The organism is Paucibacter sp. JuS9, assembly GCF_044043925.2.
Classification (GTDB): Bacteria; Pseudomonadota; Gammaproteobacteria; order Burkholderiales; family Burkholderiaceae_C; genus JAUASW01.
Map to the genome: position 1 here is coordinate 1,753,383 of NZ_CP194172.1, position 227,295 is coordinate 1,980,677.

A 227,295-nucleotide genomic window follows, 5' to 3' on the forward strand; every position below is an offset into this window, starting at 1 on the left:
TTTGCGTCGTCTCAAGGCTTGCCGAGCCGGCCAAGCCTCTTCAGCATTGCGGCTTCGCAAAACAACAGCCGCCCTTCGAGGAGCCTTAGTGATGAACTTCAAGCTGAACCTTCTTGCCGCCGCCAGCCTGGCCGCTCTTGCCGCACCCGCGCTGGCCCAGCAAGCGCCGGCCGCACCGGCTGCCGACCGCCAGGTGCTGGAAACCGTGGTGGTCACGTCGCAAAAGCGCGTGGAGGACGCGCGCAAGGTGCCGCTCAGCGTCACCGCCATCGGTGGCGAGGCCTTGAAGGAAGGCCAGATCCTGGATTTCGCCGACCTGACCCGCAACCTGCCCAATGTCTCGTTCAGCAGCCAGGGCGGCGCCGGTCTCTCGACCATTGAAATCCGCGGCGTCAGCTCGCAGGCCGGTTCGGCCACCGTGGGCGTCTATCTCGACGACGTGTCGCTGACCACGCGCAATCTCTACAGCCAAGGCACGGCCGAGCCGCGGTTCTTCGACCTGGAGCGCGTGGAGGTGCTGCGCGGCCCGCAAGGCACGCTCTATGGCGCCGGCTCCATGGGCGGCACGCTGCGCTTCATCAGCAAGCAGCCGGACCTGAAGCGTTTCAGCGGTGATGTGCTGGCCGAAGTCAGCAGCACCAGCCACGGCGGCGCCAACTACATGGCGCAAGGCGTGATCAACGTGCCGCTGCAGCCCGGCGTTGCCGCGCTGCGCATCGGCGTGCAGGCCGGCCATGACGCAGGCTATATCGACCAGGTCAGCCCCAAGACGCTGCAGGTGATCGACAAGGGCATCAACGACGTGGACTGGACCGTCCTGAAGCTGTCGGCCAAGTTCAAGTTCAACGAGTCCTGGAGCCTGACGCCGGCGCTGTTCTACCAGCACAGCAAGAGCAAGGACATCGACGCTTCCTACCTCGCCGTGGGCAGCTACCAGGAGTTCAACGCCGACAAGCCACTGGCCTTGTTCCAGACTTCCAAGATCATGCGCGAGCCGGGCGACGACAAGCTGACCGTGCCCTCGCTGACCCTGAATGGCGACCTCGGCTTTGCCGACTTCACAGCCATCGCCAACACCTACCAGCGCAAGTTCAATCGCACGCAGGATGGCACCAGCATCAACTCCAGCTACATCGGCAGCCTGATCTCCAATCCGGCTGTGTCCAGCATCGTCACCTACCTGCCGTCGGCCGTCTACCTGGACAACAAGATCGACCAGCGCTCGCTGGAGCTGCGCCTGGCGTCCAAGGACTACCAGGACGGCGGCGTGCCTATCACCTGGGTGGCCGGCCTTTACAGCGCCTCGACCAAGACCGACGTGGCCGACAACGAGCCGGTGTTCGGCATCACCCAGGCCTTCACCAAGAACGGCGTCAACATCTATGACCCGAACCAGTGGGTGGAAGACTCGGGCATCTACACCGGCGCATTCACGGGCGACAACAGCTACTTCAGCGCCCGCCACTACAACACCAAGCAGAACTCGGTGTTCGGCGAGATGACCTATCACTTCGGCAAGACGCTGCGCGCCACCGTCGGCATACGCTACCTGCGCTCCAGCGAAGGTTTCAAGCGCGAAGGCGACTTCTTCTTCGCCGGCGGCCCATCCACCACAGGCATCGACACCAAGGCCAACAAGAGCACGCCGCGCTTTGCCCTGACCTGGGATGTGGATGCCGACACCAGCCTCTACGCCAACGTGGCCGATGGCTTCCGCCTGGGCGGCGCCAACCGTCCGATCCCGGCCATCGCCGCCAATATCAGCGATCTGGCCAAGCTCGGAATGAGCTTCGCGCAGACCGCCGCCTTCGGCCCGGACAGCCTGCGCAGCTACGAGGTCGGCAGCAAGTCGCGCCTGATGGGCGGCAAGGTGATGCTGAACCTGGCGGCCTATCACATCGACTGGAAGAACATCCAGCAGGACGTCTACCTGCCCACCGCCGGCTTCGACTTCGAGACCAATGTCGGCAAGGCCACCAGCGACGGCCTCGAGTTCGAGCTGAAGGCGCGCGTCACGCCCAACTTCACGCTCACCAGTGGCGGCGGCTACAACAAGGCGGTGTTCGCCGAGGACGTGCCTTCGCTGGGCACGGGCGACGATGGCCTGCCCAATGTGCGCAAGGGCGACAGCATCCAGGGCGTGCCCAAGTACAGCTTCAAGCTGGGCGGCGAGTACCTGTTCAAGCTCGGCGAGCTTGACAGCGTGTTCCGCCTCAACGCGCAATGGACCGGCGCCAGCCACGGCTCCCTGGTTCGCGGCGAGCCCGACTACGACCGCCCGGCCTACATGACGGTGGACGCGAGCTGGGGCATCAACTTCGACAAGTGGGATCTGAACTTCTCGATCAAGAACGCCGGCAACAACCACAAGGTCTTGCAGCAGCCCAACATCCAGTCGGTGCGGCAGGCTTACTACATGAAGCCGCGCACCATCGGCGTTTCGCTGAGCGGCACGTTCTAAGCTGGGCTCAGGCCGCAACCCGGTTGCGGCCTGCCGCCTTGGCGGCATAGAGCGCCTGATCGGCAGCGCTGATCAGAGCGTGCATCCCGGCCGGGCTGCCGGCCAGTCCGCTGGCGCAGCCAATGCTGATCGTGACGTGGCCATCCTGGCAGCCAGGATGTGGGATCGCCAGCGCCTCAACGGCCTGGCGAGCCCGCTCCGCCACCTGCATCGCACCCTCGACATCGCTGCCCTGGAGCAGCGCGATGAACTCCTCGCCGCCATAGCGGGCCAGCAGGTCGCCTGGACGAGCCAGCGACAAGCGCAAGGCACTCGCCACCTGGCGCAGGCACTCATCACCGCTGGCATGGCCCAAGGTGTCATTGAGGCGCTTGAAGTGGTCGATATCCAGCATCAGCACCGCCAGCGTACGGGGCGGCGCATCAGCCTGCGCAGTGGCTTCGCTCAGCACATGGTCGAGGTAGTGGCGGTTGGCCACGCCGGTCAGGGCATCGGTCCAGGCCAGGGTCTGCAGCTCGACGCGTTGCCTGTGCAGCGTGTCGCCACGCTCCAACTGGCGCACCTGGGTCAGCACCGAGCGCAGGCCGTAGCCCACCACGCCCAGCACCACGCCCGCCGCGCCCATGGCGTAGTCGATGCGGATCAGGACCAGGGACACGACGACCAGGGTGCAGGCAATCAGGATGGGGCTGGCACTGCGCACCAGGCGCTGGCGCGGCAGGTCGATCGGACGCTGCGCGGCCTCGGCGCGTGGCTTGGTCACCTTCAGCGCGCGCCAGGCCAGCAAGGCAAAAGCCAAGGTCACGACCGAGCTGTGCTCGGGGCCAAACTCCGGCCGCCCGGCGACATAGTGGTCGTTGATGCCGGCGATCAGGAGATAGGCCACTTCATACCAGGCCACGGCGGCGAACAGGTCGCGCTCCGAACGGTCTTGCGCCACCCAGCAGCGCACCAGGGCACCGGCGCTCAGGAACAGGTTCTGCGCATCGATCAGCCAGATCAGCGCATGGACGCCGGCCTCGTCCGGCGCGCCGCGCGCGGTGAGCATGCCCCAGGTGACCTGGAAGAACAGATAGCCCAGCCCCAGGGCCAGCACGGCATCGATTAGGCGCACCAGGTGGCGGCGGCCACTTCGCGGCTCGCTGGCGAGCAGGTAGACCACGGGCACGCCGGCCAGCTGAAAGGCCAGCATCGCCTCGCGGTACATCTCGTTGACGCGGCCCTGTATCCACTCATGCCACAGATTGCCCATGGCGCCCAAGGACCAGATCAGCACGCCCAGCGCCAGGACCCACCAGAGCTTGCGCTCCCGGCGGCTTTTCTCGCGCCGGGAGCGCCAGTACAGCGCCAACGCGGCCAGCAGCGGTGCCGCCACCATGGCGATATAGGCAACCGGCCCGCGCTGCTGGGGCAGCAGGAAGAGCAGGGCGGCTTGGAGCAGGAGCAGGGAGAACGGCAGCAGAATGGGCATTTGCGAAAGCGACAGAATCGGCAGAATCAGCAGCAGGGGTCAGGTCATGTCCAGACGGCCGGCCGATTTTGCAGGCGATTGCAGACTACCCCCCGCACCTCGGTGCGCACAACAGAAAATAGGCGCCCATGGACCACAGTTTCCTCTCCGCCCTGATCCTCTTGCTGCTGGTGCTGGATCCGCTGGGCAGCCTGCCCATCTTCATCCCCATCATGCGGGAGGTGCCGAAAGCGCGGCGGACTCGGGTGGCCATCCGCGAGGTGGGCATCGCCTTCTGCGTGCTGCTCGCCTTCATGTTCTTCGGCGAAACCTTTCTGCGGGTCATGCACCTGTCCGAGCGTTCGCTGGAAGTAGCCGGTGGTGTGATCCTGGTGATCATCGCGATCCGCATGATCTTCGGCAGCAGCGGTGATTCGTCCTATGGGCTGGAGCCCGGCAAGGAGCCGGTGATCTTTCCGCTGGCCGTGCCGCTCCTGGCCGGCCCCTCGGCCATGGCCACGGTGCTGCTGCTGGCCTCGCGCCAGCCCGACCGCATCTGGGAATGGATAGGCGCACTGGCCACGGCCATGGTCATCTCTTTCCTGACGCTCCTGCTGTGCGACCGCATCCGCAAGCTGCTGGGTGATTCAGTAGTCTCTGCGATCGAGAAGCTGATGGGCCTGGTGCTGACCGCCATCGCGGTGGAAATGGTGCTGGCCGGCTTGAAACGCTATTTCGTCGGCGGGCTCTGACCCGCGGCCTTGCGCGCGGCCCAGTCCGCTGCGCTCATGTCGTAGTAGGCCATGTCCCGCTCATAGAAGTGGCCCATGCGGCGAAACTGCATGCCCATGCGCTGCATGACGGTGGATGACGGCGTGTTCTCGACCATGCACACGGCACACAACAGAGGCGCATTCAGCGTCTCGAAGGCGAAGGTGCCCATGGCATGGGCGGCTTCCGAGGCGAAGCCCTTGCCCCAACGGTCCTGACGCAGGCGCCAGCCGGTTTCGAGCGGGCCAGCCGGGTCGCGGTTCAGATGCTGCACGCAGCCGGCGCCGATGATCTCGCCGCCGCTGAGCTCGACGAAGCTCCACCACGAGTAGCCGAACTCAGCCCAGCGCGCCTTGACGCGGTCGATCATGTCCTGCGTATCGGCCAGCGTGTCCGGCTTGCCGGTGATGTAGCGCATCACCAGCGGGTCGCTGTTGAGCTTGTGCAGGCCAGCCAGATGCGCATCGCTGCAGGGTTCCAGACGCAGGCGGGCGGTGGTCAGAAGGGGCATCGTGAGCGCGGTGCGAGAGACCGTTGGCAATACTGAGATGCGACCAAGTCTAGGCCCCGCCTCAACCCCTGCCATTCGTCCGAGCCTCTGGCGTGCGATGTCCTGGGCGGCTGGCGCTGGGGCATGGCAGAGGCATGCCCCTCCACTTCCCACAATACGGAAACCAGATTTCACATCGCAAGATTCCACATTGGTGCACTGCCGCAATTTTTCTCATCATGGTGAAAGTGATTTCACGATCCAATATCAATGCGCTAAGTGCTTGTTTTTGTTGATGAAGATTTTTAGTCTTATATAAGACATAAGTCTTCCGCTGGTCACGAGAGAGGAATAGATTTGAGTCCATCAAGTCAGCACGCTTTCTTGTCTCTCTACCAACCTCACTTGCCAAGCAGGAGCACACCATGACGACATTGACCCGCGAACAGCAGATCGCCGCCCTCGAGAAGGACTGGGCCGAGAACCCGCGTTGGAAGGGCATCAAGCGCGGCTACACCGCCGCCGACGTGGTGCGCCTGCGCGGTTCGCTGCAGATCGAGCACACGCTGGCCAAGCGCGGCGCCGAGAAGCTCTGGGGCCTGGTGAACACCGAGCCCTTCATCAATGCCCTGGGCGCGCTCACCGGCAACCAGGCCATGCAGCAGGTCAAGGCAGGCCTGAAGGCCATCTACCTGTCTGGCTGGCAAGTGGCCGGCGACGCCAACAGCAATGGCGAGATGTACCCCGACCAGTCGCTGTATTCGGTGGACTCGGTGCCCAAGGTCGTCAAGAAGATCAATGCCACCTTCAAGCGCGCTGACGAAATCCAATGGAGCGAAGGCAAGAACGACACCGACTACTTCGCGCCCATCGTGGCCGATGCCGAAGCTGGCTTCGGCGGCGTCTTGAATGCCTTCGAGTTGATGAAGTCCATGATCGAGGCGGGCGCCGCCGGCGTGCACTTCGAAGACCAGCTGGCCGCCGCCAAGAAGTGCGGCCACATGGGCGGCAAGGTGCTGGTGCCGACCCGCGAAGCCGTCGCCAAGCTCAACGCTGCCCGACTGGCTGCCGACGTGATGGGCACGCCCACCGTGCTGCTGGCCCGCACCGACGCCGAAGCCGGCGACCTGGTCACGAGCGACATCGACGACAACGACAAGCCTTTCTGCACCGGCGAGCGCACTGTCGAAGGCTTCTTCCGCACCCGCAACGGCCTTGATCAGGCGATCAGCCGCGGCCTGGCCTATGCCGAATACGCCGACATGATCTGGTGCGAAACCGGCAAGCCCGACCTGGCTTTCGCCAAGGCATTCGCCGACGCCATCCATGCGAAGTTCCCTGGCAAGCTCCTGGCCTACAACTGCTCGCCGTCCTTCAACTGGAAGAAGAACCTGGACGACGCCACCATCGCCAAGTTCCAGCGCGAGCTGGGCGCCATGGGCTACAAGTTCCAGTTCATCACGCTGGCCGGCTTCCACAGCCTGAACTACTCGATGTTCAACCTGGCCTACGGCTACGCCCGCAACAACATGAGCGCCTTCGTGGAGCTGCAGGAAGCCGAGTTCGCCGCTGCCGAGAAGGGCTTCACCGCCGTCAAGCATCAGCGTGAAGTGGGCACGGGTTACTTCGACGCCGTCACCACCACCATCGAGCGCGAGGCCTCCACCGCGGCCTTGAAGGGCTCGACCGAAGACGAACAGTTCTTCGACAAGAAGCACGGCTGATCACAGCCAGGCGGGCCTCGGTTGAGGCCATCCCGAGAGCCCGGCGATCCCGGGCTCTTTCTCATTTCAGGGCCAGGCCTACATCGAATCGCGCAGCATCTGCCGGTAGTCCTCGGCGCTGGCCAGGCGCGGATTGGTCTTGTGGCAGTGGTCGAGCAGGGCATGCTCGATCACCGCATCGAACAGGCTCTCCGTGACGCCCATCGCAGCGAGGCCCGAAGCGAGACCCAGGCGGGCATTCATGGCCTTGATGGCCTCAGCCACTGCATGACCCGCCGCATCGCTGCCTTCGAGCCCCATGGCTTGCGCCATGCGCTGCAGCCGACCTTCGTTTTGCAGGCTCGGGTGTGCCGCATTGAATCGCACCACGGCCGGCAGGAACATGGCGTTCAAAGTGCCGTGATGCAGACGCGGGTTCACGCCGCCCAGCGAATGGCTCAGCGAATGCACACAGCCCAGCCCCTTCTGGAATGCCATCGCGCCCTGCATGCTGGCGCTCATCATGTTCATGCGCGCTTCTCGATCGCTCCCGTCGCGCGTGGCCCGCTCGATATGCCCCCAGCCGCGGCGCAAGCCTTCCAGCGCAATGCCATCGGCCGGCGGATTGAAGGCGGCCGACATGAAGGTCTCCATGCAATGCGCGATCGCGTCCATGCCGGTGGCGGCGGTCAGGAGCGGGGGCAGTGCGAGCGTGAGTTCGGGGTCGCAGATCGATGCCTTGGGCATCAGCTCCCAGTTATGGAATCCGAGCTTGCGGCCATCGTCCACGATGATGATGGCGCCGCGCGCCACTTCGCTCCCGGTGCCGGCCGTGGTGGGCACAGCGATCACCGGCGCCACCGCCGACGTGATCCTGGTGCTGCCGCCTTCGATGGTGGCGTAGGTCTTCAAAGGCCCCGGATGCGTGGCGACAATCGCCACGCCCTTGGCCAGGTCAAGACTGGATCCGCCGCCAATGGCGACGAGGCCGTCGCAGCCGGCGCTCCGGTACTGCTCTACGGCCAGGCGCACCGCAGCCTCGGTTGGGTTGCTGGGTGTGGCGTCGAAGATGGCCATCGCCTCGCCACCAAAAGCCGCCAGCGCCTGGTCGAGCACGCCGGCCGCACGCACACCAGCGTCGGTCACGATCAGGGGCTTCTTGATGCCGACCCGCGCGCATTCCTGCGGCAAGAGGGCGGCCGCACCGAAGTCGAGCTGGATCTGGGTGAGGTACTGGATCAGGGCCATGCAACGCCTCTCTGACAAAATCGCATTTCGATTGATGGGGCGAGCCTAAGCCCTGGAGCCCTTCTTGAGTAGCACATTGTTGACACCGCGCATGGCCGGTGTTCTGGAGCGCATCCACCGCGCCCACCGTCCCGCCTTCCACAGCCTCACACCGAAGCAGGCGCGCATCGCCTACCTGATGGGCGCTGAAATTCTCGACCTGCCGCGCGCGCCGCTGCCCCGGGTCGAGAACCTGACCGTGCCTGGTGCCGAAGGCGGACTCTCTGCGCGGCTCTATGCGCCGAGCGATGCCAAGCTGCCGGTCCTGCTGTACTTTCACGGCGGCGGCTTCACCATCGGCAGCATCGAGACGCACGACAGCTTGTGCCGCCAGCTTGCGCTGCGCTCGGGTGCGGCCGTGATCTCGCTGGACTACCGGCTGGCGCCCGAGCACAGGTTCCCGGCGGCGGTGGACGATTGCTGGGCCGTGATGAAGTGGCTGGCCAGCGCCGCTGAATCACTGGGGCTGGATGGCGCACGCATCGCCGTGGGTGGCGACAGCGCCGGCGGCACGCTGGCCGCGGTCAGCGCCCTGCATGCGCGGGACATCGGCTTGAAGCTCGCGCTGCAACTGCTGATCACACCCGGCACCACGGCCCATGCCGACACGCCATCGCACAAGCTGTTTGCCAATGGCTTCCTGCTCGACGCCGCGTCCATCGCCTGGTTTTTCGACCACTACATTGCCCACAACCACAAGCGTGACTGGCGCTTCGCCCCGCTGGAAGCGGACGACCATGGCGATCTGGCCCCGGCCTGCGTGCTGCTGGCCGAATGCGACCCGCTGGTCGACGAAGGCCTCGCCTATGCTGACCTCCTGCGCGCCAACGGCAATGAGGTCGAGTTGGAGCTGGTGCGCGGCGTGACCCATGACTTCATCAAGATGGGCCGCTCCATTCCCGAAGCCATCACCGCGCTGGAGACCTGCGCGCAAGCGATCAAGAGGGCACTGAATCCATGAGTACGACGAGCAGCATCCAGCGCCGGGACTTCCGCCACTTCGAGCGCCTGCGGGTGCGCTGGGCGGAGATCGATGCGCAGAAGATCGTCTTCAACGGCCACTACCTGGCCTATGTCGACACCGCCGTCGGCGGCTACTGGCGCGCGCTGGCCTTGCCGTACGCAGAGACCATGGAGCAACTCGGTGGCGACCTGTTCGTGCGCAAGTCCACGCTCGAATACCTGGGGTCGGCCCGCTATGACGACCAGCTCGACATCGGCGTGCGCACGCTGAAGATCGGCAACAGTTCGATGACCATTCAAGCCGCCGTGTTCCGCGGCGAGGAGCTGCTGGTGCACGGCGAGCTGGTCTATGTGTTTGCCGACGCCGCGAGCCAGGTGCCCAAGGCCGTGCCGCAGGCCTTGCGCGCCGCCATCGAGGCCTTCGAGGCCGGCGAAGCGATGGTGACGGTCAAGCTCGGTGAATGGTCAGCCCTGGGCGGCGATGCCCAGCGAATCCGGCAGCAAGTTTTTGTCGACGAGCAGAAGATTCCGGCCGAGATGGAATGGGATGCCGCCGATGAAGGCTGCCTGCACGCCGTGGCCTACAACCGCTTCGGCCGCGCCCTGGCCACCGGGCGGCTGCTGGAGCACGTACCCGGCGTTGCAAAGGTCGGCCGCATGGCCGTGCTGCGCGGCATGCGCAGCGGCCGCATTGGCAGAGAGGTGCTGGACGCATTGATGCGCGAGGGCCGGGTGCGCGGCTATCGCGAAGTGCTCCTCCATGCGCAGCTGTCGGCGCTGAACTTCTATCTGCGTGCCGGCTTTGTGGAGCGCGGGGAGCGATTCGAGGAGGCTGGCATTGGGCATGTGGAGATGGTTCGGGGGCTGTGAGCCCTTGCGAGACCAACGGCGAAATCAGGCAGAAGGTCAGCTTCCTGCCTGAGCAAGCGCCGCGCCGTAGACCTCGACGAACTCCGCCGGCATCCGCTTTGGCTTGCCGCTGCTCATCTCGATGCAGATCAGCTCCCAGCGGCCACGCATCAGCGTCACGCCGTCGGCTGCGCGCTTCAATTCGAAGCGCCGCTCCATCGCCAGCTTGCCGTCGCTGCCGGTGAGCCAGGTGCCCAGCAGCAGCGCTTCGCCGAGCAGCGAGGGCAGCAAGTAGTCGTACTCGCCGCGGCGGATCGCCATCGCGCGGTCCAGGCGCTGGTAGTCAGCCAGGCTCAGGCCCAGATATTCAGAGTGCGCCCAGGCGACTTTCTCGCACCACTGCACATAGACGGCGTTGTTGGTGTGATTGAGCCCGTCGATGTCCGCAGGCTGCGGCTGTACGGCCAAGGTAAAAGGCGCTTCAAGGTCCCATTCCATGGCCGCCAGCTTAGCAGCGGCATCTGATGCCATCCGCACTAGAGCTTGTAGGCCAGCTGGATCAAGACGCCCTGGTCCTGCAGCGTAGAACCCAGGCGCCTGCCGCCGACACGGTGCGCCAGCACCAGGTCGAGGGTCATGCCTTGCCATTGGGCTCTGCTGACGAGGCCCCAGGATGAGAGTGTGGTGGCGGACTCGCCGATATTGCTGGCGCGGCCGCGGTCGTAGAAGGGCGTGAGCGTGAGGCCGTAGCCATCGTTCGCTTCGCGCCTAAAGGGATATTCGAACTCGACATTGAGAAAAGCGCCGCGGTCGCGCACCAGTTGGTTCTGGCGCCAACCGCGCACGGTACCCAGCCCCCCCAGCGCCAGCCCGTCCAGCGCTATCAGGCGGTCGGCGCTGTGCTGCCAGCTCAGCTTCACGACGGCCTGAGCGCCGTTCTCCAGCACTTGCTGGGTGTAGTGTGCCTGCGCCGTCCAGAGCTCGAAGCGCTTGGCCGGCATGGGAACGGGCGGCAGCGCGGGAATGTCCGTCAGGTTGTTGTGCCCGCGGCTGTAGGTGCCGCGCAATGCCAGCACCTGGCGCTCGCTGCGCCAGGCGCCGCCGAGCCAGAAGCGCCCCAGGGCTTCGCGGACTTCGCCGTCCGGTGCGCCGGGCGTGAAGGAAAAGGGCTCGCCGAGCAGGCGGGTGCGATTCTCCCGGCTCAGCCAGGTCGCGCCCAGGTTGATCTTGCGGCCCAGCGTCTCCTGCAAGGTGTGGCTGATGCCCAGCTCGCGACTGTCCAGCCGGCTGCGGATGTCGAGTTGCTCGACCGGTTCCTCGATCACCGAGGAACTGCCGTGCTCCAGGCCGAGTGAAACGGTGGTGTCGGGCAGGCCCCAGGTGACCAGCGGCAGCTGCCAGTCCAAGCGCCCGTGGCCGCCCTGACCCCCATGTTTCAGCGGTGCTTGCAGGCTCATTTCGACGATGTCGCCCCTCCCGCTCAGGTTCTTCCAATGGCCCGCCACGCCTGCTGCGACCGAGCCGATGGAGGCCGGGCGGTAGTTGTTGGCAAAAAAGCTCAAGCCCCAGGGACGCGAGCGATGGACGTCTATCTCCATCAGCGCCTCACCCTGCGCCTGGCCGGGAACCAGGCGGGCGTTCAGGCGCTCGATCAGCGGGTCGGATTGCAGCAGCAGGAAGCGCTCGCGCAGCAGGTTCATGTCCAGCACGCGGTCTTCGCGGCGCTGCAGGCGAGCGCTGACATAACGGTCGTCAAGCGCTTCCATGCCCCGCAGCCGCAGGCCACTCAAGCGTCCTTCGACGACCTCCATTTGCAGCACGCCGTCGCTCACCCGCCTTGGCAGCAGCAGGCCTGAATTGACATAGCCGCGCTCGACATAGAGCCTTGTCAGGCGCTGCCGCAGCGCCTCCAGTTCGTCCACCGTGTTGACCCGGCCGGTATGCGGTGCAGCCACCGCTTGCAGCTCCGCCGTGCCGATGACGGTGTTGCCGCGGAATTCGATGCGCTCGACACTGACCTGCGCAGGCTGTGCAACGGCGGCCGGAACCGGCGGCACAGGCAAATGGAAGCTCGGTGCATCAGCGGCCAGCGCAGGGCCGGCAAGGGCCAGCAGCGGAATCAGCAGCCGATTCATCGGCAGCCTCCCGCAGCAGGACCAAGCTTTGCGAGCGTTCGCGGCGGCGCGGCCAACACCTCACCCGCAGCCATGCCATCGCCGCCCAGCAGGCCGCGCGCCGATGCGGGCAAGCCACCGCGGCCAGCCTGACTCAGGGAGCTGCCTTCGCGGGTCTGGCAGGGGTTGCGGCCGAGGCCGCCCGTGTCTATCGGCCGGGCTTCCAGGACGCTCAGACTGCCGGAGAGATCGAGCACCGGACTGGTGATCGCGATCACACCGCTGACGCCCGTAGGCGCCGCCGCCTGGATCACGTTGAAGCCAAACACCCCGGCCTTGGGCTCCAGCGGCAGGTCGCCACCGACAAACAGGCTGTTGCCACTGGCCACCAGGCTTTTCACGTTGATGGCCACCAGGCCGCCGCTGGCCAGCGCGGCTGTTGTGTTGGCCTGCACGAAGCCGGTCTTCATCAGCATCAAGTCCGCGCCGATGGAGACATTGCCGCCGTTGCCCTGGCTGCCGAACACCGAGGTGGTCAGCAAGCTGGTGTCCAGCACCAGCAGGCGGCCGGCCTGCAGGCTGATGGCGCCACCATTGCCTTCATTGGCGCTGGTGCCGATGCCGCTGTTCTGGAGTCGTGTGGCGTCGCTGGTGGCGATGGCTATCCGGTTGGCGGCGACATTGCCGAAAGAGGAGGTGCTGATTTCCCCACCTTGCATCGCGAGCTCACGGGCCGTGACTGAAAGTACCGTGGGCTGCAAGCCGGTCGGGTTGCTGACCTCACCATTGTTATTGGCAGTGAGCGATGCACCATTCAGGAGGCTAACTCTGCCGCTGGCCCGGATGTCGATGCCGCCGACCTGGCCACCGGAGCTCGCGGTTGCAGAAGCCGAGACGCCGGTGAGCAGGCCTTCGAAGACCATGTCGCGAGCGCGCAATTGAACAGCGCCGCCAGCGCCACTGCCATAGGTGGTGGCGCTGATGAAGCTCCCTGCAACAGCGATCAATTGGCCCGTGACATCAAGCTCGATATTGCCGCCCGCTCCGCTGCTGCCCGGCAGTGCCAGGCTCAACAGGCTGGAATGGTCCAGCAGCAGGTCTGACGCCGAGATCGAGATCGAGCCGCCACGGGCTGTGGAACTGGTGCTGGTGCTGATCAGGCTGTCCTGGCTCAGGCTGACCTTGCCGCTGGCTTGCAGGTTGATGCTGCCGCCCAGGCCCTTGCCTGCGGGCAGCAGGCTGCGGCTGGCTATGCCGCTGCCGGTGAACTCGATGCTGCCAGCGCCGATCACAATATTGCCGGCATTGCCGAGCAAGGAACTGCTGCTGCTGTCGATGAGGCTGCCGCCGCTCATGCTCAGGCGGGTAGGGGCACTGATCTCGATCTGGCCCGCGTTGCCGAGGCTGCCAAGGCCGGCGGTCGTGTAGATAGATGCCTTGCTGTCCAGGCTGATGAGGGGCGCGGCCACGCGCACACGGCCGCCATTGCCGTTCGTCAGCGTTGCCGAACCGAGCGACGAGGAGCCCGACATCTCGATCCGCTGTGTTGCCTCGACATCGATATTGCCCGCGTTGCCACCGTTCTCAAATGCGGTGCTGTTGAGCTGGGCGCCGTTGCTCATCAAGAGCGACTGAGCACGCAGGGTGATGGCGCCTCCGTTGCGATCGGAATAAGTGTTGGAACTGATGTAGGAGTCGTGATTCAGCGAGAGCGTGCCACTGGCGGTAAGCGAGACATTGCCGGACGAGGCATCGTCGTACAAGGCACTGGTGCTGACGAAGCTGTTGCCATCGAGGCTCATGTGGCGTGCTGTCAGCGCGATATTGCCCGAGTTGCCGCCCGACAGGCCGGTGGCAAAGAACTGGCTGCGACCATTCATCATGAGGTCGCCACCCAGGTTCATCTCGATATCGCCGCCCTGGACGCCGCTGCCGGAAGCGAGGTTGCGGACCATGGCGCCGCTGTCCATCTTCAGCCCGCCGCTGGCCTGCAGCTTGATCGCACCAGCGCGACCAAGCAGCGCGACATTGGTGATGCTGGCATCGCCCGCCATGTCGATGGATTCAGCAGTCAGCGAAATGTTGCCGCCCGCGCCGCTGCCCCGCACGCCATAGCTGATCGTTGCCTCCGAGTCCAGGGTCAGGCCTTGCCGGGCAAGCAACTGAACGGTGCCACCTCGGCCCGTGCTGCCGGTCAGGCTGCCACCTTCGATGTAGCCACCGAGCTCCAGGCGGATGCCATTGCCCTCGACATTGATGTCGCCGGCATCGCCGGCACCTGCCGCTGTCGAGTAGAGATTCGCGCCATCGCTGATCAAGACATTGCCGGCCGCGCGCAGGCTGATAGCCGCGCCCTTGCCGCTTGTTGCCGCACGCGCATAGCTGCTGATGCTGGACAGGCCGCTGAGCGTGATCGAGCCGGCATCGAGCATGATGCGGCCGGCGTCCAGGCTGCCCAGGTTGGCGCTGCCTATCAACGCCTCGTTGCGCAGAATGATCTGCCCCGACAAGGCCGGTGGCGCGCCCGTCAAGGGCAGGTCCAGCGCCTGCTTGCCTACGGCAGCCAGCCGGATATCGGCGCTGCCGACCAGGATGGCGTTGTCGACCAGCAGGTCGCCGCCCTGCAGGTTCATGGACTGGCCGGCATTGGTTGCCAGGACCGCGCCGTCATACACCACCACAGGCTGGCTCTGCGCCCCCAGGAAACCAAACGCTTCAGGGGCTGCGGACGAGAAGCTGCTGGTCTTGCTCAGGTCCACCTGCAGGCGCGTGCCATCGGCAAACTTCAGCGAATCTGCCGTGCTCACGTGGAAGGCGCCAGGCACGTCGATGCTCGCGCCGGCGCCAAAGACGACGCCGGCCGGGTTGATGAAAAAGAAGGCCGGCTTGCCACTGGCCGCCAGCAGCGAGACCTGGCCGTTGATCCACGAGGCCTCGCCACCGGTGACGCGGCTGATCACGTTCGTGATGCCTGCCGTGCTGGTGGTGAACGTGGCACTCTCGCCGCTCGCGATATTGAAGGTCTGGAAGCTGTGGAAAAGGTTGCTGCCCGACAGCTTGCCCAGGTTCTGGCCGATCAGGAAATTGGGGCCGACGAGGCTTTGCGCGGCCTGGCCCAGGCTGGCGTCGGTGCGGATTTGAGCGAGCGCAGGCAGGGCGCCCAGCAAGGCCAGTGCCAACGCAGTCTTCAAGGGAGTTTTCATCACAGCCAATTCCCGATCAGCGAGAAGGGCGCCCAGAAGAAGGGGTGGGCGAAAGGCCGCTCGGCCAGCAGCTCGCGCTGGGCCTGGCGCAAGGCCTGGGCCTTGCTCACCCGGCCGTCGGCTATCAGCTGATAGAAGCGCTCCATCACGCGGACGGCGGCTTCGTCATCCACCGGCCACAGTGTGCCCAGCACGCTCTTGGCACGAGCCCGGATGGCGGCGCCGGAGATGCCCAGCGGCGCGCGTTCATTGCCCTCGGCAGTTTCGCAGGCCGACAGCGTGAGCAGCTCGAGCGAATGCCGCCGCAAGGCTTCGGCACCCAGCACCTCCTGCAGGTTGCCGAGGGTCAAGAGGTCGTCATAGGCCAGCATGAAGCTGGAGCGGGCATCGCCACCGAACACGCCATGCGTGGCCACATGCACGATGCGGTAGCGGCCCGAGCGCGCGGCGCGGCTGAAGGCCTCGACCGTGAAGCTCTCGTCGAGCAGGCGGTCGCCGGGCAGGATCTTGCCCAGCGCGCCGATCTCGCGGGTCACGCCGGGCAGGGCCAGCGACTCGCGCAGCGAGCGTTCGGTGCCGCCGGCGGTGTTGGCCATCAGGCCCCGGCCTGCGTCGCTCAACACCAGCTTGCTGACCACCGGACCGAAATTGGCAACGCCGGCCATCAGCGAGAGCGCCTGTGATTCATGGCTGGCGTTGGTGTTGGTCATCGAGAGACCGGAGACCGTGCTCAGCGCAAACTTGTCGATGGCAAAGCGGCTGCCGTCATGTAGCGCAGCAAATGGCACCAGGCGCAGCGCGCCGTCTGGCACCACTACAAGGGTGTCGAGCTGTTGTGCCGTGACCAGACCTTCCAGCGGGCGCAGCAGGCGGTCATAGAGCTGGCGAGCCTGCGGCATGAAGGCCGGATCGCTGCTGCGCAAAGCCTTGGCAAAGCGGCTCGCCTGCGCCCGCAATTCATCGCTGGCGATGCGCTCGGTGAATCGGCTGATGCCGCTGCGAGTTTCGACCAGCAGCTCCAGCCGTTCCGGCAGGAGCACGGTGTAGACGACCGCCGTGCCGGCCGGAATGACCGTGGCGCTGCCGCCCTTGACCGCATCGACGGCACAGCGGTCGCCCAGGAAGTCCTGCATCTCGGTCTGCTTGATGAGTTCCACCGCATCGCGCGCACGGCGCAGGTGCTCGGCGCGTTGGTCGGGCAGCAGCTTCTCCGAGGCGTCGATCAGTGCTTCTGCCAGGCCGAGGTAGACCGGCTCGAAAAGCCGCACAAACGAGGAGCTGCCATCGTCCATATCGATGGGAATATCGGCGCGCAGGGCTTCGATGCGGTCCACCGCGCGCTGATAGGCTGCAAGCGACTGGGGCGGCTGGCCCAGGGCCTTGTGCAAGCGTGCATCGCGCCATTCCAGCGCAATGGCCAGCTCGCCCAGGGCGCCCTGTGGCAGGGGTCGTAGGTGGGTCAGGGCGGCCTGGTCCAGGGCCAGGCTGTCGGCGTGGCGGCCCTGGTCTTCATAGAGCTGAGCCAGCGCATCCAGCGCCTCGATCTGCAGCCGGCTGCCGGCCGCAGCCTGGCTGTGCGCCTGTTCGATGCTGCGCCAGGCCAGCTCGGTGGCACCCAGCTCACGGGCCTGATGGCCGAGATTCAAGGACAGCGCCGGCTCGCCCATGCGGCTGATGTCTGCACTCAGCGCCAGCAAGGCCGGCAGCCGCTCCGACTTCTGCAGCGTGCGGGCCAGATTCAGGCTGGCTGCCAGCCGCAGGCGTTGGTCACTGCTGCGGCGCGCCTCCTCGAAGTAGCGACTGGCAGTGGCTTGATCGCGGGCTTGCGCGGCCAGCAGACCCAGCTCCAGCGCATAGGCCGGGCGGGCGGCCACGGTTGCGAGCTGGTAGGCGCGGGTAAGCAGCACCCGCGCTTCGTCGGTGCGACGCGCCTGCGCCAGGGCCATGCCGAACTCGCCGGCGGCGCGCATTCGTTCTTCATCGCCATGGGCAAGAGACTGGGCTGCGCTGAGCAGGGCCAAGGCCTCGTTGAGCTGACCGGCGCGGCGCAATTGCATGCCTTCGCGCAGCTGGCTTTCAAAGCTGGCCGCCGACCACGCGCAACCCAGGCACAGCAGCCAAGCGCCGCAGGCGCGTAAAAGCAGAACCCTTGCGCCCAGCAGATATCTCATGCCGTTTGCCCGCTCCAAAAGCCGGGACCGAGATTAACGCTTGCGGCCTTGCAATGCGAGCCCGGAATCAGGGGCCCCGGCGGCTTCAACTCAACGGTGCGAATCTCTCGACGTGCCGGCCGCCCTGGGCAAACGCCTGCATCGCCCGCGCAATGACAGGCTCGAACGCAGTGTCACTGGCGGTGTAGATTTCCATCCAGGTCAAGAGCTGCCCCTCATCCACACGCTGCATGAGCCGGATGTGTGCCGAGCCGCGCGCCGCCTCGAACGCGGCACGGGCCGTCGGCCCATCCTCAGGCCGCAGCTTGTAGTAGACGTAGAGCTCGCCCGGCGTCACTGCGACTTCACTGCGGCTCGGCGATGGCGTAGGGCAGGGCGCGCGGCGCCAGCAGCGGGCCGCTCGCGCTACCCAGGTGCAGGCTGCCTTCCTCGATCGCCGCCAGCTTCACCTCGGCCAGCAACAGGACCTGGCCTTCATGCTTGCCCACGCCGGCCACCAGGCCGGCCGGTTGCTCGGGGTCGGCGCTGTGGAATATCTCCTGGCCGATCTGCGCTTCACCTTCGACGAGCGCGAAGGGCAGGGTGCGCCGCTTGATCGTGCCGCGGTACTGGCTGCGCGCCACGACTTCCTGGCCGGGATAGCAGCCCTTCTGAAAATTGACACCACCCAGCAGCTCCAGGTTGATCATCTGCGGCACGAACTGCTCGATCGTTGCGCTTCGCACCCAGGCCTGGCCGGCCTGCACTTCCAGCCATTGCCAGCTTTCGGCGCCGAGCGCTGGCAGGCCTGGAGCCTGCGCGTCGGTGGCTTGCACCAGCAGGTAGCGGGGCATGCTTGCATCGTCCAGCCGCGCGTCCGGCAGGCGCATGGCCAGCGCATCACCGACGGCAGCGACAGCCCAGGTGTCGGCCAGTGCCGCATCGCCGAGCCAGGCCCGGGCGGCTTCGCCCGCCAGGCCCCAGACAGCCAGTTCGGCCGAAGCGTCGCTCAGCTTGCACTTGGCACGCATGACGAACATCGAGAGCCGCTTGAGCGTGGCCGGCAGCAATTCCGCGGGCAGGGCCAGCAGCAGTTCGTCAGGGCTGCGCTTGAAGGCCAGCATCAAGGCCAGCAGGCGACCCTTGGCCGAGCAATAGCCGGCCAGGCGGCCTTGGCTCGATGTCTGAAGGACGGTGTCCTGGGTCAATTGGCCATGGAGGAACTTGGCGGCTTCCTCGCCTTGGGCCCGCATCAGGCCCCAGTCTGTCAGGCGCACGGCGCCGCCGGTAGTCGCAAGAGAGGTGTCGGTCATGGGCTTGATTATCATCAGCGGCCACAAACACCATAGGTTGTCGGGTCTTGAGCAGTCGTCAGCGCAAGCTAAAAAGAATCAAGGGTGCCAGCCGGCTCGGCTGGCTGGCTGGCCTTCTTTTGCTGGTCGTCATGGTCGCAGGCGCGGCGGGCGGCGCAGCCTGGTGGTGGCTGCAGGCGCCTCTGGCGCTGGACAAGCCGGCCGTCGAGCTGTCCATCGAGCCCGGCACCGCGCCACGCGACGTGGCCGAGGCCTGGGTGGGCGCTGGTGTGCAAACCGATGCCCGCCTGCTGTATCAATGGTTCCGCTGGTCTGGCCAGTCACGCCAGATCCGCGCCGGCAGCTACGAGGTTCATGCCGGCATCACGCCGCGGCAGCTGCTTGCCAAGATGGTGCGCGGCGACCAGGTGATGGAGCAGGTGCGCCTGATCGAAGGCTGGAACCTGCGCCAGTTCCGCGCCGCGCTGGCCAAGGCGCCATCGCTCAAGCCCACGACCGCCGCGATGAGCGAGGGCGAGCTGATGGCCGCCATCGGCGCGGCAGGCAGCTCGGCGGAAGGCCGCTTCTATCCTGACACCTATGCCTACAGCCGCGGAGTCAGCGACTTGGCCGTGCTCAAACGCGCGCATGCGGCCATGCAGCGCAGGCTGGAGTCTGCCTGGTCTCAGCGTGAGCCGGGCCTGCCCTTGAAGAACATCGACGAGGCCTTGATTCTGGCTTCCATCGTCGAGAAGGAAACTGGCACCGCCAGCGACCGCAGCCTGGTGGCCGCCGTCTTCATCAACCGGCTGAAGCTGGGCATGCCTTTGCAGACCGACCCGACAGTGATCTACGGCCTGGGCGAAGCCTTCGACGGCAATCTGCGCAAGCGCGACCTGTTGGCCGACACGCCCTTCAACACCTACACCCGCGGCGGCCTGCCGCCCACCCCCATCGCCATGCCCGGCGCAGCGTCCCTGCATGCGGCGCTGCATCCGGCGCCGAGCCGGGCTTTGTATTTCGTGGCCCGGGGCGATGGCTCGAGCGAATTCAGCGAAGACCTCGCCGCGCATAATCGCGCCGTCAACAAATATCAGCGTGGTCATTGAGCGTGGTTTCCAGCGGCAGATTCATCAGCATTGAAGGCATCGACGGGGCGGGCAAGTCCACCCACCTGCAAAGCATGGTCGAGCGCTTCGCGAGGTCCGGTGCCACCGTCGTGCAGACCCGTGAGCCCGGTGGCACCGAGCTGGCCGAGGCGCTGCGCGGCCTCTTTCTGCACGCCGGCATGGACGGCCTGACCGAGGCCTTGCTGGTCTTCGCCGGCCGGCGCGACCATCTGCTGCGCGTGATCGAGCCGGCGCTGGCGCGCGGCGATACCGTCGTCTGCGACCGTTTTGCCGATGCCAGCTTTGCCTACCAGGGCCATGGCCGCGGCATGGACCTGCAGCAGCTCGCCACCCTCGAGCAATGGGTGCTGGAGGGCCGCCAGCCCGACCTGACCCTGTGGTTTGACCTGGACCCGGCCATCGCAGCACAGCGCCGCGTGGGTCGTGAGGTGGGCGCGCGCGAGGCAGATCGTTTCGAGCAGCAGGATCTGGAGTTCTTCACCCGGGTGCGCGCGGGCTATGCCGCCCGGGCCGCCGCGGCACCGCAGCGCTTTGTGCGCATCGATGCCGGTGTTTCCGTCGCAGAAGTGGCGGCGCAGGTCGCTGCGGCCCTGGAGTCGCGCGGATGGTGAGCGAGACCGGCATCAGCCTGCCCTGGCTGCGCGAGCCTCTGCAGGCCTCGCTCGGCCTGCGTTCGCACGCCTTGCTGATGCAAGGGCCGAATGGCGTCGGCCAGTTCGACCTGGCGATGGAACTGGCTGCTGCCTGGCTGTGCGAAGCCAGCCAAGGCTTGGCGCCGGCCTGCGGCCAATGCGCCAGCTGCAAGCTGCTGCAGTCGCGCACCCATCCGGACTTTCAGCTGCTGGTGCCCGAGGCGCTGCGCGAAAGCCTGGGGCTGGCCGACGAGTCGGTCGAGTCCGAAACCAAGGCTAGCAAGACCAAGCCCAGCCGCGAGATCAAGATCGACGCCGTGCGCGCCACGCTGGCATTTGCCCAGGCCACCTCGGCCCGCGGACGCGCCAAGGTGGTGGTGATCTACCCGGCCGAGGCCCTCAACACGGTCGCCGCCAATGCGCTCTTGAAAACGCTGGAGGAGCCCTCGGGCGTCTTGCGCTTCGTGCTGGCCAGCGACGCGCCGGAAGACCTCTTGCCGACCATTCGCAGCCGCTGCCAGGCGGTGAGCCTGGCGCTGCCGCCGCATGCGCTGGCGGTGCGCTGGCTGAGCGAGCAGGGCATGGACCAGGCCGAGGTGCTCTTGAAGGCCGCCGGTGGCCGCCCGAGGCTGGCCCAGGCCTGGGCGCAGGACGGCCTGACGGCCGCGGCCTGGCTGGCCTTGCCCAAAAGGCTGGCCCGGGGCGAGGTGGCGGCGGTGTCGGACTGGCCCGTGCCCCGCGCCATCGATGTCTTGCAACGCCTGAACCACGATCTGGTGCGCATGGCCCATGGCGCCGGCCCCAGCTATTTCCCGGCCGAGGCCCTGCCCAAGCTGCGCCAGGCCGCGCCGCTTCAGGCCTGGGGTCAGGTCTTGCAACGTGCGATGCGGCATGCCGAGCATCCGCTGAATGCCGGCCTGCTGCTCGAGTCCCTGGTCGGCCAGGGGCAGAGCGCAATGGCCGAAGCCATGGGTACACTGCGCGCATGAGCGACACACCCGCAGCAGCACCGGCGCCGCAGGGCGCCCGGCCCGGCGTCATCCAGCTGGTGTTCAAGGAAAAAGGCGCGCTCTATGCCGCCTACATGCCGATGTTCACCGACGGCGGCCTGTTCGTGCCCACCAACCGCGAGTACCGGCTGGGCGACGACATCTACCTGCTGCTGTCCATGCCAGACGATCCGCAGCGTTACCCGGTGGCCGGCAAGGTTGCCTGGATCACGCCGGCCAATGCATCCGGTGGCCGCACACAGGGCGTTGGTGTGCGCTTCCCGTCGGACGAGAAGACCCGGGTGATCAAGCTCAAGATCGAGGAGATGCTGGGCACCTCGATTTCCTCGTCCAAGCCGACGCAGACGATCTAAGCCCGCTTGCTGTTTTTCGGGCCGTGGAGGCCCTTGCGATGTTCATCGATTCCCACTGCCACCTGAGCTTCCCCGAACTGCGCGCCCAGCTGCCGCAAATCCTGGAGGCGATGCAAGCCGCCCAGGTCGACCAGGCGATCTGCATCTGCACGACGATGGAAGAATTCCCTGCCGTGCTGGCGCTGGCCGAGGAGCATCCGCAGCTCTGGGCCACGGTGGGCGTGCATCCGGACAATGAAGGCATCCATGAACCCACGGTGGCCGAACTGGTCGAAGCCGCCCGGCATCCGAAAGTGCTGGCCATCGGCGAGACAGGCCTCGACTACTACCGCCTGAACGGCCGCTCGCTGGCCGACATGGAATGGCAACGCGAGCGCTTCCGCAATCACATCCGCGCCGCCAAGATCGCGAAGAAACCGATGGTGATCCACACCCGCAGCAGTGCTGCCGATACCTTGCGGCTCTTGCAGGAAGAGGGCGGCGAAGAGGCTGGCGGCGTGTTCCATTGCTTCACCGAAGACCTGGCCGTGGCCCAGGCCGCGGTGGCGGCGGGCTTCTACATCTCCTTCTCCGGCATCCTGACCTTCAAGAACGCGCAGGACCTGCGCGACGTAGCCCACAGCCTGCCTCTTGAGCGCCTGCTCATCGAAACCGACAGCCCCTATCTGGCGCCGGTGCCGTATCGCGGCAAGCTCAACAGCCCCGCCTATGTGCCGCATGTGGCGGCGCAACTGGCGGCGATCAAGCAAATGCCGGTGGAGCAGGTCGCGGCGCAGACCACGGCCAACTGCCGGGCCCTGTTCGGACTGCCCGCATGAGCAAGCTCCAAGCATTGATTGCGGGCGCGCTGTTCGCGCTTTCCAGCGCCTCGCTGGCGATCACGCCGGATGAGCGAGACCTGCAGGTCTCGGCTGATCGCGATCACATGAGTTCGCTCAACAAGCTGCTGCAACGCGGTGTTGATCCAAACGTGGGCGACAAGGACGGCAATAGCGCGCTGATGATTGCCTTGCGCGGCGAGTCCTACCAGGCCGTCGAGCGTTTGATCGCCCACGCTGCCACCGATGTGAACAAGGCCAATGTGGCCAACGAAACGCCACTGATGTTTGCCGCGCTGCGGGGCCGGCTGGACCTGGTGAAAAAGCTGGTGGAGCGGGGCGCCAAGATCAACCGCGAGGGTTGGACGCCGCTGCACTACGCCAGCAGCGGCCCGGACAACGGCGTGGCCGCCTGGTTGCTGGAGCAGGGCGCCGAGATCGACGCGCGTGCGCCCAATGGCTCGACGGCGCTGATGATGGCCGTGCGCTATGCACCCATCGCCACCGCCGAACTGTTGCTCGCCAAGGGAGCCAATGTGCGGCTCTCCCATGAGAACGGCAACACGGCTGCCGACTTTGCCGCCAGCGCCGGACGCGATGCCCTGGCCGCGAAGGTCCTTGCAGCGGCTCGCTAGGAGCGGCTGAGGCCGCAATCCGACGTGCCGCGTGGGGTCGTCTGCCTGATTCGTGAGCCAGTTCACGAGCGGCGTGCAAGTACCTAGGAAGAAATCCGACAAGGCATTTGGCGACGGTCCGACTGTGAGGACGAGGCCCGAGTGCCTAAAGTGACTCCATCAAATCACTGATCAATGGAGTCCCTCATGATCGACACCGCCCAATCCGCTGCCAATCCTTTCGCCATGCTGCTGGACCTGGAGCGCGTGGTGCGCGAGGTCGAATGCTCGGAGCGCCTGAACCGCCTGCGCCGCCGCGTGTTCCGCCCGCTGGACAAACCGGTGATTGCGAAGACGCATGACGACGCCTTCGACTTCGACCACCAGATCGAGGCTGCCAACGACGACAGCGCTTACTGAAGATTGCACTTGCAGCCCCGGCTAGCGCGCTTCGCCCTCGGCCAGGCTGCGGGCAATCTGCCCCAGGGTCTTGATCGCCTGCTCGCTGCGCCGGTCGCCGGGATGGCCGCAGTTGAGCCGTAGGAAGTTGGCGAAACGCTGGTCGGCCGAGAACAGCTGGCCAGGTGCCACGCTGATCTGTTGCGACAAGGCCAGCCTGTGCAACTGCAAGGCGTTGATTGAGCCGGGCAGCTCGACCCACAGAAAGTAGCCGCCTTCGGGCTGCGTGACCCGTGTGCCCGGCGGAAAGTGCTTGGCAATGGCACGCAACACCTTGGCCTGATGCATGGACAAGGTGTGGCGCAGCTGGCGCAAATGGCGGTCGTAACCGCCCTGCTGCAGATAGTCTGAAATGCCTTCCTGCGAGGGCAGGGCCGTGGCCAGCGAACTCATCAGCTTGCGCCGCGCTATCTCGCCAGCGAACCGGCCCGCCGCCGTCCAGCCCACCCGGTAGCCCGGTGCGAGCGACTTGGAGAAGGAGCCGCAATGCAGCACCAGCCCGCGCTGGTCGAAAGCCTTGGCCGGCAGCGGCCGGTGGCGGCCGAAATACAGCTCCGCGTAGACGTCGTCCTCGATGAGCGGAATGCCGCGTTCGGCGAGTATCGCCACCAGCTCGCGCTTGCGTTCCTCCGGCATCAGGCTGCCCAGCGGGTTCTGGAAATTGGGCATGAACCAGCAGGCCTTCACCGGGTAGCGCGCCAGCACCGCACGCAATGAGGCCAAGTCCACACCGGAGCGCGGATTCGTGGCCACCTCCACTGCACGCAAGCCACGGCGCTCCAGCGCCTGCAAGGCCGCATAGAAGCAGGGCGCTTCGATGGCCACCAGGTCGCCAGGCTGGGTCAGCGCTTCAAGGCACAGGTTCAGCGCTTCCATGGCGCCGTTGGTGATGACGATCTCCGTCGCATCCACACTGCTGCCAGCGGCCAGGTAGCGCAAGGCGATCTGGCGCCGCAGCGTCTCGCTGCCGGGCGACAGGTCTTCCACCGTCCGCCACGGGTCGAGCCGCCGCAAGGCACGACCCACCGAGCGCGCCAGCGGCGCCAACGGGAACAATGCCGGGCTCGCAAAGGCCGAGCCCAGCGGCACCAGGTCTTGCTGACGCTCATGCCCGAGCACCTGGAACACCAGCTCACTCACGGCCACGGACTGTGCCTGCTCGGCGGCGGCGTTGGCAGCAGGTTCGGCACGCGGCTTGGCGGTGCGCGCCGTGACGAAGTAGCCCGAGCGTGGCCGCGCCTCGATCAGGCCACGCGCCTCCAGCAGGTAATAGGCCTTGAACACGGTGGAGGGGCTCACACGGCGGCTGGCGCTGACCTCTCGCACCGAAGGCAGGCGCTCACCCGCGCGCAAGCTGCCATTGCGCACCTGTTCACCCATTTCGTCGGCCAGCTGTTCGTAGCGCTTCATGTCGTGCCGGGGCAATCTGCTACCGTTCATTCATCATTTGTTGCCACTGTACTGATCTGGAAGAACGACCCATGAAAGTCCAGATCGCCAGGCATCTGATCCGCTCATTTTTCAAGCATCTGAGTCTTTTGTTGTGCGGCCGGTTTGGGCACAGTGCGGGCAAGGATTCCAAGCCCATGCCCGCACAACAGAAATTCACCGCTGCAGCGCTGCTGCTGAGCCTCGCTGGCTTGTCGAGCCTCTGTGGGCCGGCCCTGGCCAAGCCCGCCGCAACGCCGCAAGACACCATGGCCCAGCGCATGCAGGCCTGCACTGTCTGCCATGGCAAGGAAGGGCGCGCGAGCAACAGCGGCTACTTCCCACGCATTGCAGGCAAGCCGGCTGGCTATCTGTTCCACCAGCTGCTCAACTTCCGCGATGGGCGCCGCCACAACGTCGCCATGAACCACCTGGTCGAGCATCTGAGCGACGACTACCTGCGCGAGATTGCCGGCTACTTTGCCGCCCTGGAATTGCCCTATCCGCCTGGACAGAGGAGCACTGCGCCCGGCCCCTTGCTGGCACGCGGCGAACAACTGGTGCGCAAGGGCGATGCCAGCCTGTCGGTGCCCGCCTGCGTTGCCTGTCATGGCGAGCGCATGACGGGTGCCCTGCCCACGATTCCGGGTCTGCTGGGCCTGCCGCGCGACTACCTGATCGGCCAGATGGGAGCCTGGCGCACCGGGCTGCGGCGCGCCCATGCGCCGGACTGCATGTCGGCCATTGCCAAGCGCCTCAGCGCGTCCGATGTGGCCGCCGTGGCCACCTGGCTGTCTGCGCAGACACCACCAGTCGATACGCGGCCAGCAGCGAGCATCCAGCGGCCCTTGCCACTTGAATGCGGAAGCGACGTGCAGCCATGAAACTCGCTGTCCGACTGCTCCTTTGCGTTGTCGCCGCGACCTTGATGCTGGCCGGCCTGGTGGCCTGGCTCAATGTACGTGGCGAGGCGCCGTTGCCACCTGCATCAGTGGCCGCATCGTCGTCTGTTCCCGGTTCGCCCCCCGGGGCTGCAGACGCCGCAACCCTTGCGCGCGGCGCCTATCTCGCCAAGGCCGGCAATTGCGCCGCCTGCCACGGCGCGAGTTATGCGGGTGGCCGTGGCATTGCCACGCCCTTCGGCAGCGTCTTCAGCTCCAACCTGACGCCCGACGCTGCAACAGGCATAGGCAACTGGTCCTCGGCCGAGTTTTGGCGCGCGATGCATCACGGCCGTTCCAAGGACGGGCGCTTGCTCTACCCGGCATTTCCGTACACGAGCTACACACTGGTGACGCGGGAAGACTCCGATGCAATTCACGCATTCCTGCGCAGCCTGCCGCCGGTGCAGCAGGCCAATCGCCGGCATGAATTGCGCTTTCCTTACCAGTACCAGGCGTCGCTGGCGGTATGGCGCGCGCTCTACTTTCGACCGGCCAGCTTTGAGCCGGACGAAAAGCAGTCGGCCGAGGTGAACCGCGGCGGCTATCTGGTGCGCGGCCTGGGTCATTGCATGGCCTGCCACAGCGGCCGCAACGCGCTGGGCGGGTCCAACGAAGACGGCAGCGGCGGCCTGATCGCAGTGCAGAACTGGTACGCACCTTCGCTGAGTGCGGCTCGTGAAGCCGGCGTTGCCGCATGGCCGACTACCGACGTGGTGAGCCTGCTGAAAACCGGTCGCGCGCCACATGGGACGGTCACAGGGCCCATGGCTGAGGTTGTGTTCCGCAGCACCCAGCACCTGGCCGTCGAAGACCTGCAAGCGATGGCCAAATATCTGCAGAGCTTGCCGCCGAGCACATCGCGCCCGGTGGGCAACAAGCTCACTGATCCGGCGGTACGAACACTGGGCGCCAAGGTCTACGAGCAGCACTGCGCCAGTTGCCACGGCAAGCAAGGCGAGGGCGCTCACGGCCTCTATCCACCGCTGGCCGGCAACCGCGCGGTGTCCCTCGATTCGCCGGTCAACCTGATCCAGATGGTCCTGCAGGGAGGATTCGCGCCCAGCACTGCCGGCAATCCGCGTCCTTTCGGCATGCCTCCGTTCCGGCAGACGCTCTCGGACTCCGAGGTTGCGGCCGTGGTCAGCCATCTGCGGCAATCCTGGGGCCACAAGGCCTCGGCGGTCAGCGCGTTGGAGGTCTTGCGGGTGCGGTGATGGATGGACCTGCAAACGTCCGGTTCGGGTGAGCGAGAAGCCGCGCGTGGTCGATGCTGAAGATGTCGAATTTCATGGGAGGGAGATCTGTGAAGACGCCATCTAAAATATCGACAATGTGTATATTGCTGGCCCCTGCCATTTCGGGGTTAGCCCGCTTGGTTACTGCGTTTGCGTCGTTCCCGGCGAGCGACAAAACGACGCACAGAAAAACCGACAAAGCAGCCGCTGCGGACTGCAAAAAGGGGTTGCGCCTGGGAAGGTTTGCGACCTCTTGAAGTTCCCAAAGTTGGGCCGGGTCGGCATCCAGAAGGCACGCTAGAACCGCGATTTTTTCCTTTGGCATTGCCTTCTTGCCGGCGCGCGTTGCGCTTAGGTTTGATTGCGCCATGCCCAGGCGGTTAGCAAGTGCGGTTTGTGACCCGCACACATTGACTGCCGCGTCAATTGCGTTTTTCCATGAGTCCACAACGTCACCTCGCATCTACGCTCCCGGCCTATATCCAATTTCGGATATATCCCAAATCAGGAGCCAACCTTGATCAAAGTGACTGTATACCAGCAGCCCGTTCGCGAGCTTTCTGGCAATGCCCGCGAGTCCGGCAAGCCCTATCACCTGCGCATTCAGACTGCCTACGCGCATATCGTCGATGAGGCCGGCAACCCACTGCCTGTCCCGGAAAAGTTCGAAGTGATCCTGGAGAAAGACCAGCAGCCCTTCGCGCCCGGTGACTACACCCTGCACCCTTCGAGCCTCTACCTCGACCGTAACGGCAAGCTGTCGCTGTCGCCTCGGTTGGCTCCGCTGCGCGCCAAGCCTGCCACGGCTTGAGGGGTGCACCCATGGCTGCGGGTGACTTTGTGACCGTCCAGCACGCGGCAGAACTTGCGGTTCTGCGCATGTGCCTCGTGTCGGTCCTCTCTCGGGCGATGGTCGATGACCGGGAGGTCTGCGGCCTCTCGGTGTCCATCAGCCCTGACGCGTTCGCGCCTGCAATGTCCATCGATGTGGAATTGCAAGGGCAGGGCGGCGTCCCTGTCGGGGGCTTCTCGCTGTGAGCCTGCACGCAGCGATTAACTGGCATGCCGAACACGGCGAGCCCTTCGATGCCTTGGCCCGTGAGCGGCTGGGCATCCGTGCGCGGCCCGAGTATTCGAGCCGCGCCCATCTTCAAGACAAGTTCGAACACGGCTACACGACGCCGGTTCGTTCGCGCCAACATCGGGCCGAACAGTTCGCGGTGTCGCGGGCTGCTGAACGCGGCGAAGCCGCGGGGCTTGTCTCAGTTCCAACAAGTTGGAAAACCGACTTGGCGGAAGCTGTTGATTCTCTGGATTTGGTGCTGTGCACCGACGAGGCAAAAGCAAAGCGTCGGCTTGCGAAGCTCCGCTGCGCGGTCGGCTTCTCCGCACGCGCCCATGCGGTCAGCGAAAAGGGGCATAGGACCGATCAAGCGTGGATGGTGACGCTTACGTACCGCCCTGGCGTCGATTGGAGCCCCAAGCACGTCTCGGGCGCCTTGCTGAAGGCCCGCGACTGGTGCCGCTCCAAGGGCTACGCCTTCCGCTACGTCTGGATCGCAGAGATTCAAGACGGCAAGCGGCGCGCTGATGGCGTCGGTCGCGACGTCATCCATTACCACGCTGTTGTGTGGCTTCCTGTGGGTGTTCGCTGCCCGCATTTCGACAAGCGCGGCTGGTGGCCTCACGGCATGAGCCAGTCGCTCAAAGCAAAGAACTCAATCGGCTACCTCCTGCACTACCTCAAAAAGGATAAGGAGCTAGCAGCCATGCCGAAAGGGGCGCGTGCATATGGTGTTGGTGGCCTGGATAAAACTGCTCGCCGTTCTCGGCGTTGGCTCGGTCTGCCTTCTTTTGTGCAGGCGAATTCTGACGTTCACGACGACTGGAAAAGAGCGGCAGGAGGCGGTTGGGCTTCTCCTGATGGCGTCCTGTATCCAAGCGAATTCGAGCGGGTCAAGGTCGGCGGTATTGATGCCTTACGGCGCGTCCATCGGCATTCCCGAGCGATTGAAGCGGGCGGCCCGTTCTCCTGGCTGAGTCGCTCCCCTGTTCATTGATTCCCGGCACCCGGCGCTTGGTGCATCGCCGGTCTGCTTTCTTCGCGCACCGTTGGGGGGTTGTATGTCGCTGTTCCTGTTGTGGTGTTCTGAGCCGTTTTGGACGTTCTTTCCGGCGTTCTAAACGGGTGTCGTGATGAGTGTTTGCATTCCCCCGGCTCCTGTTGAGCTTGTCTGCGACCCGGACGCACTTTGCGAGCCCGGTCTCACGCCGTCTGCTCCGTACCGGCTGCCAGATGGCGAAACCTGCGCGGGCTTGCTTGTCGCCGAGCCGGGCGAATTGCAAACGCTCACCGTTGACCCTGCCGAGGTCGCTTACGTGTCCTCGTGGGGGTTCTTTGTGGTGGTGGGCCTTTGGGCGATTGGCTACGGTATTTCAGCCGGGCTCAAGGTCATTCGTTTGGTTTGAATCTGCCCATGTTGGGCGATCCGTTGCCGGCCCGGTTTTGGCTGGTGTTTCTAAAGGAGTTTCAAAAATGGAAGACATTCTGGCCGCAGTCGATCTGGCAGGCGTTGCAACGTTCGTGGGCACCGCTGGCGTCCTGATCATCGGCATCGCGATGGCCTTCAAGGGCATTGGCCTGGGCAAGCGCGCAGTGCGCGGCGCCTAATCATGGCTCTGAGTCCACTCATGGCGGTTTTTTGGGCGTCTATGGCACTCATCGGCGCCATGGGTGGGCTCTGTTTTATCTTCGGTTTGAAGGGGGCAGGGCAATGAAGTATTTCCGTGCTCTCTGGCTGTGGTGGGTTGCTGTCTGCGTCCTTTGGGCGCCCGTCGCTGCCTATGCACAAATTTCCTATTCGGCGAGCGGTGGCCGCGTTGTCGCGCCTGCGTTGAATACTCTTTCTGGCTCTGCTGGCTTCGAGCGCTTCATGCGCAACGTCACTGGCACGAGCCTCGATATCGTTGACCGCACAACAGGCAAGATTGGGGCGAAGACGTTTCCCGTTGATCTGGCTCGCGGTGTCACCAAGGGCGGCATGATGACGGCTGCGGCGCGTGCCGCTGGCGCGCTCGCTTCTGGCACTGTCGGTATGTTGGTCCTGCCCGTTGCGGCTGGCGCTGCGTGGTGCAAGTACAGCACCGGGGACTGGTTGTGTATGCCCATCGGCGACAAACAGAACATCAGTCAATGGTATTGCCGTGGCATCAACGAACCTACCAACGGGCGGTTTCTCGCCACTGGTTCCACGCATGGTCAGGCCTGCAACGCTGCGTTTGCGAAGTTCAATGAATATTGGGGCGGTCGGACGATCAATTACGGCGGCGGCTGTGTCGCTACCTTTACTTATTCGCTCACCGGTTCCGGTCCGACGTATACGGTTATGCAGACCATTTCGTCGCCCGGCAATTGTGCTGGTTCCAGTGCTCCCGCGTACTACGGGCAACAGACTGGCTACTCATCCACAGAGCTGATTTGTCCCGCTGTCCCTGGCTTGCCGGGGTACGAGTCTCCGGGCGGTGCTCCCAACGCCAACGGCAAATGCCCGACCGGTGGCTTTGCGCCAGCTGATGAAACCACGGTCACAACTCGAGTTGGCGCTGAGGTCAAGACTGCCGCTGATGTTGAAGGGCTCGCCAAAGACCTGTTAGGGTCCGGCGTGGATTTGACGCCCCAGGCTGCGCCGGGTCAGCTTAGCGGCCCTTCTGTTGTCGAGGGACCGTCGAAGGTCACCACACGGACCAAGCCTGACGGGACCACGGAAACCATTACCGAGCAGACACGGTACAACGTCACTTATGCGGGCGACACCTTCAACTACACGACCAACACCACGACCGTGAACAACACCACGGGCGAAACGACGACTGAGACGAAAGACGAGGAAGACGTTGCGCCGCCCTCTGATCCGTCCATGCCGCCGCAGCCGGATCTGTACGAACAGAAGTATCCGGACGGCCTCGCGGGCGTTTGGAACAATGCGGCGGCTGGCTTGCAGTCGACTCCCATCTTTACGTTCTTGGCGAGCCTTGTTCCTGGCGTCGGGGATGGCGGCTGTCCTACTTGGTCGATGCCCATCATGACCGGCTGGAAGCAGTTTGCGAACGCGGATATCAGTGTGCCGTGTTACGTCTGGTCGGCTATTCGCGGGATCATGGTTTGCACGGCGTTGATCTCCTGCCGCCGCATCATTTTCGGGGGCTGACATGGCCGCAATTGTTCAGGGTCTGAGCTACATCCTCGCGAAGATCGTCGCGGCGCTGGTTTGGCTCGGCGAGCTTGCCATCGGTGTTTTCAAGGCTGCCTGGCTGTTCGCTACTGATGTGGTCTGCTGGGGCTTTGAGTCGGTTCTCGCTCTCGTTACGGTCATCTTGGGCGCGTTCGATTTTTCGGGTCTGACTGCCCAGGCCGGCGCGTGGGCCGGCTTGCCGGCTGAACTGCTAGAGGTGCTGGCCGCAATCGGTTTGAGTACCTCTGTCGGCTTGATCGTCACGGCTCTCGGAATCCGGCTGATGTTGCAGCTCGTGCCGTTCACGCGCCTCGGCTCATGATCAATTTCCTTCTCGGTGCCCCAGGTGGCGGCAAGAGCTACGAAGCGACCGTGTTTCACATCCTCCCTGCCTTGGAGAAGGGCCGGAAGGTAATCACGAATCTGCCTCTCGATCTTGAGAAGATCGGGCAAATCGACGCGGCGTATCCGTCCCTCATTGAGTTGCGCACAGCGTCCAAGCGGGAAGGGGTGAAGGGGCAGGGCGACAAGGCGCGGCCCTGGCGTGCGTTCGAGCATGCCGACGACTTCGGCGACCCGTGGCGCCGTGCCGATGGCATCGGCCCCTTGTATGTGATTGACGAGTGTCACCTCGCGATGCCGAAAGGTGAGACCGAGCGGGGTGTTGAAGAATGGTTCAGCCTTCACCGGCACGAAAACGCCGATGTGCTGCTGATCACGCAGTCATATGGCAAGGTGAGTGCGGCCATTCGTGACTTGGTTCAGGTCGTTTACCGCGTCCGGAAGAATGTGGCGCTCGGCTCGATGGGCAGCTACACCCGCAAGGTGCAAGACGGGCTGCGCGGCGAGGTTGTCAACACCTCGATTCGCAAGTACGAAAAGCGGTTCTTTGGGCTCTATCGGTCGCACACCCGTGGCCGCAGCGCGGAGGAGCTAGGCGCCAGCGATGTGCGGCCTATCTGGATGCATTGGAGCTTCATAGGCTCTTTCATTTGCTTCGTCCTGCTCATCGGTATCGTTGCATCCGGGAAGGTGTCTGCCCCCTGGTCGGTCAAGACGCCCCAAGCTGTAGGCAAGTCGGCTACCTCTGTTCAGCCCCAGGCCGCGCAGCAAGCGCGCCCTGTGGCTGCTGGGCATCCTCAGCGGCAGGCCCTGGCCCCTGTCGCCGCTTCGTCGGCGTCGGCGCCTGCGGCGGTCGAGCCTTTTGCCGGTCGCGGCTTGCACCTCACAGGGTTCATGCAAATGGGGGCGCGGCGCATTTGGACTTTCAGCCTCAGCCAAAACGGACAGCAGATTGCCGCATTGACTGATTCCGAACTCGTGGCCGCTGGCTACGAATGGCACGGGGAGAGCCACTGCTCAGGGCGCTTGAGGCTCAACGGCGGGGAGCGCGTCGTTATCTGCGACGCTCCCCAAGTCGGTGTAAACATCCCCACGCCAAAGAAAGCCGGCGAAGCGTAGGGGGGGCCCCGCTTGCGGGGGGTTCCTGCGCTTTGCTGGCCTTCTATCGCCCGTGTATCGTTCAGCCTCTCAAATGGGGGCTAGATGGGCATTCAAGACCGGGACTGGTATCACGACAGGCAGCGCAGGCGGGAGGCCGGCATAGCCCCTTCTCGTGCCGCTGATCGCTGGTGGCCCTGGCTATTTGCCGTGGGCATCGTGGCAGCTTTCTATGTGGCTAGTAAGCTGCTTTTGCGCTAGTGCCTGGGGTATGGGGCGGGCCCCATGTAGGCCGTCAGGCCGTAACTTCAGCCGTCGACCACGCCGCATCATTGGCCGCGCTTGCATGTCGTTGAACTAGCCCGGTCGGCTTCGCGTCCTGGCGACCGTATTTGACTGTTTGCCATAGAGCGGCGTTTGTTGCAGCGGTCAACGCCGTAAGGTTTTGCATCTCGCAATCCCAAACGCTGTGGCCTTCGCGAGACAACCACCACAAGGAAAGCAGAGCGACTCTCGGGGTCTTTCCATGTTTCCAGCGCTCTACGGTTCGCTTCGAAACACCAAGGGCTTTTGCGATTTTTGCGGCTGGTGGGTTGCCGATATCGGCGAGGATTTCGGCCAGTTCTCCGGGCCACTTTGGTAGACGGTTCAGCATGGCTGAATCATGCGCCGGTCGCAGATTTTTCGGCCGTGAAGCAGTCCACGGAGCCAGCCAGCCAGACGGGCCAAAAGTTCGACAATGTGTATTATGTAAACAAGCGAATTCGTACAGCAAATCCTGTCATCAATGATTCCCCCCCTAGGGGAGGGTCAGCCGGCATTCATGTAATTTCACGCCAAATCGAGCCTAAGTCCTTGTCGCTCTGAGGAAATTCAGAATTTCTCTCCCACGGTGAACCTGCCACCATCTACCCCTCGGCGACAGTCACTCACCGAACAACCCTCCCCGCCGGGGCCTGCCCTTACTGGGAACCTGTTCCAGCCTCCCCGACGGCACCATTTGTCCGCTTGCCAAGAATGGGCTCGACGATGAGGTCCATGATTCGCCGCCGGCGATCAACGGCATAGTCGCCCAGCATGTTGACGTGCCCCAGCCGGTACGGATTGAGGTCAGCCAGCAACTCCGGCGTGATCGCAAAGCCCTCGTCCCTCAGCTCCCGGATCACGCGCTCCATGTCGTGCACGTTGTAGACGATCAGCATATTGGCCACCAGGTGGCCGAACTTCATGACCTTCTGTTGCTCGTGGCGCATGTTCTCGGCGATTAGGCCACCGTTCCCGAAAAAGCTCAGTTTCAGAAAGTTGTTGAACTGCTCGCTCTTGTTGGTCTCGGCGTTGATGAACCGGCGCAGATCAACGTCGCTGATGTAATTGAGCAGGAAGACGGTGCGCAGCACCTTACCCAGCTCCTGAAACGCGAAGTACAGCTTGTTCTTCCGGCTGTGCGTGCCCAGGCGGCGCAGGATGCTCGAAGGCGTGAGCCGGCCCAGCTTGATCGACACTCCAATCCTGAACATCATCGGCAGGTGCGTCTCGATCAGCTTCCAGTCGATTGAGCCCCTGAAGAGGCTGTCGATGTTTTCGTACTTGGTGGACTTCGACGGCCGGAAGAAATCCAGGTTGTGAATGGCGCGGATCCGCGGCATGAGCTGGATGCCGATCAGGTGCGACATGGCGAACGCCGCGTAGCTTTGCTGGTGGGTGTCACCGTGCAGCTTATTTGGCTTGAGCGTTGACTCGTTGGTATCGAGCTGGTCGAGGATGTAGAGGCCCTCGTAAGTGCCGCAGCTGATGAAGTGGCTGATGAGTGCGATGAAGCGGTCGGACACGTGCGTGTAGGCGATACCGCCATAGGCACCGTAGCGAATGTGGTATTCGCTGACCAGGTTGCGCTCGTACAGGTTGAAACGTGTGCCATCGGCTGAGGCGTGTTCACCACTGCCCCAGTAGCTGGGCAGCTCGAACTCGCTGAACTTGTTGATGACCTTGGTGGTCGCGCGCTCCAGCAACTCCTCCGTGACGTACTTGAGATTGATCCACGCGAGCTGCTTGGCGCTGAGGCTGCGGATGGAGCGTGACAGCTGAGCCGGGCCCAGGTTGCAGCCATAGCAGAACAGCACCATGATGACGCGCACACGCAGGTCTTCCAGTCGGCTTTCCGTGCCGGCCAGCGGACGGAACATCTTGTGCAGGTCGAGCCAGCTCTCGACGGCCATCAGCACGTCAATGATGCCCACGGGCCGCAGGCGTTTGCCGAGTTCCTCCTGGAGCCGTGCAGCGTCGGGATGGGCATCCACCGTCGGCGGTTTCTTGAGGGAAAGCCTCCCGTCAACGATTTCCGCGTGTGTGTTCTTGGGCCACTCCAGATCGATGGTGCGAGAGACCGACAGGAGTTCATCCCGCAGCGTCTGGCAGAACGTCTTGGGATCGGTGTCGATCTCAGTAACCTCGGCATAGCGGGCCAACTCATTTTCATAGATCTCGTCGTCAACGAGTTGCTCGCGAAAGTCATCGAACTGCTCGCCGAACCGAATGATGAGGTCGCCGGACTTCAGCTCGTCCCTCACCATTTGCAGGACGGCGAGTTCGAAGAAGCGCCGGTTGAGCATGTCGGGCTGCTCCGCATCGGCCGACTTCACGAACACCAACTTGCGCCACTGCTGCGGCATCCAGTCGAAGTCGCGCGTGGCCACGAGTTCGAGCTCTTCCAGCATGACTTTCTCGACGCGGCTGTTCTTGAGCATGCGCAGCGCGGCCAGCAAGCGCTCGTTGACGCGGTCGTCACTACTGGACTGCGGCTCGGCGATCAGCAGGCAGTTGAGCAGCTGGGCCCGGATGAACTTGTAGGGCTCGGCCAGAAATGGCAAGTAGTTCTTGCCGGCGAAGGCCAGGTGCTCCATGCACTCGTTGATGACGGTGTCGACTTCCGCCGGCAGCGTGCTCTCGATCGCGTCGACGCGCTGGTCGGCCGTCCCGTCGATCTTGTAGGCCTGCATGACGTTCATCAACAGTTCCACCAGGGCATCGACCTTCTCGGACCGGCCGTCCTGATGGAGCAGTAGCTTGTTGCGCGCCAGGTTTTCCAGATTGCCCAACATCTTGATGAACAACAGCGCTGCGTCGTCCAAGGATTGGGCGTACTGGGACCGGATGAACACGACGGCCAACGCGTAGCGCTTCTGGGGCTTCAACTTGGCCATCTCGGCTGCGTCCAGCGCCCGTGCGAGATACCGGAACTGGCGCATCTTGGGAATCGGGATCTCGGGCTTGGGCAACGTCTCGACGATGCGTTTGAGCGTTTCGACGTGCTGCAGGTAAATCCGTGTTTCCTTGTTCGTCGGCTTCTTCGGCTCGCGTTTGAGGGAGTGCCATGCGCTGGTCTGGGCGCCCGGCTCGACCCTCATAAGGCTGTCGATCATGGACTTGGTCCGCGGGCCCAGTTTCGACGAAATCGAATTGAAGTACTGCTCGTTGCTCTGTTCCCGGGCACCGTACGCGGCCCGGTCCAGGGTCGAAAAGGCTGGCAGTTCGTAGCGATGCCGCACCAGTTCTTCGAGCATGACATTGATGATGTCCACGACCGAGTGCTTGACCTCGGCCGCCTGCTCGGCGACATGCTTGATCCAGGCAAGCCCTTTCTCGCCCATGGGCTTGACGTCGAGGAACTCGCGCAGCTTCTTGATCTTGAGGGCTCGATTTCCGGACCGTTCGAATCGACCCAGTTCCTTGAGCGACGGCGAACGCGCAAACGTGAGGCAGCGAGCGACGTGGTCGCGGATCTGCTGCGGCACCTCCGGCAGCTTGAGCATACGGCCCATGACTTGGAGCATCTTCAAATGCACCATCATGGCCGTCTGCGCGGCCGGACCACTCGCCAGGCCCTGGATGAACGCCAGTTCTTCGTCGGTGGGCGAGTAGTTCCGCTCCAGCTCACTGGACGAAATCTGCGCCTTGAAGGCCGGATAGGCGGTGTCCTTGGCGCGGGTCATGCGCCCACACCCGCATCGATGGCGCCCGGATCAATCCCAGGTTCTGTCGGTGTCGGGCTCGTAAAGCGAGGCTTCAAGCATGCAGTCATTGGCGCTGGCCACACGGTACAGCTCGTCGAGCAGGTCCAGCAAGATGTCGTCCAAGGCATCGCGATCATGAAAAGGCACCCGAAGTTCAAAACGTCTACCGTCTCGGTCGAGCTGCCGCGCTGCGAACTTCTTGAGGTGCACGGATTCGATCTGCTTGAAGGCGCGCTCCGTACCGCGCCGGGCCCCGCCAGGCTTGGTGAGCAGCAGGCGCAAGTGGACAGTAGCGAACTGCTCAGTGGCGACAGGTGCCTCGGCATTTTCCTGCGGCGCGGTCGGTGCGAGGAACCCCGCCACGTCTTCCGGCGCCGGCACACTATTGGCCAGGCCTCGCTCGAATTTCGACTTCATCGCGTCCTGCGGAATGTCGATGTAGCGCATCGCTGAGCCGACGTCACGCCAGCCGACGTGTTCCATCAGCTCCTTGAGGTCCCAGCCGTTGGCGCTGGCCCAGCCGGCGAAGCCGCGGCGCAGCGAGTGGCTAGAGTAGCTGTCGGCCTCCTGTGTTCCGGCGTCCTTCAGGATGCGGCGCAGCAGCGGCAGCACCGCTTGGCTCATCATCGGCTGCTCGGAGATGTTGCCCCAGCGGTCAATGCCCGGAAACACCGGGCCTGATTTCAGACCACTGACGTCCAGCCAATCGAGGTAAGCGTCGACCGGGCATAGCCTTGAGAGTGCCGGACAATGGAAAGCCCTATCCTCTTCTTCGTCGGTGGTCTTGGTGCGTCTGGGGCGACAGGTCAGGCCCTTGCCGCGCTCGGCTTCCACTTCCTCGATGCGCATATTGGCCAGCTCATCTGCCCGGAAGGCACGCCAGAACCCCAGCAGCAACAGTGATCGGTCGCGGCTGCAGCGTAGCTGCTCTGTCCTTCGGCCGTGCTTGCCAGCGGAACTCTGCGCCTTAAAAAGCCAGTCGGAGACCCGCTCGAGCACTCCCAACTGCAGCGGCCGCGCGCGGCGCTGCGGGGTAGCGTGTTTGGCGCGGATGCCGCGCATCACCTTGTGTACCAGCGGCGACCGCGTGGGGTCAGCAAAGCCGTTATCGGCGTGCCAGCGAGCCAGCGCGGCCAGATGAAGCCGCAAGGTGCTAATGCGGTAGACCGTCGCATGCTCAACAAGATAACGCGCAACGGTGTCGACGGTGGCCGGCAACAGACCCTTCCAGACGGTCTCGAAGTGACGCAGCGCGGAGGCGTAGGTTTTGACCGTGTTGTCGCGGTCGGCTGCGAGGACGTACGTTTGGACCTCGGCCGTCATCGCACTGGGGCCTCCATGCACGTCACCGCTCTAGCGGGCAGCACTGAGCGGCGCGATCCGTTTGAACGCCACGAGGCGGCTATCGACTGGGACGCATCGACCCTCAGTTCATGCATGAAGTTGTCAGCTGTTGGTGTTTAACCGCCAGTTGCAAATGATACCCAGGAAGCATCTCGCCTTTGCTCTGGTTCAAATAATCGAGCGTTCCTCCATGCTGCACACCGTTGCCGGAACGCCCGCGAAGCCACAGGGCGTGTGGTCTGATCTGATCGACAGTCCGCAACCAAGCAAACAGCGCCCGGCTCAGGGCCGCCAGCAAAAGCTGCCAGGTCCACGATTCACCGAGCAGGACGAAGGCCAGGATGGCGCCGACGAACGGTGCGACAGAGAAGTAGGCGCCGGTGCGGGCCGTGCCCAGGTGGCGCAGCCCCAGCACGAAAAGCACCAAGCTCGCGCCGTAGCTGGCAAAGCCCAGCAGGCCGGCAGCAACCCCGGTCCCAGCGCCAGGCCAAAGCGCACCGGCGACGAAGGCCAGCGCCAGATTCGTCGTGCCCGCAGCCAGTCCCTTAGCCGAGGCCTGAACTCAGGTAGAGCAAGGCAGCCAACAGCCAGGGGGAGACCTGGCCGAGCAACGGCTTTGCCAGAGCGGTGTACCGGCACCGAACAAGACGGCGGCGGCAAGGGCTGCAGCAACTCCGGGTTCAAGCCTGAATTTGGGGCGCCACATCTTCCGCGAAAGCCCTTGCTTCGATGGGGATCACCATACCGCATCGGTCTGCGGGTGACGTACCGTACGCTCGCATGCGCGTCAGTGCAGCGGCCTTCCGCTAGGTCTTTTGGGAGTCGTCGCGGCGGCGCCTATTTGGAGCGCGGCTCGGAGCGCGTTGCCGTGACTCTTCCGGACTTGCCAGCAAATCGCCGCGCGGCCCTACGGTTCGCACGCCGTTTGCGATCCCGCAGGGCGAAGAACAGACACAACGCCGCCACGACGATCAATCCGATGCAGGCGACGGCGATCATGAAGTCTCGCCATGGACTGTCCTGCATCGCTTGAAGGTCCATGGCGAGCAATCCCGTCCTGGCTTCCGGCCTCGGCTCCGACGGCGGACTGCCTCTCAGTGGCGCCCGCCGCGGTGACCGCCGCGATGGTGAAAGCCCCCATGGCCTCCGTGGCGGCCGCCGATCACGTAGACATTTGCCCCGCCGTAATAGTGCAGACCGGCGTAATAGCCGAGGTACGGGTAGCCGAAATAGCTCGCACCGGCATAGCTAGGAACCCAGTAGCGACCACGTTGAATTCGCGCCGCAAGCGCCTGTTCCGCCTCCGCCCGACCTTGCAGGTAACGAAGCACGCCGTCGCTGACGCCCGCCTCGCGCTGCGCGGAGACGTCCTGCGGGGACAGTACGAAGGCGGCACCGCGCTGGGTCAGTTGAGCGATCACTTCGTCGTCACTTGCGCCAGTCTTCGACATGGCAACCAACTCGTCCAATCGCATTGGCACAGGAGCGGTTTGGACAGGTATGGACGTAGCGCATCCAGCGAGCGGCAAGAGCAGGCTGAACAGCAGACCGAGGATGAAGTACTTCATGGCAGCACTCCCGCCCACGCGAATTCGTGGGCCCAGCACAGAGTCTGCGCCCACAGGTTCCAGGTGACAAGTCATAGTCGCGCCGCATTGTGAGCGTCCTGCCGTCCGAACAGGCAGGAGTGGCCGGAAGGACAGAACATCCCGCGCAAAATCGCCGCGCCGCAAAGAATCGAGCAAGCTATTTCGACTCATGGCTACGTCCTCAGAATTGCGAAAAACCATTGCGGAGCAACCGGGTTGAGCGGTGCACCGCGGCCGACGAATCACACTCCTTGTGCGGTGCCTGTCTTCGGCGCAGGCGTTGCACCAGCCTCTCGCACGCGCCTGCGGGAATGAGCCCATCGATAGAGGACCGGCAGAACTAGCAAGGTCAACGCGGTTGACGACAAGATGCCCCCGATCACGACGGTGGCCAGAGGTCTCTGCACTTCCGCGCCCGTTCCTGTCGCCAATGCCATGGGCACAAATCCCAGCGAGGCCACCAGGGCTGTCATCAGCACTGGCCGCAGGCGCGTCAGTGCTCCTTCTCTCACTGCTCCCTCAAGAGCCATGCCATCCTCGCGCAGGGAACGGATATACGAGATCATCACCAAGCCGTTCAGCACCGCCACGCCGGACAGCGCGATGAAGCCCACCCCCGCCGAGATTGATAGCGGAATGTCGCGCAACCACAAGGCCACGATACCGCCGGTCAGGGCAAAGGGCACGCCGGTGAACACCAGCAAGCCATCCTTGACGTTGCCGAACATCGCGAACAGCAGCATGAAGACCATTCCCAGCGCAACCGGGACCACGATCTGCAGGCGCTGCGTGGCCGACTGGAGCTGCTCGAAGGTGCCACCCCAGGTCGTCCAGTAGCCGGCCGGAATCTTCACCTTCTGCGCCAACTGTCCCTGCGCTTCACGGACGAAAGAGCCGATGTCGCGACCACGCACATTGGCCGTGACCACGACGCGGCGCTTGCCGCTCTCGCGGCTGATCTGGTTGGGACCCGGCGCGATTTCGAAGCTGGCCACGTCTCCCAAGGTTACGAACATCGCCGCGCCACCACCACTCGTTGGCAACTTGATCGGCAGGCGTTTGAGCACTTCAATGTCGCTGCGCACCGTATCGGGCATGCGTACAAGGATATCGAAGCGCCGATCGCCCTGGAACAGCGCGCCTGCCTCCTGGCCGCCAATGGCAGTACCCGCCATTTCCTGCACGTCGGCCATGCTCAGTCCCAGGCGGGCAAGCTTTGCGCGATCAATCTGCACGGTCAGCATGGGCAGGCCGGTCGTCTGCTCAACCTTGACGTCCGCAGCGCCAGGAATCGCTTCCAAGACCTTTTGGATCTCCGCTGCGCTGGTCTCCATCACAGCCATGTCGTCGCCGAAGATCTTGACCGCCACGTCACTGCGCACACCCGAGATCAGCTCATTGAAGCGCATCTGGATCGGTTGCGTAAATTCGTAGTTGTTGCCTGGCACCTTGGCAACGGCTTCCTGCACGGCCTCTACCAGCGACTCGACGCTGCGCTTGGGATCTGGCCACTCCGACCGGGGCTTGAGCATCAGGAAGGTGTCGGCCACATTGGGCGGCATCGGGTCCGTCGCCACCTCGGCTGTGCCAAGTTTGGCAAATACGCGCTCCACCTCAGGAAACTGCTTAATCACTTTCTCCAATGCGACCTGCATTTCAATTGCCTGCGTCAGACTGGTTCCAGGGATCCGCATGGCATGAAGGGCGACGTCGCCTTCACTCAGGCTCGGGATGAATTCGCTGCCCATGCGGGTGACGAGCAAGCCGCTTAGCACGACCGAGACAGCCGTGATGACCATTACCAGAGGCTTGTTGAGAAGTGCCCAGTCCAGCATCGGCGCGTAGCCGCGCTTCGCCCAACCCATCAGGCGGTTTTCCTTCTCACCGACGTTCTTGCCAATCATCAATGCGACGGCGGCGGGGATGAAGGTCATCGACAGGATCATCGCGCCTATCAGTGCTGCCACCACGGTGAAGGCCATCGGGTGGAACATCTTCCCTTCGACACCGGTCAGCGCAAAGATCGGCAGGTACACCACCATGATGATCAGTTGCCCGAACAGCAGCGGACGGCGTGCCTCACGTGCGGCGGCGAAGACTTCATGGAAGCGTTCATCGCGGGTCAGCGGCCGGCCGGCGGCGGCCTGCGCATGCGCCAGTCGCCGGACGCAGTTCTCCACAATGACCACGGCGCCGTCGATGATGATGCCGAAGTCCAGCGCCCCCAGACTCATCAGATTGGCGCTGACCTTGTTCGTCACCATGCCGGTAAAGGTGAACAGCATGGCCAGCGGAATCACTGCCGCGGTGATCACGGCGGCGCGGATGTTGCCGAGGAACAGGAACAGGATCGCGATGACCAGCACTGCGCCTTCGATCAGATTCTTCTTGACCGTGGCGATCGCCTTGTCGATCAGGATCGTGCGGTCATAGACTGTCTGTGCGATTACGCCGGGCGGCAGTGTCTTGTTGATTTCCTTCAGCCGCGCATCGACAGCCTGCGACACTACGCGGCTGTTCTCACCAAGCAGCATGAAGACGGTGCCCAGCACCGTCTCTCTGCCATTCTCTGTTGCGGCGCCGGTGCGGAGTTCCTTGCCCAGGCCCACATCGGCCAAGTCACGAATTCGCACAGGCACGCCCCGCTGCGTCGCGACGACGACATTGCCTATGTCTTCGGTGTTGGCTACCTGGCCGGGCGCGCGAATCAGGTACTGTTCGCCACGACGTTCGATGTAGCCCGCGCCGACATTGCCGTTGTTGCGCTCGAGCGCTTCAACGACGTCCTTGAGGGTCAGTCCATAGGCCACCAGCTTTTCCGGGAACGGCGCAACCTGGTATTCCTTGGCGAACCCGCCGATCGTGTTGATCTCGGTCACGCCAGGCACATTGCGCAACTGCGGCTTGATGATCCAGTCTTGAATCTCGCGCAGGTCCATGGGCGTGTACGGCGAGCCGTCGGGCTTCAGGGCCCCTGGCTTGGCTTCCACCGTCCACATATAGATCTCGCCCAGACCGGTCGCAATGGGTCCCAGCGTCGGTGCAAGGCCGCCGGGCAACTTGCCCCTGGCCTCCTGAATCCTTTCGTTGACCAGTTGGCGGGCGAAGTAGATGTCGGTGCCATCCTTGAAGACGACGGTAACCTGGGACAGGCCATAGCGCGACAGCGAGCGCGTCTGTTCCAGATTCGGCAGTCCGGCCATCGCCGTCTCGATCGGATAGGTGACGCGCTGCTCGGCTTCCAGCGGTGAGTAGCCCTTTGCCTGGGTATTGATCTGGACCTGGACGTTGGTGATGTCGGGCACGGCGTCGATCGGCAGACGCTGATAGCTAAAGATGCCCAGGGCGCCCATGCCCAGGACGCACAGCAGCACCAGCCATCGCTGCTCGATGGCAAAGCGGATGATTTTTTCAAACATGGGAGTTCCGTTTCATGCGGCTCTTTGCGATGTCAGCACGGCTGTGGTTCAGACAGCGTCGTTGCCACGCTCGCCGCTGTGCAGGCGAACGATGTCGACGACCTCGGTGACAGCAACAATGCCGTCGCCGGACTGACCCGTCCGGGCGGCTTTCTCGATGGTCTGCATGAGCTCGGCGACATGCTCATCCGCGCAAAACATCAGCAGGACTAGCCGGTCGTGATGGTCCGGATCCCATTCGTCGGCAATGTAGGCATGCCCGGTGCCGTGGCCACGCGGATGCCCATGGGCCTTGAACACCGTGAAGCCGGGGAGATGCGGCAGCCGGTGCAGCGCCTCTTCGACCTTTTCAAGCCGGTGCGGCTGAAGGATGGCAGTGATTTGCTTCATGGCTTGCTCCTCAATGCTCGTGGCTCGCGCCGGCCTTGCCGACTTCGGCCTTGACCAGAAAGCTGTTCTTGGCGGCATATCGTTCACCGGCCTGCAGTCCCTTGACCACTTCGACGAAGCGTCCATCGCTGCGTCCCAGTGTCAGCGGCCGTGCCTCGAACTGCTTGCCATAGCGACCGAAGACCACCGTCGATTCACCGACCGATTGCACGGCGTCCACCGCCACTGCAACGGGCACATCGACCTCGCCCGAAGTGAGGTCAACCGTAACCGGCAGGCCGGGGCGCCATTGCCCCTTGGGATTGGCAAGCACCAGGCGCGCGGTTGCGTTGCGGCTTTGTTCGCCCACCAGAGCGCCCACATAGGACAGCTTGGCGTTGGCCTGTGCCTCGAAAGCGGCGGCCTTGACACTTGCGGAGTCGCCAATCTTCAGTGCATTCACATCCTTGGCCGGTACGGTCAATTCCACCCAAACGGTGCCAAGGTCTGCCACTTGGAAGATCGGCGCGTCGTCCTTCAGAACTTCGCCGACGCTGATCTTCTTCTCCGTGACCACGCCGTCGATCGGCGAGCGGATTTCGTAGCGGGTCAGTCCCTGCGACGACTCGGTCGCGCCGGCCCCCAGGCTGCTCAGCTTCTGTCGGGCGCTCTCGGCCGAGATTTCAGCTTCCTGGAAGGCGTGCTTTGCGGCGAGATAGTCCTGCTCGGCCGAAATCTTTTCTTCCCACAGACGCTTTTCGCGCTCGTAGGTGGTCTTGGCCAAGGCCATGCGCTTTTGCGCGGCAAGCAACTCACCGCGCTGGTCGGCCAGCGCCTGACTTGAGATCACGGCAAGCACCTGTCCACGCATGACCTTGTCACCGGCGTTCGCACGCACCGACTCGACCATGCCCGCCAGGCGCGGCGTGACAAATACCGTTCGATCCTGATTCAGCTTCACCTCACCCAGCAAGGCCAGACTGCTGCGGATGCGGGCCGGGCCGGCCGTCGCGATCTCCACGCCGTTGCTCTTGAGCTGCTCATCGCTCAACTGCACGCGGCCCTCGGCCTGTTCGAACTTGAACTCGTGCTTCTGGTTGCCGACCTGGACGTCGATCGTGCCATCGAAGGAATGAGGCTCATCGACGGTCGCCGAACCCTTCAAATAGTCCTTCTCCGGCGCGAAAGCGTAGACCTCGGGCTTGCGGCCCAAGCGCTGCAAAGTGATGCCAACTTTCGCCTGCGTCGGCGCCAACGGCTTGCCATCCTTGAACAAGTAGAGGCGGAACTGCGGCTCCGCATTGTTCTCGACGATGGTCATCTCCAGCCCGAAGCCGTTGTTGGTGAACAGCTTTCCTCCGTGAGGTCCTTTCGTCGGCGCCGCTGCTTCCTCGTGGTGTTCCTTGTCGCCATGATCCTTGTGGTCGGCATGGCTGTCGGCGGCTTTCTTGCCATGGTGCTCGTCATCGGCGTGTCCCTTGGCTTCCTCATGGCCATGGCCGTGTTCCTCGCCAGCCGGCGCCGATTTGTCAGTACGCAATATTGCGACGCCCAACACCAGGCCGAGCACCAGCACCACGGCAATCGCCACGGCGGATTTCTTCTTCTTGGGTTCCATCAACATATATGACTCCTGAATCAATTCGTGGACGCGCCGGCCTGCGCTTCGTCGCGGCCCAGCAAACGGTCGAGGTCGGCCGCGGCGCGATAGGCCTCGGCGGTGCCGCGAAGTACTTGTTGGCGCAGTTGGAACAGCGTGCGCTGCGCGTCCAGCACGTCAATGAAGGCAAACTTACCCAGCTCGTAGCCCTTGACGGCCGCGTCGTAGGTAGTCTGCGCAAGCGGCAGGACGTCCGAGCGCAGCAGTTGTACCTGCTCGCGCGTCAGCCTCAGCCGCTCGATGGACTGCGATACCTCGGCTTGCACGCGTACCGACGTGGCGTTGAGCACCTCGCGCGCCTGCTCTTCGCGACGCAACGCTTCCAGCAAATTCCCCTGGTTTGTGTCGAGCACGGGCAGTGGTATCGAAAAGCCCACCACCGCCTGCGTGCGACCGAGTTCGGCAGCGCGCTTGGCGCCCAGGGTCACTGTCAAGTCAGGCACCCGCTTCGCGCGTTCGGTGTCTGTGAGCGCCTGGCGGCGGGCAATTTCCATCCGCGCAATGCGGATAGCTGGTGCGTTGGTCAACAGTTCCCCTATGCGCTGGTCGCTGAGCAGCTCGGGCAGGCTTGCATCGTTGCCGTCCGCGCGATCAAAGGTGATCTTGCCTTGCCCCCAGAAGGCGGCGAGCCGCTGGCGAGCGAGCAGCAGATCGCTCTGCGCCTGCGCCAATTCTGCGCGGACACCGGCCTCTGCCACCTGCGCGCGGCCCTGCTCCAGCGGGGGTACTTTGCCGGCTTGCACGCGCTTGCCGGCGATCAAGGTCGCGTTGTGGGCGAGATCCAGGGAAGCCTGCGTCAGGCGCACCTGCTCTTGCGCGCCAAGTACTTCAAAGAAGCCGCTGGTCACCGCTGCTCGCAGTTCCGCCTGCTTGGCCTGCAAGGCGGCACCAGCCTGCTCGCGTGCGCGGGCCGCAGCAGCCAGGCGCGCGGACCGCTTGCCGCCGAGTTCGATCGCCTGGCTCCATTGCAAGGTGGTGGTACGCGCAGCGCTGCGTGTGTCCTCGACCAGCACGCCAACCTCCGGGTTTGGCCGGGCACCGGCTTGAATCTCCGCCCCTTCCATCGCCTGCAGTTCCAGCCGCGCCGCAGCCAGTTCCGGGTTCTGTGTCAAGGCAAGCCGAACCGCTTCACCCAAGGTCAATGCCTGCATCGACGCCGCACTTGAAGAGGGGGCGGTACTTGTCGTCACCGCAGACAAGGGCGTTTGTGCCTGCGCGAGCGATAGTGGGTAAGAAAGTACGGCCAGCGTGAGCGGTACCAAGCAATGGGCGAAAGGGCTTCGCATCGAACTCTCCGAAATGTATGGGGCAACGGGTGGATTGGTTCGGCGGGGCATCGACCCCGCAGCAACGAGCGCGCGGGAGGGTGGACGGCGCGCCATTTCAGGCGCGCTGCCAGTCAGGGCGATCCAGACCGTGGGGAATATGCGAGCTCCAGCATGACGTGCCACCGTGTTGGGCGCCCCAACGGTCGTCAATGCTGAGCCTTGGGTCTACGTCGTACCAGACTGCTATCTGGGCAAGATCGCAATGGCCATGGTAAAGATCGATGACCAGCGCCTGGCCCTCGGTGCTTGACTTCTGTCCAGCCGGCGCCTCTTGCGCCTTGACGGGCGTCGGCGCCGAGTCGGTGGAAGTTCGGCCGTGGTGAACGAAGCGGCTCGTCTCAGCGTCATCGGCTTCGTGCACGTAACGGGGCGCCGCAACCGCCCAGCCGGATTGAGTCGACAGGAGAATAACGAGCAGGATGATTAACCGATGGCGCATGGCTGGTACGGAAGTAGCACGCATCAGCGCAGTCTTTGCACTGATGTAGCCCACTGTATGAACCGTCCGCGAACAGGATTCAGACCTAAAGATGACAAATTTGTAATCTTGGGGCCGCGCGCTGAGGTGACGCCCGGCCCCGAGCATCGTTATCGGCGCCGTACTCGTCCCCTTGATCTTTAGGGACCCTTTCCACTGTCTGCCTCCTCTGGCTACACTGATCCACATGCGTCGCTACATCGTCCTCGTGATGCTGATCGTGCTGCCACTCCAGTTCTGCTGGGCGGCTGCAGCGATCTATTGCAGCCACGAGAGCGCCCCGTCCGTCGCGCACTTTGGGCATCACGGTCATCAGCACCAGGCGGGCAGTCAAGGTGAAGCTGGCGCAACCGTGAAAGCCAAGGTCGGGTCGCTGGTCCTGGACGATGACTGCAGCGTGTGCCATTCCTGCGCAGCGCCCGGGGTCCTTCCTAGTCTGCTGTCGCATGCGGAGTACTTCGGCTCTGCGCCGGCGCTTCCCACCACGCTCCTGTTCGAGTCCTACGTCCCGTCAGGTCTTGAACGACCTGATCGAAGCATCGCCGCCTGATTCGGCGATGTCTTGAGAATTTCGTCGCGCCCGCCGGGGCGCTGAAGACTCGCCGAATTCGTCCCCGTTGTTTTCACAGCCCGGAGAATTCGATGCGATTGAAGACGCTGCTAGCGGCAGCCGCGATGGCGACGACGCCATGGGCGGCGACAGCCCAGCCCACCAAGACCGTTGAGGCCGCCCACCACGCTGTTCCGCTGAGCCTGGAAGAGGCACTGGTGTTGGCCGAGCAGGCCAATCCGGCCTTGCGCTCCCGCCAGGCTCAACTCGTTGCCGCTCAGGGCGCGCGCACGGACGCGAATGCGCTGTTGTACAACAACCCCCAACTCGCGCTGGAAGGCACGCGACGCGAGGTCCCGCAAACTGGGTTGCCTGAAGAGCGTCGCAAGGAGTGGAGCGCCAGCCTGTCACAGACCCTGGAGATTGCAGGGCAAGCTGGCCATCGTCGCAACGCCACCGCTGCCGCGCTGACTGCACTGATTGCGGAGATTGATGACCTGCGCCGCCAGGTGCGCGCTGACGTGGCTCGGCAGTTCTACCGGGTGCTTGCATTGCAGCAACGACTTCAGCTGGAGGCACAGGCGGTGCAACTATTCGACAGCACCGCTGCCGCCGTACAAAAGCGCCGGGCCGCTGGCGAAGACACCAAACTCGACGCCAACGTAACTGCTGTCGAGGCTGAACGGGCGCGAAACCAACTGGCGCAGGTCGAGGAACAGTTGACGGAGGCTTGTGGGGAGCTCGCAGAGAAGATTCAGCTGCCTCCTGCGCGCACATGCGTGGTCAAAGGCGATCTGGCCGCCTTGGCCGATTCCTCGCCATATGGGTTGGATTCATTGCTTGCCAGGGTGCTCGACCAGCCCCGCTTGGCCGCCATCGCCGCCCGCGAGGAGAGCGCCCGCGCCAAGTTGAAGCTTGAGCAATCCAGCCGCTATCCGGACGTCACGCTGGGCGTGAATGTCGGCCGCGAAGGTCCGTTGATGGGCCGTGAGCGCTTGACTACCCTGACCGTCTCACTGCCTTTGCCTTTGTTCAAGAGGAACGCGGTAGGTATCGGCCAAGCCGCGGCGGAACTGGGACAAGCGGAAATTGAACGCGCGGCGGCGATTCGCGACGTGCAAGCCCAGGTGCGCATCCTCTGGTCCAAGCTCGATAGTCTGAAGCGACGGGTGGCACGCCTGCGCGACGTGGTGCTTCCGGCACTGTCCGACAACCAGCAGCTCTCGCTGAAGTCTCAACGGGCCGGTGAGATTGGCCTGCTGGAACTCATAGTCTTCAACAGGCAGGCGCTGGATGCCCGCCGCGACCTCATCGAAGCCCTGACTGATCTCCATGCCACCCGAATCGCGCTGGAGTTGGCCGCCGGCTGGCAGTCCACCCAAGGAACCCAACCATGACAATGACACGCATGCTGCGCTCCGGCGAACGGCTCTTCATCGCGTCCGCGTTGACTGGCTTGCTATGGACGCTAGGTGGCTGTAGTGGCTCCGAAAAGCCAACCACCGAATCGCCTGCTGCTCTCAACACGGCCAAGGCGGCCTCGGGTGCTGGTGGCCATGATGAAGGCTCGGCGATCAAGCTGGCCCCTGAGGAGGTCGCGCGCTCCGGCATCAAGCTGGAGAAGGTCACGCCCCATGCCGTCATCGACACGGTGACCGTGACAGCGACCATCCGTGCGAACCAGGATCGAATGGCGCGCGTTGCCCCCCGCGTAGAGGGACGCATCGCAACTTTGCACGCCAATCTGGGGGACAAGGTCAAGCCTGGTCAGACCCTGGCGGTACTAGACAGTCTCGCCGTTGGTGAGGCTTCCGCCGCCCTCATCCAGGCGCAATCGGCCGACCGTGTCGCAGAAGCTGATCTCAAACGAGCAACCGCCCTCAATGCCGAAGAGATCATTCCGCAAAAGGAGTTCCTGCGCGCTACCGCTGAGCACGAGAAGGCTCAGGCCAGCTTGCGTGCCGCAGAAGATCGCCTGCGGTTGCTGGGCGTGTCCCCCAAGCTGGTGAACCAGCGAGTCGTCTCGACCTTTCCCGTTGTCGCCCCCTTTGCCGGTACGGTGATCGAGAAGAAGGTCACTGTGGGCAGCCTGGCCAGCCCCAACGAGCCGATCTTGGTGGTGGCTGACCTCTCAACGGTGTGGATCGAGGCCAACCTCGGGGAAACCATGCTATCCAAGGTCCGTGTTGGCGCCAGCGCGACTGTCACGCTCGACGCATATCCCGGCGAAACCTTTGCCGGGCGCGTGACCTATGTGGCAAGCCTGCTGGACAAGGATTCGCGCACCGTGCAGGCGCGCATTGAGATGGACAACAAGGATGGCCGTCTCAAACCGGAAATGTTCGCGAGCGCCACGATCGCCAGCGCACCGAGCAAGGCGGGGAATGGCGGCCAGTCGCCGGAGGCGATGAGCGTGCCGGACGCCGCCATCGTCCTGCTGCAAGGCCAGCCCACTGTGTTTGTCTTTGAACACGGTGGGTATGAGCCGCGCGCCATCCTGCCCGGCAGCAAGATGGCCGGACGCACCATCGTGAAATCCGGCCTCATGGCCGGAGAGCAAGTAGTGGCGGCCGGCAGCTATGCGCTCAAGGCCAGACTGTTGAAGTCGCAGATCGGCGACGAACATTGAGTCAAGGACCCCATCATGCTCAATGCCATCGTCGATGCATCCTTGCGCTACAAAGTGCTGGTGCTGGTCGCCTTCCTGGTTCTGATCGGGCTCGGGGTGCAGGCCTTTCGCCAGGTCCCCGTGGATGCCTTTCCGGATGTGACCCCAATCCAGGTCAACATCTATACGGAGTCCCCCGGCCTCGCAGCGGAAGACGTCGAGAAGCTGCTGACCACGCCTATTGAGGGTGCGATGGCCGGTCTGCCCGGTGTCGAGGAAGTGCGGTCGGTCTCGCTGTTCGGCTTGTCCTATGTCGGCATCTACTTCCGGGACGATGTCGACATCTATTTCGCGCGCCGTCTCGTAGGCGAGAAACTACAAGAGGCCAAGGGCAGGCTGCCGCAGGGCTACGGCGACCCTGTGCTCGGTCCCAACAGCTCCGGCCTTGGGCAGGTCTTCTGGTACACGATCGAGTCGGCCGACCAGAAGCTCAATGCCATGGATCTGCGCACTTTGCACGACTGGACCGTGCGGTTGATCCTGCGCACCTCGGCAGGCGTGGACGACGTCATTTCATGGGGCGGTGACGAGAAGCAGTTCCAGGTCCAGATCGACCCCCGCAAGTTGATCAAGTACGGACTTTCCTTCAAGGCTGTGATGGACCGTCTGACCGCCAACAACAAGCAAGTCGGTGGCCAGTCCATCACGCTGGGTTCCGAGCAGTACCTGGTGCGTGGCCTCGGCCTGGTGAGCAACACCACAGACATTGCCTCAATCGTCGTGGCTGAGCGCAACGGCTCGCCCATCTTTGTGCGAGACGTGGCCGAGGTGAAGGAAGCCGCGGCACCGCGCTTCGGTGCAGTGACCCGCGACGGCAAGGAGGCGGTTCTGGGCATTGCCCTGGCCCGCGTGAACGAAAACGCCAAGAACGTCGTCGATGCGGTCAAGGCCAAGATGGTGACGGCGCAGGCTGCCCTGCCCAAGGGTGTGAAGCTCAATCCGATCTACGACCGTACCGAGTTGGTCGACAAGGCGCTCAAGACCGCACAAAACTCGTTGATCGAAGGAGCGGTGCTGGTCGCCATCATCCTGTTCTTGTTCCTTGGCGAGTTCCGCTCCGCGATCGTTGTCATCGTCACATTGCCGATGGCGATGCTGATCGCCTTCATTCTGATGCAACAGTTCACCGTCTCGGCAAATCTGATGTCGCTGGCAGGGCTTGCGATCGGCACCGGGATGATGGTGGACGGCGCGGTTGTCATGGTCGAGAACGCGTTCCGGCTGCTGGCCCACGCCCGCGAATCCGGGAAGACGATCCACAAGACGCGCCTGATTCTGGAGGCTGCCCGCGAAGTGGTGAACCCGATCACCTTCGCCATCCTGATCATCATCGTCGTCTTCATGCCGCTGTTCTCCCTGACGGGCCTGGAAGGCAAGCTTTTCAAGCCGATGGCCTACACGATCACCTTCGCGATGATTGGCTCGTTGCTGCTGTCAATCACCCTCGTGCCCGTGCTCGCCGCCATGATCCTGAAGCCCAAGGAGGAGCGAGACACCTTTCTTGTACGTTGGTGTAAGAAAGGCTATCTGCCTTTACTGGACTGGGCGCTCGGTCGCAAGAAGCTGGTGATCAGCGCCGCAGTGCTGCTCCTGATCGGGTCTCTTGCCTTGTTTCCTTTCCTCGGCAAGGAATTCATGCCCACTTTGCAGGAAGGCACGATCCAGTTCCGCGTGACGGGCATTCCCTCTGCGTCTTTGGACGAATCGATCCGTGTCTCAAGTGTGGTCAGCAACGAACTGCACAAGAAGTTTCCGCAGGTGCGGTCGGTGCTTGCGACCATCGGGCGCGCCGAGGGTGGCGAGACCACCGACGTGAACTACATGGAGATCAACCTCGACACCAAGCCGCAATCGGAGTGGCCGGAGAAGATCAGCTACCCCAAGCTCGCCGCCGAGATGCAGGAGGCCATGGAGAAGGTCGTGCCCACCGCCGTGTTTGGCGCCACCCAACCAATCCAGTCGCGAGTGGAGGAACTTATATCGGGTGTGCGCGCCACCCTTGCGCTGAAGCTGTACGGCGAAGACTTGGAAACTTTGGATCGCCTGAGCTCGCAGATCAAGGGGGTGCTGGACAAAGTGCCTGGCGCAGCCGACCTGTCGGCCGAAGCCAACAAGGGCAAGCCACAGTTGGTCATCAAGGTCAACCGCGAGGCGGCGTCCCGATACGGCATCAACGCCGATGAAATCCTGGAGGTTGTGCAGGCCGGCATCGGTGGACAGACGGTCTCGACCCTGATAGACGGCACGAGACGCTTCGACATATCGGTGCGGCTCGCCGATGGTTTCCGGATCGATCCCACGGCGATTGGCGCCATCCCGCTGCGCACTGGTGAGGGCGCGCTGGTGCCGTTTTCGCAGGTTGCCTCGATCTCGCTCGACGAGGGCTACTCGTTTGTGCGGCGCGAGTCGCTGCAGCGCTATTCGGTGCTGCAGCTGGATGTGAAGGGGCGCGATGTCGACAGCTTCGTCAAGGAGGCCAACGAGAGGATCAGCGCGCAGGTCAAACTGCCTGCAGGCTATTGGATCGAATGGGGTGGAGCATTCGAGAACCAGCAACGTGCGATGGCCCGACTCGGGGTGATCGTGCCGCTGACCATCGGCCTGATCTTCATGCTGCTCTACACCGCCTTCAACTCGGTGCGGCATGCCGCGTTGATCATTGCCAATGTTCCATTTGCCATCATCGGTGGCATCGTCGGCCTGTTCATCAGCGGACAGTACCTGTCCGTGCCCTCGGCGATCGGCTTCATCGCGGTGTTTGGCGTGGCGATGCTCAACGGCATCGTGATGGTCAGTTTTCTCAACGATCTGAGACGGCGCGGCCGACCCGTGCGGGAAGCCGTTCGGGAAGGTGCTGCCTTGCGGCTCCGCCCGGTGCTCATGACCGCGTCGGTTGCCATCCTCGGGCTGATCCCAATGCTGCTCTCGACCGGCGTTGGCGCGGAAACACAACGTCCGCTGGCGACGGTGGTGGTCGGCGGCCTGTTCACCTCGACCGCGCTGACGCTCTTGCTGCTGCCACTGATTTACGAGTGGCTGGAACTGCGCGCCGAGAGCAAAGCGCGTCACCTCCCGCCGGAAACATCCGCCCCGCCACCCGCTGAAGGAGCCCCGTCATGAAAGAGATCAAGGCCTATGTCCATCGCAATCGCATCGGTGATGTGATCAGCGCCCTCAAGAGCACTGCAGCCTGGTCCGTAGCCGGCAACGGGGCGCACAACCTGACCGTCTACATGGTCAAGGGCTCTCTCGTTCCTCTGGACGACGACGAGCGCCACTACTCGTTGGATCTTGGCGACGAGGTCGTCAATGAATACAAGCTGGAGTTGCATTGCGAGGACGCACATGTCGAGGACCTCGTCGATGCGATTCGCAGCGCTGGCCACACGGGTCAGCCCAACTCGGGCTGGATCTACGTGGCAGATATCGCAAGCACCGTCGAAATCCAGTGACCGGCTCTTGACAGTCCATTCCTGTCCTTCGAAGTGACATCAGAAATCTAGAGCGATGAGCGACAAGCATTCCCACGCTGTGCCTGCGAACAAGAACGAAGCCACCCTATGGGTAGCGCTCGCACTCACCTCCACATTCCTGGTCGCCGAAGTAGTCGCGGGCGTGATGCTTGCCAGCCTGGCCTTGCTGGCCGACGCTGCACACATGTTTACGGACGCCGCCGCCTTGGGTGTGGCCCTGGCGGCCGTGCGCTTTGGTCGCCGTCCCGCCGACGGTCGGCGCACCTATGGCTACTACCGCTTCGAGATCCTGGCCGCAGCGTTCAACGCCATGCTGTTGTTCGCCGTCGCCCTGTACATCCTCTATGAGGCCTGGCAGCGATTCAACCACCCGGCGGAGGTTCAAACCACCGGCATGCTGATCGTGGCGGTGCTTGGCTTGCTGATCAACCTGGTCAGCATGCGGCTGCTCAGCAGCGGCAAAGATGAAAGCCTCAACCTCAAGGGTGCCTACCTGGAGGTCTGGAGCGACATGCTCGGCTCGCTGGGCGTGATCGCTGCCGCGGTCCTGATCCGCTACACCGGCTGGGTGTGGGTTGACACGGTGGTTGCCATCGGCATCGGACTGTGGGTTCTGCCGCGGACATGGATCCTGCTAAGGGATGCGTTGAACATCCTGCTCGAAGGTGTTCCCGAGGGCGTTGACCTGGTCAAGATCGAGCAGGCCGTTCGGACGTGCGGCGGTGTGACAGACCTGCACGACCTGCACATTTGGTCTCTGAGCAGCGGCAAGCACACCCTTACGAGCCATATCGTCTACGACCGCAACAGGGTCGACGCGGACAACCTGCTGGTCACGCTCCATGTCCTCTTGTCCCGTGATTTCGGGATCCATCATGTCACCTTGCAGCTCGAATCGAAGTCTTGCGAAGAGGCTGAGGCAGCGCACACCTACCAGCCCGCCGTTCGGCAAACCAGCTAGGAGAACCTCATGTGGCAACGACGTTCATGGATCCTGAGAGCATGCGGCAGCTTGGGCGCATGGAGTTCGGTCGTCTTCCTGGGCGGGTGCGCCAGCCAACCGCCACGTAAGCTCAATGCCAGCGGCCAAGCATGCTTGGTGCTGCAGCGCCCGCGCCGCTTGATCTGCAGTGATGCGCTGGCACCTTCGGTCGAGGCCGAGCGGGACATCCGGGAACTCGGGCCCGTCGCCGATGCGATCTCCGTCTACCTGATCCGAAGACGTATTGGCGATGTGGGCGGTGCCGTACCCATGTCAATTGACGGACTTCGCAGTTTGACGGTTCCGCCGTTTTCGATGGCCAGGCTGCGCCTCTCGTCAGGTAGGCACCGGCTCTTGCTGTCATGGCAGGGCGAGGAAGCGGCGCTAGAGATCGAGGGGCAGGCTGGCAGCGTTCGCTTCATCGAGCTGTACCGCAGCTCTGGATTTTGGACTTCGCACGGCCGCTACAACTGGCGGCTGATTGAGAAGGAAAACATGGCATGCCTCGCGCTGGACAGCCGAGTGATCGCAGACCTTGACGTGCGACGCCCCGCTTCCACGTGAATCGGTTGATCGGTACATGACTCATGACTTGACCCATTGGCGCGACAAGCACCCCAGCATGGTTACCTTAATGGTCACTGCCGTCGTGATCGGCTTGGTCGTGGGCATCGCCTATTTCGTCTACCTTCATTTCCGCAATCGAAAAATCCGCGAGCTGCGCCGTGCCCAAAACCGCGCGCGTGACCGAGCACGAAGCAGGAAGAATCGCAAGCGAAGATAGCGATGTCGCCAATTCCAGAAACTCACGGCGAGCGCGCTGGATCTGCCCGCCCAGATGACAAGTTTGTCATTCGCGGCGAAGACCCTGACGTAACAATGTCGAAATGAAGCTGCTAGTCATCGAAGATGAAATCAAGCTTGCCGAGTACCTGCACAAGGGCTTGAGTGAGGAGGGCTATGTTGTGGACCTTGCCCATACTGGTATCGACGGCCTGCATCTGGCCTCGACGGGGGACTACGACCTGCTCCTCCTGGACGGCATGCTGCCCGGCATCGATGGTTTGGCGGTTCTGACCGCATTGAGACAGAGCAAGCAGACGCCGGTGCTGATGCTCACCGCCCGAGGACAGGTCGAGGACCGAGTCAAGGGTTTGCAGACTGGGGCGGATGACTACTTGGTCAAGCCGTTTGCATTTTCCGAGCTGGTGGCGCGTATTCAGGTGCTGCTACGCAGGAGTCAGCCATCGCGCACAGACGCCGAGCCGACAGTGCTTCACCTGGCGGACCTTGATGTCGATCTGATCCGGCGCAAGGCCACGCGCGCGGGTCAGCGTCTGGACCTCACCGTGAAAGAATTCAACCTGCTTAGTCTGCTACTGCGGCGTCAAGGTGAGGTGCTGTCCAGAACCGAGTTGGCCGAGCAAGTCTGGGACATGCACTTCGACAGCGAGACCAACGTGGTCGAAGTCGCCGTTCGGCGCCTGCGCAACAAGCTGGACTCGCCGTTTGAGCGTCCGCTGCTGCACACAGTCCGGGGCATGGGCTATGTGCTGGAAGCGCGCCAATGACGGCGCAGCGTTCTGCCGTTGCGCTTCGCCAGCGCCTGTCGCGTTGGTTGGCCCTGCAGACCTTCATAGGTCTGGGCCTCGTTTGTACAGCCGTTTACATCGTCACGGCGGCAACTCTGAGCAACCGGCAGGACGACACACTGAATCAGAAGAGCGCGATGGTGAAGCACTTGCTCCAGGAGGGGCGCGTGCCGGTGGGTGATCCGCGGCTCAAACATCAACTCAATGATTTTCTGGCCGGGCATGAAGAACTCGCCTTGCGTCTGCTCGAGAAAACTGGCCACTCGCTGTACGCATCATCTTCTGCACAGCCAATGCTGCCCCCCTTCAAGAAGCGCCACTTCGAAGTGGTGGTTCCGGACGATCCTCGGGGTGTCGCTCAGGCCGAGTTGACGCTGAGCACGCGCGCCGATGAAGTCTTGCTGCGGCAACTCGCCATCACGCTGCTCGCCGCCGCTGTCATCGGCACCGCTGCCGTCTCCATTGGATGTATTTGGCTGGTGCGACTGGGACTCGCTCCGCTGCGACACCTCGTCGAACAGACTCGCCAACTGACGGCCAGCCAACTTGACAAGCGCTTGGACGGCTCCGAGCAGCCTCGTGAACTACAGCCCTTGATCGAGCAATTCAATGCGCTGCTTGAGCGCTTGAACCACGCATATCACAGGATGGAGGGATTCAATGCTGACGTCGCGCACGAGCTCAACACGCCCCTGGCGACCCTGATCAGCAGCTGTGAGGTGGCCCTGCGCAAGTCGCGCTCGGTGGACGACTTGCGCGAGGTACTTGCCTCGAATCTGGAAGATCTTCACCGCATCGCTGGCATCGTCAAGGACATGCTGTTTCTGTCGCATGCCGATCAAGGCTCTAGCGCACGCCGCTCCGAAGTGCTGAGCCTGGCGTCATTGGCGAACGACGTGGTGGAGTTCCACGAGCCCGCGATGCAAGAGGCCTCGTTGAGAGCCGAAGTCATCGGCGATGCATCGGGCATGTTCGATGCAGGTCTGCTTCGTCGTGCCTTGTCGAACTTGCTGGGCAACGCCACACGTTACGCGACACCGGGCAGCAAGGTACTTGTCAACATCGAGCAGGTACCCTCAGGCGCCGTTCGACTGGTGGTGCTTAACCGCGGCCCGACCATCGAACCGGACCACTTGCCGCGTGTGTTCGATCGCTTCTATCGCGGCGACCCCGCGCGTGCGCATGGCGACATGAATCATGGGTTGGGCCTGTCCATCGTTGCTGCGATCGCGCAGATGCACGGCGGAGAGGCCGTCGCCGAGTCAGAGGCAGGGGTCACCCGAATCGGTATCGAAATGCCAGTGAGGTGACCCTGCTTATTTATCGCAAGTACGCCGGCGGACGGCGCCTGATTAGTTGTGCCCAGCCTTGCCGCGCAGCAAACGCAGACCCGTGTTTTGCGGCCTTCTTTTGTCATGAGCTTCGCAATGAACTGCCCTGCTTACAAGAACACGAGAACCAAGTGGATTGATCTTGAGCCTTGTCCGCCTGTGTTCCGACGAGTGCCCAGTTGCCGACCTATCTAGGAAAGTGAAATCGCAATGAGCCAATCTCAGAAGCTTCGCCTGGATCTGCCTCTGCTGCTACCAGACATTCCGGATGCCCAGGATGTCTGCGTCATCCGGTTGCAAGAGCGCATGACCGGACGACCCGGCGTCGCGCAGGCCCATGTGGTCGGCGTGGATGAAGGCAAGCCGCAGCTCTGCGTCCACTACGACCCTGAGGTGATCTCGGTGGCCAGGCTGCGTGAGCTGGTGATCTCTTCAGGTCTTGAGATCACTGACAGGTATGCGCACTTTGTGGGCACGGTGCCCGGCCCGTTGCATGCGCGTGCGGCCGAACGCATTGCCAGCCAGCTTCGTGCGCTGACCGGCGTAATCGAAGCCGAAGTGTCGGCAGCCGGTGCCATGCGCATCGAGTACGACCGAACCGCAGTCGATCTTGCAGACATGCACAAGAGGCTCAATGCACTTGGCGTTGCCGTAAGCGCTGTTGAGAAGCGTTCGGGCGGGGTCGGCAGCTCGTCGACGGTTCGCCAGGCTGACGCCGGGGACGGCCACGACCACGGCAATGGCCACGATCAAGAAGACGATCGCAAAGAGGACAACAAGGACCATAAGGGCCACAGACACGACAAAGACCACGGCGAGGGTGAAGAAGGCCATGACCATGGCGGCCCCTTCGGCGAGAAGTCCGAGGTCATCTTTGCTGCAATCGCTGGCGGGCTGCTTCTGGCTGGATGGCTGTGTGGTCGAAGCATGCTGTTCCCTAGCTGGCTGCCGACTGCTCTTTACGCTGCCTCCTACGTCTTTGGCGGCTTCTTCACGGTCAAAGAGGCCATCGAGAACTTGCGCGCTCGGCGCTTTGAGATCGATACCCTCATGCTCGTCGCTGCTGCCGGTGCCGCGGCTTTGGGCGAATGGGGCGAAGGAGCGCTGCTGCTCTTCTTGTTCAGCCTTGGACACTCGCTGGAGCACTATGCAATGGGTCGTGCTCGGCGCGCCATTGAGGCCTTGGCCAAGCTGGCACCTGAAACCGCCACGGTCCGCCGCGGCACGGGTGCCGAAGTCGTTCCTTTGAGCCAGCTGCTAGTGGGCGACGTCGTGATCGTGAAGCCAAATGAACGCCTGCCGGCAGATGGCGCAGTCGTCGTGGGGACCTCGAGCATCAACCAGGCACCTGTCACTGGGGAGAGCGTGCCTGTCGACAAGAAGCCGGTGGAGAACGGGCAAGCAGCAATCGAGGGATTCGAGCGCTTGCCGGCGGAGAACCGGGTGTTTGCGGGCACGATCAATGGCGCTGGCGCCATTGAGGTGATGGTGGCTCGCAAGTCAGACCAATCGACGATGGCTCGCGTGGTCAAGATGGTGACCGAGGCAGAAGCTCAACGCTCGCCCACCCAGCAGTTCACTGAGAAGTTCGAGCGCATTTTTGTACCTGCGGTGCTCGCACTGGTCGTGCTGCTGATGTTCGCCGGGCTCGTGATCGATGAGCCGTTCTCAGCAACCTTCTATCGGGCGATGGCTGTGCTGGTTGCAGCCAGTCCTTGCGCGCTTGCGATCTCGGTGCCCAGCGCGGTTCTCAGTGGAGTGGCGCGAGCCGCGCGCGGCGGCGTGCTCGTCAAGGGCGGCGGACCCTTGGAGAACCTTGGCACGCTCACATCCATCGCTTTCGACAAGACTGGCACGCTGACTGAGGGCAAGCCCAAGCTCACCGACGCGGTTCCAGCTCAAGGGGTGCCCGAGGCCGAGCTGCTGGCAGTAGCGCTTGCCGTGGAAGAACACAGCGACCACCCACTGGCGGCCGCGATCGTCAGCGGCGCCAAGGAGCGGCTGGGCGACAAGGTAGAGCTTCTGCAGGCCTCCGACGTCAAGGGCATCACCGGCCGCGGCGTGCAGGCCCAGATGGGCGGAGAGACGGTGCATATCGGGAAGCCGGTCCTGTTCACTGAGCTGCCGGATTCCAAGGTGCCGGGGGACGTCGACGAGGCGAACGCCAAGCTCGTGGCCGCTGGGCGCACGACCATGATCGTGCGTAAGGGCGGGCGCTTCTTGGGTGTCATCGGCGTCATGGACACGCCGCGCCCTGTCGCCGGTCAGGTGATGGGCGAGCTGCGCAAGCTCGGCATCGAGCGGCTCATCATGATCTCTGGCGACAACCAGAAGGTCGCCGAGGCTGTGGCGCAGACCGTGGGCCTCACCGAGGCTCGCGGTGACCTGATGCCCGAGCAGAAGGTCGAGGAGATCAAGAAGCTTCGCACCGAGCACGGCAAGGTTGCAATGGTGGGCGACGGCGTCAATGATGCGCCCGCCATGGCCAATGCAACTGTGGGCATCGCGATGGGCGCCGCCGGATCCGATGTGGCCCTGGAAACCGCCGACGTGGCACTGATGGCAGACGACTTGGCGCAACTGCCGTTTGCAGTGGGCCTGTCGCGAAGCACGAGCCGGATCATCAAGCAGAACCTGTGGGTGAGCTTGGGCGTCGTTGCCGTTCTGATTCCGGCCACGATCCTGGGGTTGAACATGGGGACCGCCGTGATCTTCCATGAGGGGTCCACGTTGCTGGTGGTCATCAACGCGCTGCGTTTGCTGGCCTACAAGCCATTCGACAAGAGCACGAAGCCGGGCGAGCCAGCCGGCGAGTCCGCGAAGGCGGCGTGAGGCGGCCATGACCTCGAACGACAACGGACAGCCGCCGGCACAGGCTGCGCGGGCCATTGATGACGACGGCGACTTGACGGACATGCTGGGCGAGTTGCGAGTGCTGCTGCCGACCGCCCAGCTGCTGTCCGCGTTCCTGATCGCGGTTCCCTTTGCACCCGGATTCCGCAGCATCGTCCAGGCGGAAAAGAACGTCTTCTTGGCGACGTTCATGCTGTCGGTCGCGAGCCTGGTGCTCTTCACCGCGCCTGCGGTCCAGCACCGGTTGATGCGGCCATTGCGCCAGCGTGCCAGCTTCAAGGCGCGCGCCAGCAAGCAGATGCTGGTCGGCGCGGCTTTGCTGGCGGCTGCGCTGGTACTGGCAACCCAGTTCGTGCTGTCCGAAGTGCTTGGCCACGCCGTCGGCAATGTGGCCGCCGGCGTCGTCGGTGCGCTCATCAGTACGATGTGGTTGCTAGTGCCGCTGGCCTGGAACCGAAGGCAGGCTGCATGAGCGCGCAGCCGCAGCCGCTGTCGCTGCTCGGCGTCATGATGTGCGCGGCGGTGCCGGCTGCCGCTGTGGTACTGGGCGGCGTCGTGGCCGTGGTGCGAACGCCAGGGCCGAAGGTACAAAGTGCCGTTCAACACATTGCAGCCGGCGTGCTGTTCGCGGCGCTCGCGACGGAACTGCTGCCGGACGTCATCCACCGGCGCCTGCCGTGGGTCACCTTCGGGGGCTTTGCACTGGGCGTGGTCGCCATGCTGCTGCTCAAGGCGCTGGCCAAGCGGCTGGAAGAGCGCGAGGAGCCAGGGGAAGAAACACCCCAGTCAGGGCTACCCACCAGCCTGCTGCTGGCGTCAGCGCTGGACATTTCGCTGGATGGCTTGCTGATCGGTGTGAGCTTTGCGGCCGGGGAGCGGCAAGGCCTCCTCATCACTATTGCGATGACGCTTGAAGTACTTTTCCTTGGGGTAGCCACGGCAGCAGCGATGCGCGGGCCGAGGGCCGGCAGACTGGTGCTGGCAACCACGATTTCCTTCGCGGTGCTGCTCACCGCGGGCGCGGGCATCGGGGCGTACTTCCTGGCCGCAGCCAGCCCCATCGTGCTGGATGGCGTACTGTCATTTGGTGTCGCGGCGCTGCTTTACCTGGTCACCGAAGAACTACTGACCGAGGCACATGAGGTCGACGAGACACCGGTGTTGACGTCGATGTTTTTTGTGGGTTTCCTGGCGCTGTTGACGATCGAAATGATGGTGTGAGCAGGGATCGGCACTGACTCACGGCCCCGGTCCGCGAGGGGATTCGGTTTCGCTCGCTCGATCGCTGCCGTCGGCGTGGGGATCCTCGAGGCTTTGAGCGCGTCGATCTGGCTGCGTCTTGGCGTTGGCGTGGCCCGGACTGTCCTCAGGCTGCGGAACAGCCGGCGCGTCCGAAGGCTTGTCGGGCTCTGTCGGAAGCTTGACGGGGGATTTCTCGTGATCTCCAGGCACAGAACCTGGGCTCGGGGCTTGAGGATTCATCTTCGACTCCATGCGGGGCTGTCTGACATTGAAAATGTTGCCAGCGGGCGTCGCAGGCACCTTGTCGTGGAAGTTAAGGGCAGGCGACGTGCCACCTCGTGGACAAGCAACTGTTTGACAAGGCATAGCGCGTGGCAGCGGCCGACAAGGTTGTCGATATCGACAACGGTCCGGCATACACATTCCAGCTGGGGGCCATACCGGTATTGTTTTGCCGCCAAACTTCCAACTACTTGCGCCGCCAGACTTTCACTGCCGAGTTGAGCAAGACCATCGCTCCCCCTTGAACGCCGCACGTCGACCATTGGAGCTTTGTGTTGGCGGAAATTTGGCTGACACTTGAACACTGTCGACGACATCGTTGCTGCGTTGCTTGAACGCAATGCATGCTGCTTGCTTGAGGATCGACTCTGGGACGAGATGCCCCCAATAGGACATGAGTTCGCATGTCCTGATTTTGAACGGCTGGTGGAGGCAGATTCTCGGAGCGCGCTTGGCTTTTTCGAGCCAGAACGGCGCGTGGGAATTCATGAGGGAAAGCTCATCGTGCCGGAGAGCTTCGACGACATGCTTCCGGAAAACGTACTTCGAGACTTCGAAGGTGCGGACTCACCCGAGTTGGCCTGAGCCGCGCTGAGCACATGCTCGAGTCAATCTGAACAGCTGAACGAAGCCGTCACAAAGGCTGCATCTGAGAAACCAAAAGTGGCCGACGTTGGCGGTTGCGAAATTTCAGACGAGCGACGCTCCTTGCATTGCACAACCCTGCAGAGAAAGGCTCTTCATGTTTGAACTTCGCCGGTTAGCACTTGGAGGGATGCTACTCGCATCCTGGGCAATAGCCAGCGCCTCAGATTCGCGCGGTCCGGCAAGCTGCGCCTCCTTAGCAGACTTGGCTGTCATGTACCAAGTCGGTAATGCGGTGCGCGCCGCTTACCCCTATGAGGTAGATCCCAAATCGCCAGAAGCGGTCAAGGCCGCAGACCGGATCATGGTCGTTGATAGACAGAACACGGCGCACCTGCGCTCGTGGCTGCAGCGCTGTGGGTGGCCCGATGCCAGGAAGGTCGGCGAAGCAACGGAGGGGATGGTCTGGTCCTTAGTGCAGCATGCCGACCAGGATCGTCCGTTCCAGCAGATGGCGAGCAGTCTGCTCAAACGCCAGGTGTTGCGAGGAGGTGCGCCCGCGATCCATCTCGCTTACCTGGAAGACCGAATTGCCATCGGGACAGGCCAACGGCAACTCTATGGCACGCAACTTGAGGTGAACGGTGAGTGTTCGATCGAACTTCTTCCGATCGACAGCCAGCTCAAGGTTGACATTCGACGCAAGGAGGTCGGTATGGACCCATTGAGTAGCTACGTGGCACAGGTGCGCGCCACTATGCTGCCGGAAAAGTGCCGCACAGTGGAACGACCGGCTCCATGAACTGCTCCTGTTGGTCGAACATGCTGGCACGGTGTTACTCGTTCACCTTACCGTAGCTGCGGGCGACCAGCAAGCCTGGCGCTTACGGGCAAGTCCGCTGGAAAGGAAATCCAGGTCGTGCCATTGTGATGGGCACAAATTGCGCTAGACCGCCAATGCGAATCGCCATTGCCCCAGCTGCTTCCGACGAGGCACCGATTGTTTCCGGCCTTCTGATGGAGGCGGCGGAATGGCTCCGCGTATGCGGACATGAGATGTGGCTGAGCCACGAAGTCTCAGTCGAGCGAGTTGCACCTGATGTTGAGATGGGAAGTTTCCTTGTCGCACGAATGGGCATGATTCCTGTTGGAGTCGTGAAGTACCAAACCAGCGATGAACTGTTCTGGCCAGACGTTGCATCAAACAGTTCCTCCTTCATCCACCGCCTAGCTGTAGCGAGGAGCTGGTCGGGGCGGGGCATTTCAACTGCGCTCATCGACTATGCGGCCGACTTGGCGAGGCGCGATGGACGCGAGTGGTTGAGACTTGATTGCTCTTCGGAGCGAGCGCAGTTGCGGAACTTCTATGAGCGGGTTGGCTTCCGGCATTGCGGCTTTCGCCAGGTCAATGAATGGCATGTGGCCCTCTACGAGCGCCCTACCATCCCGCTGATAGCGGATGTTCGTGGTGGCCACTCTAGTGGCAGGCCATGCCGCTCCGAGAAGCGGTCGGCGACCTAAGGATTCTGGACATCAAATGACGAGAGCGAATGCTCGTCGTGTTGAGCCATCACGGTCCATGGCGCAACCTTCCAAGGTCCGCAGCTGTGCCGGGGCTACTGCTGCGACTACCGGCGGGCCCGGCCAGTGCCCAGCCGTCGAGAATTCTTCAATGAAGAGTTTTGGACTTCGATTCCAGCCGTAGTGGGAGCAGTCGAAGCCTGCACGACGCTGGTGAATCTGACCTGCCCGGATTCTCCGAGACATTGATATCTAGGAAGATGGCTCCCGCCCGAAGAGGAGCCTATGAAGAAGAGTCGATTCACCGAAGAGCAGATGGTCGCGATCCTGCGCGAAGCGGACCGCACCACGGTGGCCGAGGTAGCCAAGAAGCACAAGGTCAGCGCACCCACGATTTACGCTTGGCGCAAGCACTTCGGCCAATTGGACGTGGCCGACGTCAAGCGGCTCAAGGCCTTGGAGCTTGAGAACAGCCGGCTCAAGAAGCTGCTGGCTGAAGCCGCGCTGGACAACGCGATCCTGAAGGAGCTCAACGCAAAAAAATGGTGAGCCCGCTGGCTCGACGCGAACAACTGGCCTTCGTGCGCGCACGGGGCCTGAGTCTGCGCCGAGCTTGCGGGCTCATCGGCATGTCGCGTGCCACGCCCAGCTACGAGCTGCGCATGCCGGCCAAGGATGCGCCGGTTCTCGCGGCGATGAAGGAACTCTCGGCCCAGTACCCGCGCTACGGCTACCGCCGCATCCGCGTGTTCCTGCGCCGCAAGGGCTTCGAGCTGAGTTGGTCGCGCACGCATCGGCTGTGGCGCCAGGCGGGCCTGCTGGTGCCCAGGAAGCGGCCACGCAAGCGCATCGCGTCGGTGCGGCCTCGTATCCACACCCCGTTCAAAGCCAACATGGTCTGGGCCTATGACTTCGTCTTCGACACCACGGCCAGCGGCCAGCAGATCAAGTGCCTGACGGTCGTGGACGAGTACACCCGCGAGTGCCTGGCCATCGACGTGGCTGGAGCCATCCGCTCCAAGCGAGTGATCGAGGTGCTGTCGCGTTTGGTCAGCCTGCACGGGGCGCCGCTGTTCATGCGCTCTGACAACGGGCCGGAGTTTGTCAGCCAGGCCATCCTGGAATGGATCTCGGGCGCCGGCATCGCCACCGTGCTCAACGATCCCGGCAAGCCCTGGCAGAACGGCACCGACGAGAGCTTCAACGGCAAGTTCCGCGACGAGTGCCTGTCCATCGAGTGGTTCCGCTCGCGCCGCGAGGCCGCCGTGATCATCGAAACCTGGCGCAACCACTACAACGAGATCCGCCCCCACAGCAGCCTGCAATACTTGACCCCGGTGGAGTTCAAGCAGCAACTCCGCCAAGACCTGCAACCCGCCGTCTTCTAGGAATAACTGTCTCGATTAAGCCGATCAGGTCAAATCACGGGTAGCTCTATTACTTTGGTATTTTTCCCCTTCAAACTACCGATGCTCACCACCATTAGCCATCGCGTTGAATAACAACATATTAAGCAATCTCAAAAGTACGTTCATTTTTCCAACTTGACGCAACTTACGTGGTACGTAACACTGGCGATACGTAACACATACGAAATTGGTGGCAGACATGGCGCGACCAGGCATCAGCAAGGGTGAAGTCCAACGAGCGCGGCTGGCGGTGATGCGGGCCGGCAAGCATCCGTCCATCGACTCCATCCGGATCGAACTCGGGAACACCGGGTCCAAGGCGACCATCTTTAGGTTCCTGAAGGAAATCGAGGCTGACGAGGGCGGCTCTGGCTTGCCACAGGGCTCCATCAGCGACGAGCTGCAGGCCTTCGTCACCAACATCGCTTCCCGTCTGGAGTTCGAGTCTCAGGAGCGCATCCACGTGCTCAAGGCGGGTCATGCTGACGAGGTGCGTCGGCTCAACGAAGCGTTGACGACGGCAAGAGGGGAAGCCAAGGCCTTTCGCACCGAGGCCGAGCGCAGCCAAGTGGAGCTGTCGCAAGAGAAGGCGGCGCGGCAACGCACCGAAGCCGACTTGGCAGAGCTGAGGCTCGTGCATCGGGAGACCAGCACGCAGCTGGCTAGCCTCCAGGAGCAATTGAAGGCCGCCCAGGGCCATGCGATATCGCTGGAAGAAAAGCACGTCCACGCGCGCGAATCCCTTGAGCACTTCCGCGTCGCGTCGAAGGAGCAGCGCGACCGTGAGGCTCGGCAGCACGAGCAGCAGCTTCAGTACCTGCAACGCGAAGTGGCGACGGCAACAGAAGTGCTGACCGGCAAGCAAGGCGAGCTTCGGACCGCATTGCAAGAGAAGGTGGATGCGCTTGCGCTGCTCGCTGGCGCCCGCGCTGAACGCCGCCAAGTCGACGAGCAACTGCGAGAACTCAAGTCGGCGGCCGAGAGGCTGGCCGTACAGACCCAAGCGGTCGATGATCTGCGTGCACAGGCGCTGCAAGCCAGTCAGCAGTACGAAACGCTCCGGGCACGGTCAGGCGAACTGGAGCAGCGCAATGCGGAGCTCGAGCGGCTGCTGGCTGCGGCGAACGCCTCAGCGCAGTCCCAGGAACAACTGGTCCGGGAAGTACTCTCGCGCATCAGCCAAGTCAGCAGTGCGCCGGCCACGGGCAGGGCGCGGGGCAAGACCGGCACGACGACTTAGGGTATGGCAACGAACTTCAGTACCGATCCCGACCAGATGGTCGGCGGCCCAGCTGACGCACCGGCGGCCCTGGCTGCGGTGGCCAAGTCAATTGGCGACCTGGATGAACTCGTGACACTGATTGGCCGTGGGCTGTCGCGTGCGAAACCCTGGCAGAGGCAGTTGGGCAACCAATTGGCAGAGATTGACCGGTTGCTTCAAATCCTGCGGATGACCGTGGCCATGGAGCGGGCCGACGCAGAAATCCTGGGAGCGGCCGATGTGTTGTGTGCCCAGTGCCGCAAGGCCGGTACGCTCATTGTCGGTAGTCGCTCGGATCTCACCACGAAGGCAGCCGTTCGCCTGATCGCCGACCTGGCCAACAAGGTTCGCCATGAACTGAAACTGGCGCAAGGCCACGGTCCAATGTTCTGAATTTCTGAAATTCCCAGACGACTTGCATGCATCCAGTTGGCAGAGCACTGGTAGCCAGGCGCATAAGACGGGGCGAATCAGATTTGTTGACCCAATAGTCAAACTTTGATCGGTCCCAACAGTCGAGGCGATGGCGGCCTCGCGGAGTTTTCTGAAAGACTGGCTACTTCGGTAACGGGATCATCGGACCTGTCACGACAAGTGTGCCGTCATACCGGTCCGCGCGGAAGATAACGCGATCTCCGTTTTTTGCCCGCAGCACAACGTTTGGGTTGTGGTAGCGGAAGATGGTGCGCTTTGCAGGCAAGTGCAGGTAGGGAATCGGTTCATGCTTCAGTTCCACCGTTCCGCGCTCCTGATCGATCTTGACGACTTCGCCTCGGATGGGATCGGAGGCTAGCGGCTCGGCCACGCCCGCCGAGCTGATCAGCGTTACGGCGGCAGCAACCAGGCTTCCTAGCAGATGACGGCGGTTCAGCATGTGGACGTGGCCTTATGTGAAAGATATCCCCGTGAACAAAACGACCCCTGAGCGTACGACGTCGGTTGCGCGCGACCCAGCGGTGGATGATGAGATCAAGCTGCGATAGCAGACGCGGGCCGCGATGCCCCTCGTGCGGTATCTTAATGTGAAAAGTTTCCGCTAAGCAGGTCGCCTCCTGAAGGCCTTCACCATGTCGGCGGTCCTGCAAACCAACATCATCCCGACTTGGCATCCGATCCAAGGGGGGCTCAGAATTTCTAAATTTCCTAAGCCCGACAAATACTTACGCTCGATTTAGCGTGGAATTGCATGAATGCCGGCCGACCCTCATGAACTGGTGGTCGTAGGCCCGGGCCGCGGACAGCGCACGCGGCAGATCCTGCAGCACCTGGCGCACAAGCAAAGGTGCAAAGCGAAGCTGCTTGATGGTGAGCTGGCCGGCGCCGTCGTCCTTGCGCTGAATCTCCACTTCCACCATGGCGCCGGTGCGCCAATCAACGGCCTGCTCGCCGATCACAGGCGGCTGCAGCTTCACGTTGAGCAAGCGCTGCTGAAGAACTTCGATGAAACCGGCAGGCACCTGCCCGTCGATATTGCGAAACTCCACCACTCGGGCCTGCCCGGTCAGATCAAAGTGCATCACGGCTCGCAACCAGACGCGCCGGTCGGCTTCGGCCGAAGCCACCGGTCGCCGATCGCCCGCGTCGAAGGCCTTTACCGGGGCCGGCTGCCCCAGCCCCAAGCAGATCAGGCTCAGCCATGCGCAGAGCCGCGTTGGCACGCCGATGACTCGTTGGTCCATGCTTGCTTTCTCCCTGATCGATGCATTGTCGAACCTGCCCAGTTTAGCCACGCAAGCCCCTGTCTTTGGTCACTTTTGCGAGGGGCCGCTATGCTCACGCGCCGCCCGTTTCTTTCCACACTGTTCCAACCACGAAAGAGCTGTCTCATGATCACTTTCGCTGTCCAGTCCGCGCCGCGCCACCCGCGCCTGAGCCTGCTGGCCGCCGCCCTGACCCTGGGCTTGAACCTCGGCGCCAACGCGCAAAATGCCCAGACCACCGCGCCAGCCGCAGATGCGGCCTCGGCCGCCAGCGCCGCCAAGAAGCCGGCCTGGAGCGTCAACAACCCGCCCGGCCCGAGCAAGACCGTCAACATCGATGTGCGCACGGGCAGCTGGATGAGCGTGGACGTGAGCCCGGACGGCAAGACCGTGGTGTTCGACCTGCTGGGCGACCTCTACACCCTGCCCATTGGCGGCGGCGAGGCCAAGGCCTTGACGCATTCGATGGCCTGGGAGCACCAGGCCCGCTGGTCGCCAGACGGCAAGCAGATCGCTTTCCTGAGCGACGCGGGCGGTGGCGACAACGTCTGGCTGATGAACGCCGACGGCACTGGCGCGAAGGCCGTGACCAAGGAAGATTTCCGCCTCCTGAACAACCCCGTCTGGCATCCGAACGGCAAGTACCTGCTGGCTCGCAAGCATTACACCGGCACCCGCTCGGCCGGCTCCGGCGAAATCTGGATGTACCACGTGGACGGCGGCAAGGGCGTGCAGCTGAATGAGAAGCCGAACTGGCAGAAGGACCTGGGCGAGCCGGCCATCTCGCCCGACGGCAAGTACCTCTACTACTCGAACGACGCCACGCCGGGCCGCGTGTTCGAGTACAACAAGGACAGCAATGGCGAGATCTTCAAGATCTTCCGCCAGGACCTGCGGGACGGCTCCACCGAAGCATTTGTGCAGGGCGCCGGTGGCGCGGTTCGCCCGACGCCCTCTCCCGATGGCAAGTACCTGGCCTTTGTGCGCCGCGTTCGCAACCAGAGCACCCTCTTCCTGAAGGACCTGCAGACCGGCCGCGAGTTCGCCGCCTGGGGCCACCTGGAGCGCGACCTGCAGGAAGCCTGGTCGGTCTACGGCGTGTACCCGTCGTTCGCCTGGACGCCAGACGCGAAGAACATCGTCGTCTGGGCGCAAGGCAAGCTCTGGCAAGTCGATCCGTTCAAGGGTTCGGCCAGCGAGATCGCTTTCCACGTGAAGGACACGCGTGAAGTGCGCGAGGCCGTGCGCGTGCCGCAGGTGGTGGCGCCGGACGAGTTCGAGGTCAAGCAACTGCGCTGGGTCAGCGTTTCGCCAGACGGCAAGAATGTCGTCTATTCAGCTATGGGCCATCTCTACATCAAGGACCTGGCGGGCAACAATCAGCCACGCCGCCTGACCAAGCAGGCTGAGGCCTTCGAGTTCTATCCGAGCTTCTCGCGCGACAGCAAGGAGCTGGTGTTCGTGACCTGGAACGACGAGAAGCTGGGCAGCGTGCGCAAGCTCGACATCGCCAGCGGCCGCGAAACCGTGCTGACCACCGCGCCGGGCAAGTACCTGTCGCCGCGCTTCTCGCCGGATGGCAAGAGCGTGGTGTTCAGCAAGTCGCGCGGCGGCTACCTGACGACGCCCTGGCATGGCCTGGAAACCGGCATCTTCATCGTCTCGGCCGACGGCAAGGGCACGCCCAAGCTCGTGACCAAGAGCGGCGACACGCCGCAGTTCGCCGCCAGCAACGAGCAGCTCTTCGTCAACCGCAGCCAGTCGACCAGCGAGGTGGACAGCGTCCGCAAGCTGGTCCGCATCGACCTGAACGACCGCAGCGAAGTCGAGATCGCCCGCAACGACAACGGCGCCGACTATGCGGTCTCGCCTGATGGCCAGTGGCTCGGATTCACCGAGCGCTTCCACGCCTACGTGACGCCCCTGCCCCAGACCGGAAAGGCCATCACCGTCGGCCCCAGGATGGACGCGCTGCCCGTGCGCCAGCTGGACGTGAACGCGGCGGACGGCATGCACTGGTCGGGCGACAGCCAGAAGCTGCATTTTTCGATGGGCAATGAGCTGTTCACCACGCCGCTGTCGGCAGCATTCGCTGCGGGCGCAGACGGCAAGGCCAGCTACAAGGCCAGCGAGAACGGCGTGAAGATCGGCTTCATGCAGGCGGCCGACAAGCCGAGCGGCAAGATCGCCATCACTGGCGCCCGCATTGCCACGATGCGTGGCAACGAGGTGATCGAAGACGGCGTGATCGTCATCGACGGCAATCGCATCGCCGCTGTCGGCCGGGCCGGCCAGGTCGCCGTGCCGGCCGGCGCCAAGACCGTGGACGCCAAAGGCAAGACCATCGTGCCGGGCTTCGTCGACGCGCACTGGCACGGCGGCATGGGCGAGAGCGCGCTGATCCCGCAGCAGAGCTGGGTCAACTACGCCTCGCTCGCCTTCGGCCTGACGACGATCCACGACCCCAGCAACAGCAGCGGCGAGATCTTCACGCAGTCTGAGATGCAGCGCGCCGGCCTGGTGGTCGGCCCGCGCATCTATTCGACCGGCACCATCCTCTACGGCGCCAAGACGTCCTTCACCGCGGTCATCAACAACTACGACGACGCGCTGACGCACCTCAAGCGCATGAAGGCCAATGGCGCCATCAGCGTGAAGAGCTACCAGCAGCCTCGCCGCGAGCAGCGCCAGCAGGTGATCGAGGCCGCGCGCCAGACCGGAATGATGGTGGTGCCCGAAGGCGGCTCGATGTTCCAGCTCAATATGAGCATGGTGGTTGACGGGCATACCGGCGTCGAACATGCCTTGCCGATTGCCAAGGTCTACGACGACGTGAAGCAGTTCTGGAGCCAGACGCAGGTCGGCTACACGCCAACGCTGAACGTGGCCTACGGCGGCCTGGACGGCGAGCACTACTGGTACTCGCGCACCGAGGTCTGGAAGCATCAGCTGCTGACCAAGTACGTGCCGCGCAGCGTGCTGGAACCGCGCAGCATCCGCCGCGTCACTGCACCCGAGGAAGACTTCAACGTCATCCAGGTGGCCAAGACGGCGACCGAGCTGCAGCGCACCGGTGTGCAGACCAATATCGGTGCCCACGGCCAGCGCGAAGGCCTCGGTGCGCACTGGGAAATGTGGATGTTCGGCCTCGGCGGCATGAACTCGCTGGAAGCGCTGCGCAGCGCCACCATCAACCCGGCGCGCTACCTCGGCCTGGACAAGGACATCGGCTCGCTGGAGGCCGGCAAGCTGGCTGACCTGGTGATCATCGAGGGCGATGTGCTCAAGGACATCCGCCAGAGCGACCGCATCAGCCACGTGATGATCAACGGCCGCCTGTACGAGGCTGGGACGATGAATGAAGTGGTCTCGCGCAACAAGCCGCGCAAGCCCTTCTTCTTCGACGGCGCTGATGCCAAGGGCATGCCGGTGGACCTGGAGCTGACTGGTCACGGTCACGGCAGCCACGGCGACTGAGTTCGGCGCGAGCGAAAAAACAGGGCGGGGCCTTGCGGCGCCCGCCCTGTCAACTTCTTCGTCGTCAATTCATCAAGATCAGCCGATGCGCACCGGCACGAAGATCTTCTCGCGGCCCCGCTGAACCAGCAGCGCGACGGACTTGCCTGAATCGGCCACGGCCGCCCTCACCTGCTCCACGCTGGTGACCGGGCTGCCATTCACGGCCAGCAGCACGTCGCCGGCCCGAACGCCGGCCATGGCGGCCGGTCCCGCAGCATCCTGCACCAGCAGGCCATCGCGGGCACCGCTCTGGCGGCGCTCATCCGGCTGCAAAGGCCGCAGGGCCAGGCCCAGCTTGCCTTGCGGCGCGCCGGCCTCGTCGTCCTCACCCTCGGCAAGCTGCTCACCCTTGGCGTTGGCATCACCCAGCTTGGCCGAGATGCTCTCGCGCTTGCCCTTGCGCCAGACTTCCAGCTTCACCTGCTCGCCCGGCACCCTTTGGCCAAGCATGGCCGGCAGATCGCTGCTCGCAACGATGGGCTGCTCGTCGAGCTTCAGGATCACATCACCCGAGCGCAGGCCGGCCTTCGAGGCCGGACCGCCCTCCTCCACCGAGGCGACCAGCGCGCCCTCGGGCTTGTCGAGCTTGAAGGAATCAGCAAAGCCCTGGTTCACGTCCTGGATCACCACGCCCAGCCGCGCATGCTGCGGCTTGCCGCCCTTCTCGATCTGCTGCTGAACGCGCTTGGCCACTTCGATCGGAATGGCGAAGGACAGGCCCTGGTAGCCACCATTCTGGCTGTAGATCTGCGAGTTGATGCCCACGACCTCGCCGCGCGTGTTGAACAGCGGGCCACCGGAATTTCCGGGGTTGATCGCCACGTCGGTCTGGATGAAGGGCACAAAGCTTTCCTGCGGCAGGGCACGGCCCTTGGCGCTCACCACGCCAGCGCTGACGCTGTTCTCGAAGCCGAAGGGCGACCCGATGGCCAGCACCCATTCGCCCACGCGCAGGTCCTTGGTGGCGCCGAGTTGGACCACGGGCAGGTTCTTGGCCTCGATCTTCAACACGGCAACGTCGGTCTTGGGGTCGGTGCCCAACACCTTGGCGCGGAACTCGCGTCGGTCGGTCAGCTTGACGCTCACCTCCTGCGCGTCGCGCACCACGTGCGCATTGGTCAGGATCACGCCGTCGTCGCTGATGATGAAGCCTGAGCCCTGGCCGCGCATCGGCATCTGGCGCTGGCCTGGCTGGTTCGGGATCTGGAAGCGGCGGAAGAACTCGCTGAACGGATCGTCCTCGTCGAACTGCGGTTGCTGTTGACGGCGGTTTGCTGTCGCCTTGACCGCGCCGGTCACACTGATGTTGACGACGGCAGCGCCCTGCTTGGCCGCGATGGCTGCAAAGTCGGGCAGGGTCACGAGATTGCCCTGCACCGCCGTTGCTGGCGCAGCTGCTGCAACAGGCGTTGCCACGGCCGCTGCGACCACCGCGGGCGCGGCCGCAGCGCTTGTCTTCAAGCCGGCTGCAGCGCTTTGCATGACCAGCGCTCCCGAACCCAGGCCCAGCACACCACCGGCGGCCAGGGCCCAGACCAGGCGCTTGGCCGGAATCAGTCGTTGACTCTTGTTCATGGCAATCCTCTCTGGAAGAAAGTGAAGGGATGCCGTGAACTTTGAAGCTCAAGACTTAGGCGTGTCTTAAATCGGCCAGTGGCATGCGCAAGCAAACGTCCAGGCCACCGAGCCGCGGCGACGACGACAGCGAGAGCCGGGCGCCGTGCCGCTCGGCAATGGCACGAACAATGGCCAGCCCGAGGCCTGCGCCGCCGGCCTGCGCCTGACCCTGGCCGCGATAAAAGCGGTCGAACACGCGCTCACGCTCCCCGGGCGATATTCCAGGGCCGCTGTCCTCCACGCAAAGCACGGCTTGCCGGCCTTCGAGCCGCAAGCTCAGGTCGACCCTGGAGCCAGGCGGGCTGTACTTGATTGCGTTGTCCAACAGGTTGCGCACCAGGATGCGCAATGCTTCGGGCTGGCCTTGCACCGTTGCAAGCTCGCTGGCGGCCAATCCGATGTCGATGCTGCGCAATTGCGCGGCCTGGCTGGCTTCGACCACGGCATCGCGACACAGGGCTTCCAGATCCACAGGCTTCATGAGCTGCGGCTCGCGGCCCTCGGCGCGCGCCAGCAGCAGCAGTTGTTCGATCAAGTGACTGGCACGCTCGATGCCGGCCGACAAGCGTTGCGTGGCAAGTTCACGATCCGCGACTGACTCGGCCCGTTGCAAGCCCTGAAGTTGCAGCTTCAAGGCGGCCAGGGGCGAGCGCAACTCGTGCGCAGCATCGGCCACGAAATGCTCTTGCGCCTCGAAGGCGCCGCGCACCCGCTCAAGGAGCGAATTCATCTCGCGCACCAGCGGCTGCACCTCGGCCGGCAGCTCTTCCTCAGGCAATGGCGAAAGCTCCTCCACCTTGCGCGCAGCCAACTGCGAGCGCACCCGCGCCACCGGCACCAGGGAGCTGCTGACCACCCACCAGACCACGAGCGCGAGGATGGGCAGCATCATCGCAATCGGCGCCACGGTGCGCAGTGCCAGCTGGCTGGCCATGCGTCGACGCACCGAAAGGTCTTGCGCGACTTGCACGACCTGGTAGCGCGTCTGCATCGAGAACACGCGGTAGCGCTTGCCGCGCGACTCGACCTCGGAGAAGCCCAGCACCGCGCGCGCCGGCAGCCCGTCTTCACCTGGCGAGCGGAACAGCGGTGCGCCGTCCAAACCCCAGACCTGGACCAGGAAGTCGAAGCTGCGGTCTTCGCCCACCGGCACGCTCAAGGTGCCGCTGGCTGACGCACCGCCAAGGTTGCCGCGCAGCGAGAAGGCCATCTGCTGCATCTGGTAGTCGAAGATTTCATCGGTCTCGGCCAGGGCATTGCGGTAGGCGCTCAGGCCTTGCAGCAAGGCGGCCACCGACAGCAGGACGATCAGCGACACGATCAGTCGGTAGCGCAAGGAGCGCGGCATCAGGCCCCAGTCGAGCAGTTTGTTCATTCGCGCGGCACCCGGTAGCCCACGCCACGCACGTTTTCGATCAGGCCGGCGCCCAGCTTCTTGCGGATGCCATGGATGTAGACCTCGACCGCGTTGCTGGAGATCTCGTCCTTCCAGCTGTAGAGCTTTTCTTCAAGCTGCTGGCGCGAGAGCACGAGGCCCGGCCGTGCCAGCAGCGGCTCCAGCACCGCCCATTCGCGAGCCGACAGCGTCACTGGCCTGCCCTCAGCCAGCACTTCGCGGCTGACCGGGTTGATGCTGACGCCCTTGTGGCTGTAGACCGGCTCGGCCCGACCACTTGCACGGCGCAGCAAGGCGCGGATGCGCGCAAGCAGCTCGTCCAGGTCAAAAGGCTTGAGCACGTAGTCGTCGGCGCCCGCGTCCAGGCCGGCGATGCGCTGTTCCACCGCATCGCGGGCCGTCATGATCAGCACCGGCATCGCCTGCTTGCGGGCACGCAGCGAGCGCAGCACGCTCATGCCGTCCTTGCGTGGCAGGCCCAGGTCGAGCAGCACCAGGTCGTAGGCCTGCGCCTGCAGGGCGGCATCGGCCAGCTCGCCGTCGCGAACCCAGTCGACCGCATAGTCTTCGGCGCGCAGCAGGTCCAGCAGCTGCTCGCCGATCATTGAATCGTCCTCGACCAGAAGAATGCGCATGTTTGGGGGGCAATTCTGCATGGCCGCCTTAGGTGAGGCTTAAAACCGTGGCTACAATCCCGCCCGTCAGGAGAGAGTTTTCTAGCGAGAACCGCCGAAGGCGCAGAAGCACTGGTTGATCCCACGCTTCAAACGCTCAGGCAAAAGGACTGACAAGACGCTCCGACCGGGGCGTTCCTCACTGGAGAGAGGCGGGTCATCGAATCCGTCCACTGAAGGGGCAAGTTGCCGGCGAGACGCTGGCGGCGAATCTCTCAAGTACCAAGGACAGCGAGGGCATCAACACCCACCTTCCGTCATCTGATGGGGTGGGCCAGACGACTGCCCTCGAAAGCCTCTCCGCCATGTCCGCCGAACTGCTCAAGACCCCCCTGCACGCCCTCCACATCGAACTTGGCGCCAAGATGGTGCCCTTCGGCGGCTACGACATGCCCGTGCAATACCCGATGGGTGTGATGGGCGAGCACAAGCACACGCGCGCCTCGGCCGGACTGTTCGATGTCTCCCACATGGGCCAACTGCGCCTCGTGGGCGCTGGCGCCGCCGCCGCGATGGAGACCATCGTGCCGGTGGACGTGATCGATCTGGGCGTGTTCAAGCAGCGCTACGCCCTGTTCACGAATGAGCAAGGCGCCATCCTGGACGACCTGATGATCTGCCGCCGCCCGGACGACCTGTTCGTGGTCGTCAACGCCGGCTGCAAAGTGCAGGACATCGCCCACATGCAAGCCACGATTGGCAGCAAGTGCGAAGTCATTCCCATGCCCGAACAGGCACTGCTGGCGCTGCAAGGCCCGCAGGCTGTGACCGCCCTCTCCCGCCTGAACGCGGATGTGGCCAAGCTGACCTTCATGACCGGCGGCTTCTTCGAGCTCGACGGCATCCCCACCTTCCTGACCCGCTCCGGCTACACCGGCGAAGACGGCTTCGAGATCTCGGTCCATCAAGACCAGGCCGTGGCCCTGGCCCGCAAGCTGCTGGCCCAGCCGGAAGTCGCCCCCATCGGCCTCGGCGCCCGCGATTCGCTGCGCCTGGAAGCGGGTCTGTGCCTCTACGGCCATGACATCGACACCACGACCACACCGGTCGAAGCCTCGCTGACCTGGGCGATCCAGAAAGTGCGCCGCGCCGGCGGCGCCCGTGCCGGCGGCTACCCCGGCGCTGCCGTCATCGACCAGCAGTTGGCCAGCGGCGCTTCGCGCAAGCGCGTAGGCCTGGTCGGCAGTGAGCGCATGCCGGTGCGCGAAGGCGCCAGAATTGTTGACGAAGCCGGCATCGAGATCGGCGTCGTCACCAGCGGCACCCTGGGCCCTACGGTCAACAAGCCGGTGGCGCTGGCCTATCTGAACATTGGTCACGCTGCACTGGGCACGCAAGTCTTTGCCGTGGTCCGCGACAAGCGCACGCCGATGACGGTTTCCAGCACGCCTTTCACGCCCAACGGTTATTACCGCGGTTGATTCGCGGTTGATTCAGAACTCTTTCCCTTTTCCTCATCCGACCAACACGGAGCACTCCATGAGCATCAAGTACACGCCCGACCACGAGTGGGTCAAGATCGAAGCCGACGGCATCGTCACCGTGGGCATCACGGTCCACGCGCAGGATGCGCTGGGCGACGTGGTCTTCGTCGACCTGCCCGAAGTCGGCAAGGCCTTTGCCGAGAAGGAAGTGGCCGGCGTGGTCGAGTCCGTGAAGGCCGCCGCCGACGTCTACATGCCGGTCGACGGCGAGATCACCGAAGTGAACGAAGGCCTGCGCGACGACCCTTCGCTGGCCAACAGCGACCCGCTGAACGCCGGCTGGTTCTTCAAGGTCAAGCTCAGCAATCCGCCCCAGCTGGACGGCCTGATGGACGGGACCGCCTACGACGAGCTGGTCAAGAACAGCTGATCGGCTGATTGTTTTGAAGCGGGCACTGGGTGCCCGCTGTTTTATCGCCCGGGCATCCGGGCCACCCCAGATTTCGCGTCCGCCGGCCACGAGCCGGTCGACGCACAAGGATTGTTGCCATGCTGATGTCCGCCCTGAAGCCGCTCGCCGAGCTCGAGAACGCCGCCGAATTCCAAGCCCGCCACATCGGCCCCGATGCCGCCGATGAAGCCGCGATGCTGTCCGTCATCGGCGCTGCTTCGCGTCGCGCGTTGATCGAATCCATCGTGCCCGCCAGCATCAAGCGCTCGCGCGGCATGGACCTGCTGCCCGTGGCTTCGGAAGCCCAGGCGCTGGCCGAAATGAAGGCCGTGGCTGCGCAGAACAAGGTGCTCAAGAGCTACATCGGCCAGGGCTACTACGACACGCTGACGCCTGGCGTCATCCTGCGCAACATCCTCGAGAACCCCGCCTGGTACACCGCCTACACGCCCTACCAGGCCGAAATCTCGCAAGGCCGCATGGAGGCACTGGTCAACTTCCAGACCATGGTCTGCGACCTGACCGGCATGGCCATCGCCAACTCCTCAATGCTGGACGAGGCGACGTCCGCCGCCGAGGCCATGACGCTGGCGGCCCGCGTGGGCAAGAGCAAGAGCCAGGTCTTCTTCGTGGCCGACGACGTGCTGCCGCAGACGCTGGAAGTGGTGAACACCCGCGCCAAGCCGCTGGGCATCACGGTGCAGGTCGGCCCGGCTGCTGACGCTGGCAAGACCGAGTGCTTCGCGGCGCTGGTGCAGTACCCGGCCGTGAGCGGCGAGATCCGCTCGCTGCAGCCCATTGCCGATGCAGTGCACGCCCAAGGCGGCCTCCTGATCGCCGCCTGCGACCTGCTGGCCCTGACACTGCTTAAGTCGCCCGCCGAGCAAGGCGCCGACATCGCCGTGGGCACGACCCAGCGTTTCGGCATGCCCATGTGCAATGGTGGCCCGCACGCCGCCTTCATGGCCTGCAAGGACGAGTACAAGCGCAACCTGCCCGGCCGCCTGGTCGGCGTCTCGGTGGACGTACACGGCCACCCGGCCTACCGCCTGGCGCTCCAGACGCGCGAGCAGCACATCCGCCGCGAAAAGGCCACCTCGAACATCTGTACCGCCCAGGTGCTGCCGGCCGTTGTCGCCAGCATGTACGCGGTCTATCACGGCCCGCAAGGCCTCAAGCGCATCGCCCAGCGCGTGGCCAGCTACACGGCTGTGCTGGCTGAGGCTCTGGGCGACCGCAAGGGCAATGGCTTTGCCTTCGACACGCTGACCATCAACACCGGCGACAAGACTGACAGCATCCTGGCCGCCGCTTTGAAGGCCGGCATGAACTTCCGCCGCGCCTCCGGCACCAGCGTCTCGATCTCGCTGGACGAGACCACGACGCGCGCTGACCTGGCAGCCATCTTGACTGCCTTCGGCAAGTCGCTGGACCTGTCCAAGTTCGAGAAGGGCGTCGCTTCCCTGGTCCCGGCCGAGCTGGTCCGCACGAGCGAGTACCTGACGCATCCGGTCTTCAACACGCACCACTCGGAAACCGAGATGCTGCGCTACATCCGCGCGCTGTCCGACAAGGACCTGGCGCTGGACCGCACGATGATCCCGCTGGGTTCGTGCACCATGAAGTTGAACGCCACCAGCGAGATGATCCCCATCACCTGGCCAGAGTTCGCGAACATCCACCCCTTCGCACCGCACGACCAACTGAAGGGTTATGCGCTCCTGAACGAGCAGCTGACGGCCTGGCTGTGCCAGGCCACCGGCTATGCCGGCATCTCGCTGCAGCCGAACGCTGGCTCGCAGGGCGAGTACGCCGGCCTGCTGGCGATCAAGGCCTTCCATGAGGCGCGCAACGAAGGCCATCGCAAGATCTGCCTGATCCCCGAGTCGGCTCACGGCACCAACCCCGCATCGGCCCAGATGGTGGGCATGCAGGTCGTGGTCACCAAGTGCGACAAGGAAGGCAACATCGACCTCGTGGACCTGAAGGCCAAGTGCGAGCAGCACAGCGCCAATCTGGCCGCGATCATGATCACCTACCCCTCCACCTACGGTGTGTTCGACACGCATGTGAAGGAAATCTGCGCCCTGGTGCGCTCGCATGGCGGCCGTGTGTACGTGGACGGCGCCAACATGAACGCCCTGGTGGGCGTGGCGGCACCGGGTGAGTTCGGCGGCGATGTGAGCCACCTGAACCTGCACAAGACTTTCTGCATCCCCCACGGCGGTGGCGGCCCCGGTGTCGGCCCGGTCTGCGTGGTCGCCGACCTCGTGCCCTACTTGCCCACGCACCGCTCGGCTGGCTACGTGAGCGATACCGCCATCGGCGCTGTGTCTGCCGCGCCGCTGGGCAATGCCGCCGTGCTGCCGATCTCGTGGATGTATGTCCGCATGATGGGCGCGGAAGGCCTGACCGCCGCGACCGAAGTGGCCATCCTGGCCGCCAACTATGTGGCCGCCCGCCTGGCTGATGCCTACGACATCCACTTCAGCGGCAATATCGCCGGCGTGAAGGGCGGTGGCGTGGCGCACGAGTGCATCCTGGACATCCGCCCGCTGAAAGACGCGACCGGTGTGGGCGCCGAAGACGTGGCCAAGCGCCTGATCGACTATGGTTTCCATGCACCGACCCTGTCCTTCCCGGTGGCCGGCACGCTGATGGTCGAGCCGACCGAGAGCGAATCCAAGTACGAGCTGGACCGTTTCTGCGACGCGATGCTGGCCATCCGCGCCGAGATCGCACAAGTTGAAGCCGGCACCTGGACGGCCACGGACAACCCGCTGGTCAATGCGCCGCACACGGCCGAAAGCCTGATGAAGGCCGAATGGGCCCATGGCTACAGCCGCGAAGTCGCAGCCTATCCGGTGGCCACGCTGCGCCGCCAGAAGTACTGGGTGCCGGTCGGCCGCGTGGACAACGTCTACGGCGACCGCAACCTGGTCTGCTCCTGCCCGCCGATCTCCTCGTACGAGTAAGTTGGTCGATCAGACCGGATCAATCGCCTAGAACCTAGAAGAGCCTCCACCAGAGGCTCCATGGAGGAGCCAGCATGGCAGTCTCGGTCTTCGACCTTTTCAAGATCGGCATCGGGCCATCGAGCTCGCATACCGTGGGCCCGATGCGCGCCGCGCGCCTGTTCGGCCTGCGCCTGGACCACGAAGGCCTCTTGGCCCGCGTGGCCCGCGTGCAGGTGATCCTGTACGGCAGCCTCGGCGCCACCGGCAAGGGCCATGGCAGCGACACGGCCGTGCTGCTGGGCCTGGCCGGCCATGAGCCGGACACGGTGGACATCGAGGCCATCCCTTCGCTGCTCGCAGCGATCCGCGCTGGCGACCTGAATTTGCTTGGCAAGCAGGTGGTCAGGTTCGACGAGGCCAAGGACCTGGTCTTCAAGCGCCGCGAATCCCTGCCGTTCCATGCCAACGGCATGCGCTGCCTGGCTTTCGATGCCGAGGGCAACGAAGTCGCCAACCGCATTTACTACTCGGTCGGCGGCGGTTTCATCGTCAGCGACGAGGTCGCGGCGGACGGCTCGAAGCAGAAGGTCATCGCGCCCGATGCCACGGTACTGCCCTACCCCTTCAAGACCGGCGACGAGCTGCTGGCCCTGACCAAGGAGCACGGCATCACGATTGCCGAGGTGATGCGCCGCAACGAGCGTCACTGGCGCAGCGATGAAGAGACCCGAACCGGCCTCTTGAAAATCTGGCAGGTGATGCAGGACTGCGTGACGCGCGGCTGCAAGACCGAAGGCATCCTGCCGGGCGGCTTCAAGGTCAAGCGCCGTGCCGCGCAGCTGCACCGCGATCTCACTGCCAACCCCGAAGCCGCATTGCGAGATCCGCTGCAGGTCATGGACTGGGTCAACCTGTACGCGCTGGCCGTGAACGAAGAGAACGCAGCAGGCGGTCGTGTCGTCACGGCGCCTACCAACGGCGCGGCCGGCATCGTGCCCGCCGTCTTGCACTACTACTCGCGCTTCGTCCACCATGCCAATGACGACGGCGTGATCGACTTCCTGTTGACCGCCGCCGCCATCGGCATCCTGTACAAGGAAAACGCATCCATCTCTGGCGCCGAAGTGGGCTGCCAGGGCGAAGTCGGCGTGGCCTGCTCGATGGCTGCCGCGGCACTCTGCCAGGTCATGGGCGGCACACCCGAGCAGGTCGAGAACGCCGCCGAGATCGGCATGGAACACCACCTGGGCCTGACCTGCGACCCGGTGGGCGGCCTGGTGCAGATACCCTGCATCGAACGCAATGCCATTGCCTCGGTCAAGGCGATCAACGCGGCCCGCATGGCGCTGCGCGGCGACGGCACGCACTTCGTCAGCCTGGACAAGGTCATCAAGACCATGCGCGACACCGGCGCCGACATGATGACCAAGTACAAGGAAACGGCCCGCGGCGGGCTGGCGGTGAACATCGTCGAGTGCTGAGGCTGGCGGAAGCCATTCCTGCAGATTGTCTTTGCCTGTCGAAGTTCAAGCATCCTGATCGTCGTGTCTGCAACTGCCGGCCAAGCGGCCTGCTAACCTCGCCGACCGTCGAAACCAGGAACTCCATGACAGAACAAGACCTGCATCCCCGCCGCCGCTGGCTGGCCCTGATGGTGCTGTGCCTGGGCGTGCTGATGATCGTGCTGGACACGACCATCGTGAATGTCGCCCTGCCCTCCATCCGTGCCGACCTGGGCTTTACCGAGACTTCGCTGGTCTGGGTGGTCAATGCCTACATGCTGAGCTTTGGCGGTTTCATGCTCCTGGGCGGCCGTCTGGGTGACCTCTATGGACACCGGCGAATGTTCCTGCTGGGCCTGGCCTTGTTCACTGCGGCTTCAGCCGCCTGCGGAATGGCCGGTTCGCAGACGATGCTGATTGCAGCGCGTGCCGTGCAGGGCCTGGGGGGCGCTGTGGTGTCGGCAATTTCGCTGTCACTGATCATGAATCTGTTCACCGAGGATGGTGAACGGGCCAAGGCAATGGGTGTCTACGGCTTTGTCTGTGCCGGCGGCGGCAGCATCGGCGTGCTGCTCGGCGGCTTGCTGACCAGCGCGCTGGACTGGCACTGGGTGTTCCTGGTCAACCTGCCCATTGGCGCCGTGGTATTCGGCTTGTGCCTGTTGCTGCTGCCGCGCAGCAAGGTGCTGCACGCGGTGAAGTTGGACCTGGCCGGCGCTGTGACGGTGACGAGCGCCCTGATGCTGGCTGTTTATGCGGTGGTGAACGGCAATGAGGCTGGTTGGACCTCGCCGGTCACGCTGGGCCTGCTGACGGGCGCCGTGCTGCTGCTGTTCAGCTTCCTCCTGATTGAATCCAGGGTGAAACAGCCCTTGATGCCGCTCTCGCTTTTCAAGCTGCGCTCGGTGGCCGTGGCCAATGCTGTGGGGGTGTTGTGGGCGGCCGCGATGTTCGCCTGGTTCTTCATATCGGCGCTGTACATGCAGTTGGTGCTGGGTTTCACGCCGATGCAGATCGGCCTGGCCTTCCTGCCCGCCAATCTGATCATGGCCGGCTTCTCCTTGGGCCTCTCAGCCAAGATCGTGATGCGCTTCGGCATCCGCGGGCCTCTGGTCTGTGGCCTGCTGCTGGGTGCCAGCGGCCTGGCGCTGTTTGCCCGCGCTCCGGTGGACGGCACGATGTGGCTGGACATCGTGCCCGGCATGCTTCTGCTGGGACTCGGCTCCGGTGTCGCCTTCAACCCGCTGCTGTTGGCGGCAATGAGCGAGGTGAAGCCGGAAGATTCGGGCCTGGCCTCAGGCGTGGTGAACACGGCCTTCATGATGGGCGGCTCCCTTGGGCTGGCCGTGCTGGCCAGCCTGGCCGCGGCACGCAGCAGCGCCCTCGCCGCCGCGGGTTCGGCCCTGCCTCAGTCGCTCAGCGGCGGCTACCAACTGGCGTTCGGCCTGGGTGCCGGCTTCGCACTGCTGGCGACGCTGCTCGTCGCCGTGGTCTTGCGCTCAAGCCCGAAGCCGACAGCCGCGGGAGCAGGCTCTCATCCCGGCTGAATCGCGGCTGCCAAAGGTGCACCTAGCGCGACCTCGAGTGACGAGGCTTCATTCATGCCCGCATCATGGATGCTGCCCTCCATCGAGGCCGGTTCGAACGCCCCACCCATCAAACCCAGGATCACGAACACGGCGATCAGGCAGACCCAGGCGTTGGGGTCCTTGAGGCGGTTCAAACGGCTCAGAAGCGAAGAGACAGAAGAAAAGCGGCCCATGCGAACTCCGGTGGAAACGGTGAATCGATGGGCCGGATGATACTGTATTCACATACAGTACTGTCAATAACACCAGGTCAACTATTTTCGAAGCGAAGCCACCGTAGCACCGCACCAGCGCCCAGCTCAGCCATCCTGATTGATCTTGGCGATCAGCTCGGCCAGCACCGTTTCGGCCTGGTCGTTGGCAATCTGGCAGGTGCCGGCCGCATTGTGGCCACCGCCGCCGTACTTGAGCATCAGCTCGCCCACATTGGTCTTGCTGCTGCGGTCCAGGATGGACTTGCCGGTGGCGAACACCATGTTCTGCTTTTGCAGGCCCCACATTGCGTGGATGGAGATGTTGGTCTCCGGGTACATCGCATAGATCATGAAGCGGTTGCAGGCAAAGATGGTTTCCTCGCCGCGCAGGTCCAGCACAGCGAGGTTCTTGTGCACCGTGGTGCAGCGCTCGATCTGCTCACGCGCCTGTGCTGTGTGCTCGAAGTAGAGGTCGATGCGTTCGACCACGTCGGGCAAGCGCAGGATGTCATCGATGTCGTGGTCGGCACAGTACTTGATCAGGTCCATCATCAGCGCGTAGTTGCTGATGCGGAACTCACGGAAGCGGCCCAGCCCAGTGCGTGAATCCATCAGGTAGTTCAGCAGCACCCAGTCGCTCGGGTCGAGGATTTCTTCGCGGGTGAACTGCGCCGAGTCGGCCTTGTCGACCGCCGCCATCATGGCCTCGCTGATGCGCGGGAAGCGCGCCTTGCCACCGTAGTAGTCGTAGACCACGCGAGCCGCCGACGGCGCCTTCGGGTCGATGATGTGGTTCTTGCGTTCGCCGGTGTTGCGCACCGTTTCCGACTCATGATGGTCGAACACCAGGTGGGCGCCAGGCACGAAAGGCAGGTTGGTCGTGATGTCGCGCTCGGTGATCGCGACCTTGCCGTCCTGCATGTCCTTGGGATGGACGAAGCTGATGTCGTCGATCATGTCCAGCTCATTCAGCAGCACGGCACAGACCAGGCCATCGAAATCGCTGCGGGTGACCAGGCGGTACTTCTGGGTGGCTTCGCTCATCACTGACTCCTTGGATCGAGCGGACCATGCTACCGCGACCGTGTGAAAGGAAAAGGGGCGCCGGTGCGCCCCTTCTCACATTCGCCGCAAAAAACTTCAATCGTCCCCGGCCGGCATCACTGCGCCAGGCAAGGTGCCTGGGCGACGGCCGAACAGGCCCTTGACCCAACTCACGGCCTCGCTGCAGCGGCGCGGCACGTTGAGCACATAGCTGTAGATCACCGGCACCACGACGAGGGTGAGCAGCGTCGAGGTGAGCACGCCGCCGATGATGGCCCGGCCCATGGGCGCCTGGATCTCGCCGCCCTCGTTGAAGGCGATGGCCATGGGCAGCATGCCGAAGATCATCGCGGCCGTGGTCATGATGATCGGGCGCATCCGGATCAGCCCGGCCTCCCGCAACGCATCGGCTACCGTCGCCCCGGCCTTGCGGGCATGGTTGGCGAAGTCCACAAGAAGAATCGCGTTCTTGGTCACCAGGCCCATCAGCATCACGAGGCCGATCATCGAGAACACGTTCAGCGTCGAGCCCGTCACCAGCAGCGCCAGCATCACGCCCAGCAGCGCCAGTGGCAAGGAAGCCATGATGGCAATCGGCTGCAGGAAGCTGCCGAACTGGCTGGCCAGCACGATGTAGATGAAGATCACGGCCAGGCCCATGGCACCGACCAGGCCCATGAAGGCCTCTTGCTGCTGCTTGCCTGCGCCGTCCACCAGGAAACTCACGCCCGGCGGCAGCTGGTGGTTCTTGACGAGCTTGGCGACTTCCTCGTTCACTTCGCCCGAGCTGCGGCCTTGCACGCCGGCATAGACGGCCTCACGGCGCTGCAGGTTCTGGCGACGGATCACTTCCGGGTTGAACACCTGTTCGATGGTGGCGACCTGGTCCAGCGAGATCGGTGCGCCGTCCTTGGAGAACGCGACCGGCAGCTTGTACATCTGCTCGACGCGCTGGCGCTGCTCGATGGGCAGGCGCAAGAGCACCTCGACCTGGTTGCCGTCCGGCGTGGTCCAGTAGGTGGCGACCTCGCCGTTCACATAGGCACGCAGCGAAGAAGCGATTTGCGGCGCGGTCAGACCCAGCTCACGGATCGCCGAGTCCTTCAGCTTCACCGCGAAGGCAGGCAGGCCGGCGCGCACCGTCGTGTCCACGTCCACGGTGCCCTTGACCTTGCGGATCTTGTCGGCCAGGTCGTTGGCGGCCTTGGTCAGCTGCTCGGCGTCGTTGCCCAAGAGCGTGATCCAGACCGGGCGGTTGAAGCCGACACTGACCTCGATGCCCGGAACCTTGGCGATGGCCTCGCGGACCGCGTTCTCCACTTCCTTCTGCGTGCGCTTGCGTTCCTTGCGATCCACCAGCGAGAGGTTCAACTGGGCCTGGTTGCGGCCCGTGGCCATGCCCTCGCCCGAGGCGCCCACCACGGTGGAGACCATCTTGATCTCCTTGAACTGCGACAGGATCTCCTCGACCTGCTGCACCTTGGCATTGCCGCGGTCCAGGCTGGTGGCCGTGGGCATGCGCAGCGTCAGCTGGGTGAAGCCCTGGTCGGTCTCGGGCACGAACTCGCTGCCCACGAAGCCAGCCAGGAACAGCGCCAGCACGAAGCTGCCCACGCCCGACCAGGCGACGATGCCACGCGGCGTCAGGGTGGCAAAGCGCAGGCCGCGCTTGGCAGAACGGTCACGTGAGCCATCAGCCTTGAAGGGACGACCGTAGGCCGGCACCGGCGGCACGAAGACGCGATAGCGGCGGCCCGAGAAGATCCAGCGGATAGCCCGCTCGTAGAAGGCGTGCAGCCCCTCCATGCCACGGTCGGTGCCACGGATCAGGTGACCGATCACCGGCAGCTTCTTGAGCATCGTGCTCGGCGGGTCCTTCCAGATGCTGGAGAGCATCGGATCCAGCGTGAAGCTGACGAAGAGGCTCACCATCACGGCCACCGCCACGGTGATGCCGAAGGGGTAGAAGAACTTGCCGATGATGCCGCCCATGAAGGCGACCGGCACGAACACGGCGCAGATGGCGAAGGTGGTGGCCATCACGGCAAGGCCAATCTCGTTCGTTCCGTCAGCCGCGGCCGTGTGATGGTCCTTGCCCATGGCCACATGGCGCACGATGTTCTCTCGCACCACGATGGCATCGTCGATCAGCAGGCCGATGCACAGGCTCAAGGCCATCATGGTCATGAAGTTCAAGGTGAAGCCGAAGGCATGCACCGCGATGAAGCTCGAGATCACAGCGATGGGCAGGGTCAGGCCAGTGATGATGGTCGAGCGCCAGCTGTGCAGGAACAGGAAGACGATGGCCACGGTCAGCAGCGCGCCTTCGATCAGCGTGTGCTTCAGGCCCTCCAGCGATCCCTTGACGAAGTCGCTGTTGACGTACATCAGCTCGAGCTTGATGTCGTCCGGCAGGGTCTTCTGGATCTCCTTCACCGCGTCCTTCACCGCTTCGCCGGTGGCGACGATGTTGGAATCCTGCTGCTTGAAAACGTAGAAGCTCACGGCCGGCTGGCCATTGATGCGGGCGATGGAATCGGGCTCGCGCTCACGCTCCACCAGGGTGCCGAGGTCGGCCAGCGTCAGCGCCAGATTGCCGCGGCGGGCCACGACGATCTTGGCGAATTCCTTGGGGTCCTTGACCTTGCCTTCGACGCGCAGCATGGCGTCCGACGTGCCGTCCGACAGCATGCCCACCGGCTGGTCGGCATTGGCCTGGTTCAGCGCCGAGGCGATCTCGGCCGGCGTGACCCCATAGGCGCGCAGCCGCTGTGGGTCGAGGTCGATGCGGACTTCGCGCGAGACCATGCCGCCGATGTCCACCTTGGCCACACCGTCCACACGCGCCAGGCGCTTGGAAATGGTGAACTCGGCCAGCATCGACAGCTCGCGCGCCGGCCGCGTCTTGCTCATCAGCGCCATCACGACGATGGGCTGGGCGTTGTCGCCCTGGTAGCGCATCACCATCGGCGGCTTCACGTCCTTGGGAAAGCCGGCCTGCGCCATGGCCACGCGGTCGCGCACGTCCTGCATGACGCGGCTCATGTCGGCGTTCAGGCCGAACTCCACATTGACCTGGGTGCGCCCCTCGAAAGCGCGCGAGTTGATGCGCTCGACACCGGCAATGGTGTTCAGCGCTTCTTCGAGCGGGCGCGACACCTCGCGCTCCACTGCCTCGGGCGAGGCGCCGGGATAGCGGACGTCGATATAGACGCCGGGGAAGCTGATGTCGGGCATCTGCTCGACACCCAGCTTGGCGTACGAGAACATGCCCAGCACGCAAATTGCCACCATCACCATGGTCGCGAAGACCGGGTTCTGGATGGAGACACGGGTCATCCACATGATGCTTGTCTCCGGTTTCAGTTGCGCAGCGGTGTCGATGCGGCAGCGCTGGCGAACTTGGCTCGCGCCTCGACCACGGTGGCCTTGGCGCCTTCGCGCAGATTGTCAAAGCGGGCGGCCAGCACCTGGGCATCGGGCTTCAGGCCATTCAAGACTTCGACCTTGGCAGTGCTGCGGTCGCGGCGGCCGGTGGTGACGATGCGGCGCACCAGCGCGCCGTTCTCGATCATCCAGACATGGTCCTGACCTGAGGTGCTGCCCACGGCGGTGTCGGGCAGCGTGAGGCGCTCGGTATCGTCCGGCAGCTCGACCTGCGCCACGGCGTACTGGCCGGCGCGGAAGACTTCCTTCGGGTTGTTCAGTTCCAGCGTCACGCCAATGGAGCGCGTGCCCGGCTCGGCGGCCGGTGCGATGCGGGAAATGCGCGCCTCGACGGGCTGGTCCACGCCCTCAATGCGCAGCGTCGCGACCATGCCGGGCTTGAGCCGGCTCACCTCGTGCGTGGCGACCAGACCGGCCAGCTCCAGCTTGCTCAGGTCGACGATAGCCAGCACCGGCTGCTCGCCCGCCACCTTTTCACCCGGCAACGCATGGCGCTTGGAGACCACACCGCTGATCGGCGCCACCAGGGCTGCCTGCTTCAAGAGCACCTGCGCGGTTTCCTGCTGAGCCTTGGCCACACCAAGTTGGGCCCGCGCAGCCTCCAGCGATGCGCGTGAGGCGTCGAGCGCCGTCTTGGAAATGAAATTCTGCGCCGCCAGGCCTTCATTGGCCTTGTGCTGGCGTTCGGCCTGATCGGCCTGGGCGCGGGCAGATTCGATGCTGGCGCTGCGCTCGGCGACACGGTAGCGCAGCTCTTCCAGGTCCAGTTGGCCCAAGGCCTGGCCGGCGCGGACACGGCTGCCTTCGGCCACGTTCAGCGCCACCAGCACGCCGGCCGCCTTGCTGCGCACGACGACCGTGCCCGGTGCGACGAGAGGCCCGGAAAATTCAATGCGGCCGGGCATCCGCGCCACTGTGGGCTTGACCACTTCGCTGGCCACGAATTCCAGCGTCGGCGCGGGCTTGTCGCCCTCCTTTTTCTTGGGCTCTTCGCCACCCTTGCTGGCCCAAACGGCCACACCGGCGCCACTGGCCAACACTGCGGCGGCGATGCCACCAAAAAGCCATTGCTTGCGCATGGAAGTCCCCGCTCAATATGGAAAGTGAGCGGACTGTAGGGACGCCATTCCGGCTTTAGCGCACGCTTGCGACGAAATGCAGATTGCTCGCACCAGAGCGCAATCGGCGCCGACCGGCGCTTTCGATGCGCGACGAACTGCAGATTCAGTGGTCGAGCTGCGCGCAACGCCAGGCGCATGCCGCGCCGGCCAGGGCTGCGAGGCTGGCGGCCCAAAAGATGCTGCCCAGGCCCAGGTGCGTGACCAGCCAGCCGCCGCCGATGGCGCCCACCACGCCCGAGAAGCCATAGCCCAGCACCGAGTACAGCGCCTGCCCGCGGCCGCGCAGGCGACCGGGGAAGTAGCGCGTGATCAGGGCGATGCAGACCGTGTGCTGAGCCGCGAAGGTGATGGCGTGCAGCGTCTGCAGCGCAACCAGCACCCACAGCGTGGCGCCGAAGGCAGCGGTCAGCGCAAACCGCACCACGGCCACCACGGCACAGGCCAGCAACCATCGGTGCAAGGTGCTGCGCTCCAGCAGCCGGCCCTGCAGACCGAACCAGCAGACCTCGGCAACGATGGAGGCGCCCCACAAGAGACCCACCACCGACTTCGCATAGCCCAGCTCGTCCAGATAGAGGCTGAAGAATGAGTACAGCGCCGTGTGCGCCAGCACCGTCATGAAGACACCGGCGAAGAACCAGCGAACCGCCGGCCGCCTCATCACTTCGGCCAGCGGCGGGCCTTTTTCATGGCCATGCGCCGCCACCCGCTGCAGCGGCATCCACAGCGCTGCGGCCAGCACCAGGGTCAGGCCCACGAGCACGCCCGGCACGAAATAGCCGAGGCCGAGATGCTCGAGTGCCCAGCCCGCGCCGACCACGCTGGCCATGTAGCCGACAGAGCCCCACAGGCGCACGCGACCATAACGACGTGCATCCACGCCGCCGTCGGCCGTCATCAACTGGGCCGCGACAACGGTCTCGTTCAAGGGCGTGATCGCCGCATTGAAGGTGAACATCAGGAAGGTGGCCGACGCCAGCACCCAGACGCTGGGCTGGAGCAGGAACAGCAGGCCAGCCAGCAAGGTGGCCAGCGACGAGAAGCGGATCAGCTGCACGCGGCGGCCGCTGGCGTCGGCCAGCGAGCCCCAGACGAAGGGCGCGAAGAGTCGTGTCCAGCTGGACAGCGAGAGCAGCCAGCCGATCTCGATCAGCGGAATGCCGAGCGACTTGTACCAAAGCGGCGCGTAAGTGCTGAACAGGCCGATGGCCGCAAAGTAGGCGGCGGACAGCGCACCGCTGGCAGCCAGAACGCGGCGGCGCCTGGCGGCATCATCAAGCATCAGCGGCTGGCCGCGATCGGCGGCAGCTCATGGCGCACATCGCCGCACTGGGCGCGGTGGCGCAAGGCATGGTCCATCAGCACCAAGGCCAGCATGGCCTCGGCAATCGGTGTGGCGCGGATGCCCACGCACGGGTCGTGGCGGCCAAAAGTTTCGACCGTGGCAACCTGGCCGGCGCGATCAATCGACGCCTTGGGCGAACGGATCGAGCTGGTCGGCTTGATCGCGATGGCCACGCGGATGTCCTGGCCGGTGGAGATGCCGCCCAGCATGCCCCCAGCGTTGTTGGTGGCGAAGCCTTCGGGCGTCAGTTCATCACCATGCTCGCTGCCGCGCTGCGCGACGACGGCAAAGCCGGAGCCGATCTCGACGCCCTTCACCGCGTTGATGCCCATCATGGCGTAGGCGATGTCGGCATCGAGCTTGTCGAACAGCGGCTCGCCCAGGCCAACCGGCACGCCGCGGGCCTCAACCGCGATGCGCGCGCCGACCGAGTCGCCGGCGCGGCGCAGTTCGTCCATATAGGCCTCGAGCTCGGCAATCTTGCTGGCATTGGCGGCGAAGAACGGGTTGTTCGAAACGTGCTTCCAGTCCTCGAAGGGAACCTCCAGTTCGCCCAGGTTCGTCATGCAGCCACGGAAGGTGGTGCCGTACTGCTGATGCAGCCATTTGCGGGCCACGGCGCCGGCACCGACCATGGGCGCCGTCAGGCGGGCCGAGCTGCGGCCACCGCCGCGCGGGTCGCGCAGGCCGTATTTGCGCCAGTAGGTGTAGTCGGCATGGCCGGGGCGGAAGGTGTCGAGGATGTTGCCGTAGTCCTTGCTGCGCTGATCGGTGTTCTTGATCAGCAGGCAGATCGGCGTGCCGGTGGTCTTGCCCTCGTAGACGCCGGAGAGGATTTCGACCACATCGGGTTCATTGCGCTGCGTCACGTGGCGCGAAGTACCGGGGCGGCGGCGGTCCAGCTCGGGCTGGATGTCGGCCTCGCTCAATTCAAGCCCCGGCGGGCAGCCGTCGATCACGCAGCCAATGGCGGGACCGTGGCTCTCGCCAAAATTGGTGACACGGAACAACTCGCCAAAAGTGCTGCCAGACATGCGAAATCCGAAAGGGTGACGGTACCGGGGAAGCCTGCGATCTTAGCCGCAGAGCAGTGGCGATCTCCGGGCAAACCCGGAACATGGCCGGAACAAGCGGGGAACAAGTCGCTTGCCTTCTGAAATATCAGATAGATAATTCAGATACTTCAATTCGAACCTGCCGCCGCCATGCCCGCCTTTCTGGACCACGACTTCCTGCTCGACACCGGCATCGCCCGCAGGCTCTATCACGAGGTGGCTGCCGGCCTGCCCATCATTGACTACCACTCGCACCTGCAACAAGGCGAAATCGCCGAGCGCAAGCGCTTCCGCAACATCACCGAGCTGTGGCTGGGCGGCGACCACTACAAATGGCGCCTCATGCGCAGCGCCGGCGTGAACGAGCAGCTGGTGACCGGCGCGGCCAGCGATGAAGACAAGTTCAGGGCCTTCTGCTCGGTGCTGCCGCTGGCGGCAGGCAATCCGATCCATCACTGGAGCCATCTGGAGCTGCAACGGCTCTTCGGCATCGACCTGACGATCAACGCCACGAATGCCCCGCGCATCTGGCAGGCCGCCAACAGCCGCCTGGCCGAGATGGACTGCTGGAGCTTCCTCGACCTGGCCAAGGTCGAGATCGCCTGCACGACGGACGACCCCGCCGACGACCTTGGTCAGCATGCCGAGCTGGCCAACTCGGCACTGAAGACCCGCGTCCTGCCAGCCTTCCGACCCGACGCGGCCATGCGCTGCAACAAGCCCGATTTCCCCGCCTACCTGCAGCGCCTGGGCGGTGTCGCCGGCGTGCGCATTACCGACTTCGCTTCGCTCGTCGAGGCCTTGGCGGTGCGCGTCCGGTTCTTCCATGCCCAGGGCGGAAGAATCTCGGACCATGCCATCGACCTGGCGTTGCCACCTGGCGAGATCACGCCAGCGCTGTGCGAGGCGCTGCTGTCGCGCCGGCTCTCGGGCGCCGAATTGAGCGAAGCCGAGCTCGGTGCCTTCCAGCGCGGCCTTCTCCAGGCATTGGGCAAGGTCTATGCGCAGCAGGGCTGGGCCATGTGCCTGCACATCGGCGCGCAGCGCAACAACAACCGCAGGCGCTTGAACACGCTGGGTCCCGACACCGGCTACGACTCGATCTCCGACTTCACCACCAGCGCCGGCCTCGCCGACTTGCTGGATGCCCTGGACGCTGAAGACCAGTTGCCCAAGACCCTGCTGTTCTGCCTGAACCCGGCAATGAATGAAGTGCTGTCGACCTTGATAGGGGCCTTTCAGGACGGCGCGACCCGCGGCAAGGTTCAGTTCGGCCCGGCCTGGTGGTTCAACGACCACAAGGACGGCAATCTGCGCCAGTTGCAGACGCTCGCCGCACATGGCGTGCTGGGCACCTCGGTGGGCATGGTGACGGACTCGCGCAGCTTCGCCTCCTATCCGCGCCACGAGTACTTCCGCCGCCTGCTGTGCCGCCAACTGGGCCAGTGGGTCGAGGCCGGCGAGTATCCGGACGATGAAGAAGCGCTCGGCCAGATCGTTCGCGGCGTCAGCTACGAGAACGCCAAGCACTACTTCGGGCTGTGAACGTCATGAACAGCAAATTGCTTTGCATCCATCCCGATGACGACATGCTGGTCGCCCTGGTCGACCTGCAGGACGGCGAGCAGGTCCATTGGGAGCAGGAACAGATCACCACCGCGGGCCCGGTCGCTGCCAAGCACAAGCTGGCGCGGCGCGACTTCGTGGTCGGCGAGACACTGAAGCTCTACGGCGTGCCGGTCGGCAAGGCGCTGCATCCGATCCGGCGCGGTGAAGCGATCAGCACGAGCAACCTCGCCCATCACGCGGCCGAGGTCGACCTGCAATCGACCGCGCCCTATCAATGGACGGCGCCAGACGTAGCGCGCTGGCAAGGCCAGACCTTCCAGGGCGTGGTGCGCAGCGATGGCCGCGTGGGTACCGCCAATCACTGGCTGGTCTTCCCGCTGGTGTTCTGCGAGAACCGCAATATCGAACAGCTGCGTCAGGCGGTGGAGAGACCATTGGGCTACGCCAGCGACGATCTCGCCGCCTATACCCTGAGCCTGCTCGGTGAAGACATGCAGGCCGCGCCGCGCACACCGGCCCGGCCCTTCCCGAATGTGGACGGCGTTCGCTTCATCACCCATGCCGGTGGCTGCGGTGGCACGCGGGCTGACGCACGTGCGCTGTGCAAGTTGCTGGCTGCATACGCCGATCATCCGAACGTCGCGGGTGTCACGGTCTTGAGCCTCGGCTGCCAGAACGCGCAGATCTCCATGTTCAAGGAAGCGCTGGCCGCGCAGAACCCGAACTTCGACAAGCCCTGCCTGATCTACGAGCAGCAGCGCGAGAGCGACGAGGCGTCGATGATGAAGTCGGCCTTGCAAGACCTGCTGAAGGCACTGGCGCTAGCCAACAAGGTGCAACGCCAGCCGGTGCCGATGTCGATGCTGAAGATCGGCGTCAAGTGCGGCGGTTCGGATGGCTTCTCAGGCATCACGGCCAACCCGGTGATGGGCCTGGTGTCGGACCTGGTTGTGGGGCTGGGCGGATCGTCCATCCTCGCCGAGTTCCCGGAACTCTGCGGCGTTGAAGCCGAGCTGATCGCACGCTGCCTTGATCCGCAAGACCAACAGCGCTTCGTCGCGATGATGAAGACCTTCGAAGCGCAGGCCCAGGCCGTGGGCACCAGCCTGGCCGAGAACCCCAGCCCAGGCAATATCCGCGACGGCCTGATCACCGATGCGATGAAGTCTGCCGGCGCGGCCCGCAAGGGCGGCAGCTCGCCCATCGTGGGTGTCTTGAGCTATGGCGAGCAGTTGCACAAGCAGGGGCTCTCGCTGCTCTGCACGCCGGGCAACGACGTCGAATCGGTCACGGCCATCGTCGCCTCGGGCGCGAATGTCGTGCTGTTCTCGACGGGCCTGGGCACACCGACCGGCAACCCCATCGTTCCGGTCTTGAAAATCGCCAGCAATACAGCAGTGGCTGAGCGGCTCAACGACATGATCGACTTTGACTGCGGCCCGGTCTTGAAAGGCACGCCGCTGCCGCAGCTTGCCAATGATTTGCTCGGCCTGATCCAGCAGACAGCAGCCGGCCAGTATCAAAGCAAGGCCGAACGGCTGCAGCAGTACGACTTCCTGTTCTGGAAGCGGGACATTTCGCTGTGAGCGCAAGGCTTCGGATCAAGGTCCTGCAGTTCGGCCAGGGTGTTTTCCTGCGCGGCTTTGTCGAAGACTTCATCCAGCAGCTGAACGAGCGCCAGGGGCTCGAAGCCGGCGTGGTCATCGTGCGGCCGACCAGTCGCTCGACTGCGCCCTTGATTGACGCGCCCTTTCACGTGCTGCTGCGCGGGCTCGATGACGAAGGCTTGCCACTGAAGCAATGGCGCCGCATTGATTGCGTGCAGCGCGAGCTGGATCTGGCCAGGCATTGGCAGGACTATCTGGCGCTGGCTGCCGAGCCGCAGCTGCGTTTCATCGTTTCCAACACAACGGAAGCGGGCATCGCCGTCAACACGACAGACCAGCTTGACGATGCGCCACCGGCCAGCTTCCCGGCCAAGCTCTGCCGCTGGCTGGTCGAGCGCTTTCGCCAAGGCGGCGCGGGCGTCTACCTCCTGCCCTGCGAGCTGATCGAGCACAACGGGCCGGCGCTGAAGGCTGCCGTCCTGCATTTCGCGCAGCGCTGGTCGCTGGAGCCCGGTTTCGGGCGCTGGCTCGACGAGGAATGCCAATTCTGTTCGACGCTGGTGGACCGCATCGTCAGCGGTGCGCCGAGCGAGCAAGAACGGCCGGTGCTGGAAGCAGAGCTGGGCCAGGCCGATCCCTTCATGGTCTGCGCCGAACCCTTCCACAGCTGGCTGATCGAAGGCCCGGCATCGTTGGCAGCTGAACTTCGCCTCGAAGGTTCCGGCCTTTGCATCGAGCGGGTCGACGACCTCAAGCCCTATCGTCGCCGCAAGGTCGGCCTGCTCAACGGCGGCCACACCTTGCTGGTGCCGGTGGCGATCTTGCTCGGCCTGGAGACCGTGGGCCAAGCCATGAGCGACCCGGACCTCGCCCGCTTCCTCGATGAGGCGATGCGCGAGGAGCTGATTCCCGCCCTGCCCTTGCCCGCGCCTGACTTGCAGCCCTTTGCCGAAGCCGTGCTGCGGCGCTTTCGCAACCCCTTCGTTCAGCATCGCCTGCAGTCCATCGCGCTGAACAGCTGGCCCAAGTTCGCGACTCGATTGCTGCCGGCCCTGCTCGCAAATGCGCAGCCGGCGCCGCGCATCGTGCTGGCGCTGGCCGCGACCATGCATCTCTACCGCGGCCAGCAGGTCAGCTTGTCCGATGCGCCTTCGCACCTGGCCTGGTTCGAGGCCGCCTGGGCGCGCTGGCAATCCGGCGAATGGTCCTGGCACGATCTCGCCAATGGCTGGCTGGCCCAGGATTCGCTCTGGGGCGAGCGCCTGAACTTCCGCCCCGGCCTCAGCAAGGCCCTGGCCGATCAGTTGGCGCTGATCGAATCGCAAGGCATGCGCGCCGCCCTCACTATGATCGGCCGCCCATGAGCTCATCCTCGTCCAACAACACCAAGGCTTCACTGCAGGTCTATGAAACCCTGCGCCAGCGCATCCTCGCGCTGGAACTGGCGCCGGGCGAGCGGCTCAACGAGAAGGACATCGCCGCCGAGTTCGAGCTCAGTCGCACGCCGGTGCATGAAGCGGTGCAGCGCCTGACCGAAGAAGGCCTGATCGAGATCCGGCCTCGCTCGGGCACCTTCGTCGCCCGGATCCCGGTGCATGAACTCGAAGAGGCCATGCTGGTCCGCACCGCGCTGGAACTCGCGATGATCGAGCGCGCCGCGCAGCGCCTCACGCCGGCGGCCCTGACCAGGCTGGACGAGTTGCTCAGCGAGCAGCGCCGCTGCGCCGAGACGACAGACCAGCCCGGCTTTCATCGTGCCGACGAAGCCTTCCATGCCCAGCTCGCCGAGCTGGCCGGCTTCCCCGGCGTCTGGCGCACGATTGCCCAGGCCAAGACGCAGGTGGACCGTTTCCGCCGCCTGACCTTGCCGATCCAGGGCCGGATGCAGGAAGTGATTGCCGAGCATGCCGCCGTCGTGGAAGGCTTGCGCAGCGGGAGCGCAGAAACGGCGATGGCGGCCATGCGCCGCCATCTGGACCATGTGCTGCCCGCGATTGCGCTGACGCGCGCGCTGCAGCCGGACTACTTCATCAATCTCAGAGCTTAGATTCCGGCGCCGGCTCGTCCTCGAGCGGCCAGTCGCGGATATAGGCCTTGAGCATGCGGTTCTCGAAGTCCTGGCTGTCGACCACGGCCTTGGCCACGTCGTAGAAAGAGATGACACCCATCAGCGTGCGGCCATTGAGCACAGGCATGTAGCGGGCATGGCGGCCAAGCATCATGCGGCGCACCTCGTCGATCTCGGTTTCGGGTGTGCAGGTCAGCGGATGGTCGTCCATCACGCTGCGCACCAGCGAAGTGCCGACCGTTCCGCCGTTCTTGACCACGGCCGCGATCACTTCGCGGAAGGTCAGCATGCCGACGAGGTCGCCGTGCTCCATCACCACCAGCGAGCCCACATCCAGCTCGGCCATTGTTGACGTGGCCTCGCCCAGCTGATGGTCCGGCGAAACGGTGAACAGCGTGCCGCCCTTGACGCGCAGGATATCAATGACTTTCATGGGGCTCTCCTCGGGACGCAGCTTGATTCAGACGCGGCCAACATAGCACACAATCTGCGCTCCAAACACCTCGGAGAGACCATGCCCGGCTTCGACACCCTGGCCCTTCATGCCGGCGCCGCACCTGACCCCAGCACCGGCGCGCGCGTCACGCCGCTGCACCTGAGCACCTCCTTCGTGTTCGAAAACTCTGAACACGCGGCCGCGCTTTTCAACATGGAGCGCGCCGGCCATGTCTACTCGCGCCTGTCCAACCCGACCACGGCCGTGTTCGAGGAGCGCATGGCCGCGCTCGAAGGCGGCGCCGGCTCCATCGCCACCGCCAGCGGCCAGGCGGCCCTGCACCTGGCCATTGCCACGCTGGCCGGTGCCGGCTCGCACATCGTTTCTTCGGGTGCCCTGTACGGCGGCTCGCACAACCTGTTGCACTACACGCTGGCGCGCTTCGGCATAGCAACCACCTTCGTTAAGCCCGGTGACCTCGATGCCTGGCGCGCAGCGATCCGGCCGAACACCAAGCTGCTGTTTGGCGAGACCTTGGGCAACCCGGGGCTGGATGTGCTGGACATCCCGAATGTGGCGTCGATTGCACATGAAGCCGGCCTGCCGCTGCTGGTCGACTCGACGCTGACCACCCCCTACCTGCAGCAGCCCTTTGCCTTGGGTGCCGACCTGGTCTACCACTCAGCCACCAAGTTCCTGTCCGGCCACGGTACGGTCGTCGGCGGCGTCCTGATCGACAGCGGCGCCTTCGATTGGCAAGCGGCGCATGACAAGCACGGCCAGTTCCCCGAATTCTGCGAGCCCTATGCCGGTTTCCATGGCATGGTGTTCAGCGAAGAAAGCACCGTCGGTGCCTTCCTCCTGCGTGCCCGCCGCGAAGGCCTGCGCGACTTCGGCGCCTGCATGAGCCCGCACACCGCCTGGCTGATCTTGCAAGGCATTGAGACGCTCGGCCTGCGCATGGAAAGGCACGTCAAGAATGCGCAGAAGGTGGCCGAGTTTCTGGCGGGGCAATCGATCGTTGCCAAGGTCGGCTACCCCGGCCTTGCCACGCATCGCGACCATGGACTGGCCGGGAAGCTCCTGCCTCGCGGCTGCGGCTCGGTCTTCAGCTTCGACCTCGCGGGCAGCCGTGAGCAAGGCCGGCGCTTCATCGAATCCCTGAAGCTGTTCTCGCACCTGGCCAATGTCGGCGATTGCCGCTCGCTGGTCATCCATCCGGCCACCACCACGCACAGCCGCATGGATGACGCCGCGCTGACGCTCGCCGGCATCGCGCCCGGCACGATCCGGCTGTCCATCGGCCTGGAGGACGCCGACGACCTGATCGACGACCTCAAGCGCGCCCTGAAGATCGCGAGCAAAGCATGAAGATTACCGTCAACGGCCGCGAGGCATACGCCTACACCGGCGGCAAGACTTTCGATGCCGCCCTGCCCTGCGTCGTGCTGATTCATGGCGCCCTGAACGACCACAGCGTCTGGACCCTGCTGGCGCGCTCACTGGCCCACCATGGCCATGCGGTGCTCGCCATCGACCTCCCAGGCCATGGCCGCAGCGCGGGGCCGGTGCTCGCCAGCGTGGAAGCAGCGGCGGACTGGGTCTGGGCGCTGCTCGACGCCGCGGGCGTGCAGCAGGCTTCACTGGCCGGGCACAGCATGGGCTCGCTGATCGCCCTGGAAGCCGCGTCGCGCCAGCCCGAGCGCGCCAGCCGGCTCGTGATGCTGGGCACGGCCTATCCGATGAAGGTATCCGAAGCGCTCTTGAGCACCGCGCGCGATGAGCCCTTGAAGGCCATCGACATGGTCAACGCCTTCTCATTCGCAAGCATGGCCAGCAAGCCCTCCTACCCAGGCCCGGGTGCCTGGCTGCAAGGCGGCGAGATCGCCCTGAAACGCCGCATGCAGGCGAAGCAGACCGAGCTGAACCTGTTTGAGCACGACTTCCGGATGTGCGATACCTATGCCGGTGGGCTGGAGGCCGCCGCAAAGGTGAGCTGCCCCACCACCTTCATTCTCGGCGACAAGGATCAGATGACCACGCCCAGGCAGGCTGCGCCGCTGGCACAGGCGTTGAAGGCCCGCGTCGTCAGCCTTTGCGCCGGGCATTCACTGATGGCCGAGGCGCCCGATCCGGTTTGGAATGCAGTCAGACAAGCCCTGAACTGAAAGACACATCATGAGCAGCAGTACCGAGGCCGTGAAGCAGATGGCGAGCTTCGCCGAGTTCTATCCCTACTATCTGGGCGAGCACAGCAACACCACCTGCCGGCGCCTGCACTTCCTGGGCAGCAGTCTCGGCCTGGCCTGCCTGGCCCTGCTGGTCTACACCGGCCAGTGGTACTGGCTGCCGCTGGGCCTGCTGTGTGGCTATGCCTGTGCCTGGATCGGACACTTCGTGTTCGAGAAGAACAAGCCGGCTTCGTTCTCGCGCCCGCTCTACAGCTTCATGGGCGACTGGGTCATGTACAAGGACATCTGGACCGGCAAGATCCCGTTCTGAGCACGGCGCCCGGTGCGCTGGGCGGCCCCATGCGCATCGTAAGGCTGCGCCGGCCGTGTCAAACTGGCGGGCTTGAGCCTCCTTTGACACCCGAAAGAGCCTGATCTTGAACCGTCGTACCCGCCTTTTTCCCCTGCTGGCCAGCCTCACCCTGGCTGCACCCCTCGCCCATGCCGATGAAGGCCAGTGGCAGCCCTATCAGCTGCCCGAGCTCCAGAAAGAGCTGAAGCAGCTGGGCATCACGATTCCGGCCAGGCAGCTGGCCGACCTGGGCAAGCATCCGATGAGCGCCATCGTCTCGCTGGGCGGTTGCTCGGCCTCCTTTGTTTCCAATGCCGGCCTGGTGGTCACCAATCACCATTGCGCCTATGGCGCCGTGCAGCGCAATTCCAGTGCCAAGCGCAACCTGATTGCCGACGGCTTCCTGGCCAAGACCCGGGCCGAGGAACTGCCGGCCGGCGCGAGCGATCGCATCTATGTGACCGACAAGCTCGAGAACGTCACGGCCCAGGTGACCGGCGGGCTCGACACCAGGCTCGCAGGTGCCGAGCGCCACAAGCAGATCCAGAGCCGCATCAAGGCCCTGATCGCCGAATGCGAGCAGGACAAGGCCTACCGCTGCTCCGTGCCCAGCTTCCATCGCGGGCTGGAGTACTACCGCATCCGCCAGCTGGCGATCCGCGATGTGCGCCTGGTCTATGCGCCGTCCGACAAGATCGGCAACTTCGGCGGTGACGTGGACAACTTCGAATGGCCCCGCCACACCGGCGACTTCGCCTTCCTGCGCGCCTATGTGGGCAAGGACGGGCGCCCGGCCGACCCCTCGCCCGACAACGTGCCCTATCACTCCAAGGACTTCCTGGTCGTCTCGGCCGCGGGCCTGAAGAACGGCGACCCGATCCTGCTGGCCGGCTACCCGGGCCGAACCAGCCGCTACAAGCTGCCGGTCGAGATCCGCGCGGCCCGCGATGTGAGCTACCCGCGCAGGGTGCAGGAATCTCAGGCCGACCTGGCCGTGATCGCGCAGGCCACCGCTGGCAATGCCGAGTGGGCCGTGCGTTATGCCGCCGTGGCCAAGAGCATCAACAACGGCATGAAGAAGACGCAAGGCCTGATCGACGGCTTTGCCCGCAAGGACATCGCCGCGATCAAGGACACACAGGACGCCGAGTTCCGCCAATGGTTCGCCAAGAACGGTGCGGGCAGCGAGCCCACGCTGCTGGCCGAGCTCGATGCCGTGATTGCCGAAGACATCGCGCTGACCGAACAGGAGTTCGCGATGGCCGTGGCCACGCAGAGCGATCTGTACCGCGCCGCACGCACGCTGTACCGCGCAGCGCTGGAGCGCAAGAAGCCGGATGCCGAACGCGAACTGGGCTACCAGGAGCGTGACCAGGCACTGATCAAGGCACGCCTGACACGCCTGGAGCAATCCCTGGTGCCGGCCGTGGACCAGGCGCGCTGGCAAGCAGCGCTGCAGCGCTATGCCCGCTTGCCGGCTGCCACCCATCCACAAGGCCTGGACGCGAAGCTGCCCGCCGCAGAGGCCGTGCCGGCGCTCTATGCCAACACGCTTCTGAATGCCACGGCAAATCGCCTGTCCTGGCTGAGCAAGGATGCTGCTGCCATCGAGCAATCCGATGACCCGTTCCTGCGCCTGGCCGTGGCCAACCAGGGCCTCGCCGAAGCCATGGAGCAGCGCCGCAAAGAGGTGGACGGCACGCTGGAGCGCGTCATTCCGCGCTACATGCAGGCCTTCATTGCCTTCAAGAAATCGCAGGGCAAGCCGGTCTACCCAGATGCCAACTCCACACTGCGCGTGACCTTCGGCAGCGTCGCGCCCTACACGCCGCGCGACGGCATCATCAAGGGCCCGTTCACCAAGGTGGAAGGCATCCTGGAAAAACACAACGGCCAGGCACCTTTCAACGCACCCCAGGCCCTGCGAGATGCGGTGCAAGCCAAGCGCTTTGGCGCCTACCGTGATGCTGCCCTGGGCAGCGTGCCCGTGAACTTCCTGTCCAGCGCGGACACCACCGGTGGCAATTCCGGCTCGGCGGTGATGAACAGCAAGGGCGAGCTGGTGGGCCTGAACTTCGACTCGACCTACGAATCAGTCACCAAGGACTGGTACTTCGACACCGCGATCACGCGCGCCATCCATGTCGACATCCGCTACATGCTGTGGGTGATGCAGGAGGTCGATGGAGCCCACAACCTCCTGAAGGAAATGACGATCAAGGGCGCGCCGCGCCGTTGATCGCGGTGAGCTGATTCAGCGGCTGCGGTAGGCCAGGCCGAAGGCGACCTGGCCGGCACTGCGGCGCTCCACCAGGGGGCTGTCGGCCGAGGGGCCCAGCAGGCGACCGACACTGGCCGAGCTGAAGGCAATCCAGTGGTGCGTGATCGCGTAGGTCCAGCCCAGGCCCAGATAGGCGTCGCGCAGGCCGCTTCCCGGCTGGTAGGCCGCATAGATGGTGTTCGGCGCCACCTCCGGCGCGACGCCGAAGTAGGCTTGCTGGTAGCGCCGGCTGCCCCAGCTGACGCCACCGCCGGTGGTCCATTCGGTCTTGGCATCGCGATAGATGCGATAGCCCAGGCCGAGGCCGGCCACCGAGCCGCCGCCATGCCCCAGCACGTCGGCAGACCAGGTGAGCCCCAGGCTCAGATCATCTGCCAGGCTGTAACGCGTGGACAGCTGCGCCCGCAAGGTCTTGCGCACATCGGGCAAGCCAGCCAGGCGTGGCGAGTCGTCGCTGCTTCGGCCGCCATCGAAGCGCAGCGACAGGCTGACCTTGATGCGGTCCCGGCTCAGCAGGTCGGTGCTGGCGCCGCTGCCCTGCACTTCACGGCCGAAGCCCATCACGGCGCTGGCGCCGCTGGAGGAGAGGCGGAACTTGCCCCACTGCAAAGAGAGGATTGGCCGTGCCGATGCCTTGTAGTCGCGCGCGCCCATGAACTCGGGCTGGTAGGCCGCGCGCAGGCCCAGCACGTAGCGGAAACCATCGGCAGAAGAACTGCTGACGGCATCCTCGGCGCCCTTGCCCTTGGGCGGTTCTTCCCCAGCTTGCACGGCAGCTGGAAATGCAACTGACAGCAAGACGGCAAGGCGCAAGCGGGAAGGGAACTTTGGCATGCGAGCCAGCTTAACAGTCGCCTGCCGCGTGCCTCAGCTGTTCTGGGCGAACTGCTCGCGCAGATGCATCAGCATGTCACGGACCATGGCTTCCAGACCAAAGGCAGGCTTCCAGCCCCAGTCGCGCGCAGCCGCGCTGTCGTCGATGGACTGCGGCCAGCTCGCCGCGATGGCCTGGCGGAAGTCGGGCGCGTACTCGATCTCGAAGCCTGGCACCTGGCGGGCGATCTCGGCCGCGATCTCGGCCGGCGTGAAGCTGCAACCGCTCAGGTTGTAGGAGCCGCGCTCGCGAATGCTCTCGGCCGGCGCTTCCATCAGCTCGATGGTGGCGCGCAGCGCGTCGGGCATGTACATCATCGGCAGCGCCTGGCCCTCTTCCAGGAAGCAGCTGTAGCGGCCGGCCTTCAGCGCGCCGTGGAAGATGTCGATCGCGTAGTCGGTCGTGCCGCCGCCGGGCGGCGTCTTGTAGCTGATCAGGCCCGGATAACGCAGGCTGCGCACGTCCACGCCATGCTTGGCGTGGTACCAGGCGCACCAGCGTTCACCGGCCAGCTTGGAGATGCCGTAGATCGTGGTCGGATCCATCACCGTGGTTTGCGGCGTGTTCAGCTGCGGCGTCGAAGGGCCGAAAGCGGCGATGGAGCTCGGCCAGAAGATGCGCTCGAGCTTCTGCGTGCGGGCCAGTTCCAGCACGTGCAGGAGACCCTTCATGTTCAGGTCCCAGGCCCACATCGGATGCTTTTCACCGGTGGCCGAGAGCGCCGCGGCCAGCAGATAGATCTGCGTGATCGCGTGGCGTTTGACCACCGCAGCCAGTGCGGCAGCATCCGTCACGTCCAGCATCTCGTGCGTCAGGTAGGGCACGCGGCCGTCCGGCGCCAGGTCGCTGGTGATCACGTTGGCATTGCCGTGCCGCTGGGCCAGCTCCACGGCCAGCTCGGTGCCGATCTGGCCGTTGGCGCCGATGATGAGGATCTTGGTGGTCATTCAGGTCTCCTGCAGGGCCGCCCCAAAGGAGGCCTGCGCCCCCTCGGGGGGCAGTGAAACGAAGTGGAACGTGGGGGCCTAAAGCTCAACCCTTGATCAGACCGACGTCGCGACCAGCCTGCGCGAACACCGCGACAGCCTTCTCCAGCTGCTCACGCGAATGGCCGGCCGAGACCTGCACGCGGATGCGCGCCTGGCCCTTGGGCACGACCGGGAAGAAGAAGCCGACGGCATAGACACCCAGCTCCAGCAGGCGGGCGCTGAGCTTCTGCGCCGACACCGCGTCGTAGACCATGATGGGAACGATGGGGTGCGTGCCCGGCTTGATCTCGAAACCGGCGGCCTGGATGGCTTCACGGAAATAGGCGGTGTTGGCTTCGAGCTTGTCGCGCAGTTCGGTCGATGCTTCCAGCAGGTCCAGCACGGCGATGGAGGCGCCAACGATGCTCGGCGCCACCGTGTTGGAGAACAGATAGGGGCGCGAACGCTGGCGCAAGAGCTCGATCACTTCGCGCTTGCCGGTGGTGAAGCCGCCCGAAGCGCCGCCCAGGGCCTTGCCCAGGGTGCCGGTGATGATGTCGATCTTGCCAAAGACATTGCGGTACTCATGCGTGCCGCGACCGGTCTTGCCCAGGAAGCCGCTGGCATGGCATTCGTCGATGCCCAGCAGCGCGCCGTAGCGGTCACAGATCTCGCGGATCTTGTCGAGCTGGGCGATGGTGCCGTCCATCGAGAACACGCCGTCGGTGAACACCAGGGTGAAGCGGGCGCCAGCGGCCTTGGCTTCTTCAAGGCAACGCTCCAGGTCGGCCAGGTCGTTGTGCTTGTAGCGGAAGCGCTTGGCCTTGCACAGGCGGATGCCGTCGATGATGGAGGCGTGGTTCAGCTCGTCACTGATGATGGCGTCCTGCTCACCCAGCAGCGGCTCGAACAGGCCGCCGTTGGCGTCAAAGGCTGCTGCGTAGAGGATGGTGTCCTCGGTGCCGAGGAATTTGGCAAGGCGCTGTTCCAGCGTCTTGTGCAGGTCCTGCGTGCCGCAGATGAAGCGCACCGATGAAAGGCCGTAGCCGTGCGTGCGCAGCGCCTCGTGCGCTGCCTCGATCACGGCCGGGTGAGAAGACAGGCCCAGGTAATTGTTGGCGCAGAGGTTGATCACGTCGCGGCCGTCTGCCGTGTGCACCAGCGAACCCTGCGGCGTGGTGATGATGCGCTCGCTTTTGTAGAGGCCGGCTTCGCGGATGGCTTGCAGCTCCTGCTGCAGATGTTCGTAGAACGCTGTGGTCATGGCCTCACTCCTGGTGCACAATTCACTAAACAGAACGTGGTTCGGTATATCGAACTTTCGTGCAGTATCACGGAATTGCTTTTCAAGGTCAAGCTCATGTCCATTCCCGCGTCCGATGTTCTCGAGCCTCCCCGCGTGGGCGCCACCTTGCAGGCGCTGCGCCAGGCCCAGGGCCTGTCGCTGGACGAGCTGTCGCGCCGCGCCGGCGTCAGCAAGTCGATGCTCTCGCAGATCGAACGCAACCAGGCCAATCCGACCGTGGCCGTGGTCTGGCGTCTGGCGAACGCCTTGCGGGTGGAGTTGTCGGAGCTGCTCGGCGGCGAGCGACCGGCGGCGCCGGCCATTGAGACCGTGGCCTCGCATGCCACGCCCAGCCTCAGCAGCCCGGATGGGCTTTGCACCTTGCGCATCCTCGGCCCCATCGACCTGGCTGGCCAGTTCGAGTGGTATGAGCTGACGGTCCAGCCCGGCGGCTCGCTGGAATCAGCGGCGCATGAGCCGGGTTCTCGTGAGCACCTGAGCGTGCTCAGCGGTTCGCTGGAAGTGACGGCCGGCGGCAACAGCCAGGTCCTGAAGGCCGGCGAGACGGCCCGCTACGCGGTGGACGGACCGCATTCGATCCGCAACCGCGGCAAGTCAAACGCCAGCGCGCTGCTGGTTGTCCTGCACAGCTAGGAGTTCGGCCAAGGAGCAGCGCTGCCAGTCTGATCGGGCCCATAGGGGCGCCAGCGGCCCGCCTGTCTCGGCCAGCAAGGCCTTGAGCAAGGGCTCGGCCCGCACCTGTTGCGGCGCGATCAGGAGCGCCAGGCGCTGCGCGCCCTCCTCTTCCAGCCGGCCAAGCCAGTCAAGCTCCTGCAAGGAATCAAGGATGGGCTCTAGCTGCAGCGGATCAACCCGCAGCCGCCGCGCCAGCGAGAGGCTGCTCAAGCCGCCCTCACCAGCTTGCTGGGCCTGCCACAGCATGCGCAAGGCATCCAGCCCCAGGGCCAGCTGCCAACCCGCCGTCTCGCGGCGCGGATGGATGCGCCCGGCCAGCGCCGGCGCATTGGCGGCCAGCAGCGCACCCGCCAGCACGATCACCCAGCCCAGGTACATCCAGATCAGGAAGATCGGCACAGTGGCGAAGGCGCCGTAGAGCGTCGAATAGGTGGGCACCTGTTTCATGTACCAGGCCAGGAGGCTCTTGGCGGCGTTGAAGCCCAGGGCGACGAATACACCGCCGGACAAGGCATGGCGCCAGCGCACATGGGTGTTGGGCACATAGTGGAAGAGCCCCGCCACGCCCAGCGTCAGGATGACGAACTCGATGGTGTTCAGCAGCGACTCCAGGCCGCCGGGCATCTTGGTGACCACGCCCTTGCCGGCAGAGATTGCATAGCTGGTGAAGGCCAGGCTGCCGCCCAGCAGCAAGGGACCGAGCGTCAGCGCCGCCCAGTAGACCAGCACGCGCTGCGCAATCGGGCGCGGGCGTTTGACGCGCCAGATCACATTGAGCGTCCGGTCGATGGTCAGCATCAGGGTGAGCGCGGTGGCGCCAAGAAAGATCAGGCCCACCAGGCCCAGGCGATTGGCCTTGGCGGCGAACTGGGTCAGCGCCAGCATCACCGGGCGCGCGATGTTGTCGGGAATGAGGCTTTGCAGGAAGTACTTCTCCAGCGCCGTCTGGAAGGAGGCAAAGATCGGGAAAGCCGTGAACAGGGCCAGCATCACTGTGAGCAGCGGCACCAGCGAAATCAGCGTGGTGAAGGTCAGACTGCCAGCGGTGAGGCCCAGCCGGTCCTCCCGGAAACGCAGTTGCAGAAGGCGCACGCTCTCGCGCCAGGGCCATGCCGCCAGCACGGCGGGCAATTCAGAAATCAGCCGCCAGGCCGTGCCGGGCTTGTTTTCAGAACTCTCAGCGGCGTCTGCGGTGTTGGGAATCGAAGTCGTCATGCTGGCTATGATGCCAGCCATGTCCAGTGCCCTGCCCGCCAAGCCCCTCACGCCCACCAATCGCAGCATCGCCAGCACCGAAGAACAGCTGTCGCGCTGGCTCGCACTGCTTGGCGTGGCGGGTCTTTTCGTGCTCTGCCTGGCCTGGGAACTCTGGCTCGCGCCCACGGGCCGCGGCACGCTGGCCATCAAGGCGCTGCCCCTGCTCCTGCCGCTGCTGGGCCTCTGGCGCTACCGGCTCTACACCTTCCGCTGGCTGAGCCTGATGATCTGGCTGTACTGTGGCGAGGGCCTCGTGCGTGCCACCAGCGAGCAAGGCATCGGCGCCTGGCTGGCCTGGGCTGAAGTGGCACTGTCGACCCTCGTCTTCATCGCCTGCTCGATGCAGGTGAGGCAACGGCTGCGCGCCGCCAAAGCCGTGCAGCAATGAATGCCGCTGCGCTGCTGACCGAGCTGCGTGCCGCGGTCGGCGAGGCGCAGGTCCTGCTGGGCGAGGCTTGCGCGCCGTTCGAGCTCGACTGGCGCAAGCGCTGGCCGGGCAAGGCCCTGGCCGTGGTGCGGCCTGGCAGCACCGAAGAAGTCGCTGCCGCAGTGCGCGCCTGCGCAACGCATGGCGCAAGCTTGGTACCCCAAGGCGGCAACACCGGCCTGGTCGGCGGTGGCGTGCCGGATGCCAGCGGGCAGCAGGTGCTGCTGAGCCTGCAGCGGCTGAACCGCGTCCGCGAAATCGACAATGCCAATCTGACGCTGACGGCCGAGGCCGGATGCATCCTGCAAACCATCCAGGACGCCGCCGAGGCTCAAGGCCTGCTGTTCCCCTTGAGCCTGGCGGCCGAAGGCTCATGCACGATTGGCGGCAATCTCTCGAACAATGCCGGCGGCACCCAGGTGCTGCGCTATGGCAATGCCCGCGAACTCTGCCTCGGGCTTGAAGTGGTGACGGCCACCGGCGAAGTCTGGCAAGGCCTCTCGGGCCTGCGCAAGGACAACACCGGCTACGACCTGCGCGACCTCTTCATCGGCAGCGAGGGCACGCTGGGCATCATCACGGCAGCGACCCTGAAGCTCCATCCCCAGCCGCTGGCGCAGATGACGGCACTGGCCGCCTGTCCGACGCTTGAAGCCGCCGTGTCACTGCTGAGCCTGGCGCGAGCACGGGCCGGCTCAGGCCTGACCGGTTTCGAGGTGATGAATGCGTTCTCCTTGGCCCTGGTGCGCAAGCACCTGCCGCAACTGCGCCAGCCGCTTGCGGAATCACCCTGGACAGTGCTGCTGGAAATCTCCGACAGCGAGAGCGTTGGCCATGCCCGCTCGCTCTTCGAGGGCTTGCTGGAAGCCGCGCTGGATGCCGGCACGATCACCGATGCCGCCGTGGCGGAAAGCCAGGCGCAGTCCAAGACCTTCTGGCATTTGCGTGAATCGATACCGCTCGCGCAAAGCGAGGAAGGCCTCAACATCAAGCACGACATCGCCCTGCCCGTCTCGGCGATCCCAGCTTTTGTTGCGCAGACCGATGCAGCCCTGGCCCGGCAGTTCCCGGGCGTTCGCATGGTCGACTTCGGCCATCTGGGCGACGGCAACCTGCACTACAACGTGCAAGCGCCTGAAGGCATGGCACCAGGCGAGTTCCTGAAGGCCAACGAGGCCGCAGTCAACGCCATCGTCTACGACCAGGTGGGAAGCTTTGGCGGCTCGATCTCGGCCGAGCATGGCATCGGCCAGTTGAAGCGCGAGGAACTGGCTGCGCGCAAGGACCCCGTCGCCCTGCACCTGATGCGGCAAATAAAAAAGGCCCTGGATCCCCAGGGCCTCTTCAATCCGAATCGCGTCCTCTGATCAGTCCGCGCCCGGAGCCAGCTGTGCAGGCACGCGGCGACCGCGCGCGGCGTTCACACCCTTCATCAGCACTCGGTAGATGAAGCGGATCAGCGTCAGGAACAGCAGGACTTCGACAAAGGTCACCAGGAAGGCCCACAGGCCGCCCGCCGCGCCCCAGCGCGCAGCACGCGCATGGAACTTCGCTGCCATGCTGTCACGCTTGGTCTCGATGCTGTCGTAGAAAGTCGGCACCATCAGAAGCGTCAGGAAGGTCGAGGTGATCGTGCCACCGATGATGGCCACGGCCATCGGGCGGTAGAACTCCGCGCCCTCGCCGATGCCGATGGCCACCGGCATCATGCCGGCGATCAGTGCGAAGGTAGTCATCAGAATCGGGCGGAAGCGCTTGCGGCCTGCATGCATCAGCGCCTCTTCGCGACTCACGCCATTGGCCTCCTCCTGGCGCGCCGCGTCGAGCAGCAGGATCGCGTTCTTGGCCACCAGGCCCGCCAGCATGATGATGCCGATGAAGCTCATCAGGTTCAGCGTGCCCTTGGTCAGCAGCAGTGCCACGACCACGCCGATCAGCGACAGTGGTTGCGACAGCATGACGCCCAATGGCGCAGTGAAGGAGTTGAACTGCATCACCAGGATCAGATACATCAGGCCAATACCAGCCACCAGGGCGATGGTCATCGCGCTGAAGACTTCCTGCTGGTCCTTGGATCCGCCAGCCAGCTTGATGCCATAGCCTGGCGGGAAGTTCATCTTCTTGGCCAGGGCCATGGCGTCCTTCGTCACGTCGCCGGCGGCACGACCCTGCACGTTGGCGGAGACACCGATCACCCGTTTGCCGTCCAGGTGCTGAATGGTGGCCGGTGCCTTGCCCATGGTGATCGTGGCGATCTGGTCCAGTGGCACCATCTGGCCGGAACCGGCAACGGTGATCGGCAGACGCTCGATATTGCCGGCGTCCACGCGGTCGCTCGGCTGCAGGCGCACTGAGACATCACGTGTCACACCCGTCGGATCGACCCAGTCGCCCACCTGGATGCCTGCGAAGGCAACGCGCAGCGCGTTGGCCGCATCGCCCACCGAGATACCCAGCTGGTTGGCCAGGCCGCGATGCAGCTCGACCTGGAGCTCGTTCTGCGCGTTCTGCTGCGACAGCGCGACGTCGACTGCCCCTGGCACCTTGCGCAGCTGGCGCATGAAGTCCTCGGTCAGCTCCAGCAGCTTGCGGGTATCGGAGCCGTAGAAGCGGATCTGCACCGGCTTCTGGCCACCACCGCCGCTGAAGTCATCGAGCACCGCGAACTCCGCGCCTGTCAGGCTCTCCAGATGCTTGCGCATCTCGGTGCCGATCTCCTGCGCGCTGCGCTTGCGCTCGTAGCTCTTGCCGATGTTGATGTAGAGCTTGCCGCCATTCACGTTGACGAAGGCGTCGGTGCTCTTCTTCTCCTTGATCAGCTGCGCCTTCTCCTCCACTGACGCCAGCTTGCGGCGGGCGTACTCGAGGCTGGAGCTCGGCGGCGTGCGCACTTCCACGGCAATGGTGTCGGAGTCGCTCGAGGGCAGGAAGCTGGTGCCACCGAACTTGACCTGCAGAAAGATGGCCAGCACGAAACTCAGGAAGGCAATCACGCCCATCTTGACGCGATGGTGCAGCGCCCAGGCGATCACGTTGCCGTAGCGGTCGGCCTGATGGTCGAACCATTCATTGAAGCGATGCAGGAGCTTGGAGATGCCCTTCTTCGGCTGCAGATGATGGTTCGGCGGGTCACCCCAGAAGGCCGACAGCATCGGATCCAGCGTGAAGGAGATCAAGAGGCTCACCAGCACCGAAGCCACCACGGTCAGGCCGAAGGGCCGGAACCATTCGCCCGAGATGCCGGGCATGAAGGCCACTGGCACGAACACCGCCACGATGGAGAACGTGGTGGCCGCCACGGCCATGCCGATTTCGGCCGTGCCCTTGAGTGCAGCCGTCATGCGATCCGCACCACGCTCCATGTGGCGGACGATGTTCTCCCGGACGACGATGGCGTCATCGATCAGCACGCCGATGGCCAGCGACAGGCCCAGGAGGCTCATGAAATTCAGTGTGAAGCCGAAAATCCAGACGGCGATGAATGCCGCAATCACCGACGTCGGCAGCGAGGTGGCCGTGATCAGGGTGGAACGCCAGGAGTTCAGGAAGGCATAGACCACGAAGATGGTCAGGCCGGCACCGAACACCAACGCATGGATCACGTTGTTGAGGCTGTCCTGTGCGTTCTTGCCGCCGTCCTGCGTAATCTCGAGCGTGGTGCCGGGCGGCAGCAGGTTCTTGTTGGCGTCATCGACCAGCTTGCGCACCTCGTCGGCCACGCTGACCGTGGAGGCTTCGCGCGAGCGGGTAATGGACAGGCCGACATTGGGCCGGCCATTGCGGATCGACAGGGTCTGGCGCTCGGAGAAGCCGTCCTTGACCGTGGCCACCTGGCCCAGGCGCACCAGCTCGTTGGCATTGCGCTTGATGACGATGCGCTCGAAGTCCACCGGCTGCGCGATGCGGCCGACCAGTCGGATGCTCTGGTCCTCGAACTCGCCGCGCACCTTGCCCACCGGGGCAGAGATGTTCTGGCGCTGCAGGGCGCTGGTGACCTCGCTGACCGAGACATTGAACTCGCGCAGCTTCTGACCCGACAGCAGGACCGAGAGCTCGCGGTTCAGCGAACCGAAGATCTCGACCGTGCCCACGCCGGCCACGCCGCGGAAGCGGTCGGCCAACTGGTCTTCCGCGATGCGCGAGATCTCGGCGTGGCTGAGCGTCTTGCTCTCAAGCGACACCTGCATGATGGGCTGGGCGGACGGGTCAGCGCGGCGGATGATGGGCTCGCGCATTTCCTGCGGCAGCTGATAGCGCACCGAGGCAATGGCGTTGCGCACGTCGTCGGCCGCCTCGATCATGTTCTTCTTGAAGTCGAACTTCAGGAAGAAGGTGGCCTGTCCTTCATTGGCGCCGGCCTGCACCTCGGTCACGCCAGGCACGGCGAGCAGCGGCTTCTCGATGCGATTGACGATCTCCCGCTCCGAGGTTTCGGGTGAGGCGCCGGGATAGGGAATGGAGACGAAGAGGAACGGCACCTCGACGTCGGGGTTCTGGTTGACGCGCAGCTTGGACAGCGCCATCAGGCCCAGCGCCATCAGGCTGATGATGCAGACGATGGTCGCTATCGGCTTCTTGATCGAAAAATCTGAGATCAGCATGGCGTGCTCCTCAGGCTGCGGCGGAGGCCGGTGCCGAAGCGGGCTTGGCAGCGGCCGGTGCGGCGGCCTTGACCGTTACGGCCGAGCCCTCCACCAGGGTACGGCTGGGGTTGCGCAGCACGATGTCACCCACCTTCAGGCCCGCAGCGACCACGTATTCGCCGCGGCGCTCGTCACGCGCGCCCAGGGTCAGCGGCTGGCGATGCAGCTTGCCGCCCTGCACGATCCAGGCATAGACCTGGTCGCCGTCGCGCTGCATGTCGGCGTCGTCCAGCATCAGGGCGGCGGACTTGACCGTGCGAACAAAGCCTTCACCATAGAGGCCCGAGACTGATGCGGCACGCTTGTCGTTCAGCTCAACCAGCACCGCGATCTGGCGGCTGACCGGATTGGCCGACACATCGATGCGTCGGATGCGGCCTTCGATGCGCTCCTGGCTGGCGCCGACGATGCGCAGGTCCACGTCCTGGCCCAGCTTCAGCTCGGCCCGGCGGTCGGCAGAGACGAAGCCTTCAAAACGCATGGAGCTCGGGTCGATGACCTTGAGCAGCTCCTTGCCGGTCTGGGCGGTGTCGCCGGGCGACACGCGGCGCTCGCTGATCACGCCGTCAAAAGGCGCGCGCACCTCGGTGCGGGCCATGTTCTGGCGGGCTGCAACCAGGCGGGCCTCGGCGGCGACCTTGTCGCTCTGCGTTGAGGTGCGGCGGTTGGCCGAATCCTCGAGCGCCTGCTGGGAAATCATGCCCTGAGCCTGCAGCGTCTTCTGGCGCTGGTACTGGCGCTCGGCCTGCTCGAAGTTCTCGCGAGCGGCACGGGCAGCTTCCTCTGCGGAGTTCAGGCTGTCACGGATGGAGGTGGCATCGAGTTGCACCAGCAGATCGCCGCGGCGCACCGTCTCACCGTTCTCCTTCAGCACATGCAGTACAACGGCAGAGAGCTCGGCGCGCAGATCGGCGCGCTTCTCGGGCTGGACGGCGCCGGTGATCAGCGGGCCGGTGCCGTGCTCGGATTCGCCCATGACAATCCGGTCTTCAACGGCCAGCTGCATGGTGGGCGTTTCCTTGCTTGCATCATTCTTCTCGGCATTGCCGTTCTGGCAGCCGGAAAGGCCCAGCATCAAAGCCGCCACCAATACAGCCGTGGCAAAGGGAATGTGGCGCGTCGTCATGCTCTCTCCGAATGTGTTTTTTGGTGGGGCAACATCGCCCACTTGCAAAGCGGCGCAAGCATACCCATGCCGAATGACACAGCCATCAGTCATGTGACAAGTTGCGTAGTTCTGGCCGATCAGCTGCACCTGCGTGCGACGAACTGCAGATGGCCTGTTTCCGGAATCGTAATTTTTCCGCCGGCAGCCTGGCCGGACCAAGGCCAGACTACTTCTTCCAGGCCAGTTCCCACTCGCCGTCCTGCCAGCGGGTCAGCCACAGCAGGCCGATCAGGGTCTTGGCGTCGGTGAGCTCGCCATTGGCGGCCAGGGCGTCGAGCTCGGTCGTCGTGTGCGTGACGACGTCGAGGAACTCGCCTTCGTCGAGCTTGCGCTCGCCCTGGGTCAGGCCGCGTGCGAAAAAGATCTCTATGCCTTCGGTTGAGTAGGCAATCGCGTTGTGCAGCACGCCGGCATGCGCCCATTCCTTGGCGCTGTAGCCGGTTTCTTCCAGCAGTTCGCGCTTGGCGCAGGCCAGCGGCGATTCGTTCGGGTCCAGCTTGCCGGCTGGAAATTCCAGCATCACGCGGCCCATCGGGTGGCGGAACTGGCGCTCCATCAGCAGCCGGCCCTTGTCCAGGATGGGCACGATCATCACGGCGCCCGGATGGACGATGTACTCACGGCCGGTTTCCTTGCCGTCGGGCAGGCGAACACGATCGCGGCGTACGTCGAGGAAGTTGCCGCGGAAGGCTTGCGTCGATTCGATCAGCGTTTCGCTGATCGCTGCATCGCCCTTGGCTGCATCGTCAGGCTTCATTGCGATGACGGCGCAGATAGCACCAGACAAAGCCGGGAAAGCCGAACACCAGGTAGACGCAAGCGGCCGCCGCGTAGAACTCCCAGCCTTGCGGCTGGCGTTGGCCCTGGCTGGCCTCGAGCGCGAAGCCGATGCCCAGGGTCAAGAGGCCAAGAAGCGCCAACTCCAGCAGGCGCCAGCCCACGTTCTTGTGCGCGAGGCGAGGCCCCACCAGCAGCAGCCGCGAGCTGAAATACGGCGCATTGGCCGAGATCAGCGCGACCAGCAACACCAGCCAGATGGCTGCAGACTGATTCATCCTTGTGGATCAGGAAGCCAGCGCGAGCAGGATGGCGCGCTTGCACATGTCCATCAGGCCGCCCGGCAGCAGACCGAAGACCAGCACCGCCACACCATTCAGCGACATGACCAGGCGCACGTCGGTGGGCGCGGTCAGCGGGCTGCTGTCGGTCGGCTCGTCGAAGAACATCACCTTGATGACACGCAGGTAGTAGAAGGCGCCGATCAGTGACAACACCACGGCAGCGATGGCCAGCCAGAGGTACAGATTCACGCCGGTGCTCACCATGGCCTGCAGCACAGCCAGCTTGGCGTAGAAGCCAGCGGTCAGCGGAATGCCGGCCAGAGACAGCATGAACACCAGCATCATCAGCGCATACCAGGGGCTGCGGCGATAGAGGCCGGCCAGGTCGCCGATCTCTTCCGACTCATGGCCCTGGCGCGACAGCAGCAGGATCATGCCGAAGCTGCCCAGTGTGGTCAGCACATAGGTGACCGTGTAGAACATGGCCGAGCTGTAGGCGTTGGCAGCCGACAGCGTGTTGAAGTTCACCACGCCGGAGGCCATGCCCAGGAGCATGAAGCCCATCTGGGCGATGGTCGAGTAAGCAAGCATGCGCTTGAGGTTGGTCTGCGCGATGGCGGCGAGGTTGCCCACCACTAGCGAGACCAGCGCCATCACGATCAGCATCTGCTGCCAGTCCACGGCCAGGCCCACCATGCCGTCCACCAGCAAGCGCATGGTGATGGCGAAGGCTGCCAGCTTCGGCGCCGCGCCGATCATCAGCGTGACTGCGGTCGGAGCGCCTTGGTAGACGTCGGGCACCCACATATGGAACGGCGCCGCACCGAGCTTGAACCCGAGGCCGGCCACGATGAAGACCAGGCCGAAGATCAGCACCGACTTGTTGACCGCACCGGCGCTGATCACTTCGAACACGCGCGGGATCGACAGCGAACCCGTGGCGCCGTACATCATCGACAGGCCGTACAACAGGAAGCCGCTGGCCAGGGCGCCCAGCACGAAGTACTTCATCGCTGCTTCGGTCGAAATTGCATGGTCACGGCGCAGGGCCACGAGCGCATACAGCGACAGGCTCATCAGTTCCAGGCCAAGATAGATGACCAGGAAGTTGTTGGCCGAGAGCATGACGCTCACGCCCAGCAGCGAGAACAGCGAGAGCGTGAACAGCTCGCCCTTGAGCATGTCGCGTGCGCCGGCATAGGGCCGCGCATAGACCAGGCTCACCATCACCGCCACACAGGCGAAGAAGGCCAGCAGATGGCCCATGGGGTCGGAGACCACCATGCCCTGCATGCCATATTCGGTCAGGCCGCTGTTGAAGTAGCCGATGTGCATCACGCCCACGGCCGCCAGCGTGAGCTGAGTCAGCAGGTAGGTGGGTGTGCGGCGCGCATCGGTGACGAAGAGGTCGACCATCGCCACCACGCAGGCCATGGCCAGCAGGACGATTTCGGGATAGACCGAGAGCCAGTTCATAGTGTTCACCTTGGGCGCCTCAGTGGATCTTGGAGACGGCCACGTGCTTGAGCAACTCGGTCACTGAAGCGTGCATCACGTCGGTAAAGGGTTTGGGATAGACGCCCATGAAGAGCGTTGCCGCGGCCAGCACGGCCAGCATCGAGAACTCGCGGGCGTTCACGTCCTTGAGTTCGCGCACATGGTCGTTGCCAATCGCGCCGAAGTAGACGCGCTTGTACATCCACAGCGTGTAGGCCGCGCCGAACACCAGGGCCGTGGCCGCGATGGCACCTAGCCAGAAGTCGAACTTCACGGTACCCAGGATGACCATCCACTCGCCGACGAAACCGCCGGTGGCCGGCAGGCCGCAGTTGGCCATGGCGAAGAACAGAGCCAACGCCGCGAACTTGGGCATGGTGTTGACCACACCGCCGTAGTCGGCGATTTCACGCGAATGCACGCGGTCGTACAGAACGCCGATGCACAAGAACATGGCGCCGGACACGAAACCGTGCGAGATCATCTGCACGATGCCGCCGGAAATGCCGAGCTCGTTGTAGATGAAGAAGCCCAAGGTCACGAAGCCCATGTGCGCGATGGACGAATAGGCCACCAGCTTCTTCATGTCGGTCTGCACCAGGGCCACGAGGCCGATGTAGACCACGGCGATCAGCGACAGCGCGATGATGAACCACGACCAGTGATGCGCAGCATCGGGCGCAATGGGCATCGAGAAGCGCAGGAAGCCGTAGGCACCCAGCTTCAGCATGATGGCGGCCAGCACCACCGATCCACCGGTAGGCGCTTCGACGTGGGCGTCTGGCAGCCAGGTGTGCACCGGCCACATCGGCACCTTGACCGAGAAGGCGGCAAAGAAGGCGAAGAACAGCAGCGTCTGCGCATCCATGGCCAGCGGCAGCTTGTGCCAGGTGAGGATGTCGAAGCTGCCGCCCGACTTGGTGTACAGGTACAGCAGCGCGATCAGCATCAGCAGCGAACCGGCCAGCGTGTACAGGAAGAACTTGAAGGCCGCATAGACGCGCCGCGGGCCGCCCCAGACACCGATGATGATGTACATCGGGATCAGCGTGGCCTCGAAGAACACGTAGAACAGCATGCCGTCGAGCGCGCAGAACACGCCGATCATCAGACCCGAGAGGATCAGGAAGGCGCCAAGGTACTGATGCGCACGCTCGGTGATCACCTCCCAGGCCGCGACCACGACGATCACGGTGATGAAGGCCGTCAGCGGCACGAACCACATCGAGATGCCATCCACACCCAGGTGGTAGTGGATATTGAAGCGTTCGATCCAGGGCAGGTTCTCGCTGAACTGCATCGCAGCCGTGCCGTTGTCGAAGCCGCTGATCAGCGGCAGCGTGACGGCAAGACCCGCAATGGCGGCCAGCAAGGCCATCCAGCGTGCGGCATTGGCCTGGTGTTCACGACCGAGCATCAGCAGCAGCACGCCGCTGACAACGGGCAACCAGATGGCAAGACTCAACAATCCCATTCTTCTTCTCCGCCTCTGATCAAAGACCCGCCAGGGCCTTGAATTGAGGCCACATATAGGGCCACAGCTGCCAGCTCATCAGGCCGATCACACCCAGGATCATCACCAGGGCGTACCAGTACAGGTGGCCGGTCTGGACTCGGCGCACGATGCCGGCAATGCCGCCCACCGCCTTGGCCGAACCATTGATCAGCACACCGTCGATCACCATGCCATCGCCGCCCTTCCAAAGGCCCCTACCAAGCAGGCGGGCCGCGCGGGCAAGGATGTTCTCATTGATCCAGTCCATGAAGTACTTGTTCTCGAGCACGACGATGACCGGACGCAAGACCTTGCCGATGGTGGCCGGAATGCTCGGCGCGACCATGTAGAACACATAGGCGGTAACGACGCCAGCCAGGGCCAGCCAGAACGGCAAGGCGGTCAGGCCGTGCGTGGCCATGGCCACGGCGCCATGGAACTCGTGGGCCAGCTCGCTCATCGCGTGGTGGACCTCGTGGTTCACGAAGATCGCGTCCTTGAAGAAGTCGCCGAACAGCATCGGCTGGATCGCCAGGAAGCCGATCACGACAGAGGGGATAGCCAGCAGGATCAGCGGCGCGGTGACCACCCAGGGCGACTCATGCGGCTCATGGTGCTCGTCGCCATGATCGTCGTGATGATCATGCTCGCCCGGGAATGGCTTGTGGTGGAAGTTTTCCTTGCCATGGAAGACCAGGAAGTACATCCGGAAGGAATAGAAGGCCGTGACGAAGACGCCGATGATCACCGCCAGGTAGGCGAACTGCGCGCCCGGCAAGTGGCTGGCATGCACCGCCTCGATGATCGAGTCCTTGGAGTAGAAGCCAGAGAACAGCGGCGTGCCGATCAAGGCCAGCGAACCCAAGAGCGAGGTGATCCAGGTGATGGGCATGTACTTGCGCAGGCCGCCCATGTTGCGGATGTCCTGGTCATGGTGCATGCCGATGATCACCGAGCCGGCACCGAGGAACAGCAAGGCCTTGAAGAAGGCGTGCGTCATCAGGTGGAACACGGCAACCGAGTAGGCCGAGGCACCCAGCGCCACGGTCATGTAGCCCAGCTGCGAGAGCGTCGAGTACGCGACGACGCGCTTGATGTCGTTCTGGATGATGCCCAGGAAGCCCATGAACAGCGCCGTGATCGCGCCGATCACCAGCACGAAGTTCAGCGCCGTGTCCGACAGCTCGAACAGCGGGCTCATGCGAGCCACCATGAAGATGCCGGCGGTCACCATCGTGGCCGCGTGGATCAGCGCCGAGATCGGGGTCGGGCCTTCCATGGAATCAGGCAGCCAGACATGCAGCGGGAACTGCGCCGACTTGCCCATCGCACCGATGAACAGGCAGATGCAGGCCACGCTCAGCATCATCCAGTCCGAACCCCACAGCGGCGCATTGAACTTGACCTGTGCCAGCTCGGCCGACTTGCCGAACAGTTCGGCGTAGTTCAATGAACCGCCATAGGCCACCAAGAGGCCGATACCGAGGATGAAGCCGAAGTCGCCCACGCGGTTGACCAGGAAGGCCTTCATGTTGGCGAAGATCGCCGTCGGCTTGGTGTACCAGAAGCCGATCAAGAGGTACGACACCAGGCCCACTGCTTCCCAGCCGAAGAACAGCTGCAGCATGTTGTTGCTCATCACGAGCATCAACATCGAGAAGGTGAACAGCGAGATGTAGCTGAAGAAGCGCTGGTAGCCCGGGTCTTCTTCCATGTAGCCGATGGTGTAGATGTGCACCATCAGCGACACGAAGGTCACCACGCACATCATCATCGCCGTCAGGCCGTCGACCAGGAATCCAACCTCCATCTTGAGGCCGCCAAGCACCATCCATTCATAGATGGTTTCGTTGAAACGGGCGCCGTCCACGGCGACCGACTTCAGCGTCATCGCCGAGATGATGAAGGCGATCAGCACGCCGAGGATGGTGATGCTGTGGGCACCGCGGCGGCCGATCTGCTTGCCGAAGAAACCGGCGGCGATGGCACCGACCAGCGGCGCCATCGGCACCGCGAGCAGCATGTTTTGCGAAAGTGTTGCGGACATCTTGATGCGTCTTCCCTTTAGCCCTTCAGCGCGTCGAGTTCTTCGACGTTGATGCTGGCGCGGTTGCGGAACAGCACGACCAGGATCGCGAGGCCAATGGCCGACTCGGCCGCCGCCACGGTCAGGATGAAGAACACAAACACCTGGCCCGCCATGTCACCCAGGTAGTGGGAGAAGGCGACGAAGTTCAGGTTGACCGCCAGCAGCATCAGCTCGATGGCCATCAGCAGCACAATCAGGTTCTTGCGGTTCAGGAAGATGCCGATCACCGACAGCGCGAACAGGATCGCGCCCAGCGTCAGGAAATGTCCCAGGGTCAATGCGCCCAGCATCATGCAGCTCCCGTGTTGTTGTCGGCTGCGGGCGCCGCAGGCGCCTCGACAGTCGGCGCCATCTTGATGATGCGCAGACGGTCGGCCTTCTTGACCTTGACCTGCTCCGAAGGGTCTTGCGAACGCGAGTCCTTGCGGCGGCGCAGCGTCAAGGCAATGGCGGCAATGATGGCCACCAGCAGCAGCACGGCAGCGATCTGCAGCGGATACAGGTAATGCGTGTAGACCTCGATGCCCAGCAGCTTGGTATTGCCGAGTTTGGCCGCGGCAGCGCTCAGTTCTGGCGCTTCCTTCAGTCGGAAGCCCGGCATCAGGATGGCGGCCATTTCCAGCGCGATCAGCACACCCACCAAGGCGGCCATCGGCAGGTGCTTCCAGAAGCCGTCCCTCACCCGGTCGCTGGTGATGTCCAGCATCATCACGACGAAGAGGAAGAGCACCATCACGGCGCCGATGTAGACCAGCACCAGCGTGATGGCCAGGAACTCGGCCTTCAGGAGCATCCAGACGCAGGAGGCGCTGAAGAAGGCGAGTATCAGGAACAGCGCCGAATGCACGGTGGACTTGGCCGTGATCACACGGACGGAAGCCCCCAGCAGCACGGCTGAGAAGACATAGAACAGGGCGGTGGTGATATCCATAGCTAGCTCGGCAAGTCCTAAGCAGCAGTCCTGGCTTGAACCAGGTCAGCCGACTCAGCGGTACTTGGCGTCGGCCTCCTTTTGGGCTGCGATCTGCGGTTCATAGCGATCACCCACGGCAAGCAACATCTCCTTCGTGAAGTAGAGGTCGCCACGCTTTTCGCCGTGGTATTCAAAGATCGAGGTTTCCACGATGGAGTCCACCGGGCAGCTTTCTTCGCAGAAGCCGCAGAAGATGCACTTGGTCAGGTCGATGTCGTAGCGCGTGGTGCGGCGCGAGCCGTCGTCACGCACATCGGACTCGATGGTGATGGCCATGGCCGGGCACACCGCCTCACAGAGCTTGCAGGCGATGCAACGCTCTTCACCGTTCTCATAGCGGCGCAACGCATGCAGGCCACGGAAACGCGGCGACAGCGGCGTCTTCTCTTCCGGGAACTGCACCGTGATGTTGCGCGACAGGAAATGGCGGCCGGTCAGGGCCATGCCCTTGAACAGCTCGGTGAGCAAAAAGCTCTTGAAGAAATGGGCGACTGAACTCATGCCTGCCTCCGCAGAGCCGCCTCAAGGAGGCAGGAGCCCCCTCGGGGGGCAGAGAACAAAGTGAACGTGGGGGCAGTCATTACGTCACTTCCAGATATTGAAGGGAGACTGAATCCACAGGCCGACCACGACCAACCAGACCAGCGTCACGGGAATGAAGATCTTCCAGCCCAGACGCATGATCTGGTCATAGCGAAAGCGCGGGAAGGTGGCGCGGACCCACAGGAAGCAGGTGACCACGAAGAAGGTCTTGCCGAACAACCAGCACCAGTTCCAGAAAGCCATCGAGTTCTTGATGAACTCGGGCGTATCCATGCCCAGCAGGCTGAACGAGATCGGTGCCGACCAGCCACCCAGGAACAGCACGACCGCGAGGCACGACACCAGGATCATGTTGGCGTACTCGGCCAGGAAGAACATCGCGAACGACATGCCCGAGTACTCGATCATGTGACCGGCCACGATTTCCGATTCGCCTTCCACCACGTCGAACGGATGGCGGTTGGTTTCAGCCAGGCCCGAGATGAAGTAGACGACGAAGATCGGCAGCAGCGGCAGCCAGTTCCACGACAGGAAGTTGACGCCCATCGAGGCAAAGCGGCCGGTCTCTTGCGAGACGACGATGTCCGTCATGTTCATGCTGCCGCTGGTCATCAGCACGATCACGAGGGCAAAGCCCATGGCGATCTCGTACGACACCATCTGTGCCGAAGCTCGCAGCGCGCCGAGGAAGGCGTACTTGGAGTTCGAGGCCCAGCCGGCAATGATCACGCCGTACACCTCGAGGGAGGTGATGGCCATCAGGAACAGCAGGCCGGCATTGACGTTGGCAACCGCCGCCTCCGGGCCGAAGGGCACGACCGCCCAGGCCGCCAGCGCCGGCATGATGGTCATGATGGGGCCGAGGAAGAACAGGCCGCGGTTGGCCTTGGCCGGCAGGATGATCTCCTTGAAGATCAGCTTCACGGCATCGGCGATCGGGGTCAGCAAGCCGTAGGGGCCGACGCGGTTCGGGCCCGGGCGGATCTGCGACCAGCCGATGGCCTTGCGCTCCCACAGCGTCAGATAAGCCACGCAGACCATCAGCGGTGCCACGACCGCGACGATCTTGAGCAGGCTCCAGACCACCGGCCACAGGGCGCCCAGCAGGGAGGCACCGGTTTGGAAAAGTGTGTCGATCATGCTTATTCCTGCCTCACACCTTGGCCACGGTCAGTGTGCCAAACAGGGCACCCAGCGCCTGTGTCTCGGCCAGACCGGCCGGCACGCGCACCACGTTGGCGGGCAGCGCGGCGTCGAGCTTGGCGCTCAACTGGGCCGAGCCGGCACCTTCCTGGCTGACCAGGATCTTGTTCGCTTCCGCCGTCAGGCCCAGCTGCTGCCACAGAGCGCTGGACAAGCTGGCGAACGGCGCATTGCGGGCGTCGTTGGTCAGTTGCAGCGAGGGGGCATTGCGGACCAGCGAATCGGTGGCGTAGATCGGCACGTCGGCCAGGCGTTCGAGCTTGGAAACATCGCCGCCCTCACCTGCCGTCAGCGTCACGGCGGCATTGCCGGCGTTGCTCAGCCGAGCACTCAGGTCTGCATCGACACCCAGCGCTTCATTTCGAACCTGCTCGGAGCTCTCCTGCTCGAAGCCGGTCAAGCCCAGGACATTGGCCAGCACGCGCAGCACCTTCCAGCCCGGACGGGTTTCGGCCAGCGGCTTGACGACGCCGACGAAGCTCTGCAGGCGACCTTCGGCATTGACGAAGCAGCCCGAGGTTTCGGTGAACGGCGCGATAGGCAGCAGCACATCTGCGTAGTCGAGGCCTGTCTTGAACGGGCTCATCACGACGACCATCTCGGCCACCTGCAGCGCCTTGGCAGCAGCTGCGGCATTGGCCGAATCGAGCACCGGGTCGGTGTTCAGGAGCAGCAGCGCCTTGAGGCCCGAAGTGCCGCTGAGCATCTGGCCAGCGTTCAGGCCACCCGCCACCGGCGTAGCGCCCACCAGCTGTGCTCCAACGGTATTGGCTGCAGCGGTCAGGTAGCCAACGCGGGCGCCAGTCTTGTCGGCAATCCAGTTGGCCAGCGACAGCAATTGCGCTGCTTGCGGATGTTGCGCGGCGGCATTGCCGAGCAGCAGCGCCTTGCGCTGGCCGCTCCACAGGGCAGCAGCGATGCGCTTGGCGGCTTCCGACGATTGCGCGGCCACCGGGGCTGCTACGCCAGCCAACTCGGCCACAGCAGCGGCCACGCCAGCCAGCTCAGCCAGCCAGGCACTCGGTGCGGCGACAACCCGCTCGGCCACATTCATCAGCCAATCTTCAGCCGAGCCGGAGATGCTCATCACCTTGGCACCACGGCGGGCCGCCTGGCGCAGGCGCTGCGCAAACAGCGGATGGTCCTTGCGCAGGAAGGAGCCGATCACCAGTGCGCGGTCCAGCGTGCTCAGCTCGGCGATGGGCAGGCCCAGCCAAAATGCCTGAGGCCCTGCCTTGCCGGCCTCAGCCGCATTGCTGAAATCAGTATGGCGCAGGCGGTAGTCGACGTTCTGGCTGCCCAGGGCGCGAGTCAGCTGCGACAGCAGGTGCAGCTCTTCCACCGTGCTGTGGGCCGAGCCCAGCGCGCCGATGGAAGCGGCGCCATGATCATTCTTGATGCTCTTCAAGCCGTTGGCCACGTACTCCAGCGCCGTGGTCCAGTCAACGCTCTTCCAGGCGCCGCCCTGCTTGATCATCGGGGCGGTCAGGCGCGCATCGCTGTTCAGCGCTTCGTACGAGAAGCGGTCGCGGTCGGCGATCCAGCATTCGTTGACGTCTTCGTTCTCCAGCGGCACGACGCGCATCACCTGCTGGCCCTTGACCTGGACGATCAGGTTGGCACCAGTGGAATCATGCGGCGAAACGCTCTTGCGGCGCGACAGCTCCCAGGTGCGGGCGCTGTAGCGGAAAGGCTTGCTGGTGAGCGCACCGACCGGGCAGATGTCGATCATGTTGCCCGACAGCTCCGAATCGACCGTGCGGCCGACGAAGGTCTGGATCTCGCTGTGCTCGCCGCGGTGGGCCATGCCAAGTTCCATCTGGCCAGCGATTTCCTGGCCGAAGCGCACGCAGCGCGTGCAATGGATGCAACGGCTCATCTCTTCCATCGAGACCAGCGGGCCGATGTTCTTGTGGAACACCACGCGCTTCTCTTCCGAGTAGCGCGACTTGCCCGAGCCGTAGCCCACGGCCAGATCCTGCAGCTGGCACTCGCCGCCCTGGTCGCAGATCGGGCAATCCAGCGGATGGTTGATCAGCAGGAATTCCATCACGCCCTGCTGGGCCTTCAGCGCCTTCTCGCTCTTGGTGCGAACGATCATGCCTTGCGTCACCGGCGTGGCACAGGCGGGCATGGGCTTTGGTGCCTTCTCCACGTCCACCAGGCACATGCGGCAGTTGGCGGCGATGGAGAGCTTCTTGTGATAGCAGAAGTGCGGAATGTAGGTGCCGGCCTTCTCGGCCGCATGCATCACCATGCTGCCTTCGAGCACCTCAATCTTCTTGCCGTCGAGTTCGATTTCAACCATGTTCTGTCCTGGCTCGGCTCAAGCCGCCTTCGCGGGTTGCGCGGTTTTTTGCGCCTGTTCGATCATTTGCACGAACTCGCTCTTGAAGTTCTTGATCATGGCGCGCACCGGCATTGCGGCGGCATCGCCCAGCGCGCAGATGGTGCGGCCCTGAATGTTGTCGGCCACGGAGTTCAGCAGATCGAGGTCGTCCTTGCGGCCTTGGCCGTTGGCGATGCGCTCGATCACACGGTGCATCCAACCCGTGCCTTCACGGCAAGGCGTGCATTGGCCGCAGCTCTCGTGGGCATAGAAGTAGGACAGGCGCAGGAGGCTGTTCACCATGCAGCGTGAGTCGTCCATCACGATGACGGCGCCCGAACCCAGCATGGAGCCGGCCTTGGCGATGGAGTCATAGTCCATCGTGCACTGCATCATCACTTCGGCCGTGAGCACCGGGGCCGACGATCCGCCAGGAATCACAGCCTTCAGCGTGCGGCCCTTGCGCACACCACCGGCCAGCTCCAGCAGCTTGCTGAACGGCGTGCCCAATGGAATCTCGTAGTTGCCAGGACGCTCGACGTCGCCCGAGATCGAGAAGATCTTGGTGCCACCGTTGTTGGGCTTGCCGATCTCCAGATAGGGCTGGCCGCCGTTGCGGATGATCCAGGGCACCGCCGCGAAGGTCTCGGTGTTGTTGATCGTGGTCGGTTTGCCGTACAGGCCGTAGCTGGCCGGGAACGGCGGCTTGAAGCGCGGCTGGCCCTTCTTGCCTTCGAGCGACTCAAGCAAAGCGGTTTCTTCGCCGCAGATGTAGGCGCCGAAACCGTGGAAGGCATGCAGCTGGAAGCTGAAGTCCGAACCCAGGATGTTGTCGCCCAGCAGGCCGGCGGCGCGCGCCTCTTCCAGGGCCGCTTCAAAGCGCTCGTAGACCTCGAAGATCTCGCCGTGGATGTAGTTGTAGCCCGTCTTGATGCCCATCGCGTAGGCGGCGATGGCCATGCCTTCGATGACGATGTGCGGGTTGAACATCAGGATGTCGCGGTCCTTGCAGGTGCCCGGTTCGCCTTCGTCCGAGTTGCAGACCAGGTACTTCGCGCCCGGGAACTGGCGGGGCATGAAGCTCCACTTCAGGCCCGTGGGGAAACCGGCACCGCCACGGCCGCGCAGGCCCGAGGCCTTGACCTCGGCGATCACCTGGTCCGACGTCATGCCGGGCGCCTGGCCTTCAGCGACCGGCGCGCCGTCCTTGCCGAGGATCTTGCGCAGCGCCGCGTAACCGCCACGCGCGACATAGTCCTTCAGGCTCCAGTTCTTGCCATCGAGGCCGGCATAGATCTGCGGGCCGATGTGGCGGTCGTGGAAACAGGTCTCGATGCCTGTCGCTTGAAACTTGGAGAGATCCAGCATGCTAGTTCGTCCGTCAGTTCTTGGCCGCGTGGGCACGCAGCGTGTCGACCAGCTCGTCCAGGCGCTCGGTGCTCATGAAGCTGCACATCTGGCGGTCGTTGACCAGCATCACCGGCGCATCGGCGCAGGCACCCAGGCATTCGCTCTTCTGCACGGTGAACATGCCGTCAGCCGTCGTGCCGCCCTGCTCGATGCCGAGCTTGTGGCAGAGATGGTCGAGTGCGTTTTGACCATCGCGCAGTTGGCACGGCAGGTTGGCGCAGACATTCAGCTTGAACTTGCCGACCTTCTGCTGGTTGTACATGTTGTAGAAGGTCGTGACCTCGTACACGGCGATGGCCGGCATACCCAGGTAGGCGGCAATTGCGTCTTCGCTCGCGCGCGAAACGAAGCCTTCTTCCTGCTGCACGATGGCCAGGCAGGCCATCACGGCCGACTGTTTCTGGTCGGCCGGGTACTTGGCAACCTCACGCGCGAAACGCGCGGCGGTAGCCTCGGTCAGGGTGTATTCAGCAGTGCTCATCGCAGTACTCATCGATCGATCTCACCGAACACGATGTCCATCGTGCCGATCACGGCCACGGCATCGGCAATCATGTGGCCGCGCGACATTTCGTCGAGCGCCGCCAGATGCGAGAAGCCTGGTGCACGGATCTTCAGGCGGTAAGGCTTGTTGGCACCATCGCTGACGATGTAGATGCCGAACTCGCCCTTCGGGTGCTCCACGGCAGCATAGGCCTCGCCTTCCGGCACGCGGAAGCCTTCGGTGAAGAGCTTGAAGTGGTGGATCAACTCTTCCATGTTCGACTTCATGTCGACGCGCGAAGGCGGAGCCACCTTGTGGTTGTCGGTGATGACCGGGCCGGGGTTCTTGCGCAGCCATTCAACGCATTGCTGGATGATGCGGTTGGACTGGCGCATTTCCTCGACACGCACGACATAACGGTCATACGTATCGCCTTCCACGCCGACCGGCACGTCGAAGTCCATCTTGTCGTAGACATCGTAGGGCTGGGTCTTGCGCAGGTCCCAGGCGATGCCGGAGCCGCGCAGCATCGCGCCGGTGAGGCCAAGATTCAGCGCGCGCTCGGGCGTGACCACGCCAATGCCCACGGTGCGCTGCTTCCAGATCCGGTTGTCGGTCAGCAGTGTTTCGTAATCGTCGACGTTCTTCGGGAAGCGCTTGCAGAAGTCGTCAATGAAATCCAGCAGCGAGCCCTGGCGGTTCTCGTTCAGCTGGGCGATCGTCTTGGCGTTCTTGACCTTGGAGACCTGGTACTGCGGCATCACGTCCGGCAGGTCGCGATAGACGCCGCCCGGACGGAAATAGGCCGCGTGCATGCGCGCGCCCGACACCGCCTCGTACATGTCGAACAGGTCCTCACGCTCGCGGAAGCAGTAGATGAGGATGTTCATCGCACCGCAATCCAGGCCATGGCAGCCCAGCCACAGCAGGTGGTTCAGCAGACGCGTGATCTCGGCATACATCACGCGGATGTATTGCGCGCGGATCGGCACTTCCAGGCCCAGCATCTTCTCGATGGCCAGGCAGTAGGCATGCTCGTTGGCCATCATCGACACGTAGTCGAGGCGGTCCATGTAGGGCAGCGACTGGATATAGGTCTTGCTCTCGGCCAGCTTCTCGGTGGCGCGGTGCAGGAGGCCGATGTGCGGGTCGGCTCTTTGGATCACTTCGCCATCGAGTTCGAGGACGAGGCGGAGAACACCGTGCGCAGCAGGATGCTGCGGGCCGAAGTTCAGGGTGTAGTTTTTGATGTCGGCCATGAATCAGGACTCCCGCTGGGCCGCCCCGAGGGAGGCCTGCGCCCCCTCGAGGGGCAGCGAACGAAGTTGAGCGTGGGGGTCAAACATTTACAGCCCGCCGTAGTTGTCTTCGCGGATCACGCGCGGCGTGATTTCACGCGGCTCAATCGTGACCGGCTGGTAGATCACGCGCTTCTGCTCGGCGTCGTAGCGCATCTCGACATGACCCGAGGTCGGGAAGTCCTTGCGCATCGGGTGGCCGATGAAGCCGTAGTCGGTCAGGATGCGGCGCAGGTCTTCATGGCCTTCGAAGATGATGCCGTAGAGGTCAAAGGCCTCGCGCTCGAACCAGTTGGCAGCCGTCCAGATTGGAGTGACGGCGGCAACGCAGGGAAAGTCGTCGTCAGCAGCGAAAACCTTCAGGCGCAGGCGCCAGTTCTTGCTGACCGACAGCAGGTGCGTGGAGACGGCGAAGCGCGGGCCTTCGTAGCCACCATTGCCGTACTCGGAGTAGTCGAGGCCGCAGAGGTCGATCAGTTGCTCGAATTTCAGTTCCGGGTGATCACGCAGGATGGTGGCCACCTCGAAGTAGTCCTTGGGCGCGACGCGCAGCGTCAGCTCGCCAAGGGCACTCTTCAAATCGACGATTCGCTCGCCGAGTGCGGCTTGCAGTGCCGCCTGCAGGGTGTCGAGTTTCGTGCTCATGCGCGGGCAATCGTGTTTTCGCGACGGATCTTGGCCTGCAGCTGCAGGATGCCATAGAGCAGCGCCTCGGCCGTGGGCGGACAGCCCGGCACATAGACGTCCACCGGCACGATGCGGTCACAGCCGCGCACGACGGAATAGCTGTAGTGGTAGTAGCCACCGCCATTGGCGCAGGAGCCCATCGAGAGCACCCAGCGCGGCTCGGCCATCTGGTCGTAGACCTTGCGCAGGGCCGGCGCCATCTTGTTGCACAGCGTGCCGGCCACGATCATCAGGTCAGACTGACGCGGGCTGGGGCGGAACAACATGCCGAAGCGGTCGATGTCGTAGCGTGCCGCACCGGCGTGCATCATCTCGACCGCACAGCAAGCGAGGCCGAATGTCATCGGCCACAGGGAACCGGTCTTGGACCAGTTGATCAGCTTGTCGACCGAGGTGGTGACAAAGCCTTCTTTCAAAACGCCTTCAATACCCATAGCAAGCTTTCAAACGTTCGCAGCCCTTTTGGGCCGAGCGCCGGGCCGCTCCCAAGCCGGCCCCATGGCCAGCCGCCAGGCTGGCATCCCCCCGGGGGATCGACCAATGTACCCATTGGGCGAGGGGCATCATCATTCCCAGTCCAGAGCGCCTTTTTTCCACTCGTAGGCAAAGCCCACGACGAGGATGCCCAGGAAAATCATCATCGCCCAGAAACCTGTCGCGCCGATTTCACGCAGGGTCACGGCCCAGGGGAACAGGAAGGCGATTTCGAGGTCAAACAGGATGAACAGAATGGCCACGAGGTAGTAGCGCACGTCGAACTTCATTCGCGCGTCGTCAAAGGCCTCGAAGCCGCATTCGTAAGGGGAGTTTTTGGCCTGATCCGGCCGATTCGGGCCCATGATGTAGCCCAGGACCTGGGGGATGATCCCCACCGCTGCGCCGACCAAGATGAAGAGGATGACGGGTAGGTACTGATCCAGGCTCACAGCAATTGCTCTCGGTTGAACTGACTCACGACCTCCGGGTCGCGGATCAGCAAAAGCAACGGGCGCCCCGCCAGCGGTATTCTTCAATATCGCTTACGGACCGCGCCCGCCTTGTCCCCTGCAGCGCATTCACGCTGCGACAGGGCGCACGGCCGTAGCATAAAGGCTCCAGCCCTTGCTCCGACCGAATAATCTGGTGCCGTCGGCGAGACTCGAACTCGCACAGCTTTCGCCACTACCCCCTCAAGATAGCGTGTCTACCAATTTCACCACGACGGCGTGTCGTATCGACTGACTTACTGAATTACCTTGCTGTTCGACTTGCGTGAGGATTGCTTACCGAACAGCCTCGCATTCTATACCGAAATATTGAGGCTCCAGAGGAGTCGAACCCTCTTTCGCCTGTGTGAGATCAAGAGAATTGCAAGCACTGTGCGAGAGGCGTCACAGCGCTTGCGGGTCCCTCACTGCGGCTTCAGTTCGAGGCGGCCGAGGCGGCAGGCAGTGCACTCGGAACAGCCGTCGGCAGCACAGGCGCGGAAGCTGCATCGGCACCCGGCGCGGCACGGTCCAGCACGGTTTGTGCGGAGTCCGTGGCCGGTGCGCTTGCGCGGTGGTTGGCCATGTAGGCCAGGGCCAGCGTGCAGACGAAGAAGACCGTGGCGCAGACGGCCGTGGTGCGCGACAGGAAGTTGGCGCTGCCCGTAGCACCGAAGAGGCTGCCCGATGCGCCGCTGCCGAAGGAGGCACCCATGTCGGCACCCTTGCCATGCTGAACCAGCACCAGGCCGATCATCACCAGCGCGCTCAGCAGTTGCACCAGCAACACGATATTCATCATCACTTGCATTTCAAACTCTCCAGGTTTCTCGTATTCATTGCGAGCACAGCAAAAAGCCGTGCTCTCGCATTCAGGTTTGCGCAGCGCGGCAGATCGCTGCAAAGTCGGCCGCCTTCAAGGCAGCGCCACCAATCAGGCCGCCATCGATGTCAGCCTGCGCGAAGAGCTGGGCCGCGTTGTCCGGCTTGACGCTGCCGCCGTAGAGGATGCGCATGGCATCCGCCTTCTGCGTGGCGGCATGCAACTGGGCGCGCAGCACATGGTGCACCGCTTGAGCTTGCTCGGGCGTGGCAGTGAGCCCCGTGCCGATGGCCCAGACCGGCTCATAGGCCACCACGATTTCGCCGATGCAGTGCGTCAGCGTGTGGATCACCGCAGCCAGCTGGCGCTTGACCACGGCCTCGGTTTGACCCGCCTCGCGCTCCGCCAGCGTTTCGCCGACGCAGACGATGGGCGTGACGCCATGCGCCAGCGCAGCCTTGGCCTTGTCAGCCACCAACTGGTCGCTTTCGCGATGGAAGGCACGACGCTCGGAGTGACCAACGATCACGTAGCGGCAGCCGATGTCATGGAGCATGCCTGACGACACCTCGCCGGTGAAGGCACCCTGCTCGTGCGCTGAGCAATCCTGCGCGCCGAAGCCGATGCTCACACCAGTCAATGCCAGCGCGGTTTCGCTGATGTAGGGGAAAGGCACGCAGACCGCCACATCGGCATTCCACGGACCCGCCTCTTTCAGACCCGCCAGCAACACGGCATTGGCAGCGCGGCTGCCATGCATCTTCCAGTTGCCGACGACGAGTTTTCTTCTTTGGCTCATATCTCAATCCTCACCAGGCCAGCACGATCTTGCCGACATGCTCGCCCGACTCCATCAGCGCATGCGCTGAAGCGGCTTCAGACGCGGGCAGCTCACGATAGATGACCGGAGCGATTGCACGGCTGACCAACAAGGGCCAGACCTTCTCGCGCAGCTCCTTCGCCACGCCAGCCTTGAAGGCCAGCGAGCGCGGGCGCAACGTCGAGCCACTGATCGTCAGCCGACGACGCAAGACCTGACCCGCATCGAACTTCGCATCCACACCACCCTGCACCGCGATGATGACCATGCGGCCATCGTCAGCGAGGCATTGCACACCGCGCTCCACATAGGAGCCCGCCACCATGTCCAGGATCACATCGACACCGCGGCCACCCGTGGCGGCCTTGGCTTCCGCGACGAAGTCCTGCTCGCGGTAGTTGATCGCCACATCGGCACCCAGCTTCAGGCAGGCAGCGGCCTTGTAGTCATTGCCCACAGTCACCAGCACGCGCGCTCCAAAGGCTTTTGCCAGCTGAATGGCTGTCACGCCAATGCCGCTGCTGCCACCGTGCACCAGCAGCGTCTCGCCACCCTTCAACCCCGCCCGGCCGAACACGTTCGACCAGACGGTGAACAAGGTTTCCGGCAGGCTCGCGGCCTCGGCCATGCTCCAGCCTTCGGGCACCGGCAGGCACTGAGCCAGCGGCGCTACGCAAGCTTCGGCATAGCCGCCGCCCGACACCAGCGCACACACCGCGTCGCCCAGCTTGAAGCCGGCCACCGCCAGCTCGCCCGCATCACCAGCGACGATGCGCCCCGCCACTTCCAGGCCAGGCAGATCGCTGGCGCCAGGCGGCGGCGGGTAGGCGCCCTTGCGTTGCAGCACGTCGGGGCGGTTGACGCCATACGCCTCAACCGCGATCAGGCATTCGCCCGCTCCGGCTTGCGGCAGCGGACGCTCGATCACTTGCAGCACCTCAGGGCCGCCGGGGCGGCTGATGGCGATGGCGCGCATGCTTGCTCGCTGTCCTGCCTTGATGCGGCGCTTCGCCAGCTTATTGCTGGGGAGCTTCTGCAGCCGGCGCTGCGTCGCGCTCGATCAGGGCCTTCATCGACAGCTTGATGCGGCCCTTTTCGTCCGTCTCGAGGACCTTGACCTTGACGATCTGGCCTTCGCTCAGGAAGTCGGTGACCTTCTCGACGCGCTGGTGCGCGATCTGGCTGATGTGCAGCAGGCCGTCCTTGCCGGGCAGCAGGTTCACCAGGGCACCGAAGTCCAGGATCTTGGTGATCGGACCTTCGTAGACCTTGCCGATTTCGACTTCGGCGGTGATTTCCTGGATGCGCTTCTTGGCGTGTTCGGCCTTGTCGGCATCGGTCGAGGCAATGGTGATGGTGCCGTCTTCGCCGATGTCGATCGTGGTGCCGGTTTCCTCGGTCAGCGCACGGATGGTGGCGCCGCCCTTGCCGATCACGTCACGGATCTTTTCCGGGTTGATCTTCATCGTGTACAGGCGCGGAGCGAACTGCGACACCTCGGTGTTGGCCGTGCCCATGGCTTCGACCATCTTTCCGAGGATGTGCAGGCGGGCTTCCTTGGCTTGCGCCAGCGCGACCTGCATGATTTCCTTGGTGATGCCCTGGATCTTGATGTCCATCTGCAGGGCCGTGATGCCGGCGGTCGTGCCGGCCACCTTGAAGTCCATGTCGCCCAGGTGATCTTCGTCGCCCAGGATGTCGGTCAGCACGGCGAAGCGGTTGGCATCCTTGATCAGGCCCATGGCGATACCGGCCACGTGGGCCTTCATCGGCACGCCAGCGTCCATCAGTGCCAGGCAGCCGCCGCAGACCGAAGCCATCGACGAAGAACCATTGGACTCTGTAATTTCCGAGACCACGCGCATCGTGTACGGGAAGTCTTCCTTGCTCGGCAGCGCAGCGATGAGCGCGCGCTTGGCCAGGCGGCCGTGGCCGATTTCGCGGCGCTTCGGACTGCCCACGCGACCGGTTTCGCCGGTGGCGAACGGAGGCATGTTGTAGTGCATCATGAAGCGGTCTTCGAACTCGCCGGCCAGCGCGTCGATGCGCTGGGCGTCACGGTCGGTACCGAGCGTGGCAACGACCAGGCCTTGGGTTTCACCACGGGTGAACAGGGCCGAACCATGGGTGCGGGGCAGCACGCCGTTGCGGATCTCGATGGCGCGCACGGTGCGGGTATCGCGACCGTCAATGCGGGGCTCGCCGGCCAGGATCTGGCCGCGCACGATGCGGGCTTCGATCTCGAACAGCAGGCCGTCGACTTCGACGCCGTCGAACTCAACGCCTTCGGCCTTCAGGGCTTCCTTGACGCTCGAGTAGACCGCGCGGCAGGCTTCCGTACGGGCTTGCTTGGAGCGGATCTGGTAAGCGGCGCGCAGCTTTTCTTCGGCCAGGCCGTTGACCTTGGCGATGAAGGGCTCGTTCTTGGCAGGAGCCTTCCAGTCCCACACCGGCTTGCCGGCCTCACGCACCAGCTCGTGGATCGCGTTGATGGCGATCTTGCTTTGCTCGTGACCGTAGACCACGCCACCCAGCATCACGTCTTCGCTCAGCTGGTCGGCTTCGGACTCGACCATCAGCACAGCGGCTTCGGTGCCGGCGACGACCAGGTCCATCTTGGAGTCGATCAGGGCAGTCTTGCCCGGGTTCAGGATGTACTCGCCATTGACATAGCCCACGCGAGCGGCACCGATCGGGCCGCTGAACGGGATGCCGGAAACGGCCAGGGCAGCGCTGGAAGCAATCAGGGCGGCGATGTCGGCCTGGACTTCAGGGTTCAGCGACAGCACGTGCACCACGACCTGGACTTCATTGAAGAAGCCCTCCGGGAACAGCGGGCGGATCGGGCGGTCGATCAGGCGCGAGGTCAGGGTCTCGAGCTCGCTCGGACGGCCTTCACGCTTGAAGAAGCTGCCGGGGATCTTGCCGGCGGCGTAGGTCTTCTCGATGTAGTCGACGGTCAGCGGAAAGAAGTCCTGGCCAGCCTTGGCCTGGGACTTGGCAACCACGGTGGCCAGCACCACGGTGTCATCGATGTTCACCAGCACGGCGCCCGACGATTGGCGGGCGATCTCGCCGGTTTCCATCGTGACGGTGTGGGGACCCCATTGGAAGGTCTTGGTGACTTTGTTGAACATGCTCATGTCATCTCCTCTTGAGTCGAGCCGCTTGCGGTGCGGCATCAAAACCGGGAGGGAAGCTGGGTTTGGCGGGATGCCATTCCATCGGATTTCGTTGATTCAAATCCCGATGGAATGACACATCGTCGCCACGTCAGCTCGTCTCCAGCTGCGGTTCAGAAAGACAAAGAGCCTGTGCTGGCTTTGCAGTCCAGACAGGCTCTTTCACTTCGTCGCCAGATTACTTGCGCAGGCCCAGCTTCTGGATCAGCGCGGTATAGCGGTCAGCGTCCTTGCGCTTGAGGTAGGACAACAGGCTCTTGCGCGTGTTGACCATCTTCAGCAGACCGCGACGGCCGTGGTGGTCCTTGGCGTGGGTCTTGAAATGGGGGGTCAGGTCGTTGATGCGAGCGGTCAGCAGAGCAACTTGGACTTCCGGGGATCCGGTGTCATTGGCGCTGCGAGCGTTCGACTTGACGATTTCTGCCTTCTTGATATCGGCGACTGCCATGGTGCGTTCCTAGATGTCGGAAGCCGCTGGGCAGCGCAATGCTTGCTCGCAGACGGTTTCCAGGTTTTAACTTGCGGTCACAGGTGAAACCGACCCGTGCCGTGCCTTGATTCACTACCAAGCCATGAATGGCCAAACAGCAAAACCTGCGGATTGTAGCCCAAGTCTGGGGCTTGCCCTGAATGGGTGACCTGGAAGATGGCCAAGCGATCGGACTTGGGGCTGCTCGCGCCGCTTCCAAGTCCCTCGAACCTGTATTTCTTCAGGCCCTTGAAAGGCCTCTCGGCGGGCCAAGTTTGGGATGCATGGGCGCCTCAGCGTGCCTTGCAACCCACCTTCCCAAGGAGCGAAGACCATGTTTGTGATCCCCATGACCCGCCATTCCGCCGACCTGTCGCAACGCATCGAACGCCTGTTCAATGTCGACCCCGATGCCCGCGCCCTGCGCAGCCCGGCGCTGGACGTGACCGAAAGTGATCAGAGCTACACCCTGCAGCTGGACCTGCCCGGCATCGCCAAGGAAGCCGTGAAGATCCGCATCGAAGGCCGCCGCGTCAGCGTCGATGCCGAACAGGCCCTGCCGGCCGCCCTGCCCGATGGCGAGCGCGTCCTGCATCGCGAGCGTTCGGTGACCCGCTTCTCGCGCAGCATTGCCCTGCCCCAGGAACTCGACCAGGCCGGCTCCAGCGCCAAGCTGGAGAACGGTGTGCTGACCCTCTCCCTGGCCAAGCGCGTGCCGGCCGGTGCCGGCGAGCTGAGCGTCAGCTGACTTCGCCCAAGGCCCAGCGCGGCCGGACCTCGAATCCGCCGCCGCTGGGCGCCGTTGCACCGATGCCGCGTTGCAGGCGCAGCGCAGCCGCCATTGCGATCATGGCGCCGTTGTCGGTGCACAGGCTCAGCTCGGGGTAGTGAACGCGGATGCCGCGCTTGGCGCAGGCCGCATTCAACTGTTCGCGCAGCATCCTGTTGGCGCCCACGCCACCAGCCACGACCAGGCGCTTCAGCCCTGATTCCTTCAAGGCCAGCAGAGACTTTTTCAAGAGCACCTCGACGATGGCAGCCTGCGTCGACGCCGCCAGATCAGCCCGCTGCTGCTCGGTCGGCGCATCGCCCAGTCTCTTCACTTGCGTCAACACTGCTGTCTTCAAGCCGGCGAAGCTGAAGTCAGGCTTGCCGCTGTGCATCAGCGGCCGAGGCAAGGCAAAGGCTTCCGGATTGCCGCTTTCGGCCAACTTGGCCAGATGCGGGCCGCCTGGATAGGGAAGGCCCAGGAGCTTCGCGCTCTTGTCGAACGCTTCGCCTGCCGCATCGTCAATCGTTTCACCCAGCAGCTCGTAGCTGCCGACCTCATCGACGCGCATCAGCTGCGTGTGGCCGCCCGAAACCAGCAGGGCCACGAAGGGAAACTCCGGTGGATCGCTGGACAGGAAGGGCGAAAGCAGGTGGCCTTCGAGGTGATGAACCGCCATCGTCGGCTTGCCCAGCGCCGCGGCAAGCGATACAGCCACTCCCGCGCCGACCAGCAAGGCACCGGCAAGTCCCGGGCCTTGCGTGTACGCAATGACGTCAACATCGGCCAGCGAGGCTTGGGCACGCGCCAGGACCTCGCGGGTCAAGGGAATCACGCGGCGAATATGGTCGCGCGAAGCCAGCTCGGGCACCACGCCGCCATAAGCCTGGTGCATGGAGATCTGGCTGTGCAGGGCGTCGGCGAGCAGCTTGGGTGAGCAGCCCTGCTCGGTGAACTCGACCAGGGCCACGCCGGTCTCATCGCAGCTCGACTCGAAACCCAGCACGCGCATGGCTTCAGCCTTCCTTGGCGTGATTGATCGAATACTTCGGAATCTCGACCGTCACGTCCTTCTGGCCCAGGATGGCCTGGCAGCTCAGGCGCGAGTTGGCCTCCAGGCCCCAGGCACGGTCCAGCATGTCTTCCTCGCCCTCTTCCATCTCGGACAGCGAGGCAAAGCCCTCGCGCACGATGACATGGCAGGTGGTGCAGGCGCAGACCTGGTCGCAGGCGTGTTCGATGTCGATATGGTTGTCCAGCAGCGCTTCGCAGATCGAAGTACCAGCCGGCGCTGTGACCGACCTGCCATCCGGGCAGTACTCGGCGTGCGGAAGAATCTTGATGATGGGCATGGGGGCCTCTGCCTAACTCTTTAAACCTGATCGATGTTGCGGCCAGCCAGGGCCTGATGGATGCCGCGGTTCATGCGCGCGGCGGCAAAGGCTTCGGTGCCCTTGGCCAGCGCTTCGACGGCGGCATCGATGGCATGCGAGTCTTCGCCCTTGGCGGTTTCGTTCATGGCTGCCAAGAGCCTTGCAATATCGGCACGCTCAGCATCGGTCAGCAAATCACCGTCAGCGGTCAGCGCCGAATGCGTGGCGAGCAGCATGCGCTCGGCTTCCACGCGCGCTTCGCGCAGCGCGCGGGCCTGCATGTCCGACTCAGCGGAGGCGAAACCGTCCTTCAGCATGCCCGCAATCTGATCGTCCGACAGCCCGTAGCTGGGCTTGACCTGCACGGCAGCCTCGACGCCCGAGCCCAGCTCCTTGGCCGAAACGCTCAACAAGCCATCAGCATCGACCTGGAAGCTCACGCGGATGCGCGCCGCACCGGCCACCATCGGCGGGATGCCACGCAGCTCGAAACGTGCCAGCGAGCGGCATTCGCTCACCAGTTCGCGTTCGCCTTGCAGCACGTGGATGGCCATGGCGGTCTGGCCGTCCTTGAACGTCGTGAAGTCCTGCGCCTTGGCAATGGGGATCGTGGCATTGCGCTCGATCACACGTTCGACCAGGCCGCCCATGGTCTCAAGCCCCAGCGAAAGCGGGATCACGTCCAGCAAGAGGATCTCGCCATCGGCGGCATTGCCGGCCAGCTGATTGGCCTGGATGGCCGCGCCCAGCGCCACCACTTCGTCCGGATTCAGGTTGGTCAGCACCTCGCGGCCGAACAGCTCGCCGACAGCACGGCGAACACAAGGCATGCGCGTGGAGCCGCCGACCATCACGGTGCCCTGCACCGCATCGGGCTTCACCTTGGCATCGCGCAGCACGCGGCGCACCGAAGCCAGGGTCTTGGCAATCAAAGGTTCGGCCAGCGCCTCGAACTGGGCGCGGCTGACGATGACATTGAGCTCGCCGCCATCGAGGACGCAATGCAAGGCGGTGGAATCCACATCCGACAAGGCTTCCTTGGCCAGGCGCGCAGCGACCAGCACGGCCCGCTTGTCATGCGCGCTTTCGGCGCTGCGCCCGGACTGGGCCAAGGCCCAGTCGGCCAGCGCACGGTCAAAGTCGTCGCCGCCCAGTGCTGCATCGCCGCCGGTAGCCACGACCTCGAACACGCCCTGGGTAAGGCTCAGGAGCGAAATATCGAAGGTGCCGCCGCCGAGGTCGTAGACCGCGTAGAGCCCTTCGCTGCCATTGTCCAGGCCATAGGCAATCGCCGCGGCCGTAGGCTCGTTGATCAGGCGCAGGACATTGAGACCGGCGAGTTGCGCCGCATCCTTCGTCGCCTGACGCTGCGCATCGTCAAAGTAGGCCGGCACCGTGATCACGGCACCGAACAGGTCGTCGGCAAAACTGTCTTCGGCGCGATAGCGCAGGGTCGCCAGGATCTCGGCCGAAACTTCCACCGGCGACTTCAGGCCATGTCGCGTCTGCAGGCTCAGCATGCCCGGCGTGTCTTCGAACTCGTAGGGCAGCTTCTCGCGATTGGCGATGTCGGCCAGTGAGCGCCCCATGAAGCGCTTGACCGAAACGATGGTGTTCTCCGGGTCTTCGGCCTGGGCCTCGAAGGCCTCGGCGCCAATCTGGCGTCGGCCCTCATCCAGGTAGCGAACCGCTGAGGGCAGGATCACACGCCCCTGTTCGTCGGGCAGGCATTCGGCCACGCCACTGCGCACCGAAGCGACCAGCGAGTGCGTGGTGCCCAGGTCGATGCCGACCGCGATGCGACGCTCATGCGGATTAGGCGATTGGCCGGGTTCGGAAATCTGCAGCAAAGCCATGTCTTAGTGTCCCAGGGCGTCCAGGCGCTTATCGATGTCGGCGCGGAAGCGCGCCACGAACATCAGCGCCCTCACCCGCTTGGCCGCTTCGGCCGGATCATTCTTCTCGTCGAGCAACTGGCCGGCTTCGGCCAGAAGGCCGCGCTCACGGGCCAGCACTTGTTCGTCCAGCGCTTCAATGGCGGCCGCGCCGCTCGCCTCATCAAGCGCCTCGCGCCATTCCATCTGTTCCATCAGGAAGGCGGCCGGCATGCTTGTGTTCTCGTTGGCCTGCAAGGCCGCGCCACGCAGTTCGCAAAGGTAGCCTGCGCGCTTTTGCGGATCGCGCAGGCGCTGGTGCGCCTCGTTCACGCGCAGGGCCCATTGCATGGCCTGGCGCTGGGCCGATGCGCCTTCGGCGGCAAACTTGTCCGGATGGACCTTGGCGGCGAGTGCCTTCCAGCGCGCCTCGATATCGACCGCATCCTGCGCAAAGCGCTGGGGCAGGCCGAAGAGGCTGAAGTCGTCGTCGTCGAGGCGCATGGTCGGTGGAGAAAGCAAAAAGCGCGGCCTTTCAAGCCGCGCCACTGTGGATGCCGGCCGGACTTTACACGCGGAAGGACTCGCCGCAGCCGCAGCGGTCCTTCTCACGCGGATTGCGGAACTTGAAACCCTCGTTGAGGCCTTCGCGCACGAAGTCGAGTTCGGTGCCGTCCAGGTATGGCAGGCTTTTCGGGTCGATCAGGATCTTCACGCCATGGCCCTCGAAGATCACATCCTCGGGCGCGAACTCGTCGGCGTACTCAAGCTTGTAGGCCAGACCCGAGCAGCCGGTGGTCTTGACGCCGAGGCGTACACCGACACCGCGACCGCGCTTGGCGATGTAGCGGGTGACATGGCGTGCAGCTGCTTCGGTCAGAGTGACGGACATCGGCTCAGCCCTTATTGCGAGTGCTTGGCGCGGTAGTCGTCCACCGCGGCCTTGATCGCGTCTTCGGCCAGGATGGAGCAATGGATCTTGACCGGCGGCAGCGCCAGCTCTTCGGCGATCTGCGTGTTCTTGATCGAGAGCGCCTGGTCCAGGCTCTTGCCCTTGACCCATTCGGTCACCAGCGAACTGGAGGCGATGGCCGAGCCGCAGCCATAGGTCTTGAACTTGGCGTCCTCGATCAGGCCCGTGGCCGGGTTGACCTTGATCTGCAGCTTCATCACGTCGCCGCAGGCCGGTGCGCCGACCATGCCCGTGCCCACGGTCTCGTCGCCCTTTTCGAAGGCGCCGACATTGCGGGGGTTTTCGTAATGGTCGATGACTTTTTCGCTGTATGCCATGGTGTTCTCCTAATTCGTTCGATCGATCAGTGTGCTGCCCACTGGATGGTGCTCAGATCGATGCCGTCCTTGTACATGTCCCACAGCGGCGAGAGCTCGCGCAGCTTGGCCACGCGGTCTTTCAGTATCGTCACTGCGTAGTCGATTTCTTCTTCGGTCGTGAAGCGGCCGATGGTCATGCGCAGCGAGGAATGCGCCAGCTCGTCGCTGCGGCCCAGGGCGCGCAAGACATAGCTCGGCTCCAGGCTGGCCGAGGTGCAGGCCGAGCCCGAGGACACGGCAATGCCCTTCACGCCCATGATCAGCGACTCGCCTTCCACGTAGTTGAACGAGATGTTCAGGTTGTGCGGCACGCGGCGTTCCATGTCGCCGTTGACGAAGACCTGCTCGATGTCCTTCAGGCCGTTCAGGAGACGCTGCTGCAGCGCGCGGATGCGCTCGCCCTCGGTGGCCATTTCCTCGCGGGCGATGCGGAAGGCCTCGCCCATGCCGACGATCTGGTGCGTGGGCAGGGTGCCCGAGCGCATGCCGCGCTCATGGCCACCGCCGTGCATCTGGGCTTCCAGGCGCACGCGCGGCTTGCGGCGCACGTACAGGGCGCCGATGCCCTTGGGGCCATAGGTCTTGTGGGAAGCCAGGCTCAGCAAGTCGACCGGCAGCGTGGCCATGTCGATCTGCACCTTGCCGGTGGCCTGCGCCGCATCGACGTGGAAGATGATGCCGCGCTCGCGGCAGATCGTGCCAATGGCCGGAATGTCCTGAATGACACCGATCTCGTTGTTCACGAACATGACCGAGACCAGGATGGTGTCGGGCCGCAGCGCGGCCTTGAACGCCTCCAGGTCGAGCAAGCCATCTTCCTTCACGGAGAGATAGGTCACCTCGAAGCCCTGGCGCTCCAGTTCACGCGTGGTGTCGAGCACGGCCTTATGCTCGGTCTTCACCGTGATGATGTGCTTGCCGCGGCTTTGGTAAAAGTGGGCAGCGCCCTTGATGGCAAGGTTGTTGGACTCGGTGGCACCCGAGGTCCAGACGATTTCGCGCGGGTCGGCGCCGATCAGCGCAGCCACCTGCTCGCGCGCCTTTTCAACGGCGGCTTCGGCTTCCCAGCCCCAGGCGTGGCTGCGCGATGCCGGGTTGCCGAAATGCTCGCGCAACCACGGGATCATGGCGTCGACGACGCGCGGGTCTACCGGCGTCGTCGCGCCGTAATCCATGTAGATGGGGAAGTGAGGCGTCATGTCCATGAGACTTCTTCTTTTGGCTGGCTGCTTATTTGCTGAAGGCGTTGCCGAGGGCAAAGACCGAATTCGGGGCGGTGATGCGGATGGGCTTGACCACGGGCTGGCTGGAGATGGCGCGCTTGATGGGTGCTTCCTCGATGGTCACGCCCTTGGCCAACTGGTCTTCAACCAGCTTGCGCAGCGAAACGGAGTCGAGGTACTCGATCATCTTGGCATTGAGGCTGGTCCACAGCTCATGCGTGATGCACTTGCCGGTGTCTTCGCCCATGCAGTTTTCCTTGCCGCCGCAACCGGTGGCGTCGATCGGCTCGTCCACGGCGACAATGATGTCGGCCACCGTGATCTCGCTGGACTTGCGTCCCAGCGAATAGCCGCCGCCCGGGCCACGGGTGCTTTCCACCAGCTCATGGCGGCGCAGCTTGCCGAACAGTTGCTCGAGATAGGACAGAGAAATCTGCTGCCGCTGGCTGATGGCAGCCAGGGCAACGGGACCGCCGTTTTCGCGCAGCGCCAGATCAATCATCGCAGTGACGGCAAAACGGCCTTTGGTGGTGAGACGCATATCAAGCTCCTGATAGTCCGGCCCGATCCGGCGGATCGAGCCCTTGGCAGCGGCCAGTGCTCAGGTCCTGCCCATCCCAAGAATTCAAGCGCCAGTCTGGCGGGTTAACCCTTGGGTAAGTCCGACTATTTTACTCAATTATGGGCGGGCTTGCTGGGGACGCCCACGCCGCGGCCTGCAAGCCCCTGGCAAAGCTGGGGTTTGACCCAGCCTCAGGCGCCCGGGCTCTTGAGACGCTCGGCCAATTCGCCGGCAAGCTGGGCGCAGCGTGGCTCGATCAGGTCCAGCACCCGGTCAAAGCCGGACGGCCCGCCGTAGAACGGATCAGGCACGTCGGCATCACCCAGCAGCAAGGCCAACCGACCCTGCAACTCGGCCGGGCAACGCTTGCGCAAGGAGGCGAGGTGCCCCTGGTCCATCGCCAGAACGAGATCGAAACGCGCAAAATCCGCGCGCTCAAAGCGGCGAGCCCGCTGCCGCGAGAGGTCGTAGCCGCGCTGCGCGGCATGATTTTGCGAACGCTTGTCCGGCGGCTCGCCAACATGAAAGCTCTCCAGGCCGGCCGAGTCGACCAACACCTGCTTGTCGAGCCCGAGCTCGGCCAAGCGCTTCTCCAGCACGGCCTGTGCGGTGGGTGAGCGGCAGATATTGCCCGAGCAAACCATGAGCACGCTCAGACGGGGCTTGCGGCCCAGCATGCGGTCCAACAATGGCTTGATCACTCAGCGACTTCCCTTGGCAGCCTCGATCGGCGCGATATTGTCGTGCACCGCAGCACCGAAGGCCTGCTCGCGCAGTTGCGCCAACTGGTCGCGCATGCGGGCGGCCTGCTCGAACTCGAGGTTGCGGGCATGCTCCAGCATCTTCTTCTCCAGCTGGACGATGCGCTTGCTCAAGTCCTTCTCGGACATCTCCTCGACCTCGGCCGCCGCGATCAACTTGTGATCGTCGCGACCCGGCTTGTCCGAGTACACGCCTTCGATCAGCTCCTTGATCCGCTTTTGCACACTGCGCGGCGTGATGCCGTTGGCCGTATTGAATTCGATCTGCTTGGCGCGGCGGCGTTCGGTTTCGCCGATGGCCTTGCGCATCGACTCGGTGATGCGGTCGGCGTAAAGAATCGCCTTGCCATTCAGGTTGCGCGCCGCGCGGCCAATCGTCTGGATCAGGCTGCGCTCGGAACGCAGAAAGCCTTCCTTGTCGGCATCCAGGATGGCCACCAGGGACACCTCGGGAATATCCAGGCCTTCGCGCAGCAAGTTGATGCCGACCAGCACGTCGAAAGTACCAAGGCGCAGGTCGCGCAGGATCTCGACCCGCTCCACCGTGTCCACGTCGGAGTGCAGATAGCGCACCTTGACGCCGTTGTCGGTCAGGTAGTCGGTCAGCTGCTCGGCCATGCGCTTGGTCAGCGTCGTGATCAGCACGCGCTCGCCCACCTCGACGCGATGCCGAATCTCCTGCAGAACATCGTCCACCTGGTGAGTGGCGGGCCGCACTTCGACCTCGGGATCGACCAGTCCGGTCGGCCGCACCACCTGCTCCACCACCTGCCCGGCGTTCTGCTGTTCATAGGCAGCCGGCGTTGCGGAGACAAATACGGCCTGCCGCATCTTGCGTTCGAACTCCTCGAACTTCAGCGGCCGGTTGTCCAGCGCCGAAGGCAGGCGGAAGCCGTATTCAGACAGCGTCGTCTTGCGCGCGCGGTCGCCGTTGTACATGCCGCCGAACTGGCCGATCAGGACATGGCTCTCATCCAGGAACATCAGGGCATCGGGCGGCAGATAGTCCACCAGCGTGGGCGGCGGCTCGCCCGGCGCCGCGCCAGAGAGGTGGCGCGAGTAGTTCTCGATGCCCTTGCAGTGGCCCACCTCCTGCAGCATTTCGAGATCGAAACGGGTGCGCTGCTCCAGGCGCTGCGCCTCCACGAGCTTGCCTTCCTTGACGAAGAAGCCGAGCCGCTCGCGCAGCTCTTCCTTGATCGTCTCGATGGCCGCCAGCACTCTTTCCCGGGGCGTGACGTAGTGGCTGCTCGGATAGACCGTGAAACGCGGAATCTTCTGGCGGATCTGGCCGGTGAGCGGATCGAACAGCGACATGCTTTCGACTTCATCGTCAAACAGCTCGATGCGCAGGGCGAGTTCCGAATGCTCGGCCGGAAACACATCGATGGTGTCGCCGCGAACACGGAAATGGCCGCGGCTGAATTCCATCTCGTTGCGCGTGTACTGCATGCGAATCAGCTGGGCAATCACGTCGCGCTGGCCCATCTTGTCGCCGCTGCGCAGCGTCATCACCATCTGGTGATAGTCGCTCGGGTTGCCGATGCCGTAGATCGCAGATACCGAAGCCACGATCACCACATCGCGCCGCTCCAGGAGGCTCTTGGTGCAGGACAGGCGCAACTGTTCGATCTGCTCGTTGATCGCGCTGTCCTTCTCGATGAACATGTCCCGCTGCGGCACATAGGCCTCGGGCTGGTAGTAGTCGTAGTAGCTGACGAAGTACTCGACCGCATTCTTCGGGAAGAACTCGCGGAACTCGCTGTAGAGCTGGGCTGCCAGCGTCTTGTTGGGCGCGAACACGATGGCCGGCCGGCCCAGGCGGGCGATCACATTGGCCACGGTGTAGGTCTTGCCGGAGCCGGTCACGCCCAGCAGCGTCTGGTAGCTCAGGCCGTCGTTGATGCCTTCGCAGAGCTGGGCAATCGCCGTGGGTTGGTCGCCCGCCGGCGGAAATGGCTGGAAAAGCTGGAACGGCGAGCCTTCGAAGCTGACGAACTCGCCCTTCGGCTCTTCGCTGGCTTCCTCTGGAACGGGCATGACGGCAGTCGCTTTTTGCATCGGGAATTCCCTGAGCTGCCATCCCGCCGCCGCCTAGAATTGGCGTCGCTGACGTTGGCAACCAACAGCCCGACAGCGTAGCGCAGTCAAACCGGAAACGCCGGCCTGCCACCCAAGCCCTCATGCCACCGTACTGTCAGGAAAGAGCTTCCATGTCCTTGTTCTCCGCCGTCGCCATGGCCCCGCGTGACCCCATCCTGGGCCTCAACGAGCAGTTCAACGCCGACACCAACCCGGCCAAGGTCAATCTGGGCGTCGGCGTGTACTACGACGAGAACGGCAAGCTGCCGCTGCTGCGCTGCGTGGCCGAGGCCGAAGCCGGCATGCAGGCCGCCCCGAAAGCCCGCGGCTACCTGCCGATCGACGGCATCGCCGCCTATGACAAGGCCGTGCAGGGCCTGGTCTTTGGTGCGGACAGCGACATCCTGAAGGCCGGCCGCGTGGCCACGGTGCAGGCCATCGGCGGGACCGGCGGCCTGAAGATCGGCGCCGATTTCCTGCAGAAGCTCAATCCCGCCGCCAAGGTCCTGATCTCGGACCCGAGCTGGGAAAACCACCGCGCGTTGTTCACCAATGCCGGTTTCACGGTCGACGCCTATCCCTACTACGACGCCGAGAACCGCGGCATCAACTTCGCCGGCATGCTGGCCGCATTGAACGCAGCGCCGGCCCGTACGGTCGTCGTGCTGCACGCCTGCTGCCACAACCCGACCGGCTACGACCTGACCGCCGCCCAGTGGGAGCAGGTTGTTGCCGCCGTCAAGGCTCGCGGCCTGGTGGCTTTCCTCGACATGGCCTACCAGGGCTTTGGCGAAGGCATTGCCAAAGACGGCGCGGTAATCCAGCAGTTCCTGGCCGCCGGTCTGGACTTCTTTGTCTCTACGAGTTTCTCGAAGAGCTTCTCGCTCTATGGCGAGCGCGTCGGCGCCCTGAGCGTGGTCTGCGCCTCGGCTGACGAAACGGCCAAGGTCCTGAGCCAGCTCAAGATCGTGATCCGCACCAACTACTCCAACCCTCCCACTCATGGCGCACAGGTCGTGGCAACCGTGCTGGGCACGCCGGCCCTGCGCTCGATGTGGGAAGAAGAGCTGGCCGGCATGCGCGTGCGCATCAAGGCCATGCGCGGCGCCCTGGTGGCGGCCCTGAAGGCCGCTGGCGTCACTGCCGACCTGGAGTTCGTCACCCGCCAGAAGGGCATGTTCAGCTATTCGGGCCTGAATGCGGCCCAGATGCAGCGGCTGCGCAGCGAGTTCGGCATCTATGGTGTGGACTCGGGTCGCATCTGCGTGGCCGCGCTGAACGAAAAGAACCTGCCGGCAGTCGCCGCGGCCATGGCGGCCGTCATGCGCGGCTGAAGCTCGCTCCATCGATGTGCGCAAAGCGCCATTTTTTGGCGCCAAGGCCCCGATCTGGGGCCCAAACCCCGGATTGGTGCTGATGCTGCATTGCACAAATTGAGGCAAGATAGGGCCTTCCCTGCCCTGCCCCAAGCTCAAAGGTTGCCCACATGCTGTATCAGTTCTTCGAAACCCAGCGCGCCCTGCTGAGCCCCTTCTCGGAGTTCGCCAGCGCCTCGGCCAAGCTCTACAGCCACCCGCTGTCGCCCTTCACGCACACGCCGATGGCGCAGCGCGTCTCTGCCGGCCTGGACCTGATGCACCGACTGGCCAAGGACTACGAGAAGCCGGAATTCAATATCCGTGGCGTCGAGGTCGATGGCGTGGAAGTGGCTGTGCAGGAGCTGGTGCCGATCACCAAGCCCTTCTGTCGCCTCTTGCGCTTCAAGCGCTACACCGACGACGTGGCCGTGCTGACCAAGATGAAGGACCAGCCGACCGTGCTGGTCGTGGCGCCGCTCTCCGGCCACCACTCGACGCTCCTGCGCGAGACCGTGCGCACGCTCCTGAAGGACCACAAGGTCTACATCACTGACTGGACCGATGCCCGCATGGTGCCGACCGACGTCGGCGCCTTCCACCTGGACGACTACATCGCGTATGTGCAGGAGTTCATCCGCCACGTCGGCCCGAACTCGCATGTGATGTCGGTCTGCCAGCCCACCGTGCCGGTGCTGGCGGCGATTTCGCTGATGGCCTCCAACGGCGAACAGACCCCGATCACGATGACCATGATGGGTGGCCCCATCGACGCCCGCAAGAGTCCGACGGCCGTCAACAACCTGGCAATGAACAAGAGCCACAGCTGGTTCGAGAACAACGTCATCTTCCGTGTGCCGACGAACTTCCCGGGCGCTGGCCGAGCGGTCTACCCTGGCTTCCTGCAGCACACCGGCTTTGTGGCCATGAACCCCGACCGCCACCTGAGCTCACACTACGACTACTTCCTGGACCTGGTGCGCGGCGACGGCGACAGTGCCGAGTCGCACCGCCAGTTCTACGACGAATACAACGCCGTGCTGGACATGCCGGCCGAGTACTACCTCGAAACCATCAAGACCGTGTTCCAGGACTTCGCGCTCGTGAACGGCACCTGGGAAGTGAACGGCCAACTGGTGCGCCCGCAGGACATCAAGACCACAGCCCTGCTGACAGTGGAAGGCGAGCTGGACGACATCTCCGGCGCCGGCCAGACCCGTGCGGCGCACGACCTGTGCGAAGGCATTCCCAAGGGCCACCAGTTCCACTACGACGCGATCGGCGCCGGCCACTACGGCATCTTCTCGGGCCGCCGCTGGCGTGAAAAGGTCTATCCGGAGGTGCGCGACTTCATCGCCAAGTACCAGGCCAAGCCCTTGTCGCCCGCGGCCAAGGCGACGGCACCGGCCAAGCGCGCCCGAAAGCCCGCCGGCCGATGAGCTCGACAGCCCCGGACGAGCTGGCGAACCTGGTTCAACAGCTCGACCAGGCGCTGCCGCAAACCCAATGCACCCGCTGCGGATACCCCGATTGCCGCAGCTATGCCGCGGCCGTAGCGTCCGGCGAAGCCGAGATCAATCAATGCCCACCCGGTGGTGACGAGGGCGTGCGCCGCCTGGCTGTTCTGACCGGCAAGGCAATACTCGCGCTCAATCCCGAGAACGGCATCGAAGCCGCGCGCGCATTGGCTGTCATTGATGAGAGCTGGTGCATCGGCTGCACCCTTTGCATCAAGGCCTGCCCGGTCGACTGCATCGTCGGCGCGCCCAAGCAGATGCATGTGATCGTCAACGAGCAATGCACCGGCTGCGAGCTCTGCATCCCAGCCTGCCCGGTCGACTGCATCTCCATGGTCGAGGTCAGCGGTGGTCGCACCGCCTGGGAGGCCTGGAGCAAGCCGCAAGCCGATGAGGCGCGTCAGCGCTACCAATTCCATCAAATGCGGGTGGCTCGCGCCGAGGTCGAGAACGAAGAGCGCCTGCGCCAGAAGGCGCAAGCCAAGCTGGCTGACATTGCTGCGGCCTCCAAGCTCACCGATCCCAAGGCCCTGGATGCCAAGCGCGCCATCATCGAAGCCGCCCTGGCGCGCGCGCGGGCTCGCGCAAAATGAGGGCATGAATCCTCAGCAGATCCGCGAGTTCTTCGCCATCCTCGAGCGCGCCAATCCGGCGCCGCAGACCGAGCTTGAGTACGCCAGTGTGTTTGAGCTGTTGGCCGCCGTGCTGCTGTCTGCGCAAGCCACCGACGTGGGCGTCAACAAGGCGACTCGCAAGCTCTTTCCGGTGGCCAATACGCCGGCCAAGATTCTCGCGCTCGGCGTCGAGGGCCTGGAGGCCTACATCCGCACCATCGGCCTTTACCGCACCAAGGCCAGGAACCTGCACGAGACCTGCCGCATCCTGCTGGAGCAGCATGAGGGCAATGTGCCGCGCAGCCGTGAAGCGTTGGAGGCCCTGCCCGGGGTCGGCCGCAAGACTGCCAATGTCGTGCTCAACGTGGCCTTTGGCGAACCGACCATGGCGGTAGACACGCACATCTTTCGAGTCTCCAACATCACGGGCCTCGCTCCTGGCAAGAACGTGATGGCCGTCGAACAGGGCCTGCTCAAGCGCATTCCGCCGGAGTACCTGGTCGACGCGCATCACTGGCTGATCCTGCATGGCCGCTATGTCTGCCAGGCTCGCCGGCCGCAGTGCGAACGTTGCGCGGTTGCCAACTGTTGCGACCACGGCCGCGCCCTGGCCGCCAAGGAGGCACGGACCCTGCCGGCCTGACGCCTACAATCAGCCGCCCGCGCTGCCACCATCAAGCCACGCATCCATGCCAAGCCTCACCGATCTTCTCGAACGCGTAGAGCGGCTGCTGCTGCGCCATGACGAACTCAAGCGCACCAACACGCTGCTGCAGGAACAGGTGCAAGCCCTGAGCCAGGAGCGCGACAGCCTGCGCTCGCGACTGGGCGCGGCCCGCTCGCGCATCGACGCCTTGCTCGAGCGCCTGCCCGTTGAAACCACCGAACCCGGGAAGAACAGCTGAATATGAAGCAGATGGAAGTCACCATCATGGGCCAGAGCTATCTGCTGGGCTGCCCCGAAGGCGGCGCTGACACGCTGGGCCGCGCCGTGGCCCAGGTGGACCGCGAGATGTGTGCGATCCGCGATGCCGGCAAGGTCAAGGCGCGCGAGCGCATCGCCGTGCTGGCAGCGCTGAATGTGGCCTATCAGCTGGCAGAGCAAGGCAGCAAGCCTGCAGCGGCGCCCAAGGCCACAGTGCCTGCGAGTACAGCGGCAGCCGCCCTGCCTCAAGACCTGCCTGAAAGCGAACTCGACGCTTTGATGCAGCGCCTCGATGCCGCCCTGGCCGAAGACGGTCAGTTGCTCTGAAGATCGCTGAGCCGGGCCCGGCCGGCGCGTAGAATCCACACCGTCCATCGCGTTCGCGTGAGTCTTATATTTCCTTGACCGATGCTCTATGAGCAGGGGCTTGGAACATCGCCCGGTTGGTGTGATCGTCTCGCGTCAGATGAACCCGAAGCTCGGCTGACCTCGCCCACCTGAATCCCCGGGTTCAGGAATGCGGCTCATGGCTCGCGGTGGACACCTTTCTCCCTTCGTTTCTCCCTTCCAGACCACCGACCCAGCGAGGCCCACGGTGAATTATTGGTTGATGAAATCCGAGCCCGAAGAATGCTCGATCGACGACCTGGCCGCCGCGCCGGGCCAAACCGTCCCCTGGATCGGCGTGCGTAACTACCAGGCACGCAACTTCATGCGTGATGGCATGCAGCTCGGCGATGGCGTCCTGTTCTATCACTCGTCCTGCCCGCAGCCCGGCATCGCTGGTCTTGCCGAAGTGGCCAGCAGCGCCTACCCGGACGCCAGTCAGTTCGACACCAAGAGCCCCTATTTCGATGCCAAGGCCAAGCCCGACGAGCCGCGCTGGCTTCATGTTGACGTGAAGCTTCGCAAGAAGACCCGGCTTCTGAGTCTGCCCGAGATGAAGGCCGCACCCAAGCTGGCCACGATGCGCACGCTGCAACCGGGCAATCGACTGTCGATCACACCGGTAAGCCCGCAGGAATGGGCCGAGGTCTGCCGGCTGCTGGGTGTTTGATGGACGCTTTGCTGCTCGCTGAATTGCTGGGACTCGGGCTCGTGTCCGGATTCCTGGCGGGCCTCCTGGGCATTGGCGGTGGCATGCTGATGGTGCCCCTGCTGACCGCACTGCTCTCGCAGCGCGGCGTGAACGCAGACATGTCGGTCAAGATGGCCATCGCCACCTCGATGGCGACCATCATGTTCACCTCGCTCTCCAGCGTGCGCGCCCATCACAAGCGCGGCGCCGTGCGCTGGGACATCGTGCGGCACATGGCACCCGGCATCCTGGTAGGCGGCCTGGCGGCGGGTGCCGGTGTCTTTGCCCTGATCAAGGGCGCCTCGCTCGCCTTGGTCTTCGCAGCCTTCGTCGGGTTTTCGGCCTTGCAGATGCTGCGCGACAGGAAGCCCGCGCCGAGCCGACAGCTTCCCGAGCGCGCCGCCCTCGTGGGCGTGGGCTCGGGCATCGGCCTGCTGTCGGGTCTCGTGGGGGCTGGCGGCGGCTTTGTTTCGGTGCCCTTCATGGCCTGGTGCAATGTGCCTATCCACAATGCCGTAGCGACGAGCGCCGCCCTGGGCTTCCCGATAGCGCTGGCCAATACCTTTGGCTATCTGCTCGGCGGCTGGGACCTGGAGCCGACGCTGCCGGGCGCGATGGGCTACCTCTACCTGCCGGCACTGGTCGTGATTGCCCTGGCCAGCGTGACGATGGCGCCGCTGGGTGCACGTGCGGCTCACGCCCTGGACGTGAAGCAGCTCAAGCGCGCTTTCGCCTGCCTGCTGTTCCTGCTGGCCGGCTACATGCTCTACAAAGGCCTGATCAGCTGATCAGCCGATCAACCAAAACCTGCGACTCAGGGCAGGACGGCGAAGGGAATGGACGCCAGCACGACCTGGTTGCCGCCGCGGCGTTGCGCTTCCTGCACTGCGGCCTCGCTGGCTGTCAGCAAGTCTTCCTGCTTGGAGGCCGTGTGCGGGAAGCTGGCAACGCCCAGCGACAAGGACAGGCCCAGGTCCTGCCCATTCAGCACCACGATCTGCGCCATGCATTGACGGCGCAATTGCTCCATTCGCGCATGAGCAGTGGCCAGGCCCACACCCGACAGCAGCACCGCAAAGCGCTGCTCGCCGACGCGGCAGGCCGCGTCCATCGCACGGGTGTTGGCGCGCAGCATGCGACCGACACCTTCCAGCATGCGTTGCTGGGCCTCGGCGCCCAACGCCTCCAGCTTGGCAGGCGAGCCGTCCAGCGCAATCATCACCAGCGCGAACTCGCGGTGCTCGCGGGTTGACAGATCGATCTCGCGCAGCAACTGGTCGTCGAACTGCGCACGCAGGTACAGGCCGGAGACATCATCACGGCCGCTGCCAAGCTGAATCTCGCGGCGCAACTGCTCCAGCGCCTTCTGCTGCTGCTCGATCTGCTGCAAGGCGCGCTGCAGGTGGCTTTCGCGGTGGCGCTCTTCGGTGCGCTCAACCCATAGCGACATCAGGAATTCGCTGCCGACCGGTGCCCGGGTAACCGAGAACTCGCGGCGGCGGCCGCCGAGCTCGAGCTTGTGCTCGCTGAGCACGGTTGTGCGCTGAGCCATCACCGTCTGCTCGACACGGCGCATGGCGACCACCTCATCGGCGCGCATCAACTCGTTGTCGGTGCTGCCGACGACGCCGGCCTCACGATCAAACAAGGCATCCAGACCCGGACTGGCGTAGACATAGCGGCCCGTGGCCAGCGACTTGACCGCCACCAGGCTGCCTTGCGGCTCGATCAGGCTCAGCAAGCGCTGCGCTGCCTCCTGCTCAGGCACGGCCAAGCCGGTCAGCCATTGGCCGAATGGGCCGATGGGCGGTGGCGTGTTGGCGCCAGGCGCAGAAGCAGATGTATCCATGAACCCTCGAGATCAGCGGCCTGTCCAAGCGACAGGCCTGCAAAATTCATCCCTGCAAGAGCGGGGTCGGTCGAATGTAGATGCCACTACCTGCACCGCCAAGTGCCAGATGCGACAGTCTTGCCACGCCCCCCTAGCTTGCTCGCCCGGGATCGTAGCCACATCGAAACCTGTCCTGCTCATGCAACGACCGATGTTCGCACCGAAATGCGCGCGCGCAGCAGGGGAAAAGCACCTGTCTGAGGGGGCAAAAGCGCATTGCCGGCAGCCGTGGATTCGCTCGGCGACAATCCCGAGCTCATGCAGAACTTCGATTTGACTGTGGTAGGCGCCGGTGCAGCCGGCCTTTTTTGTGCCGGCATTGCGGGCCAACTGGGCCTGCGCGTGCTGCTGATCGACCATGCAGACAAGCTGGCCGAGAAGATCCGCATCTCCGGTGGCGGCCGTTGCAACTTCACCAACCGCGAAGCGACACCGGCCAATTTCCTCTCCGAGAACCCGAATTTCTGCCGCTCGGCCCTGGCCCGCTACACGCCCAGGGACTTCATCGAGCTGGTGCAGCGCCACGGGATCGCTTTCCACGAGAAGCACAAGGGCCAGCTGTTCTGCGACCACTCGAGCGAGCAGATCATCCAGATGCTGGTGAAGGAGTGCGATGCAGGCGGCGTTGAGCGCTGGCAGCCCTGCACCGTGGCCGACCTGCGCCCGGCCGCTGCAGGAGGATTCGAGATCGAGACCTCGCGGGGCCAGGTCTTGAGTCGCCGCGTCGTGGTCGCAACCGGCGGCCTCTCCATCCCGAAGATCGGCGCGAGCGACTGGGGTCTGCGCCTCGCGCAGCGCTTCGGACATCGCATCGTAGAACCTCGCCCTGCGTTGGTGCCGCTGACCTTTGCGCCGGAGGACTGGGCACCGTTCGCCGAGCTGGCCGGGCTCTCGCTGCCCGTTGAACTTTCATGCGGCCAAGGCAAGGCCAAGGGGCGCTTCCTGGAAGACCTGCTCTTCACTCACCGCGGGCTGAGCGGCCCGGCCATCCTGCAGATTTCCAGCTTCTGGACCGAGGGCCAGGACCTGCAGCTGGACCTGGCCCCCGAGACCGATCTCGCCGCCTCGCTGCGCGAATTGAAGGGCAATTCACGCCGACACCTCGGCAACGAGCTTGCTACGCTGCTGCCTTCACGCCTGGCGCAGGCCTGGATAGAACGGCTGAAGCTCGACGCCAGCCGCCCGATGCCGGAGTGCAAGGACAAGGACCTTCAGACGCTCGCCGATTCGCTGAAGCGCTGGACCTTGAAGCCCAATGGCAGCGAAGGCTGGCGCAAGGCCGAGGTGATGCGCGGCGGTGTCGACACCCGTGAACTCAGTTCGCAGAGCCTGGAGAGCCAGCGCGTGCCAGGCCTGCATTTCATTGGTGAAGTGGTCGACGTGACCGGCTGGCTGGGGGGCTACAACTTCCAGTGGGCCTGGGCCAGCGCGGCAGCCTGCGCGCGCGCGGCGGCGGCTCCTGTTTGAATTCCCAGGCGCATTTTGGCAATTGTTTGATTTTCGGGCTACAATCGCCGTCTTTGCTGGCAAAACCCTGCGCGTCGATTCGGTAGCGGAGAGTCCGGACCACCGCTTCAGAGGCTGCATCGTTGAATTCTCTCGATCAGGCCACTGGCGAACACCGAGCGCATTATTAGGAACCACTGTTTCATGACCACCATTCGCGTCAAAGAGAACGAGCCCTTCGATGTGGCTCTGCGCCGTTTCAAGCGCACCATCGAAAAACTGGGCCTGCTGACCGATCTGCGCGCCCGCGAGTTCTACGAGAAGCCCACGGCTGAGCGCAAGCGCAAGAAGGCTGCCGCCGTCAAGCGCCACTACAAGCGCGTGCGCAGCATGCAGCTGCCGAAGAAGCTGTACTGATTCTCTCCTTCGGGAATCATGAGCTTCACGTGGGCCTCAGGGTCCGCGAAGGAACAAAGCCCGCACAGGACGCTGCCGCGGGCTTTTTCTATTTCCGCTACAGAATCGACGCATTGAACAAGGAAGACCTGCCATGAGCTTGAAAGACCGCATCACCGAAGACATGAAGGCCGCGATGCGCGCCAAGGAAAGCGAGCGCCTGACCACCATCCGCATGCTGCTCGCTGCCGTGAAGCAAAAGGAAGTCGATGAGCGCATCGTGGTCGACGATGTGGCCCTGGTGGCCATCGTCGACAAGCTGATCAAGCAGCGCAAGGATTCGATCAGCCAGTTCACGGCCGCTGGCCGCATGGACCTGGCCGACAAGGAAACCGCCGAGCTCGCCGTGCTGGAAGCCTATCTGCCGCAGCGACTGTCGGCCGAAGAGATCAGCGCCGCGGTTGCCGCCATCGTGTCCGAACTCGGCGCCAAGGGCCCGGGCGACATGGGCAAGGTGATGGGCGCCGTCAAGGCTCAATTGGCTGGCAAGGCCGACATGGGCCTGGTGTCCGCTGCCGTCAAGGCCGCACTGGCACCGTAAGCACGAGGCTGCCATGACCCTGCCTCTTCAGCAGCTAGCCGCCGGCTTCTGCACCGCTCCGCAACTGACGCCCGAAGCAATGGCAGAAGCCGCCGCAGCCGGCTTCAAGACGGTGATCAACAACCGCCCGGATTTCGAGGGCGGCCCCGATCAGCCGACCAGCGCCGCGATGGCGGCCGCAGCCAATGCTGCCGGCCTTGAATACCGCCACCTGCCCGTGGCTGGCGGCTATCAGTCGCCGGAAGAGATCGCTGCCTTCCGTCAGCTGATCGACACCCTGCCGCGACCCATCCTCGCGTTCTGCCGTTCAGGCGCACGCTCGGGCCGCCTGTTCCAAGCCGCATCCAAGGGCTAACCCGCCTGGGACTTGCCCTAGGCGCACGCAGGCTTTCAGGCTGAGGTCAGCGCCCCCTCTTAAAGTCCCGCTTGTCTGCGCCACCAGCATCGTGCGGTGGCGCGCTTGCCCTGGATGGCGACCGACAAGGTCGCAGGAGATCGCGGTGTCTGCCCTACTCAAACTCTCAGGCCTCATCGACGGCCTGAATCGCTTCATTGGCCGATGGGTCATCTGGCTGATCCTGGCCTCGACGGCCATCAGTGCCGTCAATGCGGTCATCCGCAAGGCCTTCAACTACAGCTCCAACGCCTTCCTCGAGGTTCAGTGGTACCTGTTCGCGGCCTCCTTCATGATGGCGGCTGGCTACACGCTCTTGAACAACGAGCATGTGCGCATCGACGTGGTGGTGGGCCGCTTCTCCAAGCGCGTGCAGACCTGGCTTGATGTCTTCGGCTTTACCGTCTTCCTGCTTCCCCTGTGCGGCGTGGTGCTGTACCTCGGTGTGCCCTTCTTCCTGCAGGGCCTGCGCTCGGGCGAGATGTCCTCCAACGCCGGCGGGCTCATCATGTGGCCGGTCTACCTGATGATTCCCGTGGGCTTCAGCCTGCTGCTGCTGCAGGGCATCAGCGAGCTGATCAAGCGCATCGCGTTCCTGATGGGCCTGATTGACGACCCCACCAAGAAGGCCGAGACCAAGAGCGCCGAAGAGGAACTGGCCGAAGCCATCCGTCTGCAGGCCGAACAAGCAGCACGAAAGGCCTGAACATGGAATTCCTCGCTGCCAACCTCGCCCCCATCATGTTCGTGGGGCTGATCGTTTTCCTGCTGATGGGCTTCCCCGTCGCGTTCAGCCTGGGCGCCTGCGGCCTGTTCTTCGGTCTGGTCGGCATCGAGCTGGGCGTGCTGCCTGCCTCGCTGCTGCAGGCCCTGCCGCTGCGCATATTCGGCATCATGCGCAACGACACGCTGCTGGCGATCCCATTCTTCACCCTGATGGGGCTGATACTGGAGCGCTCCGGCATGGCCGAAGACCTGCTGGACACCATCGGCCAGCTGTTCGGCCCCATCCGTGGCGGCCTGGCCTTCGCTGTGATCTTCGTTGGCGCCCTGCTGGCGGCCACCACCGGCGTGGTCGCTGCCTCGGTGATCTCGATGGGCCTGATCTCGCTGCCCATCATGCTGCGCTACGGCTACGACCGCCGTGTGGCCTCTGGCGTGATCGCGGCCTCAGGCACGCTGGCCCAGATCATTCCACCCTCCCTGGTGCTGATCATCCTGGCCGACCAGCTCGGCAAGAGCGTTGGTGACATGTACAAGGGCGCCTTCGTGCCCGGCTTCCTGCTGACGGCCTTCTATACGCTTTACGTCGTCGGCATTGCCATCTTCCGGCCGAAATGGGTGCCGGCCCTGCCGCTGGAAGCGCGCTCCATCCGCGAGGACAACGGCAAGAGCGGCCTGCGCTCACTGGCCATCCTGACCCTGGTCTGCACCGCGGTCGCTATCTACTTCGGCCAGCACTATGCCCAGGTGCTGAGCTACTTCAAGGGTGAATCCATCGCCAGCGTGCCGACCGACGAAACCATCGTCGTGGCCCTGTCTGCGGGCGTAGGCCTGGCCTTCGTCGCGGCCGTGCTCAGCAAGGTCCTGAAGCTCGGCCTGCTGTCGCGCATCGCCGAGCGGGTCACCTTCGTCCTGATACCCCCGCTGGCGCTGATCTTCCTGGTCCTGGGCACCATCTTCCTCGGCATCGCCACACCCACCGAAGGCGGCGCCATGGGCGCGATGGGCGCCTTCCTGATGGCAGCCGCACGCGGCCGCATCTCGATGAAGCTGATGAGCCAGGCGCTGACGTCGACCACCAAGCTGTCCTGCTTCGTCGTCTTCATCCTGATCGGCTCCACGGTGTTCAGCCTGTCCTTCCAGGGCGTGGATGGTCCGCGATGGGTCGAACACCTGCTGACCGGCCTCCCGGGCGGGCAGCTCGGCTTCCTGATCTTCGTGAACCTGCTGATCTTCATCCTTGCCTTCTTCCTGGACTTCTTCGAGCTGTCCTTCATCGTGGTGCCGCTGCTGGCGCCGGTGGCCGAGAAGCTGGGCATCGACCTGATATGGTTCGGCGTGCTGCTGGGCGTGAACATGCAGACCTCGTTCATGCATCCGCCATTCGGCTTTGCGCTGTTCTACCTGCGCAGCGTGGCCCCGCTGAGCGACTACATCGACCGCCTGACCGGCAAAAAGGTGGAGCGCGTCACCACGGGCCAGATCTACTGGGGCGCCGTGCCCTTCGTGCTGATCCAGATCGTCATGGTGGGCCTGATCATTGCCTTCCCGGGCATCGTCTCCAGCGGCCTGGACAAGAAAGAGGTCTACGACATGGACAAGGTTCAGCGCGAGATGGAAGCCAATATGCCGCCGCCGGCCGAGCTGACCGTGCCGGATGCAGCCGATGCAGCCTCGGAGCCGGCATCGGCCGCTTCGTCGGCCGAGTCCGCTCCGGCGACTGCCGACGACGATCCGATGAAGGCGCTGGAAGAGGCGATGAAGAGGGAAAAGAAGTAGCCCGCGCGGCCTACCGCAGACCCAACAAAAAGGGCGACCACGAGGGTCGCCCTTTTTGTTTCGGTCCCACGCCTGCGAGAGGCACGGGACCAGCCCTGAATCTCAGAGCTTTTGCTTGGCCATGAAATTGTCGAAGCCGTTCTCGGCGAAGCGGAACCACAGCACCTGATCACGCTGGAAATTGCGCAGGTCGGCGTAGATCTTCTTCCATTCGGGGCTCTTGGCGCCGTTGGCTGCGAACACTTCCATGGAGGCCTTGAAGGAGGCTTCCAGCACCTGCTGCGAGAAAGGCAGGACCTTGGTCTTGGCGGCGTACAACTGCTTCAAGGCGATCGGGTTCAGAGCGTCGTACTTGGACAGCATGTCCACGCTGGCCAGTGCCGCGGCGGCCTCGATGATGGCCTTGTACTCTGGCGTCAGTGCATCCAGAGCCTTCTGGTTGATGAAGAAGTCGACTTCGGGGCCGCCTTCCCACCAGCCCGGGTAGTAGTAGAAGGGCGCGACCTTGTTGAAGCCGAGCTTCTGGTCGTCGTAGGGGCCCACCCATTCAGCCGCGTCAATCGTGCCCTTCTCCAGCGCCTGGTAGATCTCGCCACCTGGCAGGCTTTGCGGCACGGCGCCGAGCTTTTGCATCACTTCACCGACCAGGCCGCCGCCCAGGCGCATCTTCAGGCCCTTGAAGTCGGCCACAGACTTGATCTCCTTGCGGAACCAGCCGCCCATCTGCGTGCCGGTGTTGCCGCCGGCCAGGCTGGTCATGCCGTAATTGGCATAGAACTCGTTCATCAGCTTGCGCCCGTTGCCATGCGTCATCCATGCCGTCATCTGGCGCGCATTGAGGCCGAAGGGAATCGCCGAGCCCAGCGCAAACGCAGGGTTCTTGCCGTAGAAGTAGTAAGGCACGGTGTGGCACATCTCGACGGTGCCGTTCTGCACGCCGTCCACCACGCCGAACGGGGGCATCAGCTCGCCACCCGAGTGCACCGAGATCTCGAACTTGCCGCCCGACATGGCCTTCACGGCCTTGGAAAAAACCTCGGCGCCACCGTAAATGGTGTCCAGCGACTTCGGAAAACTCGAGGCCAGGCGCCAGCGCACATTGGCCTGCGCATGCACGACAGCCGGCGCGGCGCCGGCTGCGAGAACACCGGCAATACCGGCGCTGCGAACAAAGGAACGACGCTCCATCTCTTGTCTCCTGATGTGGGAAATGCAGTCTATAGCCGAACGATTCTAGGAGTCGTCCGGCACGGTCATTTCCCAGGAGAAACCCGGCGCATTGCCAGGCGCCGGCGTCAGGGCCGCGTCAGCTTTTTGCTAGCTCCGGCTCAGCTGCCGGCGAGCTTCATACGCGCCAGCAGCACCGAGCCGATGGTCTTGGTGCCGAGCGTGTAACGGTCGGTGCCAATGCCAACGATCTGCTGAAACATCTCGCGCAGATTGCCGGCAATCGTGACCTCGTGGACCGGGTAGGCGATCTCGCCGTTCTCGACCCAGTAGCCGCTCGCGCCGCGCGAGTAGTCGCCGGTCACGTAGTTCACGCCCTGCCCCATCAGCTCGGTCACGAAAAGCCCGGTCCCCAGGCGGCGCAACATGGTCTTCAGATCATCGCCGGGCGCGGTGAGGCGGCTGCTCATCACCAGGTTGTGTGAACCGCCGGCATGGCCGGTCGTGCGCATGCCCAGCTTGCGAGCCGAATAGGTGGAGAGGAAGTAGCCTTGCAGCACGCCAGCCTCGACCACACTGCGAGCGCGGGTGAGCACCCCTTCATCATCGAAGGGCGAGCTGCCCTTGCCACGTTGCACATGCGGGTCTTCAGAGATGTCGATATGCGATGCCATCACCGGCGTGCCCAGGCTGTCGAGCAGGAAGCTGGCCTTGCGATAGAGCGCGCCGCCGCTGGTGGCCTGCACCAGGGCGCCGAGCAGGCCGGCGGCCACGGTGCTTTCGAACAGCACAGGCACTTCAGCCGTCTTGACCTTGCGGGCCTTCAGGCGCGAAAGCGCTCGCTCGGCCGCGTAGCGGCCCACCGCCTCAGGCTTGGCCAGGTCGCCGGCCGCGCGCATCGAGCTGTACCAGGAGTCGCGCTGCATGCCGGCGCCGCGGCCGGCGATGGGCGCCACCGAGATCGAATGGCGCGAGCTCGCATAGCCGCCACTGAAACCGCGTGTGTTGCCAGATATGAAATGAGATTGCTGCGCCGAAACCGCGGCGCCTTCGGAGTTGGTGACGCGCGAATCGGTTGCAAAGGCCGCCGCCTCGCAGCGCAAGGCCAGTTCAGCGGCCTTCTCGGCGCTCAGGTCCCAGGGATGGAACAAGTCCAGCTCGGGACGGGAGGCTGAGTCAAGCGACAGGTCCTCCACATCCGGCAGGCCTGCCACCGGGTCTTCGGCCGTGAAGCGGGCGATGTCATAAGCGGCCCGCACCGTGTCCTTCAAAGCTTGCGGTGAGAAGTCCGAAGTCGAGGCGTTGCCGCGGCGCTGGCCCAGGTAGACCGAGATGCCCAGCGACTTGTCGCGATTGAGCTCCACATTCTCCAGCTCCCCCTTGCGCACCGAGACCGACAGCCCGCAGCCTTCGGACGCTTCCGCCCCGGCGTCGCTGGCGCCGAGCCGCTTGGCTTCGGCCAGCGCGTCCGCCACCAACTGGCGAAACTGGTCCGGCGAATAGGCGAATCCATGGGCGGCGGAAGACGGCTTGGAGCTGGGCATGGGGTTTGTCTGGAGGTGGGGCGCTTATCATACGGGCCCTTCCCATCGCCTTCTTTCTTCTCACCATGCGACACCACGAAGCCGAACCGGCGTCCGAAGACGACGACTTCGACCGCCCCAGCAAGAGCCAGAAGAAGCGCGACAGCCACGATCTGCAGGACCTCGGCGAGGACCTGCTGACCCTGCCGGCCAGCCGCCTGGAACCCTTGAACCTGCCCGAGATCCTGCTCGAGGCCATACGCGACGCCAAGAAGATCACCGCCCACGAAGGCCGGCGCCGCCAGATGCAGTACCTGGGCAAGCTGATGCGCCGCGAAGACCCGGAGCCGATCCGCGAAGCCGTGGCCGCCTTCAAGCTGGGCCATGCGCAAGACAGCCTCGCCCTGCACCAGGCCGAGCGCTGGCGCGAGCGCCTCTTGGGCAGCGACAACGAGCTGCAGGTCTTCATCGCCGAACACACCGGCACCGATGTGCAGCAATTGCGCAGCCTGGTGCGCGCTGCTCGCAAGGATGCGTCGGCTGCGCCTGAGCAACGCAGCGGCCGTGCGTTCCGCGAACTGTTCCAGTTCATCAAGAGCGCCCTGCTGAACAAGGCACAGGCCGATGAGTGAGCCCGTCCAGGTTGTGCGGATCGGCATCGTGTCGATCAGCGACCGTGCCTCGACCGGAGTCTATGAAGACAAGGGCCTGCCGGCGCTGCAGGCATGGCTCAGCAGCGCCCTGCTCAACCCGATTGAATTCCAGCCACGTCTGATTCCGGACGAGCGCCCGCTCATCGCCGCCACGCTGCGCGAGCTGGTTGATGAGGCCAGGTGCGATCTGGTGTTGACCACCGGCGGCACCGGCCCGGCGCTGCGCGACGTCACGCCCGAAGCCACGCTGGACGTGGCCGACCGCGAGATGCCCGGCTTTGGCGAGCAGATGCGCCAGATCTCCCTGCACTTCGTGCCCACCGCCATCCTCTCTCGCCAGGTGGCGGTGATACGCGGCCGGGCCTTGATCATCAACCTGCCCGGCCAGCCCAAGGCGATTGCAGAGACCTTGGCCGGGCACCCGGCCGCCAGTGGCATCTTTGCTGCCGTGCCGTATTGCATCGACCTGATCGGCGGCCCCTATCTTGAAACCCGCGAGGAGGTCTGCATGGCCTTCCGCCCGAAATCGGCGCAACGCCCCAACCAATCATGAAAATCACCAAGGACACCATCGTCACCATGCACCTGAAGGTGGCTGACGGCAAAGGCCAATTGATCGAAGCCTCCAAGGAGCCCATGGCCTGCCTGATCGGCGGCTATGGCAACACCCTGCCGGCCGTGGAAGAAGCGCTGGAAGGCCAGGAAGCCGGCTACCAGGTCACGCTGAACCTGACGCCCGACAAGGCCTTCGGCGAGCGCGATGAAGCGCTGGCTCGCACGCTGGCGAAGAAGGATTTCCCGCCCGGCGTCAAGGTCGGCGGCCAACTCGAACTGCGCGAAGGCGACGGCGAGTTCAAGCTCTACAACGTGGTCAAGATCAAGGGCGACACCGTGCTGCTGGATGGCAACCATCCGCTGGCTGGCATGACGCTGAAGGTCGCCATCAAGGTCGTGTCGGTTCGCGCCGCCACGGCCGAAGAAGTGGCACACGGCCATGCGCATGGCGCGCATGGCGTTCACCACTAAGCAGCGCGCTACTTGCTGACGAGCTGATTCAGCTTGTCAGCCTCGAAATGCTCGGTCAGCGCCGCATCCGCCGGGACGCAGTCCTTGCGGGCTGCGGAAGCCGACAGGGTCTCGATGGCCTTCCAAAGCAGCGCGATCTGGTGCTCATGACCGGCCGCGTTGTCGATCAAGCCCTTCATCGCTTGCGCCACCGGGTCATCGCCCGCGGTCACGCCGTAGGCCGAGAAGCCCATCTTGGCCGCCACCTCTTCACGCTTGGCATCGGCCTGCGCCTCGATGATGCGGGCCGGGTTGCCCACGGCCGTCGCACCGGCCGGCACCGGCCTTGTCACCACCGCGCCTGAGCCCACACGGGCACCAGCGCCGATCGTGAAGCCGCCCAGCACGCAGGCATTGGCGCCGATGATCACGCCGGCTTCCAGCGTCGGGTGCCGCTTGGCGCCCTTCACCAAGGCCGTGCCGCCCAGCGTCACACCCTGATAGATCGTGCAGCCGTCGCCGATCTCGGCCATCTCGCCGATGACGATGCCCATGCCGTGGTCGATGAAGACCCGGCGACCGATGGTGGCGCCCGGATGTATCTCGATGCCGGTCAGGAAGCGGCCGATGTTGGACAGGAATCGCCCCAGCCACTTCATGCCGTTGCGCCAGCACCAGTGTGAGAGGCGATGGATTTGCAGCGCATGCAGACCCGGATAACAGGTCAGCACCTCCCAGGTCGACCGGGCAGCCGGATCGCGCTCGAGGATGCAGGCGATGTCTTCGCGGAGGCGCTGGAACATGGACAGGTGTTTGCTATGAGGGCCGGCCAGTTTAGTTCCGACATCACATCCTTGCAGGATGTGAGTCTTCTCTGAAGCGCAAGCGCTTTTGCTATCGCCATCAACCCTTGTCGGTTGGGGCTTCTTTCGCCATCGCGCGAGCAATGCCACGCAGGATGTGGACCTCTTCGACGGTCAGCTGAGCGCGATTGAACAGCTGATTCAGACGCGGCATCAGTTTCTTGGGCGCCGCCGGGTCGAGGTAGCCAATCGCCTCCAGCGAGCTCTGCAAATGTGTGAGCAGGCCCTGCACTGCTCGAGCATCGGCGATGTTGGCGTCCGGCGTCCGCGGCGCCACCTCGAAGCCGCCCAGCGCCTGGCGCCAGTCATAGGCCAGCAATTGCACCGCCTGGGCGAGGTTGAGCGAGCCGTAGTCCGGATGCGTGGGAATCGACAGCACCGCGTGGCAGCGGTAGACGTCCTCATTGCTCATGCCATAGCGCTCGGAGCCGAAGACCAGGCCGAGCTTGTGGCCCGAGCTCGCCAACTCGGAGAACAGCGAGCGTGGCTCGCGCGTTGGCGGGCCGAAGTCGCGCGGCGTCATGGCCGTGGCGCAGGCGAAGCTGACGCCCTCCAGCGCCTCTTCCAGCGTCTCTGTGATGCGGGCCCGGGCCAGGATATCGGCCGCGCCGCTGGCCATGGCTACCGTCTCTTCCTGGCTCAAGACATCGGCAAACCGGGGCTTGACCAGCACCAGTTCGGAGAAGCCCATCACCTTCATCGCCCGCGCGGTGGCACCCACATTGCCCGGGTGGCTGGTCTGGATCAGGATGAATCGTGTGGATTCCACGGGCGCACTCATTGGGGATTTCCCGGCTCTCGGCTAAAATGCGCAATTATCCGTGGCACTCAATGCAGCCCAGCTGCCGCCACTCGCTCTTTCTTTTCGCCAGTCCACCTCTTATTTTTCGCCGCATTCCGTCGAAGGGTTCCAACGCATGACGCAAGCTTCACTCCATCCCATGCTCAATGTCGCCATCAAGGCGGCGCGCGCGGCCGGTGCAATCATCAACCGCGCTTCGATGGATCTCGACATCCTGAAAATCAACACGAAGGCACCCAATGACTTCGTGACCGAGGTGGACCAGGCCGCCGAAGAAGTGATCATCGAAACGCTTCTCCAGGCCTACCCCGACCACGGCATCCTCGCCGAAGAGTCGGGCCGCACTCGCGGCAACAAGACTTCCGAATTCGTCTGGATCATCGATCCGCTGGACGGCACCACCAACTTCATCCACGGTTTCCCGGTGTACTGCGTGTCGATCGCGCTGGCCCACCGCGGCGTGATCCAGCAGGCCGTGGTCTACGACCCGACCCGCAACGACCTGTTCTACGCCACCAAGGGCCGCGGCGCCTACCTGAACGACAAGCGCCTGCGCGTCTCCAAGCGCACCCGCATGAGCGACGCCCTGATCGGCACCGGCTTCCCCTTCCGCAAGGGCGACAACTTCAAGCGCTACGTGAAGATGTTCGAAGAGGTGATGCAGCAATGCGCCGGCCTGCGCCGGCCGGGCGCTGCGGCCCTGGACCTCTGCTACGTGGCAGCGGGCTACTACGACGCCTTCTTCGAAACCGGCCTGCAGCCCTGGGACCTGGCAGCCGGCTCGCTGATCGTCACCGAAGCCGGTGGCCTGATCGGCAATTTCACCGGCGAGAGCGACTACCTGTACCAGCGCGAAGTCGTGGCCGGCGGTCCGAAGATCTACGGCCAGCTCGTGCAGATCCTGACGCCCTACACCCGCGTGATCAAGGCCGAGGAAGAAACAGCGACCGCGGCGGCAGCCAAGCCGGCCGCCAAGAGCGCGGCCGAAGCTGTGGCCGAAGATGCGGCGCCCAAGAAGCGCGCAGCGGTGCGCATCAAGAAGTCGGACGACGGCGCGCCGGTCTAAACTTCCTCTCAAGACACCTGCCAAAGCCCTCTGTCGAGGGCTTTGTTCTTTCTTCGCCGCCCTGCCGATGAGCCAAGCTGCTGCCGCTTCCGCCGACTTTTCCGCCCACACGCCCGTGATGCAGCAATACCTGCGTCTCAAGTCCGCCCATCCGGACGACCTGGTGTTCTTCCGCATGGGCGACTTCTACGAGGTCTTCTACGACGACGCCCGCAAGGCCAACCAGCTGCTGGACATCACGCTGACCACCCGCGGCCAGAGCGGCGGCGAACCCGTGGTGATGGCGGGCGTGCCGGTGCATGCGCTGGAGTCGTATCTCGCCAAGCTGATCAAGCTGGGCGTGGCCGTGGCCATTGCCGAGCAGGTGGGCGATGTGGCCACGAGCAAGGGCCCGGTCGAGCGCAAGATCGTTCGCGTGGTCACGCCAGGCACGGTGACCGACAGCGAGCTGCTGGCGGACAAGCAGGATTCGGTGCTGCTGGCGGTGACGACTCAGGGCAAGACCTTTGGCCTGGCCTGGCTGTCGCTGACCCAGGGCCAGATCGGCCTGTCGGAATGCAAGGAGGCCGAGCTGCCTTCGTGGCTGGCGCGGCTTGCACCCGCTGAAGTGCTGGTGGACCGAGAGCGCCAGCCCGGCGCCGTGCTGGTGGCGCGCCTGCCAGTGACCAACCGGCCGAGCTGGCAGTTCGACTCTCAGCTCGGCGCCCGCAAGCTCTGCGAGCAGCTCGGCGTGGCCAGCCTGGCTGGCTTCAATGCGCAAGAGCTGACCGCCGCGCAGGCCGCAGCAGCCGCGCTCTTGAGCTTTGCCGAGCACACGCAAGGCCGCGCGCTGGCCCATGTGAAGTCCTTGCAGGTGCAGCGCAGCTCCGAGCTGCTGGATCTGCCGCCGGCCAGCCAGCGCAACCTCGAACTCACGCAGACCCTGCGCGGCGAAACCTCGCCCACCCTGCTCTCGCTGCTGGACAGCTGCCGCACCGGCATGGGCAGCCGCGCGCTGCGCCAGTGGCTCCTGCACCCCAAGCGCGAACGCGCCGAGGCCATGGCCCGACACGGGGCCATCGATGCACTGATGCGCAGCGGCTTCGAGCGGCTGCGCGACTCGCTGCGCCATGTGTCTGATGTCGAGCGCATTGCCGCCCGCATCGCCCTGCGCCAGGTGCGCCCGCGCGAGCTGACCGGCTTGCGCGCCACGCTGCAGGCCCTGCCGCAGTTGCAAGCCACGCTGCCCGCCGGCTCGCCGCTGATCGACCAGATGGCCGAAGGCCTGCGTGCCTCGCCACACATCGAAGAACTGCTGCGCCACGCGATTGCCGAAGAGCCGGCCGTGCTGATGCGCGACGGCGGCGTGATCGCCACCGGCTTCGATGCCGAGCTGGACGAGCTGCGCGGCATCCAGAACAACTGCGACGCCTTCCTGCTCGACCTGGAAACCCGTGAGCGCGCCCGCACGGCAATAGCCAACCTGCGAGTCCAGTACAACAAGGTCCATGGCTTCTACATCGAGGTCACGCAGGGCCAGGTCGACAAGGTGCCGATGGACTACCAGCGCCGCCAGACCCTGAAGAACGCCGAGCGCTACATCACGCCGGAGCTGAAGGCTTTCGAAGACAAGGCGCTGTCGGCCAACGAGCGAGCGCTGGCACGCGAGAAGTATCTGTACGAGCTGGTGATCGACCAGCTCAATGAGGAGCTGCAGCCCCTGACCCGCCTGGGCCGCGCATTGGCAAGCCTGGATGCGCTGGCTGCGCTGGCCGAACGCGCCGCCACCTTGAACTGGTGCCGGCCGGAATTCGTCAGCCAGCCCTGCATCGAGATCCTCGGCGGCCGCCATCCGGTCGTCGAAATGCGCTTGCGAGAAACGGGCGCTGGTGAGTTCATGGCGAATGACTGCCGGCTCGATGCGCGCACCCGCATGCTCGTGATCACCGGCCCGAACATGGGCGGCAAGAGCACCTTCATGCGCCAGGTGGCGCTGATTGCGCTGCTGGCCGCCATCGGCAGTTTCGTGCCGGCGACCAGCTGCCGCCTTGGACCGATCGACGCGATCCACACCCGCATCGGAGCGGCGGACGACCTGGCCAACGCGCAGTCGACCTTCATGATGGAGATGACCGAGGCCGCCGCCATCCTGCACAGCGCGACGGACGCCTCCCTGGTGCTGATGGACGAGATCGGCCGCGGCACGTCCACATTCGACGGCCTCGCCCTGGCCGGCGCCATCGCCAGCCATCTGCATGACAAGTGCAAGGCCTTCACGCTGTTTGCCACGCACTATTTCGAACTGACCGAGTTCCCGACCAAGCACAGCCAGGCAAGCAACTGCCATGTCGGGGCGGCGGAGAGTGGCGACGACATCGTCTTCCTGCATGAGATCCAACCAGGGCCGGCCAGCCGCAGCTACGGCGTGCAGGTCGCCCGCCTGGCCGGCATGCCCACGAGCCTGGTGCGCCAGGCGCGCGCCACGCTCGAAGCGCTGGAAAACAAGGCCAGCGAAGGCGTGCAGCAGATCGACCTGTTCGCCGCGCCGCCGCCGGAAAACCCGGTCGCTGTCGCTGCCGAGACCCATGCCTTGCTCGATGCCGTGCATGATCTGGATCCCGATGCCATGACGCCCCGCGAGGCACTCGAGGCGCTGTACCGCCTGAAGACCCTCACGAAATGATGAGTTCCAACACCCTTGTCTTCACGCATGCCAATGGCTTTCCCGCTGGCTGCTATCGCACGCTGTTCGAGATCTGGCGCCAGGCCGGCTGGCACGTTCATGCCTTGCCGATGGTCGGCCACGATCCGGCCTACCCGGTCACCAGCAACTGGCCGCATCTGCGTGATCAGCTGATCCATTTCATCGAGGACGAGGTCAAGCCGCCTGGCCCGGTGATGCTGGTCGGGCATTCGCTGGGCGGAGCTCTGAGCATGCTGGCGGCCTGCCGCCGGCCCGAGCTGGCCGCAGGGCTCCTGATGATCGACTCTCCAGTCGTGAGCGGCTGGCGGGCCCACAGCATCCAGGTGATGAAGGCGATGCGGCTGATGCACAAGGTCTCGCCGGGCAAGGTCTCGAGCCAGCGCCGCTACCAATGGCCCAGCCGCGAGGCGGTGCAGCAGCATTTTGCTTCCAAGCACAAGTTCGCCCGCTGGGACCCGCGCGTGCTGGCCGACTACGTAGCGAGCGGCTTCGTCGAGCGCGAGGGGCAGATCGAGCTGGCCTTCCGGCGCGAGGTCGAGACCAAGATCTACGACACGCTGCCGCACAACGTCGACCGCATCCTGCACCGCCATGCGCCCAGATGCCCGGTCGCTTTCATCGCTGGCACCAGGTCTGAAGAGCTGCGCCAGGCCGGCATGGCGGCCTCGAAAGCGCTGGCCCGCCGCCATTTTGAGTGGATGGAAGGCACGCATCTGTTTCCCTTCGAGAAGCCGGACGAGACGGCGGCCCTGGTGCTGCGCATGCTGGGTGAATTGCAGGATGACTCGCGGGTGCTTGCCAGCGCATCGCTATAATCGCAATTTCCCACTACAGCGTCCCGCACGGCCGGGCGCTGCAAGCAATGACCAAGTACGTCTTCGTCACCGGCGGTGTGGTGTCCTCTCTCGGCAAGGGCATTGCATCGGCCTCTCTGGCTGCCATCCTCGAATCGCGCGGCCTCAAAGTCACCCTCATCAAGCTGGACCCGTACATCAACGTCGATCCAGGCACGATGTCCCCCTTCCAGCACGGCGAAGTCTTTGTCACTGACGACGGCGCGGAAACCGACCTGGACCTGGGCCACTACGAACGCTTCATCACGACAAGGATGAAGAAGAGCAACAACTTCACCACCGGACAGATCTACATGTCGGTGCTGGAGAAGGAGCGCCGTGGTGACTACCTGGGCAAGACTGTGCAGGTGATTCCGCACATCACCAACGAAATGCAGGAATTCATCCGCCGCGGCGCTGGCCACGGCACGCCGGATGCAGTCGATGTGGCCATCGTTGAAATCGGCGGCACCGTCGGCGACATCGAGTCGCTGCCCTTCCTGGAAGCCGCACGCCAGATGAGCCTGAAGGCCGGGCCGAACAATGTCGCCTTCGTCCACCTGACCTACGTGCCCTGGATCGCCGCCGCTGGCGAGCTCAAGACCAAGCCCACCCAGCACACGGTGCAAAAGCTGCGCGAAATCGGTATCCAGCCGGACGCGCTGCTGTGCCGCGCCGACCGCCGAATCCCTGACGACGAGCGCGAGAAGATTTCGCTGTTCACCAACGTCGCCGAGTACGGCGTGATTTCCATGTGGGACGTCAACACCATCTACAAGGTGCCCCGCATGCTGCATGAGCAGGGCCTGGACCAGCTGATCTGCACCAAGCTGCAGCTCAACACCAAGTCCGCCGACCTGAAGCGTTGGGACCACCTGGTGCACGAGGTCGAGAACCCGGCCAAGCAGGTCACCATCGCCATGTGCGGCAAGTACACCGACCTGTCGGACTCGTACAAGTCGCTGAACGAGGCCCTGCGCCATGCCGGCATCCACAACCATGCCGGCGTGAAGATCGAGTACGTCGATTCCGAGTTGCTCACCAAGGACAACATCGACCAGCTCCAGCAGTTCGACGCCATCCTGGTGCCCGGCGGCTTCGGCAAGCGCGGCGTGGAAGGCAAGATCCTGGCGGCCCAATATGCCCGCGAGCACAAGATTCCCTACCTCGGCATCTGCCTCGGGATGCAGGTCGCGACCATCGAGTACGCCCGCCACATGGCCGGCCTCGAGGGCGCGAACTCCACCGAGTTCGACCCGGCCACACCGCACCCGGTGATCGCCCTGATCGACGAATGGCAGGACGCCGACGGCACGATCCAGAAGCGCGACGAGAAAAGCGACCTGGGCGGCACGATGCGCCTCGGCGCGCAGAGCTCGGACGTCAAGAGCGGCACGCTGGCGCATGACATCTACGGCCCGGTCGTGTCCGAGCGTCACCGCCACCGCTTTGAAGCCAACGAGCACTACCTCGACCGCTTGCAGGAAGCCGGCCTGGTGATCTCGGCCATCACCCAGCGCGAAAAACTCACCGAAATGGTCGAGCTGCCGCGCACGGTGCACCCCTGGTTCGTCGGTGTGCAGTTCCACCCCGAGTTCAAGTCCACGCCCTGGGACGGCCATCCGCTGTTCACCGCCTTCATCAAGGCAGCGCTGGAACACAAGAAGGGCTGAACGCCTTGGACCGCCCTGCGCTGTTCATCAATTGCTCAGCAAGATGTTCAGCGCAGGTAACGGATCGCTGGCAGGATGCGGCCCGAACAGATTTTTTGACTCTTGGAGACTTTTGAATGAGCGCCATTGTTGACATCGTCGGTCGCGAGATCCTGGACAGCCGCGGCAACCCTACCGTCGAATGCGACGTGCTGCTCGAGTCGGGCGTGATGGGCCGCGCGGCCGTGCCCTCGGGCGCCTCCACCGGCTCGCGTGAAGCCATCGAGCTGCGCGACGGCGACAAGAGCCGCTACCTTGGCAAGGGCGTGTTGAAGGCCGTCGAGCACATCAACACCGAAATCTCCGAAGCCGTGCTGGGCCTGGATGCTGCCGAGCAGGCCTTCCTGGACAAGACCCTGATCGACCTCGATGGCACCGAGAACAAGAGCCGCCTGGGCGCCAACGCGATGCTGGCCGTCTCTATGGCCGTGGCCCGCGCCGCCGCTGAAGAATCCGGCCTGCCGCTGTACCGCTACTTCGGCGGCATGGGCTCGATGCAGCTGCCGGTGCCGATGATGAACGTCATCAACGGCGGCGCCCACGCGAACAACTCGCTGGACCTGCAAGAGCTGATGATCATCCCCGTTGGCGCACCGTCGTTCCGCGAAGCACTGCGCTGGGGCGCCGAGGTCTTCCACGCGCTGAAGAAGATCCTGCACGACAAGCACATCAGCACGGCAGTGGGCGACGAAGGCGGCTTCGCGCCCAGCGTCGAAAGCCATGAAGCCGCGATCCAGATGATCCTGGACGCCATCGACAAGGCCGGCTACACCGCCGGCGAGCAGATCGCCATCGGCCTGGACTGCGCCGCCAGCGAGTTCTACAAGGACGGCAAGTACGTGCTCGAAGGCGAAGGCGGCATCAGCCTCACGTCGCAGGAGTGGACCGACATGCTGGCCACCTGGTGCGACAAGTACCCGATCATCTCGATCGAAGACGGCATGGCCGAAGGCGACTGGGGCGGCTGGAAGATCCTGACCGACCGCTTGGGGCACAGCGTGCAGATCGTCGGCGACGACCTCTTCGTCACCAACACCAAGATCCTGAAGGAAGGCATCGACAAGGGCATTGCCAACTCGATCCTGATCAAGATCAACCAGATCGGCACCCTGACCGAAACCTTCGCCGCCATCGAAATGGCCAAGCGCGCTGGCTACACGGCCGTGATTTCGCACCGCTCGGGTGAAACCGAAGACTCGACGATCTCGGACATCGCGGTCGGCACCAATGCCGGCCAGATCAAGACGGGTTCTCTGAGCCGCTCGGACCGCATGGCCAAGTACAACCAGCTGCTGCGCATCGAAGAAGACCTCGGTGACATCGCGACCTACCCGGGCCGCGCCGCCTTCTACAACTTGCGCTGAGCCAAGGCTACACTCCGGCGCGTGAGAGTTCTTAGCGTCATCCTCGCTGCCTTCCTCTTGCTGATCCAGGGTCAACTCTGGTTCGGCAAGGGCGGCATCGGCCGCGGGGTGCAATTGCGCGAGGAGCTGCGCGTGGCGGAAGCCGCCAACGACAAGGCACGTGCGCGCAACGCGCAGCTCGAAGCCGAGCTGCGCGACCTGCGCGAAGGCCTGGAGATGGTCGAGGAAAAGGCCCGCTTCGAGCTGGGCATGGTCAAGCCCGACGAAATCTTCGTCCAGGTTCTGCGCTGACACCTCGCCTGGTTCGCGATGGACGCCCTGCTGCTCTCGCTGCAACCACTGTTTGCGTCCGCGTTTGAATTGCTGGGCAGCCCGATCACCTGGGCCGAGCTCATTGCCTTCGTGCTCGCGGTCTGGATGGTGATCTGCAATATGCGGGTCCATGCGCTGGCCTGGCCGCTCGCGTTCATCAGCTCACTGCTCTACTTCCTGCTGTTCTGGAGCGGCAAGCTCTACGGTGAAGCCTCGCTGCAGCTGGTGTTTGCCGCACTCTCCATCTGGGGCTGGTGGCAATGGCTGCGTGGCACGGCCGACGACGGTAGCGCGCTGCGCGTTCGACTCCTGAGCCCTCGCGGTCGCCTCACCGCGATTGCACTGACGCTGCTGGCCTGGCCTGCACTCGGCCTGTTCCTGGCCCGCCAGACCGATTCCACCGTGCCCTACTGGGACGCCTTCCCCACCGTCGCCAGCCTGCTCGGCCAATGGCTGCTGGGCCGCAAGTACCAAGAGAACTGGAGCGTATGGATCATCGTCAACACGGTCAGCGTGGCGCTGTTCGCCTACAAGGGCTACTGGTTGACGGTGGTGCTCTACGCTGTGTTCATCCCCATGTCGATGGCCGGCTGGCGCGCCTGGCAGCGCCAGCTGATCAAGACGGCCCATGCCTGATCGCGGTCCACCGCTGATCGTCGCCATCGTCGGCGCCGAGAGCAGTGGCAAGTCAACGCTTGCACAGGCCTTGCATGAAAGGCTCTCGGCGGAGGGCTTGCGATGTGCCCTGATCGGCGAATGGCTGCGCGACTGGTGCTCGCATGAGGGGCGCACGCCGCGCCAGGAGGAGCAGGCCGGCATCGCTGCCGAGCAGGCTCGTCGCATCGAGCTGGCCGGCCAGTCGCACGAGCTGGTCATCTGCGACACCACCCCGCTGATGACGGCGGTCTACAGTGAATTCATCTTCGGCGACCGCTCCCTTTACAGCGAAGCGCTGCGCTTCCAGCAGCACTGCTCGCTGACGCTGCTCACGGCACTGGACCTGCCCTGGGTGGCCGATGGGCATCAACGCCAGAGTCCGGAAGTACAGGCGCCGGTCGACGCCCTGATCCGGCGTAGCCTGCTGGACGCGGGACTGGCCTGGTCGCTCATCGGTGGCCATGGGGAAAGGCGCCTGGAAGCCGCGCTGGACGTGCTCTCGCCCCTGCTCGCCCGGCCGGATCGAACGGCCGGCCTGTTCAGCCGCCTGCAGGCGCAGCAGGCCGCGCAAAAGCCCTGGCGCTGGCCGTGCGAGCAGTGCGACCAGCCCGAGTGCGAACATCGCTTGCTCGCAGAGCGCCCCCGCTGAACACGATCCGCCGCTCCGACACAAAGGGCAAACGTTTGGTCCCTAGAATCTGCAGTTCCGCCGCCCGGATGTCGTCCATGCTGAAGCCCCTTCTTCGCCGCCCCCTGTCTCTTGCGCTTGCCGCCGCCGTGCTCGCCGGCTGTGCCACACGGCAGGAAGTGCCGACCGCGCCGGTCAACGTGCGCCTCCTGGCAATCAATGATTTCCATGGCAATGTGATGCCGCCTCGCGAGGGCATCGCCCTGCCGGATCCGGGCAATCCGGGCAAGAAGATTCACGTCAATGCCGGTGGCGCCGAGCACATGGCCACCTTGGTCAAGCAACTGCGGGATGGCCAACGCCACAGCGTCTTCGTCGCGGCCGGAGATCTGGTGGGCGCCAGCCCACTGCTGTCGGCGCTTTTCAATGACGAGCCGACCATCCGATCGCTGAGCCTGATGGGGCTGGAGCTGAGCGCGGTCGGCAATCACGAGTTCGACAATGGCCTGGACGAACTGCTGCGCAAGCAGAACGGCGGCTGCCATCCCAAGGACGGCTGCAAAGGCCCCGAGCCCTTCAAGGGCGCTGGCTACAAGTACCTGGCCGCCAGCACCATCAACCTGAAGACCGGCAAGCCCGTGCTGCCGCCCTACGAGATCCGGCGCTTCGACGGCATCCCGGTGGCCTTCATCGGCATGGCGCTGCGCGGCACGCCGGAGCTGATCAGCCCGGCCGCGGCGCAAGGCCTGCGCTTTGACGATGAAGTCGAGACGGTCCACAAGCTGCTGCCCGAACTGCGGACCCAGGGCGTGGAAGCCTTTGTGCTGCTGATCCATGAAGGCGGCTACCCGAGCGGCGGCCCCAATGAATGCCCCAGTCTGTCGGGCGCCATTGTCGGCCTGGTGAAGAAGCTGGATCCGGCGGTTGGCCTGGTGATCAGTGGCCACACCCACCGCTCCTATGTCTGCCGCTTCGACGGCCGCCTGGTGACCAGTGCAGAGCGCTATGGCACGCTGGTTTCCGCCATCGACCTCAAGCTCGACCCCAAGACCCGCAAGCTCATCTCGGCTGAAGCGCGCAACGAAGTGGTCGACACTGCGCTCTACGCCAAGGACCCTGAGCAGACCAGCCTCCTGGCTGCCTACCAAGCGCAGTCTGCTTCACTGATCAATCGGGTGGTTGCCCGCATCCACGAAACCATCGCGCAGGAGGCTGACCGCACCGGCGTCAGCCCCATGGGCCAGCTGATTGCCGATGCCTACCTGGATGCCACCGCGGCGCCCGAACAGGGCGGCGCCCACCTTGCCTTGGTCAACCAGACCGGCGTGCGCCGCGGCCTGGTTCTGCGTGGTGATGGTTCGATCACATTTGGCGACGTCTATGCCGCCCAGCCCTTCAAGAACGAACTGGTCACCGTGAGCCTGACCGGCGAGGAACTGCGCCGGGTGCTGGAGCAGCAATGGCGCCCGCCCACCCAGCGCAATTCGCCACTGCCGGTGTCCAAGGGCTTCAGCTACAGCTGGGACGGCAAGCGACCCGTGGGCCAGCGCGTACTGCCCGAGACCATGATGCTGAACGGCAAGCTGATCGATCCAAAGGCGATCTACCGCGTCACGACCAATGACTATCTGAGCACCGGTGGCGACGGCTACACCAGCTTTGCTGCCGGCAAGGCGCCTCAGATCGGTCGCTCCGACCTGGAAGTGGTGATCGAGTATCTCGAGAAGACCGGCGAACCGGTGCGCGCGCCCCTCATGGACCGGGTGCGTCGCATCGACTGACGACACGGCAGCTGGCCCGGTGCGGCGCGGCGCCGGGGCGGGACTTACTGCATCGTGCTGCTGCCGCCGGACTGCGCCGCCTTGTCCGAGAACAGCTCACCCACATCGACGGCGTCGAAGCTGTATTGCAAGCCGCAGAAGTCGCAACCCACTTCCACGTCGCCGCGTTCGGCCAGCACCGAGTCGATTTCCTCGCGACCCAGGCCCTTGAGCATCTGGCCCACTCGCGGGCGCGAGCAACTGCAGGCAAAGCGCGGCTCGGTGGGCTCAAAACGCTGCAGACCCTCCTGCCAGTAGAGCCGACGCAGCAAGGTGTCTGCATCCAGCGTCAGGAGCTCCTCGCGCGTCAGCGATGAAGCCAGCGTGGCCATGCGATTGAAGGCGTCGGCGATGTCTTCGGCACTGGCCTTCTTGCCCTGCAGATTGCCTTCGCCTTCGATCGGCAGATGCTGAATCAGCAGACCTGCGGCGATCTCGTCGTTCGCGGCCAGGACCAGCTTGGTATCGAGCTGCTCGGACTGCAGCATGTAGTTGCCGAGCACATCCGCAAGGCTTTGCAGCGGCTCATGCTCCTGGCCGTGCAGCGACACCACGCCCTGGTAGGGCTGCTGGCCCGGCAGCTTGTTCAGCGGGTCCAGCGTGATCGCGCAGCGGCCCTTGCCATGGACATTGAGCATTTGCTGCAAGCCGGCGCCGGCCGGCACGTCGCCCACCACCTTGGCGGTGGCGCGAAAAGTGAGGTCAGGCCGGGCCTCGGCCACGATCAGCTTCAGGGGGCCATCGCCCATCACCTGCATCACCAGCGAACCATTGAACTTGATGTTGGCCTGCATCAGCACGCTGGCCGCCGTCATTTCGCCGAGCAGCTCGCGCACCTCGGTCGGAAAGGCACCACTGGACTCGCGTCGCTTCAGCACCTCGCGCCACCCTTCGGTCAGACGCACCAGCAGGCCGCGCACCGGCAGACCTTCAAACAAGAATTTGTGCAATTCACTCATTCGGCAATCTTCTTCAATTCGGCCGCATAGCGGCGGCCATTCGCGATGTAGTGTTCGGCGCTGGCCTTGAACCCGGCCATTTGCTCGGCGGTCAATTCGCGTACCACCTTGGCAGGGCTGCCCATGATCAGCGAGCCGTCCGGGAACTCCTTGCCTTCGGTAACCAGCGAGCCGGCACCCACCAGGCAGTTCCTGCCGATGCGCGCGCCGTTCAGCACCACGGCGCCGATGCCGATCAGGGAATAGTCGCCAACCGTGCAGCCATGCAGCATGACCTGGTGGCCCACCGTGACGCCTTCGCCCAGCGTGAGCGGAAAACCGTGGTCGGCATGAAGCACCGAGCCATCCTGGACATTGCTGCCGCGGCCGATATGCAGGGAATCGGAATCGCCACGCAAGACCGCGTTGAACCAGATGCTGACATCTTCCGCCAGCGTCACGCGGCCGATCACCTGCGCACTCTCGGCCACCCAGGCCGAGTCGGCGACATCGGGCTGCCACTCGCCCAGTTGATAAACGGCCATTGCTTGTGCTCCCGACACGCGCAGGGCTGACGCCGCGCAAAGTAACGATTTTACGGACGGATCCTTGAGTTCAGGTCTGCAGCGCAGTCAACTCCGCTTCATCGAAGCCAGCCAAGCGCCGGGCCTCCAGATTGAACGGTGCCCGCAGCTTCGGCGCTTCGTACTTCTCCGCCAGCTCGGCGTAGGTGCTGACAGGATCCAGGCCACGCTGCTGGCACAGGTATCGGTACCAGCGATTGCCGCAGGCGACGTGCCCGATCTCGTCGCGCAGGATCAGGTCCAGGATTTCACCGGCCCGGTGGTCGCCGGCACCCACGAGCTTGCGTTTCACGGCCGGCGAGGCGTCCAAGCCCCGTGCTTCCAGCGTGCGCGGCACCAGTGCGATGCGCGCCAGGATGTCGTGCTTGGTGCGCTCGGCCATTTCCCAAAGCGCGTTGTGCGCATCGAAGGAGCCGTAGTCGAAACCCATCGCGACCAGGTGCTCACGCAAGAGCGTGAAGTGCAGCGCTTCTTCCTTGGCGATGGCCACCCAGTCGCGGTAGAACTGCTCGGGCATGCCATCGAAGCGCCAGCAGACGTCAACGGCCAGATCGACCGCGTTCAGCTCGATGTGCGCGATGGAGTGGATCAGCGCGGCACGACCTTCGACGGTGCGCAGCGACCCATGCGTCAAGCCCTTGTGCGTCACCAGCACCGGCCTGGCCGGACGCCCCGGAATGCCTGCTGGCTCAACGAGTCTTGCAGCCGCATCGACAGGCTGGGAAGCATCCAGCGCAAGGGCCAGGCGAACCTTTTCAAGCGCGTCTCGCTCCAGCAGTGGCGCCAGTGTGCTTTCTCTCAGGGAACTCATCCGCCGATTGTAGAAAAGCTAGAACAGATCGCCCGATTGCGGACCCTCGTCTGCCGGCTTGTCAGTCTTCGGTGCCGCGCCTGGCCTCGACCTGGCCTGGCGCGCCTTCAGCATCCGGGCCTTGGGGTTTGTGGATGCCTCGCGCCACTCGTCGGCAAACATGTCGGGCGCTGACGCCCAGGCCTTGGGCTCGGGCAAGTCCTTCCATGGCAAGGGCTCGGGATAGGCATGCAAGAGCTCGGCAGGATACTGAACAAGGTACTTCTCCGCCTCCTCGTTCGAGCAGTGCAGCCAGTCGTCGTAGTCCCTTTCATGCAGGATCACTGGCATGCGCTTCTCGTCTTGCGGCGCATGAAAGCGCCGGTAGAGGGCGTGGTCGTCTGCGTTCACCGTCAGCATGGTGAAACTCAGGATTTCCTGGCCCTTGGCGTCGTGCCAGACGCCCCACAGGCCGGCCACGCCGATGGGGCCGCCGTCCAGCCGCTTGATCGCCCACCGAACCGGATCCCCCGACTCATAGCATGGCTCGTACAGCAGCTCGGCCGGTATCACGCAGCGGTGCTCGGTTTGCCAAGCCTTCCTGAAGCTTGGCTTGCTCGTCTTCGTTTCGGAGCGGCAGTTGTAGGTCTTGCGACCAAAGGCCAGGTTCTCGGCCCACTCCGGCAGCAGTCCGAACAGGCCGATGAGGCAGGCCTTGGCCAATTGCTCACGATGGCTGGCACGGACAATGAACGGCGCCTGCATGCCCACGGCCGTGAACTCGGGCGGCTCCACCTCGTCAGGGCGGACCACGCCAAAGTGCGCGAGCAGGCGATCCTGCAGCGTGACCGGCTTGTAGTTTGAGCACATGCTTTGGCATTCTTCAACGACAGGACCCCATGCTAGCGGCTCCTCCTGCGCACCCGTACGCACCCGTGCGGGCAGTTTCCTGCAAGCACGGCCGCGCCCAGGTAAAATGCGCTCCGTGATCCAACGCCTTGTCGCCATCCTGATGCTGAGCCTGCTCTTCCTGAGCGCAGGCACGGCCGTTGCCGGGCCCGAATTGGGCGTTGGCAGCACGCTGCAAGTCGCGCTGGACGATGGCAGGGACGGCAGCGACGATATGAACGGCGGCGAAGCCGGCTTTGAAGCATCGGAAGCCGTCACCGCCCCAGGCGCCAGCCTGATCCCGCGCAGTGCCTTCTGCCTGCCCGCCCAAGCCGACAGCCCGCTGCCGGCCGCGCCCTTCCTCAAAGGGCCCAAGCGCCCACCACGCGCGGCCTGAATCAGCGCCGCCCGGCCGTCGCCTAGCGCGCCTGGCCTATCCTTGCCCTTACCTTCACTTGCCTCGTCGGCGCCCGACCGTTGTCCAGAGCCCTTGGCTCAGGCCGCCTCGGACGCCAACCACCCGAACCCATGGAACTGCTGCTCGACCCCAACCTCTGGATCGCCTTTGCGATGTTGACCGCCCTGGAAATCGTCCTGGGCATCGACAACATCATCTTCATCTCCATCCTGGTGGGCCGGCTTCCGCCCGAACAGCGCGACAAGGCTCGTCGCCTGGGCCTGGGCTTTGCAATGGCCTCGCGCCTGGCACTCTTGTTCTCGCTCAGCTGGGTGATGGGCCTGACCGACGACCTGTTCACGGTCCTCGGCCAGGGCATCAGCGGGCGCGACCTGGTGCTGCTGCTGGGTGGCCTGTTCCTGCTCTACAAGGCTTCGCACGAGATCTTCGTGGAGGTCGAGGCCAGGGAACAGGACGGCCCGCCGCCCGCCGATGCGGCCGCCTTGAAGGCCGCGGGCAAGAAGGCCTTCTGGATGGTGATCGGCCAGATCGCGATCATCGACATCGTGTTCTCGCTGGATTCGGTGATCACCGCCGTGGGCATGGTCGACCAGATCTGGGTGATGGTGGCGGCCGTGGTGGTCTCGGTGCTGATGATGCTGGTGGCAGCCAAGCCGATCGGTGAGTTCGTCGACCGCCATCCTTCGGTCAAGGTGCTGGCGCTGGCCTTCCTGGTGATGGTGGGCATGGCGCTGACGGCCGAAGCCTTCGACCAGCATGTGCCCAAGGGCTACATCTACGCGGCCATGTGCTTCTCGCTGGCCGTCGAAGCCCTGAACATCCGCGCCCGCGCCAAGCGCCGGGCCAAGGCTTGAATCTCTCGAACCCCTTTGTCTTCAAACAAGGAGCTGTTGATATGAACCAGAACGTCCAAACCTTCCCGGCTGGCAATGCCAGCGTCGCCGCGCAGCGCAACCGCGTGCTGCGCAATACCTACTGGCTGCTGGCGCTCTCGATGGTGCCCACGGTGCTGGGTGCCTGGATCGGCGTGAGCACCGGCCTGTCGCGTGCCATGTCGCCGATGGTCGGCCTGATCGTCTTCATGGCCGGCGCCTTCGGCTTCATGTACCTGATCGAGAAGAACAAGAACTCGGCCGCCGGCGTGCCACTCCTGCTGGCCTTCACCTTCTTCATGGGCCTGATGCTGTCGCGCCTGGTCGGTGCGGTGCTGGGCCTCTCCAACGGCGCTGGCCTGATCATGACGGCCTTCACCGGCACCGGCCTGATCTTCCTGGGCATGGCCACGCTCTCCAGCGTGATCAAGCGCGACCTTTCCGGCATGGGCAAGGCCTTGTTCATCGGCATGATCATGCTGGTCGTGGCGGGCATCGCCAACGTGTTCCTGCAGAGCAGCGCCTTGATGTTGACGCTGTCGGTGCTGGCCATCGGCATCTTCTCGGCCTTCATCCTCTATGACCTGAAGCGTGTTCAGGACGGTGAAGAAACCAACTACATCACCGCCACGCTGAGCGTCTACCTGAGCCTGTACAACGTGTTCCAGTCGCTGCTGTCCCTGCTGGGCATCTTCGGCAGCCGCGACGAGTAAGCGGCAGGCTTTTCTCCACTGAAGCAGCCAGGCGCAAAGCCTGACTTGAGGGCGGGACCGATAATCCCGCCCTCTTTTTCATTGCCGCCACCGTGTCTCGCATCCAAGCCAATCTCCTGCTGCTCGTCATTGCCCTGATCTGGGGCTCCGCATTCGTGGCACAGAGCCAGGGCATGGCAGACGTGGGGCCCATGCTGTTCACCGGCGTGCGCTTCCTGATCGGTGCCGCGGTCGTGGCTCCGCTGGCCTGGCGGGAATGGAAGCAACTGGCTCGCCAGGGCAAGACACCCACCGCTACTGACGCCAGGCACATCGGCGGCCTGGGCCTCCTGATGCTGGCGGGCGCGGCGCTGCAACAGGTCGGCATCATCTCCACCTCGGTCACCAACGCGGGATTCCTGACGGCGCTCTATGTGCCCCTGGTGCCGGTGCTGTCCTGGCTGTGGCTGCGCCAGTTGCCGCATTGGTCGGTCTGGCCGGGCGCACTGGCCTGCCTGGTGGGCGCCTTCCTGCTCTCCGGCGCGCACGAGTTGAACATCGGCGTCGGTGATCTCTGGGTGATCGCTTCGGCCCTGCCCTGGGCCGTGCATGTGCTGTTTGTCGGCCGCGTGGCCGACAAGCTGGCCGCCCCCTTCCTCGTCGCCTGCGGCCAGTTCCTGGTCTGCGGCAGCCTGGCCTTGGTCTACAGCCTGTTCATGGAGCCGGTCAGCCTGAAGGGCTTGATTGCAGCAGCCGGCCCCATCGCCTACACCGGCGTCCTGTCAGTCGGCGTGGCCTTCACCGCCCAGGTCGTGGCGCAACGCTACGCCCATGCCGCGGACGCCGCGATCATCCTCTCGAGCGAAACCCTGTTCGCAGCGGTGTTCGGCTATCTGATGATGGGTGACCGCCTGAATCCTGCCGGCTTTGCCGGATGCGCGCTGATCCTGGGCAGCATGCTCGTGATCCAGTTGCTGCCGCTGTTCAGGATGGGTCGACACAAACCCGCTTCGGTCCTGGACCATCCGGTGTGATTGGGCCTTGGCGGCGGGGTTTTATCGAAACCTTCTGACACCGCATACGCAGTGTCATAGGGTTTTCACTGAATTCAACGAGACTTCTTTTCAAGCCACCCGCCGGGTGGTCTTCAGAAGAAGCGAATTGATTCATGAGCACCGTCCCCCTGTTCCTCACGCAATCGCAGCAATACCTGTTCAAGCCCTCCCGCGGTGACCGGCCCTTCGGCAACTGGACAGAAACCTACGGCCTGCCTCTGCTGCTTGCCGCGTTTGCCGCCACGTCTCTTGTGGCCCTGCTCCAGCAAGCCTGAACACTCAGAGTTCGAACGCGGTCGTCTTCTTGATCGTGCGCAGCACCAGCATCGAATTGGAGCGCGCCACCTCGGGCAGATGCATCAGCACCTGGCTGTGCATGCGCTCCAGATCTTCGGAATCGCGATAGGCGAAGCGGATCAGATAGTCGTTGCTGCCGGCCACATAGAAGCAGTCCAGAATGTCCGGGCTGTCGCGCACCGCCTGCTCGAAGGCCGACAGCGCAGCAGGGCTGACGCGCTCGAGGTTGATGATGGTGTAGCTCGTGCCCTGCTTGCCCACGGCCTTGGGGTTGACCAGGGCCACGTATCGATCGATCACGCCGCTGTCTTCCAGCTGCTTGACGCGCCGCAGGCACGCTGAAGGGCTCAGATGCACACGCTGGGCGAGGTCCACGTTGGAGAGCCGGCCGTCTTGTTGCAGCTCGCGCAGGATGGCCCTGTCGATCGCATCCAGTTTCACTTCTGAAGCCATTGCTCGAATTTTCTGCGAAAAGGCCATCATGCCACCGCAGCGAATTGCTCAAACCAGGGCTTGCCCTCGTCGAATGAGCCTGCACATTGCGCGCTGATCTGCCTAGACTGCGCGCATCCCCGGAACCCGCAGGAGCGCCTCATGGCCCAAGACCTCAATGCCAATCTCGACGCCTATTGGATGCCCTTCACCGCCAACCGCCAGTTCAAGAAGGCACCCCGCCTCCTGACCCGCGCGGATGGCATGTACTTCACCGACGACAAGGGCCGCCAGATCCTCGACGGCATCGCCGGCCTCTGGTGCGTGAACGCCGGTCACAACCGGCCCAAGATCGTGAAGGCGATCCAGGAGCAGGCCGCCGAGATGGACTTCGCGCCGCCCTTCCAGATGGGCCACCCCAAGGCCTTCGAACTGGCCGAGAAGCTGGTGCAGCTGACGCCGGCCGGGCTCAACAAGGTTTTCTACACGAACTCGGGTTCGGAGTCGGTCGACACTGCGCTGAAGATGGCCATCGCCTATCACCGCGTACGCGGTGAAGGCGCGCGCACGAGATTGATAGGCCGCGAGCGCGGCTATCACGGCGTCAACTTCGGCGGCATCTCGGTGGGCGGCATGGTGGCCAACCGCAAGATGTTCGGCACCATGCTGGGCGGCGTGGACCACATCCGCCACACGCACGACCCAGCGCGCAATGCCTTCAGCGTGGGCCAGCCGGCCCATGGCGCAGAGTTCGCAGACGATCTTGAAAAACTGATCGCCCTGCACGACGCATCCACCATCGCGGCCGTGATCGTCGAGCCCGTTGCGGGTTCAACGGGCGTGCTCATTCCGCCGCAAGGCTATCTGCAGCGCCTGCGCCAGATCTGCGACAAGCACGGCATTCTGCTGATCTTCGACGAGGTGATCACCGGTTTCGGTCGCACGGGCAACCCCTTCGCGGCGCAGACCTTCGGCGTCACACCCGACCTGATGACCGTGGCCAAGGGCCTCACCAATGGCTGCGTGCCCATGGGCGCGGTATTCGCGACGCAGAACATCTACGACGCCTTCATGAACGGCCCCGAACACCTGATCGAGTTCTTCCACGGCTACACCTACTCGGCCCATCCGCTGGCCTGTGCCGCTGCCCTCGGCACGCTGGAAACCTATGCCGATGAAGGCCTGCTCACCCGCGCTGCCGAGATGCAGGGCTACTTCGCCGAGTGCCTGCATTCGCTGAAAGGCGAGCCCAACGTGATCGACATCCGCAATATCGGCCTGATCGGCGGTGTGGAGCTGACGCCGCTGCCTGGCGAGCCGGCCAAGCGCGCATTCAATGTGTTTCTCGATTGCTGGGACAAGGGCCTGCTAGTGCGCACCACCGGTGATACGGTGGCCCTGTCGCCGCCACTGGTCATCGAGCGGCCCCATATCGACCGCATCATCGACACCTTGCGCGGCGCGCTGAGACGGGCCGCCTGAGGAGCAAGAGAGAATCGAGCCGTCGCAATGCGAGCTCAGGCCTGAGCGAGTTCAGGCGCTCGGTAGACCAGCACCTTGAGCGAGCGTTCCTCGGACACATCGGCAAAGACGGCCGGGTTGGCCACCCGCTCGACGAACTGAAGATCCGGCGCCAGCGCGTGCATCTGGTCTTGCAAGAAGGCCAGGCCCAGCTCGGGCGCGTTGAGGCACAAGAGCGCATGACCGCCCGGCACCAGGAGGTCGGGCAGGCGGCGCATCAGGCGCGCATAGTCCTTGGTCGCCACGAAGCTGCCCTTCTGGTAGCTCGGCGGGTCCACGATGATCAGTTCGTAGGGCCCGCCGCGGGTGATCTTGCCCCAGGTGCTGAAGATGTCATGCGCCAGGAAGCTGGCGCCAGAGCTGATGCCATTGAGCTGGTGGTTCTGCTGGCCGATGGTCAGCGCGCCCTGGCTCATGTCGAGGTTGAGCACCTGCCGCGCGCCGGCTTGCAAGGCCACGACCGAAAAGGCGCAGGTATAGGCAAACAGGTTCAGCACCTTGACTCGCTTGCGTGCCGCCACATGCTCGCGCACCCAGCGCCGGCCTTCGGCCATGTCCAGGAAGAGGCCATGGTTCTGGCCCTTGAGCACATGGATGCGAAAGCGCGCGCAGTCCTCGCTCACCACATGGGGCTCGGGCACGGCGCCGGCCAATAGCAGCGTTTCAGCGCGGCCTTCATGGCGGCACTGGAAGACGAGGTTCAAGGCTTGGTCAGGAGCGATCTGCTGCCAGCGGGCCGACAAGGCGGCCTGCAGTGCGGCAAGCTCTTCGTCAGAGACCGGTTTGAAACTGGTCAGTAGCCACACCGGCGCGAAGTAGTCCAGCACCCACTGCTCGCTGCCAGGATGCAGCCCGCCACGGCCATGAAACAGGCGCTGGGCTTGCGTGGCGGGCAGCTCCATCGTGGCGATGGCGTTCAAAAGGGCTTGCATGGGGCGTCCAGCGATCAGGGCGCGAGAGCTTAGCCCATGCATGCCGCCCGGCAAACAGCCGCGGCACGCGCTAAGCTGCGCGCCATTGCACATTTCGCAGCGAGGCCGAGCCCATGCCCATCTACAGCCTGAACATCAACGGAGCCAAGCGCGAGGTGGACGTCGCCGCCGAAACACCGCTGCTCTGGGTGCTTCGCGATGCACTCGACCTCACAGGCAGCAAGTACGGTTGCGGCGTCGGTGCCTGCGGCGCCTGCACGGTGCACCTCAATGGCGTGCCCACGCGTTCCTGCATGACGCCGGTCGCCACGGTGGGCCGCAAGCAGGTCACCACCATCGAAGGGCTCGATGGCAAGGGCAGGCATCCGCTGCAACTGGCCTGGCTTGAGCTGGACGTGCCGCAATGCGGCTACTGCCAGGCCGGCCAGTTGATGAGCGCTGCCGCCCTGCTCAAAGAAAACCCGAAACCGACCGACGCCGATATCGACGGCGCCATGTCCGGCAATCTCTGCCGCTGTGCGACCTACACCCGCATCCGCGCCGGCATCCATCGCGCCGCGGAAATCGCGGCAGCCCCGGCACAGCCGGCCGCGAAGACTGGCAAGAAGGTGGGCGCATGAACAAGACCGTCGGCAGCACGCGCCGCGCTTTCCTGCGCAACACCGCCCTGGGCAGCGGTGGCCTGGTCCTGGGCCTGTACCTGAACGACGCTGCGCAGGCGGCGGTTGCCGCGCAGTCGCCGGGCAGCACATTCAAGCCCAATGCCTTCATCAGCATCTCCGACCAGGGTGTGATCACCCTGATCTCCAAGCAGCCCGAGATCGGCCAGGGCATCAAGACCTCCTTGCCCATGGTGCTGGCCGAAGAGCTGAGCGTGAATTGGCAGGACGTGCGCATCGTGCAAGGCGACCTGGACCCGATCTACGGCAGTCAGAGTGCCGGCGGTTCCACGTCCACGCCGACAAACTACCAGGACTTCCTGCGCCTCGGCGCCACAGCCCGCACCCTGCTCACACAAGCGGCGGCTGAAACCTGGGGCGTGCCGGCGGACGAATGCGCGGCCGAGAACTCCTTTGTGGTTCACGCAAAGACGCAGCGCAAGCTGAGCTACGCCTCGCTGGCCGCCAAGGCCGCAACGCTGCCCGTGCCCGCTGCAGCCACGATCAAGCTGAAGTCACCCAAGGACTACAAGCTGCTCGGCCAGCGCATCGGCGGCGTCGACAACGAGGACGTCGTGACCGGCAAGCCGCTATTCGGCATCGACATCAAACTGCCCGGCATGCTGTATGCGGTTTACGAGAAGTGCCCGGTCTTTGGCGGCAAGGTCGTAAGCGCGAACCTGGCGGCAATCAAGGCCTTGCCGGGCGTGACGGACGCCTTTGTGATCGATGGCACGGCCAATCTGAACGGCCTGATGCCAGGCGTTGCCATCGTGGCCGAATCGACCTGGGCGGCCTTCAGCGCGCGCAAGCAACTCAAGGTTCAATGGGATGAAGGCGCGGCAGCCACGCAGAGCTGGGACGGCTTCACACGCCAGGCCGAGTCGCTCGCCAAGCAGGCTGGCACGCAAGTGCAGCGCAAGGACGGCGATGTCAATGCCGCACTGGCCTCCGCTGCCAAGACCGTGGAAGCGGCCTACAGCTACCCCTTCATCTCGCACGCGAGCATGGAGCCGCAGAACTGCACGGCCTGGTGGAAGGATGGCAGGCTGGAACTCTGGGCGCCAACGCAGAACCCGGCCTCGGGCCAGAACCTGGTGGTCAACACCCTGGGCATTCCCAAGGAAAAGATCACCCTGCACATCACGCGCAGCGGCGGCGGTTTCGGCCGGCGCCTGAGCTCGGACTTCATCGTTGAAGCCGCAGCCATCGCGCAGCGCGTGGCCGCGCCCGTCAAACTGACCTGGACCCGTGAAGACGATCTGCGCCATGACCATTTCCGCGCCGGCGGCTTCCACTTCCTGCGTGGCGGCGTCGATGCGCAAGGCAGGCTGACGGCCTGGCACAACCACTTCGTCACCTTCGCCAACCGCGTGGTGCGCGACGGCAAGTCAGTGCTGCAGCCGGGCAGCGGCGCCAACCTCTCGGGCGATGAATTCCCGGGCCGCTGGCTTGCCAACTGCCTGATCGAGCAGACGCCGCTGGAATGCAACATCCCCATGGGTCCCTGGCGCGCGCCGGGCAGCAATGTGTTCGCCTGGGTGTTCCACAGCTTCATCGACGAGCTGGCCCATGCCGCCGGCCGCGACCCGCTCGAGTTCCGCCTCGAGTTGCTCGGCGAGCGCGACCTCGTGCCCGGTACCGGCGAGCGTGGCACGCCCTACAACGTGGGCCGCATGCGCGCGGTGCTGAAGGAGGTGGCAGCCAAGGCCGGCTGGGGCAGCAAGAAGTTCCCGCGCGGCCAGGGCGCCGGCATCGCCTTCCATTTCAGCCATCGCGGCTACATCGCCGAGGTGGCCGAGGTCACGGTGTCAAAGTCTGGCCAGTTGAAGGTGGACCGGGTCGTCGTCGTCTCCGACATCGGCTCGCAGATCGTCAACCTGAGCGGCGCCGAGAACCAGGTCGAAGGCTCGGTGATCGACGGCCTCGGCACCCTGATGCATCCCGAGCTGGACATCCAGCGCGGCCGCATCGTGCAGGGCAATTTTGGCGAGTACCCGCTCTTGCGCATTGCCGACACGCCGCCCAGGATCGAGGTGCATTTCCTGCGCAGCGATCAGCCGGTGACCGGCCTGGGCGAGCCCGCCTTCCCGCCGCTGGCACCGGCGGTCTGCAATGCGATCTTCGCGGCCACGGGCAAGCGCGTGCGGCAGTTGCCCTTGAGCCGGACGGATCTGAGCTGGCGCTGAAGCTCTGGCGCTACCAGCGCCAGCGCAGTTGCGCCGAAACCGATGGCGCCTGGAGCCGAACCTGGCTCACATGGTTGAGGTAGTTGCGCTTGTTGAGGCGTTCGTCGAACCAGCCGGCGATGTTGTAGGCATGCAGACTGGCCTCGAGGTCCTGCTCGCCCTTCCAGAGAAGCCCGGCATTGAAATAGACATTGCGATCCGCCACGGCTGCGGGGTCGGCCGAGGTGGCCGCCAGCCCGCCGCGCAGGCGCAGGCTGTCCAGGTAGCGCAGCCGGTCGGCGGTCCCGGAGAAACCGTGATAGACAACGGCATTGGCCCACCAGCTGACTCCTGGCGCCAGCGGACCGCGGGCCGTGAGCTTGCTCAGATGATTGGCGTAGCCATTGAGGCTGCGGCCGTAGCCATTGGGCGCGGCCGTGACCTGCGTGTCGGTGACACCCGGCGCCAGGCTGAATGACTCCAGGCCGACCCAGGCATGCGAAGCGCTGAACTCGCCCCCCAGCCAGCGCCCGGTCCAAGATGCCTCGACACCATGGCTGCGCTGTGTACCGACCGGCTGGCTGCGCACCTGATTCTCGGCCGTCTGGACGAAGCCGATCACGCGCAGCCGGTTGATGAAGGCATTCAGGTCCACATGCCCGTACTGGCTGCTGCGCCAGCGGTAGAGCAGCTCCAGGCTGTCCTGCGTTTCAAAGGCGTGGCCGCCGGAGCCGCCAGCATGCAGCTCGTCCTCGAAACCCGCGCGCTGCGCTCGCGAGGCTGCCAGCGTGAGGTGACCCTGTGCCGAGACATGGCAGCCATAGGAGGCCCGCGGCGAGGTGCTGAAGCCGGCGGTCGAATGCTTCTCGAGGCGCAGGCCGGCAATCAGCGTGCAGTGCTCGCCCAGCTTGAGCTGGTCTTCGGCAAAGCCGGACAGTGCCCGCGTGCCCCAGGCCGGCATGCCCCCGGGATAGATCTCGGAGCTGGGCACCTGATCCGGGTAGCCCGGGCTGCGCCGCCCGACGTAACGCCATTCCTGGCTTGCGCCCGCACTGAGCTCATGCGCCTGGACGCGCTGGCGCCAGAGGCCACGCAGCGCGACCCGGTCCTCGCGGTTGGTGAACAAGGTACCGAAGACCGGGGCCCGCTCCTCATAGTCGGTGCTGACCGCCTCGACGGACGCGCTCCAGCGTGCCTCGCCCAGCGTCCGTCGAAATTCCTGGTGCGCGGACAACTGCTGGTAGCCGAACTCCATCGCTGCATACGGCTGCGGACTGCTCGCGCTTGCATTGCCAACGGGGCGCAGCGCCACCTGCAGCACCGACGGAGCGCTCATCTCGCCCCCGCGGGTGTAGCGCAGGTGCCCGTCGCTGCCCTCGTCCCACCAGCGCAGCGCCAGCTTGACCGGTGCGCGATCGCGGTACTGCGCCCTGTCAGCGCTGAAGGGCAAGGCGTCCGTGCGGCCATCCGCGCCCACGGCATCGCCCCAGCGCGTGCCCAGCGCCGTGCCGAACACCAGCGGCGCATCTCGATTCGCTGCACCCGCATAGTCGGCCACGCCACCGAACCACTGCCATTGCAGCGCACCAAGGCGACCGGCGCAGGAGAGTTCGACGCTGGCGAAACGCTCGACAGCGCCCGCCCTCAGTCCACCCTCGCAACCCGCTTTGCTTGCCCGACGCTGCATGATGTTGATCGTCATCGCCACCGCACCCAAACCGTTCACCGCCGCGGCAGCACCATGTACCACTTCGACATGGTCGATGTCGCCGAGCAGCGGCAGGTCACGCTCGGTGTAAGCGCCGGCATGAGAGAAATGGTTGAGGTTCTGACCATCAAGCAGCAGCAGGTACTTGTCGTCGCGGTTTGAGACGATGCCGCGCATGCCCAGGTGCGACATGCCGAAGCTGTGGTAGACCCATTGCAGGCCGGGCACCTGCATCTCGAGCAGCTCATTGAGGCTGCGCGCGCCCGACGCGAGGATGGCCTCACGCTCAATGCGCGTGATGCGGCTCGGCGCCACCAGAGTACTGGTCGGCGCGAGCGTGGCGGAGCTGGCCACGCGCACCTCGAGCAACTCATCGAAGCTGAGATCCAGCAGTTCCTTGTCAGGCCCGGACTCGGCGGCCATCGCAGCGCAGCCAGCGCTCAACAAAAGCGCAAGCAGGTACTTTCCCTTCGCAGCCTGGGTCATGTGAGAGAGCGTTCCGTGGCTGTGTCGCGGTACAGTTTAATCACACCCAGGGCAAAAGCGCTGGAACAACGGACACCGATGCTTTTCACCGTATTGCGTCCTCATCGCAGTCGCTACGGCCGCCCTGTGCTGGCCGGATTGCTGCTGACGTGCACGCTGCTGGCGCCGCTCCACGCGGAGCCGGTCGTGCAAAGCGACGAGTACCGGCTGAAAGCCGCCTTCATCTTCAACTTCAGCCAATTCATCGACTGGCCGCCCAGCGCGTTTGCCGCCGAGGAGGCTCCGCTGCGCCTGTGCCTGCTGGGCCGCGATCCTTTCGGGGAGTCGTTGAAGGCGCTGGAGAAGCGGCGCTCCAAGGGGCGCGCCATCGCGGTGCAGCAGGTGCGCTCGCTGGCGGAGGCGCGCAACTGCCATGTGCTCTATATCGATGATCCACAAGAAGCGCTCGGCAATGCAGAACTCGCGCGAGGCCTGGGCAACGCCCCGGTGCTGACGATCAGCAGCGCGCCAGACGTCACCAGCAAGGGCATTGGCATAGGCTTCGTCAGCCAGTCAGACAAGTTGCGCTGGTCGCTCAACCTCGACGCCCTGAAGCGTGCCCAGTTGCGCGTCAGTGCCAAGCTGATCGAAGTGGCCATCTCGGTCACCGGCGAAGCCAGGAACTGAGGACAGCGATGCTGCAACGGTATTCCCTGCGCATCCAGCTGCTGATGATGGCCATGGCCGTGGTGGCGCTGGCCCTGCTGATCGCCGGCGGCCTGCTGCACCTGACGGACCGGCGCCAGAGCCGCGAGGCCGTCGCGGCCGAAATGCTCTCGCTGGCGCAACTCGTCGCCAATCGCAGCGCCGCTGCAATCGCCTTCACGGACGAGGCAACGGCGCGTGAAAACCTGACCGCCCTCGCCCGGCTGGATCAGGTCGGCCGCGCCTGCCTGTACAGCACCGACAACCCGGCCTTCGTCATCGGCCAGCAGGCTGCCGACACCTGCACGCCCATGGGCAATGCGAGCGAGGTCTGGCAAACCATCGACGGCGATGTTGCCCGGGTCCAGGTGCCGGTCTTTTCTGGTGAGTCGGTGATCGGCGCCGTGCAGATCGAATCTTCGGCCCAGCCGCTGGCTGCGCGTGCACGCACGCGCATGATCTCGCTGGCACTGGCGCTGGCGGTCGGGCTTGCGGCCGCGCTGGCCCTGGCGCTTCGCTTGCAGCGCGTCATCACGCGGCCGATCTCACGCGTGCGCGATGTGGCTACCGCGATCATCGAGAGCCACGACTACCGACTGCGCGCTCCCGACCTCGGCAAGCACGAGGTCGGGAGCCTGGCCGACGCATTCAACGCCATGCTGACGGAGATCACAGAACTCACCGCGCAACTGGAAGCGCGCGTGCAGGCACGCACGGCCGAGCTGGCCCGGACCAATGGCTCACTGCAGGAAGCGCTCGACTCGCTGCGGCTGGCGCAAAGCGAGCTGATACAGCGGGAGAAGCTGGCCTCCCTCGGCTCGCTGGTGGCAGGCATTGCGCACGAGCTGAACACGCCACTGGGCAACAGCGTGACCGTGGCCAGCACGCTGCCGCCGATGATCAGCAGGCTGCGGCAGCAAATCGCCGACGGCACGCTGCGCAAGTCGACCGCGCTGGACGCGCTGCAGCAGCTCGATGCCGGCGCCGACCTGCTCGAGCGCAACCTCGAACGCGCCAGCCACCTGATCTCGCGCTTCAAGCAGGTGGCCGTCGATCAGACCAGCGAGCAGCGGCGCAGCTTCGACCTCGCCGACATCGTGGGCAAGGTCGTGGACACGCTGCGGCATCAGTTCAAGTACGGCGCGCACTCGGTGGAAATCGACATCGAACCGGGCCTGGCACTCGACAGTTACCCCGGCCCGCTCGGGCAGGTGATCACCAATCTGGTGATGAATGCATTGATCCATGCCTTTGGACCGGAGCTGGGCCGAGCCGGGCAGATCCTGATTCGCAATCGACCGACAAGCGAAGGACACGTGCTGCTGGAGGTGCGCGACAACGGCAGTGGCATCGCAGCCGCCCACCTGGCCCGCATCTTCGACCCCTTCTTCACCACGCGCATGGGCCAGGGCGGCAGCGGCCTGGGGCTCAACATCGTCTACAACATCGTGGTGTCGACACTCGGCGGCTCGATCAAGGTGGCGAGCACCGTGTGCGAGGGAACGAGCTTCACGATCCGCCTGCCGATCCACGCGCCGGAGCCGGCCGACGAAGCCACGCCAGATCGAATTCGCACGGCCGGCGGCGCCAGCCAGGCCTCAGGCAGCTGACCCCACCCTGGACATCAGCGTGCATTGCTGTGGCTAGCGGGCCGCCGGCCCGCGCAGTGCTGCGCCCGCCTTGGCGCCGCTGTGCTTGCCGGCCTCCATCGTCACCACGCCATTGATCACCACCAGGTCGAAGCCTTCGGACAGCTGGTGCGGATGCTCGAAGGTCGCCCGGTCTCGCACTGTCTTGTCGTCGAAGATCACGATGTCGGCCGCATAGCCCGGGCGCAGCAGGCCGCGGTCATTCAGCTGGAAGCGCTGGGCCGCGAGCGATGTCATGCGGCGCACCGCCTCTTCCAATCGCATCACCTGCTCTTCACGCACGTATTTGCCGAGCACGCGTGCATTGGTGCCGTAGCTGCGCGGATGCGGCATGCCGGTGCCGCTCTGCACGCCGCCATCGGCGCCGACCATCGCAAAAGGCCAGGCCATGATGCGGCGCACGTCCTCTTCGCTCATGCCATGGAAGGTCATCTGCGCGCCGCCGGCCTGCACGATGTCCAGCAGGGTCTGGATCTCGGCCTCCATGGTCGCCGGACGGCCGCGCTGCTGATTGATCTGGCTGAGGTTGCGACCGTTCAGCGCCGGCTCAGGCGAATGGCGGGCCACCACCGCATAGGAAAAATCGGGCCGCTTGTTGCGCTGGGCGCTTTTCAGGATGTCGGCGGCGATGCGGACGCGGTCGGCCGGGTCGGCCAGGCGCTTGGCAATCGCGGCTTGGCCGCCCTCCACTGCCCAATCGGGCAGCACGACGCTCAGCTGTGTGCTGCTGGCGGTGTACGGATATTGATCGATGGTCACGTCCAGCCCGTCGGCCCGGGCCTTCTCGATCAAGGCCAGGGTCTCTCGCGAGCGGCCCCAGTTGGCCGGCGCGCCGACCTTGAAGTGCGAGATCTGCACCGGCAGGCCGGCTTGCCGGCCGATGTCCAGCGCCTCGTTGATCGCCTCGACCACCTTGCTGCCCTCGTCCCGGATGTGGGAGGCATAGACGCCGTGGTGGCGCGCCGCCGCGCGGGCCAGGCCCACTACCTCGGGCGTGTCGCTGTAGAGGCCAGGCAAATAGATGAGGCCGGTCGAAAGGCCAACGGCGCCGTCGTCCATCGCCTGGTCCACCAGCGTTTCCATGCGCTTTTGCTCCGCAGGCGTGGCCGCGCGGCGCTCCAGGCCCATCACCTGCTTGCGCACCGTGTTGTGACCGACCAGGGAGGCCACATTGACCGACACGCCCTCCTTGGCCATGCGCTCGAAGAAGGCCTTGATGCCCAGTTCGTCCGAGGCCCCGCAGTTGCCGGTGATGAGCGTCGTGACGCCGTCATGAACGAAGTTGTCGGCCGTGGGCCGCGCGAACAGGTTGCCCTCGATGTGGGCGTGCGTGTCGATGAAGCCAGGCGCGACGATATGGTCGCGCGCGTCGAATACGCGCCGGGCCTGCACCGTGCCCAGCTGGCCCATGGCCACGATGCGGCCGCCCCGCACCGCCACATCGCCACGCACCCAGGCGTTGCCGCTGCCATCGACGATGCGGCCGTTGCGGATCAACAGGTCCACGGCGGGCTCCTTGACCTGCAGCGGTGCGTTGCCGCAGGAGCCAAGGGTCAGGAGAGCAGCGCAGGCGAGCAGGAAGCTGAGGCGGCGCAAGGTAGAACGGGTTGAAAGCATGGCTTGAAGACAAAAGCGTGGGGGCGCCCTCATTATGAAAAGCTGCATGCGCCGGGCAAGAGCCGATACCCGCGGACAGGCCGCATTGCGTACGCTGGCCGCCCGCTCCGATACACTGCCGACCATGCCCCGCCGCCTCGTCGCCCTGCTGATTGCCTTCTGCCTTTGCTGGCAGTCGCTGGCGTTTGCGGGCGTCGAAGTGCTCGTGCGCAAGGGCGAGGCGCAGCAGCATGCGCTGATGCATTTCGAGGGTCAGGCCCACCATCACCATGATGAGCACGGCGGCGTGCACAAGGATGCATCCGGCGCTTCGACCCAGCATGCGATGGACGATGCCTGCATGTTCTGCCCGGCCCTGATCCAGGACCTGCGGCTGACCTTGCCCATGCTGCGGCCCGATGCGCCACTGGAAGCGCTGGCCAGCGAGCCTGCGCTGCCCTTCCTGCCCGCCTTCGAGCGGCCTCCCAAACCGACGATCTGATCCCTGGTCGCGGCAGCGACGCCTGGTGCTGGTCCATCCGATGGCCGGCCTGCGGCAGCTGTCCGCCTTGACGCAGCCCAATCTGGCCGCGTTTCACCGCACAGATGATCGTCACTGATGAATCGCTTATCAAAAGCAAGCCCATGGCCTCGGCCATGGCGTGCTGCCTGCCTGCTCGCCTTGTTGGCAGCGGCGGGCGGCAGCTCTGCGCAAGGCGCCAAGACGGCCCCGACGCCGCTGACGCTCGGCCAGGCACTGCAAGCGGCCTGGACCCGCTCTCTCGATTCCACCGAAGCGCAGGGCCGGCAACGGCGTGTCGAGGCCGACCGGCAGCTTGCCGGCTCCTGGCTCGCCGCGCCGCCCAGCCTGGGCATCAGCCAGCGCCAGGGCCGCGGCGCCATCGGCGATCAGCGCGAGACCGAGCTGGAACTTGCCGCGCCGCTGTGGCGCCCAGGTCAGCGCCAGGCCAACAACCTGAGCGCCCAGGCCGAGGCCGAATGGTCGGCAGCCAGCGAGCAGGCCGCCCGGCTGCGCCTGGCCGGCCAATTGCGCGAGATCGCGGGCAAGCTGCAACTGCTGGCGGGAGATGTGCGGCAGGCCGAGCTGCAACAGCAACTGCTGGCGCAAGTGGCTGCCGACGTGGATCGCCGCGTCAAGGCTGGTGACCTGGCGCCGGCCGACGGCCTCGCCGCGCGCGCCGAAACGCTGGCTGCTGCGAGCCAGTTGCGCGAGCTGCAACAGGCGCTCGCCACGCAACACGCAGCCTGGCAGCTCATGACCGGTTTGCAGGAACTGCCGCCCGCAGAAGGGTCGGCGAATGCCCCGGCCGTGCTGGACAGCCATCCGGATTTGCAGCTGGCCGATGCCGCCGTCAAGCGCAGCAGCCAGCGCCTGGCCCAGCTGCGCAGCCAGCGCAACGCGCCGCCGGAGGTGGGCGTGGGCCTGCGCCAGGAGCGGCCCGGCCAGGGCCAGCCCGGGCAGAACAGTGTCACGCTCAGCTTGCGCATTCCCATCGGCAGCGAGACCCACAGCGGCCCACAGGAAGCTGCGGCGCTGGCTGAGCAGGACCTGGCCCTCGCGCAGCGGCAGCGCCTGCAGCTGCAACTGCATGCCGAGCTGAGCCTGGCCCGCGAGGCTCTCAGCGCAGCGCAGTCGCAGGCGGCAGCGGAGGCAGAACGCGCCAGCCTGCTGCGCCAACGCGCCGACTGGCTGGACAAGGCCTTCAAGGCCGGCGAAACCGCCCTGCCCGAACTCTTGCGCGCCCTCGCCGCCGCCGCCCAGGCAGAAGCCTCGGCGGCGCGCCAGCAAGCCGCACTTGCCGTTGCCCATGGCCGGCTGCAACAAGCTCTTGGATTGATCCCATGAAACACCTCTTCTCATTGCCAGCCCTGCTGCTGGCCAGCGCGGCAGCCTTCGCCCATGGCGGTGACGACCATGGCAGCAAGCCACCACCTGCCGCCACCACCGCCTTGCCAAGGCTGGAAGCCCATACCGAGCTGTTCGAGCTGGTCGCCAGGCTCGATGTGAATGAGCTCTCGCTGATGATCGACCGCTATGCCAGCAACGAACCCGTGCTCAACGCCAGCGTCGAACTGGAGTCTGGCAGCCGCAAGGCCAAGGCCGCGTTCCATGCCGACAGCGGCAGCTACGAGGTCGACGACAAGGCCTTCCTGACGCTGCTGGCCACGCCGGGCGAGCATGCGCTGGTGATCACCGTGCGCGCAGGCGCAGAAGCTGACCTGCTCGATGGTGTGCTGCATGTGACCGCTGCCGGCGAACAGACCGACGTCCATGCAGGTCACGGCCAAGGACGCAGCCCCTGGCTGTGGGCCGGGCTCGCTGCGCCGCTGATTGCGGCCGCCGCCTGGTGGCGCCGCCGCTCGCTGCGTCGCTCGGTTTTCAAGGGAGGCCTGGCATGAAGACCGCGCTGATGACACTCGCGCTGCTGCTTGCAGGCACAGCCTTCGCCCACGGCCCCGACGGCGACAAGCACGAGGAGACGTCGGCCGTCGGCAGCGGCGGCCTCGCGCGCCTGCCGGACGGCAGCGTGCAGGTGCCCAAGCTGGCCCAGCGCCGCATGGCCATCCGGACCGTCCTCGCGGCCGAGAGCGAAGCGGCTGCCACGCTGCAGCTGCCCGGCCGCGTGATCGCCGACCCGAACGCCAGCGGCCAGGTCCAGTCTGCTCACGGCGGACGCATCGAGGCGGGTCCACGCGGCCTGCCGCTGCCCGGGCAGAAGGTGCAGGCGGGCGAGGTGCTGGCCTGGGTTCGCCACCATGCCGAGCCCTATGCCTATGCCGCCCAGCAGGCGCAACGCAGCGAATTGCAGGCTGCACGGCTGCTGGCCGAGAGTCGCCTCAAGCGGCTCGAGTCGCTGGAAGGCACGGTGCCTCGCAAGGACATCGAGGTCGCGCGCGTCGAGCTTGCTTCGCTCGCTGCCCGTGAGAAGGGCGTGGCCGAGAGCATCAGCGCCCGCGAAGCGCTGCGTGCGCCGATCTCTGGCGTCGTGGCGCGCAGCGAGCTGAAGGTCGGCGCCATCGTCGAAAGCCGCGAGCTGCTGGTCGAGGTCGTCGATCCGGCGCGCTGGATCATCGAAGCCACCAGCACCGACGCAGCGCTCGCCAGCCGCATTGCCGGCGCCAGGCTGGCGGAGCCCGGCGGTGCGGAGCTGCAATTGCTGGGCGCAGCACGGGTGTTGCGCGACGGTGTCTTGCCGATCAACTTCCGCATCCGCTCCAAGGCCGATGCGGCGCTGTCGCAAGGCCAGTCCGTCGGCGTGATTGTGCAGCTGAGCGACAAGCGCAAGGGCGTGCAATTGCCTTCGGCCGCCGTGGTGCGCGGCACTGCCAACGAGGCCGTGGTCTGGGTCAAGACGGGCGCCGAACGCTACCGCCCGGCGCCGGTGCAGACGCAGCCGCTCGATGACAGCACGGTGCTGGTCACGCAAGGCCTTGCGGCCGGCCAGCGCGTGGTGATCCAGGGCGCTGCCCTGGTCGCGCAGATCCGCTGAGGAACACCCATGGTCTTCAACTGGATCGTTCAAGCGAGCCTGCGCAACCGGCTTTTCGTGCTGGCCTTCGCCGCGCTCTTGATGGCCTATGGCCTCATCAGCGCCTGGCGCACGCCGGTCGATGTGTTTCCCGATCTCAACAAGCCCTTGGTGACGGTGCTGACCGAAGCCGGCGGCATGGCGCCCGAGGAGGTGGAGCAGCTCGTCACCGTGCCGGTGGAAACCGCGCTCAACGGCATGCCCGGCGTCAGCCGCGTGCGTTCGACTTCGGGCGTTGGCCTGTCCATCGCCTATGCCGAGTTCGACTGGGGCACCGACATCTTCCGCAACCGCCAGCTGGTGGCCGAACGCCTGGCGCAGCTGCGCAGCCAGCTGCCTGAAGGCGTGTCGCCGACCATGGGTCCGGTCTCGTCCATCATGGGTGAGGTGATGCTGATCGCCCTGCCCTTGGGTGAGCAGGAACAGACGGCGCCGGGCCGCCCCAAGGCGTCTGCTATCCCCTCGGGGGATCGGCCGGCGTACTCGGCGGACGAGGGGTCATCATCCCTTCCGATGAAGGCGCGTGAGTACGTGGACTTTGTCTTGCGGCCACGGCTGCTCAGCATCCCCGGCATCGCGCAGGTCGTGCCCATCGGTGGTGAAGTGCGGCAGCTCCGCGTCGAGCCTGACCTGCAGAAAATGGCGCAGCTGGGCCTCTCGCTGACCCAGCTCGAGCAGTCGCTGCGCGGCTATGCTGGCAATGCCGGCGGCGGCTTCGTGGACCTGAATGGCCGCGAGTACCTGATCCGCCACCTGTCGCGCACCAGCAAGCTGCAAGACCTGCAGGCCTTGGCGGTCGCCTGGAAAGACGGCCGCCCGGTGCGCCTCGAACAGGTCGCCCAGGTGCGTTTCGCTCCCGCCATCAAGCGCGGCGACGCCGGCTACCAGGGCCGGCCAGCCGTGGTCATCAGCGTACAGAAGCAGCCGAGTGCCGACACGGTGCGCCTGAGCCGCTCCATCGACCTTGCCCTGGCCGAACTGAAGGCGGGCCTGCCCAAGGGCCTCTCGGCGCCACGCGTGCTGTTCCGCCAGGCGGACTTCATCGAAGCATCCATCGGCAATGTCGGCGAGGCCCTGCGCGACGGCGCGGTGATGGTGGCGATCGTGCTGTTCGCCTTTCTGCTGTCCGCCCGCACGACCCTGATCTCGCTCCTGGCGATTCCGCTATCGCTGGCGGTCACGGCCCTGGTGTTCCGGCTGCTGGACCAGTCGATCAACGTGATGACCCTGGGAGGCCTGGCCATTGCCATCGGCGAGCTGGTGGACGATGCGGTGGTCGATGTGGAAAACATCCTGCGCCGGCTCAAGGCCAACCGCACAGCTGCGAATCCCCTGCCGCTGCTGGAGCTGCTGCGACAGGCCAGCGTGGAGGTGCGCTCAGGCATCGTCTATGCAACGGTGATTGTGGTGCTGGTCTTCGTGCCACTGTTTGCGCTGCCCGGCATCGAAGGCCGGCTGTTCGCGCCGCTGGGTATCGCCTACATCGTCTCCATCCTCGCCTCCATGCTGGTCTCGATGACGGTGACACCGGTGCTGTGCAGCTTCCTCCTGCCCGGCATGAAGCGGCTTGACCATGGCGACAGCCCGCTGGTCGCACGGCTCAAGCACTGGGACGCGCGGCTGCTGCGCTGGTCGTTCCCGCGCTCGAAGCGGCTGGTGGCGGTGGCCTTGCTGGCGGTGGCTGCGGCGGCGGCCAGCATTCCCTTCTTCCCGCGCACCTTCCTGCCGGCCTTCAACGAAGGATCGCTGGTGCTGTCTCTGCTGTTCAACCCAGGCACTTCGCTGGCCGAGACCAATCGCATGGGCGCCCAGGCCGAGCAATTGATCGCCACCGTGCCAGGTGTGGCGCAGGTGGGCCGCCGCACCGGCCGTGCCGAGCTCGACGAGCATGCCGAAGGCGTGCATTCCTCCGAGATCGACATCGACCTGAAGCAGGGCGGCAAGGGCGTGGACAGGCAGGCGCTGCTGGCCGAGGTGCGGGCGCGCCTGGCGTCGATGCCGGCACAGATCTCCATCGGCCAGCCTATTTCGCACCGGCTGGACCACCTGCTCTCCGGCGTGCGCGCACAGATCGCGATCAAGGTTTTCGGTGACGACACCGACACCTTGCGCGGCCTGGCCGAGCAACTGCGGCAGCAGCTCGCCCCGTTGCCGGGGCTGGTGGACCTGACGGTCGAGAAACAGGTCTTGATTCCGCAGATGCTGGTGCGCATCGACCATGAACGCCTGGCCCGCACGGGCCTGGCGCCAGGCGAGGCGCTGCGCATCCTGCAGGCGCTCACCGACGGCAGCCCGAGTGGGCAGATCGTCGATGGCGCGCGCCGCTACGAGCTGCTGGTGAGGTTGCCGGAAGGCCAGCGCGGGCCGCAAGACCTGGCCCGCATGCTGGTGGATACGCCGGCCGGCCGCTTGCCCGTGTCCAGCTTCGCCAGCATCGAGGAGTCCGATGGCCCGAACCAGATCGGCCGCGAGAACGGCCGGCGGCGCATCGTGCTGTATGCCAATACCGACGGCACGGACATGGCCCATGTGATTGCGGACATCCGCGAAATCGTGGCCAAGACGGAGTTGCCCACCGGCAGCTTCATCAGCCTGGAGGGCCAGTTCCAGGCGCAGGAGCAGGCGACCCAGCTCATCCTTGCGCTTTCGCTGATTTCGCTGGCCCTGATCTTCCTGGTGCTCTACTCACGCTATCGCTCGGCCCGCCTGGCAGCCATCATCATGGCCAATATCCCGTTGGCCCTGATTGGCAGCGTGGTGGCAATGTGGATGGCGGATGTGAGTCTCTCGGTGGCCACCATGGTGGGCTTCATCACGCTGGCCGGCATCGCCACGCGCAACGGCATCCTGAAGATCAGCCACTACGTGAACCTCTGCCGCTTCGAGGGCGAAAGCTTCGGCCAGGCGATGATCGTGCGTGGCTCGCTGGAGCGGCTGACGCCGGTCTTGATGACCGCCCTGGTGGCGGCCTTCGCATTGACGCCGCTGCTGTTGGCCGGGGATGCGCCGGGCAAGGAAATCCTGCATCCGGTGGCCGTGGTGATCTTCGGTGGCCTGGTCAGCTCGACCCTGCTCGACACCCTGCTGACGCCCCTGCTCTACTGGCGCTTTGGCCGCCGTGCCACTGAAAGGCTGCTGGCAGGCGCCAGCCAGGAGGCCCTTTGATCTCGGAACGGAATCATGCAAATGAAGAACACTTTTGTCGCCATGGCGCTGGCTGTGGCCGGTACGGTTTCGGGCGCGGTGCAGGAGATCCGCTGGAACGACGCGGGACTCCATGCGCAGGCGCTCGACGTTGCCCCAGGCAAGTTCGCCGAGGTCTGCGGGCCGCTGAAGGCCGGCGAGCAGGTGACCTGGTCCTTCGAGGCCGACGGCCCCATGAACTTCAACATCCACTATCACGAGGGCGACAAGGTCAGCTACCCGGCCCGTGAGAACGGCGTGAGCAAGCGCGCGGGCGAACTCAAGGTCGAACTCGACCACGGATACTGCTGGATGTGGAGCAACAAGGGCACACAGCCGGTCCGGCTGAAACTGGAGTTGCGGCACAAGCGCTGAGGACCCGCTGCGCACCGATCCCCCTTTCCCCCGCACCAAGCCCCATGAATTCCACCCACGTCCGCTGGCTGGCCTATGGCAGCCTGGCCCTCAGCACCAGCCTGGTCGGCAGCTACATCGGCCTGTCCAAGCTCCTGCTGGCCGCTTTCCCGGTCTTCCTGCTGGCCTGGCTGCGCTTCGGCCTGGCCGCCGTGCTGATGCTGCCCTGGCTGCGCAAGGACCCGGGCGAAGCGCCGCTGGACGCTCGCACGCACGGGCTGCTGTTTCTCGAATCCTTCGTCGGCAATTTCCTGTTCTCGATCTGCCTGCTGTTCGGCCTGCAGCGCAGCTCAGCGCTGGCGGCCGGCGTCATCATGGCGGGCATTCCGGCCGCAGTGGCCCTGCTCAGCTGGATGTTCCTGAAGGAGCGCATCTCGGGCCGCGTCGCCCTCGCCATTGCCTGCTGCGTGGCCGGCATCGCGCTGGTGGCCTTCGACCGCCCAGGCGGCCAGGCACAGACCAGCCTGCTCGGCGGCTTGCTCCTGCTGGCGGCCGTGTTCTGCGAAGCCGCCTACGTGGTGATCGGCAAGCGCCTCACGGCCAGTCTCTCGCCGCGCCGCATCAGTGCGCTGATCAATGGCTGGGGGCTGATCCTGGTCACGCCGCTGGGCCTGTGGCAGGCGGCCAGCTTCGATTTCGGCATACCTGCGCTGAGTGAATGGCTGGGGCTGCTCGGCTATGCCGCCGCCGCGAGCGTCATCACCGTCTGGCTGTGGATGACCGGCCTGAAGCGCATTCCCGCCGCGCAGGCCGGTGTCTTCATGGTCTTCCTGCCCCTGGCCACCGGCCTCGTGGGCATTGCCTTCCTGGGCGAGCAGCTGAGCCTCGTGCAGGCCCTGGCCTACGGCCTGGCGCTGCTTGGCGTGGTGCTCGCGACCACCGCACCGGCCACCGCTCATGAGTCTGGCCAGAAAAGCTATACCCCCGGACCGGCCAAGCCTTGAGCTCATGCCGGAGAATGACGGCCAATCCTTGCTGCAAATCATCATGACGACGCCCCATCCGACCCATCTGCGCATCCACCAACTCGCCGGCCTGAAGCCGGGCCCGAAGCTGTTGGTGACCGGCGCCGTTCACGGCAACGAAACCGCTGGCGTGGCCGGCATCGAGCGCGTGTTGAAGCAATTCGATGCCGGCGAGCTGACGCTTCTGTGCGGCACGCTGACGATGATCCCCATCGTCAACCCGCTGGCGCACCGTCTGCAGCGCCGTGAAGGCGAGCGCAACCTGAACCGCAACCTGCGCCCGGCGCCGATTCCACAGGACTTCGAAGACCGCATCGCCAATCAGCTCTGCCCGTGGCTGGCGCATGCCGATGTGCTCTTAGACCTGCACAGCTTCAACAACCCCGGCCCGGCCTTCGCCATGATGGGCCCGCGTGACAACGATGGCGATCTGGAGCCCTTCCGCCACGAGAAGGCGGAGGCTGCGCTCGCTGCCTGCGTGGGCACCGGCCGCATCGTCGAAGGCTGGCTCTCGACCTATGCGCTGGGCCTGCAGCGCCGCGCCGCGCGCCAGGGCGACGGCTCGCGCCAGGCCAGCCTGGTGCAGGACCCGCACTACGGCGTTGGCACCACCGAATACATGCGCAGCCAGGGCGGCTACTGCATCACGCTGGAATGCGGCCAGCATGTGGACCCGCAAGGCCCCGAGGTCGCCTACAAGGCCATCCTGCGCACCTTGACGCTTCTGGGCATGATCGCACCGGGTGCCGTGGAGCTGGCCGACCCGAACCGTCCGATCGAAGTGCTGCAGCTCTACGAGGTGATCGACCGTGAGCATGCCGACGACCAGTTCGCCCGCGAATGGGCCAGCTTCGACGAAGTGAGCGAAGGCCAGTTGATCGGCACCAGGCATGACGGCAAGCCGGTGCACGCACCCAGCGGTGGCCGCATCGTCTTTCCCAACAACAAGGCGCAGCCAGGCCAGGAATGGTTCTACCTGGCCCGCCCGAGCGACCGGAAACTGAAGCCATGACAGCCAAACAGCTCAAGATCGATTTCGTCTCCGACGTCTCCTGCCCCTGGTGCGCCATCGGGCTGAAGTCGCTCGAGCAGGCGCTCGGCAACCTCGCAGGCCAGGTTCAGGCCGAGCTGCATTTCCAGCCCTTCGAGCTGAACCCGCAGATGGTGCCCGGAGGCGAGGAGATCAACGAGCACCTGCAGCGCAAGTACGGCGCGAGCCTCGACCAGCTGCAGGCCACCCGCCAGGCGATCCGCGAGCGCGGCGCGGCCTTGGGCTTCAAGTTCAGCGTCGAGGCACGGGACCGGATCTACAACAGCTTCGACGCCCATCGCCTCCTACACTGGGCCGGCCTGCAGGGCGGCAGCTTCCAGCGCGACCTGAAACTGGCGCTGCTTGGCGCCTATTTCACCGATGGGCTCAACCCCGGGGACCATGAAACGCTGGTCGCGCGCGCGGCCTCGGTCGGTCTGGACGCCGCGACCGCGCATGAAGTGCTGATCTCCGGCCAGTACACGGCCGAGGTGCGCGAGCGCCAGGCCTTCTACAACAGCCAGGGCATCCATTCGGTGCCTTCGGTGATCATCAATGACCGCCACCTTATCCAGGGCGGCCAGCCCCCTGAGGTTTTCCAGCAGGCTTTGCTGCAGATTGCGGCCCAGGGCTGAGCGACAATCAAGCCCTGATTTCATCGGCGCGCCCCGTTGTGAAACGCAACGGGGCGCGCTGCATTTCCAGTCCCCATGCTTGATGGCAGGTAGAAGCAAGTGTTCAAGAACCTGATGGTGTACCGCGTCGGCGCCGAGTGGCAGGCCGACGTCGAGAAGATCGAAGAAGCGCTGGCCGCGGGCCGCTTTGTTGAATGTGGCGCCACGCAGGCGCAGTCCATCGGCTGGGTGCCGCCGCGCGGCGTCGAGCACGGCGTGCTGGTCGAGGCCATTGACGGCCACCTGCTCCTGAAGCTGATGGTCGAGCAGCGCGTGCTGCCGAGCTCGGTGGTCAAGCGCCGCGTCGAGGAAATGGCCGCCGCCGAAGAAGCGCAGAACGGCCGCAAGCCGGGCAAGAAGGCGCTCAAGGAAATGAAGGAGTTCGCCACGCAGGAACTGCTGCCGATGGCCTTCACCAAGCAGGGCAGCATCCGCGTCTGGATCGCGCCGCAGCAGCGCCTCTTGATGATCGACGCCTCGAGCCCGGCACGTGCCGAAGAGGTGGTGAGCCTCCTGATCAAGTCTCTGGACGGCCTGTCGCTGCACCTGATCCAGACTGCCGAGTCGCCTGCCGTCTGCATGGCCGCCTGGCTGATGGACGGCCAGCCGCCGCATGAGTTCACCATCGATCGCGATTGCGAATTGAAGAGCGGCGACGAGATGAAGTCGGTCGTGCGCTACGCCCGCCACGCCCTCGACATCGAAGAGGTGCGCATGCACCTGCAAAGCGGCAAGGCGCCGACCAAGCTGGCGCTCTCGTGGCGCGACCGCGTGTCCTTCATACTGACCGACACGCTGCAGATCAAGAAGATCTCCTTCCTGGACCTGGTCTTCGAAGGCAAGGACAAGCCGGCCAAGGACGAGGCGTTTGACGCCGACATGTCGCTCTCCACGCTGGAACTCGGCGAGCTGATCCCGGCGCTGATCGAAGGCCTGGGCGGCGAGCACGACTTCTTCGGCTCGGCGCCCGCTTCGACGGAAACATCAAAGCCCACGCTGGTCAAAGAAACGGCGCTGGAGGGCGCCGCACCCTGGGATTGAAATCAGTCGACTGAGCCCGACGCGGCCGCTGCGGCGGCCGCCCTGAGCTTGTCCTTCTTGCTCGGCCGCTTGCCCTTGATGCCGCCGTTCGGGTCGGACAAGGGCAGCTCTTCGCTCGCTTCGAACCCGTCGATCTGCTCGCGCATCACGCGCTGGCCCTGGCGTTTCTCGATCAGGCGGAAATGCGCTTCGGCCGCCGCCGGCACAAAGCTCACGGCCATGCCCGTGGCGCCGGCGCGGCCGGTGCGGCCGATGCGGTGCGTGTAATCGGCCGGCGAGCGCGGCAGGTCGTAATTGACGACCACCGGCAGGTCCGGAATATCCAGACCGCGGGCCGCCACATCGGTGGCCACCAGCACCTGCACCTCGCCGCTCTTCAGCGCCGCCAGCACTTGCGTGCGCGCACCCTGGCTCAACTCGCCGTGCAAGGCCGCGGCCTTGAAGCCGGTGTTCCAGAGCTTGTCCGACACATGCTCGGCCGCATAGCGCGTGGCAACGAAGACCAGCGCCCGCTCCCAGCCTTCGGCCTTGAGCAGGTGGCGCAAGAGCGGCGTGCGCTTGGCCTGGTCCACGACGATGGATCGCTGCGTGATCGCATCGGTTCGCACCGGCTCGGGCGCGATCTCGATGCGCCGCGGCTCACGCAAATGAGCGGCAGCCAACGCCTCGACCGGTTTCGGGAAGGTGGCCGAGAACAACAGAGTCTGTCGTTGCGCCGGCAACAGGCCCAGCACGCGCTGCAGCTCTTCGGCAAAGCCGAGCGACAGCAGGCGATCGGCCTCGTCCAGCACCAGCGTGCTCACGCCATCGAGGCGCAGCGCGTTGTGATCCACCACATCGAGCAAACGGCCTGGCGTGGCCACCACGATGTCGGCACCGCCGCGCAGCCCCATCAGTTGCGGGTTGATCGAGACACCGCCGAACAGCACGGCAATCTTCAGTCGCTCGGGCAGGTGGCGAGCCAGCTCGCGCAAGACCTCGCCCACTTGAACGGCCAGCTCACGTGTCGGCAGCAACAGCAAGGCGCGGGGTTGGCGCGCAGGAGCAGATTGCAGCAGGCGCTGCAGCAGAGGCAGGGCAAAGGCGGCGGTCTTGCCGGAGCCGGTCTGGGCCAGGGCGAGCAGGTCGCCACCGGTGAGGACGGCAGGAATCGCAGCGGCCTGGATGGCCGTGGGGGCGTGGTAGCCCTGCTCGCGCACCGCGCGGAGCAAGGCGGGCGACAGGCCCAGGGTTTGAAAAGACATGGCGGATTGTAGGTTTGCCGGCTCCGCCGTCTCAGAACAGCGAACTCTGTTCGCCTGCCTGCTGGCCGGTGGCGCGCGCTTCCATCGTCAAAAGCTTCAGCTTCGTCTGCACGCCGCCATGAGCAGAAAAACCGGTGCCGACGCCACCGCTGCCCATCACGCGATGGCAGGGCACGATGGGCGCAAAGGGGTTGCTGCCTTCGGCCTGGCCCACGGCTCGTGCCGCGCCGGGCAGGCCGAGCGCCATGGCCAGCTCGCCATAGGTGCGGGTCTGGCCGACCGGGATCTGCCGCGTCAAGACATGGACCTTGCGGTTGAACTCGGGCACGCCCTCCTCGTCCAGCTCGACCTCCAGCAGGTCGCGCACCTCGCCGCTCAGCAGCGCCGTCACGCCCTGGATGGCATGGCGCACCGCGGCCGGCAGGTCATTGGATTCAACCGCCGACGGGAAGCGAACACGCATGCGGTCTCGCGTGGCAGCTGCGCTTTCTTCGGGCAGCTGCGAGCCGCGGATGCCGCCCGCTTCGCTCCAGGCGATGCCGCAAGTGCCCAGTGGCGTGTCGTAACAGTGGAAGAACATCCGCTTCAATGCGCATCCTCCTTGGTGCAGAAGGCCCGCGCTTCGGCGGGTGCCGCCCGCAAGCGCGTGTTCAGGCAGTCGTCCAGCAGGCAGACGAGGCGCAGCATTTCAAGCCGGCTGGGGATGGCGGTTGCTGGATTGATGTTCTGCGGCATCGGCCGCAATACCCCGCCGCGCGGCATCAGCCAGCGCCGCAACTTCACGAGCCGGCAGCGCCTTCATCTTGTGATCGCTCCAGATCTGGCGCCAGCGGCGCGCGCCGGCCTCGCTATTCCACAGCCCCAGCGCATGCCGCATGGCCTGAGGCCAGTGGCGACGCGTGGCCTGGCTGCGATGGTCCAGCCATTCGACCCAGGCCGCCTCGACCTGCTCCCGGCTTTCGGCCGGCCCGGCCTGACCGAAGAAGCGCTGATCCCAGCCGGCCATCTGCCAGGGCTCGTGATAGGCCTGGCGGCCCACCATCACGCCGTCCACATGCTGGAGCTGCTGCTCGATCTCCTCGTCGCTCTTCACTCCGCCGTTCAGCACGATGGTCAGCTGCGGGAACTCGCGCTTCAACTGGTGCACCAGCTCGTAGCGCAGCGGCGGGATCTCGCGGTTTTCCTTCGGCGAGAGGCCTTGCAGCCAGGCATTGCGCGCATGGACGATGAACACCTCGCAGCCAGCCTCGGCAATCGTGCCGACGAAATCGCGCACGAAGTCATAGCTCTCCTCGCGGTCGATGCCGATGCGGTGCTTGACCGTCACCGGAATGCCCACCGCATCGCGCATCGCCTTCACGCCATCAGCCACGAGCTTGGGCTCGGCCATCAGGCAGGCACCGAATGCGCCCTTCTGCACCCGTTCGCTGGGGCAACCGCAGTTCAGGTTGACCTCGTCGTAACCCCACTTCTCGGCCAGCCTGGCGCAGGCCGCCAGGTCGGCAGGCTCGCTGCCGCCCAGTTGCAAGGCGACCGGATGCTCGACGGCGTCGTAGTCCAGGTGCCGAGGCACATCGCCATGCAGCAGCGCACCGGTGGTCACCATCTCGGTGTAAAGGCGGGTCTGGCGGGTCAACAGGCGATGGAAGACGCGACAGGGGCTGTCGGTCCAGTCGAGCATGGGGGCGACCGAAAGGCGCCAGGGAGACGAAAGCGATGGAGGAGAAGCGTTCACCGCGACATTATCCCAGCGCTGCCCCGGCGCGCGCTTTCGCGGGACTTGCCAACTCGGCGTACTGCCTATAAAAGCGGCAGGTACGCCTGCCAGAGAACAAGCGGGCAGCAGCAGGGAGCAGCGATGGACAACAGCCTGGGCGATGACGCAGGCTTTTATCGCGGGGTCTGGCTGAGCCAGCTCCGCCGGCTCAATGCCGCCGAGGCACCGGCCTCAGCTGCCTTTGACAGGCGCCGCCGCCGCGTGCTGCTGCTGGGAGCTGGCGCCACCCTGCTCAGCTCCATCCCGTGGATGCTGTTCTTCGTCTACATCGATCACCCGACAGCCGCCCTAGGCGAAGCCGCGGTGGCCCTCGCCGCCGTTGGCGTCCTGCAGCTGACGCGTCTGCGCCTGATGAGGCTTGCCAGCCTGGTGTTCTCGCTCTCCTCCCTGCTGGCCCTGTGGGGCCTGACGCTGGCCACCGATGTGCCCACGCCGTCCATGCCGCGCAGTCTCCATCTCCTGATGATTCCGCTCTTCGTCGGCAGCTTCTTCCTCTTGCAGCAGGACAGACGCCATTGGCGCTGGTCGCTACCGATGCTGACACTGGCGAGCTTCGCGGTGCTGTCGGGTCACACCGGCGGATTCGGCTTCCGGCCTGTGCTGCCCGATGAAATGCGCGCACCCGCCATATGGTGGGTGACCGCCTTTACTGTGGGCATGCTGTACGCGCTGCTGAGCGCCATCCTCGGCGAATCCAAAGAGAACTCGGCCCTGGAGTCGGAGCTCCTGCGCGCGCTGGGCTCGGGCGAGATCCAGGTGCATCTGCAGGCGCAGTGCGATGTATCGGGCCGCATCGTCGGTGCCGAGGCCTTGATGCGCTGGCAGCATCCGCAGCGCGGCTTTGTCTCACCGGCGGAGTTCATCCCGGTGGCAGAACGCAGCGGCCTGATCGTGCCAGCCGGTGAAGTCGTGGCCCGCCAGGTCTGCGCCGTGCTGCTGCGCTGGCGTCATGAGCCGGCGCTTGCTGGCATGACGGTGTCGATCAATGTGAGCCCAGGCCAGATCCGCGATGCACGCGCGATGCAAAGGCTGCTGGACATCGTCACCGAGCCTGGCCTGCCGCATGGCGCGATCAAGTTCGAGCTGACGGAGTCGGTCTTCGTGGAAGACTTCCGGGGCGTGCGCGAGCGCATGGCCGAATGCCGGTCGCGCGGCATTCGCATGGCGCTGGACGACTTCGGCACCGGTTTTTCATCGCTGAGCTACCTGAAGCTCCTGCCGCTGGACCAGCTCAAGATCGACCAGAGCTTCGTGCGCGGCTTGCCCGGCGACGCTGGCGCCGTGGCCATCACCCGCACCATCATCGGCCTGAGCCGCGAGCTGGGCCTGGAAACCGTGGCCGAGGGTGTCGAGACCGCGGCCCAGGCCGAGGCCCTGCTGCAACTGGGCTGCAGCACGCATCAGGGCTTTTTCTACGCACGCCCGCTGCCGGTGCCTGAATTCGAAGCCCTGGTGCGCGCGCCGCTCAAGCGTGCCGCCGCTGGTTCAAGCCCAGCCCTGCAGCCAGCAGAGCCAGTGCAATGAGCAGATAGCTGCCCACCGTGGTCGCATTGGCCGAGCCATTGAAACCCATGGGGTCAAACCACGCCATCTTGGGCGTCTGCACCGACAGGTAGAAACCGAACAGGAAGAGCGACAGATAGGCCCGCCCGCTGCCGGTGCTCTGGCCCAGGAAGCTGGCCACGGCACTCAGGAAGATCAAGCCACTCAGCAAGGCCGCGGCCAGCAAGGGCTGCTCAACACTCCAGCGCAAGAGCACCGGCAGGCTGAAGATCACGCCCAAGACGAGGCTGGCCAGCCATTGGCGCAGGTAGCGGGCCCGCGGGCCGCCCAAAGTCACGTTGGTCAAGGCCAGGGCACGCGCCTGATGGTCGCGGGCAGCAATATCGCTGATCAGGATGCCCCAGAGCACGGCCGCCGCACAAAGCACCGGCCCAAGGCGATGGGCCGGGCTGGCAACGCCGGCCACGATCACACCCGCGCCGAGCAGCAAGGCGAGCGGGCTGACACTCAGGCTGACCACGGTCTCGGCCGCCACCTGACCCGCGAGGCCCGGCCAGCGGGCACACAGCGGCAGCAGGCGGTTCACGGCCCGGCTCAGCGGCTGAAGCAGGTGTTGAACCCAGGCCAGCAGTGCAAACAGCTTGCCGTTTTCACGTGCCTTGACCTTGTCTGGCGAATAGCGGTGGAACAGCGCGACCGCCAGGCCGAGCGGCAGCAGGGCCAGCAGCGCTGAACCCAGGCGCAGCGCCAGCAACTGCAGACTCCAGAAACCATCCGGCGCCGGCAGTACCGGCAGGCTGCTGTCGAAGGGCGAACCGCCAATGCTGAAGTGCTGGACATGCAGCAGCTCGCTCATTCGCACGATATGGCTGGTCAGGCCCGAGATATCAAACACCTGCCAGCCGCTGAGACTGGGCTGCGCGGCGCTCAAGGTGACTGGCATGAACATGAACTGGGCCACCCAGAGCATGAAGAACAGCAGGTCGCCGCGCTTGCCCATCAGCGGAGCCCAGGCGTCGCAGAGCGTGGCCACACTGGCGGCCAGCATCAGTGTCGGGGTCAGCACCAGCAGATAGGTCTGCAGATAGACCCAGGGCTGCAAAGGCCCTTCGCCACGCACCAGATGCAGCACCCAGACGCTGAGCATCAAGGCGCCCATCAGCGACAGCAGATACAGCACCGCGCCGCACCAGCGAGCCAGCAGGAACAAGACATTGCCAACCGGCGCGCTGGCCAGCAGTCCGCCCGTGCCGCTGCGCAGGTCCTCCTGCGTGCGGCCGCGCACCAGGTAGAAGCCCGCCAGGCCCATCAGCATGCCGGCGATCGTGGCTGTGCCAAAGGCCAGCGTGAGGCTCTCGTAGGCCACGCGCTGCTTGCCCATGGTCATCATCGCCCGGCCACCAGCGGGGTCAGCCACCACCAGCCAGCTGATGACGATGACGGCCAGCACGCAGACCAGCGAACCGATGCGGCGCGAGCGCAGCCGCAGTTCGTTCAGCACCAGCGCCTTGAATGCCGCCGGGTTCATGCCGGCACCGCCTGCGCTGCATAGCGCTGTGCCATCAAGGCTTCTTCCAGACTCGGTTCGCTGACGCTCGCACCAACGCAGGGTTGCTCGGCATGGGCCATGCGGGCGTTGATCAGGCCGCCCTGCCGTTGCGCCTGCAGCATGTGGATGCCCTGGCCGCGCAGCGCCTCATAGTGGTCAAGCGCCAGTTGCGCACTCCAGACCTGGCCGCGAGCGCGCTCCAGCAATTGCGCGGGCGTCGCCAGGTCCACCAGCTTGCCCTGGCGCATGATGGCCAGGCGCTCGGCCATGTTCTCGACGTCGGAGACGATGTGGGTCGACACGATCACCAGCTTGGAAAATCCGATCTCGGCCAGCAGGTTGCGAAAGCGCAGGCGCTCTTCAGGGTCGAGGCCGGCGGTGGGCTCGTCGACGATCAGCACATCCGGGTCGTTCAGCAAGGCTTGGGCAATGCCCAGGCGCTGGCGCATGCCGCCCGAGAAGCCGATGGCCGGGCGGTTGGCCTGCTCGGCCAGGTTGACCAGCTCCAGCAGGCGGCGAATGCGCGCCGGGTCGCGCACGCCTTTGAGCGCGGCGAAGTACTGCAGGAATTCGAGCGCCGTGAGATGCGGGAACACGCCGAAGTCCTGCGGCAGATAGCCCAGGCGGCGGCGCATCAGCTCGGGCTTGGCAACGATGCACTGGCCGTCCAGCAGGATGCGGCCGCTGGTGGGCTTGGTGAGCGTGGCCAGCATCTGCATCAGCGTGCTCTTGCCGGCGCCGTTGTGGCCGATCAGGCCGAGCACGCCCGGCCCCAGCTCCAGCGAAACGCCGTCCAGCGCGCGCAGCTTGCCGCCGTACACCTTCACCAAGTTCTGGATGCTCAACATTGCTCGACCCCTCGCCTTGCTCGACGCTTGAAAAGCCGGCAGGTTAGCGAGGGGCCCGCCCCTACGCCGCCGAGCTACGACACAAGGCATGGCGGCCGGGACAGGCAGCAGATGCAGGCGACGGGCCGCTGCAGGCTCAGGCCGGGCTGGCGGCCGATGCGGCAGTTGCTGGAGGCACCGGGCAGGACTGCGCCGCGCCCATGCCCTTCAGGAAGGCACGCCGCGAGCGGCCCGCCATGACAGCCGCCGCCACCTCCCTGGAATAGCGCTCGGCACCGCTGAGCTTGCGCAGCCAGCCGCGGAACGGCAGCAAGCCTTCGGCGGTTCGCCGCAAGGCGTCCACGGCAGCGTCACCCGCAGCCTCACCGCCCTTCTCAACCAGCCCTTGCTCGGCCCGCTGCGACGGCGCATCAATGTCGGGGCCGAGCGCCTCGTCCAAAGGCTGTATCGCCGCCAACAGGCCGGTGCAGCTGCTGTCTGCCGGCCGCTTGTACGGCGCCCCCTGGGCGTCCAGCAAGGCCTGCGGAATCTTGTCCTTGACCAGATTCAGATCGTTCAGCGGCGCGGCGGCAGCCGAACCGACACGCGCGCCGGTATCGGGCTTGCTGGCGCAGGCCGTGAGCCCGAGCACTGCAAGGATCAACAGCAAGGAATGACGCTTGTACATGGCTCCCCTTTTCGTCGACAAGTTCAGAACAGTCCGCTGATGCGACCGTGGGCATCGACATCGATGCGCTCAGCCGCGGGCACTTTTGGCAGGCCCGGCATCGTCATGATGTCGCCACAGATGGCGGTGACAAAACCAGCGCCCGCATTGAGCCTGAGCTCGCGCACCCGCAAGGCATGGCCGATGGGTGCAGCCAGCAGCTTGGCGTCGCTGCTGAAGGAGTACTGCGTCTTGGCAATGCAGACCGGCAGGCCGCCAAAGCCCAGGGCCTGCAATTCGCCGAGCTGGGCACGGGCCTTGGGTTCCCAGTCCACCGATTCAGCGTGATAGATCTTGCGCGCCACCGCGGCGATCTTCTCGTCCAGCGGCAGTTCGTCTTCATAGAGCAGCTGCATCCGTGCCGCGCCGCTGGAACAGGCCTTGACCACTTCATGCGCCAGCTCGGCCGCACCCACCCCACCTTCGGCCCAATGCGAGGCCAGCACGCAGGGCACTTCGAGTGCTGCGCATTCACGCTCGATCATTGCAATCTCTTCCGGCGTGTCGCCATCGAAGCGGTTGATCGAGACGATGGCCGGCAGGCCATAGTGCAGGCGCACGTTGGCAACATGGCGGCGCAAATTGGCCAGGCCCTCCTGCAGCGCCTCCAGCCCCTGCAAGGCGCCACCATGATGGCGCAAGGCTCGCACCGTGGCGACGATGACGGCGCAGCCCGGGCGCAGGCCCGACTGCCGGCACTTGATGTCGATGAACTTCTCGGCACCGAGGTCGGCGCCAAAGCCTGCTTCGGTCACCACGTAGTCGGCCAGCTTGAGCGCCGTCTGGGTCGCGATCAGCGAATTGCAGCCATGCGCGATATTGGCAAACGGCCCGCCGTGCACAAAGGCCGGATTGCCCTCGAGCGTCTGCACGAGGTTGGGCGCCAGCGCGTCTTTCAGGAGGGCGGCCATCGCGCCGTCGGCCTTGAGCTGCCGCGCGGTGATCGGCGCTTTGCCGCTCGTGTAGCCCACCACGATACGACCGAGCCTCTCCTTCAGGTCGGCCAGCGAGGTGGCCAGGCACAGGATCGCCATCACCTCGGAGGCCACCACGATGTCGAAGCCGTCTTCGCGCGGATAGCCATTGCCTGGGCCGCCGAGGGCGACGGTGATCTCACGCAGGGCCCGGTCGTTCATGTCGACCACGCGGCGCCAGACGATGCGCCGCACATCCAGGCCGAGCGCATTGCCATGGTGGACATGGTTGTCGATCAGCGCGGCCAGCAGGTTGTTGGCCAGCGCGATGGCATGGAAGTCGCCGGTGAAGTGGAGGTTGATGTCCTCCATCGGCACGATCTGCGCAAGGCCGCCACCGGCCGCACCGCCCTTCATGCCAAAACAGGGCCCCAGCGAAGGCTCGCGCAGGCAGATGATGGCGTTCTGACCGATGTGGTTCAGCGCGTCACCGAGGCCCACTGTCGTGGTGGTCTTGCCCTCGCCCGGCGGCGTGGGCGTGATGGCGGTGACCAGCACCAGGTGACCGTCAGGTCGGCCTTGCAGCTTCTCGATCTGTTCCAGCGAGAGCTTGGCCTTGTACCGGCCATAGGGGCTCAAGGACCCTTCGGGGACTCCCAGGCGCCGTACGGCCAGGGGAACGATGGGCTGTAGCGTCGCCGCCTGGGCGATCTCGATGTCTGTGCGCATGGGCTGGGAACAATCCTTCGTGGGGATGGGCCGCGCCAGACAGCGCGCGGCATTGCGGGGTTGCGCGCGATTATGGCCAAGCACTCAGGTCCCGCAATTGGGCGAAATTCGCACAACTAGGCGCATATACGGATGACGCGGCATCAAGGACTCGCGGACATTGCTGGCAAGACCAAAAGATTTCGCGTCCATCACGCCTCGGCGTGGGAAAGAGCCAGCAGCATGCTCGAAGAGTCGCTTGGGATCGGCCGGCCGCTGTCGAGCTGGCCATCGCCAGCTCAACTGCTGGCACGCTTCAACAATGCGGAAGGCACCCTGCCGCAGCCCTTTGATCGCCGCCGCCGGCGCATGCTGATCACGGGCAGCTGGTTCACCATCGGCACCATTGCCTTCTGGGCCAGCTTCTTCGCCTTGAAGAACCAGCTCTGGCTGACGGTGCTGGACCTGGGCCTGGCGGCATCGGCCGGCCTGGTGCTGTGGCTGGTGCAGCGCAAGCAGGTGCGCCTGGCAGGCATGATCTTTCTCTTTGTCTGCCTGGGCTTTCTGCTGACCGTGGCCGGCCTGGCGGACATACCCACCGTGGTGGCGCCGCGCACGCTGCACCTCTACATGGTTCCCTTGACGGTCTATAGCGTGTTCCTGCTGCAGCATGAGCGCTTTGCGGTGCGCGCCGCCGTGGTGATCATCGTGCTGACCTGCTTCGCCGTGCTGGCAATGGCGCCGGTCGATCTGGCCCACGAGCACTTCATGAACGAGACGCAGCGGCGCGTGGGTGCCGTGATCAACGTGGTCAGCGCCACCGTGCTGCTGTTCATGATCATCGACATCATGCTGCGCGAAGCCAAGGAAACCTCGGCGCTCGAGCTCGATTTCGCCCGCGCCGTGGCCACCGGCGAAATCCAGGCCTATCTGCAGGCCCAGTGCACGGCGGATGGCCGCATCGTCGGTGCCGAAGCCCTGATGCGCTGGCGCCATTCCAAGCGGGGCTATGTTTCGCCCGCCGAGTTCATTCCGATGGCCGAGCGATCAGGCCTGATCGTGCCGGCAGGCGAGCAGATCGCAGCCATCGTCTGCAAGGCCCTGCACGCCTGGGAAGATGATCCGGTGCTGAGCCAGCTGACCGTGTCCGTCAATGTCAGCTCGGCCCAGCTCTATTCCGGCGCCTCGACCACCAAGCTGCTGGGGACCGTGCACGAAGCAGAGACGCCGCCGGCCTCGCTCAAGTTCGAGCTGACCGAGTCGATGTTCGTCGAGGACTTCGAGGCCGTGCGCAGCAAGATGGAGCAGATCCGCGGCCAGGGCATACGCATGGCGCTGGACGATTTCGGCACCGGCTTTTCTTCGCTGGCCTATCTGAAGCTGCTGCCGCTGGATCAGATCAAGGTCGACCAGAGCTTTGTGCGCGACCTGCCTGGCGATGCGAGCGCAGCCAAGATCGCCGCCACCATCGTCCACCTCGGTGAGGACCTCGGTCTCGAAGTGGTGGCCGAAGGTGTGGAGAACCATGCGCAGCTGCAGGCCTTGCAGGCCATGGGCTGCCGGATCTTCCAGGGCTTTCTGTTCTCGCGCCCTGTGCCTATCGAGGAATTCGAGGCGCTGGCCCGCAGCGGCAAGCCGCTGCCAGCCGCCCCACGCCCCGCCTGATCAGCTTCAGGCCAGGCCGCGCAGTGGATGCTCGGCCGGCGCCCAGGGGCTGGCGAAGAACTCGGCCACCATGGCCGGCGTCACGTCTTCGATGCGCGCCGGGTTCCAGCGCGGGCTGTGGTCCTTGTCGACCGCCAGCGCACGGATGCCCTCCACCGTTTCCGAGGCCGCGCCAGGGCGTAGATGGAAGCAGCGATGCACCAGGTCACGCTCCAAGCGCAGGTCTTCGGCGAGGCTCAGCTTGCGGGCGCGGCGGATCAGTTCCAGCGTGACGGCCAGCATCAGCGGCGAACGCTTGCGCAAGGTGGCCAGCGTCTCCATCGACCAGGCATCGCCCGCGGCCTGCAGCGACTCGCAGATCGCCAGCACCGTGGGCTTGGAGAAATGCAGGTCGATGCGACGACGCAGCTCCAGGTCGTCGGCCGGCGCTGCGAGATCGACCCGCTCCATCACCGTGGCCACGACATGCTCGGCGCTCGGCTGCTCACCGCGACGGAAGGCCTCGATGATGATGGGCAACTCGCCGCTGCGCACGAATACGTCGCCCAGACCCAGGGCGATGGCGTCGCCAGCACCCACGGCATGCCCGGTCAGGGCCAGCCATTCGCCGCTGCTGCCCGGGCATTGCGCGAGGAACCAGCCACCGCCCACGTCGGGGAACAGGCCGATATTGGTCTCGGGCATGGCCAGCTTGGAATGTTCGGTCAGCACGCGCAACTTGGCGCCCTGGCTGATGCCCATGCCACCGCCCATCACCACGCCATCCATCAAGGCGATATAGGGTTTCGGATAGGCGTGGATCAGGTGGTTCAGCGCGTACTCTTCAGTGAAGAAGTCTTTCAGCGCCTTGTCACCGGCCAGGGCGGCCTGATGGAAGAAGCGGATGTCTCCACCGGCGCAGAAAGCCGCAGGCTTGCCATCGCGTCCGGCGCCGAGGATGACCACGGCTTCGATGGCCGGCGCTGCGGCCCAGGCCTTCAGGAGTGCCGTGAGGTCACGGATCATCGCCAGCGACAGCGCATTCAGCGCGTTCGCGCGGTTCAAGGTGATCAGCCCCAGGCAGCCGTTGACTTCGGCCAGGACCTGGCCCTCGGATTGCAGCGGGGGGATCAACGGTGCGGCGCTCATGCCAGGAACTCCAGTTTCTTTGATTGCTTCATTGTGACCGGCGCTGCCGTAGCGCCAGGATTTCATTGCCTGCCAGGGCGGCCAGCACAATAGCACCGCCGATGAGCGTGGCGCCAGCCGGGGCTTCCCCGGCACCCAGCCAGGCCCACAGCACGCCGAAGATCACCTCCAGCTGGCCGAGCAGCGCGATCTCGGGCGCGGGCAGTACGCGGGACAGGCGCACAGCCAGCAGGCAGGGAATCGCCAACTGGCACAGGCCCAGGAAGCCCAGCAAGCCGAGGTCGTGGGCGGACGCCTGGAAAGGCCAGGCCAGCGGCAGCGTGAGCGCGGCCGAGATCAGGGCACCTATCAGCACCGCGGGCAGCATGTCCTGCCCCGGCGCAGGCGCGTCCGGGTCGGCGCTGCCATGCGTGGCGCGCTGCAGCAGCGTCCAGTTGCCGGCGCCTGCCAGCGGCACCAGCAAGGCGACCAGGATGCCCGACAGCCCTGCCCCACCCGCCTCACCAGCCTCCTGCCAGAACATCCAGGCGATGCCCAGCGTGGCCAGCGCTATCGCCACCCAGGTGCGAACCGGCAACTGGTGACGCAGAAAAACCCGCGAAAACAGCGCCGTGAAGAGGGGCCCGAGCGCCATCGTCACCAGCACCGTGGCGACGCTGACCATGCTGAGCGCCACCATGAAGGCCGTGAACATCAGGCCCCAGAAGGCGCCCGACAGCCAGACCAGCCGCGGCGCCCGCACCAGCTGCCCCCAGAACGCCGGCCCGCGCAGCCAGCGCAAGAGCACGACGAGGCTGATCGCATTGAACGCACTGCGCCAGAACGTCAGCTCGAAACTGCGCGCCGCCTCCAGATGCCGCGTGACCACGCCCGCCGTGCTCCACAGCAGCGTGACCAGGATCATCAACAGGAGGGCACGACGATGGCTCATGAATTGAGAGCGCCCCTTTCGGGGCGCGGGCGTCTGTCTGACTGGAGCCCCCTCATGGAGGGGGCTGGGGGAGCTCACTGGACCGCGCAGTGCGCGCGTCGTGCGCTCAAGCGCGCGACGCGCGCTTGCGTTCGTTTTCCGTGAGGAATCGCTTGCGGACACGCACGCTCTTGGGCGTGATTTCGACCAGCTCGTCGTCGTCGATGAAGTCGACACCGTATTCCAGCGTCAGGTCGATGGGCGGCGTGATCTTGATCGCGTCTTCCTTGCCGCTGACGCGGAAGTTGGTCAGCTGCTTGGTACGGGTGGCGTTCACGACCAGGTCGTTGTCGCGGTTGTGGATGCCGACGATCATGCCTTCGTAGACCGGGTCATTCGGCTTGACGAACATGCGGCCGCGGTCGTCAAGCTTGCCCAGGGCGTAGGTGAAGATTTCACCGTCGTCCATCGAGATCAGCACGCCGTTCTTGCGGCCGCCGATGTCGCCCTTGTGGGCTTCGTAGCCGTCGAAGATCGAAGAGATCAGGCCCGAACCGCGGGTCAGGTTCATGAACTCGTTGGCGAAGCCGATCAGGCCGCGCGCCGGAATGCGGTACTCGAGACGCACGCGGCCATGGCCGTCCGGCTCCATGTTCAGCATTTCGCCCTTGCGCAGGCCCAGGGCCTGCATGACGCCGCCCTGGTGGATTTCTTCCACGTCGGCCGTCACCAGCTCCATCGGCTCGCTCTTCACGCCGTCGATGTCCTTGAACATCACGCGCGGCTTGGAGACAGCCAGCTCGTAGCCTTCACGGCGCATGTTTTCCAAGAGGATGGTCAGGTGCAGTTCGCCGCGACCGCAGACTTCGAAGATGCCGTCTTCGTCAGTCTCGGAAACGCGCAGCGCCACGTTGTGCTGCAGTTCCTTCTGCAGGCGGTCCCAGATCTGGCGGCTGGTGACGTACTTGCCTTCACGACCGGCCAGCGGGCTGGTGTTGACGCAGAAGTTCATCGTCAACGTCGGCTCGTCCACCTTCAGCATGGGCAGCGGCAGCGGATTGGCCGGGTCGGTCACGGTCACGCCGATGCCGATTTCCTCGATGCCGTTGATCAGCACGATATTGCCCGGGCCGGCTTCCGTGACCTGCACGCGGTCCAGGCCGTGGAAGGTCAGCACCTGGTTGATGCGGCCGTTGACGGACTTGCCGTCCGGGCCTTCCATGACCTTGACCTGCATGCCTGGCTTGATCGTGCCCTGGCTGATGCGGCCCACGCCGATGCGGCCGACGAAGGTCGAGAAGTCCAGTGCCGAGATCTGCAGCTGCAGCGGCGCGCTGGCGTCACCCGACTGCGCCGGCACATGCTTGAGCACGGTGTTGAACAGGGCCGACATGTCTTCGCCCCACTTCTCGCCCGGCGCGCCTTCAACCAGCGAGCTCCAGCCGTTGATGCCCGAGGCATAGACGACCGGGAAGTCCAGCTGCTCGTCGGTCGCGCCCAGCTTGTCGAACAGGTCGAACGCGGCGTTGACGACGGCGTCCGGCTTGGCGCCCGGCTTGTCCACCTTGTTGACCACGACGATGGGCTTGAGGCCCAGGGCCAGCGCCTTCTTGGTCACGAAGCGGGTCTGCGGCATCGGGCCTTCCTGCGCGTCGATCAGCAGCACCACGCCGTCAACCATGGACAGCGCGCGCTCCACTTCACCGCCGAAGTCCGCGTGTCCGGGTGTGTCGACGATGTTGATGTGCGTGCCTTCCCAGGACACGGCGCAGTTCTTGGCCAGGATGGTGATGCCACGCTCGCGTTCGATGGCGTTGTTGTCCATCACGGTGTCGACGACCTTTTCGTGGTCGGCGAAGGTGCCGCTTTGACGCAGCAGCTGGTCCACCATCGTGGTCTTGCCATGGTCAACGTGGGCAATGATGGCAATGTTGCGGATCTGGGTACTCATAAGACGACTTTCCTAAAAATTCTCAAGTGCTCAGCAGGCTGCTTACTTCCTGCGGGCTCAACAGACGACCGGGAATCAATTCACCGGCGGCGATTGATGCGCTGCCCAACAAGGCATGAGCGGCGGGCCCATAGACCCGGACATGCGGTGCATCTGCGGCGGCAACGCGACGCCGCAGACCATTCAGGAACCGGCTGGCGTCTTCATCAGCCAGGCTGATGGACGGCCAGTCGGCCAACAAGCAATCGGGCGGACGCAAGAGCGCCTCGCGCTCGGCTTCCGTCATCGCAGCCAAGGCATCCAGGCTGATGGCGTCTCGCACATCGACGGCGCCACTGGCCGTGCGGCGCAAGGCGCTCAGGTGGGCGCCACAGCCCAGCTCGCGGCCGATGTCTTCGGCCAGCGTGCGGATGTAGGTGCCCTTGGAGCAGCGGACCGCGATGGTCAGCGCGTCAGCATGCCAGTCGACGATGTCGATGCCGTGAATCGTCACGGCACGCGCTTCGCGTTCAATCGTGATGCCCTGGCGCGCATAGTCGTACAGCGCCTTGCCTTCGTGCTTCAGGGCCGAATACATCGGCGGCACTTGCGAGATGGCACCGGTGAATTTCGCGCAGGCAGCTGCTATCAGCTCACGCGTCACGGCCACTTCGTGCGTTTCCAGGACTTCGCCCTCGGCATCGCCGGTCGTCGTCGTCTGGCCCAGTTTCAGCATTGCAACGTAGGCCTTGTCGGCGTCAAGGCTGACCTGGCTGAACTTGGTGGCCGCGCCGAAGCAAAGCGGCAGGAGGCCGGTGGCCAAGGGGTCGAGCGTGCCCGTGTGCCCGGCCTTCTCCGCCCGCAGGAGCCACTTGGCTTTCTGCAGAGCGTCGTTGCTGGACAGGCCCAGCGGCTTGTCGAGCAGCAGCACGCCGTGCAGGGCACGGCGCACAACTCTCTGGCGCTGGGGTCTGGTTTCGGTCACGTCAGGTCTCTTGCGAGTTCAGTCGTTCGTGTGCTCTTCGTCGTCCAGCGCGCGGGTGGCGTTGGCCTTGGAGATCAGCGAGCTCAGCTCGGCCGCGCGTTCGATCGTGCGGTCGTAATGAAAATGCAGCGTCGGCACGGTATGAATCTGCAGGCGCTTGAACAGGCCGTTGCGCAGGAAACCGGCAGCTTCGTTCAAGGCCTCTTCGGTTTCGGCCGGGTCGCCGACCAGCACCGAGAAGAAGACCTTGGCATGCGCGTAGTCGGGCGTGACCTCGACCGCGTTCACGGTGGCCATGCCGATGCGTGGATCCTTCAACTCACGGATCAGCTCCGCCAGGTCGCGCTGGATCTGGTCGGCTACGCGGAAACCGCGGTTGGGGATGGCTCTCTTGTGTCGCATGTCTTAGCTCCTTCTCGGCCTCCCAAGAACAAACCCCGCCTTCGTTTCGGAGGCGGGGTCTGCTGGGTGGGGCCAACTCCGCTGGTTAAAGCGTTCGTGCCACTTCCTTGATCTCGAAGAACTCCAGCTGATCGCCTTCCGCGATGTCGTTGTAGTTCTTGAGCTTGATACCGCACTCGAAGCCTTCCTTGACTTCCTTGACATCGTCCTTCTCGCGGCGGACCGAGTCGACCTCGCCGGTGTAGATGACGATGTTGTCGCGCAGCAGGCGGAACTTGGCACCACGACGCACGAGGCCCGAAGTGACCATGGAACCGGCCACGGTACCGATCTTGGAAGCCACGAACACGACGCGGATCTCTGCCGTACCCAGCGCTTCTTCGCGCTGCTCGGGCGCCAGCATGCCGGCCATCGCTGCCTTCACCTCATCCACGGCGTCGTAGATGATGTTGTAGTAGCGCAGGTCGACCGAGTTGCCTTCGGCCAGCTTGCGGGCCAGCACGTCGGCACGCACGTTGAAGCCGATGATGACCGCCTTGGAGGCGATCGCCAGGTTGACGTCGGACTCACTGATGCCACCGACCGCCGCATGGACGATCTGCACCTTGACTTCGTCGGTCGAGAGCTTGAGCAGCGAGGCGGCCAGAGCTTCCTGCGAACCCTGCACGTCGGCCTTGATGATCAGCGGCAGGGTCTGCACGTCGCCGCCGCCCATTTCGCTGAACATGTTCTCGAGCTTGGCAGCTTGCTGCTTGGCCAGCTTGACGTCGCGGTACTTGCCCGAACGGAAGGTGGCGATTTCGCGCGCTCGGCGCTCATCGGCCAGAACCATGAATTCATCACCGGCCTGCGGGACTTCGGTCAGGCCCTGGATTTCCACCGGAATGGAAGGACCGCCCTCGGCACAGGCCTTGCCGTCTTCGTCCAGCATGGCGCGCACGCGTCCATAGGTGGAACCTGCCAGCACCACGTCGCCGCGCTTGAGCGTGCCGCTCTGCACAAGCACCGTGGCGACCGGGCCGCGGCCCTTGTCCAGCTTGGCTTCGATCACGAGGCCCTTGGCCATCGACTCCTTCGGCGCCTTCAGTTCCAGCACTTCGGCCTGCAGCAGCACTTGCTCCAGCAGGTCGTCGATGCCCTGGCCGGTCTTGGAAGACACGCCCACGAACGGCGAATCGCCACCGAATTCTTCCGGCACCACCTGCTCGCCCACCAGCTCGCTCTTGACGCGCTCGAGGTTGGAATCAGGCTTGTCGATCTTGGTGACCGCCACGACGATGGGCACGCCCGCAGCCTTGGCATGGTGGATGGCTTCCTTGGTCTGGGGCATCACACCATCGTCCGCCGCCACCACCAGGATGACGATGTCGGTGGCCTTGGCGCCGCGAGCACGCATGGCCGTGAAGGCCGCGTGACCCGGGGTGTCCAGGAAGGTGATCATGCCGCGCGGCGTGTCCACGTGATACGCGCCAATGTGCTGCGTGATGCCACCGGCTTCGCCAGCGGCGACCCGGGCTCGGCGGATGTAGTCCAGCAGCGAGGTCTTGCCGTGGTCGACGTGACCCATGACGGTGACCACCGGAGCGCGCGGCAGCGATTCATGCTGCTGCTCGGTCGTGCCTTCTTCTTCGAGGAAGGCATCCGGATCGTCCAGCTTGGCAGCGAAAGCCTTGTGGCCCATTTCCTCGACGAGGATCATGGCCGTTTCCTGGTCCAGCTGCTGGTTGATGGTGACCATCTGGCCCAGCTTCATCAGCTGCTTGATCAGCTCCGAAGCCTTGATCGACATCTTGTGTGCCAGGTCGGCCACCGAGATGGTCTCGGGTACATGGACTTCCTGAATCTGTTGCTCGACCGGTGCGACGAAGTTCGACTGACCACGATCACCACCGCGGTCATTGCCGCGACGGCCACCCGCACCACCGCGGGCCGGAGCGCGCCAGCCCGGACGGGCGCCAGCACCAGCCGTGGGGCCGGCTCCAACCGTCTTGAGACCGCGCTTCTTGGCGGCGTCGTCGGCCCAGCTGCTTGAGAGCTTCTCTGACTTGATCGACTTCTTGTCGCCCGGCTTGGCAGCACCGGTGCCTGCAGCGGCAGGTGCGCCCGGCGTGCCCGGCTTCTTGTGGATCGTGCCCTTGATGGCGGCGGCTTCAACCGGCTTCGGTTCTTCCGGCTTCTTGGCCACCATGACCTTCTTGGGCGCATTCATCATCGCGCGGATGGCAGCGGCCTCAGCCTCGGCGGCCTTGCGGCGGCGCTCCAGGTCGGCTTGCTTCTGCTTCTCGTCGGCAGCCGGAGCCGTCGCCTTGACCACGCGCAGCGCGGGCTTGGGCGGCTCGACCGGGGCCGGCGGCGGCGCCACAGGTTCAGCAACCGCAGCGGCAGGTGCAGGTGCAGCAGCCGCAGACGCGGTCGCAGCGGCGCCCTTCTTGGCGGCAGCGGCAGCAGCCTTGGCGGCGGCCTCGGCCTTGGCCGTTGCTTCAGCAGCTTCCTCGGCGGCGCGGGCTTCAGCAGCCAGGCGCTCCTGGCGGCGTTGCTCTTCGGCTTCCTTGGCGGCGCGCTCGGCTTCTTCGCGCTCACGCATCTTGGCTGCGAGCTCTTCTTCCTGGCGACGCAGTGCTTCGGCCTGCTTTTCAGCTTCCTCTTCGCGGCGCTGCAACTCGGCCTCTTCCGCGGCTGCGGCTGCGGCTTCGTCGACACCAGCGGGCAGGTCGTCGCGCTTGACGAAGGTGCGCTTCTTGCGCACTTCGACCTGGATGGTGCGGGCCTTGCCGCTGGCATCGGCCTGCTTGATCTCGCTGGTCGACTTGCGCGTCAGCGTGATTTTCTTGCGGTCAGCGCCGGCCGTACCGTGCGCAGTGCGCAGGTAGTCCAGCAGGCGTTCCTTGTCCGCCTCGTTGAGGGCATCCTCTGCAGACGCCTTCTTGACGCCCGCGGCTTGCAGCTGCTCCAGGAGAGTGCTTGCAGGCCTGTTCAGCTCTGCGGCGAACTGGGCGACGGTGGTCACAGCCATTGTTGAATCCTTGTGCTTAATCTGCTGTGCGAATTGATTGGTCTTCAGCGCCTCAGGCGGTGAACCAATGTTCGCGGGCCTTCATGATCATGGTGCGGGCATCAGCCTCGTCCATGCCGGCCAGTTCAACGAGTTCGTCGACGGCCAGGTCGGCCAGGTCGTCGCGTGTGTGGATGCCGCCATCGGCGAGCTTGGCGATCAGGTCGGGCGTCACGCCTTCCAGATCACGCAGGTCTTGGGACACTTCCTCGACCTTCTCTTCCTTGGCAATTTCCATGGTCAGCAGCGCATCCTTGGCTCGGGTGCGCAACTCGTTGACCGTGTCCTCGTCGAAGGCCTCGATTTCCAGCATTTCCTGCATAGGCACGTAGGCCACTTCTTCCAGGCTGGTGAATCCTTCGGCGATCAGGATATCGGCGACTTCCTCGTCCACGTCGAGCTTGTCGACGAAGAGCTTGCGCACCGATTCCGATTCGATTTCATGCTTGGCCGCTGATTCCTCGGCCGTCATGATGTTGATGCGCCAGCCGGTCAGCTCGGAAGCGAGCCGCACGTTCTGGCCGCCGCGGCCGATGGCGATGGCGAGGTTTTCCTCGTCAACCACCACGTCCATGGCATGTCGTTCTTCGTCCACCACGATGGACTGCACATTGGCCGGGGCCAGCGCGCCGATGACGAACTGCGCCGGGTCTTCCGACCACAGCACGATGTCCACACGCTCGCCGGCCAGCTCGTTGGTCACGCCGTTGACGCGCGAACCGCGGACGCCGACGCAGGTGCCGATCGGGTCGACGCGCTTGTCATGCGAGAGCACCGCGATCTTGGCGCGGCTGCCGGAGTCACGGGCGCAGCTCTTGATCTCGAGCAGGCCTTGTTCGATCTCAGGCACTTCCTGCGCGAACAGCTCCTTCATGAACTCGGGCGAGGAGCGCGAGAGCATGATCTGCGGCCCGCGCTGGGTGGGGTCCACGCCGAGGATGACAGCGCGAACGCGGTCGCCGGTGCGCAGGTTCTCCTTGGGGATCATTTCGCCGCGCTTGAGGCGCCCTTCGACGCGGCCCGACTCGGCAATGATGTCGCCCTTGTCCAGGCGCTTGACCGTGCCCATGAAGATCTTCTCGCCGCGCGACATGAAGTCGTTCAGCAACTGCTCGCGCTCGGCGTCGCGGATCTTCTGCAGGATGACCTGCTTGGCGGCCTGGGCACCGATACGGCCGATCGGCACCGATTCCACCGGCTCTTCGATGTGGTCGTCGATCTCGATGTCTTCGATCTGTTCCTGAGCTTCGAACAGCAGGATCTCGGCATCGGCATTCTGCAGACCGGCCTCGTTGGGCACGACATGCCAGCGGCGGAAGGTCTCGTACTCACCGGAGTCACGATCAATGGCCACACGGATGTCGACTTCCGTGCCATACAGCTTCTTGGTGGCCGAGGCCAGGGCAGCCTCAACGGCGCCGAACACGACATCGCGCTCCACGCTCTTTTCGCGCGAAATCGCGTCCACCAGCATCAACAGTTCGCGGTTCATTGATCAGGACCTCCATCAACCTTTTCATCTTCGCCAACAGTCTCGACAGACTGCCGCGCCTTTGCATTGCTGCGCTTCTTGGGTGCCTTGGGCTTCTTGGCCTCGGTCACCGTCTCGCCCGCCCAATGCAGTTCCTTGGGCTGGGCATTGCGCCCCTTGAAGGTCAGCGCCGGCACCAGCCTGGCCTCGCGCACCTCATCAAGGGAAAAATCCAGCGCTTGATCAGCCTTGCCGTCGTTGAAGACGAGGCGCCAGCCCTCGCCTTCGGCCTGAAGCTGACCCTTGTATTTCTTGCGGCCCTGAAAGGCCACGCGCAGCGTGATCTGCACTTCCTCGCCAGCGAATCGCTGGTAGTCGGCCAGCTTCTTCAGCGGGCGGTCAACGCCGGGTGAAGAAACTTCAAGACGCTCGTAAGGTGCGTTCTCGACTTCGAGCACATACTGCAGTTGGCGGGTGACCTTCTCGCAGTCGTCGACCGTGATGAAGGCGCCGGCGGCGAGTTCTTCGCTCAGCTTGTCGATGTACACGCGCAGCAAGCCGGCAGCACTGCGTTCGCAGTCCACCAGTTCGTAACCGAGGCCGGTCACGGTTTTCTCAACAGCCGCTTGCCAATTCATGCGTGGTTCTTTGTCGCTCGCAGATTCAAAAAATCGTGGGATCGCGGGGCAAGGCCGGTGTGCAGCTACATATGCATTTGGCGTTCGCCAAAAAAAAATGGGCTGGATGAATCCGCCCACATCTGCAATCGCCTCGGCTCAATCAGTTTGCTGACTGCGCTTGTGACTCTTGCTGCACTTGCCTTGCGTTCGCCGTCATGCCTTGCCAGCGAAGCCGGGATTGTACTATGCAAGCACCATGCCGACAAGCTGCATGCCGCCCGCGAGGCTCATGGCATGCCAAAATCCGGCCCCGATAACCAACAAACAGGAGCCACCATGGGTTTTCTCGCCGGCAAGCGATTGCTGATCACGGGCGTATTGTCCAACCGTTCGATTGCCTACGGCATTGCCAAGGCCTGCCACCGCGAAGGCGCCGAACTGGCATTCAGCTATGTGGGCGAGCGCTTCAAGGAGCGCATCACCGATTTTGCCGCCGAGTTTGATTCCAAGCTGATTTTCGACTGCGACGTCAGCAGCGACGAGCAGATCGAAGCCATGTTTGCCCAGCTGGGCGAGGTCTGGCCCGAGTTCGACGGTTTCGTCCATTCCATCGGTTTCGCGCCGCGCGACGCCATCGCCGGCGATTTCCTGGACGGCCTGACGCGCGAAAACTATCGCATCGCCCATGACATCTCGGCCTACAGCTTCCCGGCCATGGCCAAGGCCGCCGCACCGCGCCTGCGCGCCAACGCCTCGCTGATCACCTTGAGCTACCTGGGCGCCGAGCGCTTCGTGCCCAACTACAACACCATGGGCCTGGCCAAGGCTTCGCTGGAAGCCAGCGTGCGCTACCTGGCCTACAACCTGGGCGCCAAGGGCATCCGCGTCAACGGCATCTCGGCCGGCCCGATCAAGACGCTGGCCGCCTCGGGCATCAAGGACTTCGGAAAGCTGATGTCGGCCTTCGCCGCCACCACGCCGATCCGCCGCAATGTGACGATCGACGATGTCGGCAACACGGCCGCCTTCCTGCTGTCCGACCTGTCTGGCGGCATCAGCTCGGAAATCATCTATGTGGATGGTGGTTTCAGCCACGTGGCCTTGGCCGGCGACTCCTGAGTCTCTGAATCAGCAATGGAAAACGGGGCCCTTGGGCCCCGTTTTTTTGTTTCCGACTCGCGCTCACTTCAGGGAAACACAGTCCACGAAGTAGCGCGAGCGGCCATCTTCGCCCTTCTCTTCCACCAGGCCATGCACATCCGTGGCGAAGCCGGGGAACTTGGCATTGAAGTCACGGGTGAACTTCAGGTAATCCACGATCTTCTTGTTGAAGCGCTCGCCCGGAATCAGCAGCGGGATGCCTGGCGGGTAAGGCGTCAGCAGCGAGGTCGTCACGCGGCCTTCGAGCTTGTCGATCTCGACGCGGTCGGTGCGGCGATGAGCGATATGGGCATAGGCATCGCTGGGCTTCATCGCCGGCTCGAGGTCCGACAGGTAGACCTCGGTCGTGAGACGCGCGATGTCGCCCTTGGCGTAGGCCTCGTGGATGCTCTGGCAGAGGTCGCGCAGCCCCATGCGCTCATATCGCGGTTGGGCGGCACAGAACTCCGGCAGGATGCGCCACAACGGCGCATTGCGGTCGTAGTCGTCCTTGAACTGCTGCAACGCGGTCAGCAGCGTGTTCCAGCGGCCCTTGGTGATGCCGATGGTGAACAGGATGAAGAAGGAATACAG

Annotated in this window: 205 protein-coding genes, 1 tRNA gene, 1 pseudogene and 2 riboswitches (1 of these 209 cut by a window edge); of the genes and pseudogenes, 107 read left to right on the forward strand and 100 right to left on the reverse strand. The window is 64.6% G+C overall.

The features are described from left to right. The first annotated feature begins 91 nt into the window (after positions 1-91). Positions 92-2,461: a TonB-dependent receptor gene (locus ABT392_RS07760; protein ID WP_395386124.1), complete on the forward strand. Its 2,370-nt coding sequence runs from the start codon at positions 92-94 to the stop codon at positions 2,459-2,461. A 7-nt stretch (positions 2,462-2,468) separates the two neighbouring features. On the opposite strand, the gene ABT392_RS07765 is transcribed toward ABT392_RS07760, so the two are convergent. Further along, positions 2,469-3,932 (reverse strand): GGDEF domain-containing protein, encoded by a 1,464-nt coding sequence (locus ABT392_RS07765; protein ID WP_395386123.1) that lies wholly within the window; start codon positions 3,930-3,932, stop codon positions 2,469-2,471. A gap of 128 nt (positions 3,933-4,060) precedes the next feature. On the opposite strand from ABT392_RS07765, the gene ABT392_RS07770 reads away from it, so the two are divergent. Next, entirely contained in the window at positions 4,061-4,663 is a 603-nt protein-coding gene (locus ABT392_RS07770) for a MarC family protein (protein WP_334276804.1), read from the forward strand. Here ABT392_RS07770 and ABT392_RS07775 read toward each other — a convergent pair. Then, on the reverse strand, positions 4,642-5,193 hold the full coding sequence (locus tag ABT392_RS07775) for a GNAT family N-acetyltransferase (RefSeq protein ID WP_334276803.1): 552 nt from the start codon (positions 5,191-5,193) through the stop codon (positions 4,642-4,644). The two genes, ABT392_RS07770 and ABT392_RS07775, sit on opposite strands and share 22 nt — an antisense overlap. Before the next feature lie 404 nt (positions 5,194-5,597). On the opposite strand from ABT392_RS07775, the gene aceA reads away from it, so the two are divergent. Continuing rightward, on the forward strand, positions 5,598-6,896 hold the full coding sequence (gene aceA, locus ABT392_RS07780; protein ID WP_395386122.1) for an isocitrate lyase: 1,299 nt from the start codon (positions 5,598-5,600) through the stop codon (positions 6,894-6,896). Positions 6,897-6,974: 78 nt separating this feature from the next. On the opposite strand, the gene ABT392_RS07785 is transcribed toward aceA, so the two are convergent. Then, a complete protein-coding gene (locus ABT392_RS07785) occupies positions 6,975-8,123 on the reverse strand; it encodes an iron-containing alcohol dehydrogenase (protein WP_395386121.1) in 1,149 nt (382 codons plus the stop codon). 91 nt (positions 8,124-8,214) lie between these two features. Between ABT392_RS07785 and ABT392_RS07790 the strand changes: the two genes are divergently transcribed. Together ABT392_RS07790 and ABT392_RS07795 are read left to right on the forward strand one after the other, a co-directional pair. Further along, on the forward strand, positions 8,215-9,123 hold the full coding sequence (locus tag ABT392_RS07790; protein ID WP_395386844.1) for an alpha/beta hydrolase: 909 nt from the start codon (positions 8,215-8,217) through the stop codon (positions 9,121-9,123). Continuing rightward, positions 9,120-9,995, forward strand: coding sequence for a YbgC/FadM family acyl-CoA thioesterase (locus ABT392_RS07795; protein ID WP_334276801.1), 876 nt, complete (start codon positions 9,120-9,122; stop codon positions 9,993-9,995). The genes ABT392_RS07790 and ABT392_RS07795 overlap by 4 nt, the downstream gene beginning before the upstream one ends. Positions 9,996-10,031: 36 nt before the next feature. On the opposite strand, the gene ABT392_RS07800 is transcribed toward ABT392_RS07795, so the two are convergent. The 6 genes from ABT392_RS07800 to ygfZ all read right to left on the reverse strand — a co-directional run bounded on the left by ABT392_RS07800 (position 10,032) and on the right by ygfZ (position 18,754). After that, positions 10,032-10,472, reverse strand: a complete 441-nt coding sequence (locus ABT392_RS07800) for an acyl-CoA thioesterase (protein WP_334276800.1) — start codon at positions 10,470-10,472, stop codon at positions 10,032-10,034. 38 nt (positions 10,473-10,510) lie between these two features. Continuing rightward, the gene (locus ABT392_RS07805; RefSeq protein ID WP_395386120.1) at positions 10,511-12,109 is read right to left on the reverse strand and encodes a ShlB/FhaC/HecB family hemolysin secretion/activation protein; all 1,599 of its coding nucleotides are present in this window, start codon (positions 12,107-12,109) and stop codon (positions 10,511-10,513) included. Continuing rightward, positions 12,106-15,291 (reverse strand): two-partner secretion domain-containing protein, encoded by a 3,186-nt coding sequence (locus ABT392_RS07810; protein ID WP_395386119.1) that lies wholly within the window; start codon positions 15,289-15,291, stop codon positions 12,106-12,108. The genes ABT392_RS07805 and ABT392_RS07810 overlap by 4 nt, the downstream gene beginning before the upstream one ends. Further along, a complete protein-coding gene (locus ABT392_RS07815; protein ID WP_395386118.1) occupies positions 15,291-17,462 on the reverse strand; it encodes a CHAT domain-containing protein in 2,172 nt (723 codons plus the stop codon). Before ABT392_RS07815 ends, ABT392_RS07810 begins: the two co-directional genes overlap by 1 nt. 85 nt (positions 17,463-17,547) lie before the next feature. Beyond that, the gene (locus tag ABT392_RS07820) at positions 17,548-17,799 is read right to left on the reverse strand and encodes a DUF4936 family protein (protein ID WP_334276796.1); all 252 of its coding nucleotides are present in this window, start codon (positions 17,797-17,799) and stop codon (positions 17,548-17,550) included. Between the two features lie 7 nt (positions 17,800-17,806). Further along, positions 17,807-18,754 carry a CAF17-like 4Fe-4S cluster assembly/insertion protein YgfZ gene (ygfZ, locus tag ABT392_RS07825; protein ID WP_334276795.1) on the reverse strand — a complete coding sequence of 316 codons (948 nt, stop codon included), beginning with the start codon at positions 18,752-18,754 and terminating at the stop codon, positions 17,807-17,809. Positions 18,755-18,858: 104 nt separating this feature from the next. Here ygfZ and mltG point away from each other — a divergent pair, with 104 nt between their 5' ends. The 7 genes from mltG (at position 18,859) to ABT392_RS07860 (ending at position 23,710) form a co-directional block, all read left to right on the forward strand. Continuing rightward, positions 18,859-19,842 (forward strand): endolytic transglycosylase MltG, encoded by a 984-nt coding sequence (gene mltG / locus ABT392_RS07830; protein ID WP_395386843.1) that lies wholly within the window; start codon positions 18,859-18,861, stop codon positions 19,840-19,842. Further along, positions 19,839-20,474 (forward strand): dTMP kinase, encoded by a 636-nt coding sequence (tmk, locus tag ABT392_RS07835; RefSeq protein WP_334276794.1) that lies wholly within the window; start codon positions 19,839-19,841, stop codon positions 20,472-20,474. Before mltG ends, tmk begins: the two co-directional genes overlap by 4 nt. After that, the gene (holB, locus tag ABT392_RS07840; protein WP_395386117.1) at positions 20,468-21,484 is read left to right on the forward strand and encodes a DNA polymerase III subunit delta'; all 1,017 of its coding nucleotides are present in this window, start codon (positions 20,468-20,470) and stop codon (positions 21,482-21,484) included. The genes tmk and holB overlap by 7 nt, the downstream gene beginning before the upstream one ends. Beyond that, entirely contained in the window at positions 21,481-21,858 is a 378-nt protein-coding gene (locus tag ABT392_RS07845; protein WP_334276792.1) for a PilZ domain-containing protein, read from the forward strand. The genes holB and ABT392_RS07845 overlap by 4 nt, the downstream gene beginning before the upstream one ends. Before the next feature lie 38 nt (positions 21,859-21,896). Continuing rightward, positions 21,897-22,676, forward strand: coding sequence for a TatD family hydrolase (locus tag ABT392_RS07850; protein WP_334276791.1), 780 nt, complete (start codon positions 21,897-21,899; stop codon positions 22,674-22,676). Beyond that, positions 22,673-23,311: an ankyrin repeat domain-containing protein gene (locus ABT392_RS07855; RefSeq protein ID WP_395386116.1), complete on the forward strand. Its 639-nt coding sequence runs from the start codon at positions 22,673-22,675 to the stop codon at positions 23,309-23,311. Before ABT392_RS07850 ends, ABT392_RS07855 begins: the two co-directional genes overlap by 4 nt. Positions 23,312-23,497: 186 nt before the next feature. Then, on the forward strand, positions 23,498-23,710 hold the full coding sequence (locus tag ABT392_RS07860; RefSeq protein WP_334276789.1) for a hypothetical protein: 213 nt from the start codon (positions 23,498-23,500) through the stop codon (positions 23,708-23,710). A 21-nt stretch (positions 23,711-23,731) separates the two neighbouring features. On the opposite strand, the gene ABT392_RS07865 is transcribed toward ABT392_RS07860, so the two are convergent. Then, entirely contained in the window at positions 23,732-25,159 is a 1,428-nt protein-coding gene (locus ABT392_RS07865) for an aminotransferase-like domain-containing protein (RefSeq protein WP_395386842.1), read from the reverse strand. Between the two features lie 176 nt (positions 25,160-25,335). Here ABT392_RS07865 and ABT392_RS07870 point away from each other — a divergent pair, with 176 nt between their 5' ends. Both ABT392_RS07870 and ABT392_RS07875 read left to right on the forward strand, forming a co-directional pair. Further along, positions 25,336-26,061: a c-type cytochrome gene (locus ABT392_RS07870; RefSeq protein ID WP_395386115.1), complete on the forward strand. Its 726-nt coding sequence runs from the start codon at positions 25,336-25,338 to the stop codon at positions 26,059-26,061. Beyond that, positions 26,058-27,335, forward strand: a complete 1,278-nt coding sequence (locus ABT392_RS07875; protein ID WP_464970947.1) for a cytochrome c — start codon at positions 26,058-26,060, stop codon at positions 27,333-27,335. The genes ABT392_RS07870 and ABT392_RS07875 overlap by 4 nt, the downstream gene beginning before the upstream one ends. Here ABT392_RS07875 and ABT392_RS07880 read toward each other — a convergent pair. After that, positions 27,304-27,804 carry a hypothetical protein gene (locus tag ABT392_RS07880; RefSeq protein ID WP_464970948.1) on the reverse strand — a complete coding sequence of 167 codons (501 nt, stop codon included), beginning with the start codon at positions 27,802-27,804 and terminating at the stop codon, positions 27,304-27,306. The two genes, ABT392_RS07875 and ABT392_RS07880, sit on opposite strands and share 32 nt — an antisense overlap. Before the next feature lie 78 nt (positions 27,805-27,882). Between ABT392_RS07880 and ABT392_RS07885 the strand changes: the two genes are divergently transcribed. The 8 genes from ABT392_RS07885 (at position 27,883) to ABT392_RS07920 (ending at position 33,049) form a co-directional block, all read left to right on the forward strand. After that, positions 27,883-28,167, forward strand: coding sequence for a single-stranded DNA-binding protein (locus ABT392_RS07885; RefSeq protein ID WP_395386841.1), 285 nt, complete (start codon positions 27,883-27,885; stop codon positions 28,165-28,167). A gap of 11 nt (positions 28,168-28,178) precedes the next feature. Then, a complete protein-coding gene (locus ABT392_RS07890) occupies positions 28,179-28,394 on the forward strand; it encodes a hypothetical protein (protein WP_395386112.1) in 216 nt (71 codons plus the stop codon). Then, positions 28,391-29,416: a rolling circle replication-associated protein gene (locus ABT392_RS07895; protein WP_395386111.1), complete on the forward strand. Its 1,026-nt coding sequence runs from the start codon at positions 28,391-28,393 to the stop codon at positions 29,414-29,416. Before ABT392_RS07890 ends, ABT392_RS07895 begins: the two co-directional genes overlap by 4 nt. 136 nt (positions 29,417-29,552) lie before the next feature. After that, positions 29,553-29,825 carry a hypothetical protein gene (locus ABT392_RS07900; protein ID WP_395386110.1) on the forward strand — a complete coding sequence of 91 codons (273 nt, stop codon included), beginning with the start codon at positions 29,553-29,555 and terminating at the stop codon, positions 29,823-29,825. 67 nt (positions 29,826-29,892) lie between these two features. Then, positions 29,893-30,027: a hypothetical protein gene (locus ABT392_RS07905; protein WP_395386109.1), complete on the forward strand. Its 135-nt coding sequence runs from the start codon at positions 29,893-29,895 to the stop codon at positions 30,025-30,027. 103 nt (positions 30,028-30,130) lie between these two features. Continuing rightward, positions 30,131-31,564, forward strand: a complete 1,434-nt coding sequence (locus ABT392_RS07910) for a hypothetical protein (protein ID WP_395386108.1) — start codon at positions 30,131-30,133, stop codon at positions 31,562-31,564. A 1-nt stretch (position 31,565) separates the two neighbouring features. Next, positions 31,566-31,910: a hypothetical protein gene (locus ABT392_RS07915; RefSeq protein WP_395386107.1), complete on the forward strand. Its 345-nt coding sequence runs from the start codon at positions 31,566-31,568 to the stop codon at positions 31,908-31,910. Continuing rightward, entirely contained in the window at positions 31,907-33,049 is a 1,143-nt protein-coding gene (locus ABT392_RS07920) for a zonular occludens toxin domain-containing protein (protein WP_395386106.1), read from the forward strand. Before ABT392_RS07915 ends, ABT392_RS07920 begins: the two co-directional genes overlap by 4 nt. Before the next feature lie 274 nt (positions 33,050-33,323). On the opposite strand, the gene ABT392_RS07925 is transcribed toward ABT392_RS07920, so the two are convergent. The 10 genes from ABT392_RS07925 to ABT392_RS07970 form a co-directional block, all read right to left on the reverse strand. Then, a complete protein-coding gene (locus tag ABT392_RS07925) occupies positions 33,324-33,683 on the reverse strand; it encodes a hypothetical protein (protein ID WP_395386105.1) in 360 nt (119 codons plus the stop codon). Between the two features lie 307 nt (positions 33,684-33,990). Next, on the reverse strand, positions 33,991-37,017 hold the full coding sequence (locus ABT392_RS07930) for a Tn3 family transposase (protein ID WP_395386104.1): 3,027 nt from the start codon (positions 37,015-37,017) through the stop codon (positions 33,991-33,993). Between the two features lie 30 nt (positions 37,018-37,047). Beyond that, a complete protein-coding gene (locus tag ABT392_RS07935; RefSeq protein ID WP_395386103.1) occupies positions 37,048-38,361 on the reverse strand; it encodes a site-specific integrase in 1,314 nt (437 codons plus the stop codon). Between the two features lie 103 nt (positions 38,362-38,464). Then, complete coding sequence (locus ABT392_RS07940) at positions 38,465-38,806, reverse strand: hypothetical protein (protein ID WP_395386102.1); 342 nt, start codon at positions 38,804-38,806, stop codon at positions 38,465-38,467. A gap of 670 nt (positions 38,807-39,476) precedes the next feature. After that, entirely contained in the window at positions 39,477-39,950 is a 474-nt protein-coding gene (locus ABT392_RS07945) for a hypothetical protein (RefSeq protein ID WP_395386101.1), read from the reverse strand. Between the two features lie 263 nt (positions 39,951-40,213). Further along, complete coding sequence (locus ABT392_RS07950) at positions 40,214-43,390, reverse strand: efflux RND transporter permease subunit (RefSeq protein ID WP_395386100.1); 3,177 nt, start codon at positions 43,388-43,390, stop codon at positions 40,214-40,216. A 48-nt stretch (positions 43,391-43,438) separates the two neighbouring features. Continuing rightward, a complete protein-coding gene (locus tag ABT392_RS07955; RefSeq protein ID WP_395386099.1) occupies positions 43,439-43,780 on the reverse strand; it encodes a P-II family nitrogen regulator in 342 nt (113 codons plus the stop codon). Between the two features lie 10 nt (positions 43,781-43,790). After that, complete coding sequence (locus ABT392_RS07960; protein WP_395386098.1) at positions 43,791-45,383, reverse strand: efflux RND transporter periplasmic adaptor subunit; 1,593 nt, start codon at positions 45,381-45,383, stop codon at positions 43,791-43,793. Between the two features lie 14 nt (positions 45,384-45,397). Continuing rightward, positions 45,398-46,705: a TolC family protein gene (locus tag ABT392_RS07965; protein ID WP_464970949.1), complete on the reverse strand. Its 1,308-nt coding sequence runs from the start codon at positions 46,703-46,705 to the stop codon at positions 45,398-45,400. A 97-nt stretch (positions 46,706-46,802) separates the two neighbouring features. Further along, the gene (locus ABT392_RS07970) at positions 46,803-47,210 is read right to left on the reverse strand and encodes a hypothetical protein (RefSeq protein WP_395386097.1); all 408 of its coding nucleotides are present in this window, start codon (positions 47,208-47,210) and stop codon (positions 46,803-46,805) included. Positions 47,211-47,412: 202 nt separating this feature from the next. On the opposite strand from ABT392_RS07970, the gene ABT392_RS07975 reads away from it, so the two are divergent. From ABT392_RS07975 to ABT392_RS08060, 18 genes are all read left to right on the forward strand, one after another. Continuing rightward, on the forward strand, positions 47,413-47,775 hold the full coding sequence (locus ABT392_RS07975; protein WP_395386096.1) for a hypothetical protein: 363 nt from the start codon (positions 47,413-47,415) through the stop codon (positions 47,773-47,775). A gap of 92 nt (positions 47,776-47,867) precedes the next feature. Further along, positions 47,868-49,172, forward strand: coding sequence for a TolC family protein (locus ABT392_RS07980; protein ID WP_464970950.1), 1,305 nt, complete (start codon positions 47,868-47,870; stop codon positions 49,170-49,172). Then, positions 49,169-50,404, forward strand: a complete 1,236-nt coding sequence (locus ABT392_RS07985) for an efflux RND transporter periplasmic adaptor subunit (protein WP_395386093.1) — start codon at positions 49,169-49,171, stop codon at positions 50,402-50,404. Before ABT392_RS07980 ends, ABT392_RS07985 begins: the two co-directional genes overlap by 4 nt. Before the next feature lie 15 nt (positions 50,405-50,419). Next, the gene (locus ABT392_RS07990; protein ID WP_395386092.1) at positions 50,420-53,563 is read left to right on the forward strand and encodes an efflux RND transporter permease subunit; all 3,144 of its coding nucleotides are present in this window, start codon (positions 50,420-50,422) and stop codon (positions 53,561-53,563) included. Then, positions 53,560-53,895, forward strand: coding sequence for a P-II family nitrogen regulator (locus ABT392_RS07995; protein ID WP_347610441.1), 336 nt, complete (start codon positions 53,560-53,562; stop codon positions 53,893-53,895). Before ABT392_RS07990 ends, ABT392_RS07995 begins: the two co-directional genes overlap by 4 nt. Positions 53,896-53,950: 55 nt before the next feature. Further along, entirely contained in the window at positions 53,951-54,877 is a 927-nt protein-coding gene (locus ABT392_RS08000) for a cation diffusion facilitator family transporter (protein ID WP_347610439.1), read from the forward strand. A 9-nt stretch (positions 54,878-54,886) separates the two neighbouring features. Further along, positions 54,887-55,462, forward strand: a complete 576-nt coding sequence (locus tag ABT392_RS08005; protein ID WP_395386091.1) for a hypothetical protein — start codon at positions 54,887-54,889, stop codon at positions 55,460-55,462. Between the two features lie 323 nt (positions 55,463-55,785). Further along, positions 55,786-56,469: a heavy metal response regulator transcription factor gene (locus ABT392_RS08010; protein ID WP_395386090.1), complete on the forward strand. Its 684-nt coding sequence runs from the start codon at positions 55,786-55,788 to the stop codon at positions 56,467-56,469. Next, positions 56,466-57,800, forward strand: coding sequence for a heavy metal sensor histidine kinase (locus tag ABT392_RS08015; protein WP_395386089.1), 1,335 nt, complete (start codon positions 56,466-56,468; stop codon positions 57,798-57,800). Before ABT392_RS08010 ends, ABT392_RS08015 begins: the two co-directional genes overlap by 4 nt. A 231-nt stretch (positions 57,801-58,031) precedes the next feature. Further along, entirely contained in the window at positions 58,032-60,653 is a 2,622-nt protein-coding gene (locus ABT392_RS08020) for a heavy metal translocating P-type ATPase (RefSeq protein WP_395386088.1), read from the forward strand. A 7-nt stretch (positions 60,654-60,660) separates the two neighbouring features. After that, complete coding sequence (locus ABT392_RS08025) at positions 60,661-61,146, forward strand: DUF6328 family protein (protein ID WP_395386087.1); 486 nt, start codon at positions 60,661-60,663, stop codon at positions 61,144-61,146. After that, positions 61,143-61,895: a ZIP family metal transporter gene (locus ABT392_RS08030; RefSeq protein WP_395386086.1), complete on the forward strand. Its 753-nt coding sequence runs from the start codon at positions 61,143-61,145 to the stop codon at positions 61,893-61,895. Before ABT392_RS08025 ends, ABT392_RS08030 begins: the two co-directional genes overlap by 4 nt. Before the next feature lie 600 nt (positions 61,896-62,495). Beyond that, positions 62,496-62,783, forward strand: coding sequence for a hypothetical protein (locus ABT392_RS08035; RefSeq protein WP_395386085.1), 288 nt, complete (start codon positions 62,496-62,498; stop codon positions 62,781-62,783). A gap of 274 nt (positions 62,784-63,057) precedes the next feature. Beyond that, positions 63,058-63,585 carry a DUF6624 domain-containing protein gene (locus ABT392_RS08040; RefSeq protein WP_395386084.1) on the forward strand — a complete coding sequence of 176 codons (528 nt, stop codon included), beginning with the start codon at positions 63,058-63,060 and terminating at the stop codon, positions 63,583-63,585. A gap of 215 nt (positions 63,586-63,800) precedes the next feature. Beyond that, complete coding sequence (locus ABT392_RS08045) at positions 63,801-64,304, forward strand: GNAT family N-acetyltransferase (protein WP_464970981.1); 504 nt, start codon at positions 63,801-63,803, stop codon at positions 64,302-64,304. 285 nt (positions 64,305-64,589) lie between these two features. Further along, positions 64,590-65,692 (forward strand): IS3 family transposase gene (locus tag ABT392_RS08050; RefSeq protein WP_395386082.1). Its coding sequence is split into 2 segments (ribosomal slippage): positions 64,590-64,848 and positions 64,848-65,692, totalling 1,104 coding nucleotides; the frame shifts between segments, so codons are not numbered across the junction. 220 nt (positions 65,693-65,912) lie between these two features. Next, the gene (locus ABT392_RS08055) at positions 65,913-66,953 is read left to right on the forward strand and encodes a DNA-binding protein (protein ID WP_395386081.1); all 1,041 of its coding nucleotides are present in this window, start codon (positions 65,913-65,915) and stop codon (positions 66,951-66,953) included. Positions 66,954-66,956: 3 nt separating this feature from the next. Further along, positions 66,957-67,367 (forward strand): hypothetical protein, encoded by a 411-nt coding sequence (locus tag ABT392_RS08060; protein ID WP_395386079.1) that lies wholly within the window; start codon positions 66,957-66,959, stop codon positions 67,365-67,367. A 163-nt stretch (positions 67,368-67,530) separates the two neighbouring features. Here the strand turns inward: ABT392_RS08060 and ABT392_RS08065 are convergent, their stop codons facing one another. Further along, the gene (locus ABT392_RS08065) at positions 67,531-67,848 is read right to left on the reverse strand and encodes a copper-binding protein (RefSeq protein ID WP_395386078.1); all 318 of its coding nucleotides are present in this window, start codon (positions 67,846-67,848) and stop codon (positions 67,531-67,533) included. A 286-nt stretch (positions 67,849-68,134) separates the two neighbouring features. Next, complete coding sequence (locus ABT392_RS08070; RefSeq protein ID WP_395386077.1) at positions 68,135-68,704, reverse strand: hypothetical protein; 570 nt, start codon at positions 68,702-68,704, stop codon at positions 68,135-68,137. 96 nt (positions 68,705-68,800) lie between these two features. Here ABT392_RS08070 and ABT392_RS08075 point away from each other — a divergent pair, with 96 nt between their 5' ends. Further along, complete coding sequence (locus tag ABT392_RS08075; RefSeq protein WP_395386076.1) at positions 68,801-72,151, forward strand: amidohydrolase family protein; 3,351 nt, start codon at positions 68,801-68,803, stop codon at positions 72,149-72,151. A gap of 78 nt (positions 72,152-72,229) precedes the next feature. Here the strand turns inward: ABT392_RS08075 and ABT392_RS08080 are convergent, their stop codons facing one another. Genes ABT392_RS08080 through ABT392_RS08090 form a run of 3 tightly spaced genes read right to left on the reverse strand, consistent with a single transcriptional unit; the run spans position 72,230 to position 75,841 of the window. After that, entirely contained in the window at positions 72,230-73,768 is a 1,539-nt protein-coding gene (locus tag ABT392_RS08080) for a Do family serine endopeptidase (protein WP_395386075.1), read from the reverse strand. A 55-nt stretch (positions 73,769-73,823) separates the two neighbouring features. After that, complete coding sequence (locus ABT392_RS08085; protein ID WP_395386074.1) at positions 73,824-75,185, reverse strand: ATP-binding protein; 1,362 nt, start codon at positions 75,183-75,185, stop codon at positions 73,824-73,826. After that, positions 75,182-75,841: a response regulator transcription factor gene (locus ABT392_RS08090; protein WP_334276733.1), complete on the reverse strand. Its 660-nt coding sequence runs from the start codon at positions 75,839-75,841 to the stop codon at positions 75,182-75,184. Before ABT392_RS08090 ends, ABT392_RS08085 begins: the two co-directional genes overlap by 4 nt. 57 nt (positions 75,842-75,898) lie before the next feature. Next, a riboswitch (glycine riboswitch) is annotated at positions 75,899-76,003 on the forward strand. Positions 76,004-76,012: 9 nt separating this feature from the next. Next, positions 76,013-76,122: riboswitch (glycine riboswitch) on the forward strand. Positions 76,123-76,185: 63 nt separating this feature from the next. Here ABT392_RS08090 and gcvT point away from each other — a divergent pair. From gcvT to ABT392_RS08115, 5 genes are all read left to right on the forward strand, one after another. After that, on the forward strand, positions 76,186-77,301 hold the full coding sequence (gcvT, locus tag ABT392_RS08095) for a glycine cleavage system aminomethyltransferase GcvT (RefSeq protein ID WP_395386073.1): 1,116 nt from the start codon (positions 76,186-76,188) through the stop codon (positions 77,299-77,301). Positions 77,302-77,359: 58 nt separating this feature from the next. Then, positions 77,360-77,734, forward strand: a complete 375-nt coding sequence (gene gcvH / locus ABT392_RS08100) for a glycine cleavage system protein GcvH (RefSeq protein WP_395386072.1) — start codon at positions 77,360-77,362, stop codon at positions 77,732-77,734. Between the two features lie 119 nt (positions 77,735-77,853). Further along, a complete protein-coding gene (gcvP, locus tag ABT392_RS08105) occupies positions 77,854-80,730 on the forward strand; it encodes an aminomethyl-transferring glycine dehydrogenase (RefSeq protein WP_334276729.1) in 2,877 nt (958 codons plus the stop codon). Between the two features lie 74 nt (positions 80,731-80,804). Further along, positions 80,805-82,193, forward strand: a complete 1,389-nt coding sequence (locus ABT392_RS08110) for an L-serine ammonia-lyase (RefSeq protein WP_334276728.1) — start codon at positions 80,805-80,807, stop codon at positions 82,191-82,193. A 125-nt stretch (positions 82,194-82,318) separates the two neighbouring features. After that, a complete protein-coding gene (locus ABT392_RS08115; RefSeq protein ID WP_395386071.1) occupies positions 82,319-83,761 on the forward strand; it encodes an MFS transporter in 1,443 nt (480 codons plus the stop codon). Here ABT392_RS08115 and ABT392_RS08120 read toward each other — a convergent pair. The 6 genes from ABT392_RS08120 to aroC all read right to left on the reverse strand — a co-directional run bounded on the left by ABT392_RS08120 (position 83,749) and on the right by aroC (position 91,988). Continuing rightward, on the reverse strand, positions 83,749-83,976 hold the full coding sequence (locus ABT392_RS08120) for a hypothetical protein (RefSeq protein ID WP_334276725.1): 228 nt from the start codon (positions 83,974-83,976) through the stop codon (positions 83,749-83,751). The genes ABT392_RS08115 and ABT392_RS08120 overlap by 13 nt on opposite strands. A 126-nt stretch (positions 83,977-84,102) precedes the next feature. Then, a complete protein-coding gene (locus ABT392_RS08125; protein ID WP_395386070.1) occupies positions 84,103-85,041 on the reverse strand; it encodes an exopolyphosphatase in 939 nt (312 codons plus the stop codon). 96 nt (positions 85,042-85,137) lie between these two features. Then, the gene (locus ABT392_RS08130) at positions 85,138-88,386 is read right to left on the reverse strand and encodes an efflux RND transporter permease subunit (RefSeq protein WP_395386069.1); all 3,249 of its coding nucleotides are present in this window, start codon (positions 88,384-88,386) and stop codon (positions 85,138-85,140) included. Between the two features lie 17 nt (positions 88,387-88,403). Further along, complete coding sequence (locus tag ABT392_RS08135; protein WP_334276720.1) at positions 88,404-89,567, reverse strand: efflux RND transporter periplasmic adaptor subunit; 1,164 nt, start codon at positions 89,565-89,567, stop codon at positions 88,404-88,406. Between the two features lie 145 nt (positions 89,568-89,712). Next, complete coding sequence (locus ABT392_RS08140; protein ID WP_334276718.1) at positions 89,713-90,891, reverse strand: MFS transporter; 1,179 nt, start codon at positions 90,889-90,891, stop codon at positions 89,713-89,715. Beyond that, a complete protein-coding gene (gene aroC / locus ABT392_RS08145; protein ID WP_395386068.1) occupies positions 90,891-91,988 on the reverse strand; it encodes a chorismate synthase in 1,098 nt (365 codons plus the stop codon). The genes ABT392_RS08140 and aroC overlap by 1 nt, the downstream gene beginning before the upstream one ends. Positions 91,989-92,159: 171 nt before the next feature. Between aroC and uxaC the strand changes: the two genes are divergently transcribed. Genes uxaC through ABT392_RS08165 form a run of 4 tightly spaced genes read left to right on the forward strand, consistent with a single transcriptional unit; the run spans position 92,160 to position 97,232 of the window. Next, on the forward strand, positions 92,160-93,554 hold the full coding sequence (uxaC, locus tag ABT392_RS08150; RefSeq protein WP_334276716.1) for a glucuronate isomerase: 1,395 nt from the start codon (positions 92,160-92,162) through the stop codon (positions 93,552-93,554). Between the two features lie 5 nt (positions 93,555-93,559). Then, entirely contained in the window at positions 93,560-95,164 is a 1,605-nt protein-coding gene (locus tag ABT392_RS08155) for a UxaA family hydrolase (RefSeq protein ID WP_395386067.1), read from the forward strand. After that, on the forward strand, positions 95,161-96,549 hold the full coding sequence (locus tag ABT392_RS08160; RefSeq protein WP_395386066.1) for a tagaturonate reductase: 1,389 nt from the start codon (positions 95,161-95,163) through the stop codon (positions 96,547-96,549). Before ABT392_RS08155 ends, ABT392_RS08160 begins: the two co-directional genes overlap by 4 nt. Next, positions 96,546-97,232 carry a GntR family transcriptional regulator gene (locus tag ABT392_RS08165; RefSeq protein WP_334276711.1) on the forward strand — a complete coding sequence of 229 codons (687 nt, stop codon included), beginning with the start codon at positions 96,546-96,548 and terminating at the stop codon, positions 97,230-97,232. Before ABT392_RS08160 ends, ABT392_RS08165 begins: the two co-directional genes overlap by 4 nt. On the opposite strand, the gene ABT392_RS08170 is transcribed toward ABT392_RS08165, so the two are convergent. After that, entirely contained in the window at positions 97,222-97,686 is a 465-nt protein-coding gene (locus ABT392_RS08170) for a CBS domain-containing protein (protein ID WP_334276710.1), read from the reverse strand. The genes ABT392_RS08165 and ABT392_RS08170 overlap by 11 nt on opposite strands. Positions 97,687-97,767: 81 nt before the next feature. Between ABT392_RS08170 and ABT392_RS08175 the strand changes: the two genes are divergently transcribed. The 4 genes from ABT392_RS08175 to ABT392_RS08190 all read left to right on the forward strand — a co-directional run bounded on the left by ABT392_RS08175 (position 97,768) and on the right by ABT392_RS08190 (position 102,451). After that, on the forward strand, positions 97,768-99,060 hold the full coding sequence (locus ABT392_RS08175) for an O-acetylhomoserine aminocarboxypropyltransferase (RefSeq protein ID WP_395386065.1): 1,293 nt from the start codon (positions 97,768-97,770) through the stop codon (positions 99,058-99,060). Beyond that, a complete protein-coding gene (locus tag ABT392_RS08180) occupies positions 99,057-99,857 on the forward strand; it encodes an alpha/beta fold hydrolase (protein ID WP_334276708.1) in 801 nt (266 codons plus the stop codon). The genes ABT392_RS08175 and ABT392_RS08180 overlap by 4 nt, the downstream gene beginning before the upstream one ends. 10 nt (positions 99,858-99,867) lie before the next feature. Beyond that, positions 99,868-100,191, forward strand: coding sequence for an Mpo1-like protein (locus tag ABT392_RS08185; RefSeq protein WP_334276707.1), 324 nt, complete (start codon positions 99,868-99,870; stop codon positions 100,189-100,191). A 106-nt stretch (positions 100,192-100,297) separates the two neighbouring features. Continuing rightward, entirely contained in the window at positions 100,298-102,451 is a 2,154-nt protein-coding gene (locus tag ABT392_RS08190; RefSeq protein WP_395386064.1) for a S46 family peptidase, read from the forward strand. 15 nt (positions 102,452-102,466) lie between these two features. Here ABT392_RS08190 and ABT392_RS08195 read toward each other — a convergent pair whose 3' ends face one another. From ABT392_RS08195 to kbl, 3 genes are all read right to left on the reverse strand, one after another. Continuing rightward, a complete protein-coding gene (locus tag ABT392_RS08195) occupies positions 102,467-103,264 on the reverse strand; it encodes a MipA/OmpV family protein (RefSeq protein WP_334276705.1) in 798 nt (265 codons plus the stop codon). Positions 103,265-103,360: 96 nt separating this feature from the next. Next, the gene (locus tag ABT392_RS08200) at positions 103,361-104,314 is read right to left on the reverse strand and encodes an NAD-dependent epimerase/dehydratase family protein (protein WP_334276704.1); all 954 of its coding nucleotides are present in this window, start codon (positions 104,312-104,314) and stop codon (positions 103,361-103,363) included. Positions 104,315-104,399: 85 nt separating this feature from the next. Further along, a complete protein-coding gene (gene kbl, locus ABT392_RS08205; protein WP_395386063.1) occupies positions 104,400-105,599 on the reverse strand; it encodes a glycine C-acetyltransferase in 1,200 nt (399 codons plus the stop codon). Positions 105,600-105,695: 96 nt separating this feature from the next. Here kbl and ABT392_RS08210 point away from each other — a divergent pair, with 96 nt between their 5' ends. Further along, complete coding sequence (locus tag ABT392_RS08210; RefSeq protein ID WP_334276702.1) at positions 105,696-106,274, forward strand: helix-turn-helix domain-containing protein; 579 nt, start codon at positions 105,696-105,698, stop codon at positions 106,272-106,274. Here ABT392_RS08210 and ABT392_RS08215 read toward each other — a convergent pair. After that, a complete protein-coding gene (locus tag ABT392_RS08215; protein ID WP_395386062.1) occupies positions 106,236-107,531 on the reverse strand; it encodes a YihY family inner membrane protein in 1,296 nt (431 codons plus the stop codon). The genes ABT392_RS08210 and ABT392_RS08215 overlap by 39 nt on opposite strands. Positions 107,532-107,550: 19 nt before the next feature. Here ABT392_RS08215 and ABT392_RS08220 point away from each other — a divergent pair, with 19 nt between their 5' ends. Both ABT392_RS08220 and ABT392_RS08225 read left to right on the forward strand, forming a co-directional pair. Then, positions 107,551-107,961, forward strand: a complete 411-nt coding sequence (locus ABT392_RS08220; RefSeq protein ID WP_395386061.1) for a DUF2069 domain-containing protein — start codon at positions 107,551-107,553, stop codon at positions 107,959-107,961. Further along, entirely contained in the window at positions 107,958-109,367 is a 1,410-nt protein-coding gene (locus tag ABT392_RS08225; protein WP_395386060.1) for an FAD-binding oxidoreductase, read from the forward strand. The genes ABT392_RS08220 and ABT392_RS08225 overlap by 4 nt, the downstream gene beginning before the upstream one ends. Here ABT392_RS08225 and ABT392_RS08230 read toward each other — a convergent pair whose 3' ends face one another. From ABT392_RS08230 to rpsO, 24 genes are all read right to left on the reverse strand, one after another. Then, complete coding sequence (locus tag ABT392_RS08230; protein ID WP_395386059.1) at positions 109,368-112,601, reverse strand: efflux RND transporter permease subunit; 3,234 nt, start codon at positions 112,599-112,601, stop codon at positions 109,368-109,370. Between the two features lie 10 nt (positions 112,602-112,611). Then, positions 112,612-113,769, reverse strand: coding sequence for an efflux RND transporter periplasmic adaptor subunit (locus ABT392_RS08235; protein WP_334276695.1), 1,158 nt, complete (start codon positions 113,767-113,769; stop codon positions 112,612-112,614). A 208-nt stretch (positions 113,770-113,977) separates the two neighbouring features. Further along, entirely contained in the window at positions 113,978-114,568 is a 591-nt protein-coding gene (locus tag ABT392_RS08240) for an NUDIX domain-containing protein (protein WP_395386058.1), read from the reverse strand. Next, a complete protein-coding gene (locus ABT392_RS08245; RefSeq protein ID WP_334276693.1) occupies positions 114,558-114,866 on the reverse strand; it encodes a DUF2818 family protein in 309 nt (102 codons plus the stop codon). Before ABT392_RS08245 ends, ABT392_RS08240 begins: the two co-directional genes overlap by 11 nt. Positions 114,867-114,875: 9 nt before the next feature. Beyond that, positions 114,876-116,348 carry an NADH-quinone oxidoreductase subunit NuoN gene (nuoN, locus tag ABT392_RS08250; RefSeq protein WP_395386839.1) on the reverse strand — a complete coding sequence of 491 codons (1,473 nt, stop codon included), beginning with the start codon at positions 116,346-116,348 and terminating at the stop codon, positions 114,876-114,878. A 19-nt stretch (positions 116,349-116,367) separates the two neighbouring features. After that, positions 116,368-117,843: an NADH-quinone oxidoreductase subunit M gene (locus ABT392_RS08255; RefSeq protein ID WP_334276692.1), complete on the reverse strand. Its 1,476-nt coding sequence runs from the start codon at positions 117,841-117,843 to the stop codon at positions 116,368-116,370. 19 nt (positions 117,844-117,862) lie between these two features. Beyond that, complete coding sequence (gene nuoL, locus ABT392_RS08260; protein ID WP_395386057.1) at positions 117,863-119,911, reverse strand: NADH-quinone oxidoreductase subunit L; 2,049 nt, start codon at positions 119,909-119,911, stop codon at positions 117,863-117,865. A gap of 17 nt (positions 119,912-119,928) precedes the next feature. Next, the gene (gene nuoK / locus ABT392_RS08265; protein ID WP_395386056.1) at positions 119,929-120,243 is read right to left on the reverse strand and encodes an NADH-quinone oxidoreductase subunit NuoK; all 315 of its coding nucleotides are present in this window, start codon (positions 120,241-120,243) and stop codon (positions 119,929-119,931) included. Then, a complete protein-coding gene (locus tag ABT392_RS08270; protein WP_334276687.1) occupies positions 120,243-120,884 on the reverse strand; it encodes an NADH-quinone oxidoreductase subunit J in 642 nt (213 codons plus the stop codon). Before ABT392_RS08270 ends, nuoK begins: the two co-directional genes overlap by 1 nt. A 54-nt stretch (positions 120,885-120,938) precedes the next feature. Continuing rightward, entirely contained in the window at positions 120,939-121,427 is a 489-nt protein-coding gene (nuoI, locus tag ABT392_RS08275) for an NADH-quinone oxidoreductase subunit NuoI (protein WP_334276686.1), read from the reverse strand. Between the two features lie 84 nt (positions 121,428-121,511). Then, entirely contained in the window at positions 121,512-122,609 is a 1,098-nt protein-coding gene (gene nuoH, locus ABT392_RS08280; protein ID WP_334276685.1) for an NADH-quinone oxidoreductase subunit NuoH, read from the reverse strand. Positions 122,610-122,622: 13 nt separating this feature from the next. After that, positions 122,623-124,980, reverse strand: coding sequence for an NADH-quinone oxidoreductase subunit NuoG (gene nuoG, locus ABT392_RS08285; RefSeq protein ID WP_395386055.1), 2,358 nt, complete (start codon positions 124,978-124,980; stop codon positions 122,623-122,625). 18 nt (positions 124,981-124,998) lie between these two features. Continuing rightward, positions 124,999-126,369 (reverse strand): NADH-quinone oxidoreductase subunit NuoF, encoded by a 1,371-nt coding sequence (gene nuoF, locus ABT392_RS08290; protein WP_395386054.1) that lies wholly within the window; start codon positions 126,367-126,369, stop codon positions 124,999-125,001. Positions 126,370-126,382: 13 nt separating this feature from the next. Continuing rightward, the gene (locus ABT392_RS08295; protein ID WP_395386053.1) at positions 126,383-126,892 is read right to left on the reverse strand and encodes an NADH-quinone oxidoreductase subunit NuoE family protein; all 510 of its coding nucleotides are present in this window, start codon (positions 126,890-126,892) and stop codon (positions 126,383-126,385) included. Positions 126,893-126,900: 8 nt separating this feature from the next. After that, entirely contained in the window at positions 126,901-128,154 is a 1,254-nt protein-coding gene (locus ABT392_RS08300) for an NADH-quinone oxidoreductase subunit D (protein ID WP_395386052.1), read from the reverse strand. 87 nt (positions 128,155-128,241) lie between these two features. Beyond that, entirely contained in the window at positions 128,242-128,838 is a 597-nt protein-coding gene (locus ABT392_RS08305) for an NADH-quinone oxidoreductase subunit C (protein ID WP_334276680.1), read from the reverse strand. Then, positions 128,835-129,314: a NuoB/complex I 20 kDa subunit family protein gene (locus ABT392_RS08310; protein WP_282825147.1), complete on the reverse strand. Its 480-nt coding sequence runs from the start codon at positions 129,312-129,314 to the stop codon at positions 128,835-128,837. The genes ABT392_RS08305 and ABT392_RS08310 overlap by 4 nt, the downstream gene beginning before the upstream one ends. Before the next feature lie 132 nt (positions 129,315-129,446). Next, positions 129,447-129,806: an NADH-quinone oxidoreductase subunit A gene (locus ABT392_RS08315; RefSeq protein WP_395386051.1), complete on the reverse strand. Its 360-nt coding sequence runs from the start codon at positions 129,804-129,806 to the stop codon at positions 129,447-129,449. A gap of 194 nt (positions 129,807-130,000) precedes the next feature. Then, a tRNA-Leu gene (locus ABT392_RS08320) sits at positions 130,001-130,085 on the reverse strand. A gap of 196 nt (positions 130,086-130,281) precedes the next feature. After that, positions 130,282-130,656 carry a preprotein translocase subunit SecG gene (secG, locus tag ABT392_RS08325; RefSeq protein WP_395386050.1) on the reverse strand — a complete coding sequence of 125 codons (375 nt, stop codon included), beginning with the start codon at positions 130,654-130,656 and terminating at the stop codon, positions 130,282-130,284. Between the two features lie 61 nt (positions 130,657-130,717). Beyond that, complete coding sequence (gene tpiA / locus ABT392_RS08330; protein ID WP_395386049.1) at positions 130,718-131,467, reverse strand: triose-phosphate isomerase; 750 nt, start codon at positions 131,465-131,467, stop codon at positions 130,718-130,720. A 10-nt stretch (positions 131,468-131,477) separates the two neighbouring features. Next, positions 131,478-132,464 carry an NAD(P)H-quinone oxidoreductase gene (locus ABT392_RS08335; RefSeq protein ID WP_395386048.1) on the reverse strand — a complete coding sequence of 329 codons (987 nt, stop codon included), beginning with the start codon at positions 132,462-132,464 and terminating at the stop codon, positions 131,478-131,480. A 40-nt stretch (positions 132,465-132,504) separates the two neighbouring features. Then, on the reverse strand, positions 132,505-134,631 hold the full coding sequence (gene pnp, locus ABT392_RS08340) for a polyribonucleotide nucleotidyltransferase (RefSeq protein WP_395386047.1): 2,127 nt from the start codon (positions 134,629-134,631) through the stop codon (positions 132,505-132,507). A gap of 217 nt (positions 134,632-134,848) precedes the next feature. Beyond that, entirely contained in the window at positions 134,849-135,118 is a 270-nt protein-coding gene (gene rpsO / locus ABT392_RS08345) for a 30S ribosomal protein S15 (protein ID WP_334276672.1), read from the reverse strand. A 355-nt stretch (positions 135,119-135,473) separates the two neighbouring features. Here rpsO and ABT392_RS08350 point away from each other — a divergent pair, with 355 nt between their 5' ends. Then, the gene (locus ABT392_RS08350; protein ID WP_395386046.1) at positions 135,474-135,887 is read left to right on the forward strand and encodes an Hsp20/alpha crystallin family protein; all 414 of its coding nucleotides are present in this window, start codon (positions 135,474-135,476) and stop codon (positions 135,885-135,887) included. Here ABT392_RS08350 and tsaD read toward each other — a convergent pair. The 10 genes from tsaD to uvrB form a co-directional block, all read right to left on the reverse strand. Further along, a complete protein-coding gene (tsaD, locus tag ABT392_RS08355) occupies positions 135,880-136,920 on the reverse strand; it encodes a tRNA (adenosine(37)-N6)-threonylcarbamoyltransferase complex transferase subunit TsaD (RefSeq protein ID WP_395386045.1) in 1,041 nt (346 codons plus the stop codon). The two genes, ABT392_RS08350 and tsaD, sit on opposite strands and share 8 nt — an antisense overlap. A 4-nt stretch (positions 136,921-136,924) precedes the next feature. Then, positions 136,925-137,260 (reverse strand): ISC system 2Fe-2S type ferredoxin, encoded by a 336-nt coding sequence (gene fdx / locus ABT392_RS08360; RefSeq protein ID WP_334276666.1) that lies wholly within the window; start codon positions 137,258-137,260, stop codon positions 136,925-136,927. A gap of 20 nt (positions 137,261-137,280) precedes the next feature. Further along, complete coding sequence (gene hscA, locus ABT392_RS08365) at positions 137,281-139,137, reverse strand: Fe-S protein assembly chaperone HscA (protein WP_395386044.1); 1,857 nt, start codon at positions 139,135-139,137, stop codon at positions 137,281-137,283. Positions 139,138-139,140: 3 nt separating this feature from the next. Continuing rightward, on the reverse strand, positions 139,141-139,659 hold the full coding sequence (gene hscB / locus ABT392_RS08370; protein ID WP_395386043.1) for a Fe-S protein assembly co-chaperone HscB: 519 nt from the start codon (positions 139,657-139,659) through the stop codon (positions 139,141-139,143). Positions 139,660-139,723: 64 nt separating this feature from the next. After that, a complete protein-coding gene (gene iscA / locus ABT392_RS08375; protein WP_334276662.1) occupies positions 139,724-140,047 on the reverse strand; it encodes an iron-sulfur cluster assembly protein IscA in 324 nt (107 codons plus the stop codon). Between the two features lie 11 nt (positions 140,048-140,058). Further along, the gene (iscU, locus tag ABT392_RS08380) at positions 140,059-140,445 is read right to left on the reverse strand and encodes a Fe-S cluster assembly scaffold IscU (protein ID WP_334276661.1); all 387 of its coding nucleotides are present in this window, start codon (positions 140,443-140,445) and stop codon (positions 140,059-140,061) included. A 26-nt stretch (positions 140,446-140,471) separates the two neighbouring features. Next, the gene (locus ABT392_RS08385; RefSeq protein WP_395386042.1) at positions 140,472-141,692 is read right to left on the reverse strand and encodes an IscS subfamily cysteine desulfurase; all 1,221 of its coding nucleotides are present in this window, start codon (positions 141,690-141,692) and stop codon (positions 140,472-140,474) included. A 25-nt stretch (positions 141,693-141,717) separates the two neighbouring features. Further along, the gene (locus ABT392_RS08390) at positions 141,718-142,251 is read right to left on the reverse strand and encodes a Fe-S cluster assembly transcription factor (RefSeq protein WP_334276658.1); all 534 of its coding nucleotides are present in this window, start codon (positions 142,249-142,251) and stop codon (positions 141,718-141,720) included. 212 nt (positions 142,252-142,463) lie between these two features. Continuing rightward, positions 142,464-142,973, reverse strand: coding sequence for a low molecular weight protein-tyrosine-phosphatase (locus ABT392_RS08395; RefSeq protein ID WP_395386041.1), 510 nt, complete (start codon positions 142,971-142,973; stop codon positions 142,464-142,466). Continuing rightward, positions 142,974-145,094, reverse strand: coding sequence for an excinuclease ABC subunit UvrB (gene uvrB / locus ABT392_RS08400; RefSeq protein WP_395386040.1), 2,121 nt, complete (start codon positions 145,092-145,094; stop codon positions 142,974-142,976). 152 nt (positions 145,095-145,246) lie between these two features. On the opposite strand from uvrB, the gene ABT392_RS08405 reads away from it, so the two are divergent. The 8 genes from ABT392_RS08405 (at position 145,247) to ABT392_RS08440 (ending at position 151,392) form a co-directional block, all read left to right on the forward strand. Beyond that, positions 145,247-146,449, forward strand: a complete 1,203-nt coding sequence (locus ABT392_RS08405) for an amino acid aminotransferase (protein WP_395386039.1) — start codon at positions 145,247-145,249, stop codon at positions 146,447-146,449. 152 nt (positions 146,450-146,601) lie between these two features. Then, complete coding sequence (locus ABT392_RS08410; protein WP_395386038.1) at positions 146,602-147,909, forward strand: polyhydroxyalkanoate depolymerase; 1,308 nt, start codon at positions 146,602-146,604, stop codon at positions 147,907-147,909. Continuing rightward, positions 147,906-148,580: an electron transport complex subunit RsxB gene (gene rsxB / locus ABT392_RS08415; protein ID WP_395386037.1), complete on the forward strand. Its 675-nt coding sequence runs from the start codon at positions 147,906-147,908 to the stop codon at positions 148,578-148,580. The genes ABT392_RS08410 and rsxB overlap by 4 nt, the downstream gene beginning before the upstream one ends. A 4-nt stretch (positions 148,581-148,584) precedes the next feature. Further along, on the forward strand, positions 148,585-149,244 hold the full coding sequence (gene nth / locus ABT392_RS08420; RefSeq protein WP_395386036.1) for an endonuclease III: 660 nt from the start codon (positions 148,585-148,587) through the stop codon (positions 149,242-149,244). 46 nt (positions 149,245-149,290) lie between these two features. Further along, positions 149,291-149,506, forward strand: coding sequence for a DUF904 domain-containing protein (locus ABT392_RS08425; RefSeq protein WP_334276648.1), 216 nt, complete (start codon positions 149,291-149,293; stop codon positions 149,504-149,506). Positions 149,507-149,508: 2 nt separating this feature from the next. Then, entirely contained in the window at positions 149,509-149,853 is a 345-nt protein-coding gene (locus ABT392_RS08430) for a cell division protein ZapA (RefSeq protein ID WP_334276646.1), read from the forward strand. Positions 149,854-150,136: 283 nt separating this feature from the next. Beyond that, on the forward strand, positions 150,137-150,583 hold the full coding sequence (locus tag ABT392_RS08435) for an EVE domain-containing protein (protein ID WP_395386035.1): 447 nt from the start codon (positions 150,137-150,139) through the stop codon (positions 150,581-150,583). Next, positions 150,583-151,392, forward strand: a complete 810-nt coding sequence (locus ABT392_RS08440) for a sulfite exporter TauE/SafE family protein (RefSeq protein ID WP_395386034.1) — start codon at positions 150,583-150,585, stop codon at positions 151,390-151,392. The genes ABT392_RS08435 and ABT392_RS08440 overlap by 1 nt, the downstream gene beginning before the upstream one ends. Before the next feature lie 26 nt (positions 151,393-151,418). Here the strand turns inward: ABT392_RS08440 and ABT392_RS08445 are convergent, their stop codons facing one another. After that, positions 151,419-152,453 carry a GGDEF domain-containing protein gene (locus tag ABT392_RS08445; RefSeq protein ID WP_334276643.1) on the reverse strand — a complete coding sequence of 345 codons (1,035 nt, stop codon included), beginning with the start codon at positions 152,451-152,453 and terminating at the stop codon, positions 151,419-151,421. A gap of 300 nt (positions 152,454-152,753) precedes the next feature. Here ABT392_RS08445 and ABT392_RS08450 point away from each other — a divergent pair, with 300 nt between their 5' ends. The 6 genes from ABT392_RS08450 to ABT392_RS08475 all read left to right on the forward strand — a co-directional run bounded on the left by ABT392_RS08450 (position 152,754) and on the right by ABT392_RS08475 (position 157,834). Then, positions 152,754-153,962: a BaiN/RdsA family NAD(P)/FAD-dependent oxidoreductase gene (locus ABT392_RS08450; RefSeq protein ID WP_395386033.1), complete on the forward strand. Its 1,209-nt coding sequence runs from the start codon at positions 152,754-152,756 to the stop codon at positions 153,960-153,962. 183 nt (positions 153,963-154,145) lie between these two features. Beyond that, on the forward strand, positions 154,146-154,358 hold the full coding sequence (gene rpsU, locus ABT392_RS08455) for a 30S ribosomal protein S21 (RefSeq protein ID WP_007833691.1): 213 nt from the start codon (positions 154,146-154,148) through the stop codon (positions 154,356-154,358). A 133-nt stretch (positions 154,359-154,491) separates the two neighbouring features. Next, positions 154,492-154,938, forward strand: coding sequence for a GatB/YqeY domain-containing protein (locus tag ABT392_RS08460; RefSeq protein WP_334276624.1), 447 nt, complete (start codon positions 154,492-154,494; stop codon positions 154,936-154,938). Positions 154,939-154,951: 13 nt separating this feature from the next. Next, positions 154,952-155,293 carry a protein tyrosine phosphatase family protein gene (locus ABT392_RS08465; protein WP_395386032.1) on the forward strand — a complete coding sequence of 114 codons (342 nt, stop codon included), beginning with the start codon at positions 154,952-154,954 and terminating at the stop codon, positions 155,291-155,293. A gap of 145 nt (positions 155,294-155,438) precedes the next feature. Next, complete coding sequence (locus ABT392_RS08470; RefSeq protein ID WP_395386031.1) at positions 155,439-156,038, forward strand: TRAP transporter small permease subunit; 600 nt, start codon at positions 155,439-155,441, stop codon at positions 156,036-156,038. 2 nt (positions 156,039-156,040) lie between these two features. Next, complete coding sequence (locus ABT392_RS08475; RefSeq protein WP_395386030.1) at positions 156,041-157,834, forward strand: TRAP transporter large permease; 1,794 nt, start codon at positions 156,041-156,043, stop codon at positions 157,832-157,834. A gap of 102 nt (positions 157,835-157,936) precedes the next feature. On the opposite strand, the gene ABT392_RS08480 is transcribed toward ABT392_RS08475, so the two are convergent. Both ABT392_RS08480 and pmbA read right to left on the reverse strand, forming a co-directional pair. Next, entirely contained in the window at positions 157,937-159,022 is a 1,086-nt protein-coding gene (locus ABT392_RS08480; protein ID WP_334276619.1) for a TRAP transporter substrate-binding protein, read from the reverse strand. 140 nt (positions 159,023-159,162) lie between these two features. Then, on the reverse strand, positions 159,163-160,545 hold the full coding sequence (pmbA, locus tag ABT392_RS08485) for a metalloprotease PmbA (RefSeq protein ID WP_334276618.1): 1,383 nt from the start codon (positions 160,543-160,545) through the stop codon (positions 159,163-159,165). A 65-nt stretch (positions 160,546-160,610) separates the two neighbouring features. Between pmbA and yjgA the strand changes: the two genes are divergently transcribed. From yjgA to ABT392_RS08500, 3 genes are read left to right on the forward strand one after another with little or no spacing between them, the layout of a single operon-like run. Beyond that, entirely contained in the window at positions 160,611-161,156 is a 546-nt protein-coding gene (yjgA, locus tag ABT392_RS08490) for a ribosome biogenesis factor YjgA (protein WP_395386029.1), read from the forward strand. After that, on the forward strand, positions 161,149-161,730 hold the full coding sequence (gene mog / locus ABT392_RS08495) for a molybdopterin adenylyltransferase (protein WP_395386028.1): 582 nt from the start codon (positions 161,149-161,151) through the stop codon (positions 161,728-161,730). Before yjgA ends, mog begins: the two co-directional genes overlap by 8 nt. Next, positions 161,727-162,203 carry an FKBP-type peptidyl-prolyl cis-trans isomerase gene (locus ABT392_RS08500; protein ID WP_334276614.1) on the forward strand — a complete coding sequence of 159 codons (477 nt, stop codon included), beginning with the start codon at positions 161,727-161,729 and terminating at the stop codon, positions 162,201-162,203. Before mog ends, ABT392_RS08500 begins: the two co-directional genes overlap by 4 nt. 8 nt (positions 162,204-162,211) lie before the next feature. On the opposite strand, the gene cysE is transcribed toward ABT392_RS08500, so the two are convergent. Together cysE and ABT392_RS08510 are read right to left on the reverse strand one after the other, a co-directional pair. Next, positions 162,212-162,985 (reverse strand): serine O-acetyltransferase, encoded by a 774-nt coding sequence (cysE, locus tag ABT392_RS08505; protein WP_334276612.1) that lies wholly within the window; start codon positions 162,983-162,985, stop codon positions 162,212-162,214. A gap of 100 nt (positions 162,986-163,085) precedes the next feature. After that, positions 163,086-163,826 (reverse strand): RNA methyltransferase, encoded by a 741-nt coding sequence (locus tag ABT392_RS08510; RefSeq protein ID WP_395386027.1) that lies wholly within the window; start codon positions 163,824-163,826, stop codon positions 163,086-163,088. 136 nt (positions 163,827-163,962) lie between these two features. Between ABT392_RS08510 and ABT392_RS08515 the strand changes: the two genes are divergently transcribed. The 9 genes from ABT392_RS08515 to ABT392_RS08555 all read left to right on the forward strand — a co-directional run bounded on the left by ABT392_RS08515 (position 163,963) and on the right by ABT392_RS08555 (position 174,883). Continuing rightward, positions 163,963-164,913, forward strand: coding sequence for an inositol monophosphatase family protein (locus ABT392_RS08515; protein ID WP_395386026.1), 951 nt, complete (start codon positions 163,963-163,965; stop codon positions 164,911-164,913). Positions 164,914-164,980: 67 nt separating this feature from the next. Continuing rightward, on the forward strand, positions 164,981-167,575 hold the full coding sequence (gene mutS, locus ABT392_RS08520; protein ID WP_334276607.1) for a DNA mismatch repair protein MutS: 2,595 nt from the start codon (positions 164,981-164,983) through the stop codon (positions 167,573-167,575). Then, on the forward strand, positions 167,572-168,411 hold the full coding sequence (locus ABT392_RS08525) for an alpha/beta fold hydrolase (protein WP_464970951.1): 840 nt from the start codon (positions 167,572-167,574) through the stop codon (positions 168,409-168,411). The genes mutS and ABT392_RS08525 overlap by 4 nt, the downstream gene beginning before the upstream one ends. 47 nt (positions 168,412-168,458) lie before the next feature. Further along, positions 168,459-170,102 carry a CTP synthase gene (locus tag ABT392_RS08530; RefSeq protein WP_395386024.1) on the forward strand — a complete coding sequence of 548 codons (1,644 nt, stop codon included), beginning with the start codon at positions 168,459-168,461 and terminating at the stop codon, positions 170,100-170,102. 116 nt (positions 170,103-170,218) lie between these two features. Further along, positions 170,219-171,505: a phosphopyruvate hydratase gene (gene eno, locus ABT392_RS08535; RefSeq protein WP_395386023.1), complete on the forward strand. Its 1,287-nt coding sequence runs from the start codon at positions 170,219-170,221 to the stop codon at positions 171,503-171,505. A 21-nt stretch (positions 171,506-171,526) separates the two neighbouring features. After that, complete coding sequence (gene ftsB / locus ABT392_RS08540) at positions 171,527-171,796, forward strand: cell division protein FtsB (RefSeq protein WP_334276602.1); 270 nt, start codon at positions 171,527-171,529, stop codon at positions 171,794-171,796. Between the two features lie 18 nt (positions 171,797-171,814). Continuing rightward, on the forward strand, positions 171,815-172,453 hold the full coding sequence (pnuC, locus tag ABT392_RS08545) for a nicotinamide riboside transporter PnuC (protein WP_334276601.1): 639 nt from the start codon (positions 171,815-171,817) through the stop codon (positions 172,451-172,453). Next, the gene (locus ABT392_RS08550; protein WP_334276600.1) at positions 172,446-173,123 is read left to right on the forward strand and encodes an ATP-binding protein; all 678 of its coding nucleotides are present in this window, start codon (positions 172,446-172,448) and stop codon (positions 173,121-173,123) included. The genes pnuC and ABT392_RS08550 overlap by 8 nt, the downstream gene beginning before the upstream one ends. Before the next feature lie 77 nt (positions 173,124-173,200). Next, the gene (locus tag ABT392_RS08555) at positions 173,201-174,883 is read left to right on the forward strand and encodes a bifunctional metallophosphatase/5'-nucleotidase (RefSeq protein ID WP_395386022.1); all 1,683 of its coding nucleotides are present in this window, start codon (positions 173,201-173,203) and stop codon (positions 174,881-174,883) included. A gap of 44 nt (positions 174,884-174,927) precedes the next feature. Here the strand turns inward: ABT392_RS08555 and hslO are convergent, their stop codons facing one another. The 4 genes from hslO to ABT392_RS08575 all read right to left on the reverse strand — a co-directional run bounded on the left by hslO (position 174,928) and on the right by ABT392_RS08575 (position 178,104). Next, positions 174,928-175,881, reverse strand: a complete 954-nt coding sequence (hslO, locus tag ABT392_RS08560) for an Hsp33 family molecular chaperone HslO (RefSeq protein WP_395386021.1) — start codon at positions 175,879-175,881, stop codon at positions 174,928-174,930. Then, positions 175,878-176,405 (reverse strand): gamma carbonic anhydrase family protein, encoded by a 528-nt coding sequence (locus tag ABT392_RS08565; RefSeq protein WP_395386020.1) that lies wholly within the window; start codon positions 176,403-176,405, stop codon positions 175,878-175,880. The genes hslO and ABT392_RS08565 overlap by 4 nt, the downstream gene beginning before the upstream one ends. 70 nt (positions 176,406-176,475) lie before the next feature. Next, the gene (locus ABT392_RS08570; protein ID WP_334276594.1) at positions 176,476-177,255 is read right to left on the reverse strand and encodes a ferritin-like domain-containing protein; all 780 of its coding nucleotides are present in this window, start codon (positions 177,253-177,255) and stop codon (positions 176,476-176,478) included. Between the two features lie 18 nt (positions 177,256-177,273). Then, on the reverse strand, positions 177,274-178,104 hold the full coding sequence (locus ABT392_RS08575; RefSeq protein ID WP_395386019.1) for an SOS response-associated peptidase: 831 nt from the start codon (positions 178,102-178,104) through the stop codon (positions 177,274-177,276). A gap of 115 nt (positions 178,105-178,219) precedes the next feature. Here ABT392_RS08575 and ABT392_RS08580 point away from each other — a divergent pair, with 115 nt between their 5' ends. The 5 genes from ABT392_RS08580 to ABT392_RS08600 all read left to right on the forward strand — a co-directional run bounded on the left by ABT392_RS08580 (position 178,220) and on the right by ABT392_RS08600 (position 181,434). After that, on the forward strand, positions 178,220-178,519 hold the full coding sequence (locus tag ABT392_RS08580) for a hypothetical protein (RefSeq protein ID WP_334276590.1): 300 nt from the start codon (positions 178,220-178,222) through the stop codon (positions 178,517-178,519). Positions 178,520-178,650: 131 nt separating this feature from the next. Beyond that, the gene (locus ABT392_RS08585; protein ID WP_334276589.1) at positions 178,651-179,394 is read left to right on the forward strand and encodes a TerC family protein; all 744 of its coding nucleotides are present in this window, start codon (positions 178,651-178,653) and stop codon (positions 179,392-179,394) included. Positions 179,395-179,435: 41 nt separating this feature from the next. Beyond that, a complete protein-coding gene (locus tag ABT392_RS08590; RefSeq protein ID WP_334276588.1) occupies positions 179,436-180,125 on the forward strand; it encodes a Bax inhibitor-1/YccA family protein in 690 nt (229 codons plus the stop codon). A 92-nt stretch (positions 180,126-180,217) separates the two neighbouring features. Next, on the forward strand, positions 180,218-181,138 hold the full coding sequence (locus ABT392_RS08595; protein WP_395386018.1) for a DMT family transporter: 921 nt from the start codon (positions 180,218-180,220) through the stop codon (positions 181,136-181,138). 134 nt (positions 181,139-181,272) lie between these two features. Beyond that, a complete protein-coding gene (locus ABT392_RS08600) occupies positions 181,273-181,434 on the forward strand; it encodes a hypothetical protein (protein ID WP_334276586.1) in 162 nt (53 codons plus the stop codon). A 4-nt stretch (positions 181,435-181,438) separates the two neighbouring features. Here ABT392_RS08600 and ABT392_RS08605 read toward each other — a convergent pair whose 3' ends face one another. Next, entirely contained in the window at positions 181,439-181,909 is a 471-nt protein-coding gene (locus ABT392_RS08605; protein ID WP_395386017.1) for an Lrp/AsnC family transcriptional regulator, read from the reverse strand. A 141-nt stretch (positions 181,910-182,050) separates the two neighbouring features. Here ABT392_RS08605 and aptA point away from each other — a divergent pair, with 141 nt between their 5' ends. After that, a complete protein-coding gene (gene aptA / locus ABT392_RS08610; RefSeq protein ID WP_395386016.1) occupies positions 182,051-183,370 on the forward strand; it encodes an omega-aminotransferase AptA in 1,320 nt (439 codons plus the stop codon). A gap of 35 nt (positions 183,371-183,405) precedes the next feature. Here aptA and ABT392_RS08615 read toward each other — a convergent pair whose 3' ends face one another. Next, entirely contained in the window at positions 183,406-184,341 is a 936-nt protein-coding gene (locus ABT392_RS08615) for a class I SAM-dependent methyltransferase (protein ID WP_395386015.1), read from the reverse strand. Between the two features lie 113 nt (positions 184,342-184,454). Between ABT392_RS08615 and ABT392_RS08620 the strand changes: the two genes are divergently transcribed. Together ABT392_RS08620 and ABT392_RS08625 are read left to right on the forward strand one after the other, a co-directional pair. After that, entirely contained in the window at positions 184,455-184,961 is a 507-nt protein-coding gene (locus tag ABT392_RS08620) for a (2Fe-2S)-binding protein (RefSeq protein ID WP_334276581.1), read from the forward strand. Continuing rightward, entirely contained in the window at positions 184,958-187,189 is a 2,232-nt protein-coding gene (locus ABT392_RS08625) for a xanthine dehydrogenase family protein molybdopterin-binding subunit (RefSeq protein WP_395386014.1), read from the forward strand. The genes ABT392_RS08620 and ABT392_RS08625 overlap by 4 nt, the downstream gene beginning before the upstream one ends. A 10-nt stretch (positions 187,190-187,199) precedes the next feature. Here ABT392_RS08625 and ABT392_RS08630 read toward each other — a convergent pair whose 3' ends face one another. Beyond that, on the reverse strand, positions 187,200-189,299 hold the full coding sequence (locus ABT392_RS08630) for a TonB-dependent receptor plug domain-containing protein (RefSeq protein WP_395386013.1): 2,100 nt from the start codon (positions 189,297-189,299) through the stop codon (positions 187,200-187,202). A 78-nt stretch (positions 189,300-189,377) separates the two neighbouring features. Here ABT392_RS08630 and ABT392_RS08635 point away from each other — a divergent pair, with 78 nt between their 5' ends. Both ABT392_RS08635 and ABT392_RS08640 read left to right on the forward strand, forming a co-directional pair. Continuing rightward, entirely contained in the window at positions 189,378-190,028 is a 651-nt protein-coding gene (locus ABT392_RS08635; RefSeq protein WP_464970952.1) for a YfiR family protein, read from the forward strand. Between the two features lie 8 nt (positions 190,029-190,036). After that, on the forward strand, positions 190,037-191,656 hold the full coding sequence (locus tag ABT392_RS08640) for an ATP-binding protein (RefSeq protein WP_395386011.1): 1,620 nt from the start codon (positions 190,037-190,039) through the stop codon (positions 191,654-191,656). Positions 191,657-191,689: 33 nt separating this feature from the next. Here the strand turns inward: ABT392_RS08640 and ABT392_RS08645 are convergent, their stop codons facing one another. Further along, on the reverse strand, positions 191,690-193,312 hold the full coding sequence (locus ABT392_RS08645) for an N-acyl-D-amino-acid deacylase family protein (protein WP_395386010.1): 1,623 nt from the start codon (positions 193,310-193,312) through the stop codon (positions 191,690-191,692). A 124-nt stretch (positions 193,313-193,436) separates the two neighbouring features. On the opposite strand from ABT392_RS08645, the gene ABT392_RS08650 reads away from it, so the two are divergent. The 10 genes from ABT392_RS08650 to ABT392_RS08695 all read left to right on the forward strand — a co-directional run bounded on the left by ABT392_RS08650 (position 193,437) and on the right by ABT392_RS08695 (position 204,149). Continuing rightward, positions 193,437-193,793 (forward strand): DUF2946 family protein, encoded by a 357-nt coding sequence (locus ABT392_RS08650; protein WP_334276574.1) that lies wholly within the window; start codon positions 193,437-193,439, stop codon positions 193,791-193,793. Positions 193,794-193,973: 180 nt separating this feature from the next. After that, complete coding sequence (locus tag ABT392_RS08655) at positions 193,974-195,158, forward strand: TolC family protein (RefSeq protein ID WP_395386009.1); 1,185 nt, start codon at positions 193,974-193,976, stop codon at positions 195,156-195,158. Next, positions 195,155-195,712: a hypothetical protein gene (locus ABT392_RS08660; RefSeq protein WP_395386008.1), complete on the forward strand. Its 558-nt coding sequence runs from the start codon at positions 195,155-195,157 to the stop codon at positions 195,710-195,712. Before ABT392_RS08655 ends, ABT392_RS08660 begins: the two co-directional genes overlap by 4 nt. After that, the gene (locus tag ABT392_RS08665; protein ID WP_395386007.1) at positions 195,709-196,803 is read left to right on the forward strand and encodes an efflux RND transporter periplasmic adaptor subunit; all 1,095 of its coding nucleotides are present in this window, start codon (positions 195,709-195,711) and stop codon (positions 196,801-196,803) included. Before ABT392_RS08660 ends, ABT392_RS08665 begins: the two co-directional genes overlap by 4 nt. 9 nt (positions 196,804-196,812) lie before the next feature. After that, on the forward strand, positions 196,813-200,007 hold the full coding sequence (locus ABT392_RS08670) for an efflux RND transporter permease subunit (RefSeq protein WP_395386006.1): 3,195 nt from the start codon (positions 196,813-196,815) through the stop codon (positions 200,005-200,007). A 15-nt stretch (positions 200,008-200,022) separates the two neighbouring features. Next, entirely contained in the window at positions 200,023-200,400 is a 378-nt protein-coding gene (locus ABT392_RS08675; protein ID WP_464970953.1) for a hypothetical protein, read from the forward strand. Positions 200,401-200,444: 44 nt separating this feature from the next. Next, positions 200,445-201,383 carry a DMT family transporter gene (locus tag ABT392_RS08680; RefSeq protein ID WP_334276566.1) on the forward strand — a complete coding sequence of 313 codons (939 nt, stop codon included), beginning with the start codon at positions 200,445-200,447 and terminating at the stop codon, positions 201,381-201,383. 43 nt (positions 201,384-201,426) lie between these two features. Continuing rightward, on the forward strand, positions 201,427-202,416 hold the full coding sequence (locus ABT392_RS08685) for a succinylglutamate desuccinylase/aspartoacylase family protein (protein ID WP_395386838.1): 990 nt from the start codon (positions 201,427-201,429) through the stop codon (positions 202,414-202,416). Continuing rightward, positions 202,413-203,069: a DsbA family oxidoreductase gene (locus ABT392_RS08690; protein WP_334276564.1), complete on the forward strand. Its 657-nt coding sequence runs from the start codon at positions 202,413-202,415 to the stop codon at positions 203,067-203,069. Before ABT392_RS08685 ends, ABT392_RS08690 begins: the two co-directional genes overlap by 4 nt. A 99-nt stretch (positions 203,070-203,168) precedes the next feature. Continuing rightward, a complete protein-coding gene (locus ABT392_RS08695) occupies positions 203,169-204,149 on the forward strand; it encodes a recombination-associated protein RdgC (protein ID WP_395386005.1) in 981 nt (326 codons plus the stop codon). 2 nt (positions 204,150-204,151) lie between these two features. Here the strand turns inward: ABT392_RS08695 and ABT392_RS08700 are convergent, their stop codons facing one another. The 3 genes from ABT392_RS08700 to dusA all read right to left on the reverse strand — a co-directional run bounded on the left by ABT392_RS08700 (position 204,152) and on the right by dusA (position 207,128). Beyond that, positions 204,152-205,393, reverse strand: a complete 1,242-nt coding sequence (locus ABT392_RS08700) for a DEAD/DEAH box helicase (protein WP_334276562.1) — start codon at positions 205,391-205,393, stop codon at positions 204,152-204,154. Between the two features lie 31 nt (positions 205,394-205,424). Continuing rightward, entirely contained in the window at positions 205,425-205,973 is a 549-nt protein-coding gene (locus ABT392_RS08705) for a methylated-DNA--[protein]-cysteine S-methyltransferase (RefSeq protein ID WP_334277347.1), read from the reverse strand. A gap of 108 nt (positions 205,974-206,081) precedes the next feature. After that, on the reverse strand, positions 206,082-207,128 hold the full coding sequence (gene dusA / locus ABT392_RS08710) for a tRNA dihydrouridine(20/20a) synthase DusA (RefSeq protein WP_395386004.1): 1,047 nt from the start codon (positions 207,126-207,128) through the stop codon (positions 206,082-206,084). Positions 207,129-207,251: 123 nt separating this feature from the next. Between dusA and ABT392_RS08715 the strand changes: the two genes are divergently transcribed. Next, complete coding sequence (locus tag ABT392_RS08715) at positions 207,252-208,694, forward strand: putative bifunctional diguanylate cyclase/phosphodiesterase (protein WP_334276560.1); 1,443 nt, start codon at positions 207,252-207,254, stop codon at positions 208,692-208,694. Here the strand turns inward: ABT392_RS08715 and ABT392_RS08720 are convergent. From ABT392_RS08720 to ABT392_RS08735, 4 genes are all read right to left on the reverse strand, one after another. Next, complete coding sequence (locus tag ABT392_RS08720; protein WP_395386003.1) at positions 208,636-210,201, reverse strand: hypothetical protein; 1,566 nt, start codon at positions 210,199-210,201, stop codon at positions 208,636-208,638. The two genes, ABT392_RS08715 and ABT392_RS08720, sit on opposite strands and share 59 nt — an antisense overlap. After that, positions 210,198-211,070 carry an ABC transporter ATP-binding protein gene (locus ABT392_RS08725; RefSeq protein WP_334276558.1) on the reverse strand — a complete coding sequence of 291 codons (873 nt, stop codon included), beginning with the start codon at positions 211,068-211,070 and terminating at the stop codon, positions 210,198-210,200. Before ABT392_RS08725 ends, ABT392_RS08720 begins: the two co-directional genes overlap by 4 nt. Before the next feature lie 136 nt (positions 211,071-211,206). After that, on the reverse strand, positions 211,207-211,737 hold the full coding sequence (locus ABT392_RS08730; RefSeq protein WP_334276557.1) for a hypothetical protein: 531 nt from the start codon (positions 211,735-211,737) through the stop codon (positions 211,207-211,209). A 23-nt stretch (positions 211,738-211,760) separates the two neighbouring features. Continuing rightward, positions 211,761-213,419 (reverse strand): formate--tetrahydrofolate ligase, encoded by a 1,659-nt coding sequence (locus ABT392_RS08735; RefSeq protein WP_395386002.1) that lies wholly within the window; start codon positions 213,417-213,419, stop codon positions 211,761-211,763. 222 nt (positions 213,420-213,641) lie between these two features. On the opposite strand from ABT392_RS08735, the gene ABT392_RS08740 reads away from it, so the two are divergent. Next, positions 213,642-215,063, forward strand: coding sequence for a putative bifunctional diguanylate cyclase/phosphodiesterase (locus tag ABT392_RS08740; RefSeq protein WP_395386001.1), 1,422 nt, complete (start codon positions 213,642-213,644; stop codon positions 215,061-215,063). A gap of 6 nt (positions 215,064-215,069) precedes the next feature. Here ABT392_RS08740 and ABT392_RS08745 read toward each other — a convergent pair whose 3' ends face one another. The 8 genes and pseudogenes from ABT392_RS08745 to rimP form a co-directional block, all read right to left on the reverse strand. Further along, positions 215,070-216,191 (reverse strand): enoyl-CoA hydratase/isomerase family protein, encoded by a 1,122-nt coding sequence (locus ABT392_RS08745; protein WP_395386000.1) that lies wholly within the window; start codon positions 216,189-216,191, stop codon positions 215,070-215,072. A 28-nt stretch (positions 216,192-216,219) separates the two neighbouring features. Continuing rightward, positions 216,220-217,122, reverse strand: a complete 903-nt coding sequence (locus ABT392_RS08750; RefSeq protein ID WP_395385999.1) for a DMT family transporter — start codon at positions 217,120-217,122, stop codon at positions 216,220-216,222. 106 nt (positions 217,123-217,228) lie between these two features. Beyond that, a complete protein-coding gene (gene typA / locus ABT392_RS08755) occupies positions 217,229-219,052 on the reverse strand; it encodes a translational GTPase TypA (RefSeq protein ID WP_334276551.1) in 1,824 nt (607 codons plus the stop codon). Between the two features lie 22 nt (positions 219,053-219,074). Then, positions 219,075-220,016 carry a tRNA pseudouridine(55) synthase TruB gene (gene truB, locus ABT392_RS08760; RefSeq protein WP_395385998.1) on the reverse strand — a complete coding sequence of 314 codons (942 nt, stop codon included), beginning with the start codon at positions 220,014-220,016 and terminating at the stop codon, positions 219,075-219,077. Positions 220,017-220,034: 18 nt separating this feature from the next. Then, positions 220,035-220,418: a 30S ribosome-binding factor RbfA gene (rbfA, locus tag ABT392_RS08765; RefSeq protein WP_334276549.1), complete on the reverse strand. Its 384-nt coding sequence runs from the start codon at positions 220,416-220,418 to the stop codon at positions 220,035-220,037. Between the two features lie 85 nt (positions 220,419-220,503). Further along, the gene (gene infB / locus ABT392_RS08770; RefSeq protein WP_395385997.1) at positions 220,504-223,431 is read right to left on the reverse strand and encodes a translation initiation factor IF-2; all 2,928 of its coding nucleotides are present in this window, start codon (positions 223,429-223,431) and stop codon (positions 220,504-220,506) included. A 52-nt stretch (positions 223,432-223,483) separates the two neighbouring features. After that, positions 223,484-224,962 carry a transcription termination factor NusA gene (gene nusA / locus ABT392_RS08775; protein WP_334276547.1) on the reverse strand — a complete coding sequence of 493 codons (1,479 nt, stop codon included), beginning with the start codon at positions 224,960-224,962 and terminating at the stop codon, positions 223,484-223,486. Positions 224,963-225,108: 146 nt separating this feature from the next. Next, positions 225,109-225,579: pseudogene (gene rimP, locus ABT392_RS08780) on the reverse strand (ribosome maturation factor RimP); the annotation flags it as partial. A gap of 318 nt (positions 225,580-225,897) precedes the next feature. Between rimP and fabI the strand changes: the two are divergent. Further along, positions 225,898-226,680: an enoyl-ACP reductase FabI gene (gene fabI, locus ABT392_RS08785; RefSeq protein ID WP_395385996.1), complete on the forward strand. Its 783-nt coding sequence runs from the start codon at positions 225,898-225,900 to the stop codon at positions 226,678-226,680. Positions 226,681-226,743: 63 nt separating this feature from the next. On the opposite strand, the gene ABT392_RS08790 is transcribed toward fabI, so the two are convergent. Continuing rightward, positions 226,744-227,295, reverse strand: the final stretch of a protein-coding gene (locus tag ABT392_RS08790; RefSeq protein ID WP_334276544.1) for an arginine/lysine/ornithine decarboxylase. It continues 1,710 nt past the right edge of the window; only the last 552 of its 2,262 coding nucleotides appear in the window; the start codon falls outside the window, past its right edge; its stop codon occupies positions 226,744-226,746.

Excerpts from the sequence above, each read along its gene's own strand:
- ABT392_RS08110 (WP_334276728.1), top strand. The coding sequence starts at position 80,805 with ATGGCAGTCTCGGTCTTCGACCTTTTCAAGATCGGCATCGGGCCATCG.
- ABT392_RS08060 (WP_395386079.1), top strand. The coding sequence starts at position 66,957 with ATGGCAACGAACTTCAGTACCGATCCCGACCAGATGGTCGGCGGCCCA.
- ABT392_RS08715 (WP_334276560.1), top strand. The coding sequence starts at position 207,252 with ATGGACAACAGCCTGGGCGATGACGCAGGCTTTTATCGCGGGGTCTGG.
- ABT392_RS08405 (WP_395386039.1), top strand. The coding sequence starts at position 145,247 with ATGTCCTTGTTCTCCGCCGTCGCCATGGCCCCGCGTGACCCCATCCTG.
- ABT392_RS08600 (WP_334276586.1), top strand. The coding sequence starts at position 181,273 with ATGAGCACCGTCCCCCTGTTCCTCACGCAATCGCAGCAATACCTGTTC.
- ABT392_RS08475 (WP_395386030.1), top strand. The coding sequence starts at position 156,041 with ATGGAATTCCTCGCTGCCAACCTCGCCCCCATCATGTTCGTGGGGCTG.
- ABT392_RS07970 (WP_395386097.1), bottom strand. The coding sequence starts at position 47,210 with ATGCGTGCTACTTCCGTACCAGCCATGCGCCATCGGTTAATCATCCTG.
- ABT392_RS08615 (WP_395386015.1), bottom strand. The coding sequence starts at position 184,341 with ATGCAAGCCCTTTTGAACGCCATCGCCACGATGGAGCTGCCCGCCACG.
- aceA (WP_395386122.1), top strand. The coding sequence starts at position 5,598 with ATGACGACATTGACCCGCGAACAGCAGATCGCCGCCCTCGAGAAGGAC.
- ABT392_RS08670 (WP_395386006.1), top strand. The coding sequence starts at position 196,813 with ATGGTCTTCAACTGGATCGTTCAAGCGAGCCTGCGCAACCGGCTTTTC.
- ABT392_RS07860 (WP_334276789.1), top strand. The coding sequence starts at position 23,498 with ATGATCGACACCGCCCAATCCGCTGCCAATCCTTTCGCCATGCTGCTG.
- aptA (WP_395386016.1), top strand. The coding sequence starts at position 182,051 with ATGGCCCAAGACCTCAATGCCAATCTCGACGCCTATTGGATGCCCTTC.
- ABT392_RS07985 (WP_395386093.1), top strand. The coding sequence starts at position 49,169 with ATGACAATGACACGCATGCTGCGCTCCGGCGAACGGCTCTTCATCGCG.
- ABT392_RS07870 (WP_395386115.1), top strand. The coding sequence starts at position 25,336 with ATGCCCGCACAACAGAAATTCACCGCTGCAGCGCTGCTGCTGAGCCTC.
- ABT392_RS08745 (WP_395386000.1), bottom strand. The coding sequence starts at position 216,191 with ATGAGCGCCGCACCGTTGATCCCCCCGCTGCAATCCGAGGGCCAGGTC.
- iscU (WP_334276661.1), bottom strand. The coding sequence starts at position 140,445 with ATGGCATACAGCGAAAAAGTCATCGACCATTACGAAAACCCCCGCAAT.
- ABT392_RS07785 (WP_395386121.1), bottom strand. The coding sequence starts at position 8,123 with ATGGCCCTGATCCAGTACCTCACCCAGATCCAGCTCGACTTCGGTGCG.
- ABT392_RS08180 (WP_334276708.1), top strand. The coding sequence starts at position 99,057 with ATGAAGATTACCGTCAACGGCCGCGAGGCATACGCCTACACCGGCGGC.
- ABT392_RS08090 (WP_334276733.1), bottom strand. The coding sequence starts at position 75,841 with ATGCGCATTCTTCTGGTCGAGGACGATTCAATGATCGGCGAGCAGCTG.
- ABT392_RS08045 (WP_464970981.1), top strand. The coding sequence starts at position 63,801 with ATGGAGGCGGCGGAATGGCTCCGCGTATGCGGACATGAGATGTGGCTG.
- ABT392_RS07855 (WP_395386116.1), top strand. The coding sequence starts at position 22,673 with ATGAGCAAGCTCCAAGCATTGATTGCGGGCGCGCTGTTCGCGCTTTCC.
- ABT392_RS08645 (WP_395386010.1), bottom strand. The coding sequence starts at position 193,312 with ATGCTTTCAACCCGTTCTACCTTGCGCCGCCTCAGCTTCCTGCTCGCC.
- ABT392_RS08300 (WP_395386052.1), bottom strand. The coding sequence starts at position 128,154 with ATGGCCGACATCAAAAACTACACCCTGAACTTCGGCCCGCAGCATCCT.
- ABT392_RS08735 (WP_395386002.1), bottom strand. The coding sequence starts at position 213,419 with ATGCGCACAGACATCGAGATCGCCCAGGCGGCGACGCTACAGCCCATC.
- ABT392_RS08220 (WP_395386061.1), top strand. The coding sequence starts at position 107,551 with ATGTCCAGTGCCCTGCCCGCCAAGCCCCTCACGCCCACCAATCGCAGC.
- nuoH (WP_334276685.1), bottom strand. The coding sequence starts at position 122,609 with ATGATCGACACACTTTTCCAAACCGGTGCCTCCCTGCTGGGCGCCCTG.
- ABT392_RS07950 (WP_395386100.1), bottom strand. The coding sequence starts at position 43,390 with ATGTTTGAAAAAATCATCCGCTTTGCCATCGAGCAGCGATGGCTGGTG.
- ABT392_RS08630 (WP_395386013.1), bottom strand. The coding sequence starts at position 189,299 with ATGGCCGCCGAGTCCGGGCCTGACAAGGAACTGCTGGATCTCAGCTTC.
- ABT392_RS08605 (WP_395386017.1), bottom strand. The coding sequence starts at position 181,909 with ATGGCTTCAGAAGTGAAACTGGATGCGATCGACAGGGCCATCCTGCGC.
- ABT392_RS08705 (WP_334277347.1), bottom strand. The coding sequence starts at position 205,973 with ATGTTCTTCCACTGTTACGACACGCCACTGGGCACTTGCGGCATCGCC.
- nuoF (WP_395386054.1), bottom strand. The coding sequence starts at position 126,369 with ATGCTGGATCTCTCCAAGTTTCAAGCGACAGGCATCGAGACCTGTTTC.
- ABT392_RS07910 (WP_395386108.1), top strand. The coding sequence starts at position 30,131 with ATGAAGTATTTCCGTGCTCTCTGGCTGTGGTGGGTTGCTGTCTGCGTC.
- ABT392_RS08240 (WP_395386058.1), bottom strand. The coding sequence starts at position 114,568 with ATGAAGCCTGACGATGCAGCCAAGGGCGATGCAGCGATCAGCGAAACG.
- ABT392_RS08170 (WP_334276710.1), bottom strand. The coding sequence starts at position 97,686 with ATGAAAGTCATTGATATCCTGCGCGTCAAGGGCGGCACGCTGTTCACC.
- holB (WP_395386117.1), top strand. The coding sequence starts at position 20,468 with ATGGTGAGCGAGACCGGCATCAGCCTGCCCTGGCTGCGCGAGCCTCTG.
- ABT392_RS07955 (WP_395386099.1), bottom strand. The coding sequence starts at position 43,780 with ATGAAGCAAATCACTGCCATCCTTCAGCCGCACCGGCTTGAAAAGGTC.
- infB (WP_395385997.1), bottom strand. The coding sequence starts at position 223,431 with ATGGCTGTGACCACCGTCGCCCAGTTCGCCGCAGAGCTGAACAGGCCT.
- gcvP (WP_334276729.1), top strand. The coding sequence starts at position 77,854 with ATGCTGATGTCCGCCCTGAAGCCGCTCGCCGAGCTCGAGAACGCCGCC.
- nusA (WP_334276547.1), bottom strand. The coding sequence starts at position 224,962 with ATGAACCGCGAACTGTTGATGCTGGTGGACGCGATTTCGCGCGAAAAG.
- ABT392_RS08075 (WP_395386076.1), top strand. The coding sequence starts at position 68,801 with ATGATCACTTTCGCTGTCCAGTCCGCGCCGCGCCACCCGCGCCTGAGC.
- ABT392_RS08575 (WP_395386019.1), bottom strand. The coding sequence starts at position 178,104 with ATGTGCTCAAACTACAAGCCGGTCACGCTGCAGGATCGCCTGCTCGCG.
- ABT392_RS08440 (WP_395386034.1), top strand. The coding sequence starts at position 150,583 with ATGGACGCTTTGCTGCTCGCTGAATTGCTGGGACTCGGGCTCGTGTCC.
- ABT392_RS08165 (WP_334276711.1), top strand. The coding sequence starts at position 96,546 with ATGAGCTCATCCTCGTCCAACAACACCAAGGCTTCACTGCAGGTCTAT.
- ABT392_RS08000 (WP_347610439.1), top strand. The coding sequence starts at position 53,951 with ATGAGCGACAAGCATTCCCACGCTGTGCCTGCGAACAAGAACGAAGCC.
- rpsO (WP_334276672.1), bottom strand. The coding sequence starts at position 135,118 with ATGGCAGTCGCCGATATCAAGAAGGCAGAAATCGTCAAGTCGAACGCT.
- ABT392_RS07865 (WP_395386842.1), bottom strand. The coding sequence starts at position 25,159 with ATGAAGCGCTACGAACAGCTGGCCGACGAAATGGGTGAACAGGTGCGC.
- ABT392_RS07900 (WP_395386110.1), top strand. The coding sequence starts at position 29,553 with ATGAGTGTTTGCATTCCCCCGGCTCCTGTTGAGCTTGTCTGCGACCCG.
- nuoL (WP_395386057.1), bottom strand. The coding sequence starts at position 119,911 with ATGTCCGCAACACTTTCGCAAAACATGCTGCTCGCGGTGCCGATGGCG.
- nuoK (WP_395386056.1), bottom strand. The coding sequence starts at position 120,243 with ATGCTGGGCGCATTGACCCTGGGACATTTCCTGACGCTGGGCGCGATC.
- nuoG (WP_395386055.1), bottom strand. The coding sequence starts at position 124,980 with ATGGTTGAAATCGAACTCGACGGCAAGAAGATTGAGGTGCTCGAAGGC.
- ABT392_RS08430 (WP_334276646.1), top strand. The coding sequence starts at position 149,509 with ATGAAGCAGATGGAAGTCACCATCATGGGCCAGAGCTATCTGCTGGGC.
- ABT392_RS08390 (WP_334276658.1), bottom strand. The coding sequence starts at position 142,251 with ATGCGTCTCACCACCAAAGGCCGTTTTGCCGTCACTGCGATGATTGAT.
- ABT392_RS08730 (WP_334276557.1), bottom strand. The coding sequence starts at position 211,737 with ATGTACAAGCGTCATTCCTTGCTGTTGATCCTTGCAGTGCTCGGGCTC.
- secG (WP_395386050.1), bottom strand. The coding sequence starts at position 130,656 with ATGCAAGTGATGATGAATATCGTGTTGCTGGTGCAACTGCTGAGCGCG.
- ABT392_RS07905 (WP_395386109.1), top strand. The coding sequence starts at position 29,893 with ATGGAAGACATTCTGGCCGCAGTCGATCTGGCAGGCGTTGCAACGTTC.
- ABT392_RS08335 (WP_395386048.1), bottom strand. The coding sequence starts at position 132,464 with ATGCGCGCCATCGCCATCAGCCGCCCCGGCGGCCCTGAGGTGCTGCAA.
- nuoN (WP_395386839.1), bottom strand. The coding sequence starts at position 116,348 with ATGAACTGGCTCTCGGTCTATCCCGAAATCGTCCTGCTGGCCATGGCC.
- ABT392_RS08080 (WP_395386075.1), bottom strand. The coding sequence starts at position 73,768 with ATGAACAAGAGTCAACGACTGATTCCGGCCAAGCGCCTGGTCTGGGCC.
- tsaD (WP_395386045.1), bottom strand. The coding sequence starts at position 136,920 with ATGCGCGTGCTGGGTTTCGAGTCGAGCTGCGATGAGACCGGCGTGGCC.
- ABT392_RS07875 (WP_464970947.1), top strand. The coding sequence starts at position 26,058 with ATGAAACTCGCTGTCCGACTGCTCCTTTGCGTTGTCGCCGCGACCTTG.
- ABT392_RS07960 (WP_395386098.1), bottom strand. The coding sequence starts at position 45,383 with ATGTTGATGGAACCCAAGAAGAAGAAATCCGCCGTGGCGATTGCCGTG.
- ABT392_RS08555 (WP_395386022.1), top strand. The coding sequence starts at position 173,201 with ATGCTGAAGCCCCTTCTTCGCCGCCCCCTGTCTCTTGCGCTTGCCGCC.
- ABT392_RS08690 (WP_334276564.1), top strand. The coding sequence starts at position 202,413 with ATGACAGCCAAACAGCTCAAGATCGATTTCGTCTCCGACGTCTCCTGC.
- ABT392_RS08270 (WP_334276687.1), bottom strand. The coding sequence starts at position 120,884 with ATGGATATCACCACCGCCCTGTTCTATGTCTTCTCAGCCGTGCTGCTG.
- ABT392_RS08065 (WP_395386078.1), bottom strand. The coding sequence starts at position 67,848 with ATGCTGAACCGCCGTCATCTGCTAGGAAGCCTGGTTGCTGCCGCCGTA.
- ABT392_RS07800 (WP_334276800.1), bottom strand. The coding sequence starts at position 10,472 with ATGGAATGGGACCTTGAAGCGCCTTTTACCTTGGCCGTACAGCCGCAG.
- ABT392_RS08530 (WP_395386024.1), top strand. The coding sequence starts at position 168,459 with ATGACCAAGTACGTCTTCGTCACCGGCGGTGTGGTGTCCTCTCTCGGC.
- ABT392_RS08570 (WP_334276594.1), bottom strand. The coding sequence starts at position 177,255 with ATGAGTTCCCTGAGAGAAAGCACACTGGCGCCACTGCTGGAGCGAGAC.
- ABT392_RS08525 (WP_464970951.1), top strand. The coding sequence starts at position 167,572 with ATGATGAGTTCCAACACCCTTGTCTTCACGCATGCCAATGGCTTTCCC.
- ABT392_RS08175 (WP_395386065.1), top strand. The coding sequence starts at position 97,768 with ATGCCCGGCTTCGACACCCTGGCCCTTCATGCCGGCGCCGCACCTGAC.
- gcvT (WP_395386073.1), top strand. The coding sequence starts at position 76,186 with ATGTCCGCCGAACTGCTCAAGACCCCCCTGCACGCCCTCCACATCGAA.
- ABT392_RS08510 (WP_395386027.1), bottom strand. The coding sequence starts at position 163,826 with ATGAGTGCGCCCGTGGAATCCACACGATTCATCCTGATCCAGACCAGC.
- ABT392_RS08230 (WP_395386059.1), bottom strand. The coding sequence starts at position 112,601 with ATGCTGATCTCAGATTTTTCGATCAAGAAGCCGATAGCGACCATCGTC.
- ABT392_RS07765 (WP_395386123.1), bottom strand. The coding sequence starts at position 3,932 with ATGCCCATTCTGCTGCCGTTCTCCCTGCTCCTGCTCCAAGCCGCCCTG.
- ABT392_RS08590 (WP_334276588.1), top strand. The coding sequence starts at position 179,436 with ATGAACCAGAACGTCCAAACCTTCCCGGCTGGCAATGCCAGCGTCGCC.
- ABT392_RS08085 (WP_395386074.1), bottom strand. The coding sequence starts at position 75,185 with ATGAACAAACTGCTCGACTGGGGCCTGATGCCGCGCTCCTTGCGCTAC.
- ABT392_RS07945 (WP_395386101.1), bottom strand. The coding sequence starts at position 39,950 with ATGAAGTACTTCATCCTCGGTCTGCTGTTCAGCCTGCTCTTGCCGCTC.
- rbfA (WP_334276549.1), bottom strand. The coding sequence starts at position 220,418 with ATGCGACACAAGAGAGCCATCCCCAACCGCGGTTTCCGCGTAGCCGAC.
- fabI (WP_395385996.1), top strand. The coding sequence starts at position 225,898 with ATGGGTTTTCTCGCCGGCAAGCGATTGCTGATCACGGGCGTATTGTCC.
- ABT392_RS07995 (WP_347610441.1), top strand. The coding sequence starts at position 53,560 with ATGAAAGAGATCAAGGCCTATGTCCATCGCAATCGCATCGGTGATGTG.
- ABT392_RS08125 (WP_395386070.1), bottom strand. The coding sequence starts at position 85,041 with ATGAGCGAAGCCACCCAGAAGTACCGCCTGGTCACCCGCAGCGATTTC.
- ABT392_RS08235 (WP_334276695.1), bottom strand. The coding sequence starts at position 113,769 with ATGACGACGCGCCACATTCCCTTTGCCACGGCTGTATTGGTGGCGGCT.
- pnp (WP_395386047.1), bottom strand. The coding sequence starts at position 134,631 with ATGAGCATGTTCAACAAAGTCACCAAGACCTTCCAATGGGGTCCCCAC.
- ABT392_RS07795 (WP_334276801.1), top strand. The coding sequence starts at position 9,120 with ATGAGTACGACGAGCAGCATCCAGCGCCGGGACTTCCGCCACTTCGAG.
- ABT392_RS08135 (WP_334276720.1), bottom strand. The coding sequence starts at position 89,567 with ATGCGCAAGCAATGGCTTTTTGGTGGCATCGCCGCCGCAGTGTTGGCC.
- ABT392_RS07775 (WP_334276803.1), bottom strand. The coding sequence starts at position 5,193 with ATGCCCCTTCTGACCACCGCCCGCCTGCGTCTGGAACCCTGCAGCGAT.
- ABT392_RS07925 (WP_395386105.1), bottom strand. The coding sequence starts at position 33,683 with ATGCTGAACCGTCTACCAAAGTGGCCCGGAGAACTGGCCGAAATCCTC.
- ABT392_RS08460 (WP_334276624.1), top strand. The coding sequence starts at position 154,492 with ATGAGCTTGAAAGACCGCATCACCGAAGACATGAAGGCCGCGATGCGC.
- eno (WP_395386023.1), top strand. The coding sequence starts at position 170,219 with ATGAGCGCCATTGTTGACATCGTCGGTCGCGAGATCCTGGACAGCCGC.
- ABT392_RS08480 (WP_334276619.1), bottom strand. The coding sequence starts at position 159,022 with ATGGAGCGTCGTTCCTTTGTTCGCAGCGCCGGTATTGCCGGTGTTCTC.
- aroC (WP_395386068.1), bottom strand. The coding sequence starts at position 91,988 with ATGTCTGGCAGCACTTTTGGCGAGTTGTTCCGTGTCACCAATTTTGGC.
- mog (WP_395386028.1), top strand. The coding sequence starts at position 161,149 with ATGAGTGAGCCCGTCCAGGTTGTGCGGATCGGCATCGTGTCGATCAGC.
- ABT392_RS08010 (WP_395386090.1), top strand. The coding sequence starts at position 55,786 with ATGAAGCTGCTAGTCATCGAAGATGAAATCAAGCTTGCCGAGTACCTG.
- ABT392_RS07990 (WP_395386092.1), top strand. The coding sequence starts at position 50,420 with ATGCTCAATGCCATCGTCGATGCATCCTTGCGCTACAAAGTGCTGGTG.
- ABT392_RS08005 (WP_395386091.1), top strand. The coding sequence starts at position 54,887 with ATGTGGCAACGACGTTCATGGATCCTGAGAGCATGCGGCAGCTTGGGC.
- ABT392_RS08030 (WP_395386086.1), top strand. The coding sequence starts at position 61,143 with ATGAGCGCGCAGCCGCAGCCGCTGTCGCTGCTCGGCGTCATGATGTGC.
- ABT392_RS08465 (WP_395386032.1), top strand. The coding sequence starts at position 154,952 with ATGACCCTGCCTCTTCAGCAGCTAGCCGCCGGCTTCTGCACCGCTCCG.
- ABT392_RS08015 (WP_395386089.1), top strand. The coding sequence starts at position 56,466 with ATGACGGCGCAGCGTTCTGCCGTTGCGCTTCGCCAGCGCCTGTCGCGT.
- ABT392_RS08305 (WP_334276680.1), bottom strand. The coding sequence starts at position 128,838 with ATGAGCACGAAACTCGACACCCTGCAGGCGGCACTGCAAGCCGCACTC.
- nuoI (WP_334276686.1), bottom strand. The coding sequence starts at position 121,427 with ATGAGTTCAGTCGCCCATTTCTTCAAGAGCTTTTTGCTCACCGAGCTG.
- ABT392_RS08385 (WP_395386042.1), bottom strand. The coding sequence starts at position 141,692 with ATGGACATGACGCCTCACTTCCCCATCTACATGGATTACGGCGCGACG.
- hslO (WP_395386021.1), bottom strand. The coding sequence starts at position 175,881 with ATGAGTGAATTGCACAAATTCTTGTTTGAAGGTCTGCCGGTGCGCGGC.
- ABT392_RS08680 (WP_334276566.1), top strand. The coding sequence starts at position 200,445 with ATGAATTCCACCCACGTCCGCTGGCTGGCCTATGGCAGCCTGGCCCTC.
- ABT392_RS07890 (WP_395386112.1), top strand. The coding sequence starts at position 28,179 with ATGGCTGCGGGTGACTTTGTGACCGTCCAGCACGCGGCAGAACTTGCG.
- ABT392_RS07975 (WP_395386096.1), top strand. The coding sequence starts at position 47,413 with ATGCGTCGCTACATCGTCCTCGTGATGCTGATCGTGCTGCCACTCCAG.
- kbl (WP_395386063.1), bottom strand. The coding sequence starts at position 105,599 with ATGACCACAGCGTTCTACGAACATCTGCAGCAGGAGCTGCAAGCCATC.
- ABT392_RS08585 (WP_334276589.1), top strand. The coding sequence starts at position 178,651 with ATGGAACTGCTGCTCGACCCCAACCTCTGGATCGCCTTTGCGATGTTG.
- pnuC (WP_334276601.1), top strand. The coding sequence starts at position 171,815 with ATGGACGCCCTGCTGCTCTCGCTGCAACCACTGTTTGCGTCCGCGTTT.
- ABT392_RS07850 (WP_334276791.1), top strand. The coding sequence starts at position 21,897 with ATGTTCATCGATTCCCACTGCCACCTGAGCTTCCCCGAACTGCGCGCC.
- ABT392_RS08140 (WP_334276718.1), bottom strand. The coding sequence starts at position 90,891 with ATGCTTGATGATGCCGCCAGGCGCCGCCGCGTTCTGGCTGCCAGCGGT.
- hscA (WP_395386044.1), bottom strand. The coding sequence starts at position 139,137 with ATGGCTTTGCTGCAGATTTCCGAACCCGGCCAATCGCCTAATCCGCAT.
- ABT392_RS07845 (WP_334276792.1), top strand. The coding sequence starts at position 21,481 with ATGAGCGACACACCCGCAGCAGCACCGGCGCCGCAGGGCGCCCGGCCC.
- ABT392_RS07790 (WP_395386844.1), top strand. The coding sequence starts at position 8,215 with ATGGCCGGTGTTCTGGAGCGCATCCACCGCGCCCACCGTCCCGCCTTC.
- rpsU (WP_007833691.1), top strand. The coding sequence starts at position 154,146 with ATGACCACCATTCGCGTCAAAGAGAACGAGCCCTTCGATGTGGCTCTG.
- fdx (WP_334276666.1), bottom strand. The coding sequence starts at position 137,260 with ATGCCCATCATCAAGATTCTTCCGCACGCCGAGTACTGCCCGGATGGC.
- ABT392_RS08750 (WP_395385999.1), bottom strand. The coding sequence starts at position 217,122 with ATGAGCCATCGTCGTGCCCTCCTGTTGATGATCCTGGTCACGCTGCTG.
- ABT392_RS08550 (WP_334276600.1), top strand. The coding sequence starts at position 172,446 with ATGCCTGATCGCGGTCCACCGCTGATCGTCGCCATCGTCGGCGCCGAG.
- ygfZ (WP_334276795.1), bottom strand. The coding sequence starts at position 18,754 with ATGACCGACACCTCTCTTGCGACTACCGGCGGCGCCGTGCGCCTGACA.
- typA (WP_334276551.1), bottom strand. The coding sequence starts at position 219,052 with ATGAGTACCCAGATCCGCAACATTGCCATCATTGCCCACGTTGACCAT.
- ABT392_RS08500 (WP_334276614.1), top strand. The coding sequence starts at position 161,727 with ATGAAAATCACCAAGGACACCATCGTCACCATGCACCTGAAGGTGGCT.
- ABT392_RS08565 (WP_395386020.1), bottom strand. The coding sequence starts at position 176,405 with ATGGCCGTTTATCAACTGGGCGAGTGGCAGCCCGATGTCGCCGACTCG.
- ABT392_RS07935 (WP_395386103.1), bottom strand. The coding sequence starts at position 38,361 with ATGACGGCCGAGGTCCAAACGTACGTCCTCGCAGCCGACCGCGACAAC.
- ABT392_RS08215 (WP_395386062.1), bottom strand. The coding sequence starts at position 107,531 with ATGACGACTTCGATTCCCAACACCGCAGACGCCGCTGAGAGTTCTGAA.
- ABT392_RS07980 (WP_464970950.1), top strand. The coding sequence starts at position 47,868 with ATGCGATTGAAGACGCTGCTAGCGGCAGCCGCGATGGCGACGACGCCA.
- yjgA (WP_395386029.1), top strand. The coding sequence starts at position 160,611 with ATGCGACACCACGAAGCCGAACCGGCGTCCGAAGACGACGACTTCGAC.
- ABT392_RS07965 (WP_464970949.1), bottom strand. The coding sequence starts at position 46,705 with ATGCGAAGCCCTTTCGCCCATTGCTTGGTACCGCTCACGCTGGCCGTA.
- uvrB (WP_395386040.1), bottom strand. The coding sequence starts at position 145,094 with ATGCAAAAAGCGACTGCCGTCATGCCCGTTCCAGAGGAAGCCAGCGAA.
- ABT392_RS07915 (WP_395386107.1), top strand. The coding sequence starts at position 31,566 with ATGGCCGCAATTGTTCAGGGTCTGAGCTACATCCTCGCGAAGATCGTC.
- ABT392_RS08620 (WP_334276581.1), top strand. The coding sequence starts at position 184,455 with ATGCCCATCTACAGCCTGAACATCAACGGAGCCAAGCGCGAGGTGGAC.
- ABT392_RS08185 (WP_334276707.1), top strand. The coding sequence starts at position 99,868 with ATGAGCAGCAGTACCGAGGCCGTGAAGCAGATGGCGAGCTTCGCCGAG.
- ABT392_RS08295 (WP_395386053.1), bottom strand. The coding sequence starts at position 126,892 with ATGAGCACTGCTGAATACACCCTGACCGAGGCTACCGCCGCGCGTTTC.
- ABT392_RS08675 (WP_464970953.1), top strand. The coding sequence starts at position 200,023 with ATGCAAATGAAGAACACTTTTGTCGCCATGGCGCTGGCTGTGGCCGGT.
- ABT392_RS08740 (WP_395386001.1), top strand. The coding sequence starts at position 213,642 with ATGCTCGAAGAGTCGCTTGGGATCGGCCGGCCGCTGTCGAGCTGGCCA.
- ABT392_RS08700 (WP_334276562.1), bottom strand. The coding sequence starts at position 205,393 with ATGTCTTTTCAAACCCTGGGCCTGTCGCCCGCCTTGCTCCGCGCGGTG.
- tpiA (WP_395386049.1), bottom strand. The coding sequence starts at position 131,467 with ATGAGCCAAAGAAGAAAACTCGTCGTCGGCAACTGGAAGATGCATGGC.
- ABT392_RS08625 (WP_395386014.1), top strand. The coding sequence starts at position 184,958 with ATGAACAAGACCGTCGGCAGCACGCGCCGCGCTTTCCTGCGCAACACC.
- ABT392_RS08640 (WP_395386011.1), top strand. The coding sequence starts at position 190,037 with ATGCTGCAACGGTATTCCCTGCGCATCCAGCTGCTGATGATGGCCATG.
- ABT392_RS08450 (WP_395386033.1), top strand. The coding sequence starts at position 152,754 with ATGCAGAACTTCGATTTGACTGTGGTAGGCGCCGGTGCAGCCGGCCTT.
- ABT392_RS08155 (WP_395386067.1), top strand. The coding sequence starts at position 93,560 with ATGAACAGCAAATTGCTTTGCATCCATCCCGATGACGACATGCTGGTC.
- ABT392_RS08020 (WP_395386088.1), top strand. The coding sequence starts at position 58,032 with ATGAGCCAATCTCAGAAGCTTCGCCTGGATCTGCCTCTGCTGCTACCA.
- ABT392_RS08515 (WP_395386026.1), top strand. The coding sequence starts at position 163,963 with ATGACGCAAGCTTCACTCCATCCCATGCTCAATGTCGCCATCAAGGCG.
- ABT392_RS08720 (WP_395386003.1), bottom strand. The coding sequence starts at position 210,201 with ATGAACCCGGCGGCATTCAAGGCGCTGGTGCTGAACGAACTGCGGCTG.
- ABT392_RS08120 (WP_334276725.1), bottom strand. The coding sequence starts at position 83,976 with ATGGGCCGCTTTTCTTCTGTCTCTTCGCTTCTGAGCCGTTTGAACCGC.
- ABT392_RS08425 (WP_334276648.1), top strand. The coding sequence starts at position 149,291 with ATGCCAAGCCTCACCGATCTTCTCGAACGCGTAGAGCGGCTGCTGCTG.
- ABT392_RS07815 (WP_395386118.1), bottom strand. The coding sequence starts at position 17,462 with ATGAGATATCTGCTGGGCGCAAGGGTTCTGCTTTTACGCGCCTGCGGC.
- ABT392_RS08040 (WP_395386084.1), top strand. The coding sequence starts at position 63,058 with ATGTACCAAGTCGGTAATGCGGTGCGCGCCGCTTACCCCTATGAGGTA.
- ABT392_RS08685 (WP_395386838.1), top strand. The coding sequence starts at position 201,427 with ATGACGACGCCCCATCCGACCCATCTGCGCATCCACCAACTCGCCGGC.
- ABT392_RS08130 (WP_395386069.1), bottom strand. The coding sequence starts at position 88,386 with ATGTGGATGACCCGTGTCTCCATCCAGAACCCGGTCTTCGCGACCATG.
- ABT392_RS08660 (WP_395386008.1), top strand. The coding sequence starts at position 195,155 with ATGAAACACCTCTTCTCATTGCCAGCCCTGCTGCTGGCCAGCGCGGCA.
- ABT392_RS08665 (WP_395386007.1), top strand. The coding sequence starts at position 195,709 with ATGAAGACCGCGCTGATGACACTCGCGCTGCTGCTTGCAGGCACAGCC.
- ABT392_RS08350 (WP_395386046.1), top strand. The coding sequence starts at position 135,474 with ATGTTTGTGATCCCCATGACCCGCCATTCCGCCGACCTGTCGCAACGC.
- ABT392_RS07770 (WP_334276804.1), top strand. The coding sequence starts at position 4,061 with ATGGACCACAGTTTCCTCTCCGCCCTGATCCTCTTGCTGCTGGTGCTG.
- ABT392_RS08410 (WP_395386038.1), top strand. The coding sequence starts at position 146,602 with ATGCTGTATCAGTTCTTCGAAACCCAGCGCGCCCTGCTGAGCCCCTTC.
- ABT392_RS07920 (WP_395386106.1), top strand. The coding sequence starts at position 31,907 with ATGATCAATTTCCTTCTCGGTGCCCCAGGTGGCGGCAAGAGCTACGAA.
- ABT392_RS08245 (WP_334276693.1), bottom strand. The coding sequence starts at position 114,866 with ATGAATCAGTCTGCAGCCATCTGGCTGGTGTTGCTGGTCGCGCTGATC.
- gcvH (WP_395386072.1), top strand. The coding sequence starts at position 77,360 with ATGAGCATCAAGTACACGCCCGACCACGAGTGGGTCAAGATCGAAGCC.
- ABT392_RS08115 (WP_395386071.1), top strand. The coding sequence starts at position 82,319 with ATGACAGAACAAGACCTGCATCCCCGCCGCCGCTGGCTGGCCCTGATG.
- ABT392_RS08255 (WP_334276692.1), bottom strand. The coding sequence starts at position 117,843 with ATGGGATTGTTGAGTCTTGCCATCTGGTTGCCCGTTGTCAGCGGCGTG.
- ABT392_RS07810 (WP_395386119.1), bottom strand. The coding sequence starts at position 15,291 with ATGAAAACTCCCTTGAAGACTGCGTTGGCACTGGCCTTGCTGGGCGCC.
- ABT392_RS08725 (WP_334276558.1), bottom strand. The coding sequence starts at position 211,070 with ATGTTGAGCATCCAGAACTTGGTGAAGGTGTACGGCGGCAAGCTGCGC.
- ABT392_RS08310 (WP_282825147.1), bottom strand. The coding sequence starts at position 129,314 with ATGGGTATTGAAGGCGTTTTGAAAGAAGGCTTTGTCACCACCTCGGTC.
- uxaC (WP_334276716.1), top strand. The coding sequence starts at position 92,160 with ATGCCCGCCTTTCTGGACCACGACTTCCTGCTCGACACCGGCATCGCC.
- ABT392_RS08650 (WP_334276574.1), top strand. The coding sequence starts at position 193,437 with ATGCCCCGCCGCCTCGTCGCCCTGCTGATTGCCTTCTGCCTTTGCTGG.
- ABT392_RS08225 (WP_395386060.1), top strand. The coding sequence starts at position 107,958 with ATGAATGCCGCTGCGCTGCTGACCGAGCTGCGTGCCGCGGTCGGCGAG.
- ABT392_RS07805 (WP_395386120.1), bottom strand. The coding sequence starts at position 12,109 with ATGAATCGGCTGCTGATTCCGCTGCTGGCCCTTGCCGGCCCTGCGCTG.
- pmbA (WP_334276618.1), bottom strand. The coding sequence starts at position 160,545 with ATGCCCAGCTCCAAGCCGTCTTCCGCCGCCCATGGATTCGCCTATTCG.
- ABT392_RS08055 (WP_395386081.1), top strand. The coding sequence starts at position 65,913 with ATGGCGCGACCAGGCATCAGCAAGGGTGAAGTCCAACGAGCGCGGCTG.
- ABT392_RS08210 (WP_334276702.1), top strand. The coding sequence starts at position 105,696 with ATGTCCATTCCCGCGTCCGATGTTCTCGAGCCTCCCCGCGTGGGCGCC.
- cysE (WP_334276612.1), bottom strand. The coding sequence starts at position 162,985 with ATGTTCCAGCGCCTCCGCGAAGACATCGCCTGCATCCTCGAGCGCGAT.
- ABT392_RS07760 (WP_395386124.1), top strand. The coding sequence starts at position 92 with ATGAACTTCAAGCTGAACCTTCTTGCCGCCGCCAGCCTGGCCGCTCTT.
- iscA (WP_334276662.1), bottom strand. The coding sequence starts at position 140,047 with ATGTCCGTCACTCTGACCGAAGCAGCTGCACGCCATGTCACCCGCTAC.
- hscB (WP_395386043.1), bottom strand. The coding sequence starts at position 139,659 with ATGCGCCTCGACGACGACGACTTCAGCCTCTTCGGCCTGCCCCAGCGC.
- ABT392_RS08200 (WP_334276704.1), bottom strand. The coding sequence starts at position 104,314 with ATGACCACCAAGATCCTCATCATCGGCGCCAACGGCCAGATCGGCACC.
- ABT392_RS08435 (WP_395386035.1), top strand. The coding sequence starts at position 150,137 with ATGAAATCCGAGCCCGAAGAATGCTCGATCGACGACCTGGCCGCCGCG.
- nth (WP_395386036.1), top strand. The coding sequence starts at position 148,585 with ATGAATCCTCAGCAGATCCGCGAGTTCTTCGCCATCCTCGAGCGCGCC.
- ABT392_RS08025 (WP_395386087.1), top strand. The coding sequence starts at position 60,661 with ATGACCTCGAACGACAACGGACAGCCGCCGGCACAGGCTGCGCGGGCC.
- rsxB (WP_395386037.1), top strand. The coding sequence starts at position 147,906 with ATGAGCTCGACAGCCCCGGACGAGCTGGCGAACCTGGTTCAACAGCTC.
- ABT392_RS08445 (WP_334276643.1), bottom strand. The coding sequence starts at position 152,453 with ATGGATACATCTGCTTCTGCGCCTGGCGCCAACACGCCACCGCCCATC.
- mutS (WP_334276607.1), top strand. The coding sequence starts at position 164,981 with ATGAGCCAAGCTGCTGCCGCTTCCGCCGACTTTTCCGCCCACACGCCC.
- ABT392_RS07930 (WP_395386104.1), bottom strand. The coding sequence starts at position 37,017 with ATGACCCGCGCCAAGGACACCGCCTATCCGGCCTTCAAGGCGCAGATT.